Consider the following 225,667-nt stretch of genomic DNA (forward strand, 5'->3'; position numbering starts at 1 on the left):
TGATCAGCCGCCGATCCTGGCGGATGGACGTCGTGCACCGGACCGGCGCGAAATCTCCATGCGCTGGCTCTCGGGGACGTTCCTGACGGGCATCACTTCCAGCCTTCTGATGGGGGTCGCGCTCTTTGCCGCTCTCGACGGCCGGCAACAATTGGCGATTCCGGCGGAAGCCTTTGCCGCCCTCGACCCATCTCAAGGCATCAGCGCTGCCAAGCGCGGAAACCGCATCATCGCACCGAACGTCGTCGCCAAGCCGGCAGACAAGACTGTCATGGAGGTTTCGACGATGATCCATGACGGCGAGCGGGAGGTGGTTCGCCGTCAACCCTTCGTGCACGTTAAGATGGCGCTCGCCGCCAATCACCAGACCACGCAGGATTATCCCTCCTTCGATCCGCTCGCGATCTTTTCCACCGAGGGGCCGGCCGAGGCGCCTGCGGTCAGGACTGGAACGATCTACGGTTCGGACGTGGAATCCGAGGTGGCGTTGAAGACGGTCAACTTTCCTTTGAAGGGGGCGAGCTTGAAGTTCGGCCCCTCGATGTCGCTCGAGGAGGTGGAGGAAAACGTCCGAACCAATGGCTCTGTGCTGACGGAAGGCAGCACCCAGGTCGCCTCGCTCTTCTATGTCGACCCGCAGCGCTTCGCCTCCGACGACGGCAACCTCGACCTGATCCAGGGTCTAACAGCCCGCATCGTCGAGGAAAATATGAGCGTTTCAGCCTATGAGAACATCACCAAGCAGAGCACCGAATATGCCGACGACGTCATACCGGTGCGTCGTGATACGGCGATAGCGACGGTGATGGAGAATGCCGGCTACGCCGAAGCCGAAGCCGAGGACGCCGCCGGCTATATCGAGGAAGCACTCGGCTCCAAGAACCTTACCGCCGGGGATGTCTTGCGGATCGGCATCATCCAGAAGGGCGAAGAGGCGCACATCGTGCGGGCGACGATCTATTCGCGCAACCGGCATGTGCTGACGATGGCGGTCGATGATCATGGGCGTTTCGTTCCCGGTGCGGAACCGCCGAAGCTCGATGCGGTCGAGACCGCCTTCGACGACACGGGCGTGCCGGTGGTCACCAGCGGCCATGACCTGCCGCGAGTCTATGACGGCATCTATCGGGCGGCACTTTCCTACGGGATGAGTTCTGACATGGTCGCATTGCTCGTCAGGCTGCTGGCGAGCAATGTCGACTTCCAGGCGCAGCTGAAGCCCGCGGACTCGCTTGAGGCCTTCTTCTCGGTTGCCGACGAAGGCGGCCTCGCGACCGAGGATTCGGAGCTTCTCTATGTTAATGCCAAGTTCGGCGACGCCGAGACGCGCTTCTACCGTTTCCAGGATCCCGAGGATAATTCGATCGACTATTTCGACCAGGACGGCAAGAGCATCCGCCAGTTCCTATTACGGAATCCGGTCCCGAACGGTCGCTTCCGGTCGGGCTTCGGCATGCGCCGCCACCCGATCCTCGGTTTCTCTCGCATGCATACAGGCGTCGACTGGGCGGCTCCGCGCGGAACCCCGATCATCGCCGCCGGCAATGGCGTGGTACAGAGTGCCGGCTGGGACTCCGGCGGCTACGGCAACCAGACGCTGATCCGGCATGCCAACGGCTATGTCTCGTCCTATAACCACCAGAGTGCGATTGCCAAGAACGTCAAACCCGGCGCAAAGGTCGTCCAGGGCCAGGTGATCGGCTGGGTCGGAACCACCGGTCTCTCGACGGGTCCCCACCTCCACTACGAGTTGATCGTAAACGGCAACAAGGTTGACCCGCTGCGCGTCCGCCTGCCGGGCGGCAAGTCGCTCTCCGGCGAAGCGCTGGCGCAGTTCGAGAAGGAGCGGCAGCGGATCGACGAACTCCTCGGCAAGGACGATGCCAACGAGGTGGCGAGCAAGTAGCCCGTATTCGCCTTATGCAGATGGGCCGCCTGTGGCGCTAGTCGTCCGTGAACTATCCGTACGTCTCTGAAAGCGCTCTGTAATTTCTGCTTTCCTGCGGTACAGTGTTGCAAGAAAGGCGCTGGCTAAGCGCGCTTTTCTTGCAATTTGATTTTGCGGTTTGCGCCTTCAGCGCGGCGTGATTCACTCGGTTTAGCGGCGGTGAATCGAGGAGCGGCGATGTCGAGACCACGCGAGCGGCGCGAGACGGGGGAGCAGGATCTATTCCGCTCCCGGCTGGATCAGATCATCAACATGAAGCACGAACTGGTGCGGCTGGCGCAGGCGATCGACTGGCCGTTTCTGGAGCGCCACTTCGGTGAAGTCTATAGCGACGGCCCCGGCATGCCGCCGCTGCCGACGCGGCTGATGGCCGGGCTTTCGATCCTCAAGCATACCTTCAACCTGTCGGACGAGGAGCTGTGCGCCCGCTGGGTGGAGAACCCCTATTTCCAATATCTGTGCGGCGAAGAGTTCTTCCGCCATGACCTGCCGTTCGACCGCTCGTCGATGACCCGCTGGCGAGGGCGCATGGGAGAGGAGCGGCTGACCGCGCTGCTGCAGGAAAGCCTGGCGGTGGCGGTCAAGACCGGGGCGATGCAGCCGGCCGACACACGCCGGGTGATCGTCGACACCACCGTGCAGCCGAAGAACGTGATGTTCCCGACCGACGCGAAGCTCCTCCACCGGGCGCGCGAGCGACTGGTGAGGCTGGCGAAGAAGACCGGCGTGAAGCTGCGCCAGACCTATCTGCGGATCGGCAAGCTGGCGCTGATCAAGCACCAGCGCTACGCCCATGCCAAGCAGTTCAAGCGGGCCAACAAGGCGCTGCGGACCCTCAGGACCTATCTCGGCCGCACCGTCCGCGACGTTCGCCGGCAGATCGGCGATGACGAGAAGCTGCGGGCGATCTTCCTCTGGCCGCTCCACCAGGCCTCGACGGTTCTGGAGCAGCGGCAGCGCCAGCGCGGCCGCAAGATTTACAGCCTGCACGCGCCGGAGGTCGAATGTATCGGCAAAGGCAAGGCGCACAGGCCGTACGAGTTCGGCGTCAAGGTCTCCGTCGCCACCACGCTCAAGCGCTCGAGGGGCGGCCAGTTTGCCCTGCATGCAAAGGCCTTGCCCGGCAATCCCTATGATGGCCACACGCTGGCGACCGTGATCCCGGACATGGAGAAAACCATCGGCAACGAGATCGGCCGCATTCTCGCCGACGCCGGCTACCGCGGCCACAATGCCCCGGAGAGCCACAGGTTCAGGGTCTTCACCAGCGGCCAGAAACGCCGCGTCACGCCGGCGATTAAGCGCGAGATGCGGCGGCGTTCCGCCGTCGAACCGGTCATCGGCCATCTCAAGGCCGAGCACCGCATGGGCCGCAACTATCTCGCCAGCGAACACGGCGACGCCAACAACGCCGTCCTGGCCGCCGCCGGCTACAACTTCTCGCTCCTTCTCAACTGGTTGAGGCAGCTTTTGTGGCTGCTGCTCGCCTGGCTGCACGCCCGAGCGAACCCGCGCGCCGCTTAGCGATAGTCATTGTTCACGGTCGACGCGCTACGGGCGGCCCTCTGCATGAAGCAGCAACCTTGTGCGTCCCTGGGACGGCGCCGTCAACGCACAGGGTTCACGCGGCTTCCTGTGCTGAGCTTGAGCCGCGCTTGAAGGTCAGCCGATCGGAGCCGGCGAGAATCTTGACCGCCGAGCCGTCCGGGAACTCGCCCTGCAGCATTTTCTCCGCCAGCGGATCCTGGACATATTTCTGGATCGCCCGCTTCAAGGGCCGCGCACCATAGGCCGGATCATAGCCCCGCTCGGAGAGGAAATTCCGCGCCTCGTCTTCGAGCTCGATGGTAATCTTGCGCTCGGCGAGCAGCCTGCGCAGCCTTTCGAGCTGAATGTCGACGATGGCTCCCATTTGCGCGCGCCGCAGCCGGTGGAAGAGGATGATCTCGTCCACCCGGTTCAGGAATTCGGGCCGGAAAGCGGCTCGCACCACCTCCATCACCTGCTCGCGCACGACATCGCTGTCCTGGTCTTCGCCAAGCCCTGTCAGATACTCCGCCCCGAGATTCGAGGTCATGATGATCATCGTATTTTTGAAGTCGACGGTGCGACCCTGACCATCGGTCAGACGACCGTCGTCGAGTACCTGAAGCAGCACATTGAAGACGTCCGGGTGCGCCTTCTCGATCTCATCGAACAGCACCACCTGATAGGGCCTGCGGCGAACGGATTCGGTAAGCGCTCCCCCCTCTTCGTAACCGACATAGCCGGGCGGCGCACCGATCAGCCGGGCAACCGAGTGCTTCTCCATATATTCCGACATGTCGATCCGCATCAGCGCAGTCTCGTCGTCGAAAAGGAACCGAGCAAGCGCCTTGGTAAGTTCTGTCTTACCGACGCCGGTCGGACCAAGGAAGATGAAAGAACCGATCGGCCGATTTGGGTCCTGAAGCCCGGCGCGAGAGCGGCGAACCGCTCGCGACACGGCCTGGACCGCATCGCCCTGGCCGACGACCCATTTCGCCAATTCGTCCTCCATCCGGAGCAGCTTTTCCCGCTCGCCTTCGAGCATCTTGTCGACGGGAATGCCGGTCCAGCGCGAAACGACATGGGCGATATGGTCCGGCGTCACCACCTCCTGCACCATGGCCTTGGCGCTCGAACTATCCTGGCTTTCCGCCTCGGCGAGTTCTTTCTCCAATTTCGGAATGACGCCGTAGGCGAGTTCGCCCGCCCGCTGGAATTCGCCCTTGCGCTGGGCGATCTGTAGCTCGTTTCTTGCTTCGTCGAGCTCCTTCTTGAGATCGGCGGCACGGCCGAGCTTCTGTTTCTCGGCCTGCCACCGCGCGGTCAGCGTCGCCGCCTGTTCCTCGAGCGCGGCCAGATCGAACTCCAGCTTTTCCAGGCGATCCTTGGAGGAGGCATCGGTCTCCTTTTTCAAAGCCTCGCGCTCGATCTTCAGCTGGATGACACGCCGATCGAGCTCGTCGAGCTCCTCGGGCTTGGAATCGACCTGCATCCGCAGTCTCGACGCGGCCTCGTCCATGAGATCGATTGCCTTGTCCGGCAAAAACCGGTCGGTGATGTAGCGGTTGGAAAGGGTCGCGGCCGAGACTAGTGCCGAATCGGATATCCGCACCTTGTGGTGCTGCTCGTACTTCTCCTTGAGCCCGCGCAGGATTGAGATCGTATCCTCGACCGACGGTTCGTCGACGAAGACCGGCTGGAACCGTCGGGCAAGAGCCGCATCCTTCTCGACATGCTTGCGATATTCATCAAGCGTCGTCGCGCCGATGCAGTGCAGTTCGCCGCGAGCCAGTGCCGGTTTCAGGAGATTCGACGCGTCCATCGCGCCGTCCACCTTGCCGGCGCCGACGAGAGTATGCATCTCGTCGATGAAGAGGATGATCTCGCCTTCCTCGGAGCGCACCTCGTTGAGTACCGCCTTCAGTCGCTCCTCGAATTCTCCGCGGTACTTCGCGCCGGCGATCAATGCCCCCATATCGAGCGCCATGAGCCGCTTGTCCTTGAGGCTCTCGGGTACGTCGCCATTGACGATGCGGAGCGACAGCCCCTCGGCAATCGCCGTCTTGCCGACGCCAGGCTCACCGATCAGCACCGGATTGTTCTTCGTGCGGCGCGACAGCACCTGGATTGTGCGGCGGATTTCGTCATCGCGGCCAATCACCGGATCGAGCTTGCCATCGCGCGCTTCCGCCGTCAGATCGCGTGCATATTTCTTCAGCGAATCGAAGCCCTGCTCGGCATTCGCGCTGTCGGCCGTCCGGCCTTTGCGAATGTCGTTGATCACCTGATTGAGTTTCGTCGGTGTCACGCCAGCCTTCGAGAGGATCGCAGCGGTAGAGGCCGAACTCTCGACCGCGAGGGCCAAAAGCAGCCGCTCGACGGTGACGAAGCTGTCGCCGGCTTTTTGTGCCGCGTCCTCGGCCGTGGTAAACACCTTGGCAAGCGGCTGTGAAAGATAGACGGAACCGCTGCCGCCGGTCACCTTAGGAAGCTTTGCCAGCGCCTGCGCAGTACCCGTCCGCGCTTCGCGTGCGTCGCCGCCGGCGCGCTCGATGAGCGATGCCGCCATCCCTTGATCGTCGTCAAGCAAGACCTTGAGAACGTGCTCCGGCGTGAACTGTTGATGTCCCTCCGCCAGGGCATAGGTCTGCGCCGATTGCAGGAAACCACGCACACGCTCGGAATATTTTTCGATATTCATAACTTACCTCCATAGCCCGGCAAGCCCATCGTGGTGGCACTGGCCGGAGTTTCAGGATCAGGCTCCCGCATCGGCAAGCCTGTCATCGACGCCTCGTCCTCGCCTTGCGCGGGATCAAGTCTTCGAAGGGGAATATGGGGCAGCATTTTAGGAAATTAAAGGTGGGTATATCACCGCTTTTCCGAAATCAGATTTGCGGGAACGCGAGGATTCCGGGGGCTGTTGATGACAAGATGAGCCGCTCGGCGTTCTGCAGCTGGCGCTGGCCCATCGGCCCGAAAATCGGACCCGGTTTTCCGAAATCGATACACAGAGTCAAAGAATACAACGATACTTGCGCGTCCGAAACGACGCGCGGCGTTGCAATACAGAAGGCCCGGCCATGAGACCGGGCCCTACTTGACACGTGCGCTTGTCTTTTATTCCGATGCCGCCAATGCCGCCGCATCGCCAGATGCCGGAGCTTCACCCGCTGCACCCTCTTCTGAGGCGGTCCGGCGTGGCTGGCGGCGCGGCCGAGACGCACTGCGGCGGCGCGATGATGCCCGGCCGGACGACTGCGTTTCCTCTTCCAGAGCGACCTCGGCAGGCACGCCTTCGATCACCGGCTGCGGTCCGGAACCGTCAACCACCGGCTGCGGCTCAATTGCGGGCGTTACTGCCACCGGCGCCGGCGCCGGTTCTGCAAAGACCTGCTCCTGATCCAGATCGTCCTGCTCGCGGTCGGTCAGATCGCGATCCTGCTGATCCTGGCGGTCGTCCCGCTGGAAGCGATCCTGCATCTGTGCCTGTGCTGCCGCGATGATGCGGTTGTAGTGCTCGGCGTGCTGGAGGTAGTTTTCGGCGATGACGCGGTCGCCGGCGCTTTGGGCGTCACGTGCGAGCGCTGCATATTTTTCAGCAATATGCTGCGCTGTGCCGCGAATCTTCACGTCCGGGCCGGAGCTGTCATAGGTGCGCGTCAACGGATTGGAGCCCTTGCGGTTACCATTGCCGTTATTGTTGTTGCTATTATTGTTATTTCGCCCACGGCCGCGCTTATTTTGCTGTCCTGGCCTCATCGTCCATTCACCCGAATCTTTTCTATAATGATCATATGGTTCCGCATCCCGGCCGGCTCTGCCGCGCCAGAAAAACACGCGCCGCAGCAGACCGTCTGTTCGCGATCTCGGCGCCGGCTGACGTCAAATTAACAGATACCCGCACAAGGCACTGTCGAACCCAAGCAACTCTTTCTTGAGAGCAATCCCCATTGGCCAGGCCATACTGGACCGAATCTCCGGTCCATGACCCTCTGCCCAGTGCGCGGGCGCAAACTAGCCCGCTTCCTTCGGGATTCCAAGCCCTTTCTTTGCTCTTCAAGATAAGAGAGACGCCGGTGCAGCATTTTTTCAACGGTTGGTGCTGCCTTCGACGTCCTGCTCGAACACCAAGACCCGGTCGTTGCCGCCGAAATCCTTGGCGCTTTCAAGCAGGCGGAACCCCTCGCTCACGAACAGCGCCGCGACTGCCTGCTTCTGGTCGAAACCGATTTCCAAGCCTATTACACCGCCCGCCTCGATATGGCGGCCCGCGTGTAGAGCGATTGCGCGATAGGCATCAAGCCCGTCATCTCCGCCGTCAAGTGCGGCAGCCGGATCGTAGAGTCTCACTTCCGGCTCAAGCTTCTCGATAACTTTGGACCTGATATACGGCGGATTTGAGACGACGATGTCGAACCGTCCACCCACACCTTCAAACCACTTGCTTCGAAGGGTTTCGAAGCGTTCGGCCAGGCCGTTCCGCTTGGCGTTCTCGCTTGCGGTCGCCAAGGCTTCGTCCGATATATCGGTACCAAGGCCCCGCGCGTCAAGTACCGATGCGAGGAGCGCGAGACAGATGGCTCCGGTTCCGGTGCCGAGATCGATGATTCGGCAGTGTCCCTTGCAAGCGGCGATCCGGCGTGCGTACGGAATAAGTCGATCCACCAGCATTTCCGTATCCGGCCGCGGCTCGAGGGTTTCCCCGGACAGCTTGAGCGTCAATCCGTAGAACTCGCGTTCACCCAGAATGCGATAGACCGGCTCGCGACCCGCGCGGCGCTGAATTGCGGTCCGGATACGCTGAGCGTCGGCGTCGCTCACCGGATGCCGACCGCGGGTCATCAACTCCGCAAGAGACAGGCCGAGCAAACCCGAAACGAGATGGCGCGAATCCAGCGCCGCACCTTCGATGCCGGCGGCCATCAACCGATCGCGACTTTCGGCAAGAAGGCTGTCAACCGTCTCGGCCATCGCTGCTCAGTTCTGCTTTTCGCCGAGGAGGGCGAGCTGGCTTGCCTGATGGTCCGCCAGGAGCGCATCAACCACCTCGTCGATCTCGCCTTCCATCATCCGATCGAGCTTGTAGAGCGTCAGGTTGATCCGGTGATCGGTCACCCGGCCCTGCGGAAAGTTATAGGTGCGAATGCGCTCCGAACGGTCGCCGGAACCGACCTGATTCTTGCGATCGGCGGAGCGCTCGTTCTCGGCACGCTGGCGCTCCATGTCGTAAAGCCGCGAACGCAGTACCTGCATCGCCTTGGATCGATTCTGGTGCTGCGACTTCTCCGAACTCGTAACAACGATGCCGGTCGGCAGATGCGTGACTCGGACGGCCGAGTCGGTTGTGTTGACATGCTGACCGCCTGCGCCTGATGAGCGCATCGTATCGATGCGGATATCCTCCGGCCGGATCTCGACGTCGATCTCCTCGGCCTCCGGAAGCACGGCGACGGTTGCAGCTGACGTGTGGATGCGGCCGCTTGCTTCCGTCTCCGGCACGCGCTGCACCCGATGAACGCCCGACTCGAATTTCAGCCGCGAGAACACGCCGCGGCCGGAGACGGTCGCGATGATTTCCTTGAAGCCGCCAGCTTCCCCCTCGCTTGCTGAAAGCACCTCGACGCGCCACCCCTTGGTCGCGGCATACCGCTCGTACATGCGGAAGAGATCGCCGGCAAAGAGTGCCGCTTCCGAGCCGCCGGTGCCGGCGCGGATCTCGAGAATGGCGCTTTTCTCGTCTGCCGCATCCTTCGGGAGCAGCAGGACCTGGATTTCCTGCTCGAGCGCTTCGATCCTCTCCTCAAGCTGCGGCCGCTCCATTTCCGCAAGGTCGCGCATGTCCTTGTCCGTCGACCGGTCGTCAAGCAAGGCGTCGATGTCGGCAAGCTCGTCCTCTGCCTTCTGGTAGGCGCGGATCTTCGTTACCACCGACTGTAGCTCTGAATATTCCGAAGCAAGCTTCACATAGACATCGGCTGAAGGACCGGCAGACATGCGGGCCTCGATTTCGCCGAACCGTCGTTCGAGTTCGCGCATCTTTTCAACAGGAAGGTTGGCCAACTGTCACTCCAAATACACTTACCCGCCCGAACCCTGCCGGACGAGAACAAGACGCTCTCGTTCGATCTATACCGGTATGCCGTTTGCAGCGGCGAAATCGATGAGGATCTGGCGGATCGACGTCTCGGATTTCACGTCGTCCAGCTGAGCATCGAGGACTTCGCCCAGCTTTTCCGCATCGAGCGCGAGCAGCATCGCCTTCACCGGACCCACGGCCGTCGGCGACATCGACACCGAGCGGAAGCCCAGGCCGAGCAGTGCCATCGCCGAGAGCGGTTTGCTCGCCATCTCGCCGCAGAGAGTCACCGGCGTTTCGTTGCGCTCGCCCGCGCGCACGATCTGGCGAAGGATCCTGAGGAACGGCCGACCGAGCGTATCGAAGCGATCGGAAACCCGGGCATTGCCGCGATCCACCGCCATGGCGAACTGGAAGAGATCGTTGGAACCGACCGAGACGAAATCCACTTCGGCCATCAGCTCGTCAAGTTGCCACAGCAGCGCCGGCACCTCCAGCATCGCCCCGAACTGCAGCTTGCGCGGCAATTGTTCTCCGATCTTCGACTGCCTTTCGATTTCCTTCTGCAGAAGCAGGCGCGCCGCCTTCAGCTCGGCAACCTCCGTCACCATCGGCAGCATCAGCTTAAGTTCGCCGCCGGCGGCGGCCCGCAGCATCGCCCGGAACTGGGTGCGCAGCAGCCCCGGCCGATCGAGCGAAAGCCGGATGGCACGCCAGCCGAGTGCCGGATTTTCCTCTTCTGCTGCGCGGAAATAGGGAACCACCTTGTCACCGCCGATGTCGAGCGTGCGGAAGGTCACCGGCTTGCCGCCCGTCTGCTTCAAAACATTGCAGTAGAAGGCCTCCTGCTCCTCCGCCTTCGGCATGGTGGAAGCAATCATGAACTGGAGTTCGGTCCGGAAAAGTCCTATTCCTTCGGCCCCGGCCTCGTTCAGATGTGGCAGATCGACGAGCAGACCGGCATTCATCATCAGGGTGATGCGCTTGCCATCCCTCGTCAGCGGCTCGACGTCCTTGAGCGCCCTGAACTGCGCCTGACGGCGGGCTCGGAAGCGCACCTTCTCCTCGTAGGAGCGCTGCAGATCGGCGACCGGGCGCAAATGGACCTTGGCATCGTCACCGTCGACGATGATCGCGTCGCGATTTTCGGCAAGCGCCACGGCGCCTGCCGCCTGACCGACAACCGGGATGCCCATGGCGCGCGCGACAATCACGACGTGGCTTGTGACCGCGCCCTCCTCGAGCACCAGCCCGCGCACGTTCTCCCGCGGGTAGTCGAGCAGTTCGGCGGCGCCCATGGCGCGCGCGACGATGATCGCATCATTCGGGAAGTCCGCCGCCGAAAGCTTGGCGCCATAGCCCGACAGCTGGCGCAGGAGCCGGTTGGCAAGGTCGTCGAAGTCGTGCATTCGCTCGCGGAGGTAGGGATCCGTCAGGCGTATCATCCGTGCCTTGGTCTCGCTCTGCACCCGCTCGACAGCAGCTTCCGCCGTCAGGCCGTTGCGGATTGCTTCCTCGAGCTTCCTCACCCAGCCGCGATCATGAGCGAACATGCGATAGGTCTCTAGCACGGCCCGGTGCTCGCCTTCCATCGACACATCGCGCCGGGACAGCATATCGTCTATCGATATCCGCAGCGAGCCGAGCGCTTCCGCCAGGCGCTGCAACTCGCGATCCGTGTCCTCGTTGAGCAGATTGGTAACGACGATCCGCGGTTCGTGCAGAACCACGTAGCCCAGGCCGATACCCTCGCCATAGCTGTTGCCTTCAATCGCAACGGGGCGCGAAAGATCGAGCTCCAGTCCGGGCTTGGTGATTTTCTTGAGCTCGCCGGTCGCGACCATCTCGGCCAGCACCATCGCGGTCGTCTCGAGCGCCTCGACCTCGTCCTCGCGATAGTTGCGCTGCGCCTTGTTCTGCACGACGAGGACGCCGAGCGCGCGTCCGGTGCGCAGGATCGGCACACCGAGAAAGGAATGATAGATCTCCTCGCCCGTTTCCGGCAGATATGTGAAGGCGGGGTGTGATTGGGCATCGGAGAGATTGAGCGGGCGCGCCGAGGCGGCGATCGTACCGACGAGGCCCTGGCCCATCTTCAATTGCGCCAGGTGCACAGCAGTCTTGTTCAGACCCTCTGTCGCGTAAAGCTCGAGCACGCCGTCGGAGCGCAGCACATAGACGGAGCACACTTCCGCGACCATGTTCTGCGCTATCTGGCGCACGATCCGATCCAGGCGCTCCTGCGGCTCGAGCGGCTCCGCCATGAGTTCGCGCAACCGCTTGAGGAGAACGCGCGGACCCGCGGAAAGGTCTCTCATCGCGTGGGGTCTCCCGACAAAAACAGACGTTAGCAAAGGACGGGATGCGGCGGCCGTCAACGGGGCCGCGAATCCCAGATCTTATGCCTGCTGCTTAACTCTTATCCAGACCGTAAACGGAATGCAAAGTGCGAACGGCCAATTCGGCATAAGGTCCATCGATCAGAATGGAAATCTTGATTTCCGAGGTGGTGATCGCCTTTATGTTGATGCCCTTGTCGGCAAGCGCCCGGAAGGCCGAGGCGGCAACGCCCGCATGGCTGCGCATCCCAATGCCGATGACGGAGACCTTGACCAGACCGGATTCAGACTGAACCACGTCGTAGCCGATCTTCTCCTTGTTTTCCGAAAGCACCTTCAGCGCCTTGTTGACGTCACCGGACGGCACCGTAAAGGTCATGTCCGTCTTGGAGCCGTCTTCCGAGATGTTCTGAACGATCATGTCGACATTGATGTGGGCTTCCGCAAGCGGCCCGAAGATCGCGGCGGAAACACCCGGCCGGTCGGCCAAGCGGCGCAGCGAGATCTGGGCTTCATCCTTGGCATAGGCAATGCCGGTTACGACTTCCTGTTCCACGATCTCTTCCTCATCACAAATCAGCGTTCCGGGCGGGTTTAGAAGGTCACCCATGCCCGGCGCATCGGGATCCTCGAAAGACGAGCGCACGAAGGTGCGCACCTTGTGCACCATGGCGAGCTCGACCGAGCGCACCTGCAGCACCTTGGCGCCGAGAGACGCCATTTCCAGCATTTCCTCGAAGGCGATCTTCTTCAGCCGCCGGGCTTTCGGTTCGATGCGCGGGTCGGTCGTATAGACGCCGTCGACATCGGTATAGATATCGCAGCGGTCGGCCTTGACGGCGGCCGCGATCGCGACTGCCGAGGTGTCGGAGCCGCCTCGGCCGAGCGTTGCGACCCGGTTGTCGGGGCCGATCCCCTGGAAACCGGCAACGACCGCAACCTGCCCCTCGCCCATGCGGCGGATGATATCGGAGCCGTCTATGTCAAGGATGCGGGCGGCACCATGGGCGTTGTCGGTGCGGATCGGGATCTGCCAGCCCTGCCATGATCGGGCATTGATGCCCATGGACTGGAGAGCGATGGCGAGCAGACCGGAGGTCACCTGCTCACCGGAGGCGACGACCGCATCATATTCGCGCGCATCGAAAAAGGGCGCGTTGGCGCATGCGACCTTCGGCATGTTGTCGACCCAGCCGACGAGTTCGTTGGTCTTGCCGGACATGGCAGAGACGACGACCGCCACCTCGTGGCCGGCGTCGACTTCGCGTTTAACGTGGCGGGCGACATTGTGGATGCGGTCCAAATCTGCGACGGAAGTTCCGCCGAATTTCATCACGATGCGTGCCATTTCGCCTCTACCGTACCAACAAGTTTTCCGCGCGAACGCGCGACAGGAATTCGCTCCGCCGGCACCTGACGATCGAAGAGCTTTGAAGAGACGTCTCAGACATCGGCCGGTCACCGCCTCGGGGAGCGGAAGTCGCGGCGTCTCTTAGCGGATCAGGGGACGGCGCGCAATGGCCGTGAAAGCCCGGAGGCAGGGCTGCGAACGCGTGGGCGGACAACGCACCCGCCGAGGTGTTGAGCCAGCATCGCCTCGACCAGCGTGGCATCAATCCGATTTCATAATTAAACCACTTGCAATTTAAAACCATTGTTACATGCTCGAAGGATCGAGGGGCGGAAACAACGGGAGGAAAGTGGAATGCGCAAGGTCATCATGTGGGATATGGTCAGCGTCGACGGCCTCTTCGAGGCCCCGGGCCACGACATCGGCTGGTTCGTATTCGAAGACGAGCTTGCCGCCTATATCCGCGAGACGCAGCTCGGGGCCGACACGCTTCTCTTCGGCCGCGTTACCTATGAAATGATGGCGACCTACTGGCCCTCAGCCGAGGGGGAGATCGCCACCTTCATGAACAGCGTCGAGAAGTTCGTCTTTTCCAGAACCCTCCAGAATGCCGATTGGAACAACACGACGCTCGTTTCCGGCGATGCCGTCGCCGAGGTAGAGAAACTGAAGCGGCGCGAGGGTGGCACGATCTTCGTCTACGGCAGCGCCGATTTCGCGGGGACGCTGACGGCCAAGGGCCTTGTCGACGAATACCGCCTCGGCATCAATCCGGTGCTGCTCGGCAAAGGAACGCCCCTCTTCCAGAACATCCCCGACCACACGAAACTGTCGCTCACCCAGGTGCGGCCGCTGAAGTCGGGGGTCGTCATCCTGCACTATCAGCCCGTCCGGAACTGATGAACGCAGCTACAGGACCCTTGACATCGCCCGCCAATCGTCCGACTTCACGATGAACCGGCAAGGCGAGGTAGACTGCGATGAGCGAGACGGCACGCACGACGATCGATCAGAACGAGGTCGATCGCTTTTCGGCGATGGCGGCCGAATGGTGGGATCCGACCGGCAAGTTCCGTCCGCTGCACAAGTTCAACCCGGTGCGCCTCGCCTATATTCGCGATAAGGCCTGCGAGAATTTCGACCGCGACCCAAAGAGCCCGCAGCCGCTGAAGGGGCTGCGCCTGCTCGACATCGGCTGCGGCGGCGGTCTTCTCTCCGAGCCGATGGCGCGAATGGGGGCCGACGTGCTCGGAGCCGATGCATCGGAAAAGAATATCGGCATCGCCAGGACGCACGCGGCGGGGAGCGGCGTCGCGGTCGATTACCGCGCCGTGACAGCCGAAGCGCTCGCCGAGGCTGGCGAGAGCTTCGATGTCGTCCTCAACATGGAAGTGGTCGAGCATGTAGCGGATGTCGACTTCTTCATGACGACCTGCGCCCACATGGTTCGCCCCGGCGGGCTGATGTTTATCGCCACCATCAACCGGACGCTGAAGGCAGCGGCCCTGGCCATCTTTGCCGCTGAGAACGTGCTGCGCTGGTTGCCGCGCGGCACGCATCAGTACGAAAAGCTCGTGCGTCCGGAAGAACTGGAAAAGCCGCTCGAGGCGAGCGGCATGCAGGTCACCGACCGCACCGGCGTGTTCTTCAGCCCGCTTTCCAATCAGTGGAACCTGTCGCGGGACATGGACGTCAACTACATGATCGTCGCCAAGCGGCCGATTTGAATAAGTTGGACCGTCCTCAGTTCGCGTCGTCGGGGAGCACCGGCAGGGGCGCGACTTCGATGCCCTCCTCCAGGAGTGCGATCGCCTCTTCCCTGGAGGCCTTGCCGATCAGGCCGCGCTGATTGGCTTCGCCATAATGGATCTTGCGCGCCTCTTCGGGAAAGCGCTCACCGACGTCTTCCGCGTTCTCGCGGATTGATTTCACCATCTCTCTAAGTTTGGTGATCGTTTCCTTTTGCGCCTGGTCCATGACCAGTGCCTGCCGCGCCTCTTTCTTGCGAGCGGTCGAAACTGAAGGCGCCATAAGCTGCTTGGTGACGGAGGCGGAGTTGCAGGTGGGACAGGTGATCAGTCGGGCTGAGACCTGCCGCGAGTAGTCGTCGCTCGAGGAGAACCAGCCTTCGAAGGCGTGACCGTTCTCACAGGTGAGATTGTAGTGGATCAAGCTGCAACGCCTCCTTGCCCGGTGGGAGCCACTTCATCCAGCACGAAATCGCGGGCATTCTTGAGATTGGGGATGCGCCCCCGCGCCTTATGCGCCGCAGCAACGTCGATCTCGGCGATGATGACCGCCTCGCCGCTCGGACCGGCCTCGGCCAGCACCCGGCCCCAGGGACCGATGATCATTGAATGGCCGAAGGTCTGCCGTCCATCCTCATGGTCTCCGCCCTGCGCGGCGGCGACGACGAACAGCCCGTTCTCGATGGCGCGGGCGCGCAACAGGATTTCCCAATGCGCTTCCCCGGTCTGGCGCGTGAAAGCTGCAGGCACCGACATGATCTCGGCTCCGGCAACCGCCTGGCAGCGAAAGAGTTCCGGAAAGCGGACATCGTAGCAGATGGCAAACCCGAGCTTCCCGAAGGGAAGATCGGCGATGCGGGCCGTGGAACCGGGCCGGTAGGCGGCACTTTCCCGCCAGCTCTCGCCATTCTCCAGATCCACGTCGAACATGTGGATCTTGTCGTAGTCGCAGATCTTCTTTCCATCGGGTCCGAAGAGAAAACCGCGATTGGCGATCTTGCCGTCCTCAAGGCCGATCGGCGTTGAGCCGACATGGAGATAGATCCCGAGGTCGCCGGCAAGCCGTGCCGCCTCTCGCACGACCAGATCGCCGGTCTCGTCCTTCAGCACGGAGCGGAGCCCCGCCCGATCGCGCTGAATGGCGCCGGTCATCTCGGGGGTTTGTATGTAAATCGCACCTTGCAACGCCGCCTCGCGCACGAGACGCGCCATTGTCTCCGCATTGCTTGCGGGATCGATGCCGGAACACATCTGGATGGCGGCAGCCTTGAACGTCATACTCTTTCTCCGGAAGTGCCGGTCAGGCGGCAAGCATCGCGTCGAGCTTGCCCACCCGATCAAGCGCGTGCAGATCGTCGCAACCGCCCACATGAATGTCATTGATGAAGATTTGCGGGAAGGTCCTGCCGCCGTTGGACTTCTCGACCATCGTCTGACGTAGACTCGGATCGCAGGTGGCGTCGTACTCCACGAAAGCAACGCCCTTCGTCTCCAGGAGCTTCTTCGCCCTGGTGCAATAACCGCAGAACTGACGCGTATAGATGACGACCGAAGCCATAGTCTCAAACCGCTCCTTCACCACTCCGATGCCGGACATCTGCCATTGCCTGTTTCCCTGACCGTCCGGCGCAGCATGGAAACATGCAGGAATTCAACGCACTACAGCCTCCCCTATGGAAGCGCTGCACTTCAGTCATATAGGTCCGGACAAGGCTCTTGCAAAGGTCAAAACCGTGACGTCCCGAGCCCCCGCGCCTTTCAAGGCGCGTGTGGCAGCCGAAACGGTCGCACCCGTCGTATAGACGTCGTCGACGAGCACTATGCTCTTTCCGGCGAGAATCGGCCTCACGCCTTCCGGAACGGCGAAGGCGCCACGGACATTGTCCTCGCGGACTCTCAGCCCGAGCCCGACCTGACGGCTCGTGCGTTTAATGCGGCGAAGCGCGTCGGGCCGATAGGGCCTTCCCGCACGCTCCGCTATGACCCGCGCCAACTCCGCCGCCTGGTTGAATTTCCGCCTCCACAGGCGGAAGGCATGCAGCGGCACCGGCACGATCACATCGGCGGCCGCAACGGCACCGTCGCTGGCGCGGATCATCCATTCCGCCATCATCGGCGCCAGGTCGGTGCGGTCGCGATATTTCAAGCCGTGCACCAGATCACGTGCGATGCCCTGGTGAAGCGCCACGGAACGCAGCCTGTCGAAGACAGGAGGGTCGGCAATCGCCTCCGGCGACACGGCGCCCGCACCAGGATCGAAGGCAAAGGGCAAGCCGAGCACTTCGCAATAGGGCCGCTCGATCAACGGCAACCCCGCCCAGCACGATGGGCAGACGGCATGTGCGTCGCCCGTCAGCCGCCCGCAGCCGCGGCAGACGGGTGGAAACACCAGGTTGATTGCACCGATCCTGAGCCGCGCGAGTAGCGGCGCACCGTGCGCTGTCCAGTTTCTCCAAACATGCCGCTCCATCCGGTTGACTTTATCTCCGCCAGGGTTTCTCTCACATTCGTGATCTCGGGAGAGTATCGTGGAAATCATCTTTGACCAGAGCCTCGTCGAGGCGCACCGCCGACGCGCGCTTCTCCGCGGCGATCCGAAAGCAAGCTTCCTTCTCGACATCGTGGCGCAGGAACTCGCCGACCGGGTCGGCGTCGTGGAGCGGCACTTCGACAAGGCAATGGAATTGCACGGCTACACAGGCACTGCCGCCCGTCTTTTGGCAGAAACCGGCAAGGTCGGCGAAATCGAGCGCGTGGAAACCGACCAAGTCTTCCGTTGGAATGACGGGCCCGTAACGATCGCGCCGCTTGAACGCATCCCCGCCGAACCGGCTTCCCTCAACCTCCTGGTCTCGCCGCTGTCCCTGCATCTGACCAACGACACGCCCGGAGCCTTCATACAGGCGCGCCGGGCGCTGAAGCCCGACGGCCTCTTTCTGGCGGCGATCCCCGGCAGCGGCACGTTGCAGGAGCTGCGCGAGGCGCTACTCGTCGCCGAAGCCGAATTGACCGGCGGAGCAAGCCCGAGGGTCATTCCCTTTGCCGACGTTCGCGACATCGGCGCACTGCTGCAACGGGCCGGCTTTGCGCTGCCCGTGGCAGATGCCGAAACCTACACCGTCCGCTACGAGTCGCTCTTCGGTCTCCTCACAGATTTAAGAGCCATGGGCATGACCAATCCGCTGGCCGCCCGCAGCCGAACACCCGTGCCGAGGCGCTTCTTCCTGAGAGCGGCGGAAATCTACGCGGAACGCTTTTCCGACCCGGACGGGCGAGTTCGTGCGACCTTCTCAATTATTTACGTCTCGGGCTGGGCGCCGCATGGAAGCCAGCAGAAGCCGCTAAAGCCGGGCTCGGCAAAGCGCAGGCTGTCCGAGGCGCTGGGAGTGGAAGAACATTCGCTGAGGAATTCGGACGAGTCCTGATCTGGCTTCAGGCGTTGTCGATCGTTTCCGCTATGTATTCCAGCACATTCTGCAGACTGTCCGAAAAGCCCCTGAGCCCGACGAGGAGACCGACCGATATCAATGCGACGATGAGCCCGTATTCCACCGCAGTGGCGCCGTCACGGTTGTGAATGAGGAATTTGAACTTGCGCATACGTCCTCCAGCGATCCTTGCGGCTTCGCCATGCTACTGCATGTTTCCCTGGACCGACCTCGATCTAAGGACGGAGATGCAGCAATCAGAATGCCACGGCGACCTTGCGCGTCTGACAGGCGCACGACCCCATAGTGATTTTCCGCGGAGGACGCGAGCCTGCTGCATGTCTTTGTCCTTTAATCGACCTCGATTAAAGGACAAAGACATGCAGCAATTCAAAGTGCTACAGCGACCTTTGCGCGTCCAATAAGACGCGCGGCGCTGTAGGGGCTCAGGTCAGCATCCGCTCCTGGCGCCATCTGCATCGATGATGCACACGGCGCCCGGCATTTCCTGTAGCACGCTGCGGCGCACGGTATAGCGTCTGCCCGTACTGGCAGGGATGGAACCGGTGGTGATATTGTCGTAGTCGATCGGCCTGTTCGCAAGCATCCGCTTGTCGCTCTTCGACGACAGCATTGGCGTCAGAATCAGCGTCAGCGCGATCACTGCCGTCCCGAACAGCAGCGAAAGATTGAGCACACCCATCCGGCGGGACTGGCTTGCCGCCAGATCCTTGTCTTCGACCGTCCTCCAGAAATCCTCGTCCACCATTCCAGCCTCGCGAAATACTCTTAGGAGCAGCGTTGAAAGCACCTTCCCTTCAACTCGCTGACGCTGCCCGACGCAATTGCCCTTCAACCGGCCCCGATTTGAAGCACAAACCGATTGCGACGAGTTTGCCTCACGGGTGATAAACTTTCGATTAATGAAATGTTGGAGATCAAGGGAATGGAAAGCGCGGACTCCGCACTCGCAACGGAGCGCTGGCTATCGGCTATCGGCTAAAGCAAATCCATCAGGAAAGGAATGAGCGGTTCGTCGGCCGGAGGCATCGGGTAATCGCGCATCGCCTTGGGACGCACCCATTTGATCGCCTGGCCCTCTCGTCCCTCGGCAAATCCCTCGTAGCGGCGGCAGATATAGAGCGGCATCAGGAGGTGGAAACTATCATAGCTGTGGCTCGCGAATGTCAGCGGCGCGAGGCATGCGACCTTGGTGCGGATGCCCAGTTCCTCCTCCAGCTCGCGGATCAGCGTCTCCTCCGGCGTTTCGCCGGCCTCGACTTTGCCGCCCGGAAATTCCCAGAGCCCGGCGAGCGACTTTCCTTTCGGTCGCTGCGCAAGCAGGATGCGCCCGTCCGAGTCGACCAGCGCGCAAGCCGCCACGAGCACGATCTTCTTTTCCTTGGTTTCCATGCCCTACACCTTCGGCGCGCGATAGACGTAACGATAGACCTCGGTAAAGCCGGCCTTGCGGTAAAGCGCTATTGCCGCCTCGTTATCGGCTTCCACCTGTAGCCAGGCCTTTTTCGCACCACGAAGGCGGGCCCAGCGCAGCGACGCGTCGAGGAGCGCATCGCCCACGCCTTGGCGCCGCACCGACTCCGCAACCGCGAACTGCATGATGCCGGCGAGATCGTTGTCGTGCACGACAAGCGACACGGCCGTCGGCCCGATGTCGCGATCCTCGAAGAGGAATAGGCCGGTTTCGGGCTTGATCGCATTGATGATGCCGATCAAAGCTGCCTTGCTTTCGGGATCCTCCTTGCCGATCAGCAGCCGGGCATCGGCAAATCGTGCAACATCCTTGACCGGCAGATGATCCATGCCGTCGCCGAAATCGCGTTCCGCCAGATCGAGCGCCAGCACCAAGCTGCGCCCGAAAGCCGGCCAGCCAGACTTGTCCATGTGGGCGATCATCTGCGGCGGCGTCAGCGGCGTCTGGCGGACGGTCAACACACACCCGTGCTCGGCAAAGCGCCGCGCCGCCTTGTCGAGCCTGATGGCTATGTCTCGATAGTCCGACGGGTCGAGCGGATTGACCGAGTTCAGGCGCTTGGAAGCATGGCCGGCGGTCAACCGGACCAGCCAGCTTCCATCGTAGTATACACTGCTCGCCGGCCAGGCGCGGAAGCCGACGGCTTCGAGGCGCCGCACGCTCGGAAGGTTGACCGCCATGGCTTCGGTCTCGACATGGCCGTCCGGCCGTCCATCTTTCGATGTCATGTTCTTGAGCCCCGATGAAGCGCCGGGTCAGCTTCTGTAATCGCCATTTATCTCGACATATTCCTTGGTGAGGTCGCAGGTATAGACGGTGGCGCTGCCCGAGCCGAGACCGATTTCGACGCGTATCGGAATGGTCTCACCCTTCATCACCGCACTTGCGGCCGCTTCGGAATAGGCCGGGTCGCGCTCGCCCTCGACGGCGACGCGCACATCGCCGAACCAGATCGCCAACCGGTCGCGCTCGGCCATTTCTCCGGACTTGCCGACCGCCATCACCACCCGGCCCCAATTCGCGTCCTCGCCCGCGACCGCCGTCTTGACGAGCGGCGAATTGGCAATCGACAGCGCGATGCGCTTGGCGGCCGCATCGGTCTCGGCACCCTGGACCGTCACCTCCACCATCTTGCGCGCGCCCTCGCCATCGCGCACCACCTGCAGGGCCAGATCGCGAAGGAGATCATTGAGGGCTGCGCGGAAGGAAACGAGCCGCGGATCGTCCGAAGCCTCGACCCGAGCCTGCCCGTCCTTTGCCGCCGCACCGGTTGCAAACAGCATCAGCGTATCAGAGGTGGAGGTGTCGCTGTCGACGGTCACGGAGTTGAAGGTCGGGCCGACACCGGCCGAGAGCAGTGCCTGCAGCGCCGCCGGTGCGATATCCGCATCGGTAACCACGAAAGAGAGCATAGTCGCCATATCCGGCGCGATCATGCCGGCCCCCTTGGCGATTCCGTTGATCGTGACCTTGACACCGCCGATCTCGGTTTTGCGGGTGGCGACCTTTGGAAAGGTGTCCGTGGTCATGATCGCCTTGGCCGCCTCGAACCAGAAGTCCTCCGTGGCCTCCACCGCAAGCCGGTCGAGGACGCCGGCAAATTTCGCCGCGTCAAGCGGCTCGCCAATCACGCCCGTCGAGGCCAGGAAGATTTCGCCTTCGCTGCAGCCGACCGCCTGAGCCGCCGATTTCGCCGTGAGCTCAGTCGCTTCCCTGCCCTTCTTGCCGGTGAAGGCATTGGCATTGCCGGAATTGACCACGACCGCACGGGCGACGCCGGCGGGGAGGTTCTTCCGGCAGAAGTCGACCGGAGCGGACGGGCACTTGGAGCGCGTAAAAACACCGGCCACGGCGGTCGGCGCGTCGAAGATCATCATCAGCACGTCGGTGCGGTTCTTGTACTTTATCCCCGCTGCGGCGGTTGCCATACGCACGCCGCGCAGCGCTGGCATTTCGGCGAAGGTTTTCGGAGCAAGTGGAGAAACGGAACCGGACATGGGACATACCTGCTTTGGAAGCCTTGGGTGGGTGTGACAAACGCCCGAGCGGTATACAGCCGCCGGGCATTCCGACCTTGTCGAAGGCGGAGCGGCACGTTGAAGCGACACTGACTTCGCCTCACTCTCGCACTGCTCCTGCCAACGGCGGTGCGCTACGCTGTCGGAGGTGCGAGAGCCGCCGCGCACCGTCAATCGGGGGCGGAGAAATCGCTGTAGCGCCCTGAACTGCTGCATGCCTTCGTCTTCGAGGTCGATCGAGGAGACATGCAGTGGGGCACCCCAGAGAACGTTACCGTGCCTCCCGCGCCGCATTGGCCGCGTCGTAGGCCTTTTTCAGCTCGGCATCGGAAATCTCGACCTCCGTCGACTCTTTCGCGGTCGCCAGCAACGCCAGGTACTTGTCACGCATGACAAGCTGACGCACCTGCGGCTCGACCTGTTCGAGCGTCGGGGGCGCCTGCGGCCGCTTGTCCTCGACGAGGATCACGTGATAGCCGAACTGGGTCTTTACCGGCTCCTTGGTATAGGCGCCCTTCTCCAGTGCGAAGGCGGCCGCCTCGAATTCGGGCACCATCCGGCCCTTGGTGAAGTAGCCGAGATCGCCGCCGTCGTCCTTGTTCGGATCGGTGGATTTGGCCTTGGCGAGATCGACAAAGCTCTTGCCCGCGTCGAGTTCCTTGATGATCTCCTTGGCTTCCTCCTCGGTCTTGACGAGGATGTGCCGCGCCTTCACCTCCTCCTGTGCCGGGATGGCTGCGATTTCTTTCTCGTAACGCGCCTTGACGTCATCCTCGGTGATGGCGTCGACGACGTGTTTCTTGAAGAAGGCGTTGTGAAGTTCGCGCTCGGTCAGAAAGGCGATGCGCTGCTTGTACGTCTCGTCGTTCTGAAGTCCTTCCTTCTCGGCGTCCTTCGCCAGAAGCTTCACGTCGATGACGGATGAGAGAGCCGCAGCCCGCTTCTGCTCCTCCGGCATGCGCTCAAGCTGAGGATCGAGACTGCCGATCGCCAGGTCAAGCTCCGACTGGCGAATTTCCTGATCGCCGACCTTCGCGACGATCGGGTCCGTCTCTTCGGCGCGAACGACACCGCCCGCCGCGATCATCGCGACCAGCGCCGCGAGCGCCAGGGTCTTGTATCTGGACATCTATCTAACCTTTCACATTGGCCGTCAGCGCGACGCCAAGCCTTAAGCGGACTGCACAACACCAGAATGTGGCAGTTCTGCAGCCGGCTGGCCGTGCAAGTGCGTTGACATAATCCGACCCCCCTCTTATCTGTCACGCAACCTCGCGTCCAGAACAGTTTTCCGGGCGTTTCACGGCACTTCGCGGTTTTTCGGGCGAACCTGAAGCCCGATTCTGAAACCGCAGGCGACAAAAAAGGAAAGGACCATTCTAATGGTCAGTCTCGGCGGCCTTGCCCGCAAGTTGTTTGGCTCTTCCAACGATCGCCGCGTCCGCAGCTACAAGGGCCGGGTGGATGCCATCAGCGCCCTCGAATCCGATATGCAGGCTCTGAGCGACGAAGCGTTGGCGGCAAAGACGGCAGAGTTTCGCCAGCAGCTTTCCGACGGCAAGACCCTCGACGACATCCTGGTTCCGGCCTTTGCCGTCGTACGCGAAGCGGCACGCCGCGTGCTCGGCCTGCGCCCCTTCGACGTTCAGCTCATCGGCGGCATGATCCTGCACGAGCGCTCCATCGCCGAAATGAAGACCGGCGAAGGCAAGACGCTCGTCGCGACACTGCCCGTCTATCTGAACGCGCTTGCCGGCAAGGGCGTCCATGTCGTCACCGTCAATGATTACCTCGCCCAGCGCGATGCAGGCATGATGGGCCGCGTCTACGGCTTTCTCGGCTTGACGACGGGCGTCATCGTCCATGGTTTGACCGACGAGCAGCGCCGTGAAGCCTATGCCTGCGACGTCACCTACGCCACCAACAACGAACTCGGCTTCGATTATCTCCGCGACAATATGAAGTACGAACGCTCGCAGATGGTGCAGCGCGGTCACTTTTTCGCGATCGTCGACGAGGTCGACTCCATCCTCGTCGACGAGGCGCGCACGCCGCTCATCATCTCCGGTCCGCTTGACGATCGCTCGGAACTCTATAACACCATCAACGACTTCATCCCGCTGCTGGCGCCGGAAGACTACGAGATCGACGAGAAGCAGCGCTCTGCCAACTTCTCGGAGGAAGGCACCGAGAAGCTCGAGAACCTGTTGCGCGAAGCGGGCCTCTTGAAGGGTGAGTCGCTCTATGACATTGAGAACGTCGCGATCGTCCACCACGTCAACAATGCGCTGAAGGCTCACAAGCTGTTCACCCGCGACAAGGACTACATCGTCCGCAACGGCGAGATCGTCATCATCGACGAGTTCACCGGCCGTATGATGCCGGGCCGCCGCTATTCGGAAGGCCAGCACCAGGCACTCGAAGCCAAGGAAAAGGTGCAGATTCAGCCCGAGAACCAGACGCTCGCCTCGGTCACCTTCCAGAACTACTTCCGCATGTATGAAAAGCTTGCGGGCATGACCGGCACCGCGGCGACGGAAGCCGAGGAATTCGGCAATATCTACGGCCTCGAAGTGGTGGAAGTTCCGACGAACCTGCCGATCCAGCGCCGCGACGAGGACGATGAGGTCTATCGGACCGCCGGCGAGAAGTACAAGGCGATCATCGAGGAGATCAAGACGGCGCACGAGCGCGGTCAGCCGATGCTTGTCGGCACCACCTCGATCGAAAAATCGGAGTTGCTCGCCGAGATGCTGAAGAAGAGCGGCTTCTCCAAGTTTCAGGTTCTGAATGCCCGTTATCACGAGCAGGAAGCCTATATCGTCGCCCAGGCCGGCGTGCCGGGCGCCGTGACGATCGCCACCAACATGGCGGGCCGCGGAACCGACATCCAGCTCGGCGGCAACCCGGACATGCGCATCCAGCAGGAATTGGGCGACGTCGAGTCGGGTCCCGAGCGCGAAGCACGCGAAAAGGCAATCCGCGAGGAAGTGCAGAAGCTTAAGGAGCAGGCGCTCGCCGCAGGCGGGCTCTACGTGCTGGCCACCGAACGGCATGAGAGCCGCCGCATCGACAATCAGCTGCGCGGCCGCTCGGGGCGCCAGGGCGACCCCGGCCGTTCGAAGTTCTACCTGTCGCTGCAGGATGACCTGATGCGCATCTTCGGCTCAGACCGCATGGACGGCATGCTGCAGAAGCTGGGCCTGAAGGAAGGCGAAGCCATCGTCCATCCCTGGATCAACAAGGCGTTGGAACGCGCGCAGAAGAAGGTCGAAGCGCGCAACTTCGATATCCGGAAGAACCTTCTTAAATACGACGACGTCCTCAACGATCAGCGCAAGGTCATCTTCGAGCAGCGCCTCGAGCTTATGGACGCAACGGATGTCGGCGAGACCATCGCCGACATGCGCAACGAAGTGATCGAGGACATTGTCGGCAAGCGCATCCCTGAACGGGCCTATGCCGAGCAATGGGACATGGAAGGGCTTAAGGCTGACGTCCAACAATATCTCAACCTCGATCTTCCCGTCGTCGAATGGGCTGCGGAAGAAGGTATTGCCGAGGACGACATCCTCGAGCGCATCACCGCCGCCGCCGACAAAGCCGCGGCCGACCGGGCGGAACGCTTCGGGCCCGATATCATGCAATATGTCGAACGCTCGGTCGTGCTGCAGACGCTCGACCATCTTTGGCGCGAGCACATCGTCAACCTCGACCATCTCCGCTCCGTCATCGGCTTCCGCGGTTACGCACAGCGCGACCCGCTGCAGGAATACAAATCCGAGGCGTTCGAGCTGTTCCAGGCCCTGCTCGTCAATCTCCGTCAAGCCGTGACCGCGCAATTGATGCGCGTTGAGCTGGTGCGCGAGGCGCCGCAGGAGCCGCAGCCCTTGCCGCCGATGGAAGCGCACCACATCTCCCCGCTCACCGGCCAGGACGATTTCGCGCAGGCGGGAGAGACGCTGCTCGCAACCGCTCCCCGCAATCCGGCCGATCCCTCGACCTGGGGCAAGGTGGCGCGCAATGAGCCATGCCCCTGCGGTTCCGGCAAGAAATACAAGCATTGCCACGGAATCTATGAAGCCTGATCGAGATGCCGCCTCTACACAGTAGGCGGCATTTTCGTCTGAACCGCATGGAAGGCGTTGAACCGTTTGTTAACGCTGATCTGGCAGAAGTGAGACCCTGTATTGCGTAATCTCAGGGTGTCCTCGTGTTCATGGCGGTATGTCAAACGGCCGGACGAATATTGCCGTCGGCGCTGAGGCTCCGACTGGTTCCAATCCTTGAGCGGCTCGCCGCAACTTTGTCCGGCGCCGATTCCCGCAGCCGCGCGCAGCGCATGGCGCTCATCGCCTTCATCATCCGTATACTGAGCGCAGCGATCGCCTTCGTCTCTCAGATCGCGATCGCGCGCCTCATGGGCGAATTCGAATACGGCGTCTTCATTTTCGTCTGGGTGATGGCGGTCCTGTTCGGCAACCTCTCCTGCCTCGGACTTCACGCGGCGGTCATCCGCTTCCTGCCGGAATATCATACGACCTCGGCACTCCCAGAAATCCGCGGCCTGACGACGACGGCACGCATATTTGCCCTCGTCTCCGCCAGCACCCTTGCCGCGATCGCGGCCATCGGACTCTGGCTCTTCGGGCGCACCATCGAGAACTACTACATCCTTCCGCTCTATCTCGGCCTCTGCACCCTGCCGATGATCGCGCTCGGCGACGTGATGGACGGCACCGCCCGCGCCCATGGCTGGCCGATCGCGGCGCTGAGCCCGACCTATATCGTACGGCCGCTGCTCATCCTCGCCTTCATGCTCTTCGCGATCGCCGCCGGTCTGCCCCGCGACGCGACGACGGCTATGGCGGCCGCTCTGGCGGCAACCTATGTCACCGCACTCGGTCAATTCCTCGCCATGGTGTGGCGGCTCGGCCGCCATTATGCGCGTGGACCGATGAAGATCGAGCTCGGCCGCTGGCTGCGCGTCTCGGTTCCGATCTTCCTCGTCGACGGTTTTGGATTCCTGCTCACCAATTCCGACGTGGTGATCGTCGGGCTCTATCTGAAGCCGGACGAGGTTGCGATCTATTTTGCCGCCGCCAAGACGATGGCGCTGGTGCATTTCGTCATGTTTGCGGTCAAGGCCGCGGCGGGTCCGCGCTTTTCCGCGGCGATGGCCCTGCGTGACCGTCGACAATTGTCCGAGATCGCCATCGAGAGCGCGCGCTGGTCTTTCTGGCCATCGCTCGCGATCGGCTGCACCGTGGTCGCGGCCGGGCCCTTGCTGCTTTCGCTGTTCGGTCCGGCCTTCACCGCCGGCGCTCCGCTGATGGCGATCCTTTTGGCCGGAATCCTCGCCAAGTCGTTTGTCGGTCCTGCCGAAACCCTGCTCACCATGGCCGGCCGGCAGAAGCTCTGCGTCGGCCTTTATGCCGGGGCCCTTAGCGCCAATATCGCGCTGAACATTACGCTCGTGCCGCTTTTCGGCCTGACGGGGGCGGCGTGCGCAACGGCCGGCGCGATGTTCGCGGAGGCGGCAATCCTGCACGTGGCGGTCAGGCACACATTCGGATTCACCCTGCTCGCGCTGGCGGGCGGAGGCGATAACGGCGAAAAGAAGGAGGCGAGCAGGCCATGAGCGGCAATATCCAGCTTCCCGGCGATGCAAACGGCATGGCGACCCGCATGCCCGGCGGCTTGGCGGCGCGGCCGCCCTTCGATCCGTCCCAGGCCGAGCGCCTGCTCCCGGTCGGACGATCCGGGCGGCATCTAGCGATCTATCCGGCACGAGCCGGCTACGAATTGCAGCGGGAACTCGATTTTCTCTCCAACCGCGCCATCGAGCCGAACGTCTTCTTCACCGGACGCTTTCTGGCGCCGGCCATGCCCCGGCTGGAGGATCGGGTCGTCCGCCTCGCCGTCATTCGCGACGACAACGAACGCAGCAGCCGCATGCGCTTCGCCATGCCGTTTTCGCTCGAACAGCCGGGGTTTTCGATCGGCGCGCCGATCATCCGCGCCTGGTCCAATCCCTTCGGCCCCCTGGGCGTCCCGCTCCTCGATGCGGAAGACGCGGCGGAGACGATCAGCAACGTCTATGAGGCGCTCGCCGCCCGCGATTCCGGCCTGCCGCAGGTTCTGGTGCTGCCTGACATCCGGCTCAAGGGTAAATTCGCGCAGCTCGCCCGCGCCGTCGCCATCGGCGAGAACCTACCGCTGACAGTGACCGACACTTTCGAGCGGCCGATGCTCGACAGCCTGCTCGACGGCACCGCCTATCTGCGCAAGGCAATCAGCCGCAGCCATTTCAAGGAATTGCGGCGGCAATGGAACAATCTCGGGAAATGCGGCGATCTCGCCTATTGCGTCGCACGCCAGCCGGAGGAGATCCGCTGGCGAATGGAGGAGTTCCTCGCGCTCGAGGCCTCCGGCTGGAAGGGACGAGAGCGCAGCGCCATGATCATGGACCGCTACCGCGCCGCCTTCGCGAGGGAGGCGATCACCAATCTCGCGGAGGGCGATAGCGTCCGAATCCACACGCTCGATCTGGACGGCAAGGCGATCGCGGCGATGGTGGTTCTGCTGATGGCCGGCGAGGCCTATACGTGGAAGACCGCCTATGACGAACGTTATGCGAAGTTCTCGCCGGGCAAGCTGCTGCTGGCACAACTGACCGAGTGGCACCTCGACGACGCCAATACGCTCCGCTCCGACTCCTGCGCAGTGCCGGATCATCCGATGATTGCCCGCTTCTGGCAGGAGCGCGAGGAAATGGGCACGCTCGTGATCGGCCTCAAGCAGAACCGCGACCGTGACGTGCGCCAGGTCGCAGCCCAGCTTCACCTCTACCGCAATACTCGCAACATGGCCCGAATGCTGCGCGACAAGATACGGGCGCTGGCGGGGCGGTGAGCGACGGAATTATCGGTTTCTGACCGCCTCCGGCACCGCTCTTTCGCGCAAGAGCCGTCGGATCACCTTGCCGGAGGTCGTCAGCGGCAGGCTATCGACGAACTCGATCTCGCGCGGATATTCATGCATCGAGAGCCGGTTCTTCACCCAGTCGCGGATATCGGCCGCGGTCCCTTCGTCGGCGGCAACGCCGGGCTTCAGCACCACGTAGGCTTTGACGATCTCGGTGCGGACCGGGTCCGGGCTGCCGACCGCCGCCGCCATCTGGATGTGGGGGTGTCCCACCAGGCAATCCTCGATCTCCCCCGGGCCGATGCGGTAGCCCGACGAGGTGATGACGTCGTCATCGCGGCCGAAAAATGTGAAATAACCTTCATCGTCCATGACTCCCTGATCGCCGGTCGTCATCCAGTCGCCGATGAATTTCGCCTCCGTCGCCTTGCCGTTCTTCCAGTAGCCGAGGAACATCACCGGATCGGGACGCTTGATCGCCACCTGGCCAACCGTTCCCGGCGGCAGGACGCTTCCTTTCCGGTCTATGATCGCGACCTCGTGCCCCGGCACTGCCTTGCCCATCGAGCCGGGTTTCAGAACGTTGAGATCGGCCGCCGAGGAGATGACGATGTTGCACTCCGTCTGCCCGTAGAATTCGCTGACCTCGATGCCGAGCGCCGCCTTCGCCCATTCATAGGTCTCGCGCCCGAGCGCTTCGCCCGCCGAGCCGATGGTTCGGAGACTGAGGCGATAGCGCTCGCGCGGTCGCTCGACCGATCTGAGAAGCCTCAATGCGGTCGGCGGAATGAAGGCGTTGCGCACATCCATATCCTGCATGATCCGGAAAGCCATGTGCGGGTCGAATTTCTGCGCCGGCGAAGAGACAACCGGCACGCCGAAGAACAGCGACGGCAGAAGCGCATTCAGGAGCCCGCCGGCCCAGGCCCAATCGGCCGGCGTCCACATGCGGTCGCCCGGTTTCGGCAGGAAGTGGTGGTGAAACTGAAACCCCGGCAAATGGCCGAGCAACACGCGATGACCGTGCAGCGCCCCCTTCGGCGGCCCCGTCGTCCCGGACGTGTAGATCATCAGTGCCGGGTCGTCCGGCGTCGTGTCCGCCGCAGCAAAACGGCCTTCGCCCGCGATAAGATGGTCGAAACGGGCAGTGCCCGGCATTTCCTCCGCTTCCGCAAGCACGACCAGCCGCAGCTCCGGCAACTCGTCCCTGATCGCCGCCACGCGTTCATAGCCGAAGTGGTTCGTGACGATCGCCGCCGCCGCCGCGTCGCGCAGGCGATAGGCAAGAGCCTCGACGCCGAAGAGCAACGCCAGCGGCAGGGCGATCGCGCCGAGCTTGTAGATTGCCGCATGGGCGATCGCCGCCTCGAAGCCCTGCGGCAGCAGGATCGCGACGCGATCGCCCGGCCTGATGCCGCGCGCCGCGAGACCTGCGGCAAAGGCCGAGGAACGGCCCGCAAGGTCGGCATAGGTCAGTGATTGATGCGCATCACCCGGACTGAAATGCTCAAGGCAGACGCGCCCCGGATCCCGCGCCGCCCAGGCATCGCTGACGGCAACGCCGATATTGAACCTCTGCGGAATCCGCCAGCGGAACTCGCTATAGAGATCCTCGTAGTTTTCGATCCTCGGTAACATGGGCCCTGCCGCGCTGACAGCTTGTGCGATGCAGCAGCTAGCACGTCCATCCCATGAAATTCAACGGCCCGGCCGCTTCGTCATACAATTCAGCTCGGCAAGTTCTTCGAGGAAGCCGGGAGCAAGCAGAGGCTGCTTCCAGGAACAGGCGGCTCATTGTTTGCTTTGGTGGTCTGTTCGGTTTGGTGGTGCCCCATGCCGGGGTCGAACCAGCACTCCTTTCGGAACTCGATTTTGAGTCGAGCGCGTCTACCAATTCCGCCAATGGGGCATAAGGCTGGGCGATATCAGCGGTTTGCGATTTACACGAAGCTTTTCGCGCCGGTCAACCGGGAACTTTGAATTTCGCCCAAGAGATCACAAAACCGTGCGATCGGTCGCATGTCGAAGCGATTTACAGCCACCACGTTCCTACATAAGAAGATGACATCGAATGAAGGGCCGCCCATATTCCGCCCGGCCGCCGCGAGGTATGCATGATCGAAGCGTCCGTAGCCCAGCGCCAGCAGTTCATCTTAGCAGTGCTCGTCACGCTCGGCATGACGGCGACCGTCGGCGGCGCCCTCGGCTTCGAGCATATCGGCGGCTACATTCCTTGCGCGCTCTGCCTTCTGCAGCGCGATCCCTATTACTACGGCATCCCGCTCGGCATCCTCGCTATCCTTACAAGCGTATTGAAGCTGCCGGCCTGGACGACGCGCACCGTGCTCGTGCTCGTCGGCATACTGATGCTCGTCGGCGCCGGGATCGGCGTCTATCACGCCGGAGCGGAATGGCATTTCTGGGACGGCCCCTCGACCTGCGCCACCACCGCGCAAGGCATTTCCTCCGATGTCGGCGATCTGCTCGGCGATCTCGACGCCAAGCATGCCCCCTCCTGCACGGAAGCGGCGCTGCGTGTCTTCGGACTGTCCTTCGCCGGATGGAATGTGATCGCGAGCCTCATCCTCGCCGCAATTGCGCTTCGCGGCGCCGCCAGGGCCTGACCGCTGCCAGATAGCCTTACGGCTGCAGTTCGACATCCCAGTAGAGATAGTCCATCCAGCTGTCATGCAGATGGTTCGGCGGGAAGAGCCGGCCATTGTTGTGCAGATCCTGCACCGTCGGCTGATAGGGCCTCTGGTGCGGGAACATGCTGGCTTGCTTCGGCAGCTTGCTGCCCTTGCGCAGATTGCAGGGCGAACAGGCCGCCACGACATTCTCCCAGGTCGTCTGGCCGCCATGCGCCCGCGGAATCACATGGTCGAAGGTCAGATCGTCCGGCGATCCGCAATACTGGCACTCGAACTTGTCGCGCAGGAAGACATTGAACCGGGTGAAGGCCGGGAAGCGCGAAGGCTGGACATAGCTCTTCAGACAGACGACGCTCGGCAGCCGCATGGAAAAGCTTGGCGACGAGACGGAATGTTCGTATTCGGCGAGAATAATGACACGGTCGAGAAAGACCGCCTTGATCGCGTCCTGCCAGGACCAGAGCGACAAGGGATAATAACTCAAGGGCCTGTAATCGGCGTTCAAGACAAGCGCCGGAAGAGCCTGAGGTGAGACTGCAATCGTCAAGCGTATTCTCCTGATCGATTCGGCATCTGCATCTTCTATATTAGGCGCGTTGCGACAGGATTGTGAAGCCACAAAGAAAAAGTCGACTGGCGATTCGCTTTTTCCTTCAAGGCGTCACGGGCACCCCATCTCGCCGCATCTGCTGGGCATAATAAGCCCAAAAGAGCCGCGCCGCGACGCTGCGCCAAGGCGACCAGACGACTGCCAGCGAGTCGACTTCGCTAGCCGTCGGGCGGAGGCTGAAGTCAAGCGCATGGCCGATCGCATTCTGCAGCGCCACATCGCCGGCGGGAAAGACATCCGGATGGCCCGCGCAGAAGAGCAGATAGACCTCCGCCGTCCAGCGCCCGATGCCCTTGATCGCCGTCAATTCGTGAATCGCCGCCGCCGCGTCGATGTCGCAGACGGCCTGGAGGTCGATCTCACCGGCGACGGTCGCGGCCGCCACGCGCCGCAACGCGTCGGCCTTGGCGCGCGAGAGGCCGACGAGCCGGCAGTCCTCGTCGCTCAAGGAGAGCACGCCAGCGGCGCTGATCTCGCCGAGCGCCGCTTCCATCCGGTTCCAGATCGCCTTGGCGCTCGCCTTCGAGACCATTTGCGAGACGATGATGTTGGCAAGGCCGCGATAGCCGGGTTCCGTGCGCCTCAGCGGCACGGGGCCTGCCTTCGAGAGCACGTGCTCAAGTCGCGCATCAAGCATAATCAGCCCGGCAAGGCCCGCTTCGATGTCCTCATGTGTCCGGATGATCCGCATACACCCTCCCATGGTTTGTTCTAGAATATTCATTGTTTTAAGGACAGACCAAAGCAGCAACTCAAAGTGCTGCGCGTCCTTGTGCGTCTGAACGGGCCTGAATATGTCCGAAGGCGCTGTAAAAAGCGGATGACCGTCCTACTGCTTTATGCAACAGGAACACGATGCCGATAATACGACCGGAACAACCCGTTTTCCGCTTTGCGCCGAGCCCGAACGGCCTGCTGCACCTTGGCCACGCGCTGTCGGCGATCATCAACCACGACCTGGCGACCGCAATCGGGGGCCGGTTCCTGCTGCGGATCGAGGACATCGACCAGACCCGCTGCCGCCCGGACTTCGAGACGGCGATCTTCGAGGATTTAGCCTGGCTGGGGCTCTCCTGGGACGAACCAGTGCGTCGCCAGTCCGACCATCTCGACCTCTATGCCGCAACGCTCGAGCGGCTGGAGGGGATGGGCCTCGTCTATCCATCTGTCCTGTCGCGCGGCGAGATAAAGGCGGCCGTGGCAGCGGCGGAGGCGAGCGGCGAAGCCTGGCCGCGCGATCCGGATGGGACGCCGCTTTACCCCGGACACGAGCGAGACATGTCGCCCGGTGAGCAGGCGGATCTCGTGGCAAGCGGCCGTCCCTTTGCCTGGCGCCTCGACGTCGCCAAGGCCGTGAAGCGCATCGGCGAGCCGCTGACATGGCAGGAAACGGGAGCGGGGCAATCGGGAGAAACGGGGCGGATTGCCGCCGATCCCTCTGCCTGGGGCGATGTCATCCTCTCGCGCTCCGATGCGGCCACGAGCTATCACCTGGCGGTCGTGGCCGACGACGCCCTGCAGGGCGTAACCCATGTCGTGCGCGGCCGCGACCTCTACCACGCGACCTCCATCCACCGTCTGTTGCAGCGGCTCCTGGGCCTGCCCGAGCCCGTCTATCACCATCACCGTCTCATCCTCGGCCCGGACGGGCGGAAACTGTCGAAGAGCAATGGAGACAGCGGCATCGCCGCCCTTCGCACGTCGGGCCACTCGCCGGAGGATATTCGCAGGATGCTTGCAGCCGATACGGGCGAACGCATGCGCGGCTTTCACTCGCCACGCGCTTGAAATCTGCGCCTGACCATGCGCTTGACCCGAAATTTTATGATTGCGGCATTGATCTCGGCGCCGATGATGAAAATCGCGCCGATCATGTAGAGGAACACCAATACGATCACCACCGAGGCAAGGCCGGCATAGGTCGCGACATAGGTGGAGAAGGCGGCGAGATAGGACGCAAAGGCATAGGCGCCGATCGACCAGAACAACAGCGTCAGGATGATGCCGGGCAGCACGTCCATCACGTTGCGATGGCCATCGGGCAGCCAGAGATGTGAGACGAGGAGCCCCGCCGTCAGCATCACCAGTACCAATGCCAGCCCCCAATTGTCGACGGTCGCCAGCACCGTGCTGAGCCAGGGCAGCCATTCGTCGGCGTTGCGAACGGCAAGGGGTACGGCAACGAGCAGGATACTGAGGGCGGCGAGGATGAGCACGGCGGCAAGCACGAAGCCGAGGCTCGCAAGCCGCGTCACAAACCAGGGGCGGCTTTCGGCAACCCTGTAGGCTCGGTTGAGCGCAATTCTGAGCGCCTCTACGCCATTCGAGGCGAAATAGGCTGCCGCCAGCACAGATATGGTGAGGATGCCGCTACGCGGAATGGTCAGCACCCGGACGATCTCGTCGGCGACGGGCTTTGCGATCGATTCCGGCCAGGCATCGAAGATCAGGTGGACGGCCGTGTCGGCGAACTGGTCGGCGCCGAGGTAGCTGCCGAGCGCCGTGCCGAAGATCAGGAAGGGGAAAATGGCCATCAGCGACGATAAGGCGACGTGACTCGCCATGGCCCAGCCATCGTCCTCGCTGAAATGCCAGTACGCGTCGAACAGGACTTTCCAGATGATGCGAACGACTGCCGGCATCCCGTCTCCAAATCCATCGGTCGCCGTCCGGCTGCCTGCTTCGGTCGGCCAGAAGCGCCCTCCTGCGATGCGCAGCCCCCGAGGCTTGAGTATACGCAATCCGATTGTATCCCAAGGATGAATATGGGAAACGACCTTCGGATTTCTACAGGAATCGCTTTCATGCCCGATCGCCCAACAATCATCGTCACCGGCTGTTCCTCCGGTATTGGCGCCTATTGCGCCCGCGCTCTGAAGGCGGAGGGCTGGCGCGTCTTCGCGACGGTCCGCCGCGCCGAGGATCAACAGAAACTCGAAGGGGAAGGCATCGAGACGTTCATCATGGACTATACCCAGCCGGATACGATCGCCGCGCTGGTGGAGGCCGTGATGGCGGAGACGGGCGGGCGGATCGACGCCCTTTTCAACAACGGCGCCTATGGTCAGGCCGGCGCCGTCGAGGACCTGCCGAGTGATGCCTTACGGCTGCAGTTCGAAACCAATGTCATCGGCTGGCACGAGCTGACGCGCCGCGTCATCCCGGCGATGCGGGCGCGAGGCTGCGGCCGCATCGTGCAGTGCTCCTCTATTCTCGGCATCGTGCCCTATCGCTGGCGCGGCGCCTACAACGCATCGAAATTCGCGCTCGAGGCCCTGTCCCTTACACTCCGGATGGAACTTGCCGGCAGCGGCGTCGAGGTCAGTCTCATCGAACCCGGGCCCATCGCTTCGAAGTTCACCGCCAATGCCGTCGCCTATGTCGAGCGCTTCATCGACCTGAAGAATTCAGTCCACCGGGCGGAATACGAGCGCCAGTTGCGGCGTCTTCGCGGCGAAAGCAAGCCAGTGCGCGGCAAGCTCGGACCGGACGCCGTCTACCATGTCCTGAAACACGCTTTGACGGCACGCCGTCCAAGGCCGCATTATATAGTGACGACCCCCGCCAAGCAGGGCGCGCTCCTGAAGAAGGTCCTGCCGGCGGCATTGTTCTATCGCATCATCGGCCGGCTCGGCTGATGGAAGAGAAGGAATGACGCCATGCCCAGTTTTCTTACCGCCGTGACCCTGTTCGTCATGGGCTTGGTTGCGATCGTGCTCATCCGCGGCCTGTTGAACATGGCCCGGCGCGGCAGCGGCAACACCTCCAACAAGCTGATGCAGATGCGCATCCTGCTGCAGGCCGTCGCGCTGGTGCTGATCATGCTGACGCTGTGGATCACCGGCGGCGGCCGTCCGGCCTGAACGACCGGCGACGCGGGGAGGAATGATGGTCAGATTGAACAAGATCTATACGAGAACCGGCGACAACGGCACGACCGGTCTCGTCGCCGGTCCGCGCCGCTCGAAGAGCGACCCCAGGGTCGGAGCCTATGGCGCCGTCGATGAAGCGAACACCTTTGTCGGTCTTGCCCGGCAGCATACCGGAGACCTGAGCGAGCTCGATACGATGCTGATGCGCATCCAGAACGACCTCTTCGATCTCGGTGCGGATCTTGCCACACCGGACACCGGCGAGAAGCCCGCCTATGAGCCGTTGCGGATCGTTGCCGCGCAGGTCGCGCGACTCGAGGGCGAGATCGATCGCCTGAATGCGGAACTCGAACCGCTGCGTTCCTTCGTGCTGCCCGCCGGCAGTGCCGCGTCCGCTGCCCTGCATGCCGCCCGCGCCATTGCCCGGCGCGCCGAACGGCACATGGTGGCGCTTGCAGAAACCGAAGGCGAAACCGTCAGCCACGAGGCGATCGCCTATATCAACCGGCTCTCCGACTTCCTCTTCGTCGCTGCCCGCTGGGCAAACGACAAGGGCCGGGCCGACGTGCTTTGGATTCCTGGCAAGAACAGATAATACCAAACCTCGAAACACACGCCGGGGGCCGCATGTTCATACCGCTTCACGACCGGAACGATCTGAAGCACATCGACATGCAATATGTGACGGTCACGCTCATCGTCATCAACTTCGCAGTCTGGTTCATTACCGGACCCGTCGCGACCGAGAATTTCGCCAATGCCGCACTGCTCGGCTTCGGCTATATCCCGGCAATCGTCTTTGATTATGCGGCTCTCGATCCGTCGCTCGTCTATCTGCCGGGTGAATTCACCTTCGTCACCTACTCGTTTTTGCATGGCGATCTCTCGCACGTGGCAACGAACATGCTGTTTCTCTGGGTCTTCGGCGACAATGTCGAAGACGCGCTCGGGCACTTCCGCTTTCTCGTCTTCTATCTACTCTGCGCCGCCGCCGGCGCGCTGGCGCACGGGCTCGTCGACCCCGCCTCGGAAGCGCCCTTGATCGGCGCCTCCGGTGCTGTTTCCGGCGTCGTCGCCGCCTATTTCCTTCTGCATCCGAAGGTCAGGGTCTGGGTCCTGGTGCTCTTCCGCTTTCCCCTGCCGCTTCCCGCCGCAATTCCGCTTGCCTTTTGGATCGGTCAGCAGTTCTTCATGCTCGCGGTGGATCCGAATGGCGGCGTCTCCTGGAGCGCCCATGCAGGTGGCATAGTGACCGGGCTGGTGCTGGTGGTCCTTTTGCGACGCCCCGGAGTTCCGCTCTTCGACCGGGCGATCGTCACCCCGCGCGCCGTCGAACACCGGTCCGAGCCGATAGAGGGCACGACCACCCCGCTCCCCGGCCGCAAAAAGCCCCCGACTCCCTGGGGCCGACCCACCTGAAAGGGAATGGTACATTTTTTACCAGCAGGCGAAATAACGCGCTGATTCAAGGGATTGCCGACGCGGCCGGGCGCTGTCGCGGAACAGTTTGGCCGTGCGCCTTTCCGGTTGCCAGGGCATTATATTACGTGTACGTAAACGTCAGTCAGAATTACCGGTTTTTATCGATTTAGCGTCGCGGTGAGCAATTGTAATTGGAGAAAAAACGCGTATCGATGTCGCCAACCGACAATCAGACCGCTCTGTTAAGGCGCATTTTCCTGCGAAAGTTCCTGGAGGGAAAGTATCCATGAAAATTCTAGTTACGGTGAAAAGGGTCGTCGACTTCAACGTCAAGATCCGGGTGAAGGCGGACGGCACGGGCGTCGAGCTCGCCAACGTCAAGATGTCGATGAACCCGTTCGACGAGATCTCCGTCGAAGAGGCGCTACGCTTGAAGGAAGCCGGCAAGGCGAGCGAAGTGGTCGTCGTGTCGATCGGCCCGGCCAAGGCCGAGGAAACGCTCCGCACCGCCCTCGCCATGGGCGCCGACCGGGCTATCCTCGTCGAGACCGACGACCAGGTCGAGCCGCTCACCGTCGCCAAGATCGTCAAGGGCGTCGCCGAGGCCGAACAGCCGGGTCTCGTCATCGTCGGCAAGCAGGCGATCGACGACGATTCGAACCAGACCGGTCAGATGCTCTCGGCGCTCCTGGGGTGGCCGCAGGGCACCTTCGCCTCCAAGGTCGAGATCGGCGACGGCAAGGTCAACGTCACCCGCGAGGTCGACGGCGGCCTACAGACGGTCGAACTGAAGCTGCCGGCGGTGGTCACCACCGACCTGCGCCTGAACGAGCCGCGCTATGCCTCGCTGCCGAACATCATGAAGGCGAAGAAGAAGCCGCTCGACAAGAAGACGCCGGCCGATTTCGGCGTCGACACCGCGGCACGGATCAAGGTGTTGAAGACGGAGGAGCCGTCGGGCCGCAAGGCCGGCATCAAGGTGAAGTCGGTCGCCGAGCTCGTCGAGAAGCTCAGGAGCGAAGCCGGCGTGCTCTAGTTCCTGCGTCCGGAAAGCGGGAACCGGTTTCCGGACAGACGCATGCACCGCTTCACAATCCTCGAGCTCCGATCCGGAACGGATCGTTGAGCTCAAACCGAAAGGGAGATTTATCTCATGGCCATTCTGCTTCTGGCTGACCACGACACCACCCACCTTTCCGATCAGACGGCGAAGGCGCTGACGGCGGCCCAGAAAATCGGCGGCGACGTGCATGTGCTGGTCGCCGGTTCGAACGCCCGGGCGATCGCCGATGAGGCCGCCAGGCTCTCCGGCGTCTCCAAGGTGCTCCTCGCCGAGGATGCTTCGCTCGCCCACAATCTCGCCGAACCGCTGGCGGCAACGATTGTCTCGCTCGCCGGCAACTATGACACGATCATCGCCGCCGCCACCTCGGTCGGCAAGAACGTCATGCCGCGGGTCGCAGCCCTGCTCGACATTGCGCAGGTGTCCGAGATCGTCGAAGTCGTCTCCGCTGACACCTTCAAGCGACCGATCTATGCCGGCAACGCCATCCAGACGGTGCAGACGACGGAAGCGAAGAAGGTGATCACCGTGCGCACCGCCTCCTTCCCGGCAGCCCAAGACGGCGGTTCGGCACCGATCGAGACGGTGCCGGCCGCTGCCGATCCCGGGCTTTCTAGCCATGTGTCCGATGCGCTGTCCTCCTCCGACCGCCCGGAACTGACCTCGGCGAAGATCATCATCTCCGGCGGCCGCGCGCTCGGCTCCTCGGAGAAGTTCCAGGAGGTAATCCTGCCGGTTGCCGACAAGCTCGGCGCCGCCGTCGGTGCATCGCGCGCCGCCGTCGATGCCGGCTATGCGCCGAACGACTGGCAGGTCGGCCAGACCGGCAAGGTCGTCGCCCCCGACCTCTATATTGCTTGCGGTATTTCCGGTGCGATCCAGCATCTCGCCGGCATGAAGGACTCGAAGGTGATCGTCGCGATCAACAAGGACGAGGAGGCGCCGATCTTCCAGGTCGCCGACTACGGCCTCGTCGCCGACCTCTTCGACGTACTGCCGGAACTCGAGAAGGCGCTCTGAGGGCACCACGCTTACCCGTGAAAAAGGCTGGAAAATCTGCCAGCTTGGCATTAACAATCGTACCGGGCCGGTCCAGTCGGCCCGGTATTTTCCTGTCTGCGGCAGCGCGGCTGCCGAGACCTCTTGAAGATGGATGTTTGCTTCGATGATCAAGACGGTCGGAATTGTTGGCGCTGGCCAAATGGGCTGCGGCATTGCCCATGTCTCGGCAACCGCCGGATACAAGGTACAGCTTTACGATATTGCAGCGGATCGCATCGAAGCAGGACTGGCCACGATAAACGGCAACCTCGCCCGCCAGGTCTCGTCCGGCAAGATGAGCGATGAGGCCCGCAAGAAGGCGCTTTCCCTGATCAAGGGCTCGACGGATATCAACGACCTCTCGCAGGCGGACCTCGTCGTGGAGGCAGTCACGGAAGACGAAACCATCAAGCGCAAGATCTACGGCCAGGTTTGCCCGGTCATGAGGCCGGACGCCATTCTTGCAACCAATACCTCGTCGCTCTCGATCACGCGCCTTGCCTCTGCGACCGACCGCCCCGAGCGTTTCATGGGTATACACTTCATGAACCCGGTCCCGGTGATGAAGCTGGTGGAACTAGTGCGCGGCATTGCAACGGAGGAGGAAACCTTCAAGGCCGCCAAGGATTTCGTCGCGCGTCTCGACAAGACGGTGACCGTCGCCGAAGACTTTCCTGCCTTCATCGTCAACCGCATCCTGCTGCCGATGATCAACGAGGCGATCTACACGCTCTATGAAGGCGTCGGCACCGTAGACGCCATCGACACGGCGATGCGGCTTGGCGCCAACCACCCGATGGGCCCGCTGCAGCTTGCCGATTTCATCGGTCTCGATACCTGCCTGTCGATCATGCAGGTGCTGCATGACGGACTGGCCGATTCCAAGTACCGCCCCTGCCCCCTTCTCGTGAAATATGTCGAAGCCGGCTGGCTCGGCCGCAAATCCGGCCGCGGCTTCTACGACTATCGCGGAGACGCCCCGGTCCCGACGCGCTGACCGGCGCCGCGGCGGCCCACTGCCTGCATCAACCGGCTGCAGGGACGCCAAGCGTCGCCTCGATGAGGCGCTTGGCGTCCTCGCTGTCCCAGGCGGCAGGTCCGTTCATCGAACCGATCAGGCAGCCCTTCTCGTCGATCAACAGGGTGGCGGGCAGGCCGAAGGCAAGGCCTTCCTTCTTCAGCGTGTTGAACACGCCCATCGAACTGTCGCGGTAATAGCTAAGGTCGTGAACGGCGATTTCGTCGAGGAAGGCCTTCGGCTTCTCGTCGTCGCCGGTATCGATATTGATGGCGACGACCTCGAAACGGTCCCCGCCGAGCCCCTTTTGCAGGGTATTGAGCGCCGGCATTTCTTCCCGGCAGGGCAGGCACCAGGTCGCCCACAGGTTGACGAGCAGGGTCTTGCCGGCAAAGGAGGCGAGCGTCAGCGGTTTTCCGTCCGTTCCGACGAAGCTGAGTTCGCTGATCGGGTGCGGATTGGCGGCCGGCGTCATCGCCGCGACCTGGCCGCGCATCAGCGGCGTCGCCGCGGCGACCTTCTCGGCGGCAAGCGGGCAACTGGCGCTTGCCGCGGTTTGCGCCGCCCCGGCATTGCCAGACCCGGTCTCCTTCACGTATACCGCAGCCGCACCGGCGATCACGCCGAAAAGGGCGGCGAGCGCGAACAACTTCAGGGCCGGAGGACGCTTCTTCTGGTCTGGCATCTCATTCTCCAAGGCGGGCATCCTCATGGCTGACGGCAGTTCCGAGACGAAATCCTCCAACCAGATGTGGGGCGGACGCTTCGCCTCGGGTCCGGACGCGATCATGGAGGAAATAAATGCCTCGATCGGCTTCGACAAGAAGCTCTATGCCCAGGACATCCGCGGCTCAATAGCGCACGCGACTATGCTGGCGCATCAGGGCATCATTTCGGCCGACGATAAAGACAAGATCGTTCACGGGCTCAACACGATCCTGTCAGAGATCGAAAGCGGCAGCTTCGAGTTTTCGCGCCGTCTCGAGGACATCCACATGAACATCGAGGCGCGGCTTGCGGCGCTGATCGGCCCTCCGGCCGGGCGTCTGCATACGGCGCGCTCGCGCAATGACCAGGTCGCGCTCGATTTCCGCCTCTGGGTGAAGGAAGAGCTGCAGAAGACGGAGAAGGCCCTGACGACGCTGATCGCCGCCTTCCTCGATCGCGCCGAGGAGCATGCCGAGACGGTGATGCCGGGCTTTACCCATCTGCAGACCGCGCAGCCGGTGACCTTCGGCCATCACTGCATGGCCTATGTCGAGATGTTTGGCCGCGACCGCGCGCGCGTGCGCCACGCGATCGAGCACATGGATGAAAGCCCGATCGGCGCGGCGGCGCTTGCCGGCACCGGCTTCCCGGTCGACCGCCACATGACGGCGCGCGCGCTTGGCTTCCGCGAGCCGACCCGCAACTCGATCGACACGGTCTCCGACCGCGATTTCGCGCTGGAGTTCCTGTCGATCGCGGCGATCGCTGCAACGCATTTGTCGCGCCTTGCGGAAGAGATCGTTATCTGGTCGACGCCGCAATTCGGCTTCATCCGCTTGTCCGATGCCTTCTCGACCGGCTCATCGATCATGCCGCAGAAGAAGAATCCTGATGCCGCCGAGCTCGTGCGCGCCAAGACCGGCCGCATCAACGGCTCGCTGATCGCCCTCCTGACGGTGATGAAGGGCTTGCCGCTCGCCTATTCGAAGGACATGCAGGAAGATAAGGAACAGGTTTTCGACGCGGCCGAGAGCCTGGAACTTGCGATCGCGGCGATGACCGGCATGGTCCGGGACATGACCGTACGGACCGACCGGATGAAGGCCGCCGCCGGATCCGGCTATTCGACCGCCACCGATCTCGCCGACTGGCTGGTGCGCGAGGCGGGCCTGCCCTTCCGAGACGCTCATCACGTGACCGGGCGCGCCGTCGCGCTCGCTGAAGAAAAGGGCTGCGAGCTCGCCGATCTCGCGCTTGCCGACCTCCAGGCGATCAATCCGGCGATCACCGACAAGGTGTACGACGTACTGACCGTCGAAGCCTCGGTCGCAAGCCGCACCAGCTTCGGCGGCACGGCACCGGCCGAGGTTCGCAAGCAGATCGCCTGGTGGCGGACGCGCAATTAGGGTCAGGACCTAGGCGCGGCGCCAGCAACAGAGAAACAGGGTGCACAAGCCGCTGAAAAACCGATAAGAGATCGCACCAGAGCGCAACGGCAAATCCGCGCGGCCCACGCCCGCTGACGCTCTGTGATCAATCGGCTTCAGCGTCGGCGAAGGAAAATGACGATGACATTCACGAAGGCCGCCCGGCTTGTGCTTCTCCTGGCAATCCCGGGTTTGGTTCTCACCGGTTGCGGCCGCAAGGGTGATCTCGAGCGCCCGGGAGCCGCGTCGATCAACACCACAGCGCCCGCCGGCACAGCCAAGCCGCAGCAAACGGCCGCAGACCGTCCATTCCTGCTTGATCCCCTCCTCTAAGACGAGCAATTGCCGTGAACCACTTCGAATATCGCGACGGAATCCTTTACGCCGAGGACGTACCGGTGACGGACATCGCGCGCGCCGTCGGCACGCCGTTCTACTGCTACTCCACTGCGACGCTGGAACGGCACTACCGTGTCTTTTCCGATGCTTTCGCCGACGTCGACGCCATGGTCTGCTATGCGATGAAGGCCAATTCCAATCAGGCCGTGCTGAAGACGCTCGGCCAGCTCGGCGCCGGCATTGACGTTGTCTCTGAAGGCGAGTTGCGTCGGGCGCTCGCCGCCGGTATCCCGGCAAGCCGTATCATGTTCTCCGGGGTCGGCAAGACGCCGCGCGAGATGGATTTCGCGCTCGAAGCGGGCATCTACTGCTTCAATGTCGAGTCGGAGCCCGAACTCGAGGTCCTCAATCAGCGGGCCGTGCGCGCCGGCAAGCAGGCCCACGTCTCTTTCCGCATCAATCCCGATGTCGACGCCCGCACGCATGCGAAGATCTCGACCGGCAAGAAGGAAAACAAGTTCGGCATCTCCTGGGAACGGGCGCGCAGCGTCTACGCGCATGCCGCGACGCTTCCGGGCATCAAGGTAACCGGCATCGACATGCATATCGGCAGCCAGATCACCGAACTGCAGCCCTTCGACGATGCTTTCAAGCTCCTGCGCGAGTTGGTCGACACGCTGCGGTCCGACGGCCATCTGATCGATCACGTCGACATCGGCGGCGGCCTCGGCATTCCCTATCGGCAAGACAACAGTCCGCCGCCCCTGCCCGACGCCTATGCGGAGATCGTCAAGAACCAGCTGAAGGATCTCGATTGCAAGATCGTCACCGAACCCGGGCGCCTGATCGTCGGCAATGCCGGCATTCTGGTCACCGAAGTGATCTATGTGAAGGATGGCGGCGAGAAGACTTTCGTGATCGTCGATGCCGCCATGAACGACCTGATCCGCCCGACGCTGTATGAAGCCTATCACGAGGTGCGTCCGGTCAAGATCTCGGCGGCCAACGCGCCGCGCATCAAGGCCGATGTGGTCGGTCCGGTCTGCGAGACGGGCGACTATCTGGCGCTCGATCGGGAAATGGCGATGCCCAAACCGGGCGATCTCTTCGCGATCGGCTCGGCAGGCGCCTATGGCGCGGTCCAGGCAAGCACCTACAACAGCCGCCCTCTCGTGCCGGAGGTGCTCGTCAAGGGCGACCGCTTCCACGTCGTCCGACAACGCAGGAGCTATGAAGACCTGCTCGGTCTCGATTCAGTGCCGGACTGGCTCGAATGAGCCGCTACGGCGCCGCGTGTATCGAACGCGCAAAGGTCGCTGCAGCACTTAAGTGCTGCGTGCTCGAGTCGAGGTCTATTTTTGGGGAGACTGCAGCAGGGTGACGAACCCGGTCGGCGATCACGTTTTCTTTTTCGACGCCGCCCTCGTCTTCGCCACAAACAATGTTATCCTGCCGTTAACCGTTGCCAGCAGTCGACGGGACTCCTAGCGCCTCGTGCTTTCCGAAAATACGGCACGATTTTCGGAAAGCACGAGGCGGAGATTGAATGAGTTACAGAGTCCATTGTGCATCCTGAAGGACGCACGGCACTGTAGGGAAACGAAGCGGATGACGCAGTTCCGGCAGGATGACACGCCACGACCGCGGTCGTTCGTCAAAATGCTGGCGGCAAAGCGATTGCTGGCGCAACTGGTGCTGGTAATCGAGGCGGTGCTGCCGCGCACCCTCGCCCCGCTCTCGTTCGTGCTCCTCTTCCTCTCGGCTGCCTGGCTTGGCTTCTTTCGTGTTGCTCCGTTATGGTTGCATGTGCTGGTGCTGCTCGGCTTCGTCGCCGGGCTGTTCCTGACCCTCCTGCCGCTCACCCGCATTCGCTGGCCGGAGATCACAGATGCCGACCGGATGCTGGAAGAGCGCAACCGACTGCCTCACCAGGCGATACGAGTACAGGACGACATACCGGCGACGCATGGTCTGATTGGCGCGGCGCTCTGGCGCGAGCACCAGGCGCGCATGGCTCGGCTCGTCCGCGGTCTCGGCACCGGCATGCCGCGCCCCGACGTCGCGCGACACGACCCCTTTGCCGTGAGGGCCGTGCCGATCCTGATCGCCTGCATCGCCTTCGCCTACTCCTACTCCAACCGCGCGGGATTGATCTCGGATGCCTTCCACTTGCCCGAGCAGCAGTCAATAGCTCCTGATATCCGGATCGATGCCTGGGTGACGCCGCCCGCCTATACCGGGCGTGCACCGCTCTTCCTGACCGGCCGTCAGGATATGGCGGCCACGGACGAGGAGAATGCACCGATCACTATCCCGCAGTTCAGCGACCTGACGGTTCGAATAACCGGCACCGCCGAGGAGACCGAGGTCAGCTACAGCGAAGCCCATAAGTCGGAGTCGACGATCATTCCCGCTTCCGAGGGGAAGCCAGATTCGCAACCAAAGGCGCAGTCCGCCGACGGGTCGCCGAAGGGCGCGCGCAACTTTCTCTACAAGATCACGCGGGACGGCACCCTTAGCGTCGCCGACAAGAGCTGGAATTTTAGGATCACCCCCGACAGCGTGCCGGACATCGCTTTCGCCGATCCGCCCCGCCCAATGGCGAACGGATCGCTGGAAATCAGCTTCCTCGCCCATGACGACTACGGAATCTCGCAGGCCTGGGCCGAAATCAAGCCGCTGGAAGAACCGGCGAAGAATGCCCGTCCGCTGTATCCGCTGCCCGAATACCGCCTCGATCTGCCGCGTCGCAACGCCCGTGAGGCCAAGGGCACGACGAACCGCAACCTCAGCGAACATCCTCTCTCGGGCAAGCGCGTCGAAATCACGCTCGTTGCGCGTGATGCGGCCGGCCAGGAGGGACGGAGCGTGCCTGAGGAAATGGTGCTGCCGGCACGTCGCTTTTTCGACCCACTCGCGGCGTCCGTCGCCGAGCAGCGGCAAATCTTCGCGCTTGACGCCAACCGGCTGCCGCGTTCGATCGAACTGAACGAAGCGCTGATGCTCTATCCGGAAGTGACGATTCCAAATCTGACGCATTTCCTGTTGCTGCAATCGGCAAGGACGCGCATGCAGCTCGCGCGCAACGACGACATGCTGCGAGATGCCGCCGACCACCTTTGGGAGATCGCGCTCGGCATCGAGGACGGCGACCTGTCGCTGGCCGAACGGCGGCTGCGCGACGCACAACAGGCTCTTTCCGACGCACTCGATCGCAATGCCCCCGACGAGGAAATCGCCAAGCTGATGCAGGAATTGCGAGAGGCGATGCAGGACTATATGCAGGCGCTTGCCGAGCAGCTGGCGAAGAACCCGCCGGTGGCCGGCAATTTCGACATGAACAATGTGATGCGCCAGCAGGATCTCGAGCGGCTGATGGACCAGATCGAAAATCTTGCGCGCTCCGGCGCACGCGACGAGGCCCGTCAGCTCCTGTCAGAACTGCAGCGGATGATGAGCAATCTGCCGTCCGGCCGCATGATGCAGCAGATGGGCGAGAACAATGCGATGCGCCAGCAGATGGACAAGCTCGGCCAGCTGATGCAACAACAGCAACAATTGATGGACGAGACGTTCAAGCTGGATCAGGCCCTGCGCGACCGAATGCAGCGTGGCGATCCGCTCCAGGGAGAGGACAACGAGCTCTTCGGCCAGGACATGCCCCAGGATCCGGGACAGGGCAGCGATCCAAACGACCAGACGAATCCGCTCGACGGCATGACTGCCGATGAGTTGAGGGAGGCGCTCAAGCAGCTGAAGCAGCAACAGGAGGGCCTCGGTAAACAGCTGGGCGAGCTTCAGAAGGGCCTCGAGGACCTCGGGATCAAACCCGGCAAGGGCTTCGGCGAGGCACAGAAGGAAATGGGGGATGCGGCCGGCGCCCTGGGCGAAGGCCAGGGAGAGCGCGCCGTCGGCAGCCAGGGACGGGCTTTGCAGGCGCTGCGCGAAGGCGCCCAGGATATGATGAGCCAGATGCAGGCACAGGGTCAGCAGCAGGGGCCGGGAATGGGCATGCCGCAATATGGCCAGAGCGGGCGCGACCCGCTCGGGCGACGCCACCAGAACGCCGGCCCTTATTTCGACGACCGGGTGCAGGTGCCGGACGAGATCGACACCCAGCGAGCCCGGCAGATCCTCGACGCGATCAGACGCAAGCTCGGCGACAATCTGTCGCCGGAGCTGGAGCGGCAATATCTCGAGCGCCTGCTTGACTTGCGCTGACGATTTGCACCCCGGTCAGCGGATCGCGCCGCATTGAATCCACTTCAAGCGCCGTACGTCCTTGCGCAAAAATGACTCTTTGAACCTGCGCGCCGTGCTTTCCGAAATCCCGCCCGGTCTTCGGGCCGATGCGCTACACGCATGTGTCCTTAAATCGAGATCGACTTAAGGACAAAGACATGCAAGCGCTACAGCGACCTTTGCGCACCCGATAGGAGCGCGGCGCCGTAGGCGACACCGTTCGTTGCGAAGGCGAGAGCGCGTCAGGCCGCCAACGCCTGGGCAACCGCCTTGCGGATGTCGGGTAGCGTGAACGGCTTGGAAATGACGTCCACCACCTTGCCGGAAAGGTCGTCGGTGCGTTCGCGTTGCTCCGCATAGCCCGTCATCAACAATATCTTCAACTGGGGAAAGGCGGAAGCGGCCTGATGGGTCAGCTCAATTCCGTCCATAACGGGCATGCGGATATCGGAAAGCAGGAGATCGAACGGCTGGTCATTGAGGCGGGCGAGCCCGTCGGCTCCATCCCCCGCTTCCACCGTTTCGTGCCCATCCAGTCGCAGGGCCCTCGCAACGAATGAGCGCAAGGCGTCCTCATCCTCGGTAATCAGGATTCTCGCCATCATGGCCTCCCGTATTCGCTCTCATAGAACGCTGAGGAACGCCCTATGCCATTGAAGCTAAGCATGACCGACCGGTCGGAGACAGCCGCCACGCAGCTCCAAACAAACAGCTTTTCGTTTGCTTTCGGTAAACGCGTTCGGTTCGGTTGTCTCTAGTCGGCGAATAATGCGCTGTCGCCCAACAGTTCAGCGGTTTTTGGGCAATGCCGTGCAGATCGAGAACGCGAACAAGAGACGCAGCAGGCTATATACCTACGCGTCGCCGGTGACGACGCCGACGAATGGCAGTTCGCGGAAAGCATAGGCGGCATCCATGCCGTAGCCGACCACAAAATGGTCCGGGCATTCGAAGCCGACATAGTCCGCCTCCAGGTCGAGCTTACGTTTTGAGCGCTTGTCGAGCAGCACCGCCACCGTCACGTTGCGGGCACCACGCTCAAAAAGCAGGTCCTTGGCAAAACGCAGCGTGCGACCGGATTCGAGAATGTCGTCGATCAGCAGCACGTCACGGTCGTGCACGTCGCTGTCGATGTCTTTGGTAATCTTGACACCTCTCGACTCGGTCCCTGTGCCGTAGCTCGAAAGCGTGATGAATTCGACCTCCGGCGCCAGGCCGGCGTCGTGCATGGCGCGAATAAGGTCGGCGGCAAAGATGAACGAGCCCTTGAGAATGGAGATGACGAGCAGGTCCTTGTGCGGCCCGCGCATGATCTCATCGGCCATCTCCCTGTTGCGCTTGGCAATCAACTCCGCACTGTAAAGAACCTCGATAGTCTTACCGCGAACGACGGGCATGCAGGCTTCTCCGGTTTGCCAGGAAGAACACCAGCCTTCCCATTTCATGTGGTAAGGGAACACATGCGAAAGAACGCTCGGGGCCTCTCCTGTTCCGCTTTCAAGCGCCGAATACCACAATCAGCGGGAAGAGGCACGGCTTTCGGCAAACGAAACACTCACCTCAGGCATTTTTCCACCCGCATAGGGCAGCCGGGCGACGAAGTGGCGACTTTCGCCCGGCGCCAAAGCCGAACTCTCGGGCATGAGCCGCGTCGCCGTCACCTTGCGCCCGTTGCTGAGCACATCGACGACGAGAGGCGGCACCTGCTGTTCGCTGCCTGAACGGTTGTCGATCGTGGCGTAGACGGAGAGAACGCGCATGCCGCCGGCGTCGCCGAGAGCCGTGGTAATGCCTGCGATCGCCAGCGGATGCGCGTCGGCCTCATCCTGGCGGCCGAGCCCGGCAATTGTCAGGAACGCGGCCACGCCGAGAGCGAGGACGAGGCCCGCGAAACGCCGCGCCGGCATCGCGTCGAGTTTCGTCTCGGCAAGAGACATGATTCGGTGCGGCAAGCTTTCTGCCGTCACCGTCGTCGGGTGCGACAGAGGGCGAGTTGCCGCCCTTCGGTTGTCGTTGTAGACCGGATAGGCGCTCCGCCTCGGCCCTGGCGCCAACGTCTCGAACTCGACGTCGATATATTCTAGTCGCCTGGTCGCAGCCGCAGCCGAGCGCGGCCCTCGCTCCGGTGGAAGCAGGTCGATACCGGCGGCGGTCTTCGTGCGAAATGACTTCATGGCGCTCTCCCGTCGCAGCGCCGCGCCTCTGATGAAGCGCGCCATGGTTTCGCTCCGGCAAATGCCCAGGCCCCTCAGGAAACAAAGCATTGCATGAAACCCTGACGACACGTAAACGGAAATGGTTAATGTTTCGGAAAGGAGCCGCGAAAGCGGCGCCTTTTCATGGAAAATTAACGGCCGTTTAACCATGATGCGGCCCTCGGTTTTGCACTGGCAGGCGCGCTGTCCTACTGCATGGTCCTGATCTCCATTTGGGGACCCGAAACGTGCAGCGGACGTGACGCCGCCGTTCCGACCGAGTAGCCGCGGATATCAGGTCGTGACGAGAGACTGGGATGTCCCGTTGATTCATTTCGAAAATGTCGGACTGCGCTATGGCATGGGACCGGAAATCCTCCGGGACTTGACCTTCGATATTCCGCGCCGGTCCTTTCAGTTCCTGACGGGGCCCTCCGGGGCGGGCAAAACGACGCTGCTTCGCCTGCTCTTCCTCTCGTTAAAGCCGACGCGCGGTCTCATTCGTATGTTCGATCGCAACATTTCCTCCATCCCACGCGAGGAATTCCCGATGCTGCGTCGCCGTGTCGGCATCGTTTTCCAGGACTTCCGTTTGCTCGATCATCTGACGACCTACGAGAATGTCGCTCTGCCGCTGAGGGTGCGGGGGAAGGACGAGTCCGCCTACCGCTCCGACGTGCTGGAGCTCTTGAAATGGGTCGGCCTCGGCGAACGCATCAATGTACTGCCACCGGTGCTTTCCGGCGGCGAGAAGCAGCGCGCCGCGATCGCGCGGGCCCTGATCGACCGGCCGGAAATCCTGCTGGCCGATGAGCCGACCGGAAATGTCGATCCGCCGATGGCACGCCGGCTCCTGAACCTGTTCCTCGAACTGAACCGGCTCGGGACCGCGGTGGTGATCGCCACCCACGACCTGTCGCTGATGGATCAGGTCGAGGCCAGACGCATGATCTTGTCACAGGGGCGGCTCGACATCTATGAATGAGCAGCGCCCCCGCCGTGAAGCAGATCCGCCGCAGCCGCAGCGTCGCGCCGAGATGCGTGTGCGCCCCACCGGACCTATCGTCCCCTCGGCCAATGTTTCCGGCAATGCGCTGATGTGCGTCATTGCCATCATGTCCTTCCTCGCCTGCCTGACGCTCGGCGGCGTCAGCATGGTGCGGGCGACGGCGCAAAGCTGGCAATCGCAGATCTCCCGGGAAATCACCATCCAGATCAAGCCGGACGACAATCTCGACATGGAGAAGGCGCTTGCCGACGCACGCGATCTCGCATTGACCTTCTCCGGCACGACGGGCGGGTCGATCATCGACCGCGCTGCGACGGCGCGGCTCCTGGAGCCCTGGCTCGGCGGCGGTCTCGACCTCGACGAACTGCCGGTACCGCGACTGGTGGTGATCACGATCGACGAGAACAATCCGCCGGATTTCGCCGCCATGCGCCAGGCGCTGACGGAGATGATACCGCAGGCCTTCCTCGACGATCACCGCACCTGGGTCGACCGCCTGGTAACGATGGCGAACACCACCGCAATGATCGGCAGCGGCGTCCTGACGCTCGTCTTCTCGGCGATGGTGCTGACGGTCGTCTTCGCGACGCGCGGCGCGCTTTCCGGAAATCGCCACATCGTCGAGGTCCTGCATTTCGTAGGCGCGGAAGCCGGCTTCGTCGCCTCCGAATTCCAGAAGCACTTTTTGAGGATCAGCCTGAAGGGCGCCGGCGCCGGCGGGCTTCTCGCAGCCCTCTCCTTCGCAATCGCCAGCTTCTGGCAATCGCAGACCCTCGCCACCCCCGAAACCGATCAGGCGACCGCCCTCTTCGGCACATTCTCGATCGGCTATACCGGCTATCTCGGCATCTTCGCGATTATTCTCGTCATCGCCTTGTTGACGACGCTGACGGCACGGCTCACCGTCATGCGGACCATCTACGAAATCGACCTGATCCGGTCGGACCCCGGGCGGACCGATACCTTCCAGGGCTGAGCAGGTTCCGCAAAGCTGTACCCCATCACTTTTCCTTGGTAGACCCGTGAATGTCTGCTTCGCGCATCGGCCCATAAAATCGGACCCGATTGACGGAAAGCTCGATGCGCAGATTGACAGCGGCCTTTGCGCCTCTGAAGAGACGCGCAGCGCTGCAATGGCGTCACCCCAAAATTCACGGCGGTTTGGGGCGACGAGATGCACAAACAAGACTTGAAGCGCGTCGCACAAGTACGTTTGATCGCGAGGCGCTCTTGGCCCTGGCAGTATGGAGCTCGTTGGAGCGGTGATTCGCCCGCGTTTGATCTATTCCCTGCCGTAAAGGGCGGCTATGTGAGAGAATCACAATGGTTGAGGAGCTTCGCGGGAACCGAATGGCCGACAAAGGCAAATGGCGAGACAGGGCAGCACACCGCCGCCGGTCCCGCAGCCTGCTGCGGAGGATTCTGCGCCGAAGCTTTTTCGTCCTGGTTTCCTTCCTCGGCCTCTTCATTGCCGGCTTTCTGCAATTTGCCGACACCGTCGCCTCGCTGCAGCCCCCGCTAGCGCCCAAGGCCGATGCAATCATCGTCCTTACCGGCGGTTTCCAGCGGATCGACCAAGGGGTCGAACTCTTGAAGACCGGCGCCGGCAAACGGCTTCTCATCTCCGGCGTTCACCCCGCGACGACCGGGAGCCAGATCCGCCGCAACACGCAGAGCTCGACCGCTCTCTTCAAATGCTGCGTGGATATCGGGCACCAGGCGATCGACACGACGGGCAATGCGACCGAAGCCTCCCAGTGGATTCTCGATCGCGGTTACCGGAGCGTTCTCGTCGTCACCAACAATTATCACATGCCCCGCAGCCTGCTTGAATTGCGCCGTGCCCGGCCGGAAACGGAGTTCATTGCCTATCCGGTCGTCAACTCCGATCTGAAGTCGAGCAACTGGCTGCGCAATCCGCTATTCCTGAAGGCCATATTGCTCGAATACGCCAAATACTCCATTGCGTCGCTGCGGGACCTGGCCGGTTCCCATTCCGAACACCAGCCCAGGACCGCCTCCTCTCAGGGAACGCCGACCGAATAGCCAAAGAACAGTTTTCCTTCGAGCGGGTTTCGTGTAGGCAGCGGCCGAAAGCCTTGCATCCGCACGAGAGACTGCCTGATGATCATCCTGCGTTCGATCCTCTTCAATCTGGTCTTCTACGCCAATCTGATCGCGCAGATGATCGTGATGACGCCGGTCTATTTCCTCTTGCCGCGCAAGGCATCCTGGATCGTGCCGAAGAACTGGGTGCGCAGCAATCACTGGCTAATGGAGAAGATTGTCGGCACGACCTTCGAGATCGAGGGCCTGGAAAACATTCCAATGGGCTCCTACATATTCGCGCCGAAGCACCAGTCTTTTTGGGACACCTACGCGCTTCTGCCCTGGCTCGATGATCCGTTCTACATCCTGAAGCGCGAGCTCACCTGGATACCGCTCTTCGGCTGGTACGTCATCAAGCAGCGCATGGTGCCGGTAAATCGTGCCGCGCGGGGCAAGGCCATGTCCGCCGTGATGGAGCGCACCAAACGGGAATTGGCAACCGGGCGTCAGTTGATCATCTACCCGGAAGGAACGCGCCGCCCGCCGGGGGCACCGCCGGAATATAAGTTCGGGATCGCTCGGCTCTATCGGGACCTGCAGGTGCCGGTCGTCCCCATCGCCATGCATCCGGGCCTGTTCTGGCCGAGGCGCAAATTCCTGCGCTTCCCCGGCCATTTCAAGGTGCGTATCCTGCCGCCGATCGAGCCCGGCATGGACCCGGATGCCTTCCTCAAGAAGCTCGTGGAAGTCACCGAAGCCGCCAGCGACGAGCTTCTCGTCGAGACGGTCCGGAACAATCCGCATGTGCCGCTCCCGGCTACGGCCAAACGGCGGCTGAGCGAGCTTAGCGCCTGAGAGAGAGGCATGGCAGCGCCGAATTCCTATGCAGCGCCGCGCGTCCTTTCAGACGTACAAAGAACTATGTCTCTTTGAGTTTACGCGTCGTGCTTTGCGAAAGGACTCCGTTCGAGAGGTCGGCGGCGACCTCTTCGAGCCACTGGTCGCGGATGCCCATCTCCCGCAGATGGGCCAGTGTATTGAGCACGTATTCGCTGTTCGGACCCGACCTGCCGAACGCGACGGCGACCGTTGCCGCCGCCTCCGCCGGTGTCCGACCGCCGGCATATTGCGCGTGATCGCGGTCCACCACATAGGCAAGCGCCGGCACGCGACGCCCGTCCATGAGTTGCACCGGCATGACCCTTTCCTTGTAGACGCGGGTTACCAGCTCCCGTTCGCGCAGATAATCGATCACCTCCGCTCTATCGGGGAGCGCGATGCGAAAGGCAGTGCCGATGCAGGAGCCGCCATAGTCGAGGCCGAGCACCAGGCCCGGTCGCTGTTCGGTGCCACGGTGCACCCAGGAATGCACGCATAGGGAGCGGCGATAGCCGAAAGCGCGGGCGGTCCACTTCTCCTCGAAGCGGAAGCCCGGATTCCACATCAACGATCCGTAGCCAAAGACCCAAAATTCGTCCATATCCACTGCCATTCACCAGTGCCGCCGGCCCCGAAAAAGGCGTCGAGGTGAGCGACGGCCGGCCGCATGTCTCCTTAATCGCCCTCGATTTGTCGACGAAGGCATGCAGCAATCCAAAGTGCTACAGCAATCTTTGCGCGTCTGATAGGACGCGGCGCTGTAATGGGTCTTTTAGAGCGGGATGATGGAAGGTGTGAAGCGGTTTCCACCTTCTTTCGCCCCAATTCTCTACAGCGCCGCGCGTCTTGTTGGACGCGCAAAGGTCGCTGTAGCACTTAGAATTGCTGCATGTCTTTGTCCTTTAATCGAGGTCGATTAAAGGAGACATGCAGTAAGATGCATGCGGGCTGAAGAGAAAGCCGCCTGCTGCACCGGAGGAAAAATCAGTTTGCGGGACCGGAAGCGGCCAAAGAAATGCAGCTTCCGCCGAAGCAATTGGAGCATGCGAGTATCATGACGATGACCGAGGTCGACAAGGGATCACGTGCCGGCAGGAAGTTACTCTGGCTTGCGGCGGGCGTCGTGCTGGTCACCAGCCTCTATTCGGGTGGCTGGTTCCTCGCGGCGGATCAGATCGAAAAGCGCCTGCCGGCCTATCTTGCAGAGAAGCGGAAGGCCGGCCTTGGCGCCGAATGCGGGGATATGGAGGTGCGCGGCTTTCCATTTCGAATCGGCCTCTTCTGCGAAAAAGTTCGCCTCGACGACGCCCGCTATGGCGCCTCCGCCTCCTTCGGGGCGCTGAGGTCCGCCGCACAGGTCTACCAGCCCGGCCGCGCCGTGATCGAACTCGATGGGCCGGCGGAAATCCGCGTCTCGCCGGGCGTTTCGATCTCGGCCGATTGGACGCTGCTGCATGCAAGTCTTGCGGCAACGCTTACCGGCGTCGATCGCACCTCGCTTGCCTATGACAATCTGACGGGCGCGGTTCGCTCGCCGCTGTCGGCAAAGGGCCTCAACTTCGGCGCCAATCATGGGGAACTGCATTTGCGCCAGAACGGCGACGACCTCGATGCGGCCTTGAGCGTCGACAAGCTCGACCTGCGCCCTGAGGATGGGCAGAGCCTCGCTCGGCCGGCCGATATCGCTGCGGATTTCACATTGACGGGAAAGGCCGATTGGCTCCTGGGGGCCTCGCTTTCGCCGCATGCGCTACGCGGCACGGCGGGCGAACTGCGCCAGCTGGCGCTGGACCTGGGGGACGGAATGAGCGCCAAGCTTTCCGGCCCCTTTTCCGTCAATGAGCAGGGGCTCATTTCCGGCGAGTTCTCCCTCACGCTGATGGGCATCGGCGCCTGGCGCGACAGCCTGTCGAAAGCCGTTCCCGAGGAGACGGATCTCATCAACAACGTCGCCAATATGCTGACGGCGCTTGCCGGCGGCAAGGACAAGGCGACCGTCAAGCTCAATGTACGAGACGGCACCGCCTTCCTCGCCTTCGTTCCCCTCGGGGTGCTGCCGGCGTTATAGGCGGGGGCCGCCGCAGCGTCCGCGATGCCGCCGCAGTCATTCAAATCGGAACCGACATCTATTTCTGATCCATGGCATGCCGGCCGAAGTCCGGCATGGGCGTGTCCTGGCCGGCCTGGATGATCGAGCGACGGATGGCCCGCGTGCGGGTGAAGAGATCGAACAGCTTGTCACCGTCGCCCCAGCGGATCGCACGCTGCAGCGAAGCCAGATCCTCGGAGAACCGCGCGAGCATTTCCAGAATGGCATCCTTGTTGTGCAGGCAGACGTCCCGCCACATGGTCGGGTCCGAAGCCGCAAGGCGGGTGAAATCGCGGAAGCCGGAGGCGGAATATTTGATCACTTCGGACGCGGTGACCGCTTCCAGATCGTCGGCCGTTCCGACGATGTTGTAGGCGATGATGTGCGGCAGATGCGAGACGATGGCCAGCACCTTGTCGTGATGCTCCGCGTCCATTTCCTCGACCATGGAACCCAGCGTTTCCCAGAAGAGCCGCAGCCGCGCCACGGCTTCCTCGTCCGCACCTACCGGCGGCGTCAGAATGCACCAGCGGCCGCGGAAAAGCCCCGCAAAGCCGGCATCCGGACCGGAATGCTCCGTGCCGGCGATCGGATGGCCGGGGATGAAGTGCACGCTCTTAGGCAGATGCGGGGCCATCTGCCCGATCACCGACCCCTTGGTCGAGCCGACGTCGGTAACGATCGCGCCCGGTTTCAAATGCGGCGCGATCTCCGCTGCCACGGCCCCGGAAGCACCGACCGGCACCGAGACGATGACGAGATCGGCATCCTTGACCGCCTCGGCGGCCGAAAGCGCATAATGGTCGCCAAGACCAAGCTCGCCCGCACGCTTCAGGGTGGCTTCGCTGCGCGTCGAAACGACGATGGTGCCGGCGAGCTGCTTCTCCCTGATGTCGCGTGCGATCGACGAGCCGATCAGGCCGATCCCGACAAGCGCGATGGTTTCGAACTGCTGAGCCATCATTTCAGTCCCATGAATTCGGTCAGCGCCGCGATGACGCCTTCGTTCGCCTCCTGCGCGCCGATCGTCATACGAAGCGCATTTGGAAAACCGTAGGCGCCAACGGCGCGCAGGATGAAGCCGCGCCCCGTCAGGAACGCATCGGCGGCCTCGGCGGTCTTTCCTTCCCTGCCCGGGAAATGGATCAGCAGGAAATTTGTAACCGACGGCGTCACCCGAAGACCGATCGCCGTCAGTGCTTCGCCGACCCTTGCGAGCCAGGCGAGATTGTGCTCGACCGCAGCGGCGGCGAAAGCCTGGTCGCGAACAGCCGCTGCGCCGGCGGCGAGAGCCGGCGCGTTGAGGTTGAATGGCCCACGTATGCGGTCGAGCACGTCCACCACGGCACGCGGCGCATACATCCAGCCGATGCGCAGGCCCGCCAGACCGTAGATTTTCGAGAGTGTCCGCGTCATCACCACATTGCGGTTGGCCGAGACCAGTTCCAGCCCCGCTTCATAATCATTGCGCCGGACATATTCGGCATAGGCTGCATCGAGCACCAGCAACACGTCTGCCGGAAGACCCGCTTGCAGCCGCCGCATTTCGTCGACCGGAATGTAGGTGCCGGTCGGGTTCGCCGGGTTGGCGATGAAGACGATCCTGGTGCGCTCCGTGACGGCTGCCAGGATCTGATCGACGTCGACCCGCTCATCCTTCTCCTTGACGGTTACCGCCGTACCGCCGGCCGCGATAATCTGGATCTTGTAAACCAGGAATCCGTGCTCGGTGACGATGCCCTCGTCACCCGGACCAATATAAGCGTGGCAGAGCAGACCGAGGAGCTCGTCCGAACCATTGCCGCAAAGGATATTCGCCGGATTCAGCCCGTGGACCTCAGCCATCGCTTCCTTGAGCGCCGATGCCCGTCCGTCGGGATAGCGCTCGAGATTGAAGGCGGCGTTCTGGAACGCCTCGATCGCGCGCGGGCTGGGACCGAGTGGCGTTTCGTTCGACGACAGCTTGTGCACCTTGACCGCACCCGGCGCATGCTCCTTGCCCGGAACATAGGCGGCTATGTCCAGGATACCGGGGCGCGGCCCGGGGTTCTTCAAAGCAAGGTTCATCGGCTCGGCCTTCACGGGAAAGATGAGGTCCAGCCAATAGCCGGAGCGCAGAAATTTGTCGAGTGCGACGTGATTTACCTACAGCGCTCGGTTCCGCGTGCTCGGAACCCCATGCGGCGCCAGAACTGGAACGAAGACGCGGCGCGAGGCGCGGGCAGCGACCGGCAGGCCCTGGTAGAGTCGCTTCTGGGCCTCGACGATAATCACCCCGGAAAACACCGGCCATAACGACCGGCCGAAGCGCTCGAGTCCGTGGCGCAGGCGGAGAACCAGCTTGCGTTTGGACGGCGGGAAGAACAGCGCCTCGGAGCTGGCGCCGGGCGTGAAATTCGTTTCCCGCAAAAGCGCCGTCAGTTGCCCACGGGAATAGGGCCGGCCGGAGCCAAAGGGTGTATGCTCCATCCGGGCCCAGACGCCGCGGCGATTGGGCACGACGATGACAAGTCGCCCGCCGGGTGCGAGAATCCGCCAGATCTCTTTCATGGTCTCGCGCGGGCTTTCGGCGAATTCCAAGGCGTGGACCATCAGCACGCGGTCGATCGAGGCGTCGGGCAACGGCAATTCCTCATCGAACACCAGTGCCGTCGAGGACAATTCGGCCGCCGGCCAGTTCACCGCCCCCTGGCCCGCCGGCATGAAGGCAAAGGTCCGTTCGGTGTCTGGACGGAACCGTTCGAGATAGGGGACCGCATAACCGAGACCGACGAGACGCTCCTCCGGCAGCCGAGCCCAAATGGACGAGAGCGCCATGGTGACGGCCTGTTCCGCCATCCGGCCGAGTTCGGAATGGTAGAATTGGCGGAGATCGACGATATCGGTGTGCATGGACGACATGTTAGCCTTGGGGCGGTAGACTTCAAGGCGAGCCTCGCTACATTCGGTGCATGAAACGACGGGCGGGAAGAAGGATCATCTGCCGTCCCCACCCGCCATCAGCATCGATCACATCCGATCGGAGGAACACGCCATGGCCGCCCTTGAAATCGATCTCTTCCTCTGCCGCTCCGACAATTTCGGCGTGCTTGTCCATGATCCGGCAAGCGGTGCGACCGCATCGATAGACGCCCCCGAAGAGCTGCCGATCCTGGAGGCTGTCGACCGGCGCGGCTGGAACCTGACGCATATCCTCACCACGCACCATCATGGTGACCACGTCGCCGCGAATGTCAGCCTCAAGGAACGCTTCGGCGTGACGATCATCGGCCCCAAGGGCGAGGCACAGAAGATTCCCGGCTTGGACAAGGCGGTTGGCGACGGCGAGCGCTTCGACTTCGCTGGCCACCCCATCGAGGTGATCGAAACACCCGGCCATACCGCCGGCCACATCTGCTATTACTTTCCTAAGGATAAGTTGCTATTTGCGGCCGACACGCTCTTTGCGCTTGGCTGCGGCCGCCTATTCGAAGGCACGGCGGAAACCATGTGGCAATCACTCGGTCGGTTGATGGCGCTGCCCGACGATACCGCTGTCTACTTCGGGCACGAGTACACGCTCTCCAATGCCCACTTCGCCGTCACCGTCGACCCCGACAACACCGCACTCAGGGAACGCGCCGCCGAGATTGAGGAAACCCGCTCGGACGGCGGCTTCACCGCACCGACCACGATCGGGCTGGAGAAGCGGACCAATCCCTTTCTGCGCGCCGCCGATCTGAAAATCCGCGCCAATCTCGGAATGGAGAAGGCAAGTGACGCCGCCGTCTTTGCCGAGATCCGCAAGCGCAAGGACCAGTTCTGATGGCCGACGGAGACCTGAGCGCGGCGGCAATCATCGAGAGGCTCGGCCTTGCGCGCCATCCCGAGGGCGGCTGGTATCGAGAGACCTTCCGCGATCATGAGGGCGGCCTCCGCGGCCATTCGACCGCGATCTACTACTTGCTCGAGGAGGGCGATCGCTCGCATTGGCACCGCGTCCGCGACGCCGCTGAGGTATGGCACCATTACGCCGGCGCGCCGCTCGACCTCAGGGTCGCCGAGCCCGGCGGGCCGGCGGCGCGAGTTCGCCTGGGTCCCGACCTCACCGCTGGCGAAAGACCGCAGCATGTCGTCCCCGCCGATTGGTGGCAATCGGCGACTTCGCTCGGCGACTGGACCCTCGTCGGCTGCACTGTCGCGCCAGGCTTCGATTTTTCCGCCTTCGAGATGGCGCCGCCCGATTGGCAGCCGGATTAGCGCATCGGTCCGAAAATCGTACCCGATTTTCGGTTAAAGGAGTTACAGCGATCTTTGCGCGTCTGGAAAGACGCACGACCCCGAGGGCCTACTCCGCAGGCTGTGCCGCGGTTGTCGCTCTGCGCCAGATCATGTCATGCGCCGCAAGCACGGCTCCGCCGGTGACCAACAGGCAGGCCGCCGCGATCCGCCAGGACGGCTCGGCGAAGCCGAACAGGATCAGAATCAATGTCGAAAGTACCGGTGCCGCATAGCTCGCGACACCGAGCAACTGGATGTCGCCGTTCTTCACGCCGAAATCCCAGGCATAGAAGGCCGCCCCGACCGGCAGGAATCCGAGTCCTACGACCGCGAGCCACTCGAATGCGGTCTCAGGCCAGACCGTGGTCTCGAGGCCGAGATGGCAGAGCAAGGACAGGAGCGAAGTCGCCAGGCAGAAGCCGGTGACGACATCGGTCGACACCCTGCCGAAACGGCGTGTGATCAGCGAATAGCCCGACCATGCGAAGGCACAGAGAAAGGCTGCACCGTAGCCAAGCGTGTAGGCGTCATCGAAGGCGACGCCGTTGCGCCCAACGATGAGCATGGTGCCGGCAAGCCCGGCAAGCGCGCCAGCGATATGGTACCAACGCAGTGTCTCGCCCGGAAGCAGCGCCGAGCCGACGACGATCAGCAATGGCCAGAGATAGGCGATCAGCCCCGCCTCGACGGCCGGCGCGTTGCGCAGTGCGGTGAAGTAGAGAAAGTGGTAGCCGAACAGGCCGGCAATGCCAGTCAACCAGACTCGGAAGGGCTGTTTCAGCAGCACAAGGCGTTGTGGCTTCAGTGCGAGCAGAACGACACCCGGCAGGCTGCCGATCAGGAAGCAGATCGCCGAAAGCTGAAACGGCGGCATTTTGCCGGACGCGGCCGTAAACAGCGCCAGCAACGACCACATGAGGATCGCGGAAAAACCGATCAGGGTTGCCTTGAGCTTCATTGTCGACCCCTCGCGCAGCGCTGGCTCCAGCGGACCCGCATGCCTATACCTACTGCCTGCCTTCTTAGATCGAGCTCGATGTAAGGGCCAGTCTGCTACGGCGACCTTTGCGCGCCTGGTTGGACACGCGGCGCGGTAGACACGCAGCTGATCGCTCTCTCCTTGGATGAGAGCGTCAGCCGCCGAAGCGTGTCGCGGAAACGGTCACCGGACCGAGCTTGGTCGGGATGCGCACATAGACCGGGGCATAGACCTCGACGGCATCTGCCTTTGCGAACCAGATTTCCATCGTGTTCAGGCGGCGCAGATATTCGACGTCCTCCCGCCCCTTCCTGTAGCCCGCCCTGGGCACGAAGCGGACGCCGCAGACGATGGCCTCGCCTTCAAAACCCCGGGTCCTGAAGGGTCTTGTCCCTTTCGGAGACAGCTGAATATCGAGCCGCGATTCGCCGTCGAAGATCGGCAGGGTATTGGGACAGACACGGGCCTTGGCCGGAATGATCAAGCCCGACAGCGGGTCGAGCACGTTACGCAAGTCGCGATGCGTCACCGGCACCCAGTTCTTCGGCAGCGGCGTGCGCTTTGGTTCCATTCTGGCGCGCACGACATTGCCGTTGCGGAAGGTGACGCTGATCGCGCGGGCCTTGCTGCCGCTGCGGTAGGACATGGAATAGGAAGTGGCGCGAAGTTGATCGCGGCCGACGACCCCGGAAACGCGCGTCTGTCCCGAGGTGCGTTTGATGATGTCGACGAGCCCCGCCGAATGCAGCGTTCCCGAAATCGTGTAGCGATTCTTCTCAAGTTCCGTGTGGAAGGAGGCCCGCGCCACGGGCAGGCCCGCAAGGGCAATACTATAATCCGTCTGATGCTCGATTTCCGCAGCGAAGGATGCTGTGGAAAACATCGTCGCGGCCAAAATGGCCGGCGCACGAAAGCAAGTACGCCACGTCATGGCCTCGAGTTCCCCTTCCTATGCCGTTGCATCCCTTGGAATGCAGGCGGTTTGCGGCTTTTCTGCGCCAATCGGTCAAAATCATTAGGAAGCGGCCCCGCTTGCATGCTTCCGGAATGCATGCGACAGAAATAGTGCAAGCTCGGCAGTCTTGGAATCGGAAAAGCCTGGCGTTCCGAGGCACGGATCGATGCCCGCCTGTGTCGAACAGCGCCGGTTTTGCAGCAATGCGCAGGTTTGGCTTGACGGGCCGCCCGTCACTGACTATAGAACCGCGACTTTCCAATAATGGCCAGTAGGAACGCGGCCTGGGCTCTGGGCCCGCTATCCGCATTGTCCGGCGGCGATAGAGAAAATAGGTGTACCATGTCCCGTAGTTGCGAATTGACCGGCAAGGGCGTCCAGTCGGGCCACAATGTGAGCCACGCCAACAACAAGACCAAGCGCAAGTTCCTGCCGAACCTGTGCAATGTCACGCTGATCTCCGACGCTCTCGGCCAGCGTTTCCGCCTGCGCGTTTCCGCGGCCGCCCTGCGTTCGGTCGAACATCGCGGTGGTCTCGACGCCTTCCTGCTGAAGGCGGACGAGAACGAACTGAGCATGCGCGCCCGCCTGCTGCGCCGCCAGATCGTCAAGAAAGTTGCCGAAGCCGCCTGATCGGCACCGGCACTGCTGCTACAGTAATATTCGCGCGCCCGTTAAGACGTGCGGCTCTGTAGAAATGAGGGCTTGCGGACTCGTCCGGCAAGCCTTTTTCTCGTGCCTTGCACCCTTTCCCTCACTGGTGGCATCACCCAGGATAAAAATGCTTATTGGCCGTAGGTTCCCTATCTATGTTGCGCTGATGACCCTGGTGGTCGTCGCCTCGAATTTCCTCGTCCAGTATCCGCTGCCGGGCTCCATCGCCGGGATGCAGCTTGGTGACCTGCTGACCTGGGGTGCCTTCAGCTATCCCTTCGCCTTCCTCGTAACGGATCTGACGAACAGGCAACTCGGACCGCATATCGCGCGCCGCGTGGTGGTTGCCGGCTTTGCCGTCGCCGTTGCGCTCTCCTTCGTTGCCGCAACACCGCGCATCGCGATTGCCTCCGGCACAGCCTTTTTGCTCGGCCAGCTTCTCGACATTGCCGTGTTCAACAGGCTGCGGCGCCAGACTTGGTGGCGCGCCCCGCTCGCCGGCTCGCTGGTCGGGTCGAGCCTCGACACGGCGATGTTCTTCTCTTTCGCCTTTGCACCGCTCTTCGTCTTTCTCGGACCGAATGACGCATTCGCGCTCGAGGCGGCTCCCCTGCTCGGCCTGGCTTCAGCCGGCACGCCGCGCTGGATTTCCTGGGCGTTCGGCGATCTTCTGGTGAAGTTCCTCTGTGGAATCGCGCTCCTGCTTCCCTATGGCGCGCTGATGAGCGTCATCAAACCCATGCCGACGACGGCGGCCAAAGCGGCTTCCTGACGATCTCGGCCGATGGGCTAGTTGGAATAACTGCCGAGGCGGAACTCGAGCATGAGGTTGCGCTCGAGGATAGAGTGATTGTCGTCGGAAACGAGAATCAGCCGGGTCTCGCCGTCGGGAGTCGTAACGACGTCGAGCGCTTCCATATTGTCGATCTGGTAACCCATGTCGGCTTCGATCAGCACCTCGCCGTCGACAACCGCGCCCGGCCGGATGTCGCCGCCGGCAATTCGGCGAATGCGCATGCCGAGCCCCGAGGCGAAGTTGAACCGACGCTCGAGCAGCAGCAGGTCCCCATTTGGCAGGAAGGCACCGTCGGTCACGGCATAGGGATTGTGGCGGACCACCGTGAAGGCGCCCCGCATCGGCCCCTCCAGAATACCCGCCAGCAGATTGTCGGACGTGTCGACGCTGCGCTCGGAGACGACGACCGCGGAGCCGACAAGCGGCCCATGCTTCGGTGCAATCGCAACCGTTTCAAGGCCGCCATTGTTGCGCAATTCCTCGACCGGAAAGGGCAGGCTCAACTGCCTGACCGGGCGCGACGAGGAAAAACCGGGGTTGGGATAGACGTCGACCCGATGAGACTGCTCGAAGCTTACAACCGCTTCGCCGTCTCTGAGCGCCAGCCCTTCGGCATCCACCCTCCATTTTTCGCGTTGAGCCGCGCCGCTGCCATCGGTCATCGAAGTGATCCTAAGATCGGTCAGCCCCGAAAGACGCCCGGCATCGTCCCGTATAACGGCGCCCTCGACCCAGTGGCCGGTGTCGAGAACGGCGACGAAGGACCGGCCGTCCGGCCGGAACCGGATTGACGAAAGCGCACCGAAGAGCGAATTGGGCGAGGTCATCTCGATGCCGCCGATGAACTCGAGCGCACCGAACACGGCCGTGCCCGACCCGACCTTGAACTCGGTGATCTGCCGGCTTCGCACCAAGGCGATTCCGCCAGGCGCTTCGGCCTGTACGCCGGTCGATGCGAGCATGAGCAGGACTGCAAGGGACCGGCGGAACATCTACAATAAACCCTCCTGGAGAGGTGAAATCCGCCGCGCCGCCGCAAATCGCGCCGGTAACGCAATGGGCGCTACTTTGAATTGCCGTCCGTCCGGGCAAAGGCAAGCGGGGCGCGGGCGAAATTGGGGCACGCGGCTCACCCGGCGCGACGCAGGCGTCCGGTACGACCGCTCTCCTCTTCGAAAAGGGCCGCCAACTGTTCCGTCATCGCCCCTGCCAGTTCGTCGGCGTCGACGATCGTCACTGCACGGCGATAATAGCGCGTCACGTCGTGGCCGATGCCGATCGCCAGCAGCTCGACCGGCGAGCGGTTCTCGATCTGCTCGATAACCGCTCGCAGGTGGCGCTCGAGATAGTTGCCCGGATTCACCGACAGCGTCGAATCATCGACCGGCGCGCCATCCGATATCATCATCAGGATGCGCCGCTGCTCGGGTCGGCCGATCAGCCTGTCATGCGCCCACATCAGCGCTTCGCCGTCGATATTCTCCTTGAGCAGGCCTTCGCGCATCATCAGGCCGAGATTGCGGCGGGCCCGGCGCCAGGGTGCGTCGGCCGATTTGTAGATGATGTGGCGCAGGTCGTTGAGGCGGCCGGGCGACTGCGGCTTGCCGCCCATCAGCCATTTCTCGCGCGATTGCCCACCCTTCCACGCCTTCGTGGTGAAGCCGAGGATCTCGGCCTTGACGCCGCAGCGCTCGAGCGTGCGGGCGAGAATGTCCGCGCAGATCGCCGCCACGGTGATCGGCCGTCCACGCATCGAGCCCGAATTGTCGATCAGCAGCGTCACGACCGTATCGCGAAAATTCGTATCCTTCTCCCGCTTGAAAGACAGGGGCTGCATCGGATCGATGATCACGCGCTGCAGCCGGGCCGTGTCGAGATAGCCCTCCTCCAGATCGAATTCCCAGGACCGGTTCTGCTGTGCCATCAGTCGGCGCTGCAGGCGATTGGCGAGGCGGCCGACGGCCCCTTGGAGATGGGCAAGCTGTTTGTCGAGGAAGGCGCGCAAGCGGTCGAGCTCGGCCTCGTCGCAGAGTTCCTCGGCGGTGATCGTCTCGTCGAATTCCCGCGTGAAGACGGTGTAATCGACCTTCTCATTAAAATCCGCAAAAGGATGATTCGGCCGCTTGACCTCGCCGGGTGTCTCGCTCTCCTCGTCGCCTTCGTCCTGAAAGTCCTCGTCGGATATCTCGGCGCCGTCCATCTCACCTTCTTCCATCTGCTCCTCGGCAGACTGGTTCTCCTCGGCGGGCGCGGCGTCGGTCCCCTCTTCCTCCTCGCTGGCGTTTTCGTCCTGCTGCTCGCTGCGCGGCTGGTCCTCGTCGGTCTCGCTTTCCTGCTCGTCCGGCTCCAGATCGTCTTCGCCGTATTTTTCGGCTACATCCATGGAGGCAAGCATGTCGCGCACCACGCGGGCAAAAGCCTGCTGGTCGTTGACCGCCGCCGGCAGGTTCCGCACGTCGGGGGCGGCCTTCTGTTCGATGAAGTCGCGCCAGAGGTCGAGCACCTTTCCGGCGGAGCCCGGCGGTTTCTCGCCCGTCAGCTTCTCGCGCACCAGCAATGCCATCGCCTCTTCGAGCGGCGCATCCGACTGGTTCTCGATCGCACCGAAATTCGCCTTGGCGTATTTCTCCTCGAGCATCGAGGAGAGATTCGCGGCTACTCCGGGCATCCTGAGTGCACCGATCGCCTCGACGCGTGCCTGCTCGACGGCATCAAAAATCGCGCGCGCGTCGGCCCCCTGCGGTGACATCGTCGCATGGATGCGGTCGTCATGGCAGGCCTTGCGCAACGCCATCGAGTCGCCGAGGCCACGCGCGACCGCGAGCTCATGGCGGGTGGGACGTTTGGAAAGCTCCGGAAGGCGAATACGCTCGCCGGACATGCCCGGACGCTCATTGGCGAAGGCAATCTCGAGCTCCGCATCGCCGGCGATCGAGCGGACGCAGCCGGAAAGCGCCCGCTTGAAAGGTTCGGCAGCGTTTTCCCTCGCTTGCTGGTTCGCCTTGGAATTCGAGCTCACAACAGTTCCTTCTCCAGCCCGGCCCGGGCCGATCTCCGAGCGATCACCGCACCCGCCGCCTTAAGCAATCAGGCGGAGGCTTCCAGCACGATGTTGGCGGCGCTTTCCTTCAGCTCGACCCCAAAGGCGCGCTGGTAGTGCTCGGCAACCAGCGGCCGCTCCAGCTCGTCGCATTTGTTGAGGAAGGTTACGCGGAAGGCGAAGGCCACGTCGCCAAAGATGTATGCGTTTTCCGCCCAGGTGATCACCGTGCGCGGGCTCATCACCGTCGAGAGATCGCCGTTGATGAAAGCGGCGCGTGTCAGATCCGCGACGCGCACCATCTTCGATACGGTCTCGCGACCCTTGTCGGCCGCGAATCCCTTGACCTTGGCGGCGACGATGTCGACTTCCTTGTCGTGCGGCAAGTAATTGAGCGTGGTTACGATCGACCAGCGGTCCATCTGCGCCTGATTGATCTGCTGCGTGCCGTGGTAGAGACCGGTGGTGTCGCCGAGGCCGATCGTGTTGGCGGTCGCGAACAGGCGGAAGGCCGGGTGCGGGCGAATGACCCGGCTCTGGTCCAGAAGCGTCAGCCGGCCGGAGGATTCGAGTACACGCTGGATGACGAACATGACGTCCGGGCGACCGGCATCATACTCGTCGAAGACGAGCGCGACATTGTGCTGGTAGGCCCAAGGAAGAATGCCGTCCTTGAATTCCGTCACCTGCAGGCCGTCCTTGACGACGATCGCATCCTTGCCGACGAGATCGATACGGCTGACATGGCTGTCGAGATTGATACGCACGCAGGGCCAGTTCAGCCTTGCGGCCACCTGTTCGATATGGGTCGACTTGCCGGTGCCGTGATAGCCCGCAACCATGACTCGGCGATTGTGGGCGAAGCCTGCAAGAATGGCGAGTGTCGTTTCCCGGTCGAAAAGATAATCCGGATCGAGATCGGGCACATAGGCATCGCCCTTGGAATAGGCGGGAACGCGCAAATCCGTGTCGATGCCAAAAACCTCCCGGACTGAAATCGTCGTGTCGGGGAGGTTTGAAATGTCGAGGTCAATCTTGCTCATCATGTCTCCAGAGCGGCCGCCGAACGGCACCCGCGCATTCGCCTGCGAAATGTGCTTTCTGTAATAATCCGCGTTGTTAGCAGAAACCAGCCTGTTTTAACAATTGGTAGGCCTGAATGACGGCTCGGAAACGGTCTTCCGAGCCTCTGTCTCCGCCGTTCGCGTCGGGGTGATGCTTCTTGACGAGTTCCTTATAGGCCGCCTTGATATCGGCCGTTGTTGCCGAGGCTGCAAGTCCGAGCGTTTCGAAGGCCTTTGCCTCGAGCGTCTTCAGCTTGCGCAGCCGCGGTTCGTGCCGGCTCGAGCGGGCGCGCGCTTCGTTGAAGAAGCCGAACGGGTCGCGCATGCGCGCCTGCGAACCCGCACTGCCGGAGCGCGTCTGCGATTGCGTGGGACCTTTCCCGGCATTCTTGTTGACACCGACTGTCCAGGTGGGTCGATGCCCGGTCACGGCCTCCTTCTGGTAGCGCGCGATCTCGGAATCGGAGAGGCCCGAGAAATAATTGTAACCCTTGTTGTATTCCTTCACATGCTCGAAACAGAAGAGGAAATACTCGCCTTCGGCATTGCGACCGACGGGCGCCCGATGCACTCCATTCTTGTCGCAACCGTCCCACTGGCACACGTGCACGGTCGACTCGACGCGCGCTTCGCGCTTTGGGCGCGTGCGGATGCGGTCGAAGTATTTTGAATCGAGTTTCATGGCGCACATTATGGGGTTTGCGACAGGTCACAACAAGAATTGACAAAGCGGAATGTTGCTGGCTTTGTGCGGGTATTTTGCACCATCAAGGCATCGCACGGCTGGTTGGCGCAGCAAACAGGGAAATGGGACGGAAGCATGTCGCTGCAAAGCCGGATCGAGCAGAAGCTTGTGGAAGCGTTTCATCCCGAACGGCTCGCGGTCATCAATGAGAGCCATCTTCATGCCGGCCATCAGCCGGGCTTTGACGGCGGCGGCGAGACCCATATGCGCGTCCGCATCGTCGCAAGCTCGTTTTCAGGCATGAGCCGCGTAGCGCGCCACCGCGCCATCAATGATCTTTTGAAGCCGGAACTCGATGCCGGCCTGCACGCGCTCGCGGTCGAGCCCGCCGCCCCCGGTGAACCGACGCGCTGGTGATCCACTTCGCCGGTATTGTTGGGAAAAGCAACGCGCCGGTTAAGCCGTCGGCGCGTCGTCGGCGGCACGGATGCGCAGCTTGGTGATCCGATTCTTGACTCGCTTCATGACGGTGAAGCGCTTGCCGTAAAATGTGAAAGCCTGCCGCTCCTCCGGGATGCTCTTCGATTCATGAATGACGAGGCCGGCGACCGTCGTCGCCTCTTCGTCCGGCAGCGACCAATCGAGCGCGCGGTTCAGGTCGCGGATCGGAACCGACCCATCGACGACGATCGAGCCGTCAGCCTCCTGCCGGACGCCCTGAATGTCGAGGTCGTGTTCGTCGGCTATGTCGCCGACGATCTCCTCGAGAATGTCCTCGAGCGTGACCAGCCCCTGCACCTGCCCATATTCGTCGACGACGATGGCCAGATGGAGCTTGCGGCGGAGGAAGGCGTTGAGCTGGTCCTTGAGGTTGGTCGTGTCCGGAACGAACCAGGGCTTCTGCGCAATCTTGACGATGTCCAGCGTCTGCGGCTCCACATTTGGCTCGGCCAATGCCCGCAGCAGGTCCTTTGAGTGGACGACGCCGACAATGTTGTCGGTCGAACCACGCCACAGCGGCAGTCGCGTGAACGGACTTTCGAGGATTTCCCGCACGCAAACATCAGGCGGATCGTCGGCATTGATCGCGCGCATGGCCGTGCGGTGGATCATGACGTCCGACACTTCGAGCTCGCCGAGATCAAGCACGCCGCCCAGTCGGTCGCGGTCGGCCTTGATGACCGCTCCCTCGCGATGCAGCAGGTCGACCGCGCCCCGCAATTCCTCATGGGCCGAAAGCATGGGCATGTCGGAGGCGAGATTGACGCCGAAAAGGTTCAGGATGCGCCGGACGATTGCGTTGACGAGAGACGAAGCCGGGCCGACGACCGCGACGAAGGGCCGGACCACCGGCGCCACGGTGAGGGCGAAGCGATCGGGCGAGGCGATCGCCCAGCTCTTCGGCAACACTTCGGAAAAGATGACGAGCAGCACCGTCATGGCGAACGTCGCTATCGCCACGCCGGAATCGCCGACGAGGCCGATCAGCAAGCTCGTCGTCAGCGATGATGCGAGAATATTGACGAGGTTGTTGCCGATGAGCAGGGTGCCGATCAGGCGATCGCGCCGCTCGATCAGCCGGTTGACGATCCCCGCCCGCTCGTCGCCATTGCTTTCGAGCGTGTGCATGCGCGACCGGGAGGCGGCGGTCAAGGCGGTCTCGGACCCGGAGAAGAATGCCGAGAGCACGAGAAGAGCGGTGACGGAAACCAGGGATAGCCAATAGTCCGCCACGAAGGTCAATAAAGTGTCGCTGCTCATTGCGGGTGCTTTTCCTTAAGAAAGCTCAAGACTTCGGAGGCCGGCACGTCGTCGGCCACGAAGGAATGCCCGATGCCGCGCGTAAGAATGAAGGTGAGCTTGCCGCCCTTCACTTTCTTGTCCTGGGCGATCGCCTCCATCAACCGCTCCGCCGGCGGCAGCATCCCGGGGATATCTGCCATCCGCGTCGGCAGTCCGACTGCCCTGAGATGGGCTTCTACCCGACGCGCATCGTCCGGGCTCGCGAGATTCATCCGCGCGGAGAATTCGTACGCCAGTACCATGCCGACCGCGACGCCCTCTCCGTGCACCAGACGGTGGCTATCATATTCAGTGGCTGCTTCGAGCGCATGTCCGAAAGTATGGCCGAGATTGAGGAGCGCCCGCAGGCCGTTCTCGCGCTCGTCCGCCGCCACGACATCGGCCTTTGCCTGGCAGCTTACGGCAATCGCCTCAATCCGCGCGCCCCCCCCGGCGAAGACCGCCTGCCAATTCTGTTCCAGCCAATGGAAGAATTCAGGCTTGTCGATCAAACCGTATTTCGCAACCTCCGCATAACCGGCACGGAATTCACGCTGGCTCAGCGTGTCGAGCACGCCCGTGTCGGCCAGGACGAGGTCCGGCTGATGGAAGACGCCGATCAGGTTCTTTCCGTGCGGCGAGTTGATGCCGGTCTTGCCGCCGACGGAGGAATCCACCTGGGCCAGTAGCGAGGTCGGGATCTGGATGAAGCGCGAACCGCGGCGCACAATGCCGGCGGCAAAGCCCGTGAGATCGCCGATCACGCCGCCACCGAGCGCGATCACCGCGTCATTGCGCTCGATCCTGGCGCCGAGAATGGCGTCGCAAACCGGTATGAGGCAATCGAAGCTCTTGGTCTTCTCACCCGCGGGCAGCACCAGCGAGACGGCCTCGATGCCGCTTTGCGCTAGACTCGCCATCAGCGTTTCGAGGTAACGCGGCGCGACATTCTCATCGGTGATGACGGCCACCCTGCGGCCCTTGAGGCGTGCGGCGATCTCCCGACCCGCCTCCGCGATCAGCCCGGGGCCGATGAGGATGTCATAGGACCGGTCTCCGAGATTCACGCGGACCGAGCGTTCGGCGGGGATCATCTGGCTCATCATGGGGTCTCGGCTTTCTTGCAATCGGCGATGGCGGCGAGGACCTCCTCGACCATCGTTTCCTTCTTCACGTCGCGCGAGAGGACGACGAGGTCCGCCTCGGCATAGATCGGATAGCGCGCCCGCATCAGGTTTTCGAGCGTCTGTTTGGGATTTTCCGTTTTCAGAAGCGGTCGGGTGTCGCGCTTGTTCACCCGCTCCCAGAGCACCTCGAGTTCGGCATTGAGCCAGACCGTCAGCCCGCCCTTCTTGATCTGCCGCCGCGAGCGCTCGTTGACATAGGCTCCGCCGCCAGTCGAGACGACACGTGGCCCCGACCGCAACAGACGTTTCAGCACACGCGCCTCGAGCGCCCGGAACTCTTCCTCGCCATAGGCGGTGAAAAGTTCGCTGATCGTCATGCGCGAAACCCGCTCGATCTCGTGGTCGGAGTCGACGAAGGGAACGCCGAGCGCCTGGGCCGTCATCCGGCCGATCGCCGATTTACCCGCTCCCATCAGGCCGATGAAGATGAGATTGCGCCTACCGAGGGCGCGCTTCGCCCGCTCGGCAAGCGTCGCGGAAACCGGTTCGGTAACGTCGTTCATTGCGCTTCATATTCCCCATTCCATTCCGGTATCGACAAATCGGCGAAGGGCGTCAAGTCGTCGCCAAGGGCCGCCGGGCGCTTCGTGGACGCGCTGTCGGGGGGTATTCATATTGTCGTCCTGGCCCTTTCAATGCGCAAATGTCGCAAGCGCATCTTGAGCGGTAGCGCAGCATCTGGCACGGATGAAAGGGTCTCGGCTGCATGACTCCCTGCTCAACTTCGCTTTGGGGACAAGGACATGCAGCGTTTCAACATGCTACAGCGACCTTTGCGCATCGGAAAAGGAGTCGCGGCGCTGTAGAGGAGATCGAAATGCCGACCCTGTTCCGATTCCTGTTCTTCTGCGCCGTCGTCGCCGGCATGGTCTATGCTACGATGCTGGCGCTCGTCACCTTCGTCGAGCCGGTGGAGCGGGACGTTACCGTGCGCATCCCCTCCGAGCGGATCAACGAGCCGCAATGATGGATCTCTCAGAAGCGCACCTCGAAGCCTTTCTCGAGATGATGAGCGCCGAACGCGGCGCCGCAGTGAACACGCTTCAATCCTATGAGCGCGACCTCAAGGACGCTCTTTCTTTCCTACGCTCGCGCGGCGCGCGGCTGGGCGAGGCCTCCCCCGATGACCTGCGGCATTATCTTGCCCACCTCGCCAAAGAGGGCTTCAAGTCCTCATCGCAGGCACGCCGCCTCTCCTCACTCAGGCAATTTTACAAGTTCCTCTATGCCGAAGGCCTGCGTAGCGACGATCCGACGGGCATTCTCGACGCGCCGAAAAAGGCGCGCGCGCTGCCGAAGACGCTGAGCGTCGACGACGTCACCCGGCTCATCGGCCAGGCGGAGGCAGAGGCGGCGGCCGGCGGCGAGGATGCGCTCGCGAAACTGCGCATGCACGCGCTGATCGAGCTTCTCTACGCCACCGGCATGCGCGTCAGCGAATTGGTATCGCTGCCGGCGAGTGTGCTTTCGCAAAACGGCCGCTTTCTGGTGATCCGCGGCAAGGGCAACAAGGAAAGGCTGGTGCCGCTCTCGCAGGCAGCGATGCGCGCCATGCGCAGCTATGGCGATGCCCTGCGGCAAGGAGGGAGCACGGAGGAGAGCCCCTGGCTGTTTCCCTCCTATGGCAAATCCGGCCACCTGCCGCGCCAGGTCTTTGCCCGCGACTTGAAGAGCCTCGCCGCACGCGCCGGCATTCGGGTGGCAGCGATCTCTCCGCACGTGCTCCGCCATGCTTTCGCCAGTCATCTTCTCGCAAACGGTGCCGACCTTCGCGCCGTGCAGGAACTGCTCGGCCACTCAGACATCTCGACGACACAAATCTACACGCATGTGCTGGAAGAACGGTTGCACGAGCTCGTCCAAAACCATCACCCCCTTGCCAAACAGGCGAAAAAACAGGATTAGGTCCGCCGGACAGTTGGCGAGGCCGGGCAGTCCTCGTCGCAAAACGATCGGAAACGCATCTCATGCACAACTATCTCGACTTCGAAAAGCCCATCTCTGATCTCGAGGGCAAGATTCTCGAACTGAAGAAACTCGCCAGCGAAGATGAGAGCGTCAACACGTCCGACGAGATCGCAAGACTCGAGGGTCGCGTCCGCGACGCGATGGTCGAGATCTATTCCAGGCTGTCGCCGTGGCAGAAGACCCAGGTCGCGCGCCATCCTTCGCGCCCGCATTTTCTCGATTATGCCAACGAGCTCTTCAGCGAATTCACGCCGCTGGCCGGCGACCGCAACTTCGCCAACGACGATGCCATTCAGGCCGGCCTTGCGCGATTTCACGGCACGCCGGTGGCGGTGATCGGCCAGGAGAAGGGCAACGACACCAAGTCGCGCATCAAGCACAATTTCGGCAGCCCGCGCCCGGAAGGCTACCGAAAGGCGATCCGCGTCATGGAAATGGCCGACCGTTTCGGACTGCCGCTGATCACGCTGATCGACACCGCCGGCGCCTATCCCGGCGTCGGCGCCGAGGAGCGCGGCCAGGCCGAGGCGATCGCCCGCTCGACCGAAATGTGCCTGAACGTCAAGGTGCCGATCGTGACGGTGGTGATCGGCGAAGGCGGATCGGGCGGTGCGATCGCCATCGCCACGGGTAACCGCGTCTATATGCTCGAGCACGCGATCTACAGCGTCATCTCGCCCGAAGGCGCCGCTTCGATCCTCTGGCGCGATTCCACCCGCGCAAAGGAGGCGGCAAGCAACATGAAGATCACCGCCGAGGACCTGAAGGCGCTCGGCGTTATCGACGGCATCATCCCCGAGCCGATAGGCGGGGCGCATCGAGATCCGCAGGCCGTGATCGAACGCACCGGCACCGTGATTGCCGACGCGCTCAAGGAGCTTTCCGCGCGCAACGGCGACGAATTACGCGCCGATCGCCGCCAGAAGTATCTGAATATCGGCCGCAATCTCTGAACCGCGACGCCTTGCGCGTTCTGAAAGCTCCGCTTTCCGCTCTGAACCATTGCGATCAGAGCCTCGCGTACGGCAACCGGAAATCGATCATGGCCAAATCTTGGCCATATTCATCGGGTCATGAAAAGCGGCATTCGCAGGCGGTCCCTGCAGGGTTAAGATTTCGTGAAGAGTAATGACGTAGTGATTCGTTGAAGAGCCCTTCCCGGATGGATGCGGCGCTCAAGGATGGATTGTGGCAAGAACGGGCTTTCGCTGATGCGTTTTAGAAATCTTGTTGTCACCGCCGCTGTCGTAGCCGCGCTTGCCGGTTGCACCAACGAGACGCTCGACTCGGTCAACATTTCCAACGTCAAGAACAAGACCGAGTACCAGCTTTCCAGCAAGCTGGTCAGCAAGATGCGCGAGCTTGGGATGCAGAAGTCGTCCCCGATACTCTTGCGCATCTTCAAGGAAGAGGGAACCCTCGAAGTCTGGAAAGCGAATACGGCGAACCGCTTCCAGCTTCTGAAGAGCTATAAGATCTGCGCCTGGTCGGGCAAGCTCGGCCCGAAGGTCAAGGAAGGCGACCGACAGGCACCGGAGGGATTCTACCCGCTTTATCCGCACCAGATGAATCCCAATTCGAGCTATTATCTAGCGATCAATACCGGCTTTCCGAACGCCTATGACAAGGCGAACAACCGCAGCGGCACGCATCTGATGATCCATGGCGCCTGCTCCTCCTCTGGCTGCTATTCCATGACCGACGAGCAGGTCATCGAGATTTTCGCGCTGGCGCGCGACGCCTTCCGGGGGGGACAGGAAAACATCCAGCTGCAGGCCTTTCCCTTTCGCATGACGGCGGAGAACATGGCGCGTCACCGCAACAATTCGAATATCGAGTTCTGGAAGATGCTGAAGGAAGGCTACGACCAGTTCGAAGTGACGAAGCGGCCGCCGCAAGTGAACGTCTGTGAGCGGAAATACGTCTTCAACCAGCAGAGCGACGGCACGTTCAATCCGGCCGGGCAATGCCCCCCGATGTCCACGCCGCCGGAACTGCATGTGGCGATGGCGAATTTCGAGAAGGACTATAAGCGCGACTACGACAAGGCGCTGAAGAAATTCGAAGGCATGGTCTGGTATGAACCGACCGAGGCGGAGCGCAAGGCGGTGGTCGCCGAACAGCGCAAGGGCCGCGAACTCGCCTATGCGCCGACCGGCACCTCGCTTGACGCCGGCAAGCTGATGAAGGTGAGCGACCTCGAAAAGAGGATCGCCGCACAGCAGGAGGCCGAGGAGGCCAGGCAGGCCACGCTTATCCAGAAGGAAGCATTGGAGAAGGCGGGCCGCGAGGGAAGGACGGTACCGGTTCCGGAGCCGAACCCGATTGTGCGGCCGGTGGAACAGGCGACGCTGCAGCCGACGCCCACCAGGAAGTCGTTCTGGAACTTGTTCTCCAACGGCGAGTCCGTAACGCCAGGCCCGGCTGCCCCGTCACCGGAACAGGCTGCCAGTCAGCCCGCACCCGTTCAGCAGCCAGCGGCAGGTGCTCCGGCGGTGCCCGAAAACCCGCGTGTGGCCACAGCGCCCGCCGGCGAAGCCGCCCCTGCCGAACAGCCTCTCATCGAACAACCGAAAAAGCGCCCCTTCTGGAAGATCTGGGGCAATTGATGCCGGTCGAGCAGAAGATCGTCTATGATCTGAGGGGGCTGAAATGCCCCCTTCCGGTTTTGAAGGCGCGTAAACGCATGGAATCGCTCGCGCCGGGCGCGCTGATCGAGATCGAGACGACCGATCCCCTCGCCGTCGTCGATATTCCGCACTTCTGCAACGAAGACGGACACCGGCTCGAAGAGGCGACCACTGTTGCGGGCGGCCATCGCTTTCTCATTCGGAAGAAAGGCTAGCGCATCGCCCTGCGCATGCCCGAGGATGCGGAACCGGCTTAGAACCGAATCCCGGGCACCGCTAGCGGATTGTCGGCGAGTGCCTGGGCATCTGCCTGGTCGATACGCGGCTTGCCGGTGAAGGCGTCGAAAAGGTCGCAGACGAAGACCTCCTCCAGCCCCTTGGTGATCAGCACCATGCGGGTGCGCCGGTCGGCGGGATCGGGCCAGGCCGGCAAGCGTTCCGGCGTGTGGAACACCGTCTGGACGCCGTGCAGCACTACCGGCTGCTCCGGATTGTCTGCAACCGCCACGATCGCCTTCATCCGCAAGAGTTTCTCACCATGGGCCGAGCGCAGGAGATCGATGAACATCTCCAGCGCCATCGGCTCGATCGGCCGGTCGTGAATGATGCTGAAGGAGCGGATGTCGGAGCCATGGCTGTTGACGTCATGGTGACGATAGGGGTGCCCATGCCCATCATGATGATGGTGATGGTCATGTTCGTGATGATGCTCATGCAAGTGGCCGCAACTTGCTTCGGCTTCGTCCTGCAGCCAGCGGCCGACATCGGCGGCCTTGGTCGAGGGGTCATAGAGGCCGCAGGCGAACAAATCTGCCCGGCCGGCCGCCTCCGTATCGCCGTCGATGACGGGCGCGCGCGGATTGAGTTCTCTGAGGATGACCGAAAGCGCGCTGACCTGCTCGCTTTTCGCAAGCCCCGTCTTGGCAATGACGAGGCGATCGGCGACGGCAACCTGCTTCATGGCTTCCATATGGCCGGCAATCGTCGACTCGCCATTGATCGCGTCGACGACGGTCACCACGCCGTCGAGACGGTAATTTTGCGCGAGCACCGGATTGCCGATAATGGACTGAAGCACGGGTGCCGGGTCGGCGAGCCCCGTAGTTTCGATGACGACGCGCTTCAGCGGCGTGATGCGCCCCGTCTGCATCCGGTCCATGAGATCGGCGAGCGTATCGACGAGTTCGCCACGCACGGTGCAGCAGAGGCAGCCGTCGGAAAGCTCGATCACGCCGTCGCTCGATGCCTCGACCAGAAGATGGTCGATCGCCACATCCCCGAACTCGTTGATGATCACGGCGGTGTCGGTGAGTTCCGGATCCTTCAGCAGACGATTGAGAAGGGTCGTCTTGCCGGCACCAAGGAAGCCGGTCAGGATGGAGACCGGAACAACCGGCAATGGACCGTTCATGGCGGAGCTCCTTCGGACAATCGTCACAGGTTCGGGCGCGGCACGGGAATCGGCACATTGGCTATTTCGGCGGTGTCGCCCTGCCCTGCGACGTCGCTGCCGGCCTTTGCAGTCTTTTCGCCGCTGCCCGGAACAAGCCCGGCGTAGACCAGTTTCAGCGGACGGTTGATCTCATGGATATAGGGTGAGAGCAGCTTCTGCCGCCCGGCCTCGTCACGCCCTTCGCTGCGGATTTTCGCCGCCTCCTTCGAGCAGATTTCCTTGCTGACATCGGCAGTCACATCGCGGCTTTCGCCGTAGGGCGCGATTTGCGTGAGCGATGGTTTTCCCACACTCCCGCTTGTCAAAGCCATCTGCAGCAGACGGGCCGACTCGTCGGCGCGGGCGCCGAGGCTATCTTCGCCCAGCACGACCGAAACGACGCTGCGGCCGCCCCTGGTCGCCGACGATACCTGATTGAAGCCCGACGCGCAGATGAACCCGGTCTTCATGCCGTCCGCACCGTCGAAGCGCCCGATCAGCATGTTGTAATTCGCATAGTCCTTCTTGCCCGTGGTGATGCCTTCCAGGGCGAAATAGGGAGCGTATTCTGGGAATTCGCGCTTCAGCGTGATCGCCAGTACCGCAAGGTCGCGGGCGGTCGTGTACTGACCCTGTCCGGGCAGGCCGTTGGGATTGACGAAATGCGACGATGTCATGCCGATTCGGCGCGCCTCGGCATTCATGCGATCGATGAAGGCCTGTTCCGATCCGCCGACCGTCTCGGCGATCGCCACGGCAACATCGTTCGCCGATTTCACGAGCATCATCTTCAACGCGCTGTCGAGCGTCATCGTCTGGCCGGGCTTGTAGAACATCTTGCTCGGCGGTTCGGACGCTGCGTTCTTCGACATGACCACCGCACTTTCCAGCGCCAGTTGCCCCGCCTTGATCGCACGAAAGGTCGTATAGGCCGTCATCAGTTTGGTGAGCGACGCCGGGTACCATCTCTGGAAGATGTCCTCATGCTCGTAGACCTTCAGTGTGTTGACGTCGACGACGAGTCGCGGATTGGCATGGGACGGCAGGGCCGCAACCATGATGGCCGCACAGGTGACCGCAAGAGCGGCCAGGGCCCTAATGCTGTTGCACATCATGAATCGAGCAGTCGTCGTCACGATCTCAAACCTCGAAATTCCGCAGTTGCCTCGTATTGTCCCGCTATTTAGCCTATATGGCCAGGACATGGCAAAGGCCAGTGATTTGGCTGGCGCGTCCATCCACCGAAGACCGACAGGGATACATCATGCCGATTTTGAACCGCGCCGCCGAACTCCAGAACGAAGTGACCGAATGGCGGCGCCACCTGCACATGAACCCGGAGCTTCTGTTCGCGGTGGAAAATACGTCAGCCTTCGTCGAAAGGAAACTCAAGGAGTTCGGTGTTGACGAGATCGTGACCGGACTCGGCCGCACCGGAGTCGTCGGCCTCATTCGCGGCAATCTCGGCACCGGCCGCACCATTGGTCTGAGGGCCGACATGGATGCCCTGCCGATCACCGAGACGACTGGCAAGCCCTGGGCCTCGACGACGCCCGGCAAGATGCATGCCTGCGGTCATGATGGTCACACGGCCATGCTGCTCGGTGCGGCGAAATACCTCGCCGAGACGCGGAATTTCGCTGGCAATGTCGCCGTCATCTTCCAGCCGGCGGAGGAAGGCGGCGGCGGCGGCAACGAGATGGTCAAGGATGGCCTCATGGAACGCTTCGGCATCGAGGAGGTCTATGGCATGCACAACATGCCGGGCATGCCGGTCGGCCAGTTCGGCAGCCGCGTCGGCCCGATCATGGCCTCCACCGACGAGTTCTCGATCACCGTCAAGGGCCGCGGCGGCCATGCGGCTCAGCCGCACAAGACGGTCGACCCGATCACGGTCGGCGCGCAGATCGTCAACGCGCTGCAGACGATCGCCTCGCGGACTGTCGATCCACTCGCCTCGATCGTCGTCTCTGTCACCAAGTTCAATGCCGGCTTCGCTCACAACGTCATTCCCGAACAGGCCGTGCTTGCCGGGACAGTCCGGGCGCTGACGCCGGAGGTGCGCGACACGGGCGAGGCGCGAATTCGCCAGATCGCCGAAAGCCTCGCCGGCGCCTATGGGGCGACAGCCGAGATCTGGTACGGTCGCAACTATCCGGTCACGGTCAATCATGCGGACGAGACCGCCCATGCGCTTGCAGTCGCAGCGACGATCGCCGGCGACGGCAAGGTGGATGCCGCACTCGACCCGATGATGGGCGGCGAGGACTTCTCCTACATGCTGCTTGCCCGTCCGGGCGCCTTCATCTTCATCGGCAACGGCGATACGGCCGGCCTTCATCATCCCGCCTATGATTTCAACGATGAGGTTATTCCGCACGGCATCTCCTACTGGGTGAAGCTCGCCGAAGCGCGACTTGCCGCCTGACGAACGCGGGGAGGCGGCAACATGCATCAGATCGACAAGACCGACCGCAGAATTCTGCAGATCCTGCAGGCGGACGGCCGCATCACCAATCTCGAGCTGGCTGACCGCATCGGCCTGTCTCCGACCGCCACCAGTGAGCGCCTGCGGCGGCTCCTGAAGGAAGGTTATGTCTGCGGTTTTGGGGCGCGTCTCGATCCGCACAAGCTCGGCTTCGGGCTCCTGGTCTTCATCGAGGTCATGCTCGACAAGACGACGCCGGAGGTCTTCGACCAGTTCACCGCCGCCATCAAGCAGGCGCCCGCAGTGCTTGAGTGCCACATGGTGGCCGGAGGTTTCGACTATCTCGTCAAGACCCGTTTCGAGGACATGGCCGCCTACCGCAACTTCCTCGGCCAGGTGCTGTGGACGCTGCCCGGCGTCAAGGAGACCCGCACCTATGCGGTAATGGAAGAAATCAAGAATGACGGTCCGCTGCCGCTGATCTGAGTAGCGGACCGTTTCGCGTTGTCGATTATGCCTTAAGTGAGGTCATGTCGATGACGAAGCGATAGCGCACGTCGCTCCTGATCACCCGCTCATAGGCCGCGTTGATTTCATCGATCTTGATCCTCTCGATCTCCGAGACGATGCCGTGCTCGCCACAGAAGTCGAGCATCTCCTGCGTTTCCTTGATCGAGCCGATCATCGAGCCGGAAATGCTGCGCCGGCCCGGCACCAGCGAGAAGGCATGGACCGGCACCGGATTTTCCGGAATGCCGACCAGCACGAAATCACCGTCGACCTTCAGGAGATTGAGATAGGCGTTCCAGTCGATCTCGGCCGCTACAGTGCATATGATCAGATCGAAGCTGCCGGCAAGCGCCTGGAAAGTCTCCGGATCGTTCGTCGCGTAATAGTGGTCGGCGCCGAGCTTCAGCCCGTCCTCCTTTTTCGATAGACTCTGGCTGAAGACCGTCACTTCCGCCCCCATCGCATGGGCGAGCTTCACGCCCATATGGCCAAGTCCGCCCATGCCAACGATCGCCACCTTCCTGCCGGGCCCCGCCTTCCAATGGCGCAGCGGCGAATAGAGCGTGATGCCGGCGCAGAGAAGCGGCGCGGCCGCGTCGAGCGGCAGATTCTCCGGAATGGAGAGCACATAGCCTTCCTTGACGACGATGTGATCGGAATAGCCGCCCTGGGTCGGCGTTCCGTCCGCTTCGACGCCGTTATAGGTCGGCACGAGGCCGGGCAGATACTGTTCGCGGTCGAGGTCGCGGGCCGCACAGGTGGTGCAGGAATCGACGAAGCAACCGACGCCGACGCGGTCGCCGATCCGGAATCTGGTCACCTTGGGACCGACTGCCCGCACGATGCCGACGATTTCATGGCCGGGCACCATGGGGAAGATCGAATTGCCCCATTCGTTGCGGGCCTGGTGAATGTCGGAATGGCAGACGCCGCAAAATTTGATATCGATAACCACGTCGTCTTCGCGCGGTTCGCGGCGCTCGAAGGTGAAGGGCGCGAGCGGCTTCGACGCATCGGTCGCGGCATATCCTCTAGCAATGGCCATGGGTCTATCCTTGATGTTTTGGAGTGGGCGCCGGCTCGGGAGCGCGCGGCGCCTGTGGGGGCCCGCGCGTGGCGACGATGGACGCGGGCGGCAGGTCGCACTATGCTGTCTCTGCCGTGGATTGCGGTAGCTTGATCCTGCAAGATTCTTGCACGATCCTGCAAGAACGGTCGTGGAGCGCTGACGGAATTGGCTCGAACGGCTATCTGTTATCGAGCCCGCCACCACCCAAGCCACTGGAAAGACCGCAGAACATGTCAGTCACGCATAAATCGCCACGCCAGGAGATGATCGACATCATTGCCCGAACGGCCGTGACGGATGGCCATTTTTCGACATTCGTTCCGGGTCTCGCCGTGCATCGGTCGTCCAATTTCGCCGAGGTCAGTTGCGGTTCCTACGGGCCAGGTCTCGCCATCATCGTACAAGGCGCCAAGCGCCTGATGCTCGGCGAGGAAACGCTGACCTATGGGGCCTCCGACTATCTCGTGACCTCGATCGATCTGCCTGTATCCTGGCAGATCGTCGCGACGCCGGACGAACCCTATCTCAGCATGAGTTTTCAAATCGACGTGCGCAAGATCGCGGAGCTCGTCGACAGGATAGGCGACGCACCGGCACCGTTGCCAGCCTCGCCGCGCGGGATGACCGTCAACAAGCTGACAAGCGACCTGGAGGACGCGGCACTGCGCCTGATGCGACTGCTCGATCGCCCCGAGGACTCGGCCGTCCTGCTGCCCCTCCTCGAACAGGAAGTCCTATACCGGCTGCTGATCGGACCCCATGGTGCCAAGCTGCGGCAGATGGCGACGGCCGAGAGCTATCCGCACCAGGTCGGCCGCGCCGTCGCCTGGTTGACGGAAAATTATGCCACCCCCCTGCGCATCGAGGAACTCGCAGGCCGCGTGAACATGAGCGTCTCCTCGCTGCATCATCATTTCAAGGCGATCACGGCCATGAGCCCGCTGCAATATCAAAAGCAGCTTCGCCTGCAGGAGGCGCGGCGGCTGATGCTGCAGGAACGCCTCGACGCCGGCGCCGCCGGTCATCGAGTCGGCTACGAGAGCCCGTCGCAATTCAGCCGCGAATATGCGCGCCACTTCGGCGACCCGCCGGCCCGCGACATAGGCCGCGTCCGCCGCAATCTGTTCGGTCGCTCGAGGGGCGAGCCGGAGATGCTGAGCGAAGGATAGAGCATGCCGGTCATCCGCTTCGCTCGATTTCGCGCCGCAGGACGATCGATGTCGTCAGATCATCGACCTCGTCGAGCCCCGCCACCTCATTGCGCAACTCGTTCAAGGCATTGATCGACGCCACCTTGACCTCGACCACCAGATCGAGCTGACCGCTGACGGAGGACACGCGGCGGACCGGGGGAAAGCCGGCGAGCCTGTCGAGCACGCCGACAGAGGGCGTGCGTTTGAGCGTCACCAGCAGGAAGGCCTCGATCTGGCCCTCCTCCAACTGCCCGATATCAGCGCGATAGCCGCGAATGACGCCGGCTCTTTCCAGCCGTGCAACGCGCTCCGCCGTGGCGCTGCGCGACAGACCGATACGGCCGGCAAGCGATTTCATCGGGAGGCGCGCCTCACGGCTGAGAATGCTGAGGATCGACCGGTCGGTCGCATCGATATTCTGCAATGGTGCCTCCCACCCTCCGTGCTCCGCCCCTGCTCATCAGAGCGCCGACAAAAGGACGGTTAGAATAAACAGAGTGCCGGCACAACCAGCGAAATGCCGGATGCGGTGCGTCGTTGGGCATGTCACTCTCGCCGCAAAACGAGGGCTTTTGGACGAGATGCTGAATACCACGCCGAATTTTTCCCCTGCCGAAGCGAAAGCGCTCCTTGCACAACATTTCAGCCTGGAGGGAACGCTCGCGCCGCTCGACAGCGAACGGGACCAGAACTTCAAGGTCACCGCCGATAGCGCGACCTACGTTCTGAAGATCATCAATGCGGCCGAGCCGGAGATCGAAAGCGATTTCCAGTCGGTACTACTGAATCATCTCGGCGGAATTGCCGGCGACCTTCCCGTGCCGCACCCGCATCCGACGCTGTTCGGGCAAAGCTTTGCCGAGGCCAAAGGCGCGTCTGGTCTCACCCACAGGCTGCGGGTTGTCAGCTGGCTTCCAGGCATGCCGCTCGCCCGGTCCCGACGAAGCGACGCGGCACTTCACTCGCTGGGCCGCATGCTCGGCCGCTTCGACGCCGCCCTTAAGGGCTTCATGCACCCGGGTGCGCTGCGCGACATCGACTGGGACATTCGCAATGCCGGACGCTCCGCCGACCGGCTGCAACATGTGGCCGATGAGGGCGACCGCGCGCTTCTTCAACGCTTCCTCGCCCGCTTCGAAGTCCGGGTCGCGCCGCAGCTTTCGATGCTGCGCGCGGGGATCATCCATAACGACGCCAATGATTGGAACGTGCTGGTCGAAGAGCAGGATCACGATCGCATCGCCGGCATCATCGACTTCGGTGACGCCCTCTACGCGCCCGTCATTGCCGAAGTGGCGATTGCCGCCGCCTATGCAGGGCTCGACCATGCCGACCCGATCGGGGCCGCTGCGGCGATCGCCCGCGGTTTTCACACCGAGTACCCGCTTCTGGAAGAGGAAATCGATCTCCTCTTCGACCTGATTGCCATGCGGCTGGTGGCGTCGGTCACGATGTCCGCCTCGCGCCGGGCCGAGACAGAGGGAAACCCCTATCTCGGCGTCAGCGAGAAACCGGCCTGGGCGCTTTTGCGCAAGCTCGACGCCATGAACCCGCGTTTCGCCACCGCCATCTTGCGCAGCGCCTGCGGTTTCGAGGCGGTTGCCGGCGCGCGGGCTGTTGCCGTGTGGATCCAGCAGAACCGCAAAAGCCTGTCCCCGATCTTCGAGCGCCCGGCAGCAGCCTATCCCGCCGACGTCGTGCCCTATGGCAATCCCGCCCATCCGATGACCATCGCTTCGGCAGGTGAGCGGCCGCATGAGGCGCAGTCGATTTGGGAGGCGCATTGCGGGACGGCGGGCGTTGAACTCGGCATCGGCCCCTGGGGCGAAGCACGCACCGTCTATTCGGGCGAGATGTTCGTTTCCCATCTCATCGAAGCCACGCGCCGCACCCGTCATCTCGGCCTCGACCTCTTCATGGCCGCCGGTACCAGGCTCCACGCACCACTCGCCGCCACCGTCGTCAGCATCGAGATCGAAAAGGATCCGCTCGGCTACGGCTGCCTCGTCGCGCTCCGCCACGAGCCGGAGCACTGCCCGCCCTTCGTGACGCTCTGGGGGCATCTTGCCCACGAAGCTCTCGGTCGCCTGAAGCCGGGCGACCGGCTCGAAGCCGGCGCGCTCGTCGGCGAAATCGGTACGCCGGAGGAAAACGGCGGCTGGGCGCCGCATCTGCATCTGCAGATCTCGACCGACACGAGCCTGGCGGCGACGGAGATCCTCGGCGTGGGCGAGGAGCACTACCTGGATGTCTGGGCGGAACTATTCCCCGATGCCGCCACGTTCGCCGGTATTGCACCGGAATTCTACGCGCGGACCGGCCGCCCGCATGAGGAAATCGTCCGGCTCCGCAGGGAATTGCTGCTACCAAACCTCGCGATCTCCTACGACAAGCCTATCAAGTTCGTGCGCGGCGAAGGCGTCTGGCTGATCGACGACCGCGGCCGTGCCTATCTCGACTGTTTCAACAATGTCTGCCACGTCGGCCACGCCCATCCGGCGGTCGTCGAGGCGATGGCACGCCAGGCGGCGATGCTCAACACCAACACGCGCTACCTGCACGACAATATCGTCGCCTATGCGGAGCGGCTGACCGCGACAATGCCAAGGGCACTGACCGTCGCCGGTTTCGTCAACAGCGGCTCCGAAGCCAACAGCCTAGCGCTGCGCCTTGCACGCACCCATACGGCCCGCGAAAACGCGATCGTGCTCGATTGGGCCTATCACGGCACGACGCAGGAACTGATCGATCTCAGCGCCTACAAGTTCCGTCGCAAGGGCGGCCAAGGACAGAAGCCACATGTCCATGTCGCAAGCATACCGGATGGTTATCACGCGCCGCCGGACTGGCCGGCCGAAGAGCATGGCAAGCGTTTTGCCGAAAGCGTTGCCGAATTGATCGACGCGATGAAGGCCAGAGGCGATGGGCCCGGGTTCTTCATGGCCGAGTCGGTCCCGAGCGTCGCCGGCCAGGTGTTCCTGCCGAAGGGCTATCTGAAGGAGGTCTACCGGATCGTGCGCGAGGCCGGCGGCGTTACGATCGCCGACGAAGTGCAGGTCGGCTTCGGCCGGGTCGGCAGTTACTGGTGGGCCTTCGAGACGCAAGACGTGGTTCCGGACATCGTCACCATGGGCAAGCCGATCGGCGACGGGCATCCGCTGGCGGCGGTCGTCACAACCCGCGAGATCGCCCAATCCTTCAACAACGGCATGGAGTACTTCAACACTTTCGGCGGCAACCCGGTCTCCTGCTCGGTCGGCCTCGCCGTCCTCGACATAATCGAGGCCGAGGACCTGCGCCGCAATGCACTCACGATCGGCAATTATCTTCTCGCTGAGTTCCGGGCAATGCAGGAGCGTTACGAGGTGATCGGCGACGTGCGCGGCCTGGGTCTCTTTCTTGGCATCGAGTTGGTTGCGGATCGGAACACGAAAGCGCCCGCGACCGAGATCGCCCGGGCTGTTTCGAACGGAGCGCGACGACGGGGCGTGCTGCTAGGCACCGAGGGACCGCACGATAGTGTTCTGAAGATGCGGCCGCCGATGATTTTCTCAAGACGCGACGCCGATCACCTGATCAACGTGCTCGACGAAACCTTCGCGGCAGTGCTGACCGGAACGGACTGAGCGAATGACGCCGCGGCGTACGCGCTACCAGCCGTCCCGGAGCGCTTTCGCCAGCATGTCGGCGAAGAAATCGGCGCTCTCGTGGCTGAGGCAGAGCGGCGGCTTGATCTTGAGCACGTTCAGATGGTCGCCGGTCGGCTGCATGATGACGCCGAGCTCCAGCAGGCGGTCGCAGATCGCTGCCGTCTCTTCGGTCGCGGGCTCGAGGGTCTCCCGGTCGCGGACGAATTCGACGCCGAGATAGAGTCCCATGCCGTGAACGGCGCCAACGAGTGGGAAACGATCCATAAGTGCCTGCAGCCGCGCCTTGAGATGGCTGCCGACCGTGCGGGCGTTGTCCTGCAGCGCCTCGTCGTGAAGGATGTCGAGCACGGTCGTGCCCACGACGCAGCTGACCGGACTTCCGCCGGAGGAGGAGAAGAAATAGCCTTCCTTCTCCAGCGCCTCCGCGATTTCGCGGCGCGCGAGGACGGCGCCGAGCGGATGGCCGTTGCCCATCCCCTTGGCGACGGTGATGATGTCCGGGACCACGCCCTGTTCCTCGAAGCCCCAGAAATAGTGCCCGAGCCGTCCATAACCGACCTGCACTTCGTCGGCGATCGTGACACCGCCGTGCGACCGGACCATGGCATAGACCGCCTCCAGATAGCCGGGCGGCAGCGGAATGCCGCCGGCATTGCCGTATACGGTTTCGGAGATGAAGCCGGCGAGCTTTTGCCCTTTCTCTTCCAGTTCACTGAGCTTGGCCGAGACTGTCGCGACATAGTCACCAGTCGAGCCAGCGCCGCGAAACGGACCGCGGTAGGTGTTCGGCGAGACGACCGGATGCACCCAGCCGGGTCTTGTGGTCAGCGCCTCCGGATTGTCCGCGACCGAGGTCGAGACCGCGTCGCTGGCGACCGTCCAGCCATGATAGGCCTCGAGCAGCGAAATCATGTTGCGAGCGCCGGAAGCGGCCCAGGCCAGACGAATGGCGAGATCGTTCGCCTCCGAGCCGCTGTTGACGAGGAAGACCGTGTCGAGACCTTCCGGTGCCAGCCCCGCAAGCCGCTCGCAAAACTCTGTGACCGCCGCATAGTGGAAGCGGGAATTGGTGTTGAGCAGCGACCATTGCCGCCCGACGGCGGCCGAGAGGCGCGGATGTCCGTGGCCGACGATGGTGACGTTGTTGAGCATATCGAGATAGGCGCGCCCCTCGATGTCGAAGAGATGCTCCTTCCAGCCGCGCTCGATCTCGGGCGGATTGCGGTAATAGTTCTTCTGCGGGCGTGCGAAATGGCGCCGGCGCCGTTGCAGGAGCCCGGCCGCATCCGGCAAGGGCGCGTCGCAATCGAAACCGAGAAGCGCGGCGGGCGACGGGCAGAGCCGCCGCCAGGCTTTCGCCTGATGCGCCGCAGCGAAGGCCGGCGGGTCGAGATCCGGCACCGTTGAGAGCTGGACGCGCATGAAGCCGAGTGCCCCGGGATCGCCAAAGGTCGTGCCGATGCGGGCACCAGCCTCGACCGTATCGCTGCCAGTATCCGTCGGATCGACGCCGAGAAGGTGGAGATGCAGCCGCTCGTCCGAAAGCACAAGCCTGCCCTGACGCTCCACGATCCGACCGGAAAAGGGCGCGTGGACCGCCGTCTGCCCGGGCAGGCAAAGGTCGACGCCGAGCGCCGAGGTCCGCGGCGCCTGAGCCTGAAGCAGTCGCGTCTCCGTCAGCCGGAATTCGCCGTAGCGCGTGGCGGCAGCGCCCGCCGCTCGCGCCGCCGACTGCAGGAGCAGCGCCTCGGTGTCCTCGTATTGCCAGCGGTCTGAGGGTAGATGCGAACCGAGCAGCGAGAGATCGACGATGCCGACATGATCCGGATCGATATCCGGCAGCAGGCGGGCCTCCATGGCCGGGACTGTCTTCGCCGCTTCCTTGCCGACGGCCTGGCGGATCGCCTCATCCATGAGGTCGGAGGGGACGGAGACGGCCACCTCGAAGATTTCTCGCTCATGGGAGGCATTGTGCTGGACATAAGCATTGTCCGGATCGATCCCGAGCTGCTGCGCCGAGCTTGCGACCAGCACGCCGGCCCTCGCGACCACCAGTGGCCAGAGCGCCTCGAGTTCGGTATCGGTCAGCGGGTAAGCTGTATGGAAGGCTTTCACCGCCGGGAGAATTACGAAGGGGTCGCCGTCCGCGTGATGCAGCAGCGAGGCGCAGGCGACCGCGAGCTCCGCAACCACCCAGCCCCTCATGACGTCGCCGAAATCGATGACGCCTTCAGGCACGAGGCGGCCGCTGCCGTCGGCGCGGCCGACGACGTTGTCGTCGGTCACGTCCTGGTGGATCGCTTGCACGCGCAGCTCCGGCATCAGCGGCTGCAGCCGCCGCATGGCGCCGACCATCGCTTCGGCGATGCGGTTGCGCAATTCCCCGTCCGTCATGGCCGAAAGCAGGTGCAACGCCACCGGCCCTGCCTTTCTCAGGTCCCATTGCAGTTCGCGATCGAGGCCCCGATGATCGAAATCCTGCATCGCAACCGCCAGCCGTCCGGCGATATCGCCAAGCGCGGCCACGCTCTCCATGGCCAGGTGCTTGCGGCCCGTCAGCGGCTTGCCGTCGAGAAATGTGAGGAGTCGGATCTGATAGGCCTCGCCGCTGAGGGTGACGGGGACGATCTCCTCGCCGCCATGCGACGGCACCACCCGCGGCACTTTCGGCGCACCAGCCTTTCCGGCCACATGAGCCAAGGCCGCATTCTGCGCCTCCAGCTCGACGCGCGCATATTCCGCCCTCGCTATCTTCAGGACGTAGCGGTCTTCCGGCGCGTCTACACGATAGTTCTGGTCCTGCTGGCTGCCGAGCTCGACGAGTTCGCCGGAGACAGCGTAATGCTCCGACAGGATCGCGCTCGCCTCTTCGGCGGACAGTTGCGGCCGTTTAAGCTCGGTGCGGCGCTTCAGCGGTTGCTCTTCCATCGTTCGTTTTCCGTATTTGCGCGATTCTACTGGGACATGCCCTCGAGCCGATAGCGGGTGCCGGGGTAAAGAAGCCGCGCCACGGTGACATTGGCGGTATCGGACCAGGTCCGGCGGCGAATCATCAGGCAGGGCTCGTTGCGACCGATCGCAAGCAACTTGCACTCCCAGGGTTTCGGCAGCACCGCCTCGACGATCTGCTCGGTGCGGGTGATCGGTGCCACCAATGTCAGGTAGGCGTTCGGCGTCGTGCTCTCGAAATCCTGCTTCAGATAGTTGGGGCAGACGGACGGGTTGACGAAGCGGTCCTCGATCTGGATCGGCACGTCGTCCTCCAGATGGACGATGATCGAGTGGAAAACCCGGCCGCCCGTCGCGAGCCCCAGAGCGTCCGCCACCTCGGAGCTCGCCGGCACCGCCTGCATCAGGTTGATCCGCGACCTGTGCAGATGGCCGCGCGCATGGATCTCGTCGGCAATGTTGCGGACCTCCAGAAGCGCACTGCTGCCCTTGCTCGCCGCGACGAAGGAGCCGACACCTTGCACGCGGGTGATCGCGCCCTCGCTCGCAAGCTCCCTGAGCGCCCGGTTCGCCGTCATCCGGCTGACGCGCAGTTCCGCCACGATCTCATTTTCGGAGGGGATGCGGTGGTGCGCCGGCCATTCGCCGCTTTCGATGCGGCTGCGGATGAACTGCTTCACCGCCTCGTAGCGCGGTACCGGTCCCTCATCGAAGGCGGCAGGCTCCCTCTTGCGCTCCATTGGCGTCATATGTTGCTCCGTCTCGCCGGCACCCGGCCGGCCTGCCATCGGCAAATCAGCCATTCTTTTGCTCGATTTTACGCTTGCGCGCCACCACAAAATACCTATAGTTCCATATACAACCACGCACAGGGGGAACGGCGCATGGCGAGGCATCCCGCGCAACGGCTCTTTGCCGAACGGGCACTCCTGCCGACGGGCTGGGCTGAAAACGTCGCCGTGTCGATCGGCGATGACGGCCGCCTCGCCGCGATCGAGCCGAACCAGGCATCGGACGCAGCGGACGAGCGCGTCGTCGGCCCCCTTCTCCCGGCAATGGCCAACCTGCATTCCCATGCCTTCCAGCGCGCCATGGCCGGCCTTGCCGAGGTCGCGGGCGCTGGGGACGACAGCTTCTGGACCTGGCGCGAGGAAATGTACCGCACCGTCGGCCTCGTCAATCCAGACGATGTCGAGGCGATCGCCGCCAAGCTCTATGTCGAGATGCTGAAAGGCGGCTTCGGCCGTGTGGTCGAGTTCCACTATCTTCATCACGGCGCCGACGGCACGCCCTATGCCAACCCGGCGGAAATGTCGTTGCGCATCCTGACCGCCGCACAGGCGACCGGCATCGGCCTCACCCACCTGCCCGTCTTCTACGCCCACGCCAATTTCGGCGGCGCGGCACCCAATCCGGGGCAGCGCCCCTTCCTGCACGATCCGGATCGCTTCCTCGCCCTCATCGACCGTCTCGTTCCCGCCGCCCGGCAGGACGGTGCCGAGCTCGGCTACGCCATCCACTCGCTGCGCGCCGCAACGCCGGCAGAGATGCGCGCGATCCTGGACGCGGCCCCGGTTTCCGGCCCGATCCACATCCATGTGGCCGAGCAGATCCGCGAGGTCGAGGACTGCCTCGCCTGGAGCGGGCGGCGTCCGGTCGAATGGCTGCTCGACGAGATGCCCGTCGACGAGCGCTGGTGCGCCATTCACGCGACGCACATGACGGTGGAGGAAACCGGGCGACTGGCGAAGTCCGGGGCGGTTGCCGGCCTCTGCCCGGCAACCGAGGCCAATCTCGGCGACGGGATTTTTCCCGCCGTCGATTACCTCGCCGCGGGCGGTCGGCTCGGCATCGGCACGGACAGCCATGTCGCAACCAGTGTGTCGGACGAACTGCGGCTCCTCGAATACGGCCAGCGGCTGCGCGACCGCCGCCGAAACCGCCTCGCCGCCGGCCCCGGCGCCTCGGTCGGGAGAACGATCTTCGATGCGGCACTTGCCGGCGGCGCGCAAGCGGCCGGCATTGATCCGCGAGGCCTCACCGTCGGCGCGCGCGCGGACCTCGTCGTTCTCGACGGCGCCAATCCTTACATCGCCGCGGCAAGCGGCAACCAGATTCTCGACCGCTGGTTCTTTGCACTCGGCGGCGAGGCGGTCCGCGACGTCATGGTCGGGGGCCAATGGAAGATCCGTAACGGACGCCACGACCGGGAGGAATACATCGACCGCGCCTTCGCGCGGGTCCTCAACAAGCTGAAATAGCAGTCGAACCATCGATCAAAAAAGGGGAATACGCATGCCAATCAGCACAACGAAACTCACCTTCACCGCCGCGGTTCTGATGCTCGCGGCTTCCGCCGGCACGGCCAATGCTTCCTATTGCGGCGACGGCAAGACCGTGACCTTCGCCGGCATAGACTGGGAAAGCGGCGCCTTCATTACCGAGGTCATGAAGACGATCCTCTCCAAGGGCTATGATTGCCAGGTCGATTCCATCCCCGGCAATTCCGTGACGCTGGAGCAGGCGACTGCCAACAACGACGTTCAGATTTTCGCCGAGGAATGGCTGGGCCGTTCGGATATCTGGAACAAGGCGGTGGAGGAAAAGAAGGTCGTCGCCATCGGCAAGACATTCGTTGGCGCCAGCGAAGGCTGGTTCGTGCCGGATTATGTGGTCCACGGCGATCCTGCGCGCAATATCGAAGCCAAGACGCCGGATCTCAAAAGCGTCTCCCAACTTTCCGATCCGAAGATCGTCGAGGTCTTCGCGGACCCGGAGGAGCCCTCAAAGGGCCGTTTCCTGAACTGCCCATCCGGCTGGACCTGCGAAGGTGTCAGTTCCGCCAAGCTCGAAGCCTATAAGCTCGACCAGTCCTATGTGAACTTCCGGCCGGGCACCGGCACGGCGCTCGACTCGGCGATCACCTCCGCCTATCTCCAGGGTGAGCCGATCCTCTTCTACTACTGGTCGCCGACCGCAATCATGGGCAAATTCAAGCTCGTCCAACTGGAAGAGCCCGCCTACAACGAAGCCTGCTGGAAGGAATTGAGCAGCGCCAACGGCAAGCGCGATCAGGGCTGCGCCTTTCCCACGGTCGACGTCGCCTATGGCGTGAACAGCACCTTCGCTTCGGAAGCTCCGGAAATCGTAGAGATCCTCGAAAAAGCGACCTTCCCGCTGGAGGAGGTCAACGGCAGCCTCGCCTATATGGCCGATAACCAGGTCGATGCGGCCGAAGCTGCAGCGGAGTTCCTCAAGACCAAGGCCGATATCTGGGGCACTTGGGTCAGCGACGAAGCGCGCAGCAAGATCGAGGCAAGCCTCAAGTAGCGTCACGGGTAACCGCAGGCGCGCACCGCGTCTTTCCGGCTGGAGAGACGCAGTGGCCGCAGCCTGCTGCCACTGCATGCTTCCTTGATCCTGGCCGGTTCAAGGAAGGACCGTGCAGCGATTCAAAGTCCTACAGCGACCTTTGCACGTCTGAAGGGACGCGCGGGCGCCGTAGAGCAAGGAACGGTTCCGATGTTTCCTGACTCTCTCAATCTCTCTATCCGAGCCCCCGTGAATGAGTTCATCCAGGCGCTCGTCACCAATTACGGCTGGGTCTTCAAAGCAATCAGCGGCGTCATTCTGAAGGCGGTTCTGTTCATCGAATGGATTCTGCGCGGGCTGCCCTGGTGGCTCGTCATTTTCGCCTTCATGGCGCTCGCCTGGCAAAGTTCGCGGCGGTGGTCGCTGACGCTTGCGGTGGGAACGCTGCTCCTTGCCGTCGGCGTGCTCGGGCTCTGGGACCTGACGATGCAGACGCTGGCCTTGATGCTGATGGCAACTCTCGTTTCGGTGGTGATCGGCGTACCGACCGGCATTCTCGTCGCCAAGAGCCGCGCCGTCCGCCACATTACCCTGCCGATCCTCGATGTCATGCAGACCATGCCGAGCTTCGTCTACCTGATTCCGGCGCTGATGCTCTTCGGTCTTGGCAAGGTGCCGGCGATCCTCGCCACGATCATCTATGCCGTTCCACCGCTGATCCGTCTCACCGACCTCGGCATCCGTCAGGTCGACGGCGAGGTGGTCGAAGCGGCTACCGCCTTTGGCGGCAGCCCGACGCAGATACTTTTCGGGGTCGAACTGCCGCTCGCGACACCGACGATCATGGCCGGCCTCAACCAGACGATCATGATGGCCCTGTCGATGGTCGTCGTCGCCTCGATGATCGGCGCACGCGGCCTCGGCGAACAGGTGCTGAACGGCATCCAGACCCTGGATGTCGGCAAGGGCCTGGAAGCTGGCATCGGCATCGTCATTCTCGCGATCGTGCTCGACCGCATCACCCAAGGCTTTGGCAAGCCCGGCACGGAGGACGCCCGCGATGGCTGATATCGAGATTCGCAACGTCTACAAAATCTTCGGCCGCAATACGAAGGCGGCGCTCGACATGGCAAAGGAAGGCCTCGACAAGGCCGACATCCTTGCCCGCTCCGGCTGTAGTGTCGGCCTCAACAATGTCAGCCTCAAGATCGGTGCCGGCAAGATCTTCGTCATCATGGGCCTTTCGGGCTCCGGCAAGTCGACGCTGGTGCGCCACATCAACCGGCTGATCGAACCGACGAGCGGCGAGGTCCTCTTCGACGGCAGCAACATCCTCGAGCTTGACGCGAGGGCGCTGCGCGCTTTCCGAATGCGACGTGTCAGCATGGTCTTCCAGAGCTTCGCACTGATGCCGCATCGCACCGTCCTGCAGAACGTCGTCTACGGCCAGCGCGTGCGCGGCGTGTCCAAAGGCGACGCCCGCGACATCGGGATGAAATGGATCGAGACGGTCGGCCTCTCAGGCTACGACGCCAAATTCCCGCATCAGCTCTCCGGCGGCATGAAGCAGCGCGTAGGCCTCGCCCGGGCGCTCACGGCGGACACCGATGTGATCCTGATGGACGAAGCCTTCAGCGCTCTCGATCCGCTGATCCGTGCCGACATGCAGGACCAGCTTCTACAGCTTCAGCAGAACCTCGCAAAGACGATCGTCTTCATCACCCACGACCTCGACGAGGCTTTGCGCATCGGCTCCGAAATCGCGATCCTCAAGGACGGGCGTGTCGTTCAGGTTGGCACGCCGGACGATATCCTCGACAACCCGGCCAACGACTATGTCGCCCGCTTCGTCCAGCGCCGGATGGGAAGGCCCGAAGCTAATGGCTGAGACCATCGAAATCGACGGACCGTTGACCTGGCGAGAGATCGCTGCCGTTTCCGAAGGTGGTCATCTGAACCTGTCGGAGACTACACGCCAACGGATCGTCCATGCCCGCCGCATCGTCGATGGCCTTGTCGAGCGCGGCGTCCGCGGCTACGGTATCAACACCGGCGTCGGGGCGCTGTGCGACGTCGTGATCGGCCGCGAACACCAGCAGTCGCTCTCACGCAATATCATTCTCAGTCACGCTTGCGGCGTCGGCGCTCCTCTTCGCCGAGTCGAAGCTCGCGCCGTAATGGCGGCACAAATCGCCAACTTCGCCCACGGCTATTCCGGCGTCCGGCTTGAAACCGTCCAGGCACTTCTTGCCCTCCTCAATGCCGGCATCGTTCCGTTGATCCCGTCGCGCGGTTCGGTGGGCTATCTCACCCATGCCGCCGCCATCGGCCTCGTCCTGATCGGCCATGGCTCAGCCATGCAGGGGGCGGAAATGCTGAACGGCACGCAAGCCCTTGCCCGCATCGGGTTCGAGCCGATACGGCTCGAAGCGAAGGAGGGCCTCAGCCTCGTTAACGGCACCCCCTGTGCCACGGGTCTGACGGCGGTGGCGCTCGCGCGCATGGAGAGGCTTTTCGCTTGGGCGGATGCGGCCGCAGCGATGACCTATGAAAATCTCGGCGGCCAGGCCGATGCCTTTGCCGAAGCATCGTTGGCTCTCCGACAATCTCCCGGTCTTCAGACCGTCGGCCAGAGCTTGCGCGACTGGCTCGCGGGAAGCCCGATGCTCGCGGCGACGGCCGGCAGCCGCACACAGGATCCCTTAAGTCTCAGAGCGGTGCCACAGGTGCATGGCGCCGCCCGCGATGTCTTCGAGCAGGTCGCCGCGATCGTTGACCGGGAACTTTCGAGCGTGACCGACAATCCCGTCGTCTCCGGTTCGCCGGAGGCCCCGGAGGTGCATTCGCAGGCGCATGCCGTTGGCGCAGCACTCGGACTCGCCATGGACAGCCTCGCCGTCGCCGCGGCGGAGATGGCGGCCATTTCGGAACGTCGCATCGACCGGTTGGTGAATCCGCTGGTGAGCGGTCTTCCCGCCTTCCTTGCCGAAGACAGCGGCGTGTCTTCGGGTTACATGATCGCGCAATATACGGCAGCCGCGCTGGTGGCGGAGAACCGCCGCCTGGCGGCGCCGGCAAGCCTCGACGGCGGGATCACTTCCGCGCTGCAGGAAGACATACTCACTCACGCGACACCTGCGGCGTGGAAGGTCCTCTCAATCCTCGACAATCTCGAAAGGATCCTGGCCATTGAGCTGCTTGCCGCCGCCCAGGCTTACGATCTGCACCCACGGGCGCGAGGCAGGGCGAAACGCACCGACGCACTTCACGGCTGCATTCGCGCGGCGATCCCGATCTATCGCGATGATCGTCCGATGAACGAAGATTTCGACCGGATGCAACGTCTGATGCAGGGCGATGCAGACGCGATCGGACCGTGAGACGCAGCACTTCAATCGCATAAGGGAGGAAACCACATGACGCATATCACCACGGCGGCAAGGGGCACGCGCGGCATGGCCGCGCTGCGGCTCGTCCTCTGCAGCCTTTTGGGCATTGTCCTGTTCTTCGTGCCGGTCGAGTTGAGCGGCAAATCGACGATCCTGCTCGACCATGCGGCAAGCGCCATATCCACCGGCGCCCGCCCGGTGGCGATCGCGTTCGTCTGCCTGCTGATGGCCTATGGCGCCTTTGCTCCCTTCGTGCAAAAGACCTGGCGGAAGTCGGCGACGGATGCGGTCTTCTCGGTGCTGCGCGTTATCGGTCTGGCGCTCGCCCTTTTCTACCTCGCCGGCATCGGCCCCGCGGCGATCTTTGCGCCCGACATGCTGCCCTTCCTCTTCGACAAGCTTGTGCTCTCTGTCGGCCTGATAGTGCCGATCGGCGCGCTCGCGCTAGCCTTTCTGGTCGGCTACGGCCTTCTCGAATTCACCGGCGTGCTGGTGCAGCCGATCATGCGGCCGATCTGGCGCACGCCGGGCTGGTCCGCGATCGACGCGGTCGCCTCCTTCGTCGGCAGCTACTCGCTGGCGCTGCTTATCACCGACCGGGTGTTCCGCGAGGGAAAGTATACGGTGCGCGAGGCGGCAATCATCGCCACCGGGTTCTCCACCGTTTCGGCCACCTTCATGATCATCATCGCCAAGACGCTCGGGCTGATGCACGTCTGGAACTTCTATTTCTGGTCGACGCTCGCGGTCACCTTCCTCGTATCGGCGATCTCCGCGCGCGTCTGGCCAATAGCAGGGCTTCCGCATGCAGGCGATCGCGACCAGCCGCTGCCGGCTGGGCGCAACCGCCTGAGCGTTGCCATCGAGACGGGACTTGAGCAGGCGGCCTCCGCCAAGCGCCTGCCGGGGCTCCTGCGCGAAAGCTTCCTCGACGGGCTGCGCATGGCCGCGTTGATCCTGCCGAGCATCATGGCCGTCGGGCTGATCGGCCTCCTTGCCGCCAAATACACGCCGATCTTCGACATTCTCGGCCTGACGCTCTACCCCTTCGCCTGGGTCGCCCAGGTCGGCGAGCCGATGCAGGCGGCCAGGGCGCTCGCCTCGGGGCTGGCGGAAATGTTCCTGCCCGCCATCCTTCTCAAGGAGGCGGCGCCGCAACTGAAGTTCCTCGCCGCCGTGGTTTCGGTGAGCCAGGTGCTTTTCCTCTCGGCCTCCATCCCCTGCATGCTGGCGACGTCGATCCCGCTCAGTCTCCGGAATCTCCTGGTGATCTGGTATATTCGCGTCGCTTTGAGCATACTGGTTGCTGCTCCGATCGTTTGGATCGGTGCGGCGATGGGATGGCTCGGTTGAGATGATGCGAATCCTGCGCGCGATCGAATACAGGCGCATGCCGTGGAAGAACGGCGGCGGCGAGACGGTGGAGATCGCCGTCTCCCCGGACCGGGCGACGCTCGCGGATTTCGATTGGCGCGTCAGCATGGCGACCGTCGCGGCCGACGGCGCCTTTTCCAGCTTCCCGGGGATCGACCGCACGCTGTCGGTCCTCGAGGGCCACGGCCTGACGCTTGTCATAGAGGGACGGCCGCCGAAGCTGCTGACGGTCGCGGATCCGCCGCTTTCATTCCCCGCCGACGTGCCGACATCATCGAGGCTGGCGGACGGCCCCGTCACCGACCTCAACGTCATGACGCGGCGGCATGCGCTCAAGCACCGGGTGCGCAAGTTGCATGTCGAGGGTTCGCTACCGATCTCCACCAATGCCCGGGAAATCCTGCTCTTCTGCCATAAAGGCAGCGTCGCGCTTCGCACCGAAGGCGTTTCCGCGACCCTGCATGCGCTGGACACCGCCATCCTACAGCAACCGATAGCCCTGACCCTCTCGGCTGATATCGCGTCAGAGGTGTTCCTGATCGAGATGATGTCAGGCTAGTTCCGGGAGGAAGGCGCCGTAAAGTAAAAGCAGCGCCCCGATAAACATCAGCACCACGCCGGGCCAGTTGCGCCCGACACCGAGGAAACGCAGGCCCTGCCGCCGCGGCTCCAGGCTCTGCCTCGGCTCCACTGCCGGATCAGGCTCCTTGCTCAGCCGTCGTCGGCTGAGCGCCTCTGCCATCATGTAGAGGAGCCCGCAGATTACCAGAAATGCGCCGGTCAGAATTGCCCACACGCCCATTCTCCACTTGTTAGCGGCTTGCGGCATGCGACCGAAATTGACGAAAAGTTCAGCGCACGCGCGTCTGAGGCCGGATCACGTTCATCTGAAGCTCATGACTGGAGGCGAACTTGCCGAGCACCCGGATCAGCCGGCGTTCCTCGGTCTTGTGGAGGCCGCTTCGCCGGCAATACTCCGCGACATCCCAGACATGTCTGGTCTGGATTTGGTCGAGCTTCTTGATGTCGGTGTGCTTCATGTTCCGCCTCCCGGGACTTGCGGTGATTCAACGCGGGCAATGTGGGCCTTGTTCCGCGGCGGCGGCGGGGTTTTGTTGAAGGCGGGCTCGGGAGGAACGCCGACAACGCGCCGCCCGCGCCCGAACCGGTTTGCGAACGTTCGAGGGCGTCCCTTCGGCCGGACCGGAACAAGATCGTCGCTCGCTCCGTTGATCTAGGATCGCTGCCCCGGCGGGGCCGCAGAGAAGAAAGATCGAAAGATCGAAAAAAGAAGGGAAGGCGTTTTCGATGCCGCAGAAGGTCACACCCGAAAAACTCCAGAAGTTGACGCTTATGCTCGGTCAAACCATCGCGGCGTTGCGCGTGAACGAAATCCTGACATGCCGGCTGCTCCGATGGGCGGCCGCCCAGAGCGACGATCCACAGCGCTTCATCGAAGCGTTCCTGGAGGCGACGAGAAGCGAACTGCAAGCCGTCGGCAGAGCCGACGGCAGCGCGGTGACGGGCAAGGCCGTCGACGAGGCGCTCGAATATGTCGACGAACTGGGGGCCAGGATCGGACCCCGCAGGCCGCGCGAAAGACCGGCGCGCGAATCGAAGAGCCTCACGCCTCTCGAAGGCTACCATTTCCCGTCCTTCACCTCCGCGCCCGCCCGTGATCTCAACGACGCGGCAGGCGAGCGCAGAAGCTAGGCGGGCAATTCGCCCGCAGTCCTACTGGTGCGCGGCTGGATGCGGCAGCATTTTCGCCGGCGCTTCCAGGAAGGTGTAGGGCCCCTCGGGGCACTTGACGTCCGGGTTCACCGGGTGAAACACCCCACGCGGGTTCGGCTTGAAGATCCAAGCATGCAGGTCGTAGTGATGAAGCGCCGCCGGCAGAAGCGGTTCATGACCCTCCATCGGTCCGTCGAAGGGATGCCCGAACAACTCCGGCTTCGGCTTGACGCCGGTCGCGAGCGGGATCAGCCATTCGACGGCAACGAGTTCCAGCCGGTCGCCGACAGGCTCATAGACGAGTAAGGTCGGCTTCATCGGATCGGGCTCGGGACCGATGAGGGCGGGGTTCAGGAAATGAACCCCCATCGTTCCTTCCGCGAAGGTGACGCATCCGAGCGTCGAGAAATAGCCCTCGCGCACGGCAACCACCGGATCCTTGTATTTCTCCAGCGAAACCTTCAGCTTTTCGAGCTCGGGCGGAAGCGCCTCTGCTGCATTCACCAGCTGTACGGACATGAAAAAAGCACCGGCTGCGAGACAGACCATCCGCAGCAGGCGCAGCACCGAAGACATTGGCATGACTCGGTCCTCCTTTGCTCACTTCGCCTCCCGCGAGGAGCACGGCGGGCATGATACTGCCAAGGCGGCTTGGAGGCTACTCTCGCGATTGGGCAGAGCAGAAATGCGGGCGGGTGAATCGATCTCGCCTCGAACTTTGCGCCCGGTGACAGCGCCGCGCGTCTTTGCACGCAAATGGTCGCTGTAACACTTGGTATCTGCGCATCGGCCAATAATCGCTTGACCTCCGCTTGAAATCTCTCGCAGACGCTCCGGTCTGCAGCTCGGCCTGCTGCGGCACGCCAATATTGCACTTTTCCGGCGCTTCGGCCTTAAGGGCGTGCGAAGAGATCGTCTAAATCACGGCTCTTGACCGAGAGCCGTTGCTGTCGAAACTGCGGCAGAGCCATCACCAGACAAGCTCTGCCAGCTCGACACTAAGGGCATTTCCTTGTTTGCCCGAAAATTATTCTCAGCCGGGCTTCGTTGGGGCGAGTCCCGGCGGGCTCGGCGGTCCGTGAATTGTCCGTCGGCGGTCGGTAGTCAAAATCCTCACCCAGCGCATCCTTAGCCTGAGGTCCATCGAGCCGATAAAGCAGCGCGATGACGATCTCCCTGTCACTGATTCCGCTTTCGGGCGACAGATATTCCGACAGGTCGCGTCGACAGTCTTCAACGAGCTTCCGAATTTTCTGGGCATTCATGGCGGACCTCGAGGGAAAGACCGGAAGTGAGGTCCCAGGGCATTGCAGAAGGGACGGAAGCACCGCCCCGGGACCGAGCACTCACGGCTGCTAGCAGGGGCTCACCCCCTTTTTCGCGGGGTGCTCATTCCTCCATTATGGAGCGGGAAAGCCACTTCGCAATGGTGCTAAGACCTTTGACCACACAGCCTCGGACTTAAGTCCCCGACGTCGCGCGAGCGGGAACCGGTCGACGCCATTTTCGTTCTTCCTGCACCTTTTGTGGGAGTGCGATATGTATAGCGACGGCGATCACAACAAGCCCGAACAGAACGCTTCAACGGCCTTCCCTGTCGGCCTGCTCTTGCTCTCCATAAGCGCTATCCTCGTCTACCTGGCGATCGGTGGGGCTTTTTCGGAGAAAAGGACCGATATAGTCGTCTACACGCCGCAGGCCACGGACGCCCTCACACCTCGCTGAGAATGCCGCCTACGCATAGGTCCGAAAGTCGCGGCAAGTGCGCGTGCTGAACCGAGCGTGCGGGCAGGGAAATTACCAGCAATCGCAGCGACATTGGGAGCCTGCCGCCAAGCAAGCTTGAGGAAGCTTCCCGCGCAATTCTTGAAAGGCCGTTCGAAATATCCGGTTTCCCGCTTTCGCGGCAATACTCCGGCAATTCACGGCGATCTGCAACGAGGTTGTCGCCCATGTCTTAGGTACAGTCTGTTACCTATGTCTTCGGGTCGGACAACTGTTCTAATGGTAGCGGAGGAGGGATTCGAACCCCCGACACAAGGATTATGATTCCTCTGCTCTAACCTACTGAGCTACTCCGCCGCCGGTGCCTGAAGCTTCTTGGCGAAGCCCGTTTCGGCTGGTCGGGCGGCTTATAAGGTGCTGTTCCGGCTAGTGTCAAGCAATGTCTTCGGGAAAAACGCGAAGTTTTCCCGAAGAGCCCGATCGGCCTGTCTCAGGCGGCCGTCGGCGCCCCGAGGAGCGCCTGCAGGGCCGCCTCGGCGGCGGGCTCGCGCTCCGATTTGCGGATGAAGCCGCCGCCATAGACGCGGGCGTCTTCGCCGGTGCCGGAATAGAGCGCACAGGCCTGGCCTGGCGCCACCCCCGCCTCGCCCTCGACGAGTTCGACATAGAGTCCGTCGGTGTCGCACTTCAGCACCGCCGGCGCCGGCTGGCGGGTGGAGCGCACTTTGGCGAAGCACGCAAAGCCGCGGGCTGCCGCTTCGTCGAGTTCGTCGTCGCCGAGCCAGTTGACATCGCGCAAATAGACGCGGCGCGTCTCCAACGCCTCCTTCGGGCCGACGATGACGCGGCGCGAGCGCGCGTCGAGATAGACGACATAGAGCGGCTCGCCGGTGGCGACCCCAATGCCGCGGCGCTGGCCGATCGTATAGTGCAGGATGCCCTCGTGCGTGCCGAGCACGCGGCCGTCGAGATGCACGATCTCGCCGGCAAGCGCGGCATTCGGCTTCAGCTTCGAGACGATGTCGCTGTATTTCCCCTGGGGCACGAAGCAGATGTCCTGGCTGTCGGCCTTCCTGGCGACGACGAGGCCCATCTCCTCCGCGAGGCGGCGCGTCTCGGTTTTGGGGAGGCTGCCGAGCGGAAAGCGCAAATAGTCTATCTGCTCCTGCGTCGTGGCAAAGAGAAAATAGCTCTGGTCGCGCTCCGCATCCGCCGGCCGGTACAGCGCCCGCTGACCGGCATGGCGAGGTCTGGGGCTCGGCCGCGAGCGGATGTAATGGCCGGTCGCCAGTGCATCGGCGCCAAGCTCTTTGGCGGTCGCGAGCAGGTCAGCGAATTTAACCGTCTGGTTACAAGCGACGCAGGGGATCGGCGTTTCACCGGCAATATAGCTCTCGGCGAAGGGATTGATCACGGTTTCGCGGAAGCGCGCCTCGTAGTCGAGCACGTAATGCGGAATGCCGAGCGTTTCGCAGACGCGGCGGGCATCGTCGATGTCTTGGCCGGCGCAGCAGGAGCCGGCGCGGTGCACCGCCGCACCATGGTCGTAGAGCTGAAGCGTGATGCCGAGCACGTCATAGCCCTCGCGTTTCAGGAGCCCGGCCACGACGGAGGAATCGACGCCGCCGGACATGGCGACGACGACGCGCGTCTCTTCGGGCTTGCGGTCAAAATCGAGACTGTTCACGGGATCCAATCCGGCATCCGGGCGCGGCCGTCCGACACCCTCTTTTTCGCTTTCGGGCCGGAAGGCGTCTGCCACGCCAACGGCTTTTTCCCACGGCTTTCGTGCCGCGACATATAGAAACTTGTGCTTCGCCGGGCAAGTGCATCAGATCAGCTTCAGCCTGAGCGCCCGGGCGATCGCCTGCACGCGATTGACCGCATCGAGCTTGCGGGTGGCGCTCTTGAAATAGCTCGCCACCGTATAGGCGGAGATGCCGAGGATGATGGCGATCTCGTCACCGCTCTTGCCGGCGGCCGCCCAGCGCAGGCATTCGATCTCCCGGCTCGACAATCGCTCGCGCGCGGGTTGGCCGGCATCGAACGTGCGCTCGAGGCATTCGAAGAGCTGGACGAGCGCGAGATAGATCATCGCCCGCTCCCCACCGATGGGCTCCTCCCGACTGCCCGAAAGCACCGCCAGGAACGGCTCGCCGGAGGTCGCGTGCAGAAGCAAGGCGAAATGACGCGCCATCTCCGGATAGCGCTGGAGTTGGCGGGTCACGCCCCTCTCCATGCCCCTCCCTGCCTCCTGCAGCAGTTCCGGGCCGCCGATCACGGGCAGCTTCGTGCGGCGCAGGCGCTCGACGAGCGCGCTCGCCGGGAAAACCTGCTCGGCGTCGTATTGACGCACCAACTCGGCCGGCCAGTTACTGAGAACCAGGCGCTCGGAAAAGCGCTGCTCCTCTCCCATCGGCAGCCGCGCGATCAGGAAATGCGCGTAGCCATAGCGGGCGACAAGCCGCCGCATCAGTTGGAGGACTTCGTACTCCGTCTGCACGGACGCCGGGTCGACGTCGAATGACAAATCTGCGTCGGCCCCGCGCTGCAGGGCCGGTTCATTCGTTTCCTTCATTCAAGCTCACCCTGCTGCCGGCGCCGTCGCCAGGCCCTGTTCTACGCTTCACACGTCCCGGCGATCGGCAGCCGCGGCGAATGAAACCCGTCGCGGCGCGGCCAGTCAAAGGGAGTGGTGATGCGCGGGCGGAAAATCCGGGAGCGCCGCTTCGACGCTCGCTCCTTTGCATGCCGTTGCCGCGAACCCGCTGCACGTTTTCGCGCGGTATGCATCATGGGGCGTCCCGTTATCAGGAAATCTCCCTCGAAGGGAAATGTGGTGATTGCATGGCTTCTGGCGCGAAGGGTCGCAAAATCCCCGGCAAATCAGCCCCGTCGCGGCATGCCGAGGGGATGGGCAGGAGCGTCGCGATCCCGGCCATGCCACGGGAATTCCTGCCGGCCGGAAGTGTCTCAAATTATAAGCAAATCGTTACCGGCCGCTTAGGTAAATGTTAAATGTGGCACGCTAGGGTCGTGTGCATATGGTCTTGAGTTTGTGTAGAGAGTCCCATGACCGAAATGATGCGTCCACGCGTAAAATATGTTATCGGCCCCGATGGCAGCCCTCTGACGATTGCGGACCTGCCGCCGGCCAATACCCGGCGCTGGGTAATCCGCAGGAAGGCCGAAGTCGTCGCCGCCGTGCGTGGCGGCCTCCTGAGCCTGGAAGAGGCATGCGAGCGTTACACCCTCACCGTCGAGGAGTTCCTCTCCTGGCAGTCCTCTATCAACGATCACGGGCTGGCGGGCCTGCGCACGACGCGCATCCAGCAATATCGCCACTGATCACCCCTGAAACAGGGCCATAATTCGAACCGGCGGCTCGGGACCCTCCTGAGCCGCCGGTGTCGTTTCGGGCGCTTCCGGCAGGATGCGCGCTCCAGCTCCCATCTCAACGTCAATAACGAAAACCCGCCCCCGGGGGACGGGAGGCGGGTTCGGTCAACTTCTCTGCTGCTTGCGCCTCAGGCGATCTCAGGCGCGTAGCCGGGTGCCCGCGTCCCGCTCTTCGAGCGCAGCCGCCTTCTCATATTCGGCCTGAACTTCCGCAAGGGCGAGCTCGGCCGCATCCTGCTGCATTTTCAATTCCCGGATCGACACCTGGAGGTTGTCGGCGCGCTGGCGGGCAGCCTTTGCGAAGGTGGGATAGGCGAAATGCGAGGGGTCGGAAATGCCCGACTTCTTTTCCTCGAAGACGATCTGGCTTTCTAGGTCCTTGGTCATCCGCTCGAACTCAGCCATCATCATCTGAAGCTGGTTCAACTGACGCTGCTTCTCCCGAACCTGAAATTCTTTCAGTCGGACAAGGCTCTCACGTGGTTTCATACGCAATACTCCCGTGGATGGCGACACCCCGGCTACCGATTCCGCAGCGCCCCCGCGTTGGGGCAAGGCCGCCGCAGCACTTTGAACTTGCGCATGATCCGCCTCAAATCGACACCGATCCGAGCCCCCATGCGCTACCCTCCGGCCCACTTGGAGCCGAAAACGAAAAATCCCCAGCGGTCTTAACAAACACCTACCGCTGGTAACCTTTCGTTTACGGGCATCGTTAATCATAGGGACGATGATTTAAGGCTCCGTAAATGCTGAGATACGAAATGTGGCGCTTGGCCTATTTGCGAGTCTAGAGAGTCGGATAGCGGCATCTCCTCATGTATCGCATGAGAAATGCCGTTTCGGATTCACCTTTGGAATCAGGAGACTGCTAAAAATATTTAACACGCTCGATACACCTTGCCAGAGTGAATCAGAATTTGTTAACCATTTGATGGCAGCCTCCAAATCAGGCAACGACTGGATCCGTCACGCGTAAGGGGGGCCACGACGACCTTGGGCGGCGGAAAAGGGGAAGACTATGCGGGTTCTACTGATCGAAGACGATAGCGCGACGGCTCAAAGCATTGAGCTGATGCTCAAGTCAGAGAGTTTCAACGTCTACACCACCGATCTCGGGGAGGAAGGCGTCGATCTCGGCAAGCTTTACGATTACGATATTATCCTACTCGATCTGAATTTGCCGGACATGTCCGGCTACGAGGTCCTGAGAACGCTGCGTCTGTCGAAGGTGAAGACCCCGATTCTCATTCTCTCCGGTATGGCAGGCATCGAAGACAAGGTCCGGGGACTCGGCTTTGGCGCCGACGACTATATGACCAAGCCCTTCCACAAGGACGAGCTGGTGGCGCGCATCCATGCGATCGTGCGCCGCTCCAAGGGCCACGCCCAGTCGGTGATCGCAACCGGCGAACTGATCGTCAATCTCGACGCCAAGACGGTGGAAGTCGGCGGCCAGCGAGTCCATCTGACCGGCAAGGAATATCAGATGCTGGAGCTGCTCTCGCTGCGCAAGGGCACGACCCTCACCAAGGAAATGTTCCTGAACCACCTCTACGGCGGCATGGACGAGCCGGAACTGAAGATCATCGACGTCTTCATCTGCAAGCTGCGTAAGAAGCTCGCAAACGCCGCCGGCGGCGCCAACTATATCGAAACTGTCTGGGGCCGCGGCTACGTGCTGCGCGAGCCCGAAGGCAACGACTACCTGGAAACCGCCTGATTTACCAATGGCTGGCGCCGGGCAAAAGGTCCGCGCCAACCCGCCCCCGAACACGAAGACCCGCCCCTTGGCGGGTTTTTTGCCGTTTGGCGCCGCCTTCAGGCTCCGTGACCCTGTCCTTCTACACGTCGAATAAAAAAGAGCCGCGGCGAGCCGCGGCCAATTTCTCCGGGAGGATCTGCAATGTAAAAGTGCGTCGCGGAAATACGCGCCTCAGGCGGCCATCGACTGGTTGGCAAAGACATTCGTCAGGATCTTGCGGTCGAAGGGCTTCAGGAGGAAATCATCGGCGCCGGCCCGCTTGCCGGCCATCATCTTGCGAAGGTCCGCCTCGACGACGCAATAATAGATCTTGACCGAGGCGCCCTCGGGCAGCCTGCGGATATTGCCGATGAGATCGAGTGCCCCTTCGAGCGCGGCGTCGACGATCAGGATGTTCGGCAGCTCGGCCTCGCAACGCACCAGCGCCTCCAGGCTGCTCGGCGCTTCGGACACGAGAAAACCCATGCCCGAGAGGATACGTTTGCCGACCTTTCTTACAACATCCGAACCATCAGCGATCATCAAGCGCCGCATGCTTCACTCCCTATAGGCCTCACAGGCGAAAACGCATCCATGAAACAATCTTATATGGATTTGGCAAAGAAAGCGTTACCGCGCACGCTTACGTTCTTTTTTTGCTTCGCGGCAAAGTTGTCGGGCTCGTTAACGCTTCCGAGTCCGATCATCGAGAGCCAGGAAATTTAGAGCGTTCCGCTGTGGGAAAAAACGCAAGAGCCCGCCGGACCGACCGGCGGGGACCCAATATTCCTGTCATGGTCAATGAGCGGCTCTGCCGATCAGACGCCAACGCGTGCCGTGAAGACGATCTCTTCGCCAGTCGAAGCGACGTCGATCGTCATGCCCGCCTCATCGGCAAGCAGCACCGTGTAATAGGGTTGGATCGAGTGCGCGTCGACTGCCTCCTCCGGGGTGCCGGAGAGAATTTCCATGAGTTTCGGCGGCACGCGCATCATCCGCCCCTTGGCCACGAGGCTGAAGGCGGCGGCGAATTCCGGATCCTCCAGCGTGATGTCGATCGAGCCGCCGCGCGGGATCGCGCCATAGGCGATGAGGAACAGGTTCAGGAGCAGCTTGACGCGATTCTTGGCGATGATCGCGCGCGGGCCGTTCCACGTGACTTCAGTCTTCTTTTCCGCAGCGGCGAAATCCTTGGCCGCCTTCTCCGCTTCTCCGGTGTCGATCGATGCGCCGACCGAACCTGAGGCGCCGAAAGCGAGACGGGCGAATTTCAGCCGGACCGAGGCATTGAGGGCGCTGGTGCGGATCAGGTCCATGGCATCGGCATCGGCGCCGCCCTCGTCGAGCAGTTCGAGGCCGTTGTTGATGGCGCCGACCGGCGAGATGATGTCGTGGCACACCCGACTGCACAGCAGCGCGGCGAGGTCGGGTCCCGTCAGCGTCAGGTTCGGATTCTTTGCCATTCTCGTTCCTCGTCCGGTTCTTCCATCCGGGGCTTGCGCAGGGCGCAAACGGCTCCGCGGCCATGCCCGACTTCGGCCAGCCCCATGCGGCCGGCGAGCACTCTTATTTTTCGATCAGCCATAATGACATCACATTTGGTAAACCGATTGTTAAGATCATCGGTTCAAATTGTCAGAGCACCCCGGTTTCGGATAGCCCAGCTCGTGGAAGCACTGGAAGCAGAGAGGGTGCGCTCGATCAAGCCGGTAGTGCCATTCACGCGCAGCCGCTTGAAAATGGACCAGACCCGCGGGTGGCGCGCGACCGATCGAAACGCTGGCCATAGCCGCCCGCGCGCGCCGCATTCGCGCCCGACGGAGGAAACGATGCAGCCGACGATGAAGGCTACTGCAATGGCTGTCCGCGCCATCCTGACGACAATCATGCTGATAGGCGTCGCTCTGACAACCGGCGCCAATTCCGCCGCCCACGCCCAAGCCGCCAACGGAAGCCAGTATACGATGCAGGAGATCGTCGATGCGGGCCACACTTTCTTCGGCGAGACTTCCGGCGGCCTTGCCAAGGTGGTGGAGCGCGCCTTCGAAAGTTACGGCCTGCCGAACGGCTACATTCTCGGGCAGGAAGGCTCAGGCGCCTTCATCGCCGGCCTCACCTATGGTGAGGGTGAGCTCTACACCAAGAATGTCGGCCAGCATCCGGTCTTCTGGCAGGGCCCATCGCTCGGGCTCGATTGGGGCGGACAAGGCAGCCGGGCAATGATGCTCGTCTACAACCTGCCGAGCGTGCCGGCGCTCTACAAGCGCTTCGGTGGTGTCTCCGGCTCCGCCTATGTCGTCGCCGGTGTCGGCATGACGGTGCTGACGGACGAGCACGTCGTGGTCGTGCCGATCCGCACCGGTATCGGCGCAAGGCTCGGCGTTAATGTCGGCTATTTGAAGCTGACGCAGCAACCGACCTGGAACCCCTTCTGACAGCGGTGACGTCGCGCGCGCCGGGTCGACCGTTGCGGATATGGAAAGGCGTCAAAGCTTGCGGTAAATGTCATTTCAGGCGTCATGCTTTATTGCGAAGAACGAAGGGCTGCCAGACCGTCCCGCATGGGCGGTCCGGTCCAGATGAAACGGCCGGCACGTGATCGAATATGCACTCCTCTTTGCCCTCGGCTTCCTGACGGCGGTCCTCTTCGGCCTCATGATCGCGCCCGCAATCCAGAAGCGCATCGTGCGCTTCGCCGAGGATCGGCTGAAGGCAACCATGCCACTGAGCCCCCAGGAAGTGCGCGCACAGAGGGATGCCGCCCGCGCGACCTACGCCGCCGAAAACGCCAAAACCATGCAGGCCCTGCGCCGGGAACGCGACAAGGGCGTCGCCCTGATGCTGCAGAGCGAACGGACGCACCAGGAGGTGCGCCGACTGGCCGGCGAAAACACCGAACTGCAGGCGCAGGCGGCGGAGATGGACATCGAGGTCACCACTATGCGCTCGACCATCCGGGAACTCGAGCAGCGGCTTGCGGACGTGCGCGCGTCGTTCGAAAGCCTGCAGCGCGCCGATGGCGACAAGAGCGAAACCATTCGCCGGCTTAGGAAGGATCTGGACAGGCACACCGCCGAGATCGACAGTCTTCGCATCGACGTCGTGGCGCGGGAGACCGAGGTCGAGCATTTGAAGAGCCGTGTCGCTGGGCTGCGCGACGAGCGCGAGGCACTGCGGGCGGACCTCAAGGCGGAGAATGCGCGTACACGCGAAATGGAGTTGCGCCTGGAGCGGGACGGCAGCCGCATGCGTCAGCTGGAAACGAAGCTTGCCCGCGAAGCCGCCGCGAAGGCGGACCGCGAGAGCACGCTCGAGCGCGGCGCCGAGGAAATTGAGAAACTGAAGGTGCGATTGAAGTCGGCGAAGCAGGAGATCCGCGAGGCGACGAGGGCGCTCCGCACCGCCGGCGTAAAGCTGCCGAAACAGCCGACGCCAAGCTGGAAAGCGGCAAGCGACGCCGGGGAGAAAGAGAAGGCCATGTCGCAGGGGAGCGATGCCGACACGCTTTCCGAAGATATGCGCATGCGCGCAACGGCGCTCTCGGAACGTCTGACCAATTCGAAATCCGCCGCCCATGACGAGGCGCTGCGCGAGGAAATGGCGGCGATTGCCGCCGGCATGATCGCGCTTACCGCGATGCGCGAGGGCGACACCTCGCCGATCCACGGTCTCCTTACCGGCGAAGAGGCAGAGAAGCACGAAAATGGAAACAGTCTGGCGGAGCGCGCCAAGGAATTGTTGTCGCCGAAATAATGCCGCGGCTTCGGTGGAACGTTTTCGGCCGCGCGCCCCGGTCAGATCCGGCCGTTGACGCGCGCAACCTGATGGAGCGCAATGCCTGCCGCCATTGCGACATTGAGGCTGTCGAGGCCCGGCCGCTGGCGGATGCGCGCGGTCCGAACGGCTGACAGAATGGTCTGCGGCAGGCCCTCGCCTTCGGTGCCGACCAGGAGCGCCGTGCGCGGCGCCGGCGCAATCTCACCTAAATCGGTCTCGCCGCGCGGCGACAGTCCCCAAATCGCAAAGCCGCCTGCCTGCAGCCTTTCAATCAGATCGGCCGCGGTCCCCTCACGCGCGAAAGGCAGCGTCAGCACGGAGCCGACCGACACGCGGATCGCCTTGCGATACATCGGATCGCAGGTGGTCTGATCCATCAGCACCGCATCGACACCGAAGGCCGCCGCGTTTCGAAACAGCGACCCCATATTGTCATGGTTGGAGATGCCGCAGGCGGCGAGAACCAGGCTGCACGTGGGAAGGTTGGCAATCAGCGCGTCCCTGCCCGGCATCTGATCGAATCGGCCGAGCGCCAGCACGCCGCGATGCATGTTGAAACCGGCGATCGCCTCGAAGACGCGGGCATCGGCCATGTAGACCGGTACCTCGGGCGGGAACTCGGCAAGCAAACTCGCAAGACCGGCAACGCGGCTTTCCAGGAGCAGGATCGCTTCGGCGGCAATGCCGCGGCCGGAGCGATGCGCCGCCGCCAGCATGCGCAGCACGACGGTGCCTTCGGCGATGAAGCGGCCCTCGCGCCCCGTGAGATCACGCTCCCTTATCGAGACGAATCCCGCAATGCGGGAGTCCGCCGAGTCTTCAATCCGGATCGGACCGGCCACGCCCATCGCGTCAATTCGTCCTGACGGTGACGTCCGCGACGATGCGTCCTGCCCGGATGTCGAAGACAATCGCGCGTGGCTCGGCACCAGGCAAGCTGCCGTAGAAGAGCAATTGCGATCCGGACAGCGCCACGTCGCTCACCGAAAAGCCGGCCGGCAGCGCCGCGATCGCGTTCACCGGCGCGTCCGCCGGCGCGCTGGCTGCCGCTTGCGCCGTCGCCGCGCCGCCGTCGGCCCGCGTCAGCTTGTAGACAATCGTCCCGAGGACGGCCATAAGCATGATCAGCATCACGCCGGCCGAGACGAGCTGCAGGCGCACCATCTTACGGCGGACATTCTCCATCGCCGGATCAAGGGGCTTCTCTTCCAGTTCATCATCGGGCTCGATTGCAGTCATGGCTGGCTTTCTATCGGAATTGGAACGCATGAACGATCCCTTTAAACAAGCGTCCGGCAATAGGAAAGTCCTGACGGCGAATGAGAGCGCCTCGGGACGGCTCGACGCCTTTCTGACTGAGGCGCTTTCGGGCGAGTTCTCGCGAAATCGCATCAAGGGACTGATCGAACAGGGTGCCGTTTCGCTGAACGGCACGCCCGTTCTCGAGCCGAAGAAAAAGGTGTGTCCGGGCGATGCGTTCGAAATAGTCCTGCCTGCACCGGAAGATCCGGAACCGAAGGGCGAGGCGATCCCGCTTGATGTCGTCTATGAGGACGATGATCTGATCGTGCTGGTCAAGCCGGCCGGCCTCGTGGTGCATCCCGGTGCCGGCAACTGGACAGGAACGCTCGTAAACGCCCTCATTCACCATTGCGGCGAGAGCCTCTCCGGCATCGGCGGCGTCCGACGACCGGGAATCGTCCACCGGCTGGACAAGGACACGAGCGGCGTCATGGTCGCAGCAAAGAACGATGCCGCCCATCGCCATCTGTCCGGCCAGTTTGCCGATCATGGCCGCACGGGACCGCTCGAGCGAGCCTATCGGGCAATCGTCTGGGGCCGGCCGCGTCAGCTGAAAGGCATGGTCGACGCCCCGCTCGGACGGGCGGGAGACCGGACGAAGCGGTCGGTCAAGCGCGAGGAGAGCGACGACGCGCGCGAGGCGATCACCCATTACCAGGTCGTCGAGCGCTATTGCGAAAAGCCGGACGGCACAGCACTCGCCTCGGCCGTCGAATGCCATCTGGAAACCGGCCGAACCCATCAGATCCGTGTGCATATGGCCCATATCGGGCATCCGCTGATCGGCGATCCCGATTACGGCGCCGCCTTCCGGACGAAGGCCAACCTTTTGCCCGAGCCGGCGAAAAGCGTGGTCAATCGCTTCCCTCGACAAGCGCTTCACGCCTTCATGCTGCAGTTCGAACATCCCTCGAGCGGCGAGACAATGCATTTCGAAGCACCGATGCCGGCGGACATGGAGGGACTGATCGCCGCGCTGCGGACCGCGAGCTGATCACCCTTGAAATCGCTGCGAATAGTTCCGATCTTATGATGGTCTCGCATCGCCATATCTCTTCTCCCGGTCTCACGACAGCGTGAAACCGGACTCCTTGAATCATGCTTTTGCCGCACTTATCTTCTAGCCTGTGGGGTCTGGACGAAGACCCACGCCGGCTTGCCGTCCTGGAGGCCGGAGGCTACAAAGAGGGGGTGCTTCATGGCCCGCAATACTTTGCCGACCATTGCCGCCGGAGAGGGCGGTCTAAATCGATATCTCGATGAAATCCGCAAATTTCCGATGCTGGAGCCGCAGGAAGAGTACATGCTCGCCAAGCGGTACCAGGAGCATGAGGACCGCGGTGCCGCGCACAAGCTCGTGACGAGCCATTTGCGCCTGGTCGCCAAGATCGCGATGGGCTATCGCGGCTATGGGCTGCCGATCGGCGAAGTTATATCCGAAGGCAATGTCGGCCTGATGCAGGCGGTCAAAAAGTTCGAGCCCGACCGTGGCTTCCGCCTTGCAACCTATGCGATGTGGTGGATCAAGGCGGCCATCCAGGAATACATCCTGCGCTCCTGGTCGCTCGTCAAAATGGGCACCACCGCCAACCAGAAGCGGCTGTTCTTCAATCTGCGCCGGCTGAAGGGCCGGATTCAGGCTCTCGACGAGGGCGATCTCAAGCCGGAACAGGTGAAGGAAATCGCCACGACGCTCAAAGTGAGCGAGGACGAAGTCGTTTCGATGAACCGCCGTCTGTCCGGCGACGCGTCGCTGAACGCGCCGATCAAGGCGAGCGAAGGCGACTCCGGCCAGTGGCAGGACTGGCTCGTCGACGAACACGACAATCAGGAAGAAATCCTGATCGAACAGGATGAGCTCGACAGCCGCCGCGCTTTGCTCGCCGACGCCCTGAAGGTCTTGAACGACCGTGAGCGCCGCATCTTCCAAGCCCGTCGGCTTACCGAAGACCCGGTGACGCTGGAAGATCTTTCGAGCGAGTTTGACATCAGCCGCGAACGCGTCCGCCAGATCGAAGTCCGCGCCTTCGAGAAGGTGCAGGATGCCGTCCGCAAGGCCGCGCTGGACCGCGCCAATGCGCTCCGCGTCGTCGAGGGCGCGTAAACAAGCCACACAGCGAATCCTGCATATAGCCCCGAAGATCGGAACCAATTTTCCGGAATGCTCGATGGGCACTCAACCTCGATGAGCTGAGTCACAGCGATCTTTGCGCGTCTAAAAAAGACGCGCGGCGCTACAAAACCCCGGCAGGATGACGATCTTGCCGGGTTCGCTTTTCGCCGTCGCGGCTCTTTCCGCTATTGGCCGCTGGCAGCGGCACTGCCGAGAGCGCTCCAGGCCTGCAGGGCCTCGTTGAAGACGTCGGTGCCGGTGGCGCCCTTCTCAAGCGTCAGTAGCGCCCGGCGCCCGTTCCGATAGGTTATGGGAATGTCCATCCAGCTGCGGCTGCGCAGTAGTTCGGTGTTGACCTTGGTGGCTTCCGCGAAGTCGTTGAGCGCTATCATGTGGAAATCGTCGGTAATCTTCGCCGGAACGGCGATTAGCGGATCGCCGCGGTCCTGTTCCGTGCGCTTCATCGAGACGCGCTGGACTCCGTCGATGCTGCCGCCCTCGAAATTCGACGGCAACGAGAACACGAACTCGATCACGTGGCTCGCAGGCAACGAGGGATCGGCGTTGCGCTTGATCGTCATCAGCGCCGTCAAGCCGCGATCCGGCACGACGATCTGCGCCTGGATTGCCGCCTCCGGCTTGGCGTCGCCGCCCGGCGATTCCTCCTTGATGGACCAGGAGACGGCACCGGGGATGGCCGTGGGCGACGACTGCCCGAGCCGCTCCTCGTAAAGGAACATCTTCTCGCCATCCGCAATGGAAACCTCGGGCATGGCCGTCTGATCGCCGTTCTCCGCCGGCGTGGCCGCGGCTGACTGTCCGGAGGCGCCATCGTTCTTCGGTTGCTGCCCGACCTCGGTCTGCGCCGCCACCGACTTGCCTTCCTGGGAGATATCCGTGCCGCTTGTGCCGGCTGGCCCCTCGTCCCTCTCGGTCCCGTCCGCGAGCAGTCGCTGCGTGTATTTGGTCGAACCAGGCTCGGGCGAAACCGCGCCGTCTTCTGCGCCGGTCTCGCCGTCCGGCTGGCTGGCCGGCGACTTCCCATCGGCAGCCGGGGCCGGCGATTCGGCATCCGATGGCATGATCTTCGCGATCATGTCCGAAAGCCAGGCGTTGCCGACTTCCCTATTGATCCAATACGCATAGCCGCCACCACCGAGGAGAAGCAGAACGACGGCGGCGATTGCCAGGCCTTTGATGCGGAAGCGGGACGTCTTGGGCGTGGCCCGATAGGAGACGGGCGGTCCCGGCTCCGCGGTCGGGGGGACGCCGGTACCTTCCTCCTTGGCGGCCGAGCTCGCGCCATTCTGCGCCCGATCGCCGTCCTGGAAGCCGAGCAGGTCATCGATATGGTCCCAGGCACTCCCGGCACGCTCTTCTTCGCCTGCGGCCGTGGCCGCCTTTTCCACCGGCCAGGACCACTCGGGTATTTCCGGTTCGGCCACTCCTTCCGTCTTCTTCGTTGGCGCCCCAAAAGGATCCCTGTCGTCGAAGGACCAGGATGATGCAGCCTCCTTCTCGGAGACAGGACCGGGCTCTGGCGCGTGACTTGGCTCGCCCCCATCTGGCTCAACGGGGTGCAGGCCCAGCCGTTCCGGCTCGCCAATCTCGGGGCCCACAGAGGGCTCGGGCGCCGGCTGCGCCTCCCTCGGGAGGGTGGGGGAATCGTCCCATTCCGGCAGGGCCCATTCGGACGGCGCTGCGCTTTTCGGCGAGGCTGCGAGCGGCTCCTCGTCCGCAACGGTCGGCTCGACAGGAGCCAGCTCCGCTTGGCCGCCCTCCTCGTGGAGGAATTCGGCGTGCGGGCGATCCTCCGCCTGCTGTTCGGCGATCTCGTCGACGGCCGAGGCATCTTCGATAGGGCCTCCCTCGATCGCCTGCTCCTCGGCCGAGGCGCTCCATGGGAGCGTCGCCGGCGTCAAGTCCGGCTCTTCTTCTACGGCCGGTGGCTGCTCATAGCGTTGGACGGGCGCGCGCGCGGCTTCGGTTTCCGCTTCCGTCTGGCGCTCTTGCTGCGCCGGAGCCTCCGGCTCCGATTCGGGCGCCACTTCAGCCGTGACGTGGGGCACTTCTTCAAAAGCGGGCGACGGCGCTTCGGCGCCGGCAGCGGCTGGCGTAGCAACCTCCTGCTGTGGCTCGGGCGGCGTCTGTTCCGGCTCCGCGGGCATCGTCTGTTCCGGCTCCGCGGGCGGTGGCGGGACCGTGTCCGGCTCCGATGCAGCCACCAGCGGCGCCTGCTCAGCCGGCTCGATCGCCTCCGGCTCTTCGATCGCCGGCAATGCCTCGGCGTATTCGCTGTCCACCTCGGCGATCGCCGTTTCCAGCTTGTTGAGCTGGCGGCTGATCATGTCGTCCGATGGGCGCGGGTTCATGTTTTCGAGTTGGCGGCGCACGGCACCGCGCGCCTTCTCGTAAACCCGGGCTCGCATTTCGGGGGTGTTTTCCGACAGGCCGTCAACGGTCCTGCGAATAACTGCAACAAAATCCGCCATCAGAAACTTTCTCAATTCTCAGTCACGCGGCGGCAATTACCATGCCGCCGCATTGCGCGACACTAGTCCTCAAAAGGATCCGTCACAAGTATTGTGTCGTCGCGCTCCGGGCTTGTGGAAAGAAGGGCGACCGGCGCGCCGATCAGTTCTTCCACCTGGCGAACATACTTGATCGCCTGAGCAGGTAGATCGGCCCATTTTCGGGCGCCGACCGTCGATTCCTTCCAACCTTCGAGCGAAATATAGAGGGGCTTGACCGCGGCTTGCTGCGCCTGGCTTGCGGGAAGATGGTCGATCTCCTGTCCATCAAGCGTGTAGCCGACGCAAATCTTCAACTCGTCCAGACCGTCGAGCACGTCGAGCTTGGTGAGTGCGATGCCGGTGATGCCGTTCGCGGCGACCGACTGGCGCACCAGCGCGGCGTCGAACCAGCCGCAGCGGCGCTTGCGCCCGGTGACGGTGCCGAATTCATGGCCGCGCTCCCCGAGGAACTGGCCGATCTCGTCATTGAGCTCCGTCGGGAACGGTCCTTCGCCGACGCGCGTCGTATAGGCCTTGGTGATGCCGAGTATGTAGCCGAGTGAGCCGGGTCCCATGCCGGAGCCGGCGGCCGCCTGACCGGCAACGGTGTTCGATGAGGTGACGAAGGGATAGGTGCCGTGATCGATATCGAGCAGGGTGCCCTGTGCACCCTCGAAGAGGATGCGCGCGCCCTTGCGGCGCTGCCGGTCGAGCAGCAGCCAGACCGTGTCCATGAAGGGCAGTACCCGCTCGGCGACGGCAGACAACTCGTCCATGATGGCCTGATGGCTGACCTCCGGCTCGCCGAGCCCCCGGCGCAGCGCATTGTGGTGCGTCAGCAGCCGGTCGACCTTGGCCGGCAGCGTGTCGAGGTCCGCCAGGTCCATGACGCGGATGGCGCGGCGGCCGACCTTATCCTCATAGGCCGGGCCGATACCGCGGCGCGTCGTGCCGATCTTGGTGCCGCTGTTCGATGCTGCATCCTCACGGATACCATCGAGTTCGCGGTGAAGCGACAATATGAGCGTCGCATTGTCGGCGATGCGCAGGTTCTCGGGCGTGATCTTGACGCCCTGGGCCGCGAGCTTGTCGATCTCCGCGATCAAGGCATGCGGGTCGATGACCACGCCATTGCCGATGACCGCAAGTTTGCCGGGCCTGACGACGCCCGAGGGCAGCAGTGACAACTTGTAGCTGATGCCGTCGATGACGAGCGTGTGGCCGGCATTGTGGCCGCCCTGAAAGCGCACGACGATATCGGCACGCTCCGAGAGCCAGTCCACGATCTTGCCCTTGCCTTCGTCGCCCCATTGGGATCCGACCACCACGACATTCGTCATAATCTTCTTCCTGTTCACGCGCGCATCAAGACGTTGCGCTGTTCTCAAACCCGCGCATCTATACTGTGTTGTCTTGCGGAAAGCGACCCCGTTATGCCCTGCGGGAAGGCTTTTTGCATGACAAGCGGCGGCCTTACCGCCTATACCTGCAAACGCTCTCCGCCGCCGGCAATTCCCTGCGTCCCCTTCCCACACGGAACCAGTCTCTTGAACTCCAGAGCCTATTTCTATCTCGGCATCACTTCGCTTTTCTGGGGCGGCAATTCGGTGGCGGGAAAGCTCGCCGTCGGCCATATCAGCCCGATGATGCTGACGACGTTGCGTTGGTCCGTGGCACTCGCCATCATCCTGGCGCTGATGACGCCGCAGATTCGCCGGGACTGGGAAAAGATCCGCCAGCATCGGCTGCAACTGCTCGCCTATGGCGCCGTCGGCTTCACGCTGTTTAACTCCTTTCTCTATTCGGCCGTGAAATACACGACCGCCATCAACGCCGTCATCCTGCAGGCCGGCATCCCGATGCTGATCTTCCTGTTCAACTTCGCGCTCTTCCGCACTCGCGCATCGATTGCCCAGGCCATCGGCTTCACCGTGACGCTGATAGGCGTGCTCACCACGGCGGCGCATGGCGATTTCGCAAGCCTTTTGAAGCTGCAATTCAATTTCGGCGATGGGCTGATGTTTCTCGCCTGCATCGTCTATGCGATCTACACGGTCACGCTGCGCTGGAAACCGGCCATTCACTGGCAGAGCTTCATCGCCGTCCCCGCCTTCGGAGCGCTTATCAGTTCCATTCCGCTGCTCGTTTGGGAAGCGGGAAGCGGCGAGGTAATCTTTCCGGATGCGACCGGCTGGGCGATCGTGTTCTACGCCGCGATCTTCCCGTCGCTGATGTCACAGGTCCTATATGTCCGCGGCGTCGAGATGATCGGCCCCAATCGCGCCGGGCTGTTCATCAACGCCATCCCGGTCTTCGGCACCCTGCTCTCCATCCTGCTCGTCGGCGAGACCTTTCACCTGTTTCATCTGGCGGCGATGCTGCTTGTGCTCGGCGGCATCGCCGTTGCCGAACGCGGCCGGCCGAAGCAGGCGCATTGACGGGATCCACCGCCGCTCCCAACCCGTCCAAAAAAGCGGAGGGCTGGGAGGGGCGAAGGCTTGCAAGCGCCTGGAGAGCGAAGTGCCGCTCAGTCGACGTTGAAGACCAGCGGCTTGGCCTGGCGGATTGCCGAATTGGCGCGCAGCCTGTCGAGCACAGTCTCGGAAACCGGCCCGTCGACATAGAGTAGCGCGATCGCATCGCCGGCCTGCTTCTCACGGCCGAGTTGGAAGTTGGCAATGTTGACGCCGGCATCGCCGAGCGTCGTGCCGATAAAGCCGATCATACCGGGAACGTCGGTATTGGTGATGTAGACCATGTGGTTGCCGACGTCCGCGTCGAGGTTGATGCCCTTGATCTGGATGAAGCGCGGCTTGCCGTCGGAGAACACCGTTCCCGCAACCGAGCGCGTCTGGTTCGCCGTCGTCACCGTCAGCTTGATGTAACCATCGAAGACGCCCGTCTTGTCGCGCTTCACCTCGGAAAGGATGATGCCCTTTTCCTTGACCATGATCGGCGCCGAAACCATGTTGACGTCAGCCACCTGGGGCCGGATGAGACCAGCCAGGACGGCGCTTGTCAGTGCCTTGGTGTTCATCGCCGCTGTCGAGCCGTCATAGAGAATCTCGATCTCCTTGATGGCGCTCTCGGTCACCTGTCCGACAAAGGCGCCAAGCACATCCGCGAGGCGGATGAAGGGCTTGAGGATCGGCGCCTCCTCCGCCGTGATCGACGGCATGTTGATGGCGTTGGAGACGGCGCCCTTGACGAGATAGTCGGACATCTGCTCTGCGACCTGCAATGCCACATTCTCCTGCGCTTCCGACGTGGAGGCGCCGAGATGCGGGGTACAAACGACATTGGGCAGGCCGAAGAGCGGGCTTTCGGTGGCGGGTTCCACTTCGAAGACGTCGAAGCCGGCGCCGGCGACATGACCCGACTTCAGCGCCTCGGCAAGCGCCTTCTCGTCGACGAGGCCGCCGCGGGCGCAGTTGATGATTCGCACGCCGGGCTTCGTCTTGGCGATCGCTTCGGCGCTCAGGATGTTGCGCGTCTTGTCGGTGAGCGGAACGTGCAGGGTGATGAAGTCCGCCTGCGCGAGCAGTTCGTCGAGCTCGACCTTGACGACGCCCATTTCCTCGGCCCGCTCCTTCGACAGGAACGGATCATAGGCGACGACGTGCATCTTCAAGCCTATGGCGCGGGCGCAGACGATCGAGCCGATATTGCCGGCGCCGATCACGCCGAGGACCTTACCGGTAATCTCGACACCCATAAACTTCGACTTTTCCCACTTGCCGGACTGCGTCGACGTATCGGCGGCGGGAAGCTGGCGGGCGACCGCAAACATCAGCGCAACCGCGTGTTCGGCCGTGGTGATGGAATTGCCGAAGGGGGTGTTCATGACGATGATGCCGCGGCGCGAAGCGGCGGGAATGTCCACATTGTCGACGCCGATGCCGGCGCGGCCGACAACCTTCAAGTTGGTGGCGGCGGCGATGAGCTTTTCGGTCACCTTGGTGGCGGAGCGGATGGCAAGGCCGTCATATTTGCCGATCACTTCGGCAAGCCGCTCCTTATCCTTGCCGAGCTTCGGCTCGAAGTCCACTTCGACGCCGCGGTCGCGGAAGATCTGGACGGCGGTTTCCGACAGTTCGTCGGATACGAGAACGCGAGGTGCCATGAGGGCCTCCTTCAAGAATCTGGTCTGATGGAAAGGGGTGCTTCGCCCGCCTTGAGAGCGAAGCATGCGCATCGGATCAGGCGGCCGCCTGCGAAAGGGTCGCCTTCTGGGTCTCGAAGGCCCAGGTCAACCACGGCATCAGGGCCTCCAGATCGGCGGTCTCGATCGTCGCGCCGGCCCAGATGCGAAGGCCGGGGGGCGCATCGCGGTAATGGCCGATGTCGAAGGCGACGCCCTCCCTGTCGAGGAGCGCGACCACGCCCTTGGCGAAGGCTGCCTGCGCATCCGTTTCAAGCACCGCCACATCCTCGTCCACGATCTTCAGGCAGACGGAGGTGTTGGAGCGCGTTTCCGGCCTGGCCGCGAGGTTGGCGATCCAGTCGTTCTCCGCGACGAAGCGGTGAATGACCTCGGCATTGGCATCGGCACGCTCGATCAGCGCCTTGAGACCGCCGAGCGACTTCGCCCAGAGGAGCGCATCGATATAGTCCTCGACGCAGAGCATCGACGGCGTATTGATCGTCTCGCCGGTGAAGATGCCTTCGATCAGCTTGCCGCCCTTTGTCATGCGGAAGATCTTCGGCAGCGGCCAGGCGGGGACGTAGCTCTCCAGCCGCTCCACCGCACGCGGGCTCAGGATCAGGATGCCGTGCGCACCCTCACCGCCCAGTACCTTCTGCCAGGAGAAGGTTACGACGTCGAGCTTGGAGAAATCGAGCGCCTGGGCGAAGGCGGCGGAGGTCGCGTCGCAGATCGTCAGCCCCTTGCGATCCGCCGGAATGAAATCAGCATTCGGGACGCGAACGCCCGAAGTGGTTCCGTTCCAGGTGAAGACGACGTCGCGGTCGAAGTCGACCTTGGAGAGATCAGGCAGTTCGCCATAGTCGGCTTCGAAGCGCCGAACATCGGCAAGCTTTAGTTGCTTGACCACGTCGGTGACCCAGCCTGCGCCGAAGCTTTCCCAGGCGAGCATGTCGACGCCGCGGGCGCCGAGCAGCGACCAGAGCGCCATTTCGACGGCGCCGGTATCGGAAGCGGGCACGATGCCGATGCGGTAATCGGCCGGCACTTCGAGAATTTCACGGGTAAGGTCGATGGCTTGCTTGAGCTTCGCCTTGCCGATCTTGGCCCGGTGCGAACGACCGAGCGCGGCATCGGAAAGGGCTTCAAGCGTCCAGCCGGGGCGCTTGGCGCAAGGACCAGAAGAAAAATGGGTATTCGCCGGGCGCGCGGCCGGCTTGGCAGGCTTCGTCATATGCTATCCTCTCAGATAGAAGCCCCTCGTTGGGGAGGGGTGTCCCGCCGTCGGGAATATTGCGGGACAGAGAGGAAGTCAAGCGGCTTGCGTCGCGTTTGATAAAATTTATGGCGCTTCGAGAAAATCGCTGCACGAGGCGGTCGATCCGCGACTCACCAGAATGCGAGACGCAGCCCGACGCGGAATTCGTGCCGCGCAAGGCCATCGTCATGGCCCTTGGCGCCGCTTGCACCGGCAAAGCCTTCTTCCCCAAAGTCGAACATGTCGCCGCCGGCAATGTACGAGAAGCGGTAGCCCAGATCCAATTTCAGGCGATCGGTGACGTCATAGGAGACGCCAGCCATCAGCGCATAGGCGAAACGCCAGCCGTCGCGCCCTTGATAAGAGGCTCCGCCCTCCGAACCGGCGCACATGCCTAGGCCCGCGATACAGGTCGAGCTTTCGTGCGCCGTCTTCCAGTCGAGATGGGTCGCGCCCAGGCCTGCACCGACATAGGGCGTGAACCCCGCAAGCGTTGCGAGATCGACATAGCCATTCGCCATCAGCCCGAGTGCCGAAAAATTGGCTCTGTGGGAAAGGGCGCAGGAGGTTCCGGCCCCCTCCCCGGCACAAGGCGTGGCCCTAAGCGAGGCGCCATCGAAACGGCCCTCGAAATATTCAGCCGTGACATCGGCGCGGAAGATGTCCGTAAACTGATAACCGAGGCCGATCGTGCCTGACACCGGCCTGCCGAAGCGGGTGTTGTCAAAGGGAACCGTCTCGTAACCGGCTCCATCGAAGGTTCGGTAGTAGGGATCACCCTCCCCGCTCCACGGCGCATAGCCAATGTCGCCGCGCAGGTAGAGGCGGTCGCCATCGTTTCCTTCGGGCGAGATAGTGATCTCCGGCGCGTCGAGCAGGTCCTCGTCGGCAGCTTCTGCCGTGCCGGAAAGCAGCAGGCCGGCACCCAGAGCGATGCCGCAAATCCCGTTCCGCCAATCCATAGTCCCGCCTCTTCACCCATCGTCGAACGCCAGCGGATATGCCGGCATGACCGTTGGCGTTAACTATTGGACGGGACAAGTTAACCGTGAGTTAACCATGTTTATTAACTGCGGCATTTAGCAAAAAGGGCCGCGTCTGCGACCCTTCGGAAGTGCGGCGACTTTGAAGCGTCTGCGCTGCTCTATCTGTTTGTTTTCTGCCGCATTTGTGCGACGTCAGGCGATTCCGCCTGACTGCAAAATGCTCTATTGCAGCGAGTAGCGCATGCCGAGCTTGAAATCGTGCGAGGTGATGTCCTCGAAGTGCATCGGGGGCGACGAGAAGTTCCCGTCATAGCTGCGGATGGTGCTGGTTCGCGCATTGCCGAGATCCACATAGCTGTAGCCGAAATCGACGGCCAAGCGATCGGTCGCCTGATAGGCGACCCCGGCATGCAGCGCCCAGGCAAAGTTCCAGGTCGGATCGCTGCTCGCGGAGGCAACGCCCAGGTTCGGTACGTTGATATCGCGGAAATTCGAAATTGTGTTGCGCGACGCACCGATGCCGGCGCCGACATAGGGCTTGATGCCATTCCAGTCGCCAATGTCCACATAGACGTTCGCCATCAGCAGCCATTCGGACTTGGCGCCGTCATAGTCGTTGGTGCCGTCCCATACGCCGTCGCCATCCTCATCATACCGGTCGAGGGCAGCGAAGTCGGCCTTGCCGCGGTATTCGACAATGCCGTCGAGGCGCAGCCAATCGTTGAACTGATAGCCGATACCCAGCCCCCCCAGCGGCGCGCTGTCGAAGCTGCCGCTATCGAGGAATTGGTGCACGGCGACGTCGTCGAACGCGCCGTTCTCGAGGTGACCGAGCCGCTGATTGCTCATGCCGAGATGGCCGCGCAGATACCATCCGCCGGACAGCACCACCGGCGGGTCGCCGGGATCCTCGATATAGAGATCGGCCGCCACTGCGGGTGTGCCGCTCAACAATGCGGCGATGATCGCAATCAAGGACTTGTTCATAACATGCTCCGCGAGAATTCTAGGCCCACGGCGTCTCGCCGGAGCGGTCATGCAACTTCGGTTGCATAGAATTCGCATGCACCAGTTAATTTCAGATTAAGCATAGAAATTTACTGTGTTTTTTAACAAATACCGATGCTAGGCACCAAGCTTTCCATGCGACAAGAAGGGACCTGCAATCGATGCCGGCCCTTGGATATAGATTCCGTGGAACGCCCTGCCTGTGACGTAAAATCCTACAGTTCAGGCATTTAGCGCGGACGCCGCACGCCCGCTCCTGGAATTTTCGTGAGGCGAAATGGAAATCGAGCGGTCCATTGCCTGGCACCGCCCAAGGAATCCATTAGAAGTAGAGGTGCGGAAGCCGCACGAGAGAGCCGCAGGTCAAGCGGCGCTGCGAACGCTGCCGATAACATTGACCAGTTCGTCGACAATCCGCTCGACCTTCCCGCGATCGTCGCCTTCGGCCATCACGCGGATCAGCGGCTCGGTGCCGGAGGGGCGGATCAGGAGACGGCCGCTCTTCGCGAGCTCCGCTTCAGCGTCGGCGATTGCCTGGCGCACCGTCTCGTCCTCCAGCGGCTTGCCTGCCGAGATACGTACGTTCTTCAGCACCTGAGGCACCGGTTCGAAACGCTGGCAAACCTCGCTCACGGACTTACCCTGCCGCTTGACAACCGCTAGCACCTGCAGCGCGGCCACCAGCCCGTCACCGGTCGTGCCGAAATCGGAGAGCACGATATGTCCGGACTGCTCTCCGCCGACATTCAGCCCGTCCTGGCGCATCTGCTCGACGACATAGCGGTCGCCGACCTTGGTGCGATGGAGCTTCAACCCGCGCGACTTCAAATACCGCTCGAGGCCAAGATTCGACATGACGGTCGCAGCGATGCCGCCACCCTGCAGCATGCCGTCTGTGGCCCAACTGTCGGCGATCACCGCCATCAACTGGTCGCCGTCGATAACCGTTCCGGTCTCGTCGACGATCACCACCCGGTCGGCATCGCCATCCAGCGCAATGCCGATATCCGCGCGGACTTCGTGCACCTTCTTCTGCAGGGCTGTCGGATGGGTCGAGCCGCATTCGAGATTGATATTGACGCCGTTCGGCTCCGTTCCGATCGTCACCACCTCGGCGCCGAGTTCCCAAAGCGCAGATGGCGCGACCTTGTAGGCGGCGCCATTGGCGCAGTCTATGGCGATCCGCAAGCCTTGCAGCGTGACATCGCGCGGCAGCGTCCGCTTCGCCTGTTCGATGTAGCGGTAAATGTCGCCGTCGACACGCTTTGCGCGGCCGATGTCCTCGGGCTTCGCCAGTTGAGCGGTCATGTCCTGATCGAGCAGTTCCTCGATCTTTTCCTCGATCTCGTCGGAAAGCTTGTAGCCGTCGGGCCCGAAGAGCTTAATGCCGTTATCGCGGAAGGGATTGTGCGAGGCGGAGATCATCACGCCGATATCGGCGCGCAGGGACCGCGTCAGCATCGCCACCCCGGGCGTCGGGATCGGCCCGAGCAGGAAGACATCGAGACCGGCTGCCGTGAATCCGGCGACCATCGCGTTTTCAAGCATGTAGCCCGAAAGGCGGGTATCCTTGCCGATCACCACGCGATGGCGGTGGGCGCCATTGCGAAAGATGGTGCCGACGGCAACACCGACTCGCATCGCGAGATCCGCCGTCATCGGAAAGATATTGGATTGCCCGCGAATGCCGTCGGTGCCGAAATATTTGCGCTTCATCTGTACTCCATTGTCCCGCTTCGCCGGACCCCCATCTACCGTCCGTGTGTTCTTGCCTGTTCCACGGACGGTTTTCATCTTCCGCGAACTCGCCACTGCGTGTCTCCTTTGCGCGTCTGACAAGACGTGCGGCCGCTGTTGTGCCATCTTTGCCACAAAAGCGCGATGAACGGCAGCAAACCTATCATCAGAAATCATTACAGCGCGTTACCTACCGCATGTCTCCGTAAATCGAGCTCGACTTCTACAGCGCCGCGCGTCTTATAAGACGCGCAAAGGTCGCTGTAGCACTTTGAATTTACTGCATGTCTTTGTCCTTTAATCGAGGTCGACTAAAGGAGACATGCAGTAGCGTGCGCGTCTGAAAGGCGCACGGCGGCGTACTGCATTGGTGCCGATAGCCGTGCAGCGGACTTGGGCCCCGATCTATAGAAAAGGCCGCCGCCCCTTCCGGAGCAGCGGCCTATGACGGCGGTCCAGATGAAGCTTCTATTGCGGTTGCGGCTCGAAGCCGCCTTCGGGCTCCTCGCCCTTGGTGCCGACTTCCTTTTTCGTGCCGGCCGAAGGCACCGCCGATCCGCGATGTGGCGGCGTGTCGTCGCCGAGATCGCGGGCCGGCTTCTCGCCACGGATCAGGGCTTTGATCTCGTCGCCGGTCAATGTTTCGTATTCGAGCAGCCCTTCCGCGAGTGCAACGAACTCGTGGTTCTTTTCCGTCAGGATACGACGCGCCTCTTCATAAGCGTCATCGATCAGACGGCGAATCTCGTTGTCAATCTTCTGCGCGGTCGCTTCGGAGACATTCTTCTGTTGCGCCACGGAATGGCCGAGGAAGACCTCCTGCTGGTTCTCGCCATAGGAGACCTGGCCGAGCTGGTCGGAGAAGCCCCATTGCGTGACCATCGCGCGGGCGAGCTTGGTCGCCTGCTCGATATCGGACGAGGCGCCGGAGGTGATATTCTCCTTGCCGAAGGTCAGCTCCTCGGCGACGCGTCCGCCCATCATGATGGCAAGCCGCGAGATCATCCACGTGTAGCTCATCGAGTAGCGGTCGCCCTCGGGCAATTGCATCACCATGCCGAGTGCGCGGCCCCGCGGGATGATCGTCGCCTTGTGCAGCGGATCCGCCGAGGGGACGTTGAGCGCGACGATCGCGTGGCCGGCCTCGTGATAGGCGGTCAGCTTCTTCTCGGCCTCGGTCATGGCGGAGGAGCGGCGCTCCGCACCCATCATGATCTTGTCCTTGGCGTCCTCGAACTCCTGCATGGTGACGAGACGCTTGTTTCGCCGCGCCGCCATCAGCGCCGCCTCGTTGACGAGGTTCATGAGATCGGCGCCGGAGAAGCCGGGCGTGCCGCGGGCAAGCACCTTGAGATCGACATTCGGTGCGAGCGGCACGTTGCGGACATGCACCTTGAGGATACGCTCGCGGCCGTTGATGTCCGGGTTCGGCACGACGACCTGCCGGTCGAACCGGCCTGGGCGCAGGAGCGCGGGGTCGAGCACGTCTGGACGGTTGGTCGCGGCGATCAGGATGATCCCCTCATTCGCCTCGAAGCCATCCATTTCGACCAGCAACTGGTTCAGCGTCTGCTCACGCTCGTCGTTGCCGCCGCCGAGACCTGCGCCGCGGTGACGACCAACCGCGTCGATCTCGTCGATGAAGATGATGCAGGGGGCGTTCTTCTTCGCCTGCTCGAACATGTCGCGGACGCGCGACGCACCGACGCCGACGAACATCTCGACGAAATCCGAACCGGAGATGGTGAAGAAGGGAACATTCGCCTCACCAGCGACAGAGCGGGCAAGCAGCGTCTTGCCGGTTCCGGGCGGACCGACGAGCAGCACGCCGCGCGGGATACGGCCGCCGAGCCGCTGGAACTTTTGCGGGTCACGCAGGAATTCGACGATTTCCTCGAGGTCCTGCTTGGCTTCATCAACGCCGGCGACATCGTCAAAGGTCACCCGGCCATGCGCCTCTGTCAAAAGCTTGGCCTTCGACTTGCCGAACCCCATGGCGCCGCGCGAGCCGCCTTGCATCTGGCGCATGAAGAACAGCCAGACGCCGAGGATCAAAAGCATCGGCAGCAGCGTGCCGATATAGCTCAGGAAGCCGGAGGAGCCGTCGGCTTCCGGACGCACCGTCACCGTCACGTCCTTCGCTTCCAGCCGCTCGGTGAGCGCGGTATCTACCGCAGGCGCATAGGTCTGGAAGGTCGAGCCGCTCTCGGTGTAGCTGCCGATCACCTTGGAACCGGTGATCACCACTTCCTTGACGCGGTTGGCATCGACGTCCTTCAGGAACTGCGAGAAGGGAATTTCACGCGAACCCGTGCGCTCGGTCGGCTGCTGGAACATACTGAATAGCGCTATCAGGAGAAGCGCTATGATTGCCCAGAGGGCAAAATTTCGAAAATTAGGGTTCATCGAACTCCCCGGAACCTGCCGCAGCCTGGCTTTTGCCGGACCGCACTCTTGTTCCTTAACATAAGGTTCCTGCGCTGCCTTGCCAAGGCAAACCGCTGGCTACCCTTCCTTTTCCGTCAAACATCGTGAACCGGCGGAGCGGGATAGCGTTCCCGTCCGAAAAGCACGGCAACGGCATCAGCCATGATCCTGTCGAAACCGGGCAAAAAGGTGTCATAAAGCCCGATACGGCACTCGATCACCGCCGCCTCGCGCCCTGAACTTTCGGGCTCCGCAGACACGATGCGAGGTGCCACCTCCGAAGCCCTTCTCGCAACCCCCTTCGGCAGTCCTGCGTCAATAAGCCTCTGCTGGAGCGCGGCTCCATCCACGCCGGCGCTCACCGTCAGGGCGGGTCCCAGGCTCGCAATGCTGAAGCGCCCATCCCAAAGGCCCCTGCCCCCGGGTCCGATGCCGAGGACCGGAAGGTTGCGCGGTTCTCGGTAGAGATAGAGGCCGCTGCGACGCCGGTCGAAGACCACCCGCCCGGCGGTCATGCGACCTGGACGGTCCGATCGCAGAAAATCCGAAAGCCTCTTGATCGTCGCGCGCGCCGGAAGGTGGCCGCGCCCCCCGAGGACTGCGGCAACCGACATCAGGCCGCGGCGCCAATCCGGGTTGTCCATCTTCACCGCACTGGATGCCGCAATCTCGGCAACAAGTGCCTCGTGGACCTTTACTCGTTCCTCGATCAGCGCCGCCGCCCTTGCCGAGGAGGCGGCCCGTTGCGCCCCACTCCAAACGGGCGACGACGCGCAATTCGACCTATCCACATCCGCGCGCAGGCGGGCCCGCTCGAATTGAGGATTGACGTTGCTCGGATCGTCGGACCACCCGATGCCCCTCCTCTCGAGGTAGGTGCGGATTTCGGCGCGGCGAATGCCTAGGAACGGCCGCAAGACCCAAATTTGCCGGGCGTACAGCATTGTTGCCGCCATGCCTGCGGCTCCCTGGCCCTCGCCCGTTTCCCCTTCGACAGGGTGGCGCGCGCCGCGCATGGCGATCGTCTCGCACTGATCGTCGGCCGTATGGCCGGTGGCGATGCAATCGGCGTCAAACGCGTTGGCCGCTACGGCAAGCAGTTCGTAACGCTTGTTGCGCGCTGCCGCCTGAATGCCGGTCCGGGGTTTGTCGCCCTCCCAGCGAAGAACTCTATGGGGGATATCGAGCTCGGCGCAGAACCTGCCGACCGCTTCGGCTTCAACAGCAGACCCGGACCGTAGCGCGTGATCGACGGTACAGGCGGCAAGGGAGAAGCCGCCCTTCTCTTCCGCGATCGCCGAATGCAGGGCGAAGAGCAGGCCCATGGAATCGCTGCCACCGGAGACGGCGACGAGTATCCGGCCGGGTTTGACGAAGGATGAGAGAAGACGTCTGGCCGCATCGAGGACGGCGTTGGGCATCAAACGGGCCTCAGCAGCCGAAGCGGCTCTGCTCGCTGGTCACCTTCGCCTTAACGGCGGCCGATGCCTGGGGATAGCGCTTGTTCACCTCGCGCAATGTCGCGCAAGCCGTTTCCTTGTTGTCGAGAGCCCCGAGCGACATGCCGAGCTTCAACAGCATTTCGGGTGCCTTGGGCGATTTGCCGTAGGTCTGGTGCGCGTTCAGGAAGGTCTTCGCCGCATCGCTGAAGTTGCCCTGCGAATATTGCGCTTCACCCATCCAGAAGCTGGCGTCCGCCGCCTTTTCCCCCTCGGGAAAAGCCTCGAGGTATTGGCGAAACTCCTGCTCGGCCAAGCCGTAATCGCCGGAAAGAACATGGCCGTAGGCGGATTGATAGAGATCGCCCGCATTGCCGAGCGCGGCCGTCTGCTGGCCCGCTGCCGCATTGCCGTCGATACCGGCCGTACCCTGGTCGGCCATGCCCGTATCGACACCCGGCAGAGTGGCGTTTGCGCCCGGCTCGATATCCGTGGTGGCCGAGACCGGATTGCCGTTCTCGTCGAAAATGATCTGGCCGAGCGTCGTCGGCGGCGGCGCAGCGCCTGGAACTGCCGCAGCCATGTCGTCATCGGCCGACGCGGTCGGTTCCGGGCTCTCCGTCACCTCGGGGGTGACGGATGCCTGGTCGTTCATCTTCGGCGTATCAAGAGCGCCGCTTTTCTTGCCGGAGGACCTGCCGCTTTCGAGATCCTGGAAACGGAACTCGTTGTCCTCCTGGAACTTCCGGATCTGTTCCTGCATCTGCAGGAGTTGGAAGCTCATTTCCTCGATACGCCCGTTGAGCGAGCGGATCTGTTCCTCGAGCTGGCCGATCCGACCGGCGTCGGCCGACTGCACTTTCACCACCGGCAGGTCATCTTTTCCGGCTTCGGTTATACGGGCAAAGAGCCCGGAGAGCGGCATGGCATTCGCGATTGGGCCGAGGCTCGTAAGGGCCGTCAGTCCAACGAGTCCTGCCACGACAAATTTCTTCATATCATTTGTCCTGTTCGAATCCGATCGTCCCACCCCATGGCGCCACAATACATTCGCCGATTCCCTGAGGTGAGCGCCGCACAGTTTTCCAATTGCCGTGAAAAAGCAACGGAGTTCGGCCAAAGTGTGGTAAAAAAGCAAAGGGCGGCACTCGGCCGCCCCTCAATTTGGCTTTTCACGGGAGCTGAAGATCAGCTTCCGGCACCACCGAGAACGGTAACGGCGCGGCGGTTCTGCGACCAGCAGGAAATATCGTCGCAGACGGCCACCGGCTTTTCCTTGCCGTAGGAGATCGTGCGCATGCGGTTGGCGGGAACACCGCGGCTGACGAGATAGTCGCGGGTCGCGGCAGCGCGGCGGGCGCCAAGCGCCAGGTTGTATTCGCGGGTGCCGCGCTCGTCAGCATGGCCCTCAACGGTGATTGCGTAGTTCGGATATCTCGCCAGCCATTGCGCCTGGCGGTCGAGCGTTGCCTGAGCATCGGCGCGGATCGAGCTCGAATCCGTATCGAAGAAGATGCGGTCGCCGACATTGACCGTGAAGTCCTGCTGCGAACCCGGCGTTGCCGCGCCGGCGCCGAGGCCGAGACCGGCGGCATCGTTCGGCAAGTTCTTCTTCGAAGCGCAGCCGGCAAGGGCAAGCGTCATCACGAGGGCGATCATGACCGGATTGCGGGCAAAGGTCTGCAGGCGGCTTGCGGCCGGGGTGTCAATTCGGCTCATGGGGCCGGGTCTCCTTGAGAAGCGTCATAAGAGAGGTGTCTGAATTCACGGTTGCCAGACTGTAACCGGGAGCGGTTAATTGCTCTTCAACGGATATGGTTAACAAAACGGAAATCGGTGTGGGAAGGCCCCTACACCAGTACTTTGCGGCGAGAAAGCGGCAAATGGGCCACATTTCACGCCCTTGCTGTGGATATCCCGCCCCTTAATATCTGGGGCGGGCTAGATCGAAATCGGCGTTCTATTCCATCAGCGGCGACCAGGCCGGATCGGAGGCGAAGCCCTGGGTCTGGATCAGCTGCTCGTTATAGCCCGTGAGATCGATCGAATAGAGCTGCGGACCGCCGGCGCCGGCATTCTGGCGGAAGAACATCAGCACACGGCCGTTCGGCGCCCAGGTCGGGCCCTCGTTGTGGAAGCCCGTGGTCAGAATGCGCTCACCCGAACCGTCCGGCTTCATCACGCCGATCGAGAACTTGCCGCCCGACTGCTTCGTGAAGGCGATGAGGTCGCCGCGCGGAGACCAGACCGGCGTGGAATAGGAGCCGTCTCCGAAGGAGATGCGCGTCTGGCCGGAGCCGTCTGCCCCCATAACGTAAAGCTGCTGCTTTCCGCCGCGGTCGCTCTCGAAGACGATCCGGCTTCCGTCCGGCGAATAGGACGGCGACGTGTCGATCGCGGCGGTGTTGGTCAGCCGCGTCGTCGTGCGCGAGCGCAGGTCCATGGTGTAGATATTGGCGTTGCCGTCCTGCTGCAGACTCATGATCACCCGCTGCCCGTCCGGCGAGAAGCGCGGCGCGAAGGTCATGCCGGGAAAGTTGCCGACGACCTCGCGCTGTCCGGTTTCGAGCTGCAGCAGATAGACGCGCGGCTGCTGGTTCTCGAACGACATGTAGGTGATTTCCTGCCGGTTCGGCGAGAAGCGCGGCGTCAGCACGATGTCGTTCGTGTTGGTCAGCGCCCGGGCATTGGCGCCGTCCTGGTCCATGATCGCGAGCTGGCGCTTGCGCGCATTCTTCGGTCCGCTCTCGGCGACATAGACGATGCGGGTATCGAAATAGCCCTTCTCGCCGGTGATCCGCTCATAGATCGCATCGGCAATGATATGCGCGACGCGGCGCCAGTTTTCCGGCTGGGTATAGAACTGTTGGCCCAGCATTTGCTGCCCGGCGAATGTATCCCACAGGCGGAACTCCGCCTTCAGCCGGCCGTCGCCTTCCTGGGTGACGCGACCGATGACGAGCGCCTGGGCGTTGATCACCTTCCAGTCCTCGAAGCGCGGGGCGGCATCGGGATTGGAAATCTTCTCGATGAAGGCACCCCTGTCGACCGGCGCAAAGAGACCGGAGCGCTTCAGGTCGGCAGCAATCACGTCGGATATTTTCTTGCCGAGTTCACCCTGCAGGAAATCGGTCACGGCGATCGGCAGCGGCTCGACATTGCCCTTGTTGATGTTGATCTCGACGAGCGCGTTCGCCGGCGAGGCAAGAAGCCCACAGGCCGCGAACAGCACCATCAGAAGGCGGAAAAAGTTGCTCAGCATTTCCATAAAGCCTTTCAGCCTTTCGTCTTTCTGGCGGGTCGGAGATATTGCGCGCGGTTTCCCGCCCCGCATCCCGTTCCCAGCCGGTCTAGAGCATTGAGCTCGGGTCGAAATTGACGACGACCTCGCTCCACGAATCGTATTTGTCGGCAGGCAGCCCCTGAAACGGCGCGGACTTGAGAATCGCGCGACGCGCACCGCCCATCAGCGCCCGGCGCGCCGAGTCGGAACCGCCTGTGGCTTCGACCTCGGGCTCGCCGATCAGGCTGCCGTCCCGGTCGAGCCGCATCGTGACCTTGATGCGCACGTCTGAAGCGTCGGCCATACCGGGGATGATCGACCAATTGTTCTGGATCTGCCCGCGCAGGGCGTCGATCTCGCTCTGCGAAAGCTTTTCACCGGAGGTGGTCTTCTTGCCGCCCAGAGCCGCTTCCTCGGTCGAGCGCTTGGCGCCGCCGCCGGAAGACTCCTGCTTGTTCAGCAGTGCCGCAATCTCGTCGGCATTGAAGTCGCTCTCCTTCTGCGAGGTCGCCTTCTTCTGTTCCTTCTTCGCCTCTTCCTTCTTGCGCTCGGGCGTCTTGGCCGTCTGCGCCGGCTGTTCGACCTTCGGCTTCGCCATCGGCGTCGGCACCTTGTCGGGCAGAGCCTCGGCCTCGGGATTTTCGGCCGGCTTCTCTTCGGCGGGTATCGCTTCGGGGATCGTTTCCGGCTTCACCTCCTGCTTCGGCGTCGGCAGGGCCGCGACTTCCGTTGCCGGTTCGGAGGCGGGCTTCGTTTCTTCGACCTTTTTGATCTCCTCCATCACCGGGTCGGGAGTCGGCGGGGCCTTCTCCGTTTTTTCCGGAGCGGCTGCCGTTTCCTTCTCAACCGGCTTAGCGTCCGGCTTCGGCGGCGCCTTCAGATCGATGTCGTTGTCGCCGACATTTTCGGCATTTTCGACTGGCGTCGGCTTCTTGGTCGGAACCGGGGAGGCCTTTTCCTTGGCCGGCGCCTTTTTGTCGCCCTGTTGGATCTGGGTGATCGATTCGACCGGTATGATGTCGACCGGCAGCGCCTCGACATCCGCAACCTCGAATTCGGCCGGGCTGCCGAGCGACACCAGCGCCCAGGTCAGGACCAGGGCGTGGAGGACAGCAGATGTAGCAAGACTGCCCTTCATGACCGGAGATCACTTTTCCTGTTCTTGGAGCGTTACGAGCCCGAGATTCTTGAAGCCGGCGGCCGAGATGCGCGCCATGACCTTCATCACCGTGCCGTAGTCGGCATTGGTGTCGCCGCGCACGTAGATGCGCTCGTTGTAGCCGGTAGTGGCGATCGCCTCGAGCTTCGGCACGACCTCGTCGATGCCGATCGGCGTCTCCTGCAGAAAGATCTCGCCGGCCGGATTGACCGAAACGGTAATTGGCTGGGTGTCCGCGTTCATGGCCTTCGCCTGCGTTTCGGGCAGGTCGATCGGCACGCCGACCGTCATCATAGGCGCCGCCACCATGAAGATGATCAAGAGCACCAGCATCACGTCGACAAGCGGCGTGACGTTGATCTCGCTGATCGTAGCCCTCCTGCCGCTGCGCCGGCGGCGTCCGCCGCCCGAACCCCTGGCTCCACCAACTGCCATACCCATAAGCCTGGTCTCCGTGCCCGGGGATTACTGCGCAGCCTGGCGCGAAGGCTGCAGCTTCTCGTCGATCTGCCGCGACAGGATGGCGGAGAACTCGTCGGCGAAAGCTTCCATGCGCGCCGTCAGCTTGCCGGAATCGGCGGTGAATTTGTTGTAGGCGATAACGGCCGGAATGGCGGCGAGCAGGCCGATTGCGGTCGCCAGCAGCGCCTCGGCGATGCCGGGCGCCACGACGGCGAGGTTGGTCGACTTCGAGCCGGCGATCGCCTGAAACGAGGTCATGATACCAATCACGGTGCCGAAGAGGCCGATGAAGGGCGCAGCCGAACCGATCGTGGCGAGAGAGCCGAGCCGCGCCTCGAGCGTCTCGGATTCACGCGCGAGCGTCACGTCCATGGCACGGTCGATGCGCATCTGCAGACCGATGGGCGAACGGGCGCCGCGCTCGAAGCTCTTCTTCCATTCGCGCATCGCCGAGACGAAGATCGCGCCCATCCCTGTGGTATTCCGGTCGGACAGCGTGCGGTATAGCTCCTCCAGCGACTGGCCGGACCAGAAAACCTGCTCGAAATTGTCGAGCTGGCGCCGTACGCGTCCGTACTTCAGGGACTTGTCGACGACGATCGCCCAGGTCCAGACCGAGGCTCCGATCAGCCCCAGCATGACCAGCTTCACGACAAGGCCCGCCTGCATGAACAACGACCAGAGGGTCACATCGCTCGTCGCGGCCAATCCTACCTGTTCCATCGATTCAGTCCCCGAATCCAAATACCCGGCAGAGCGGTTCATGCTCGTGACCGGGTTGCCCAAAGGTCTTTTGCAAGTATGCCCCGGCATTGCCACCCATCGCGGCACTGCGATCTTTTGCTTTAGCCTGCCTTCTTGCCGTCAATTTTGGTCAAAGGATGACGTGCAGTGCACAAATCCTGATACACAGATTAAGACACCGTTATAGTTAAAGGAGTATTACCGGACGCCACCACAAGCGGAACCTCGCCGCCCTTTGAACGTTTCGGTTCCATGTTTTTCAGGCCGTCGAGACAAACTCGGGAACCGCCACTGCCGCAAGCCGGCCGCCGCAACGGATGAGGTGTGGCGACGGCAGCGTGCGCAATGTGGAAAGGCCAGCTTCGCCAGCTCTTCAGCGCCAAGCGGACGGAGGGCAGCGAGGGCAAGAAGACCAAGGCGCAATCCTCGTCCTCCGGCCGCAGCCGGCAGCAATCGGCGTGAGGAGAGATCCATGGCGGCGCGCAGTGAACCGCTTTCCGAATACAATCGGCGCCGCGACTTCGCCAAGACGCGCGAACCCAAGGGTATGGTCGCGCAAGGGCGCCAGAGCCGGAAGCGCTTTCTCGTCCAGAAGCACGCCGCGACTCGGCTGCATTACGACTTCCGCCTCGAGTGGGAGGGGGTGCTGAAGAGCTGGGCCGTCACTCGCGGGCCGAGCCTCAACCCGGAGGACAAGCGCCTTGCCGTACGGACGGAGGATCATCCGCTCGCCTATGGCGATTTCGAGGGCACGATCCCCGAAGGTGAATATGGCGGCGGCACGGTCATGCTTTGGGACACGGGCTGGTGGGAACCGGAAGGCGACCCGGCCGAGGGGCTGAAGAAGGGCAAGCTCTCCTTCCGCCTGCATGGAAGCCGCATGAAGGGGGGCTGGGCACTCGTCCGCATGCGGCCGCAGGGAGGCGAGAAACGTGAAAACTGGCTCCTCGTGAAACACAGCGACGAAATCGCCTCGGAGGACGGCGATGCACTCGTCGAGGACCAGGTGACGAGCATCCGCACCGGGCGCACGATGGAAGAGATTGCCTCCGGCAAGGGCGAAGGGAAGGCACGCGTCTGGCATTCGAACAGGAGCACGGCTGCCAATCTCGAGGCCGGTGCAATAGCCGAGAGCGGCGACCGGCAGAAGTGGCGGTCGCGCTCCTTCGCGAAGGCGCCCGACTTCCGGCCACCTCAGCTTGCGACGCTGGTGACAAAGGCACCCGCTGGAGACGATTGGCTAAGCGAGGTGAAGTTCGATGGCTATCGGCTGGTTTGCACGGTCGGCGGTGATGGAGCGCGCTGCTACACGCGCAACGGCCTCGACTGGACCAAAAAGTTCCCCGCGATTGCCGCCGCCCTTGCCGAACTCGATTGCAAGTCGGCGCTGATCGACGGCGAGGTGGTGGCGCTATCGCAAGAAGGTTCCAGTTTCTCCGCCCTTCAGAAGGCGCTCAAGACCGGTGCCAGCGCCCGCCTCTATGCGTTCGACCTGCTCGAGCTCGACGGCAAGGACCTCAGTCGCCAGCCGCTCGTCGAAAGAAAGGCGAAGCTTAAAGCGCTGCTCGACACGCTTGGCGTGACGGCGACCATCCAGTACAGCGAGCATGTGCGTGGCAGCAGCGCGCATGTGCTTGCCGCCATGTGCAGGGCCGGACAGGAAGGCATCGTCGCCAAGGAGGCGAACGCTCCCTATCGCAGCGGCCGAAGCCGGAGTTGGCTGAAAGTCAAATGCACGAAACGCCAGGAGTTTGTCATCGGCGGCTATACGCCTTCATCGAAAAAAGGCCGGCCCTTCGCTTCGCTCCTGGTCGGCACCTTCGAAGGCGGCAAGCTCGTCTATCGCGGCGGCGTCGGCACCGGCTTCACGGGCAAGACGCTCGATGAGCTCGCAGCGCTTTTCGCCAGGCGCAAACGCCAAACGTCGCCCTTCGATGCGGTGCCGCGGGAGCGAAGCCGCGATGGCTTATGGCTGAAGCCCGACCTGGTGGCGGAGGTCGATTTCGCCGAGTTCACCGATGACGGCCATATCCGCCACGGCTCGTTCGAGGGATTGCGCGAAGACAAGGAGGCCAAGGCCGTGAAACTGGAAACGCCGAATGCCGCAACCGCCAAGGCCAAGACGCGCCTACGCAAATCCCCGGCGGCGAAGAGCTCCAGGCCCATAGCGAAGGGAGAGGACGAGGTGCTCGGCATCCGCATCTCCAATCCCGACCGAATCCTTTTTCAGGGCCAAGGCATCAGAAAGATCGACCTTGCCCGCTACTATGCGGTGGTCGCCGAGCGGATGCTGCCGCTTGCAGCCGGCCATCCCCTCTCGCTGGTGCGCTGCCCGCAAGGTCGGCAGAGAAAGTGCTTCTACCAGAAACATGCGAGCGACGGCTTTCCGAACGAGATACGGGAAGTTCCGATCGAGGAAGCATCCGGCGAGACCAAGAACTATATGTATCTGGACAATGCCAACGGGTTGGTCGCCGCCGTTCAGATGGGAACGCTCGAATTTCACATCTGGGGTTCAACCATCGACAAGCTGGAACAGCCGGACCGCCTGGTCTTCGACCTCGACCCCGATCCGAGCGTCGGCTTCGCCACGGTGAAGTACGCGGCCAAAGCGCTGCGCGACGAACTCGGCCGGATCGGCCTGACGTCTTTCGCCCTCGTGACCGGCGGCAAGGGCGTGCATGTGGTCGCGCCGCTCGTCCGCCGCGCCCCCTGGGAAGAGGTGAAGCGCTTCGCCAAGACTGTCGCGCAAGGTTTCGCGGATCGCGATCCCGATCGATTCGTGGCCACCATGTCGAAGGCCAAGCGCAAGGGCCGGATCTTCATCGATTGGCTGCGGAACGAACGCGGGGCCACGGCGATAGCCCCCTATTCCACCCGCGCCCGCGAAGGCGGGCCCATTGCCACGCCCGTCGGCTGGGACGAACTCGAAGCCCTCGGCGCCGCCAACGCCTTCCAGATGGCCGACATTCTTCAGCGGATCGAAAGCAGCACGGATCCCTGGCGCGAGTTCGGCAAGGCAAGGCAGTCGCTGACGAAAAAGCTCCTGGACTCGGTCGCGGGCTGAGATCGACCGTGCGGTTTAGGCCGCGACGGTCTGCGCAGCCAGAAATTTCGCAGCCAGCGCCTCCGGCAGCCGGCGCGGCCTGCCCTGACCGTTGATCACCGCGATAATGACCTTTGCCGCAATCAGCAGCGCATCGCCGCGCCGGATCTGCTGCTGCAGCACCATCTTGGCGCCGCCGGCCTTTTCCGTTGCGGTTTCGATCGTCAGCACGTCATCCATGCGGGCCGGCGCCTTGAAATCGATTTCCATCCGATGGACGACGAAGACAAGCCCCTCCGCGTCGCCTTCGATCGCGAGGGTCGCCTGTTCGACCCCAAGCAGCCTGAGATAATCCGTTCGGGCCCGTTCCATGAAATGGAGATAGCGGGCATGATAGACGACTCCGGAAAAATCGGTGTCCTCATAATAGACCCGCTGGATCAGTCGATGGCCGGTTTCGGTCAACTCGCCGGCAAGCGAAATCAGTGACATGGCATTCTCCGGGAGGATTTGGTTTCCTGTGCAGGATCGAAAAGGCATTTGCAAGTATTTGTCGCTTTGTCACAATCCTGTCCTATCTGATGATCCGTCCCTTCCTCCCGATCAGGAGAATCGTGCATGAAGATTGCAATCCTCGGCGGTGACGGTTTCGTCGGCTGGCCCACCGCGCTCCATCTGTCCGATGCGGGCCACGACATCCATATCCTCGACAATCTCTCCCGCCGCTGGATAGACACCGAACTCGGCGTGCAATCCTTGACCCCGATGGATTCCATCCAGGAACGCACGCGCATCTGGCATGCGGAGACCGGTCGGCGCATACACTTCAACCTGATCGACCTCGCCCGCGACTACGAGCTCCTCAAGAAGTGGCTGCAGGAACATCGTCCCGACGCGATCGTCCACTTTGCCGAGCAGCGGGCGGCACCCTACTCGATGAAAAGCGACCGGCACAAGAATTACACGGTCAACAACAACGTCAACGCTACCCACAACCTCTTGAACGCTCTGGTGGAGATCGACCTCGATGCACATCTCGTGCATCTCGGCACGATGGGCGTCTACGGCTATTCCACCGTCGGCGCGGCCATTCCCGAAGGCTATCTGCCGGTCGGGATCGAGACGATGGGCGGCGAGACGGTGAGCCAGGAGATCCTTTATCCGCCCAATCCCGGTTCGATCTATCACATGACTAAGTGCCTCGATCAGTTGCTCTTCCAGTTCTATGCGAAGAATGACGGGCTCAGGATCACCGACCTGCACCAGGGCATCGTCTGGGGCACACATACGGAACAAACCCGGCGCCATCCGCAGCTCATCAACCGCTTCGACTATGACGGCGACTATGGGACGGTCCTGAACCGCTTCCTGATCCAGGCGGCGATCGGTTATCCGCTGACGGTGCACGGCACCGGCGGCCAGACCCGCGCCTTCATCCATATTCAGGATTCCGTTCGCTGCATCGAACTCGCACTGTCGAACCCGCCGGCCGGCGGCAGCCGCGTCGAGATATTCAATCAGATGACTGAGACGCATCGCGTGCGCGACCTTGCCGAGATGATCGCCAAAATGACCGGCTCCAAAATCGCCTGGCTGCCGAACCCGCGTAAGGAAGCGGCGGAGAACGACCTCGTCGTGCACAATGAGAAGTTCCTGGAGCTCGGGCTCGACCCGATCCGCCTTGCGGATGGGCTGCTTTCTGAGATCGTCGACGTCGCGAAGAAATTCGCCTATCGCGTCGATCGCTCGCGCGTGCCGGCCGTCGCCGCCTGGACCAGGGACATCGCTCCGCTGATCAATCACGATCCGGAGGGCACGCGGCTGAAATCCGTTTCGTGATGGCACAGACGACCGCTTCGGAGGGGCTCCGCCCCTCCTCACCGCCCTCTGCAGCCCGTGCCTTCGTGACGCTCGTCACCAATGCCGATTATGCACTCGGCGCGCGCGCGCTCGCCCGCTCAATCCGCCGCACGGAAACGACGGCAGACATCGTGGTGCTGCATACGGGCGGAGTGGACATTTCCGCGCTCTTGCCGCTCCGGAAATTCGGCTGCCGGCTGATCGAAACGGAACTACTGCCGCTTTCCGACGAATTCAACGCGCGCCATGCGCGCCGGAATGTGCACGAGAAGGCGCCGTTCACGAAAGGCCGGAAGCCCGCCTTCCACTCGCCACTCGACAATTTCTGCAAGCTGCGGCTTTGGCAGCTCACCGAATACGAGTGCTGCGTCTTCATCGACGCCGACGCGCTCGTTCTGCGCAATATCGACAAGCTGTTTCTCTATCCGGAGTTTTCGGCAGCGCCGAATGTCTATGAGAACCTTGCGGATTTCCATCGGCTGAATTCCGGTGTCTTCGTCGCCGAGCCCTCGCTTGCGACATTCAAAAGCATGCTGACGGCCCTCGATGCGCCGGGCGCCTTCTGGCCGCGTACGGACCAGACCTTCCTGCAAGACTACTTCCCCGACTGGCATGGATTGCCAGTTACGATGAACATGCTGCAATATGTCTGGTTCAACCTGCCCGGACTTTGGGATTGGCGTTCGATCGCCATCCTTCACTATCAGTACGAAAAGCCGTGGGAAAAGGACCATCCGCGCGCAGACAGCCTGCGCCCACTGATCGAGCTCTGGCAAGCCTACCTCACCGGCGAGAGCATTCCCGACGCTGCAGCGCTTCAAAATCCCCCACGTGCCGGAACCGCATCGTGAGCCGCGTCCTCGTCTCCGGCGGCACCGGTTATGTCGGCCGCTTCATCGTCGAGCATCTGCTTGCAAGCGGTTACAAGGTGACGGTGGCCTGCCGATCGCGGCCAGCAGCAAGCTTCTTCTCCCGGCCGGTCGCCTATTTGCCGCTCTACCTCGATCCGGACCGCGACCAGATCGCCGCCTTCGACGATGTCTGTTATTTCGTCCACGCGGCCTTCGAGCATGTCGAGGGCAGGTATCGCGGCGGCGAAGGCGGAGACCCGGAGGGGTTCCGCCGCGCCAATCTCGACGGCTCGATTCGTCTCTTCGAGGAGGCGCGCAGTGCCGGCGTCCGTCGCTCAGTCTTTCTTTCCAGCCGCGCCGTCTATGGCAAAACCGCCTCACCCATCCTCGACGAGTCGACGACGCCCGAACCGGACACGCTCTACGGCGAGGTGAAACTCGCCGCCGAGAACGTGCTCGAATCGCTTGCAGGCCCGGCTTTCGTGACCGCGAGCCTGCGCGTGACCGGCGTCTATGGCCAGGCCGGATCCGTCCGACGCCACAAATGGAGCAGCCTTTTCGCCGATTATCTCGCCGGCGCGTCCGTGCCGCCCCGTATCGGCACCGAAGTCCATGGCGACGACGTCGCCCGGGCCGTGCGCCAGATGCTGGAAGCGGATCCGGCGAAAATCTCCGGCAAGGTCTTCAATGTTTCCGACGTCCTGACGGACACCCGCGAAATTCTGGCAATCTTTCAAGCAGCGACAGGCTGTCCCCATCCGTTGCCGCCGGCAGCCGATCCGAACGGTGTCAAGGTTATGACCACGGACAGACTGCGCACCCTTGGGTGGACCCCGGGCGGGCAGGAACGACTGGCGGTCACCATTGGGGGACTGGCGCGGGATCTCCTATAGAAGAAACTGGCAAGCGTGTCAGCCGCCGACGAATTTCCCTCGCCTCGCCGCAAACTGCGAGGCCCTTCTCTCCGCTTGCAGGGAGAAGGTGCCCGACAGGGATGAAGACGGTCTGCGGTCACCCAAGGTCGACCACAACGATCTCCGGCGGCACGCCAAAGCGGATCGGGGCGATGGAGCAGCCGAGACCGCCCGAGACGATCAGATTGCGATCATGCTCTACGATATGGCCATAGGCATAGCGGTCGCCGAAACGGGACGGTACGACCGGTGAATAGCCGGCAAGCCGCACCTGACCGCCATGGGTGTGCCCGGAGAGCGTCAGCGAGACGCGCGACGGCACGTCTGGAAAGATGTCGGGTTCGTGCGCCAGCAGGATCACCGGCGCCTTATCAGTGACCTGCGCAAGAGTCCCGCCGAGATCGTCGAGGCCGATCATGCGCCGCCGTTTCCAGATCTTGCCCGGGCGAAGCGCGAGTTGGTCTTCGAGCCCCGCCAGCCAGAAGCTGAAGCCGTCCTTCTCCAGGCGGATGGCGCGATTGCTGTGGACCTCGATACCGACGCGTGTCAGCGCCCGATGCGCGAAAGTGTCGCCGCCGCCGTTCTTCTGGGCGGTCCGGTCTTCCCACCAGTCGTGATTGCCCATCACCGCATGCACGCCGAGCGGCGCTTTGAGCGTCGAGAGCGCAGTCGACCACTCGCTCGCAGGAACGCGACGCGTGACAAAATTCATGCCCGAGGCATAGTCACCGAGAAGCAAGGTGACATCGCCGCGGAGGCTGTTGGCGCGCTTGCAGATCGAGACGATGCGCTCGGCCGACATCCAGGGTTCGCAGGCATGCAGATCGGCGAGTGCGACAAGACGCAGCTTGAGGCCCGGCGTCCAGCCGGGCGGAGTCATCTGGTAGCGGGCGATCGAGAGCCGCCCGAGCGGCTCGACGGCCAAGGCATAGCCGCCAAGCGCAGCGAAACTTGTGAACCCGCCGCCGACCAATTTCATGAAGCCGCGGCGGTTGATCATCTCAGTCGTCCTCGAGTGTCAGCCGGAATTGGGCCGCCTCTACATCCTTGGGCGGATTGAGGCCGAGATGCTTCCAGGCATTTGCCGTCAGAACGCGGCCACGCGGGCTGCGCTGGATGAAGCCCTGCTGGATGAGATAGGGCTCGATGATATCTTCGATTGCGTCGCGCGGCTCGGAAAGCCCGGCTGCGATTGTATCGATGCCGACCGGCCCGCCACCGAAATTCTGGGCGATCATCGCCAGATAGCGGCGGTCGAGCTGGTCGAGACCCACATTGTCGACCAGCAGGCGCGTCAGGGCCTCGTCGGCAAGCTCGCGCGTCACGGCGTCGGCGCGGGCGACCTCGGCGAAATCGCGCACGCGCCGCAGAAGGCGCCCGGCAATGCGCGGCGTGCCGCGCCCTCGTCGGGCGATTTCGCGCGCGCCTTCGTCGGTCATGCCGAGGCCCATAAGCCGCGCGCCGCGCCTGACGATCGATTCCAGCTCGTCGACGGTATAGAAATTGAGCCGCACGGGAATGCCGAAGCGGTCGCGCAAGGGCGTCGTCAGGAGCCCGAGGCGAGTCGTCGCAGCGACGAGGGTGAACTTGGAGAGGTCGATCTTCACCGAACGCGCCGCCGGCCCTTCCCCTATGATGAGATCGAGCTGGAAATCCTCCATTGCCGGATAGAGAATTTCCTCCACCGCCGGATTCAGGCGATGAATCTCGTCGATGAAGAGCACGTCGCGCTCCTCGAGATTTGTGAGAAGTGCCGCGAGATCGCCGGCCTTTGCGATCACCGGACCGGAGGTCGAGCGGAAATTGACGCCCAGTTCCTTCGCCATAATCTGCGCCAACGTCGTCTTGCCGAGACCGGGGGGACCGACGAAGAGAACGTGATCGAGCGCCTCGCCGCGATTGCGCGCCGCCTCGATGAAGATCTTGAGGTTGGCGCGAGCCTCGGCCTGGCCGGTGAACTCGTCGAGGGACTGCGGACGCAAAGTCGCGTCAACATCTTCACCTCGCTTTTCCGGCGCTATCAGGCGTGCGGCTTCATTCATTTCAAACTTCCATCTGCGGGCTGGGTCGCCTGGGCCATCCGACGGCGCGGGGCAGCTTTCAACCATAGTGCGAGCGCGGCCGCCGATCCAGTCCGATCACGCCCGCGAGCCTCATTCCGATGCGATTGCGGCCGCACAAAGGCTCATCGCGCCAGCTCCTTCAAGCCGAGCCGGATCAGCTTGGCACTGTCGCCGCCTTCCCCGCCATTCTTCAGGGCCGCGGCAACGGCATTTGCCGCCTGGTCGCGCGAATAGCCGAGATTGGTCAGCGCGGAGACCGCATCCGCGACCGGTGCCGAGGCGCCCCCCTCGCCGAGCTCCTGCTTGAAGCCGATCGAGGCCGACATCTCGCCGGCAAAGGCGGGCGCCTTGTTCTTGAGCTCGGTCACGATGCGCACGGCTACCTTCGGACCGACGCCGGGGGCGCGCGCAACCGAAGTCTTGTCCTGCAGCGCGACGGCATTGGCAAGTTCGCTTGGCGTCAGTGTCGAAAGCAGCGCCAGCGCCACCTTCGATCCCACTCCCTGGACCGTTTGCAGCAGGCGGAACCATTCGCGCTCGAGCGCCGTCAGGAAACCGAAAAGCCTCAATTGGTCCTCGCGCACATAGGTCTCGATGAAGAGCGCCGCCGCCTCCCCCGCCGATCCGAGCTTCGAAAGCGTGCGCGCCGAACAATGGGCGACATAGCCGACGCCATGCACATCGAGCACGACGTAATCCTCGCCGATCTCGTCGATGGTGCCCTTGAGTTTACCGATCATATGGCTCTCGTTGTCCTATTACGCCGTTACTTCCATCTGGGCCCCAGCCATTACCCCGCAAGCGCCGCCAGACGGCTGGTGATAGCCTGGCGGTTATGGGCGTGGCAGATCGCGATGGCAAGCGCGTCGGCAGCGTCGTTGCCCTTGAACTCGGCCTTCGGCATCAGCACCTTCAGCATCATGTGGATCTGCTGCTTCTCGCCATGGCCCACGCCGATCACCGCCTTCTTGACGGCGTTCGGCGCGTATTCGGCGACGCGCAGGCCCGCCCGCGCGGGAACCAGCATGGCGATGCCGCGCGCCTGGCCGAGCTTCAGGGTCGCGGTCGCATCCTTGTTGACAAAGGTCTGCTCGACTGCTGCTTCGTGCGGCTGGAAGCCGTGCACCACATCGGCGAGCCCGTCATGCAGCTCACAGAGGCGGGACGCGAGGTCTTTGTCGCCGTCCGACGTCACCGTGCCGGAAGCGACGAAGCGCAGCGAGTTGCCCAGCGTCTCGATTATGCCCCAGCCGGTGCGCCTCAGGCCCGGATCGATGCCGATAATGCGAATCGTAGTCTGCATGCCTCACCCTATGTCGGTCGATGAGACGCTGCCAGCGAAAAGTGAACAAAACAAAAACATCACACAGAAAGAGCGGGACATGGGCGAAAGCGGTCGGACGAACCTTGGATTGAGGAAACTTGAACCTACATTGCCATCGCTCAAATTCTTTTGAAGAAAAGGCATTGCCATGGCCCCCTTCTCCATCCTCGACCTGTCGCCGATCACCGAAGGCGGCAGCGTCGCGCAATCGCTCGAGAACTCCCGCCAGCTGGCAATCGCGGCCGAAGAGAACGGGTACAAGCGCTTTTGGCTGGCCGAGCATCACGGCATGAAGGGCATTGCCAGCGCGGCAACGTCGCTCGTCATTGCGCATGTCGCATCGGCGACGCGGACGATCCGAGTCGGATCGGGCGGCATCATGCTGCCCAACCATTCACCGTTGGTGATCGCCGAACAGTTCGGCACCCTGGCAGCGCTTTTTCCCGGCCGCATCGATCTCGGCCTTGGCCGCGCGCCGGGCACGGACATGCGTACCGCGCAGGCATTGCGGCGCAACATGGAGGCGAGCGCCAGCAATTTCCCCAACGATGTCGTCGAGCTTCGGGCACTGCTCGGTCCGGTCGCCGAGGACCAGAAGGTCATCGCCGTGCCCGGTGCCGATTCCAACGTGCCGGTCTGGCTGCTGGGCTCCAGCCATTTCAGTGCCCATCTTGCCGGCATGCTGGGGCTTCCCTTCGCCTTCGCCTCGCATTTCGCCCCGGACATGCTGCTCTCCGCGCTCGAGATCTATCGCGAACGCTTCACGCCCTCGCCCGAGCTCGACCGGCCGCATGTGATGGTCGGCATCATGGGCGTCGCTGCCGACACGGATGAGGAGGCAAACTATCTCTTCACCTCGATGCAGCAGTCCTTCGCAGCGCTCCGCCGCAACGCCCGCGGCCGCTTTCCGCCTCCGGTGAAGTCGATGGATGGCCTGTGGAGCCCGGATGAGAAGACCTTCGTGGATCACGCCATGGCCTATGCGGCGGTCGGCGGTCCCGAGACCGTCCGCCGGAAGATCGCATCCTTCCTCGATCTCACCAAGGCCGACGAACTGATCATCTCCATGCCGATCTTCGACATGGATGCGCGGCTTCGCTCGCTGAGGCTCTTCGCCGAGGTGAAGCGGAGCCTTGCCGCCAGTTAAACGGCGGCGCTGCTTGCAGCTCCGATCCTGGCGCGGAACATGTCCGTTCCCTGGACGATCCGGTCGATGACGGCCTCGAGCGCCCAGTATCTCTCGTGGAGGTCATAGGGCACGGCGCGGCTGGACGTATCGGCAAAGGTGCCGAGCCGCTTGTGGTAAAGCTTTGCGAGCTTCGGATAACCCATCGGTTCCGTCTGCGCCGAAAGTACCAGGAAAACCGCGAGTTCGTCGGCGAGCTCGGGATATTCCGCCCCATGATCCTGCAGCCAGCGGTACAGATCCGGGTGGAAATTGTTCATCACTCCGCAGAAGCCGGCGCCGGTCACCTGCATGGCCGCATAGGCGATCGCGGCATTGGCGTTACAGATGAGGAATGGCGTATTTTCGGCGATTGTCGCCCTGCGCTTGACGGTATCGAGATCGCAGGAGACATCCTTCAGCAGGATGAAGCGGCCCGACTGCGCGCAGAAATCGATCTCATCATCGGTGAGAAGCCGGCGATAGGGCGCCGGACATTCATAGAGGCCGAGCGGCACGTCCTTCGGCAGGGCTGCGAGCAACGCATCGAACGACGCGCGCACCTCCGCCGCACCGGCCGTCTCCGGGGCCAGCCGGTTCGACACGAGGATCACCGCATCCGCGCCGGTATCGGCAATGGCCATAAGCTCGGTGATCTGATCATCGAGGCTTTCGGAAATGTGCCCGGAGGACACCACCGGAATGCGGCCGGCAACCTTTTCGACGGTGAAGCGTGAGAGATCCACGCGCTCTTCGAGCGACAGAAACCGCATTTCGGAGGACTGGCAGACCGCGAAAAGCGCCTCCGAACCATTGGCGATGTACCACTCGATCAAGGCCTCATAGCCGCCCCAATCAATTTTTCCGTCAGGGCCGAAAGGCGTGATCATGACGGGAATGATTCCGGCGATGCGTTTGCTCACTTGAGACTCCATGGGTGTGGCTCAGCCGGCATAGCCCAGAAGGCGAGGCAGCCAGAGAATAATGTCGGGAAACAGGATCATCATGATGAGCGCGAGGATGAGCGCCGCGACGAAAGCCCAGATTTCGCGGATGATCTCGGCAAGCGGAATTCTTGTCGTCGCATTGATGACGAAAAGCAGGATTCCGTAGGGCGGCGTGACGAGCCCGATCATCGTGTTCACCACCGCGACCACGCCGAAATAGACGAGGTCGATGCCGAGTTCCCGGCAGGTGGGAATGAACAGCGGAATGATGACGAGGATGATGGTCGAGGCGTCGAGCACGCAGCCGAGGGCAAGCAGCAGCAGATTGATGCCGAGCATGAAGGCAAGCGGCGACACGTTGATGCCGGCGAGCGACTGGGCGATCGTCGTGCCGATATTCTCCGACGCCACGATATAGTTCAGCACCAGGGCGCCGCCGATCACCAGCCCCACGGAGGCGGACGGGCGGGCGCTGTCCACGAGCACCTCGTAGAAGGCCTTCAGCGTCAGCGAACGGTAGAACACGGTCGCCAACAGCAGCGCATAGGCGGCGGCTATCGCCGCAGCTTCCGTGGGCGTGGCGATACCGCCATAGATGCCATAAAGCAGGATCGCCGGCATCAAAAGAACCGGGAAGGCCTGGAGGGTGAGGCGCGGAACTTCGCGCAAGGGCACCGTTTCGTCGGCAGCGATGCCGCGCCGGTGTGCGTAGAGGATGTTCATGCCCATCAGCACTGCGCCCATCGTGAGCCCGGGCGTAACGCCGCCGAGGAAGAGGTAACCGACGGACGTGTTGGATACGAGCGCATAAAGAACCATCGGGATCGACGGGGGAATGATCGGGCCGATGGTGGCGGAGGCCGCCGTCAGCGCTGCTGCATAGCCGCGCGAATAGTGACCGCTCTTCCTCATCATCTCGGTGACGATGCGCCCGACACCCGCCGCATCGGCGACCGCCGACCCCGACATGCCGGAGAAGATGATCGACGAGACGACGTTCACATGACCGAGCCCGCCGCGAAACCGCCCGACGGTCGCCACGCAGAACTTCAGGAGCCGCTCGGAGATCGTCCCTGCATTCATGATGTTGGCGGCTACAATGAAAAGCGGCACCGCGAGCAGGACGAAACTGTCGTAGAGGCCGGAGGCCATCTGTTCGCCGGCGATCGCCACGTCCTGGCCCTTCACCGTAAGATAGACGATGGAGCCGACCAGGATGGAATAGGCGACGGGTGTGCCGATGGCGGCAAGCACGAGAATGACGAGGAGGCAGAGGGAAAGGGCAACGCTCACGACCGGACCTCGTCATGTTCGGGCGCATCATCGCCTGCGACCCCTTCCTTCAATATCCGGAAAAGCCTCCACGCATAGGCAGCGATGACGGCGACGAGAAACACGGCATAGATGACATACACGTCACGCATGGGCACACGCAGGGTCGGGCTTCTCTTGATGCGGAGGAAATCGATCCAGTCCCAGGTGGGCAACAGCGACCAGGCGAGGCCCGCGACGATCGCCAAAGCCGAGATCGCGGCCATGGCACGCCGCGGTCCGCGCGAAGCCGAACGGTAGAGGAGATCGAAGGTTATGTGGTCCTCGTTGCGCACGAAGAAGGCGCAGCCGAAGAACACGATCCACACCCACAGGATCAGGCAGAGCTCCAGCGTCCAGCCGAAAGCCTGGTCCATGACGTAGCGGGAGAGTATCTGCAGCAGGAAGGTGGCAAAAAGGGCCAGCATCATCAGCGCGCCGACGGCTTCCGCCCCTTTTCGCAATCCCTTGAAAAGGCCGGTCATTGGATCTCCCAAGCATTTGTTACTGCATCTCTCCTCAAATCGACATCGATCTGAAGGCAAAGACATGCGGAATTTCAAAGTGCTCCAGCGGCCCTTACGCGTCTGGCAAGACGCGCGGCGCTGTAGTCGGGCGGATTCACCGGACACCGCACGAATGCGGCAGATTCAGCAGATAGAGCGGCCGCCGCACCCGCAATACACGCCGGATGCGGCGCCGATCCCGTCAGCCCGCGAGCGCGTTGATCTTGTCCAGCATGCCGTCAGGCCATGCGGCGGCGAATTCGCTCTCGAGGAACATCTTCTGCACGTGGTCCCGGAAGGCCGCGATATCCGGCTCGTAAATCTCGAGCCCCTTCTCCTTCAGGAAGGCGACGAGTTCGTCTTCCTTCTTGAGCTGGTTCTGGCGGCCGAATTCCGCGGCGTCGTCGGCGGCCTTTTGCAGCGCCGCTTGCTGCTCCTCGGAGAAGCCGTCGAATGTTTTCTTGGAAATCGCCAGGTAATTGAGGTCGACCAGATGCGAGGTCATGCAAATCTGTTTGGTGACTTCGTAGAACTTCGCGTCCACCACCGTCGGCAGCGGATTGTCCTGCCCGTCGATCGCGCCCGTCTGGAGTCCTGTATAGATTTCGGTGAAGGCCATCGGCACCGGATTGGCGCCGAGCGCCTTTCCGAGGAACTGCCAGGCATCGGTCCCGGGCATGCGCAGGGTCACGCCCTTGAGATCCGCGGGCGTCGTCACGGTGAGTTCGTCCTTGGACTTGCGCAGATTGAGCTGGCGACGACCGAGATACATGACCGTCAGCAGTTTGACGCCGAGCTCGTCCTCGACCTTTTGCTTCAGCGGATCCATCAGCGGGTCGTTGAAGACCTTAACCTGATGCGCCGCGTCCTTGTGCACGTAGCCGGCCGAAAAGATTGAGAATTCCGGCAGGAACACGGCGAGTTCCTGTGCCGAGGTGATCGCCATCTCCAGATTGCCGCGGGCAATCGCCTCGAGTTCGGTGCCCTGCTTGAACAGCGTCGCGTTCCAGTGCGGCTCGAAGGTAGCGAAATCGGCAATGCCCGGCGCGAATTTCTCCATCAGCGCGACGGAGCGCTGATCGGTATCGGATGCAGGTGTCGAGAGCCGGAGGACCGGCTTGTCCGCGGCAAGAACCGTCCGCGAGATCAACGGCAAGGCGGCGGCCGCCGCCGACATGGCAAGCACGGAACGGCGCGTGAATTTCGTCTTCATATTTTCCTCCCATTCGAAACGTCGGGTCCCCTGACCTCTGCCGGCGGCACCCGAGGGCCGAGAAGCCGGCATTCGTTTTGTACGGTCTCGAGCCGCCTCTCCTCCCGCGGCCGGAACGAGCTCATAGGATAACCATAATTTCGCGGATGACAAGTGACTAACATGTCAGTAGTATGTCGACATCGAACCGGTGAAACGATGAGCGACGCAGTGCTTCACGCTGACGATCTCAATCAGCAGGGCGGACAACGGCCTCCCGGCCACGCGCCCTTGCGTCAGGCGGCCTATGATCGCATCGAAGACCTGCTGAACGAAGGCGTTCTCAAACCCGGGCAGGTGGTTTCGCAGCGCGAACTCGTCGAGAAGACGGGGGCGACCCTCGGTGCCGTTCGCGAGACGATCCCGCGCCTCGAGGCCGAAGGCCTGCTCCAGACGCTTCCCAAGCGCGGCCTGATGGTGCCGAGCCTCGACATCGCCTTCGTGCGCGATGCCTATCAGTTGCGTGCGATGATCGAGATGAGCGCGGTGCCCCACGCGCTCAAATTCCTGCAGGCCGAAGAGATCGACGCCTGGATTGCGGCGCATCAGGAGGCGCGCACGAGCCTAGATTGCGCGGCCGACCCCGACCTGTCGAGCCGGTTGCAGAGGCTGGACTGGGCCATGCATGCCCGGCTGGTCGGCATGATGGGGAATGCCCTGATCGATAATGTCTACCGGGTGACGGCGATCAAGATACGCATGGCGGTGCAGTCGCGCATCCGGGTGACGCCTTCCAACGCCTTACGCGTGATCGGGGAACATCTGGCGTTTCTCGAAGCCATGCGGGACGGCAGGGAGACCGACGCGATTGCGGCCCTGAAGAAGCACATCGACAATTCGCTGACGCTTGCCCTCGGAGGCAGCCTCTGAAAAGCAAAAGACCCGCATTGCGACGGCAATGCGGGGTCCGTTCATGCCGCAGATCGGGGGATCAGGCCGAAAGCTTCTCCAGCACCTCGTCGGAGACTTCGAAGTTCGAATAGACATTCTGGACGTCGTCATCGTCTTCGAGGTTGTCGATCAGCTTCATCAGCGACTGTGCCTTTTCCTCGTCTACCGGCACGGTATTCTGCGGCTTCCAGATCGCCTTGACAGTTTCGGCTTCGCCGAGCGCGCCTTCAAGCGCCTTCGAGACCTCGCCGATATCCTCGAAACCGCAAATGACGGTGTGGCCGTCCTCGTCCGTGGTGACATCGTCGGCGCCGGCTTCGATCGCGGCTTCCATCACGGCGTCGGCGTCGCCGGCGTCGAGCTTGTAGGTGATCTCGCCGACCCGGTCGAAGGAGAAGGAGACCGAACCGGTTTCGCCGAGTGCGCCGCCGGCCTTGGTGAAGATAGAGCGGACATTGGAGGCGGTGCGGTTGCGGTTGTCGGTCAGCGCTTCGACGATGACTGCGACGCCGCCCGGTCCGTAGCCTTCGTAGCGGACTTCCTCGTAGTTCTCCGCATCGCCGCCGGCAGCCTTCTTGATCGCACGCTCGATGTTGTCCTTCGGCATCGACTGCGCCTTGGCGTTCTGGATCGCCAGCCTGAGGCGCGGGTTCATGCCCGGGTCGGGCAGGCCGGTCTTCGCGGCGACGGTGATTTCGCGCGCCAGCTTGGAAAACATTTTCGAGCGCACCGCATCCTGACGGCCCTTGCGGTGCATGATGTTCTTGAACTGTGAATGGCCAGCCATGGCACCCTCTGCATGCAATAATTTCGTTGGAATGGGCGCCTTATAGTTTCATTGCCACGTCCCGTCCAGCAGGTGGTGCCGTCTTTTCAGGAAGCAAAATGGCGCGATCTTTCCGAAATCTTCGCTGCGTTCTGCAAGAAGGAAAGGTCATACCCCCTGCAGGACATAGATCAGCGGCTTCTTGGGAAGCGAGCGCAGGGAGACCCTCACGCTGTCTCCGGCGGCATAGCTCTTGTCGTAATCGTCGCCGAACATCGCCAGGAAATCGTTGACCAACGGCCTCCGGTGCATCGGCAGGATCAAGGCCGACCGCAGCCGGGTGACGACCCGGCTCATGCTTTCCGCGCCCATGGTCAAGCCGCCATCGACCGGCACCATCAGCACATCGAGCCGGCCGATCGCGCGATAATGGCTATCGTCGAGTTCGTAATGCAGGTGTCCGAGATGGCCGATGCAGAGGCCGGCCACCTCGAAGATGAAGATCGAATTGCCGTTCGGCTCCATGCCGCCGAAGCCGGAGCGAATGTCGGTCGGGACGTTGCGGATATAGGCGTCGCCGACGACGAGGTCGTGATCGGCCGGCTCGCCGTTTTCGCCCCAGCCGTGCAGCACATGGGGGATCGCCGGATCCGGCGTCAGCGTGTAGTGGCTCGAATGGGCCCTGTTCATCGTCACGACCGTCGGCGGCAATGCCGTACGGAACCAGCCGTTATAGTCGGTGGCGATCGAGATGCCGCCAGGCGTTTCGATGAGGAAGGTCGAGTGGCCGAGAAAGGTGATGCTCACCTCCCCCTCCGTCGCCGCGGCGGGAATGGCCGGCGGCGCCGCAAAGCCGACGAAGATCGCCGCCGGTGTCGCCTGCGCGATTGCCTGGCACTGGCTGACGGGCGCCTGCGATTCTTGCGCAGCGGCCCGCTCGGACCAGAAAACATGGACGAGCCATATGGCGGCGAGAACATAGGCAAAGTATCGCAGCAGCATCCTTCACCTCACACGTCTTCAGCGCAACGCAGGATCGTTCAAGGCGCTTGCGGCGTCCAGCGCCTGGAGGCCGCCGGCCGCTCACAATTGCGTCATTGCGGTTGCGTCCTACCAAGCTGGAACGCCGGCTTCATTCCCCAGGTGCCGGCGCCGGCGCCGCCGAGGGCGCGCGCTTCCTGCGCATCGACCGCAGCGCCACATAAAAGACCGGCGTCAGGAACAGGCCGAGGAAGGTGACGCCGAGCATGCCGGAAAAGACCGCGGTTCCGAGCGACTGGCGCATCTCCGCGCCGGGCCCGGTCGCGATCACCAGCGGCACGACGCCGAGAATGAATGCAAAGGCCGTCATCAGGATCGGGCGCAATCTCAGCCGGCTCGCCTCGATCGCCGCCTCGATCGGCGTGAGACCCTCCTCCTCGCCCTGGCGCGCGAATTCGACGATGAGGATTGCGTTCTTGGCGGCAAGGCCGATAAGCACGATGAGGCCGATCTGCGTCAGCACATTATTGTCCATGCCACGAAGCGAGACTCCGACGAGAGCGGCGAGAACAGCGAGCGGCACGATCAGGATGATCGCCAGCGGCAGGACCCAGCTCTCATATTGCGCCGCGAGCGCCAGAAAGACGAAAATCACCGAGAGCGCGAAGATGAAGACGGCCGTGTTGCCGGTCTGTCGCTCCTGGAAGGCAAGCTCGGTCCATTCGAAGGTCGTGCCCTGCGGCAGGATCTCAGCTGCAAGCGCCTCCATCTTGTCGAGCGCGGCACCGGTCGAGACACCCGGCGCCGGGTTGCCCTGGACCGGCACGGATACATACATGTTGTAGCGCTGGACGAGAGCGGGCCCGCTTGTGTCGCGGATCTCGACCAGTGTTCCGAGCGGAACCAGCGCGCCGGAGGCGGAGCGCACCTTGAGTGCCAGGATGTCGTCCCGCTCCATGCGGTATTGCTGATCGGCCTGGGCACGGACCTGGTAGACCCGGCCGAAGGCGTTGAAATCGTTCACATAGGATGCGCCCAGATTGATCGACAGCGTTTCGAAGATGTTGGGAATCGGCACGTTCAGCGCCCGCGCCTTGTCACGGTCGATCGCCAGGAAGAATTGCGGGCTCGAGGCGGAGAAGGTGGTGAAGACGCCTGTCAGGCCCTCGGTCTGGCTGGCGGCCCCCATCATCTGATAGGCAAGAGCCAGTGCGCGCCGCATGTCGGCGTTCTGGCGGTCCATGATCTGCATTTTGAAGCCGCCGGAATTGCCGATGCCGCGCACGGACGGCGGCGGCACGGCGATGATGAAGGCCTCCTGTACGCTTTGCATCGCGCCGAAGATCTGGCCGATGACCCGGTCGGCACTTTGCCCATGTTCGAGCCGCTCCTCAAAGCTTTCGAACGGCGTGAAGATCACGCCGGAATTGCTGGCGTTCGTGAAGGTCGATCCATTGAAGCCGGCAAAGGCCACTGCGTCCCTGACGCCCGGCACGTCCCGTATCATCGCCGACGCACGCTGGACAACGGCGTCGGTTCGCTCGAGCGAGGCACCCTCGGGGAGCTGGATGACGACGATGGCATAGCCTTGGTCCATCGTCGGGATGAATCCGCGCGGCACGACCTGCGCCATGTACCAGGTGGCGCCGAGCAGGCCGACGAAGACCAAGAGCACAGCGGCAATCGCGAGCCCTGTCCCGACCAGCCGGCGCACCACCCAGGCATAGCCGTCCGCCATACGGTCGAAACCGGTATTGAAGCTATCGGCGAGCCTTCGGCCGAAGCGGCTCAGCGGATTGCGGCTTTCCTGCGCCTGATCGTCATGGGGGCGCAGGAGAATGGCCGCAAGCGCCGGCGACAAGGTCAGCGAATTGAACGCCGAGATCACGGTCGCAACAGCGATCGTGACGGCGAACTGCAGGTAGAACTGGCCGGAAATGCCGGGGATGAAGGCGGTCGGCACGAAGACCGCGGTTAGTACCAGCGAGATCGCGATGACGGCCGCACCCACCTCGTCCATCGTAACATGGGCTGCCTCGCGCGGCGTCATGCCCCGCGCGAGATTCCGCTCGACATTCTCGACCACGACGATCGCATCGTCGACCACGATGCCGATTGCCAGCACCAGGCCGAAAAGCGTCAGCATGTTCAGCGAAAAGCCGAAGGCGAAAAGCACGGCGAAGGTGCCGATCAGCGAAACGGGAATGGCGACGATCGGAATGATCGCCGTGCGCCAGGACTGGAGGAAGACGACAACCACCAAGGCGACGAGAACCACCGCCTCGCCGATTGTCTTGTAGACCTCGTCGATCGATTCCGAGATGAACTCCGTCGGGTTGTAGATGATCCGGTATTCCAGTCCCTCTGGAAAGTCCCGTGAAAGATCCGCCATCGTCGCCTGAATCGCGTCCGCCGCGGCCAGCGCATTGGTGCCTGGACGCGAGAAGATCCCGAGTGCGACGGCGGGGCTGCCGTTCAGGTAGCTGTTGGTGACGTATTCGCGTGCGCCGAGTTCGACGCGTGCAACGTCCTGCAACTGCACCAGCCTGCCGTCCTCCGTCGCCTTGACGATCACATAGCGGAACTGGCGGGCGTCGCTGAAGCGGCCGTCCGTCGTCACCGTATATTGGAAGGCGGCGTCGCCCGACATCGGCGGGCCGCCGATCGCGCCGCCCGAGACCTGCACGTTCTGCTGGCGCAGCGCCTCGACGACATCGCCTGCGGTCATGCCGTAGGCCGAGAGCTTCTGCGGGTCGAGCCAGACGCGCAGTGCATATTCGCGCTCACCGAAGAGCGTGACGTCGCCCACCCCGTCCAGCCGCACTAGCAAGTCGCGAATGCGCGTGCGCGCGTAGTTGGAGACATAGAGCTGGTCGTAGCGGTCGTTCGGCGACAGCAGGTGGACCACCATCATCAGGTCCGGCGAGCTCTTTGAGGTGGTGACGCCGATGCGCCGCACGTCCTCGGGCAATCGCGGTTCGGCAATGGCGACGCGGTTCTGCACCAGCACCTGCGCCTGATCGAGATCCGCGCCGAGCTTGAAGGTGATCGTCAGCGCCATCGAGCCGTCCGCCGTCGAATAGGACGACATGTAGAGCATGTCCTCGACGCCGTTGATCTGCTGCTCGAGCGGTGTCGCGACCGTATTGGCGACGGTCTCAGCATCCGCCCCGGGATAGGAGGCCCTGACGACGATGGTGGGCGGTGCGATTTCCGGATATTGTGCGACCGGAAGCTGGAAATAGGCGATGCCGCCGACGATCAGAAGCACAATCGACAGCACCGAGGCGAAGATCGGCCGGTCGACGAAGAAGTGCGCTAATCTCATTGCTGAGCCTCCGCCGATTGCGCCGACTCCTGCGGCAGCTCGATGAGCTCCGGCTTCACCTTGACCCCGGGGCGCACCCGCATGAGCCCGTTGACCACGATCGTTTCGTTACCCGTCATGCCGCTGCGGATGACGCGGTAGCCGTGCAGCCGCGGACCAAGGCGCACCGGCTTTGTGGTGACGCTACCGTCCTCGCCGACGACATAGACGACCCTTTCGTTCTGGTCGGCGGCGATCGCTTCATCCGGGATGAGGATCGCCTGATAGGTGTCGGAACCCTCGACCTCCACGCGTCCGAACAGGCCCGGCTGGAGAATGAGACTCGGGTTGGAGAACCGCGCGCGCAGGCGCATAGTGCCCGTCTGGTTGTCCACCCGGTTTTCCGAGAAGTCGAGGTTGCCTTCGAAGGGCGCCTCGTTGGCGTCTGCGATCGTCACCAGGACCGAGAGCGATCCGGCCCCCTCCTGCAGCGCACTGCCCCGCTCGCGGGCGGTGCGGGCATAGGCCAGCACCCGGCGCTCGTCGACGTCGAAATAAAAATCGATCGGATCGAGCGAGACTATGGTCGTCAGCACCGTCTGATCCGCCTGAACGAGATTGCCCGGCGAAAGCAGCCGCCGGTCGACGCGGCCGGTGATGGGCGCGGTGATCGTCGTATATTCCAGATCGAGCCGGGCCCGATCCACTGCGGCCTGTGCTCCGCGGACATTGGCCTGCGCAGCGAGCAGCGCGCGGCGGTCATCGTCAAGCTTGGAGACAGAGAGCGTGCCGGTGCCGGCAAGCGATTCCGTCCGTTTGAACTGGGCTTCGGCGTAGGCGAGCGTCGACTCCGCCGAGGTGAGCGTCGCCTCCGCCTGCGAAAGCGCCATGGTGAACGGGCGCTGGTCGATCATGAAGAGCTTGTCGCCCTGCTTCACCATCGCACCGTCGGTGAAGAAAACCCGATCGAGATAGCCGCCGACGCGAGAGCGGACCGAAACCTCGTCGACCGCCTCGAAGCGGCCGATGAACTCGTCCGCGTCGATGACGTCGCGCACCACGGGCTTGGCGACCGTCACCGTCGGCAGTTGCGCATCTTGCGCGCCTGCGGATCCCGCGATGAGAAAGGAGATAGAAAGGCCGACGATCGCCGGCAGGCGCCATTTTCGCAACATGACCGCTCTCCAGACACTTGACCATCAAGTCGCCCGGCGGGGTTAAATCGGTTGCCGTGGCGACATTTCGGACCCGTGGCATTCACCACCGGCGGTACCAGAGCAACCGTACAACTGCCTGCGGCTTCAAACCGCTCTCGGCCCTGGCTTTTCGATCTACATGGAAACTTGCGAACAGCGGCCGCTCTGAACGGCTCTGATTTTGGGAGCTAACCTGCCACTATTCGCAATGACTGTCACTTGGAAAAAGCCAACCGACAGGAGACGGCGCGCAGTTGCCAAGCGCCTGTCCGACGGGAGGGGCCACGCGAAACAGTTGAATATCAACCGGATGCCGCGCGGACTCGTGTCCTATAACCAGAACTCGGGAATCGTCTCGCCGAGCCTCGGCCCCAGCCTCAGCGGTGCAATCTGTTCGGCGAGGCCCGTGCGGTCGGAAATCTCGATACCGACGCCGCAGATGGTGGCGGGACCGGAGGCCGCCTCGAAGCGGCCCTTGGGCATCTTCGAGATGAAGCGATTGAGCGGCTCCTCCTTATCCATGCCGAGCGAGGAATCGTAGTCGCCGCACATGCCGGCATCGCTGATATAGCCGGTGCCGCCATTGAGTATCTGATGGTCGGCGGTCGGCACATGGGTGTGCGTGCCGACGACGAGGCTGGCGCGACCGTCGACGAAGTGGCCGAAACATTGTTTCTCACTCGTCGCTTCGGCGTGGAAATCAAAAACGACGGCATCGGCCTGCTCGCCGAGCGGGCAAGCCTCGAGGATCGCCTCGGCGCAAGTGAAGGGGTCGTCTAGTTCAGGATGCATGAACACCCGGCCCATTACATTGGCGACGAGCACGCGGGCACCGTTGCGGGCGAAATAGAGATTGGAGCCGCGTCCGGGCGTGCCGGCCGGGTAGTTCGCCGGGCGCAGGAACTGGTCATGCCGCTCGCAGAAAACCACCGCCTCCTTCTGGTCCCAGACATGGTTGCCGGTCGTCACCACATCGGCGCCGGCATTGATCGTCTCCAGGAAGATCTCCTCGGTGATACCGAAACCGCCGGCGGCGTTCTCGCCATTGACGACCACGAAATCGAGTTTCAGGTCGCCGATCAGCCCCGGGAGGCGCTCCCAGACCGCCGTGCGGCCCGTCTTGCCTACCAGATCTCCCAGAAACAGAAGTCGCATTGCCGTTCAATCCCGCTCAAAAATGCCGGAAACCGCTTTCCGTGAGCACGGCGTCCAGCGCCACGTCATGCGGTTCAGCCGGCACTGATGCCACTTCCTGGCAGTCGAATGCAATCCCGATCAGCCGCGGCATGTGACCTTTGCCGCGCAAACGGTCGATTGCCCGGTCGTAGTAGCCGGCGCCGTAACCGATCCGATGGCCGGTCGCATCGAAAGCGGAAAGCGGCACCAGCATGATATCCGGATCGATTTCCGGCGCATCCGGGCCGGGCCCGGTCGTGCCGAACCCGGTTTCGACCACCGCGACACCATCGACGAGCTCACGGAAGACGATCGTCTTCTTGTCCAGGATGACCGGCAGGCACAGCCGGGCGCCGCGGTCCCTGAGCCGGACCATCAACGGACGGATGTCGGCCTCCGAGCGGATCGGCCAGAACCCCGAGACCACATGGCCCGGATCGAGCGCGATGACCTCGGCCGCGTGATCGGCCATGGCAAGGCTCGCCTCGATGCGAACCTCCGCCGGCATCGCGTCACGCAGGGCGAGACGCTCATTCCTCAGCGCGGCCTTCAAGTCCTTTGGCGACATCGAGCGCCCCCTCCATGGCATGTCCGATCCTGCAACCGAGTAGCGCAAGCCGCCCCCGGCTGGAACCATGTCGCCGTCGCTTTTGCAACATTTCGCGACAAAGCTCCACCCTTCCCGTCTCGACACGAGCTCGGGAGTTGCGGCCAGAGGACGTTGCGGGCCGCCTCGGATGCGAGAAATGGGCGGTTCAAGCCGTTGCCGGGCAAAATTGGCACGTCGGTCGAAACTGACATCCCGCTCGAACGCATCGACGAGGCGCTTCAGGACGTGATGCGGGGTTCGAGGCGCGCAATCCTACGGAAGCCATGTGCGCGACGTCCGGCTCGGGCTGATCTCATAGCATCCAATGGGTCTGACGAAGCGGCTGCTGGACGCAGCCGCCCCCATGAAGCGCGTCCGCGATACCGGCTTCTGCGATGAGGCGAGGGTCACGCCGGCGGAGAAGGAGAGCCCATTCGGCCCGTATCGCAAACCGGAGGCGCCAACGCCAAAGCGCGCCCTCAAGTGGTGTCGAACGGCGGACGTTGCGAAATGCTGGGGCAACCAGGACACCCATGGCGATCACCTCTGATGATTGCGGCGCCCTCATTTTCGACTGCGCATTGACATGCGGCAAACGAATTGCGAACATGCCTGTCATCAATTTTCCTAATGGTGAACCGGGTGTCGATCCCCCTTGACAGCGAATTGCTCAGGACCTTTCTGGCAGTCGCCGAGGCCGGCAATCTCACGCGGGCTGCCGATACGGTCCGGCGTACGCAATCCGCCGTCAGCATGCAGGTCAAGAGGCTGGAGGAACTGATTGGTCTGCCGCTGTTCGAGCGTCATTCCCGCGGCGTGGTGCCGACGGCGCATGGCCGGCGCCTCGTCGACAACGCACGGCGGATCGTTTCGCTGCTTGACGATACGGCGGCGGCGATGCGGCAGCCGGCCCTCGGAGGCTCGGTCCGGATCGGGATCTCGGAGGAATATATCAACTCCGCACTGCCGAGGGCGCTCGGCGCCTTTGCGGCCATCCATCCCGACGTCGAGATAACCGTGCACCAGGGAACCTCGATGTCCAATCTGGCGGCGCTCGAAGCCGGCGAGATCGACATTGCCGTCGTGTTCGAGCCGGGCGGTAGGAGCCGAAACGAAGTGCTCATGATCGATCCCACGGTCTGGGTGACCTCCGACCAGCACGCAACCCATGAACGCCAACCACTGCCGATCGCAACCTATACTTATATCGAAGGCGGGTGGTGCGATGATCTTGCCATGCGGAACCTGAAGCAACGCCGAATAGAGAGCCGCATTGCCTTCGTAAGCCGCACGACCAGCGGCCTGATTGCGGCCGTCCTATCGGGACTGGCCGTAGCGCCGCTGTCGCGCAGCGTCATTCCGCCCGATTGCCGCGAGCTCACCGAGACTGACGGCTTCGGCATCATCGACCTGTCCAAGGTCGTGCTACGGACAAGGACGGACAAGCGATCGCAAGCGGTCGATGCGATGTCAGACGCTCTTCGCCGCGCCTTTCGGGGACCGAACGAAGCTGAAAGAGAAGTTGTGCGATCCACGACGACCGATGGATAGTTTACGATCCCGGGTACCTACTAGGTAGGTGGGCGCCGTATGTCCGAACCCACGGGTCCGGCCAGGGACAGCTCCCTTGAGATCGTGTATGGCCCCGGGGATTGTGGTTCCTGTCGGGAAGCGCAGACCGCGCGGCAGATATAGAACGTCTTCGGCGCTTTCGCCAGAGCGGGATTTGCGAATGCCGCTGAATTTGATCCGGAAGCCGAGCTTCCGCGCGCCGGCGCACCAATATCAGTTGGCGGACGTCGGGCGGCCGTTGAGCCTGGCTACGACGGCGTGGATCTGCGCCGTCACCTCCCCGAGAGCCGCTGCGACCGCTTCCTCATTGCGCATCTGGTCGGAAACTTGCGTCTCGCGGCTCGTCTTGAGGCTCTCGACCTCGGCCTCGAGGGTATTCAGCCGCCGGTCGACCTCGCTCAGTTCGTCCATCACCATGATGCCCGCCATGACCGTCAGCCTGAGATCGCCGATCTCGCCGAACTGCCCCCGGAGATGGCCGACATATCGATCGAACCTGGCGGCGAGTTCGCTCAAATGGTCCTCCTGCCCCTCCTCGCAGGCCATCCGGTAAGCCTTGCCGTCGATCGTCACCGTCACCTGTGCCATGCTTCAAGAACCTCAGCGATCCAGCACTGCCCGAATGGTCTCCATTGCCGTGACCAGCCGGCGGGAAACCTCGCGATTGACTTCTTCCAGGCGGTTGGCCCGGAATTGCGACTGGTCGAGCTCCTGCGCCAGACGCGACCGGTCCGTATTGACCCGCCGCACTTCGTCCTCGAACTCGCCCACGTCCCTTTCCTTGTCAAAACGGCCGTCCAGCGCGATCTCAAGAGATTGGACTGCGTTCTGCAACTCCTCGATCGCTGCCTTTACCGTCTTTGCCGGCATCCTTCCGAAACCTCACGAGCGCGGGATGGGAGACTGTGGACCGCCTCCTCATGCCTTGAACCAGGTGGCAGAGCTCCGTATGTCCGTCGGAACATGATCGGCAAACAGCCCTGCGCTCCGAATCGCCGGCGCAACCGACCGTATCGGAACATCCTTTTTAAACCCATTCCCCAACTCTCAACAATGCCGGGCGGAGCAATTGCTCGAGGCAAGCTGTGGATGGCCGAATCGGACCTGGAAAGTCGCCTCCTGAGACCGCATCGCCACGCGCGGAACGGGGCGCAAAAGTTCGCCGCCATCCCGTCGCGGAAGGCCTGAATTTGTTGACTCGCGCGGCGCACCTGCTATGTGTCGGGCCGCTTCTCATACGGTCTTTGGAGGATTAGAGACCGTCCCTGACCACCGAACCAAACGGAACAGTCATGATCTCTCGCGAAAAACACGACCGGATGGCGAATGCAATCCGTTTCCTCTCCATGGACGCCGTCGAGAAGGCAAATTCCGGCCACCCCGGCCTTCCCATGGGTGCTGCCGACATAGCAACGGTTCTCTTCACCCGTTATCTGAGCTTCGACCCGAAGCAGCCCAATTGGCCCAATCGCGATCGCTTCGTTCTGTCGGCCGGTCACGGTTCGATGCTGCTCTATTCGCTGCTCTATCTGACCGGTTACGAAGACATCACCATTGACGAGATCAAGAATTTCCGCCAGCTCGGCTCGCGGACGGCCGGCCATCCGGAATATGGCCACGCAGCCGGAATCGAGACGACGACCGGCCCACTCGGCCAGGGGCTGGCCAATTCCGTCGGCATGGCGATCGCCGAACGGAAGCTGCGCGATGAATTCGGAGCCGAGCTGATGGAGCACTACACTTACGTGCTCGCCGGCGACGGCTGTCTGATGGAAGGCATCAGCCAGGAGGCGATCGCGCTTGCCGGTCATCTGAAGCTCAACAAGCTGATCGTCTTCTGGGACGACAACAACATTTCGATCGACGGCCCGATCTCGATCGCCGACTCGACCGACCAGCACGCCCGCTTCCGCGCCTGCAACTGGCACACGATCGCCGTCGACGGCCATGATCCGGATGCGATCGCCGCCGCGATCGAGGAGGCTCAGAAGTCCGACAAGCCGACGATGATCGCCTGCAAGACCGTCATCGGCTTCGGCGCGCCGAACAAGGCAGGCACACACAAGGTGCACGGATCGCCGCTCGGCGCCGAGGAAATCGCCGCGACCCGCAAGGCGCTCGGCTGGGAAGCCGAAGCCTTCACCGTTCCCTCCGACGTCCTGGACGCCTGGCGGCTTGCGGGCCTGCGCTCGACCAAAGCGCGCAAGGAGTGGGACGAACGGCTGGAATCCGCCGAGACCGAGAAGAAGGCGCAGTTCATCCGCCGCTTCGCCGGCGACCTGGAAGGCAGCCTCGCCCCGGCGATCGGCGCCTATAAGCAGAAGCTTGCGGAGACCAGACCGTCTCCGGCCACCCGCAAGGCCTCCGAGGATGCGCTCGAAGTCATCAACGGTGTTCTCGCCGAAACGGTCGGCGGCTCTGCCGACCTGACCGGCTCCAACAACACCAAGACGAGCCAGACCCATTCGATCACCCCGGATAACTTCGCCGGCCGCTATATCCATTACGGCGTGCGCGAGCACGGCATGGCCGCCGCCATGAACGGCATGGCGCTGCATGGCGGCCTCATCCCCTATTCCGGCGGATTCCTGATCTTCTCCGACTATTGCCGCCCGTCCATCCGCCTCGCCGCGCTGATGGGCATCCGCGTCATCCATGTGCTGACGCATGACTCCATCGGCCTGGGCGAAGACGGTCCGACGCATCAGCCCGTCGAACACCTCGCCTCGCTGCGGGCGATCCCAAACCTCCTGGTTTTCCGCCCGGCCGATGCAACGGAGACCGCCGAATGCTGGCAGCTCGCGCTCGAAAGCCGTGCGCGTCCTTCGGCGATCGCACTGACGCGCCAGAACCTGATGGCGGTGCGCACGGAATACGAAGAGGAAAATCTCTGTGCCCGCGGTGCCTATGACCTCATCACCGCCAGCGATGCAAAAGTGACGATATTCGCCACCGGTTCGGAAGTAGAGATCGCGGTGAAGGCATGCCAGACGCTGACGACCAAGGGCATTGCGACGCGCGTCGTTTCCGTTCCCTGCGTCGAGCTCTTTGCCGAGCAGAGCGAGGATTATCAGCGAGCGATCATCGGCAATTCGCCGGTCAAGATCGCGGTCGAAGCCGGTGTGCGCCAGGGCTGGGATCATCTGATCGGCAGCGACGGCACCTTCATCGGCATGTCGAGCTTCGGCGCTTCGGGCCCCTATAAGGACCTCTACAAGCATTTCGGCATCACGCCGGAAGCGGTGGTCGCCGCCGCCGAAGCCAAATTGTCTTGATCAACCGGTGGGCGCGCTTACGGCGCCCCCTATATGTTTCAACGCCACGCTGACAGGGAGAGACCCGACATGACAGTGAAAGTCGCCATCAATGGTTTTGGCCGCATCGGCCGCAACGTGCTTCGCGCCATCGTCGAATCCGGCCGCACGGATATCGAAGTCGTCGCCATCAACGACCTCGGCCCGGTCGAGACCAACGCCCACCTCCTGCGCTTCGACTCGATCCACGGTCGGTTCCCGGCCGACGTTAAGGTCGAAGGCGACGCGATCGTCATCAACAACGGCAAGCCGATCAAGGTAACGGCCGTCCGCAACCCGGCCGAACTACCGCACAAGGAACTCGGCGTCGACATCGCGATGGAGTGCACCGGCATCTTCACCGCCCGCGACAAGGCTGCCGCCCATCTCGAAGCCGGCGCCAAGCGCGTCATCGTTTCGGCACCGGCCGATGGCGCCGACCTCACCGTCGTCTACGGCGTCAACCATGACAAGCTGACGAAGGATCATCTCGTTATCTCCAACGCATCCTGCACGACCAACTGCCTTGCACCGGTCGCCAAGGTGCTGAATGACGCCATCGGCATCGATCACGGCATGATGACGACGATCCACTCCTATACGAACGACCAGCCGTCGCTCGACCAGATGCACAAGGATCTCTACCGCGCCCGTGCAGCGGCACTGTCGATGATCCCGACCTCGACCGGTGCCGCCAAGGCCGTCGGCCTGGTGCTGCCGGAACTCAAGGGCAAACTCGACGGCTTCGCCATGCGGGTGCCGACCCCGAACGTCTCGGTCGTCGACCTCAAGTTCGTCGCCAAGCGCGACACGACGAAGGAAGAGGTCAATGCCGCGATCAAGGCTGCGGCCGAAGGTCCGCTCAAGGGCGTTCTCGGCTATACGCTCGCCCCGAACGTCTCGGTCGACTTCAACCACGATCCGCATTCCTCGGTCTTCCACATGGACCAGACCAAGGTCATGGAAGGCAAGTTCGTGTCGATCCTGACCTGGTACGACAACGAATGGGGCTTCTCCAACCGTATGTCGGACACGGCAGTCGCTCTCGGCAAGCTCCTTTAAGTTCGATGTTCCGGGCCCTTTCCTCAACGACGGTACGCTGGCGTCCGCTCGAGGGGGAGGGGCTCGAGCATCTGACACTCAGAGCTTCGAATGCATCTTTCGGCGCGGCAATACGCGCCGAAAGCGTCGTAATCGGCGAGCGCGATAGCGTGGCTTATGGGGTGCGCTATCGGATCGACTGCGATGCCGGCTGGCGCGTGACCGCATTGACGGTCGAGACGATGGACGGGCGCAGCCTGCACCTGCTGTCCGACGGCAGCGGCCATTGGCGAACGGCCGAGGGTGCCGCCCTCCCCCGCTTCGACGGCTGCATCGACGTGGACCTTGCCGGCACGCCCTTCACCAACACTCTGCCGATTCGCCGGCTGGGACTCGACAGCCGGTTCGGTACCGTGACGCTCAGGATGCTCTATGTGCCCTTCGACACGTTCGAACCGAGCGTCGACGGACAGCGCTATACCTGCATTGAAGACGGCAGGCTGTATCGCTACGCGGCGGACGATTTGAGCTTCACCGCCGACCTGCCGGTCGACGAGGACGGCCTCGTCATCGACTATCCCACTCTTTTCGGAAGACTATCACCGGAGACCATCTGATGACTTTCAAGACTCTCGACGATCTCACCGACATCGCCGGCAGGCGCGTGCTCGTGCGCGTTGACCTCAACGTACCGGTCAAGGACGGTCAGGTGACCGACACCACGCGTATCGAGCGCGTTGCGCCGACCATCCGCGAGCTCTCCGAAAAAGGGGCCAAGGTCATCCTGCTCGCCCATTTCGGCCGCCCGAAGGGTGAGCCGGTTGCCGAGATGTCGCTGAAGGCGATCGCGCCCGCGGTCGAGGAGATCCTCGACCAGCGCGTCGCCTTCGCCGCCGACTGCATCGGCGACAAGGCCGCCAATGCGGTCGCCGACATGAACGACGGCGATGTGCTGCTTCTCGAGAACACCCGCTTCCACAAAGGCGAAGAAAAGAACGATCCAGCCTTCGCCGCCGCCCTTGCCGCCAATGGCGATCTCTATGTCAACGACGCCTTCTCCGCCGCCCATCGCGCCCATGCCTCGACCGAAGGCTTGGCACACCATCTTCCCGCCTATGCCGGCCGCACCATGCAAGCCGAACTCGAGGCGCTCGAAAAGGGACTCGGCAATCCGAAGCGCCCGGTCGTTGCCATTGTCGGCGGCGCCAAGGTCTCCACCAAGATCGACCTCCTGCAGAACCTGGTGAAGAAGGTCGATGCCCTGGTCATCGGCGGCGGCATGGCCAACACCTTTCTGGCCGCCCAGGGCGTAAACGTCGGCAAGTCGCTCTGCGAGCACGATCTTGCCGAGACGGCAAAGGCGATCCTCGCTGCGGCATCCGCCGCCGGCTGCGCCATCGTGCTGCCGGAAGACGGTGTCGTCGCCCTCGAGTTCAAGGCTGGTGCCGAGCACGAGATCGTCGACGTCGCGGCTATCCCCGCCGATCGGATGATGCTCGACGTCGGGCCAAAATCCGTCGCCGCCATCAATGACTGGATTTCGCGCGCCGAAACGCTCGTCTGGAACGGACCGCTCGGCGCCTTCGAAATCCCCCCCTTCGACAAGGCGACGGTCGCCGCGGCCAAGCACGCCGCCTCGCGCACCCGACAGGGCTCGCTCGTATCCGTTGCCGGCGGCGGCGACACGGTCGCAGCCCTGAACCATGCGGAAGTCGCCGAGGACTTCACCTATGTCTCGACTGCTGGCGGGGCCTTCCTCGAATGGATGGAAGGCAAACCGCTGCCGGGCGTCGATATCCTGCATCGACAAAAGTGACAGCAGCCGTCCGACCCGGGCACGAGGCTCGGGTCGGAATAATTCCAAATGTTTCAAACGATTAAAATTATTTAAATCGTTTTAGCCCGTTTTACTGCCATTTTCCCGCACAGTATCTTCTGTTAACGCGCCGTCGCTCGGCAGCGCGGAACCGTCTCGTGCGCCGAGCCAGAACGTGTTTCATTCGCTGCTCCGCCGATGATCGGCGCTGTGTGTAGGAGAACAAGATGAGCGAAAGACTGGAAGATATTGCGGTTGCCATGGTTGCCAATGGCCGGGGCCTGCTCGCAGCCGACGAGTCGACCGGGACGATCAAGAAGCGCTTCGACGGCATCGGACTGGAATCCACCGAAATCTCGCGCCGCGACTATCGCGAAATGCTGCTGCGATCCGACGAGGCAATGCGCGACTATATCTCCGGCGTCATTCTCTATGAGGAGACCCTGTTCCAGAAAGCCGCCGATGGCACGCCGCTCGTCGAGGTCATCAAGAACGCCGGCTCGATCCCCGGCATCAAGGTCGACACGGGCGCCAAGCCGATGCCCTATTTCCCCAGCGAAACGATCACCGAAGGCCTGGATGGTCTCGCCGGCCGGCTAGCCAAATACCATCAAGCCGGCGCCCGTTTCGCGAAGTGGCGCGGCGTCCTCGCCATTTCCGAGGCGCTTCCGACCTGGGGTGCGGTCAAGGCTAATGCGCACGCCCTCGCGCGCTATGCCGCGCTTTGCCAAGAAGCCGGGATCGTGCCGATCGTCGAACCGGAAGTGCTGATGGACGGCGCCCCCGGCGATCACTCGATCGAGCGCTCGGAAGAAGTAACCGAATGGGTGCTTCGCACGGTCTTCGAGGAGCTCGGCGACGCACGGGTCAAGCTCGAGGGCATGATCCTGAAGCCGAGCATGGTGATAGACGGCAAGAAGGCGCGCAAGGCCTCGGTCGAGGACGTCGCCGAACGCACGATCAAGGTGCTGAAGCGCACGGTGCCCGCCGCGGTCCCCGGCATCGCCTTCCTCTCCGGCGGCCAGTCGACGGAAGAGGCAACCGCCCATCTCTGCGCCATGAACACCGCGCACGACCTGCCATGGAAACTCACCTTCTCCTACGGCCGGGCGCTGCAGCAGGAGGCGCTCAAAGCCTGGAGTGGCAAGGCGGAAAACGTCGCCGCCGGTCAGCGCGCCTTCACCCATCGCGCTAAGATGTGCAGCCTCGCCGCCAAGGGCAGTTGGAAGAAGGATCTCGAACAGGCCGCTTGAGCGGCACCAGTTTAGAGGGGAGAGAGGAGCAGGCCCGGCGTCAGCAATGTCGCCGGGCTTTCTCGTGCGCGAAGCGGGCCCACGAAAATTGTCCGGGTGACAACTCCGCTGTTTCGGCAGGCACAGCCGGAATCTACAGCTTAATCATCGCCGATTGAATCCAGGGCCTCCATGACAAGCATCTCCTTTATCACCGTCGATGTCTTCACGTCTGAGCGCTTCGCCGGAAACCAGCTTGCCGTCATCCCCGACGCGCGAGGCCTGAGCGACGCTCGGATGCAGGCGATCGCCGCGGAGTTCGGCTATTCCGAAACCAGCTTCGTCCTGCCGCCCGAAAGCGCTGAGAATACCGCTCGGGTGCGCATCTTCACGCCGACGAGCGAGGTGCCCTTTGCCGGGCATCCGAATGTCGGCACCGGCTTCGCGCTCGGACGTCAGGAGGAAATCTTCGGCAAGAGGCCGGGCGAGCATCTGCATTTTGAGGAGAAGGCGGGGCTTGTCGAAGTCACCCTGCAGCGCAAGGACGGTATCGTCAGCGGCGCACGCATTGTTGCCCCGAAACCACTCGCCGTCGGGCCCGAGATCGACACGGCGACCGTTGCGGCCTGTGCCTCGCTCGATCCCGATGCCTTGAGCGACCGCCATCACGTACCGGTGCGCGTCTCCGTCGGCCTCGCTTTCACCATCGCCGAGATCGGGGACATCGATTGGCTTTCGAAGGCGCGGCCGAATGTCAGCGCCTTTGACGCGGCGAACGCCCGCTATCCGCTGGCAGAGGACTCGTTCAGCCTGTTTCTCTACGCCCGCACCCGCGAGCATCCCTGGCGCATTCGCGCCCGCATGTTTGCGCCGCTCGACAATGTCATTGAGGATCCGGCGACGGGAAGCGCCTCGGCAGCGCTCGGCGCCTACCTCGTTTCGCGCCTGCCGGACGCGGATGCCGAAGTTGAGCTCACGATCGAGCAGGGCGTTGAAATGCGACGCCGCAGCCTGATCACGGTCAGCGTCAGCAAGAAGAGCGGCATTCTCGGTAAGGTCGGCGTCTCCGGCGACTGTGTCATTGCCATGCGCGGATCGATCGACATTTGACGCCTACAGCGCCGCGCGTCCTATTAGACGCGCAAAGCACGGCGCTGTAACATCCGCGGGTCTTGTCGGATGCGCAGAGGTCGCTTTGTCTTTGGGATCAAGGTCGATCTACGGAGACATCAAGCAACCGGCGACTGAGTCGAGGAGGCTGCGGAAGCGTGGATGGTCGCGAATGGCATCGAGGTCGGAATCCTGCTTGAACCAGAGCAGATGATAGCCGGAGCTCTGGGGGACGACCGCCTCAAGCAGGTCGAGTGCGCGCTCGCACTCGCCAACGAGCGAACAGACGCAGGCGAGGTTGTATTGCGCGACGAGGTCCTCGGGATCGATCGCGAGAGCGCGCGCCGCCCATTCCTTCGCCCGCTCCACTTCGCCGAGATGTGCGAGCGCCAGCGCGCCGCGATGCGCCGGGCCGGAGTTCTCCGGATGCTGCTCCAGCGCCCGTTCGGCTCGCTCGATGCCTGTCCGCGCCCAGCGCCGCCGCTCCGGCTCCGCGCCGAGTGCGCGGTAGCAGGTCATCAAGTGGATCGGTGAAAGATAGTCGTCCGGCCGAATCTCCGCGGCGCGCGTGAAGAACTCGGCCGCCTCGCCAAACCGTCCCTGCATGAAAAGATATCGGCCGTAGTGGAAATTGGCCTCGTAAAGCGACGGGTCGAGCGCCAGTGCCTGACGGAGCTCGCGCCCGGCTTCCTCGGTTTGCCCGTCCTGATGCAGCGCCATTCCGCGAGAAGCATGGGCCTCGGCGAGATGCGGATCGAGCGACAGCGCCCGGGCGCTCATATCGAGGATGCTTTCGAGCGGAAAGTCCTTTTCGTGCCAGTCCCTGATCGCGCATTCGCAATCGGCGATGCCGGCATAGGCTCGGGCATAGTTCGGATCGAGCTCGACCGCCTTCAGGAACATCCGGCGCGCCAGCAGCATGTAGGCGCGCGTCCAGGCATGCGAGAACTGACGGCCGCGCAGGTAATAGGTATAGGCCTCGACCGAGGTGGTCGGATCGCTCTCGATCGCCTTCTTTTCTTCCGGCAGGAGTTTGATCCTGAGCTGGTTGACGATCGCATGGGTGATCTCGTCCTGAATGGCAAAGATATCCGTCAGATCGCGATCGTAACGGTCGGCCCACAAATGTCCACCGGTGTGCGCGTCGATGAGCTGACCGGTGATGCGCACCCGCTCGCCCACCTTGCGCACACTGCCTTCCAGGATGTAGCGCACGCCGAGTTCATGGGCGATCTGCTTGATCTTCACCGCCTTGCCTTTGTAGGTGAAGACGGTGTTGCGCGCGACCACATGCAGCTGCGAAATCTTCGACAGGTCTGTGATGATGTCCTCGGTGATCCCGTCGGAGAAATATTCCTGCTCCGGATCGTGGCTCATGTTGGTAAAGGGCAGGACCGCGATCGACAGCTCATAGCCGCTGTCGACCGGCGGAGCCTCCGACTCCTGTCCCGCGGCGCCGTCGCCGAGAACAACGGTATAGACGCGGATATTCGGAGCGATGTTTTTCAGGCTGAACTCGCCCCTGTCGACAAAGCCGAGAGTGAGCCGCGATCCGATCTGGTCGCGCACCGATGCGGAAACCGCGATACCGGAGGGATCGGCAAGCCCTTCGAGGCGCGCGGCCACATTGACGCCATCGCCGAATATGTCGCCGTCCTCGACGATCACGTCGCCGAGATGGACGCCGATCCTGAGTTCGATACGCCGGGTTTTCGCCAGGCCGAGGTTCCGGTCGAGCATGCCCCGCTGGATCTCCGCGGCACAGGCGACCGCATTCACGACGCTCGAAAATTCCACCAGTATACCGTCGCCGGTCAGCTTGACGATACGGCCCCGGTGCTCCTCGATCTTCGGCTCCACGAATTCGCGGCGATGCCGTTTCAGCGCAGCCAGGGTTCCCGCCTCATCGGTTCCCATGAGGCGGCTGTAGCCCACGACGTTGGCTGCGAGGATTGCGGTCAGGCGGCGTTCCAAGAGAGCCTCGATATCCATCTTCTGGCGGAGCACGGTAATTTAACCTTTTCTTGCCATCCTGTCCCGCGGAGACTTTCATCCGTTGCGGCGCTGCTGCTTCCAGGGCACAAGGCACCGGCAGCGCTTCCAAACGCGGCGTGGCCCAAACGATAGCCCAGCCGCAAAAGCTGAGCTGTTTCAAAAGGAACGCCGTCGCGCCAGCCCGAGGCGGCACGCTCCACGCAGGCGGAGGAGGGACGAGTGCGGTCTGCCTATGGTGCTATCGCGGCGAGGCAGATATTCATGGGTTTACCCACGATTATCTCTTGGATTCCTCAGCTTTCCCGCACGTTCTGATCGCAGAAACGCGGAATATTTCTTAACCTGCTTAGGGCCTCACGAGCACCGTGATCATCATGACCGCGATGGCGAAGACGGCAATTTTCCAGAAATCCCGACGCTGCCTGAGCCCCGGATATCCGAGCGGCTTGATGAGCTGCACGCACATGGCGAGGAGCAGCAGTAGCGCCAGTATTTTCGACATTCGTTCGGCCCGGAGAATTCTGCAGCCGCAGGGTCTGCGTCATACGGCTGTCACTTTTCGTCGCATAGAGGGCTATTGTTTTCGCCGCCGATTTGCAATGACCGGCAGAGACGAATCCAGCCGGCAAAGCGTCGTGTCCTGCCGCGACTTGCCGGTACCAGAACCACTTTCGGATATATCATGAGAAAGAACCTGCTTCTTCCCATCGCCGCGCTCCTGCTGGGCACCCTCTTCCTCTTCCTCGGGAACGGGCTGCACAGTCTGCTCCTGCCTGTGCGCGGCACGGCGGAAGGATATCCGACCGTTGTTCTCGGCCTGCTCGGCACATCCTGGGCCTCCGGCTTCGTCCTTGGCTGCTTCTTCGCGCCGAATGTGGTCAAGCGCATCGGCCATGTCCGCGCCTTCAGTGTCTTCACCGCGCTGATCGCGATCATCGCGCTGATGACCGGGGTAATGGTCGATCCGGTCTCGTGGGTCGTGCTCAGGGCGGTTACCGGCTTTTCCACCGCCGGTACGTCGATGATCATCGAGAGCTGGCTGAACGAACGCGCCACGAACGAGAGCCGCGGCGTGATCTTTTCGCTCTACATCGCGATCACGCTCGTCGGTGTCGTGGGCGGCCAGATGATGATCCCCTTCGGAGAAACGTCGACGACCTTCTTCTTCATGATCTGCGGTATTCTCTATTGCGTCGCCATGCTGCCGACATTGCTGTCGAAGGCCGCCACGCCGCAGCCGCTCCAGCAGGTTCGGCTCGATCTTCGCGGCCTTTATCGCAATTCACCGGTTTCTTTCCTCGGTATCCTGCTGGTCGGCATCGCCAACGGAGCCTTCGGCACGCTCGGCGCGGTGTTCGGGCGCCAGGCCGGCCTTTCCGACAGCACGGTCGCCATGATGATGAGCGTCGCGATCTTTTCGGGCGCAGTCATGCAATTGCCGGCCGGCCGCATCTCCGACCGGGTCGACCGCCGCTATGTGCTGGCCGTCCTCGCCGGCGTCGGAGCCTTGGCGGGACTCCTGCTCTTCCTCTTCGAACCGGGCCAGGTCTGGATCGTGCTGACGATGATCGCCATCTACGGCGCCGCCGCCAACGCGCTCTATCCGATCGCCGTATCCCACGCCAACGACTTCGCCACGGCCGAGGACTTCGTCAAGGTCTCGGGCGGCCTCTTGCTGCTCTATGGGATCGGTACGATCATCGGCCCGACGATCGGCGGACCGGTGATGACCGCAGCGGGACCCTATGGCCTCTTCATGATCACCGCCGCAGCGCATATGCTGATCTCCGCCTATGCGATCGTCCGCAGCCGCCGTCGCGCACCGGTGCCCGTCGCCGAACGCGAGACCTTCTCGCCGGTCAATGCCGGCACGGCGACGACGCCCGAAAGCCTGCAGCTCTCGCCGCGGGCGGCACCGCTGGACGAGCCGCAGGAGGATGCCGACTGCATGGTGGAAGACCAGGAGGAGAAAGAGAATGAGCCTGTTTGACGACGATCAGCCGAAGAAGAAACCCATCCACGAGATCGGCAGCGATCTGTCCCAACTCTCGGTCGATGAGCTGAGTGCGCGCATCGCGCAGCTGAGCGAGGAAATCGCCAGGCTAGAGGCCGAACGCACCCGCAAATCGGCAAGCCGCTCGGCCGCCGAGGGCCTCTTTCGTTAATCGGCGCATGCTGCAGCGCCCGCACGTCTTTACGGACGGGACGCCTCGGAATGGGATCGATTTAACAGCACATTAATCATTTTCTGCGATTGTCCGAGCATCCGGCTCGTTCCGGACTCAGACATGTTTCACCGACTGGCGAATGGGTCTGACTTTTCTCCCTGTTTTACCTTGAGAGCCGCTCCGTGCGGCTCTTTTTTTGTTCGCGCCTACAGCGCCGCGCGTCTGAAAAGACGCGCGGCGCTGTAGAAATTTCAAAGAATTGTGGAGATTAACCCTTTCTTAAGAATACCCTTGCGCGGAATGCGGTATCAGATCATTCTTCCGGCAAGAGAGGGGCCAAGGAAACTTTTCCCACGGCCTCACCGTTACCTGACCGTTGTGATGCGTTTGAACCAGGGATAGAGACAGGCCATGTCCGAGAGAGGATTGAATACCGTCAGTTTCGCGGGACATGCTGCGTCCTCGGCGCAGTTCAAGGCCCTCTACGCGGAAGGCATGGGGCTTGTCGAGGAAACCGCAAGCTATCTCGACGGGCCGGGTCGGTCGGCCTCCAAGGTTCTGCCGCGCATGGCCTCCGTTCTCTATGCGGCCGAGTCGATGCGGCTGACCACACGGCTGATGCAGGTGGCCTCCTGGTTGCTCCTGCAGCGCGCCGTCAACAATGGCGAGATGAGCCGCGACCAGGTGATGTCGGAAAAGAGCAAGGTTCGCCTCGACAGCTTCAACGTCGATCGCAGCGCTCCCGGCTGGAACGATCTTCCGGATGCGTTTCGCGATTTGATCGAACGTTCGCTGCGCCTGCAGAACCGTGTCGCACTGCTCGACCGCGAGATCTACCGTCCGCAGGAAGCTTCCGCCTTCGTCCCGGACAACCAGAACGGCGTCAAGGCGCAGATCAAGCTGCTGCAGACCGCCTTCGGCACCAACTGACATCGCTCTCTTTTGCTTGAGCTTTGAGCGCGGCCTACTGCATGTCTCCTTTGATCGACCTCGATTAAAGGACAAAGACATGCAGCAATTCAAAGTGCTACAGCGACCTTTGCGCGTCTGAAGATACACCCGGCGCTGTAGCGCCGGGTGTATCTTTGCGGCGATGCGTGGCCGGGCGCAGGTCATCCAATCGCTGCAGCCCCCAAAACAAAAAAACCCGGCGCTAGGCCGGGCTTTTTTGTTGCCAGTCGGTGAAGACTTAGAGACCGAGGCCTTCGAAGCGCTTCTTGAACTTGGAGACGCGGCCACCGCGGTCGACGAGCTGCTGATTGCCGCCAGTCCAGGCCGGATGCGACTTTGGGTCGATTTCCAGGTTCATCGTCGCACCTTCCGTACCCCAGGTCGAGCGGGTTTCGTATTCGGTGCCGTCGGTCATAACCACCTTGATAACGTGGTAGTCGGGATGGATGTCTGCCTTCATAACAATCTTCCTAGAGTTCCGGGGTCCAATTGTCGCAAGGCATTGCGACAATTTGACCGAACACGTAAATGAAGCCGTAGACCGCTCTGGCCACGGCTTCCCAATTCGATGCCGTGCCTATACATGAAGGTCTTCGGGATAACAAGTGCCGAGCGGAAGACTTATCGACCCTCCGTGACAGGCGAAGGGGGTCACGTGGCAACACAAGAAAATCAGCCGTCATCGACAAAATCCATCCGTCCCCTGGTGACAGTCCTGCCCTATGTGCGGCGGTACCGCCGCTTCGCGGTCGGCGCGGCGATCTCGCTGACTATTGCCGCAGTGACCACGCTGACGCTGCCGCTAGCCGTTCGCCGGATGATTGATCACGGCTTCTCCAGCTCCGATGTCGCGTTCATCAACACCTATTTCTCCATGCTGATGGTGCTGGCGATCGTCCTCGCGCTAGCGAGCGCCGCCCGCTACTATTTCGTCATCTCGCTTGGCGAACGCATCGTCGCCGATCTCCGGCGTGAGGTTTTCTCGCGGGTGACGAGGTTATCGGCGGCATTTTTCGACGTCAACCAGTCCGGCGAGATCGTGTCGCGCCTGACGGCGGATACGACCCAGATCAAGTCGGCGGTTGGCGCTACCGCGTCCGTTGCGTTGCGCAATCTCATCCTCTGTCTCGGCGCCGTTGCCATGATGGTCTATACGAGCCCAAAGCTCTCGAGCCTCGTGCTTGCCGCCATTCCGCTCATCGTCTTTCCAATCGTCGGCTTCGGACGCTCCGTCCGCCGCCGTTCCCGGGAGGCGCAGGATACGCTCGCCGCCGCATCGGCCTATGCCGGCGAAGCGATTGCCGCCACCCGCACGGTTCAGGCCTTCAACGGCGAGGAAAGCGCCAATCGGCGTTTCGGCACCGCCGTCGAGAACGCTTATCGCGCCGCCCGGTCTGCAGTCCGGGCGCGCGCCGCGCTGACCGCCTTCGCCATTGCCATGGTTTTCGGCAGCGTCGTGGCGGTGTTGTGGTTCGGCGCGCGGGACGTCCTCAATGGAACGCTCTCGGCGGGCACGCTCAGCCAGTTCCTGCTCTATTCGGTCTTTGCCGCTGGCAGCCTGGGTGCACTTTCCGAGGTCTGGGGCGAGCTCTCCCAGGCCGCCGGTGCCGCCGAGCGCCTGCGCGAGCTCCTGACGGAAGTCCCGCAAATCCGCGCGCCCGAACATCCGGCCGCAATGCCTACGCCGGCCAAGGGCGCAATCGCCTTCGCCGATGTCCACTTCGCCTATCCGGCGCGTCCGGATTACAAGAGCCTCAGGGGCCTAAGTTTCGCGGTCGAGCCGGGCGAGACCGTGGCCATCGTCGGCCCCTCCGGCGCCGGGAAGAGCACCGTCTTCTCGATGCTTTTGCGCTACTATGATCCGACCAAGGGCACCGTTTTGGTCGATGCGACGGACGTCCGCACGGTCGATCCGAAGGACTTGCGCGAGCGCTTCGCCATCGTGCCGCAGGACGTGACGATCTTCGCCGCATCCGTCCACGACAACATCTCCTTTGGCGCGCCGGACGCGAGCCGCGAAGCGGTCGTTTCCGCTGCAGTTGCCGCCCAAGCGGACGAATTCATCACCAGGCTCGATCGCGGCTACGATACGATGGTCGGCGAGCGCGGCATCACGCTTTCCGGCGGCCAGCGCCAGCGCATCGCCATTGCGCGGGCAATCCTCAGAAACGCGCCCATCCTGCTTCTCGACGAGGCGACCTCCGCGCTCGATGCGGAGAGTGAGAAGCTCGTGCAGAAGGCGCTCGATGGGCTGATGCAGGAACGAACCACCCTCGTCATTGCCCACCGCCTCGCGACGGTGCTCAAGGCGGACCGCATCCTCGTCATGGAAAATGGACGCATCGTCGAGGAAGGCACCCACGCCTCGCTGATCCATCAGGGCGGGCTCTATGCCAAGCTCGCGCGCCTGCAGTTCGACCATGGGGCGGAGGGTCTTTTTGTCGCCGCTCGGCAATAGGCGCGATCTTCAAAGGGTCTTCCCTTCAGCCTCGACCGGAGAAGCGGCCACGGCCGCTGCGGCGGATCGCCTCGGCTTCGGGCCCGAGCACTTCTTGCGCGCACGTCAAGGTCAGTTCAAGCAGGTGCTTTGTGCCTATTTCTCGGTGAGCTTGAGTTCGATGCGGCGGTTCTGCGCCCGTGCCGCCAGGCTCTCGCCCTCGGCGATTGGCTGATACTCGCCGAAGCCGGCGGCGACCAGCCGGTCGGCCGGGACGCCCCTGGATATCAGGAATTTGACGACCGAAGTCGCGCGCGCCGACGAGAGCTCCCAGTTGTCGCGGAAGCGCCCGGTTCCGGACAGGGGAACATTGTCCGTGTGCCCGTCGACGCGAAGAACCCAGTTTATCTCCGAGGGAATCTCCCTAGCGAGGTCGAGCAGCGCCGTGGCGAGCTTAGTCATCTCCGCCTGCCCTTCGGGATTCAGGTCGCTGCTGCCGGAAGAAAACAGCACCTCCGACTGGAAGACGAAGCGGTCACCGACGATGCGGATGTTTTCGCGGTCGGACAGAATTTCTCTCAAGCGCCCGAAGAAGTCGGATCGATAGCGGTTCAGCTCCTGCACCCGTTGTGCGAGCGCAACGTTGAGCCTGCGGCCGAGATCGGCGATCTTCGCCTGCGAAGCCTGATCCTTCGCCTCGGAGGCCTGGAGGGCACCCTCGATGGCGGCAATCTGGTTGCGCAGTGCCGCGATCTGCTGGTTCAGCAGTTCAATCTGACTCATCGCCCTTGCGCTGATCTGCCGCTCGTTCTCGAGCTCGGATCCCAGCCGCCCGAGCTTTTCGCTGGCGACTTCGGCACTACCGGCGCCCTTGTCCAGCAGTGCCTGCAGGCGCGAACGCTCGCCCTCGGACTGCGCCAGCGATGCCTGGAGATTGGCAAGTGAATCCTCCAGATCCTGCTTGCCGCTCTTTTCGAGGGCAAGCAGCTGCGTCAGCTCGTTGATCTGGCTGTTCAGACGGTTCAGCACCTCGTCCTTGCCGCTGATTTCCCTGCCGAGCAGAAACTGCGCCAGTACGAAGACGCTGAGCAGGAACATGATCGCCATGAGCAAGGTCGACAGCGCATCGACGAAGCCCGGCCAGTAATTGATCGCCCGCGCGTTGCGGCTTCTTCTGGCGAGTGCCATGATCAATCACCCCCATCGTCGCGGTGGCTGATCTTCGGCTGCGACAGCGCCTTCTCGCTGTTGACGGCAATCCGATCCGCCTGTCCGATGCGCGAGGTCAGCTTGTCCAGCGTCTTGCGCATGGATTTCGCCTCCTCCTGCTGCGCCTCGATCCAGTCGCGCAGCATCTGCTGCTCGCCGCGCATGTTCTTGACGAGACCCTGGATGCCTTCCGCCAGGCTCGCCATCGCGGCCGTCGTGCGCTGGTTCACGCCGCCGTCGTGGGCGATGCGGGCGATCTGATCCGTCAGGCGCCGCAATTCCTCGACCGGCGCGCCGTCGAAGGCCTCGACCGGGGCGGATACGCCGTGGCTGACATCGGTCACTGACGACAGCCAGTTTTCGAGTTCCGTGTAGAAACGGTTCTGCGCCCGGCCAGCCTGCAGGTCGAGGAATCCAAGGATCAGCGAACCGGACAAGCCGAACAGAGAGGCCGAGAAAGCGGTCCCCATGCCGGTCAGCGGCGCCGACAGACCGCTTTTCAGCGACCCCAGGAGATCTTCCGTGCTGCCGCTACCCGCATCCAGCGACTGGATGACCGTGTTGATCGAACCGATCGTGCCGAGCAAGCCCCAGAAGGTGCCGAGCAGGCCGAGAAACACGAGAAGGCCCGTGAGATATCGGGTGGTGTCGCGCGACTCGTCCAGGCGCGAAGCAATGGAATCGAGGATAGACCGGAGAGCGACGGTCGAGATACCGCTGCCGTGGCGCTCGCCAATCAGCGCCCGCATCGGCGCAAGCAGCACCGGATCGCGTCCGACCTTGGCGGCGCTGCCGGCGGCGCGGAACGAATTGAACCAGCGCACCTCCGGCCGGAGGCTGAGGACGTGGTTGAATGCGAGCAGAATGCCGATGAGCAGAACGCCGAGGATCAGCCCGTTGAGCCCGGGATTGCCGAGGAAAGCGTCACGCGCCTGACGGAAGAGGATAGCGGCGACGAAACCGACGATGACCAGGAAAATGGCCATCGTCCAGAAATAGGGCATCGGGCTCGAAAGCTTGCGCGGGTTGTAATTTTCCTCCGCGCCTTCCCGGTCACGCCAGCCAGACAGGTTCAATGTCGTCATATGTATGCCAGTCTCCCGGTTTGCGGCAACGCCCACCTTGTCACTGCCAGGTGGAGATCGCCGCAACACTCTGATTCGCCGGATCATTCTCGAAGCGATCGCGACCCGAAGACGTGATGCCACGGCGAGCCCGAGGCCATCGGTTACTGGGCCGGAGACTAGTGTAACTTTGCGCCGAATTGAAGGGAAAACAAGATGTTCTACGAACTATAACCGGCGGCAGCAGATTCTGACCGCTCCGATGAGCCCAAGTCACTGCCGCTGGTATTGCGAAACTATTGAGACATAAACGGCGGCGGCCGCGGCGGCGGGCATTACTCGGGCAGCTTCCGCCTTCTGCACCATCTGGTTATTTGATGGGGACCGGGCGGCGAATGACCTCGCCCAAAGCCTTGGCGATATATTCGTTACCGCAGACGATGGAGCCATCCTCCAAGGGCCTGTTGTCGCCGTTGGCGTCGGTCACCCATCCGCCGGCCTCGCGAATTAGCAGCACCCCGGCCGCGATATCCCAGGCGGCCAGATCGCGTTCCCAATAAGCGTCGAAGCGCCCGGCGGCCACATAGGCGAGATCCAGGGAAGCGGAGCCGAAACGGCGGACGCCGACGACCTCGCCCATGACATGGCGAAGTTCGACCAGATACTTGCCGTGGTTGCCGCGGCCGAGATGCGGCGTGCCCGTGGCGACAACGGCATCGGAGAGGTTGCGGCGGGCGCCGACCCGCAGGCGCCGGTCGTTGAGGAAGGCGCCGCCGCCGCGCTCCGCGGTGTAGAGTTCATCCGTGGCGGGGTTGAAGACGACTCCGCCGACGATCTCGCCCTGGCGCTCCAGCGCGATCGAAACGGCAAAATGAGGAATGCCGTGCAGAAAGTTGGTGGTGCCGTCTAGCGGATCGACGATCCAGCGGTGGGCGCCGTCGGTGCCTTTGATCTCCTCACCCTCCTCGCCGAGGAAACCATAGGTCGGGCGCGCCTTCAGGAGTTCATCGCGGATGACCCGCTCGGCCTTGCGATCGGCCTGGGAAACGTAGTCGCCGGGGCCCTTCAGCGACACCTGCAGGTTCTGCACCTCGCCGAAATCGCGTGCCAGCGACTTGCCAGCCTTGAAGGCGGCCTGAACCATGACATTGAGGAGGGCAGAACGGGCCATCGGATGATCCTCTGAAACGAAGCCGGCCGAACATCCCGGCCGTAGATTGAACCTGCTTCACGGCCGCGCCTCCAAAAGCACTGCGCGCCCTGTCGGACGTGCCCAGGATAGGTGCGATGCCGCCGTCAAAAAACCGAGTGAGAGATCACTCGTCCGCGGGAAGATGATGGATGGGGCAATCCGCGGATAAACCGCGGGTTCAAGACCACAAAAGACCCGGAATTTCAAGTGAAATAGACGGCGTCGATGAAGAACGCGCACCCACGCGCATCGGCCTGACACTCGCACCGGATTTTCGCTCGAAAAGCACGATGCGTAGCTGACGTACGGCGTCCTTTGTGGTTATGACGAACGGAACCTGTTCGCCGCCGCGAGCGCCGACTTCTGCTGCTCTTCGGTGATGCCAAGATAAAAATCCTCGAGCGTGTCGTCCTTGAGACCCGCCCGGCGAGACAGCACGTACCACTTGGCCGCCTCGACCGGATCCGGGCGGGTGCCGATGGCATTGACGTAAAGATGCGAAAGCCGGTTCTGCGCGACGACGTTGCCGCCTTCGGCCGCCCGCTTCATCCAGGCGAAGCCCTCCTCAAGATTACGATCGCCGGCGATGCCCTCGATCAGCCAGATGGCGATGTCGAGCTGTGCCGTATCGTAGCCGGCGCGGGCGGCCCGCATCAGCCATTCGCGCGCTCGCGCACGCTTGGTTTCGTCGATGCCGTCGACATTGAGATAGATCTGCGAGAGCGCATATTGCGCGTCGGCGATCCCCTGCTCGGCGGATTTCTCGTAATAGGGCATTGCCGCTTTGAGCCCTCTCGGGCCCGGCATGTCAGCCACCAGCGTCTGTCCGTAATTGAATTGCGCGGAGGCATTGCCGAGATCGGCCGCCTTCTTCATCAGCGCCTCAGATCCTTTGCGGTCGCGTTCGACGTAGCGTCCCTCCATGAGCATCAGGGCGTATTTGAACATGGCGGCGGGGTCGCCGTTTCCGGCCGCCTGGCCGTACCAGAAGGCCGCCTCCTTGGGGTCGCGCGCAACGCCGAGGCCCTGCTCGAGAATCGAAGCGACGAGCGTCTGCGCGGCAGGGTCGCCAAGCTGGGCCCGCGGCAGGGCAAGATCCATGGCCGTCAGGTAATAACCGCGCTGAAAGGCGCCATAGGCCTCGTCGATCTTGCCGGTGAAGGGCTTCTCCTCTGGAAGCGCCGGCAGGTCGGCGCCCATGCGGTCGATGACATTTACACCCTTGGAAGGTCCTTTGCCTTTGCCGTCGCCGGTCTCCGGCTTCGCCGGATTGCCATTGGGTTCCTTCGCCCCCTCGAGCGGCGCGGCGCCGTTGAATGGCGTGATCCGCCCGCGCTTCGGGACGCTTCCCTCCTCGGCGGGATCCTGGGGCGTCGGCTGCGCGGCCCACGACGGCAGGGCCGCCGGGACAATAGCCGCCAACAAGGTCACGGCTAGGCTGGATCTCAATAGGAAACGGCTCAGCATCCGCACGTCTTAATCTTCGAACCGTGGCGCTTTTTCGTCAAGCAAGGCGTTGACGGCAGCAACCACGGATGGCGCCTGCGCCGGATCGGCGAAGACTGCAAGGCGAAGCGCGACGAACTCGGCGCCCGTCTCGGCAACCGCCAGCGCCGATTGCGGGTCCGCACCGCCCATGACCACGCAGGGAATTTCGATCATCGACGCCCACCATTCTGCGAGTGCCAGGTTTTTCGGATGCGCCTCGGGCTTGATGTCGCCGTCGGTGCGACCAAAGAAGACGTAGTCCGGCCTGAGTTCGCCGATCTCAAGTGCATGGTGGCGGTCGGTAGCATTGCCGCCGCCGACGATCATCTTCGGCGTGTGCCGCTCGATCGCCTCGGATAGCGCATCCGCACCGCCCGGTATGTGAATCCCGTCCGCCCTGGCGCGGCCGGCCACCCGCGTATCGCCGTCGATGAGCGCCGCGGCACCCGCCTCCTGGATCACCGGCACGAGCGCCTCGGCGTGTTTCTGGAAATCGGTCTCGTTAAGGCCATACTGCGGCACGATCACCGAGGCAACGTCGCCGCCCTTCAGCGCATCAGCAAGCACTCTCGCTTGTTCGGCGATGTCCGGGATGTCCGGCGCGACCAGAACGAGGCGGCAGCGGTTTTCGATTTTGCTCATGGGTCCGTTCCTGGCGGCGTGCTTCCCCGCGAGCGGAAGCCGGGTCTCGATTTCGTTCGGGAAAACCGATAGACGGAGATGACCAAAGGATCAACCGTCGCCCATGCTTCCCGATCTCGACTTCTATCTCGTTGCCATCCCGGCAGTTCTGCTCGTCGGCCTCAGCAAGGGCGGCATGGGGGAAGCGTTGTCGCTGATGGGCGTGCCGATCCTCTCGCTCGCCGTTTCACCGATCGAGGCCGCGGCGCTGCTCCTACCGATCCTGATCGCCATGGACATGGTCTCCCTGTGGTTCTGGCGCAAGCACGGCGACCGCAAGACGCTTTTCATGCTGCTGCCCGGCGCTGTCGTCGGCATCGCGGTCGGCTGGGCAACCGCCGCGCATGTGCCGCGGGACGCGCTACGGCTGATCATCGGACTGATCACCGTCGTGTTTGTGCTGCGATATGCCTATATGGTCTGGCGGAGCCGCAGCGGCGCACCGATCCAGCCCAAGCCACACCGCCGGGGCCCTGCCGCGCTCTGGGGAAGCTTCGCCGGTTACGGCAGCTTCGTCGCCCATGCCGGCGGCCCGCCTTTCCAGATCTACGCCCTGCCGCTGAAGCTCGACCCGCGCGACTATACCGGGACCATCGTGCGCTTCTTCGCCACCCTTAATGCGGTGAAACTCATTCCCTATTTCGCCCTCGGGCAGCTCGACCTCAGCAATCTTGCCACATCGGCAACGCTTTTCCCGCTGGCCATGACCGCGACCGCCTGCGGCGTATGGATCGTACGCAGAATGAAGGCGCAGGTCTTCTATCCTTTCATGTATGCGATGGCATTCTTCGCCGGCTGCAAACTTGTCTGGGACGGCCTCTTGAGCCTGCTCTGATCGAGGGCCGCTCCTGCATGTCTCTTCGATCGACTTCGAAGTCGGTGTGGTGACATGCAGCGTCTTCAACTTGCTCCGGTCAAATCTTTGTGCTTGCGATGGCGCGCAGGTGATGCTGCAAAGCAACAGCAATTGCCGCGCTGCACAATCTCTCTTGCCGCACTGCAGAAATTCGCCTAACGTCGCGCCCATGACCATCGCGGACCCATTCGATGCCATCGCGGACCCGAACCGGCGCTATCTGCTGGAGGAACTGCGGCGTGCGCCGAGGACTGTCAACGAGCTTGCAGAGGGGCTGCCGATCAGCCGCCCGGCGGTTTCGCAGCATCTGAAGGCGCTGCTCGATTGTAATCTTGTGTCGGTTTCGACGAGCGGCACGCGACGAATTTATGCCATCAACAGGCCGGGATTCGATCGGCTCAATCTCTGGCTCGACCAGTTCTGGTCCTGAGCCAGAGAGATCCGGAGCGCCTTAGAGCGCACCGAGCTATCCGAGAATCGTATCCGATTCTCGGATAGGTCGATGCGCAGACTCAAAGAGTTGCAGCGACCTTTGCGCTTCTGAAAGACGCGCGGTGCTGTGAGGCAGACCGGGCCGAAAGCCCGGTCGACTGTCAGTTTCATCCGTTTTGGGATTGGTCTTGACCTTGCCGCCGCCGGGCGGTGGGTGCGATACGCCCCGCGACTGGACGGCAAAAGCGTCCGCGATCAGTGGGTCGCGGAACGGAGTCTTTCGATTTCGTCCTTGATGCGCAACTTCCGCCGCTTGAGTTCGCTGATCAACTCGTCCTCGCAGGAGGGAGAGTTGAGAGCCTCGTGGAGCTCCTCTTCCAGGGCGCCATGCTTTTTCTCAAGCGTTGCAAGATGAGCCTCAATGGTCATTGGCAAGTCCCTTCCTTTTGCTTGCATCCGGCACGCAAATGCCGGATCTTCCATGGTTGAAACCTTACTACTGTGCCATGCCATTTTTCATTTGTCGAAGGCGAAATGATGACGTCGGATAACTTCCCGTCACGGCCAAAGATGTGATAGAGCGGCGCAGGAAGAATACCGGATCGTGACTCGCGACCGGGCTCATGGGGATCGTATTCGCATGCCGGACCAGGACCAGGCCGAACTCAGACTAACCATAGCGCGCCTGAGACAGGAGCATGAAGATTATGACGTGGCGATCAACGCGATGATCGAAACCGGCTGCGACGCCTTGCGCATCCAGCGCATGAAAAAGAAGAAGCTGGCGATCAAAGACAAGATCACCAAGATCGAAGACCAGATCATCCCCGATATCATTGCCTGAGACACCGTCATTACCTGTAGACCAATCGCCTGAAACGGACCCGACAGAGTGACAGAAGCCACGACCCCGCCCGTCGCCATCATCATGGGAAGCCAGTCGGACTGGGAGACGATGAAGAATGCGGCAGATACGCTCGAGGCGCTCGACATCGCCTACGAAGCCCGCATCGTTTCCGCGCACCGCACCCCCGATCGCCTGGTCCGTTTTGCCAAGGGCGCCCGCGACGAAGGGTTCAAGGTCATCATCGCAGGTGCCGGCGGAGCCGCGCATCTTCCCGGCATGTGTGCCTCAATGACGCCGCTGCCGGTCTTCGGCGTTCCGGTACAATCGAGGGCTCTTTCCGGCCAGGACAGCCTGCTGTCGATCGTGCAGATGCCCGCCGGCATCCCGGTCGGCACGTTGGCGATCGGCAAGGCCGGCGCCGTCAATGCCGCCCTGCTCGCTGCCGCCGTGCTTGCGCTCAGCGACGAGGACCTCGCCGACCGCCTGGACGACTGGCGTGAACAGCAGACAGTTTCGGTTGCCGAATATCCGGTGGACGAGGAATGAAGACCATCGGCATTATCGGCGGCGGCCAGCTTGGCCGCATGCTTGCCATGGCCGCTGCCCGGCTGAATTTCCGCACGCTCGTCCTCGAACCGCAACCGGACTGTCCGGCCGCTCAGGTCGCAAACGCCCAGATCGTCGCCGCCTATGACGATCCGCGGGGCCTCGATGAACTCGCCGAGGCCTCGGACCTGATCACCTATGAATTCGAGAACGTCCCCGTCTCCGCGGCCGAGCGGCTTCTTCAATCGCGGCCGGTCTTTCCACCGCCCAGGTCCCTTGAAGTGGCGCAGGACCGGCTGCTTGAGAAGCGCTTCATCAACGCCTGCGGCATCGCTACGGCCCGTTTCCACGCCGTCGACAGCCAGGCCGATCTCGAAGTCGCCCTGGCCGATTTCGGCGGCACCGGCGTTCTGAAGACCCGGCGTCTCGGCTATGACGGCAAGGGCCAGCGCGTCTTCCGCTCCGCCGGAGACGATCCGTCCGGCGCCTTTGCCGCGCTCGGCGGGGTGCCGCTCATTCTCGAAAGCTTCGTGCCCTTCGAGCGGGAAATCTCGATCATCGCGGCTCGCGGTACTGACGGCGCAATCGCCTGTTTCGACCCGGCGGAGAACGTGCATCGTAACGGCATCCTTCACACCTCCACCGTACCGGCGGCGATCGACCCCTCGACGGCTGAAGCCGCCCGCCAGGCAGCAACCGCCATCCTCGACGCACTCGGCTATGTCGGCGTGATCGGCGTCGAATTTTTCGTGCTTGCCGACGGCAGCGTCGTCGCCAACGAAATGGCGCCGCGCGTTCACAATTCCGGCCACTGGACCGAAGCCGCATGCGTCGTATCGCAGTTCGAGCAGCACATCCGCGCCATCGCCGGCCTGCCGCTTGCGGACGCGTCGCGCCACACCGATTGCGTCATGCAGAACCTGATCGGCGATGACATTGCCGAAGTCTCTCACCTGCTCGCCGAACGCGACGTGCTGGTCCACCTCTATGGCAAGACCGAGGCGCGCCCGGGTCGCAAGATGGGGCATTTTACCCGGCTCCTCCAGCCTCGCTAGCCACAGGATTGCGCGGAAGGGGCGGCAAAATCCCTCCTACCGCGGTTGACAGGCCAGGGGCGACACGGTATGTGCCTGCCTACTTGAAGAGCGCGCTTTCCGGCGCGCTTTTGATTGTTGGAATTACCGGGCGAATTTTCGTTCCCCGAAACCTGCGGATCAGGAAAAATGAAGATCAAGAATTCGCTCAAGTCGCTGAAGGCCCGCCACCGCGAAAACCGTCTCGTTCGCCGCAAGGGTCGCGTCTACATCATCAACAAGCTGAACCCGCGCTTCAAGGCACGCCAGGGCTGAGGCCCCGCGGAGGCCGCTCGCCTGTCCGTCGGTCGCTTCACTGGTCCCTTGATTTTTTGATTTTGATCTTGCGCCATGGCGGGCTACGATGTCCGCCATGTGCATTTTTATGACTTCAATTCTGGCATTTTTCGCACTGGCCGTTTGGACCACGTCCGGAACGCCGCTCCTGGCTGCCGAAGCTTTGCCGCAACCGGAGACGGCCAGTCTCGCAACACCGGAGCAGCAGCTCGATTCCCTCTTTGCCGAACTGAAGAAAGAGCGCGAGGAGGATCGGGCACGGGACATCGCAAACCGCATTCGTCAGCAATGGCAGGACTCCGGCAGCGCGACCGTCAACCTGCTCATGCAATGGGCGGACAAGGCAATCGCCGACGACAAGAAGTCGATGGCGCTCGACATCCTCGACCAGGTCATCGTTCTCGCCCCTAACTATATTGAGGGCTGGAACCGTCGCGCCACGCTGCATTACCAGATGGGCAATTTCCGGAAGGCGATGTCGGACGTCAGCCACGTGCTTGCACTCGAACCACGGCATTTCGGCGCCCTCGCCGGCATGGCGTCCATGCTTGAAGATGCCGGCAAGAGCGAGCTCGCCCTGCGCGCGTGGCAGCAGTTTCTCGATATCTACCCTTCCGATCGGAAAGCGCAGGAACAACTCGGCGAGCTGGCTGAAAGGCTCGCCGGCAGCCGGACCTGAAGGCGCGGCGCAGGTTCAAAGAGTTGCAGCGACTTTTGCATGTCTGCAACACGCGCGACGTTATGGGAGGACGAAAGAACTCGCAGCAAACGCGCTTGCAAGGAGCGAGAGCCGGGGGCTCTCGCCTTAGCAGCGGCGGCTCAAACGCCGGTCAAACCGTCCGCGTTGATATACGCAATACGCAGCATGTTGGTGGCGCCCGGCGTTCCGAGCGGCACACCGGCGGAGATGATGATGCGGTCACCCGGCGTGGCGAAGCCCTCGGTAACGGCGATGCGGCAGGCACGGTTGACCATGTCGTCGAGATCCTTGGCATCTTCGGTGACGACGCAATGGAGCCCCCATACCACCGAGAGACGCCGGGCCGTTTCGACGATCGGCGAAAGGGCGATGACCGGAACTTGCGGGCGCTCGCGCGCGGCACGCAAGCCCGTGGCGCCGGAGGAGGTGTAACAGACGATCGCGGAAAGATTGAGCGTTTCGGCGATCTGGTGGGCGGCAAGCGAAATAGCGTCGGCGCCGGTTGCCTCCGGCGGCGTTCGCTGGGCGTAGATGATGCCCGAATAGTGCGGGTCGCGCTCGACGTTGCTCGCGATCGAAGCCATGGTCCTAACCGCTTCGATCGGATATTCGCCGGAGGCGGATTCGGCCGAGAGCATCACCGCGTCGGCCCCTTCGAACACCGCGGTCGCCACGTCCGACACTTCCGCGCGCGTCGGCACTGGCGCCGAGATCATCGATTCCAGCATCTGGGTGGCGACGACCACCGGCTTGCCGGCGCGACGGCAGGCGCGCGTCAACTGCTTCTGAAGTCCGGGAACGGATTCGAGCGGCATTTCGACACCGAGATCACCACGCGCCACCATCAGCGCATCCGACAATTCGATGATCTCGTCGATGCGCTCGATCGCCTGCGGCTTCTCTATTTTCGACATCAGCCCGACGCGGCCACGTGCGATCTTGCGCACCTCGGCCAGATCCTCCGGACGCTGGATGAAGGAGAGCGCTACCCAGTCGACCTGTCCCGTTGCCAGTACAGCGTCGAGATCGGATCGGTCCTTATCCGTCAGCGCGCCGACGCCGAGCAGCGTATCGGGCAGGCTGACGCCCTTGCGGTCCGAGATCTTCGTGCCGGAAACGACGGTGGTCACGATGCTGTTGCCGTCGGTTCTTTCGGCGCGCAGGTGCAGTTTGCCGTCGTCGATCAGCAGGCGATCGCCAGGCTTCACCGCCTGGAGGATCTCCGGATGCGGGAGGTGGACGCGCGTGTTGTCGCCGGGGACGTCCTTGTTGTCGAGCGTGAAGGTCTGGCCGATCGAGAGATCGACCTTGCCTTCGGCGAACTTGCCGACGCGCAGCTTTGGGCCCTGCAGGTCGGCAAGAATTCCGATCGGACGGCCGCAACGCACTTCGACGGCGCGAATCCGCGTGATCAACGTACGCATGACTTCGTGGCTGGCATGGCTCATGTTGATGCGGAACAGGTCAGCCCCCGCCTCGTGCAGTTTCTGAATTGTCTGCTCCTCGGCCGATGCCGGTCCGAGCGTGGCGAGAATTTTGACTTTTCTGTTCCGTCTCATCAATTCTGGCTTTCCTGCGTACCGGGCGTATCGGAAAGCTGAACCATCCAGCTTCCCTGCCGCCCTGTGTCGTATTCCTTGAATCCCATGCGCTGGAAGCCGCGTGCATAGCAGTCCTCAACGCCGACGATCTTGAACTCGTTTTCCGCGACGCACATGTTGACGTCGCCCGTCCAGCGGCCGCCCTTGGCCGCGTCTTCCGCGTAGAGATAGTAGTAGCGCGACTCTAGTTCGCCCTCGATCAGGGTGGCGCAGGTCGTTGCCGGCACCTGCCACCAACCCTCCGTTACCCAGCCTTCCTTCGCGCGATAGCCGATCGCCACTCCGACCAGGGTCTGAGTGCCGTTGCAGACGCGAAAGTCGGCCCGCGCCTCGCCAGCAAACAGGAACGAACCGGAAATCGCCACGGAAAACAGGAGGACGGCTCCCAACGACATCGGCCCCGGTTTCACTTTGGATAAAGGATGTCTGAACACGGCTTCCTGCGGAACTCCGTTTTGATTTGCGTGGCACTTTCTTGCGACGGCCAGCCCTGAAAGTCAACGCAACTCTAATCGATTATATTTGCCCTTCATGTGACAGAAGGTGCCGAAACTTGCGTCTTTTTCTTGCGGAAGGCGAATTTGCGTGCGATCAGGTTGCGACGTTCGAAACTCCCAGCACAAAACGGCATGCGGCACTACTCTCCCTACGAGATCATCAAGGGCAATCCGGCGCAAGGACTTGTGCTTCTGGCGGACCATGCGATGAACCGACTGCCGCCGGAATACGACCGGCTCGGTCTGCCTGAAAGCGCATTCGCGCGCCACATCGCCTATGATATCGGCATCGAGTCGCTGACACGGCAACTGTCGGCCGCGCTCGATTCACCAGCCGTTCTCGGCTGCTTTTCGCGACTCCTGATCGACCCCAATCGCGGTGAGGACGACCCGACACTGATCATGAGAATATCCGACGGCGCCATCGTCCCGGGCAACCATCCGATCTCCACGGATGAGTGGCAGAGGCGGCTGGACCGCTTTCACCGCCCCTATCACCAGGCGGTATCGCAGACGATCGCCGAAGTCGCGGCGGCCGGCGCCCGGGCCCCGCTGGTCATTTCGCTGCACTCCTTCACACCCGCCTGGAAGGGCGTGGCGCGGCCGTGGCATGCGGCCGTGCTCTGGGACAATGACCCCCGCGCCGTCTTTCCGCTGATCGAGCGTCTCGAGGCTGCGGGCGATATCCTCGTCGGGAACAACGAGCCCTATGACGGCGCGCTCAGGGGCGATACGATGTACCGGCACTGCATGGCGGCAGGCATCCCCCATGCGTTGATCGAGATACGGCAGGATCTGATTGCCGATGACACGGGCGTTGCCGCCTGGGCCGAACGCCTGGCGCCCATTCTCGCGGCGCTCAACGCCATGCCGGCGCTCCACGCCTATCAGCGCCACCCTTCGCGCACGGGCGCCTATCGCGACGGGGATGAAGAGGAGAAACTACTATGACCCAGCTCAGCGAGGAACAGCGCCTGGCGTTCGAAGCCGCCGCTTTCCGCCGGCTGGTCGAGCATTTGCGCAGGCGCAGCGACGTCCAGAACATCGACCTGATGAATCTCGCCGGCTTCTGCCGCAATTGCCTTTCGAACTGGTATCGAGAGGCGGCCGAGACTTCCGGGATCGCGATGAGCAAGGAAGAATCGCGCGAGATCATCTACGGCATGCCGTATGAGGAGTGGCGGTCGCGCCACCAGACGGATGCATCGGCCGAGCAGAAGACTGCCTTCGAGCGCAACCGGCCGAAGGAATAGGGAGTATTTTGCATCCAGGTGGGATCACCTGACGTCGCACAAATGCCACAAGAGCAAATAGAGAGATTGCGGCGCGCATGCGTTTGAGCGCATCCCGTTGTGGCTGTCAGAAGGCAGGCGGAATGCGGCGCCTGTGGCCAGCACGGCAGGAAATGCCGGCGCTGTTGCGCAATCGCCCTTGACCTCGGAGGCGGTTCGCGGCAGGTCACAGCACCTGCAAATTCATTCCCCAAAAGGAGACGACCATGTCGGATGCTCAAGGCTTCGCACGCGATCAGCTTCGCGCTTTCATCGAACGGATCGAACGGCTGGAAGAGGAGAAGAAGACCATCGCGGATGACATCAAGGATGTCTATGGCGAAGCAAAGTCGATGGGCTTCGACACGAAGATCCTGCGTAAGGTGATCTCGATCCGCAAGCAGGACCAGGACGAGCGCCTGGAGCAGGAAGCGATCCTCGACACCTACCTGCAGGCACTGGGCATGATGCCCGTGGCCGAGGACGCGGCGTAAGCCGATGCGGCAGCACGGGGTCTACTGCATGTCTCCTTCTCGATTAGAGGACAAAGACATGCAGTGATTCAAAGCGCTGCAGCGACGTTTGCGCATCCGATAAGGCGGGCGGCGCTGGAGATGAACGCGGCACGCGCGCCGCTTCTCACAACACAAACGAAAAAGTCCGCCGGTATGGCGGACTTTTTCGTTTAGGTAAAGGGGTTCAATTGGTACTGAATCTCTTCACTTCCATGAAATTCACGGCATTGCCGGTGAAGCGGGCCGTGTCGACGGTGCCAGCATCGCTGGAGAAGCCGGCCGCATAGATGGTGGTGGGCGCGGCTCTGAGCGAGCTGCTGACGAATCGTGGAGCCTTGACCGGTTTCGACAGCGTGGCGAAACGGCTCGTCGACAGGGCCCACTCGGAAATGATCTTCTGCGTCAGCTTCGGCTCGGTGCGCACCGAGGATCGCGACGCGGCTGCCGCGTCCTGCTTCTTTGGCCGCGCGCCCTTCGACGGCGCATCCGACTGCGTATCGAAGGCACTGTCGAAAATCGCGGCCCTGCCGTTCGTTTCCAATTGCGGCGCATAGGCCGCCACCCGCAGCGGCGGAGTGTCGATCTGCTCGGCGGCAGCGTTCGGCGCGGCCAGCGCCACCTGCGTGCCGGTCTCTGTCGGCGCGTTCAGCGGCTCGGCTATCGACGCGAAAGCCGGACGATCAGCGGCAGTCGGGATTTCAACCTCGACCTCCGCAACGGCGGCAAGCGCAGCCTGGCCTGCCGGACGGGTGTCCGGCACCGGCACGAAGCCCAGTTCCGCAACCCCGCCATCGGCGGAAGCCAGGAGCGTTTCGCCGTCGGCAGCCGCGTTGGCCCGGTCGAGCATCTGCGGCACAGGCACCGCAAGCGTACTCAGATCGGTGAATTCCGAACCCGGTGCCGGCGAAGTCTGCGGCATCACCGCCGCCAGCGCCTCCTGGGAGCTGTTCTTCTCCGGCGCGACGAGCGCGACGGTCACGCCGCTTTCCGCGGGCGCCTCCTTGAGGGCCGGACGTACACTCGGAACAGGCGCACTGAAATTCTGCTGTGCATCGGCGGAGGTCACGACACCCGGCAAAGCGTCCTGACCTGCCGCACTCCGCACCGAGGCCGGAGCCGCCGTTTCGCCACCGGCGGCAATCGCCATCGGCTCTTCATCCTCGTCCCCGCCGCCAAACAGCATGGCAAGCAGATTGCGACGCTTGCCCGCGTCGCCCGCGCCCTTGGCACCGCCACCGGCCACTTCGATCGCCGAGGCTCCAACGCGACGCTTGTAATCGGCAACCGCCTGCTCATAGCCGGGAAGCGGCCTGCCGTCGGCAGGAATGTGCATGGTCTTGCCGTCCGGGAAGAGCCGCACCAGTTCGTTGCGCGTCATGCGCGGCCAGGCGCGCACGCCGCCGACATCCATATGCACGAAAGGCGAGCCCGAGGTCGGGTAATAGCCGACGCCGCCGACCTGGAATTTCATGCCGATTTCACGGAGAGTCTTCAGCTTGACGTCCGGCAGATAGAAGTCCATCGCCTTGCCGAGCATGTGCTGGCTCTTCTTGGCAACGCCCTTCGAGCGCGACCGGAGCATGGAGTTCGTTGCCGGCGAGCGATAGGCGGAGACGACATGGATATAATCGCGCGAACCGCTCCTCTGGTAGACTTCCCAGACGAGGTCGAGGAGGCGCGGGTCCATCCTAGTCGGCTCGTTTCGCCGCCAGTCACGCAAGAAACGGTTGACCTGCTCCAGGCCCCTCGAATCGTAGCGGCCATTGCGCTTGAAGGTAATCTGCGCCTTTTCCCCGGTGTGAATGAAGTACAGCCTCAACGTGCGAGTCTGGCCGGCAGCCTCGACGGGCGGCGCCATGCCGGGGGTCACGAGAGAGCAAGCCAAGGCGATGGAAGCAAGGAACTGCGGTGCCTTACGGGCCACCGCCGAGCAGAGTCTGCGCGCTAGGGAACCGGCTGGTTCCTCCAAACCGAACAAATTTGGCATTCAATCCCCGTTCGACGGACAACCGTGCTTCGCTGTGTCCCATGACCGTCAATTAAGGTGACAGCATGGCAGATATGCCACAGTGGTCACCGTTCCTTATAGTATAGTGAACGGTTCCCTAACAAGGTCTAAACGGAGCGCCCAAGTTGCACGGCGAACGGCTGTGAATACGTGGGATTATGCGGCTTCGCGCAGAGGATTATCGGGATCGATGCCGTAATCCTTGAGCTTGCGATAGAGCGTCGAGCGCCCGATGCCGAGTTTGCGCGCCACCTGGCTCATCTGGCCGCGATAGAACTTCAGGGCAAAACGGATCAGTTCCTCCTCGACTTCAGCGAGTTTGCGCACGTCGCCGCCCTCGTCAACGCTGGCGATCGCATTCTCGAATCGCCCCTCCAATGTCCGCTCCGCTTTTTGGGAAGTGGCGATCTCGGCCCGAAAGTCCGCAAGCGCGTCGCCCTTCGGCCGCCGCTCCGGCCCCGCCTCCCCCCAGGAGAGACCGCCCCGGTCGGCAACGACATAACCCGGTATTTGCGTGGCGATCTGCGGAAAGTCCTTGACCGTAAGCTCGTTGCCCTCGGCAAGCACCACGGCGCGGAAGATCGCGTTTTCCAGTTGGCGGATATTGCCCGGCCAATCATAGGCGGTCAGAAGCGCCATCGCACCGCTCGAAGCAGTCAGGCGTTGATTGAGTCTCTGTTCGGCGGCGAAGCGCTCGACGAACGCACGCACCAGCACGGGGATGTCCTCCTTGCGCCGGCGCAGAGCCGGAATCGTGATCGGGAAAACATTGAGCCGGTAATAGAGGTCTTCGCGGAACCTCCCTTCGCGCACCTCGTTGATCAGGTCCTTGTTGGTGGCGGAGATCAACCGCACGTCGACCTTCTGCGGCTGGCGGGCACCGACCGTTTCGATCTCGCCCTGCTGGACGGCTCGCAGCAACTTCACCTGCACCTCGAGCGGCAGGTCGCCGATCTCGTCGAGGAACAGCGTGCCGCCGTCCGCCTCGGCGAATTTGCCCGCATGCTTTTCGGTGGCGCCGGTGAACGCGCCCTTTTCGTGGCCGAAGAGAATGCTCTCGACGAGGTTGTGCGGGATGGCGCCGCAATTGACCGTGATGAAGGGCTTGTTCGCGCGAGCGCTCGCCGCCTGGATCGCCCGCGCCACCATTTCCTTGCCGACGCCCGATTCGCCTTCGAGCACGATCGGAATATTCGACTGCGCGGCACGGCGGGCAAGGTCGAGAACGCGGATCATCGCCGGGCTCGCCGAGACGATGTCGTCGAAGCCGACGGCGCCCCCGCGCGGGCGCCGCGCGGTTTTGACCTTGCCGTCGCGGCTCGCCATCTTCAACGCGTTGCCGATGGCGATCGACAGGCGCTCCGGCGATACCGGCTTGACGAGGAAATCGAAGGCGCCGGCCTGCATCGCCTGGACCACCGTCTCGATGCCGCCCTGACCCGTCTGCACGACGACCGGCGTATCGACACCGCGTTCGGCAAGCGCCTCGAGGAAGCCGTGGCCGTTCATCTCCGGCATCAGCAGATCGAGCAGGATGACATTGACGATGCCGCCCTTGCGGTCCAGCAGTTCGAGCCCGCGACGCCCGTTATCGGCCACATGGGCAACATGACCCAGTCGTTCGATCATGTTCGTCAGCAATCGGCGCTGCACCGGATCGTCATCGATAACAAGAATATGGGATGTCACGAAAGCCTCCTGCTCTGGACACGCGGTACTCTTGGCCAACCTCATGTGCCAATTCATGCCACCATTCGTGCCACAAAGGGCTGAAGATCATGTTTTGGGAAATGCTTGCATTTTATCCATTGCGGGCGATAGCAATGGGCCCCATATCGCTTGCCTGCGGCACCTCTTCCCGGCCCGGTCCGAACTGGGGAAGGTTGCAGCAATTCAAAGTCCAAACGAGAGATACGCCAATGACATTCGCCTCGCTCCTTTCCGCCGGCTCCGGCCGATCCCGAGTGCGCGCGCAAGCCGGGCAGGCGGCGGGCGGAGGCGCCGAACTCGGCGACCTGCCGAGCTGGCGGCTCGAGGACCTCTATGTTTCCGCGAATTCCGAGGAATTCCGTGCCGACCTCGCAAAGGCGGAAGCCGATGCGATCGCCTTCGAGACCAAATGGAAGGGCAAGCTCGCGGAAGCCGCCCGAAAGACCGGGGACGAGGGCATCGGCGCGGCGGTAAAGGAACTGGAAACGCTCGAGGAGTTGATGGGCCGCATCGCCTCCTTCGCGGGGCTGACCTATTTCTCCGACACGTCCAAACCGGCAAACGGCAAACTCTATGGCGACGTGCAGTCGAAGCTGACCGACATCTCGGCACATCTCCTGTTCTTTTCGCTGGAGCTCAACCGCGTCGAGGATGCCGCGATCGACGCCGCTCTCGAAACCGACAGCCTCGCTGCGCACTACAAGCCCTGGATCCTCGACCTGCGCAAGGACAAGCCCTACCAGCTCGACGACCGGCTGGAGCAGCTCTTCCTCGAGAAATCGATGACCGGCGCCGCTGCCTTCAACCGGCTATTCGACGAGACCGTCGCTTCCCTCACCTTCACAGTCGACGGCGAGGCCCTGCCGCTCGAAATGACCCTGAACCTCCTGCAGGATCCATCTCCGGAGCAGCGCAGGAAAGCAGCCATGGCGCTTGCCGAAACCTTCAAGGCAAACATCCGCACCTTTGCGCTGATCACCAACACGCTCGCCAAGGACAAGGAAATCGCGGACCGCTGGCGCGGTTTCCAGGACATCGCCGACAGTCGCCACCTCGCCAACCGCGTCGAGCGCGAGGTGGTGGACGCACTTGCGGCAGCGGTTAAGGACGCCTATCCGCGTCTTTCCCATCGCTATTATGCGATGAAGGCCAAATGGCTTGGCATGGAACAGATGGAGTTCTGGGACCGCAACGCCCCCCTCCCCGAAGCGCCGAACGCGGTAATTCCCTGGGACACCGCCAAGGAAACGGTGCTTTCCGCTTATCACGGCTTCGCACCGGAGATGGCGGCGATCGCCCGGCAGTTCTTCGACGAGCATTGGATCGATGCGCCGGTGCGACCCGGAAAGGCGCCGGGCGCCTTTGCCCATCCGACGGTTCCCTCCGCGCATCCTTACGTTCTCGTCAACTACATGGGCAAGCCGCGGGACGTAATGACGCTCGCTCACGAGCTTGGCCATGGCGTGCACCAAGTGCTGGCCGGCGCTCAAGGGGCGTTGATGGCCTCGACGCCGCTGACGCTTGCCGAGACTGCCTCCGTCTTCGGCGAGATGCTGACCTTCCGCGCGCTGCTCGACCGGACCAGGGACAAGCGCGAGCGCAAGGCCATGCTGGCGCAGAAGGTCGAGGACATGATCAACACGGTCGTGCGGCAGATCGCTTTTTATGACTTCGAGCGCAAGGTCCACACGACCCGCAAGAAAGGCGAACTGACCGCCGACGATCTGGGCGAACTCTGGCTGTCGGTGCAGGGCGAAAGCCTCGGTCCGGCGATCCGGCTGTCAGAGGGATATGAGACCTATTGGGCCTATATCCCCCACTTCATCCATTCGCCTTTCTATGTCTATGCCTACGCCTTCGGCGATTGCCTGGTGAACTCGCTCTATGCCGTCTACCAGAACGCCGAGAGCGGCTTTCAGGAGAAGTATTTCGACATGCTGAAGGCCGGAGGAACCAAGCATCACTCCGAGTTGCTGGCGCCATTCGGGCTCGATGCCACCGATCCGTCGTTCTGGGCACAGGGCCTGTCGATGATTGAAGGGCTGATCGACGAACTGGAGGCGCTTGATAGGGCGTGACCGAGCCCATCCGGCAAGACCGACGACTGACTGCAACCCGTATGATCGAACACGCGCCCTTTGTCCTATTCCGGGATGACAGCGAAAACCTGACGACCGTCTTCGCCGAGCCGTCGCGCGTGATCACCGCGCGCACGCGGGCGGAGTTTCAGCTCGGCCTTGCCGAGCTCGATGCCGCCCACCACGCCGGGAAGTGGCTTGCCGGCTACATGGCCTATGAGGCGGGTCACCTCTTCGAGGAAAAGCTTGCGCTGTTTGCCGAGGAGAACCGCGAGACGCCGCTGATGTCCTTCGGCGTCTTCGACGCGCCGGCGGAAGACCATCCGCTCGCCACGCCGCTTCGGCGCACGGAGAACGAGCCGTTTCTCGCCGAGCCGCGTGCCGGTTGGAACCTGCCGGCCTACCGGCAGCGCTTCGAACGGCTGCACCAGCATCTGCGCCGGGGCGATTGCTACCAAGCGAACCTGACGATGCCGGTCTTCGCGCGCTGGTCCGGCGACCCGCTCGCCGCCTTCTGGTCGCTGATCGAGCGCCAGCCGGTGAAGTACGGCGCGTTTGTGGCGCTCGATGGGCCGCTGCTCTTGTCGCGCTCGCCCGAATTGTTCTTTCGTGTCGATGACGACGGCTGGATCGAGACGCATCCGATGAAAGGAACGGCGCCGCGCGGGTCTAACCCCGCTGAGGACGCAGCCATCATCCAGGCGATGCGGGACGACGAGAAGAGCCAGGCCGAGAACCGCATGATCGTCGACCTCCTGCGCAACGACATTTCCCGCGTCACCGAGGTCGGCTCGCTCGACGTGCCGAGACTTTTCGACATCGAGACCTACCCGACGGTTCACCAGATGGTGAGCCATGTGCGGGCGAAGCTTCTGCCCGGCATCGGCATCTCCGACATTTTCGCCGCGCTCTTCCCCTGCGGCTCCGTCACCGGCGCGCCGAAGATGCGGGCGATGGAGATCCTTCATGCGCTGGAGGCCGGTCCCCGCGACGCCTATTGCGGCGCCATCGGCTTCGTCGCACCGAGCGGCATCATGCGCTTCAATGTAGCGATCCGCACCATCTCGGTCTTTCCCGACGGCCGGGCAATCTTCAATGTCGGCGGCGGCATCGTCTTCGATTCCAAGGCCGAGGCGGAATATGACGAATGCCTGCTGAAGGCGCGCTTCGCCGTCGGCGATGCCGAGATCGCGCAATGACGGATTTCTCGCTGATCGAGACGCTGCGCTACGACCCGGCAGCGGGATTGGCTCGCCTCCGGCTGCATCTGGCACGCTTGACGCGTTCCGCCCGGCGGCTGGGATTTGCCGGCGCGGCCACCGCCGGGGAGCGCCTGGACGAGGCCGTGCGGGGCGCCGACCGGCCGCTCCGCGTCCGCCTCACGCTCAGCCGCGACGGCACCGTCGCGATTACGACCGCCCCCTTCACGCCGCTTGCCGACGATACGAGATGGCGGGCACGGATCGCGTCCACGCGGCTCGATTCCAGCGACTGGCTCCTGCGGATGAAGACGACGCGGCGCGAGGTTTATGAGGCGGCGCGCGGCGAATTTTCCCCGGAAGAGGCAGACGAGGTCATCCTTCTCAACGAGAAGGGCGAGGTCTGCGAGGGCACAATCACCTCGGTTTTCCTCGATGACGGCAGCGGCGAGCTGAAGACGCCGCCGATCGCCTGCGGCCTTCTCGCCGGTGTGCTTCGCACCGACCTCATCTGTGAGCGCCGTGCGCGCACCGCGCGCCTGCAACCGGCCGATCTTCAGCACGGCCGCCTCTTGCTCGGAAACTCGCTAAGAGGTCTGATCCGGGCGGAACTCGTGGTCTGAACCGGGCAGCGTGTAGCGCTTCACCCGATCGCGGCCCTCGCGCTTGGCGAGATGGAGCGCTTGGCCGGCGCGCACATAGATGTCGTTGACCTTGTCGCCCTCGCGATATTCCGCAAGTCCTGCCGAACAGGTGTAGTAGAATTCCGGAATGTTCGCTAGCGGTCTGGCGCTGCGTACTTTTACAAGCAGCCGATCAAGAATGAGGTTCGCTTCGCTGACGGTGGTGTCAGGCAGGATAAGCATGAACTCCTCACCGCCGATCCGGCCGAAACAATCGGTACGGCGCACGAAGCCCTGCATCTGGCGGGCGAAATCGAGCAGCACCTCATCGGCCCCGTGCGGGCCAAAGCGGTCGTTGATGGCCTTAAAATAGTCGATGTCGAGGATCGCCACGCACCCCCACATCTGTGGATTGTCGGCACAGTTTTGCACGAAGTCGGCAAGCTTTCCCAAAGTGTGCCGGCGGTCAGGGACGCTGATCAGTTCGTCCACCTGCGAGTCCCTGAGGGCGAAATCCCGGTCGCGCCGGTGCTTGCGCTCCTCCTCGCGCATCGCCGTGACGTCGGCTGCGATGGAAAGACGCCAACCCTTCTCGTCGACAGTCTCGGTCACGAACAGGGTGCGTCCATCATGCAGCTCGACTTCCGCGGTTCGGGTGTGGGCGCTGCCGCGGCGCTCGAGCGCGGCGTCGATCCAGCCTTCGATGTCGCTGGTCTCGATCATCGCTCCGCTGCCGGTCGCGTGGTTGCGGCGCGTGATCTCCGCCCAGGTCGGGGCCTCCTCCACGCCAACATGATAGGCGGAACGAAATGCCGCATTGGCAAAGCGCAATCGGTCATGCTGATCGTAAAGCGCGATCAGCACAGGCGTTCTGGCTTGCAGACCCATCAGGGCCTTGGCGTATTCACCGGTCACGTTTGGTCTGCTCCAGTTGGAACGGCATCCATCAATCACGGCGCGAAGCGGACGGCTCAACTTAAGCTATAGCACGAAACGCTTGTGACAAGTCGCATTAACATGCGAAACCCGAGGGAATGGTCAAGTCGAGTCATCTCGAATGAAGCACACGCCTTACGACGGCACGTCGAAGCCCTTTGCAATCGGTCTCGCCCAGCTCGATTCCGACCGGTGGATTGAGCCGGACGAGGCGCTCGACTTCTATCTATCGGAAAAGTCGCGGCTGCTGATCGAAAACCGCAGCAGCGTCTTCGCAGCCGCGGCGGAAAGCGGCAACGCCCAGCGGGAGCTTCTCTCGCTGCTCATGGATTATCTGTTGCGCCGCTATCCACATATCTATCGGCGCGATGGCGAGACGATAGTCGTCGGCGGGCGCGAAGTGAACCTGAATGGCGACCCCCCGATCCTCTCCGCCGGAGCGCTCATCCAGGATGATCTCGCCATCATGGAGTGCAAAGACGGCGAATGGCGCCTCACCGCCGCCTATATCGCCTTTCCCTCCTCTTGGTCGCTTGCGGAAAAGTTCGGCCGCTCGATGGACGAGATCCATGCGCCCGTTCCCGGCTTCGCAGCGGGCTCGCGCAATGCGGAACTGATCGCCCGCATGTTCGACCGGCTGCCGCCCGACCGCTTCGTCGAACGCTTCAACTGGGCAATAAACGCAGACGGCGCGCTGCACCTGCCGAAGTCGAAAACGGAAGACATTGGCGCAGAGGCCGTCGCCCTCGAAAAAGAGCGAACCTATATCCGGGTCGAAAGACAGACACTGCGAAAACTGCCGGAAACGGGCGCGATCGCGTTCACGATCCGCATCTACTCCGATCCGCTCGCGGCACTCGGGAGCCGCCCCGATGCGGCGAGGCTTGCCCTTTCTTTCATTACCCAGCTCCGCGAATTGACGCTGCCGCAAGCGGCCTACAAGGGCCTAGTCAGCAAGCGGGGAGCCCTGATTTCCGCCCTTGCCTCGATTGCCGGTTAAGCAATTATTGAGATCGCGGTTGACCGGCCGGCCCTTTTTTGTGACAGGAAACTGTGCTCTACAGCGCCGCGCGTCTTTTCAGGCGCGCAGAGATTGCTGCAGCAGGCCCCAAGAACGAACTACTGCATGTCTCCTTTTAATCAACCTCGGTTGAAGGACCAAGACATGCAGCAATTCAAAGTGCTACAGCGACCTTTGCGCGCCTGAAATGACGCGCGGCGCTGTAGGCCCGCCATTCCGCGCGTTCAATCACCACTGAGACGTTTTGCCAGGAGAAACGCTAAAATGTCAGACACCACTTATCCGGTCTATGGCGAGATAACCGGCCCGATCGTCATGATCGGCTTCGGTTCGATCGGCCACGGCACACTGCCGCTGATCGAGCGCCACTTCAAATATGACAAGAACCGGCTGATCGTGGTGGAACCGCGCGAAGATGCAAAGGATGCGGAGCTTTTCGCACACCATGGCGTGCGGCACGTCCGCGAATACGTGACCAAGGACAATTACAAGGAAGTCCTCAAGCCGCTGCTCACCGAGGGCGGCGGCCAGGGCTTCTGCGTCAATCTATCGGTCGACACCTCGTCGCTCGACCTGATGAAGCTCTGCCGGAAGCTCGATGTTCTTTACATCGACACGGTCGTCGAACCCTGGCTCGGCTTCTACTTCGACACTGAAATGGACAACGCCGACCGCACCAATTATGCGCTCCGCGAGACCGTCCGCCGCGAAAAGGAAAAGAACCCCGGCGGCACGACAGCGATTTCCACCTGCGGCGCCAATCCGGGCATGGTTTCGTGGTTCGTCAAGAAGGCTCTCTTGAATCTCGCCGACGACATCGGCCTCAAATACGAGGAGCCGCATCAGGACGACCGCGAGGCATGGGCGAAGCTGATGAAGAAGGTGGGCGTCAAGGGCATCCACATCGCCGAACGCGACACCCAGCGGACGAAGAACCCCAAGCCGCTCGACGTCTTCTGGAACACCTGGTCCGTCGAAGGCTTCATCTCTGAAGGTCTGCAACCGGCCGAACTCGGCTGGGGCACGCATGAAGAATGGATGCCCAAGAACGCGAAGCAGCACAAGAAAGGCTGCAAGGCGGCGATCTATCTCGAGCAGCCGGGCGCCAACACCCGCGTTCGCACCTGGTGCCCGACGCCCGGCCCGCAATATGGCTTCCTCGTCACCCACAATGAATCGATCTCGATCGCCGACTTCTTCACCGTTCGCGACAAGAATGGCGACGTCGCCTACCGTCCGACATGCCACTATGCCTATCATCCCGCCAACGACGCTGTCCTGTCGCTGCATGAGATGTTCGGCAATGGCGGCAAGGCGCAGCCGGAACTGCACGTCCTCGACGAAAACGAACTGGTCGACGGCATCGACGAACTCGGCGTGCTGCTCTACGGCCATGCCAAGAACGCATACTGGTACGGCTCGCGCCTGTCGCTCGAAGAGACCCGCCGCATCGCGCCCTACCAGAATGCGACCGGCCTGCAGGTGACGAGCGCCGTTCTCGCCGGGATGGTCTGGGCGCTGGAGAACCCGAACGCGGGCATCGTCGAGGCCGACGAGATGGACTACAGGCGCTGCCTCGAAGTGCAATCGCCCTATCTCGGTCCAGTCGAGGGCCACTATACGGACTGGACGCCGCTCGACGGCCGCCCGGGCCTCTTCCCCGAGGACATCGACACCCGCGACCCTTGGCAGTTCCGCAATATCCTGGTCCGCTAGAGCATTTTGCAGTCAGGTGGAATCACCTGACGTCGCACAAATGCGGCAAAAACAAGCAGATAGAGCGGTAGCGCGAACGTACGTGAGCGCATCCGCTCTAGCGCATCGGCCCGAAAATCGTACCCGATTTTCGGAAAGCTCGATACGCAGATTCAAACAGTTACAGCAACCATTGCGCGCCTGAAAAGACGCGCGGCGCTGTAATATGGCCGTCGGGGTATGGGCGCTGGTGCGCCCATTTGCTCCGGTTCAACAAGAATCGCCTGCGCCCGGGGCGGTCCGCTTCGGGCACTCATCGCGTTTCGGGCCTCGCAACAAGCCCGCTCTTGCGTTCAACTCCTGATCGCGGCATGGTTCCGCATCCCTGTCGGCGAGGCGCTTTGTGCACAAAAGTCGCTGCAGCGCCTTGAATTTCTGCCCGATTTTGCCTTTAGCCGGTTCCGGATCGAAGATTTATGCGCTAGAGCGGACGAGTGTGAAGCGGTTTTGCGTTCGCATCCGCTGCAATCTGTGACGCGGGAGAAACGCCAATGAAGCCATTCGCCACCCTTGCACTTCTTGCCGCCGCCGCGGCGCTGACATCATGCCACGCGACATCAAGGACCGTCCGACCGATGCCGCAGGCAAGCCAGCCCGCCGGTGTGGAAGGCGCCTGGGTCGATCCGAACGGCATCGTCTCTACATTCGCAGGGGGTACCTTCTCGACTCGGACTACCGACACCAACCAGCTTCTTGCCTCCGGCAGCTACGTCAATGTCAGCCCGACGCTGGTCGAGATCAACATGACCTCGCTCGTGCGCAACACGCAATCCAAGGTCAATTGCGCGCTGGTGACATCCAATCAGCTGAACTGCACCACGGACTCCGGCGCGCAATTCTCGCTGGCCCGCCAGGGTTGAGAAGAGGCATTCCTGAAATGTCTTCCAAAAGCCCCCGCCCCGGGGGCTTTTTCATTTCCGACGAGCGCTTTAACACTGATTCGACTGAGCGGAAGCACGACACGCTTAACGCTTGCAGTCGGCCGCGACTGGTGAAACCATCCGGCCTGGAAAAATCGGCCGCGGCCCCGGCGAAGGGCGTCGAAGTCGGACGACGTGCACAGGCAAACAGGGAGAACATCATGATCAGACACATGCGGACTGGCCTTATCACCGCCTCGCTTCTTGCGCTTTCATCGGGCGCCGCCTTCGCCGACTACGAACTGAACATTCTGCATATCAACGATCTCCACTCGCGCATCGAGTCGATCAACAAATATGATTCGACCTGCTCGGCCGAAGAGGAGGAGAAGAACGAATGCTTCGGCGGCGTCGCCCGCTTGAAGACGCTGATCGACCAGAAGCGACAGGAACTGGCCGGCAAGAATGTGCTGCTCTTGAACGCCGGCGACAACTTCCAGGGATCGCTTTTCTTCACGACCTATAAAGGTGACGCGGAAGCGGAGTTCCTGAACTTGATGAAATTCGACGCGATGACCGTCGGCAATCACGAGTTCGACGAGAGCGAGGACGGGCTCGCAAGCTTCCTCGACAAGGTCACCTTCCCGGTCGTGACCGCCAACGTGCTGCCGAGCCACAAGTCGAAGATCGGCGACCGAATCAAGCCGTCGATCGTTCTCGACGTCGGCGGCGAGAAGATCGCCGTCATCGGCGCCGTTGCCAACGACACCGCGGAACTCTCGTCACCGGGGCCGGACATCCTGATCGGCGAGGACGTGGCGACAATCACCAGCGCCGTCGAGGAAGTGAAGAAGCAGGGCGTCGACAAGATCATCGCGCTGACCCATGTCGGCTATCCGCGCGACCTGGCGGCGATCGCCAAAATCCCGGATGTCGATGTCGTTGTCGGCGGCCATTCCCACAGTCTTCTTTCGAACACCGACGAACATGCGGAAGGCCCCTACCCGACCATGGTCGACAATCCCGGCGGCTACAAGGTTCCGGTGGTACAGGCCGGCGCCTACACCAAATATCTCGGCGATCTCGTCGTCACCTTCGACGACAATGGCGTCGTGAAGAGCGCCAAGGGCGACCCGATCCTGATCGATTTCTCCGTCAAGCCGGACGAAGCTGTCGTCGCCCGCGTCAAGGAACTCGCCAAGCCGATCGAGGAACTGAGGTCCAAGGTTATCGCCAAGACGGAGGCGCCGATCGACGGGTCGCGCGAGAATTGCCGCGCCAAGGAATGCGAGATGGGCAGCCTGGTCGCCGACGCCATGCTCGAACGCGTTAAGGACCAGGGAGTTACCATCGCCATCACCAATGGCGGCGGCCTCAGAGCGTCGATCGACGCGGGCGACGTGACCATGGGCGAAGTGATCACCGTGCTCCCGTTCCAGAACACGCTTTCCACTTTTCAATTGAAGGGCTCAGAAATCCGCGACGCGCTTGAGAACGGATTGAGCCAGATCGAGGAAGGCGGCGGACGCTTCCCGCAGGTGGCGGGCCTCAAGATCGCCTTCGACGCGTCCAAGCCAGCCGGCAGCCGCCTCGTCTCCGTCGAAACGAAGGACGGCGAAAACTTCGTGCCGCTTGCCCCTGAAAAGACCTATTCGCTCGCCAGCAACAACTTCATGCGCGCCGGCGGCGACGGCTATTCCGTCTTCAAAACGAGGGGCGAGAACGCTTACGACTACGGTCCGGGGTTGGAAACGGTGCTCGCCGATTATCTTGCAGCACACCAGCCATTTACACCCTACACGGACGGTCGCATCACCGAGGTGGCTGCAGCGCCGGCGGCTGAGCTGGGAGCCGAGGCGAAACCGGCGGAGACGACCGCCGCCGCTACCGAGGCGATGCCCGAAGCGACGGCGGGAGCCGCCGGCCCGCAAAAGCACATCGTCGCCAACGGCGACACGCTTTGGGACCTCGCAGAGTCCTTCTACGGCAACGGCGCGGCATGGAGAAAGATATCGGCTGCCAATGGCGACCCGGCGCCGCGCAGGCTCGAGGTCGGCCGCGAATTGGAAATTCCGGCGAAGTAAGACAATCTCCCTCAAGTTTAGAGCCGGCGCGGGCTTTCCCGCGCCGGCTTTTCTTTTTAGAAGTGTTTGAAAGCAGAGGTGCCGCTCAATATATGGCGCCCATGAGGAAGACGATGACCGAAGCAACCGCAGAACCGATCGCCCCCGCTCATCCGCCCGTGAATTTCGGAAAGGTCGGTGTGTTGCTCGTCAATCTCGGCACTCCGGACGGCACCGATTTCGCCTCCATGCGCCGCTATCTCAGGGAATTCCTGAGCGACAGGCGCGTCATCGAATGGTCGCGCCTCTTCTGGTACCCGATCCTCTACGGTATCGTGCTCAACACGCGCCCGCGCAAGGTCGGCAAGGCCTATGAGCTGATTTGGAACAAGGAGAAGAACGAAAGCTGGCTGCGGACCTATACACGCAACCAGGCGGCACTGATGGCCGAGAGCCTCGCCGACAAGCCGCAGGTGGTTGTCGACTGGGCCATGCGCTACGGTCAGCCGTCGATCGCCTCGCGCCTGGAGGCGCTGCAGAAACAGGGCTGCGAGCGTATCCTGGTCTTTCCGCTCTATCCGCAATATGCGGCGGCAACGACCGCGACCGTAAACGACAAGGCCTTCGAGGCGCTTCTCAAGATGCGATGGCAGCCGGCCCTGCGTACCGTTCCGCCCTATTACGACGATCCGGTCTATATCGACGCGCTCGCCGCCTCGATCGATCACCACCTGGCGACGCTCGATTGGCAGCCCGAGGTCGTCCTTGCCTCCTTCCACGGCATCCCGAAAAGCTACTTCGACCTCGGCGATCCCTATTACTGTCAGTGCCAGAAGACGGCGCGCCTACTCAAGGAAAGGCTGGGCTGGCCGAAGGAGAAGCTGCAGGTTACCTTCCAGTCGCGCTTCGGTCCGGAGGAATGGCTGCAGCCCTACACGGACGCGACGGTCGAGAAACTTGCCAGGGACGGCGTCAAGCGCATCGCAGTGATCAATCCCGGCTTCGTCTCCGACTGTCTGGAGACCCTGGAGGAAATCGCCGGCCAGGCGGCCGAAAGCTTCCTCCACAATGGTGGCGAGAAATTCGCGCATATCCCCTGTCTGAACGACAGCCCCGGGGGCATGGCGGTGCTCCACCACGTCGTGCGGCGCGAATTGCAGGGGTGGGCTTAACGGCCGCCACTCGGCCTTCCGCTTGACGCTGCAGAGCGAAAGACCCAGGGTAAGAGCAAGCTCTTGCAAACTGGCGCAGACCGTGCCTCCTCGGTACTATCCGACTTTCTTCATGGCCGCCGGGTCGTCGGCGATCGAACGGATGAGAACGCGATTGCGCCCCTGCACCTTGGCATCATAGAGCGCGGCGTCCGCCTCCGAGAGAAGAAGATCCGGCTGCGTCTGCAGGACTGGGCCGCTCGCAACGGCTATGCCAATGCTGGCGGTCACTTTCCGGAACTCGCTCTGCGAATGGACGATATTCTCACCCTCGAGAAGTTCCGCGAACTGTTCCGCAACCGTGATCGCGCCCTTCTCGTTGGTATCCGGCAGAAGGACCACGAATTCCTCGCCGCCGTAGCGGGCGACAATGTCGGCGGGTCGTTTCGCCGACTTCAGCAGACAGTTGCTCACCTGGCGCAAACATTGATCGCCGGCAGGATGCCCGTAGGTGTCGTTATAGGCCTTGAAGCGGTCGATATCGATCATCAGCAGGCTGAGTGAAGCATCGTTCCTGGCGCACTTGGCCGCCTCGCGCTCAAAGGCCTCGTCGAAGGCGCGGCGGTTGACGATTCCGGTCAGGCCGTCCGTCTCCGCCAGGTTCTTCAACTGCTCGGCCGACACCCGAAGCGCGATTTCGGACTGCTTCGTCGCGGTGATGTCGGAGACGACCACCATCGCGCTGCCGTCCGCCGCAAGCCTCGTGCGAATGCTGAGCCAGTCTCCATTCTGGAGTTGAACCTCTTCATCCTTGTTCTGGTGCAAAGCGGCGCTGAGCGACTTGATCCACTCTTCCACCGCCTCATAGTCGACTCCGGAACGCTCACGCGTTTCGGCGACGCGTCGCAGAATTTCGCTGATATGGGCGCCGATTACCCGGGCGCCTCCGGAGAGCGGGAAAGCCCTGCGATACTGCTCGTTGCAGAAGAGCAGGTAGCCTTCCCTGTCGAACATCGCAAACCCATCCGACATTCCCGCGATCGCATGGGAAAGCAGATCCTTGTTTTCCCGCAGTTCCCGCTCCAGAGCAACCCGTTCCGTAACGTCCCGCGTAACGCCTGCAAGGCCGATCACGCGGCCCTCCATATCCCTGAGCGGGACCTTGGAGGCGAGAAGATCTCTGCCTTCGATGTGCTCGACGGAGTCGATCAGAGGCACGCCCGTGCGCATGACCTCCTGCTCGCTGTGATAGAGCTCTTCTGCCAGCCGCAGCGGCTGGAGATTAAAATCCGACAGGCCGACCATCTCCGCTGTCGTCCTGTAGCGGTAGAGCCGGATCATGTTTTCGTTGACGGTGATGAAGCGGCTGTCCCTGTCCTTGACATAGAGATAATCGGGCGATTGCGAAAATGCGGTCTCGAGCATCCGGCGCTCGAGGTCCAGCTGACGTGTTTTCAGGATGACGACGCCGCAGATCAGCGTCGCCGTCACATTCATCGCCGTCATGGGCAGGCCGATTGCGGCGAGCGTGCGAGCATTCGAAAGAGTGGGCAACAGCGCCATCGTTAGGACAAGCACGCTGCCGACGGCGGCGGCGAGCATGACGACGTGCATGAAGGTCGGCGGCTTCTTCTTCATGCAGAGATTGGCGAGGAGGCCGACCGTCGCAAGAGCGGCCATGACCAGTATACCCTCTGAGGCAGCTGCTCCGCCGAGCACGAGACGAACGGCGACCGCCAGTGTCAAGGCGATCGCGGCAGAGAGCGCCCCGCCAAACATCCCGGCAAGCACGAGCGGTGCGAAACGCAGGTCGATATAGATGCCCGGCGCGAACTCGATGGCGAGCAGAATGGAGCCGATGGAGGCGCCGCCTGCGATGGCCCCGAGCACGGCGTTTTCACGATCGGCCAGCCGCGAGCGGAACCAGATCGACAGATGCGCCCAAAGAGAAATTGCCAAGCTTACGAAAGCAAGATTGCCTACAAATTGCCCCCACATGCCATTCATCACGCTGCATCGGCCTTCCAAAAGATTCTCAAGGCCACCAATACGCGAAAACTCCTTTGAGCTTTCTTAAGGCGAGTCTGACATTGCGCACAGTTTTCTTTCGCAGCCGAGCCGGTTTCGCCCGCTGCCGCTTGAAAACTCGGAGCGAATCGCCACGTGTTGGGTTGAAGCGGCACATCTATCGCTTAAGTTGAACAGTGGAGGACTATCCTTGGGCGGCCTGGATATCGCGGTCATTGCTTTCGTCGTCTTCGTCCTTCTGGTGCTCCTCACCGGGGTCAAGACCGTACCGCAAGGCTATCGCTACACCGTCGAGCGCTTCGGCAGATACATAAGGACCATCGAACCGGGGCTGAACATCATCGTGCCCGTCTTCGACCGCATCGGCGCGAAAATGAACGTGATGGAGCAGGTTCTCGACGTGCCCACCCAGGAGGTGATCACCAAGGATAATGCCAGCGTTTCGGCTGACGCAGTCGCCTTTTATCAGGTCCTGAACGCCGCCCAGGCCGCCTACCAGGTCGCCAATCTCGAGAACGCCCTCCTTAACCTGACCATGACCAACATTCGATCGGTTATGGGGTCGATGGATCTCGACGAATTGCTCTCCAACCGCGATACGATCAACGATCGCCTCTTGCGCGTCGTCGACGAGGCGGCCAATCCCTGGGGCATCAAGATCACCCGTGTCGAGATCAAGGACATCGCACCGCCGACGGACCTCGTCGAGGCCATGGCCCGGCAGATGAAGGCGGAGCGTGAGAAGCGCGCACAGGTGCTGGAGGCCGAAGGCGCAAGGAACGCCCAGATTCTCCGCGCCGAAGGCGCCAAGCAGTCGGCCATCCTCCAGGCCGAGGGGCAGCGGGAAGCCGCCTATCGCGAAGCGGAAGCGCGCGAACGCCTGGCAGAGGCTGAAGCCAAGGCGACCCGAATGGTCTCCGAAGCGATTGCTGCAGGCGACGTCCAGGCGATCAACTACTTCGTGGCGCAGAAATATACCGAGGCCCTGGCGTCGATAGGTACCGCAAATAACCAGAAGATCGTCCTGATGCCGATGGAAGCAGCCTCGCTGATCGGTTCGCTTGGCGGCATCGGCGCAATTGCCCGAGAGGTCTTCGCCGAGGGCCAGCCAGCCGCGCGTTCGCGTGCCTCCACGCCGCGCAGCGGTCCGGCCTCCGGTCCGCTCGAGACGCCGTGAGGTCCGCTCCATGGTCGCCCGCCTCGTTCTCGAACTCGGTCCCTGGAGCTGGTGGGTTCTGGGCCTCGTGCTGCTGGCGGCGGAAGTGCTCGTTCCCGGCGTATTCCTGGTGTGGATCGGGCTTGCGGCGCTCATCATTGGCGTTCTGTCCCTGCTCCTGTGGGACGCGGCATTCTGGCTCTGGCAGGTCCAGCTCACCGCGTTCGCCCTGCTCTCCATGATCGCGGTCCTGATTGGGCGCCGCATCGTCGCCACCTCCGAGGAGAGCGACGAGCCGCTGCTCAACAAGCGTGCCGAAAGCCTGGTCGGCCGCACCGCGGTGCTCGAACAGCCAATCGCCGAGGGCCATGGGCGCGTGCGCCTTGACGATACGACCTGGGCGGTCGAGGGACCCGATCTTCCCGCGGGCACACGCGTGCGCATCGTCGCCAGCGCCGGAAGGCACCTGACGGTTGAGCGTGCCTGATGGGGGTTGAAAGACTTGCGGCGCTGTTTGGCTGATGCGCTCAACGGAAACCATTGATTAACCACGCCGCTTTACGATTGTGAAAGAATTGCAATCGGACATGCGGACAAGCGATCGATGGCGCCCATTACCTCACGCTCTCAATTGGCGGGCGCCATGCGGGTGACAATGCCAGCGTGGCTGTTGGCCGGCTGGACCGCTTTCGCTCCGACACCCGCTTTGGCGCAGAGTCTCGCACCCCTTGGGAACGACAGCGTCGCCACCAGCCTGACCGGCACGAGCCCGGCCATTAGTGATCCGCAGACGACCGGCGCCGTTGCCGGTGCGGATCTCTCGCCGGCGCTCGACGAGGATCTCAACCGCCTCAACCGACGCGAAGATACCATCGACGGGCTGCGCGCCCGCCCCGATCCCTATGGCGACGAGGCGGCGGGTATCCGGATCGGCACCTTCGTCCTGAAGCCTGCGCTCAGCGAAAGCTTCAATCATGAGCGGCAGGAGACCGGCGGCGACAGCCAGAGCCGGAGCTTCCTCGAGACCGGCCTCAAAGGGTCGTTCACCTCGGATTGGTCGCGCCATCAGTTGAGCGTGACCGGCGAAGGCGTGCTGCAGCACAATGTTTCGGGCGAGGGTGAAGAAGAACCACGTGCCGACATCGATGCGGAACTGCGGCTCGACTTGAGCGAGGACACCATAGCCAGGCTCCGGGCAGGCTACAGCTTCGAGCGCGAAGACGCCAGCGATCCGAACGCGATCGCCAATGCAGAGACCCAATCCGGCGTAAACAGTTACAGACTCGGCGCGGCGGCGGAGCGCGACTTCGGCATGATCCGGGGCGCGATCGGCATTGATTTCGAACGCCTCACCTATGGCGATGTCGAGCTCGACGATGGGACCACGGTGTCACAGGAGGACAGGGGCCGCAACATCGGTACGCTTACCGCACGCATCGGCTTAGAGCTCTCCCCGGCGCTCATCCCCTTCCTCGAAGGCTCCGTCGGAAAATCGGTCTATGATCTCAGGCAGGATACGCTCGGCTTCGAACGCTCCTATCAGAGCTATGCCGGCCGTGCCGGCGTGGAGGTCGATCTCGGCGAGAAGCTCAACGGTGAGCTCGCGGCCGGCTACGAGGCCCACCGTTTCGACGATGCACGGCTCGGCGATCTCCGCGGGCTATCGGTCGACGGGCGTATCAACTGGTCGCCGCAACGCGGCACCGATGTCCTGTTCGGCTTCCTGACGTATCTTGACCCGTCCACCACAGCCGGCGAGGCGGGATCGATCAATTATCAGCTGACGAACGTGGTCACGCATCAGATGAGGTCGGATATCGCCGCCAGGCTCTCCAACAGCGTGACGCTGCGCAATTTCCCTTCGGGTGCTGCCGGCTCTGACGAGACAACCTGGCGCACGGGCGCCGGGCTGACCTATGACATGAGCCGCTACCTCGCGCTCACCGGAGATGTGAGCTACGAGCGCACGAACAGAGACAGCGGGACTTCGAGCGAAACAGCGCGCGTGGGTGTTGGACTCACGCTGCGACGCTGATTGCCAGTAAACGCGAACGGCCACGCCCCAACATGGGGCCGGAATTCGCACCCAACTTGGATCACTTGAGCCTTTCCAGCAATCCCTTGAGCGGTCCCTCGACCACCGGACGGATGTCGGCGCGCTCCAGCGCAAAGGCGACGTTGGCGAGGATGAAGCCGTCCTTGGCGCCGCAATCGAAGGTCTCGCCGCGGAAGTGATAGGCTGCAAAGGGCTGCGTCTCGGAAAGCTTCACCATACCGTCGGTCAGTTGGATCTCGTTGCCGGCACCGCGCTCCTGGAGTTCCAGGATGGGGAAGATTTCCGGCTGCAGGATGTAGCGGCCGTTGATGAAGTAGTTCGAAGGCGCCGTGCCCGGTGCGGGCTTCTCGACCATTCTGGTGATACTGAAGCCGTCGCCGACCGGCTCGCCGACGCCGACGATGCCGTATTTGTGCGCCTGGTCGGGCGCGCATTCCTCGACGGCGACGACATTGCCGTTGCTCTCTTCGTAAAGCTCGACCATGCCCTTGAGGCAGCCCTTCTCTCCCTTCATGATCATGTCGGGAAGAAGCAGGGCGAAAGGTTCGTTGCCAACGAGATCGCGCGCGCACCAGACCGCGTGCCCCAGGCCGAGCGGTGCCTGCTGGCGTGTGAAGCTCGTGGTGCCGGCCTTCGGCAGCATGGCTTCGAGAAGCTCGATTTCTGCCTTCTTGTTGCGTTCCCGCAATGTCTGATCGAGTTCGACCTGGATGTCGAAATAGTCCTCGATGACCGCCTTGCTGCGGCCCGTCACGAAGATCAGATGCTCGATGCCCGCTTCGAGCGCCTCGTCGACGACATATTGGATGACCGGCTTGTCCACCACCGTCAGCATTTCCTTCGGCACGGCCTTGGTGGCGGGAAGGAAGCGCGTCCCCAGTCCCGCGACGGGGAAGACGGCTTTGCGGACTTTACGCTTTTCGGTCATGGAAACCTCCTTGCAGTGGCAATGGTTCTCTTCTACAGCGCCGCCGTCGTTTCAGACGTGTCGCTGCGGCATTCTGATTGCTGCTTGTCTCCTAAATCGAGGCTTTAGGGAGACACGCAGCCGCCTGAACCAGGCAATCCAACTGGAACAGGCCTGCGCCGACCAAGGGCGTGAGTTCCTGTAACGATTTGAATCTCTGCACGCTTTCCATAATCGACTCCGATTGACGAAAACTTGCCGAGACGCGGTTTGCCGACTTTCCATCGTGGAAGACGACTCGCCACATTCATGGTAAAGACTTTGTTGACCTCGTTTCTGTAGGCTTCTCCACTGAACCGTCGCGGCTGATGCCGTACGGCCTCAAGTAGGACCCGACATTCGCAATCCGGAGTAATCGGTCCGGCATGAACACCGGCTGAACGCTCCGCCGAGAAACGGAACCGACAGCAAAATGATCACAAACCGCAGGACGTTCTTCCGGCATATAGCCGCCGCTCTCGTCATCGCCGCCGCGTCTGGTGCCTCGCCTGCGCGCGCAGACGCGGGTTTTCGAAACTGGATCAATGACTTCTACGCGACCGCGGCCAAGAACGGCATCTCCAGGGAGACTTACCGCCAAGCCTTTGCCGGCGTAACGACGCCCGACCCCACGGTCATCGAGAAAGCCAACCACCAACCCGAGTTCAAGCACAAGATTTGGGAATATATCGACTCGCGAGTCAATCCGTATACCAAGCGCATCGGCCAGGAAATGGCGGCCAGGCATGCGCGGACGCTCGCTGCCATCGAGCGGCATTTCGGCGTCGACGGATCGGTGCTTTTGGCGATCTGGTCTATGGAATCGAATTACGGCGCCATCCTCGAGAAAGACGACCGGCTGCACTACGTGCCGCGCGCGCTGGCGACCCTTGCCTATGCCGACTCGAAGCGGGCGAAATTTGCTCGCACGCAGCTCATCGCAGCCTTGAAGATCCTGCAGAGCGGCGATGTGGCGCCGCGTGACCTCACCGGTTCCTGGGCCGGTGCGATGGGCCATACACAATTCATTCCGACGAGTTACCTGCTCTACGCCGTCGACGCCGATGGCAACGGTCATCGCGACATCTGGAACTCGGTTCCGGACGCACTGGCAACCGCAGCCAATCTTCTGAAAAAGAACGGCTGGCGGACTGGCGAGACCTGGGGCTACGAAGTGGTGCCGCCGGTCAATGCCGCGAAATATTCGGGCCAGACGAAGACGATCGGACAGTGGGCGGCGCTCGGCTTCGTTCGGCCGGGGGGCAAGGGCTTCCGCAATCCCGGCATGCGGGCCGAACTCAAGCTGCCGAGCGGCGGCAATGGTCCCGGCTTCCTGATGACGAGGAATTTCTTCGTCATCAAACGCTACAACGCTTCGGACTCTTATGCGCTCGGCGTCGGCCTGCTCGCCGACCAGATTGCCGGCTATTCCGGCATGCACCAGCGCTGGCCGCGCCCGGACGGCTCCCTCGATATTAGCGAGAAGTTCGAGCTCCAGAGCCGCCTCAAGGAGCTTGGCTACTACAGCGGCGAGGTGGACGGCAATTTCGGCTCCGGATCGCGGGCCGCGATCCAGGCGTTCCAGGCGCAAAATGGTCTGACACCGGACGGTGAGCCGAACCAGCATCTCCTGCGCGCGCTGCGAAAGTGAGTGGAACGACCCAGCTTTCAATTGCGGCGATTTGCGGCTCGACGGTCCCAAATTGCCGCGATCCGGCGTATGATGAGGGCCATGTTTACAGAGAGAACCGGCGGCAAGGGAAAGATCTTGCATTCGCTCCGTTTCGCAGCCGTGCTCGCGGCGGCGGCGGCGATGCTCGTTGCCGGCTTTTTTGCCACCATGGCCGCGGCACAGGAGCCGGTTCCGCGGCGCAACCTGCTGCAGCGCATTTTCGGTCTGGGCCAGCGACCGATCTATTATGACGACCGATACGCCTACCCTGAGGCACCGAGGCCGCGGCGAATCCAGAAACGCAAGGCACAGCCCACAGGCGTCCAGCAACGGCGCCAGCAGAGCGCCAGGCCGCGCATCGCCGAGACGCCGCCGCCTGCCCCGGTCGTCGACAAATCGCCGGATGCGAAGAAGGTGCTGGTCGTCGGCGACTTCGTTGCCGCGAGCCTCGGCGACGGCCTTAAGGTCGCCTTCGAGGAGACGGCGAACATAGCCATCGAAACGCGCGCCAGCGGTTCCTCGGGCCTCGTGCGCGACGATTATTTCGGCTGGCCGGAAGTTTTGCCCGGTTACGTGGCAGAACTCAGTCCCGCTGCGGTCGTCATCAGCATCGGCGCCAACGACCGCCAGACGATGCGCGTCGGCGACAGCAAGGAAAAGTTCCGGACCGATCGCTGGACCGAAGAATATCGCAGGCGCGTCGGCACGATGGCGGCGATCGCACGGAAGGACAATCTGCCGGTCTTCTGGGTCGGCATGCCGCCCTTCCAATCCAGCGCGATGACCGCCGACATGGTGACCTTCAATGGCATCTATCGCGAGGAGGCCGAAAAGGCGGGCGGCCATTTCATCGACATCTGGGACGGCTTCGTCGACGAGCAGGGCAAGTTCGTGCTGACCGGTTCGGATATCAACGGGCAGCAGGTCCGGTTGCGCGGCTCCGACGGCATCAATCTGACGAAGGCCGGCAAGCGAAAGCTCGCCTTTTATGTCGAGAAGGAGATCCGCAAGCTGCTCGGTGGCATGACGTCAGGCAGCGATATTCCTGGCGCCGAGGGTCTCAAGGATCTCGGCGTCACAACACCGCTCGCCAGCGAGGACATCGTCAGGACCCAGCCGATCAGCCTGACGGACCCGGCACTCGACGGCGCGACGGCGCTTCTCGGTGCGGGCGATCCGCCGAAAGGGAATGGCAAGAGCGCGAGGGACCTGCTCGTCGAGAAGGGCGAGGTGGTCGCAGCCCCGCCCGGCCGCGTTGATGACTTTCGCCTCGCGAAGCCGGAGACGGTGATCAGCAAGCCATTGATGCGGAATTGAGCAATCCGGTCGGTGATCACTGCTTGGAAGGTCCGCTGTCAGGCATCCTTCATCCCCCCATCTCCGCGGCAGCTGCGGAGGGGGATTGGCACCTGCGCCCCGTTTTTACGGGGAGAAGGACTTGCCGCAGCGTCTCAGTCTCCTCTCCCCGCGTGCCGGAAGAGGGTCAGTCCTCGGGTTAAACCCGAGGAGAGTGGCAGAATGCGCGCATCGGCTACCGCGGCAGCACCGTCGAGCCCATCAGCGCCTCATCGATCGCGCGCGCCGCCTGGCGGCCTTCGCGGATCGCCCAGACGACAAGCGATTGGCCGCGGCGGACGTCGCCGGCCGTCCAGAGCTTTTCGACCGACGTCCTGTAGTCCCGCTCGTTCGCAACGACGTTGGTCGAGCCGCGACGGTCGACATTGAGGGCCAGTCGGTCGCCGAGATCCCTAACCACGCTGTCGGTGAACGGCCCACGGAAGCCAATGGCGATGAAGGCGAGGTCAGCCTTGATGACGAATTCGGTACCCGCGATCGGCTTGCGGCGCTCATCCACCTGGCAGCACTTGACGCCTGTTAGAATGCCGTCCTCGTCGCCGACGAATTCCAGCGTCGCCACCTGAAACTCGCGAACCGCGCCCTCTGCCTGGCTGGAGGAGGTGCGCATCTTTGTCGCCCAGAAGGGCCAGACGGCGAGCTTGTCTTCCTTTTCCGGCGGCTGTGGCCGAATGTCGAGCTGAGTCACCTTGACGGCACCCTGGCGGAAGGCGGTACCGACACAGTCGGACGCCGTGTCGCCGCCGCCGACCACCACGACATGCTTGCCGCCGGCCAGGATCGGCTCGGACGGCCAGCCGACGCTGTCTATGTTCTCGCGACCGACGCGCCGGTTCTGCTGAACGAGATAAGGCATCGCATCGTGCACGCCGGCAAATTCCACCCCCGGAATCCCGGCGTCGCGCGGGGTCTCGGAACCGCCGCAATAGACGACGGCGTCGTTCTCGTCGAGGAGCTGCTGGACGGCCAGGTCGACGCCGGCATTGACCCCACAGTGGAAGGTGACCCCCTCGCCTTTCATCTGCTCGATGCGGCGATCGATGAAGTTCTTTTCCATCTTGAAGTCCGGAATGCCGTAACGCAGAAGGCCGCCGGGCTTGGACTCGCGCTCGTAGACATGAACCTCGTGGCCGGCGCGAGCGAGCTGCTGGGCGGCCGCCATACCGGCCGGACCGGATCCGATGACCGCCACCCGCTTACCGGTCTTGGTGACGGCCGGCTGCGGCACGATATATCCCATCTCATAGGCCTTATCGGCAATCGCCTGCTCCACCGTCTTGATCGCGACCGGCACGTCTTCGAGGTTCAGCGTGCAGGCCTCCTCGCAAGGTGCGGGACAGACGCGGCCGGTGAACTCCGGGAAATTATTGGTGGAATGCAGGTTGCGGATCGCTTCGTCCCAATTGCCGTTGTAGACGAGGTCGTTCCAGTCCGGGATCTGGTTGTGAACAGGGCAACCGGTCGGCCCATGACAATAGGGAATGCCACAATCCATGCAGCGAGCGGCCTGCTTCTGCACTTCCTGGTCGGACATCGGAATGGTGAATTCACGGAAGTGGCGGATGCGGTCGGATGCCGGCTGGTACTTCGCCACCTGCCGGTCGATCTCGAGAAATCCAGTAACCTTGCCCATCTTACGATCCTGATAGCTTCAATCTCAAACAGACGCGCCGTAAAGCGCGCGTGAAGGCTCCCGCTTTCGGATAGACCGGATCGGGGGCCGCGGTCACGGGGCCGGTTACTCGGCCGCTTCCGCCATTCTCATGCGCTCCATATCCTCAAGCGCGCGGCGATATTCGACCGGCATGACCTTGCGGAACTTCGGCCGGTAGTCCGTCCAATGTTCGAGAATCTCCTTGGCGCGAACCGAACCCGTGTAATGCAGGTGGTTTGAAACGAGTTGGTAGAGCCGCTCTTCGTCGTGACGCGTCATGTCGCCGGAGACATCGACCCGGCCCTTGTGCATGAGGTCGCCGCCGTGGTGGTGCAGCTTCTCCAGCATGTCGTCCTCCTCCGGAACCGGCTCCAGTTCGACCATGGCCATGTTGCAGCGACGGGCGAAATCGCCCTCGTCATCCAGCACATAGGCGACACCGCCGGACATCCCGGCCGCGAAGTTGCGTCCCGTGTTGCCAAGCACGACGACGACGCCGCCGGTCATATATTCGCAACCGTGGTCGCCGACACCTTCGACGACAGCGATCGCGCCGGAGTTGCGCACCGCGAAGCGCTCGCCGGCGACGCCATTGAAGTAGCATTCGCCGGAGATCGCACCATAGAGCACGGTATTGCCGACGATGATCGACTCCTGCGGCACGATCCTGGCGGTTTCCGGCGGCCGGACGATGATGCGTCCGCCCGAAAGCCCCTTGCCGACATAGTCATTGCCGTCGCCAACGAGGTCGAAGGTGATGCCGCGCGCAAGGAAAGCACCGAAGGACTGGCCTGCCGTGCCCTTGAGCGTCACGTGGATCGTGTCGTCCTTGAGGCCCTTGTATCCCCAGCGCTTGGCAAGCGCGCCGGAAAGCATCGCCCCCGCCGAGCGGTCGACATTCTTGATCTCGGCTTCGAAGGCGACCGGCACCTTGGTTTCCAGCGCCAGCTTCGCCTTCTCGATCAGCCTGCGGTCGAGAATGTCGTCGATCGGGTGACTCTGGCGCTCCGTCCAATAGCTCGCTTCTTTCGGCGCTTCTACCCTGTGGAAGATCTTCGAAAAATCGAGCCCCTTGGCCTTCCAGTGCTCGATCATGCCGTCGCGCTCAAGCAGTTCGGAAGCACCGATGATCTCGTCGAGCTTCCTGACGCCGAGTGACGCCAGGATTTCACGTACTTCTTCCGCGACGAAGAAGAAGTAGTTGATCACATGCTCCGGCGTGCCCTTGAAGCGCTTTCTGAGCACCGGATCCTGGGTGGCGACGCCGACCGGGCAGGTGTTCAAGTGGCACTTGCGCATCATGATGCAGCCGGCCGCGATCAGCGGCGCGGTGGCGAAGCCGAATTCATCGGCCCCCAACATGGCACCGATGATGACGTCGCGTCCAGTCTTCAGACCGCCGTCGACCTGAAGTGCGACGCGCGAGCGCAGGCCATTCAAGACCAGCGTCTGCTGGGTTTCGGCAAGACCGATTTCCCAAGGGCTGCCCGCATGCTTCAGCGAAGTAAGCGGCGAGGCGCCGGTGCCACCGTCGAACCCGGCAATAGTGATGTGGTCGGCGCGTGCCTTGGCGACACCGGCCGCGACCGTGCCGACGCCCACTTCGGACACCAGCTTGACCGAGACATCGGCTTCCGGGTTGACATTCTTCAGATCGAAGATCAGCTGCGCCAGATCCTCGATCGAATAGATGTCATGGTGCGGCGGTGGCGAGATGAGACCGACGCCTGGGGTAGAATGCCGGGTCTTCGCGACAGTCGCATCGACCTTGTGGCCGGGAAGCTGACCGCCCTCGCCGGGCTTGGCGCCCTGCGCCACCTTGATCTGCAGCACATCGGCGTTGACCAGATACTCGGTGGTGACGCCGAAGCGGCCGGAAGCGATCTGCTTGATCGCCGAGCGCTCCGGATTCATCGATCCGTCCGGCAGCGGCAGGTAACGATCGCTCTCCTCGCCGCCCTCGCCGGTGTTCGACTTGCCGCCGATCCGGTTCATCGCGATCGCCAGCGTCGTATGGGCCTCGCGGCTGATGGAGCCGAAGGACATGGCGCCGGTCGAGAAGCGCTTGACGATCTCGGATGCCGGCTCGACCTCCTCGAGCGCGATGGGCTTGCGGCCGGCGTCCTCGGCGCGCCTGATGGTGAAGAGGCCGCGGATCGTATTCATGCGGCTCGCCTGCTCGTTCATCATCGCAGCGAATTCGCGATAGCGATCCTCGGCGTTGCCGCGCACCGCATGCTGGAGCGAGGCGATCGCATCCGGCGTCCAGGCATGGCTTTCCCCGCGCATGCGGAAGGCATATTCGCCGCCGATGTCGAGCGCATTGGAGAGAACCGGGTCGGCTCCAAAGGCAGCCCTGTGACGGGCGACGGTCTCTGCCGCGATCTCATCGAGCCCGATGCCTTCGATCGTCGTCGCCGTGCCGAAGAAGTATTTCTCGACCAACGCCGAGGAAAGGCCGACGGCGTCGAAAATCTGCGCGCCGCAATAGGACTGGTAGGTCGAGATGCCCATTTTGGACATGACCTTGAGAATGCCCTTCCCGACCGCCTTGATGTAGCGGTAGACGATTTCGCTGGCGTCGACTTCCTTGGGGAACTCGCCGCGCTTGTGCATGTCGATCAGTGTGTCGAAGGCGAGATAGGGGTTGATCGCTTCCGCGCCAAAACCGGCCAGCAGACAGAAATGGTGCACCTCGCGCGGCTCGCCGGATTCCACCACGAGACCGACCGAGGTGCGCAAGCCCTTGCGGATCAGGTGGTGGTGAACCGCCGCCGTGGCGAGCAGCGCCGGGATAGCCACGCGATCAGGCCCGACCTGCCGGTCGGAAAGCACGATGATGTTGTAGCCGCCCTTGACTGCCGCTTCCGCCCGTTCGCAAAGGCGGTCGAGCATTTCCGGCATGCCTTCGGCCCCACGCGAAATGTCGTAGGTGAAATCGAGCGTCTTGGTGTCGAAACGGTCTTCCGTGTGGCCGATCGAGCGGATCTTCTCGAGATCGCCATTGGTGAGGATCGGCTGGCGGACTTCCAGCCGCTTGGCATGCGCCATGCCCTCATGGTCGAGAATGTTCGGACGCGGACCGATGAAGGAGACGAGGCTCATCACCAGTTCCTCGCGGATCGGGTCGATCGGCGGGTTGGTGACCTGCGCGAAGTTCTGCTTGAAATAGGTGTAGAGCAGCTTCGGCTTGTCGGACATCGCCGAGATCGGCGTGTCGGTGCCCATGGAACCGATCGCCTCCTGGCCGGTCGTTGCCATCGGCGACATCAGAAGCTTTGTGTCTTCCTGCGTGTAGCCGAAGGCCTGCTGGCGGTCGATCAGCGACACGTCGCGGCGAAGCGCCCTCGGCTCGACCGGCTTCAGGTCCTCGAGGATGAGCTGGGTATTGTCGAGCCATTGCCGATAGGGGTGCTTGCTTGCAAGCGCCGACTTCACCTCCTCATCGGAGATGATGCGGCCTTCTTCCATGTCGATCAGCAGCATCTTGCCAGGCTGCAGCCGCCACTTCTTGACGATCTTGTCCTCGGCGACCGGCAGCACGCCGGCTTCCGACGCCATGATAACGCGATCATCACTGGTGACGATGTAGCGCGCCGGGCGAAGGCCGTTGCGGTCGAGGGTCGCGCCGATTTGTCGGCCGTCCGTGAAGGCGACTGCCGCCGGCCCGTCCCACGGCTCCATCAGCGCCGCATGATACTCGTAGAATGCCTTGCGTTCCGCCGACATGAGCTGGTTTCCGGCCCAGGCCTCGGGGATCAGCATCATCACCGCATGGGCGAGCGAATAGCCGCCGCGCACCAGGAATTCGAGCGCATTGTCGAAACAGGCTGTGTCCGACTGGCCCTCATAGGAAATCGGCCAGAGCTTGGAGATGTCGTCGCCGAAGAGCGGCGAGGAGACCGAGGCCTGGCGTGCCGCCATCCAGTTGACGTTGCCGCGCAGCGTGTTGATCTCGCCATTGTGGGCAACCATGCGATAGGGGTGCGCCAACTTCCAGGAGGGGAAGGTATTGGTCGAGAACCGCTGATGCACCAGCGCCACCGCCGACTGGAAGCGTTCGTCGGCAAGGTCCTTGTAATAGGCGCCGACCTGATAGGCGAGGAACATGCCCTTGTAGACGATCGTCGAGGTTGATAGCGACACGATGTAGAAGCCGAGATCACTGCCGTCGGCTTCCGCATGGATGCGGTTGGAGATCACCTTGCGCAGCGTGAACAGCCGGCGTTCGAATTCGTCGTTGGTGGCGGCATCGCGGCCGGCGCCAATGAAGACCTGGACGTGCTGCGGCTCGGTGGCCGCAATGTCCGGCGCCTTGGAGAGCGATGAATTGTCGACCGGCACGTCGCGGAAGCCGAGCAGATGCTGCCCCTCCTCCACCACGACCTCCCGGATCACATCCTTGAAATGGGCAATCAGCTTTTCGTCACGCGGCATGAAGAGATAGCCGACGGCGTATTCCCCGGCCTTCGGCAGGGTGACGCCCTCTTTCGCCATCTCCTCGCGGAAGAAGCGGTCGGGGATCTGCACGAGGATGCCCGCGCCATCGCCCATCAACGGGTCAGCACCGACCGCACCGCGGTGCGTCAGGTTTTCGAGCATGAAGAGGCCGTCGCGCACGATCTGGTGCGACTTCTCGCCCTTCATATGCGCGACGAACCCGACGCCGCAGGCGTCGCGTTCGTTGCGCGGATCGTAAAGCCCCTGCTTTCGCGGCAGTCCGGACGGGAATGCGGGCGTTTTCACAGCCGTCGCGGCGCTCGTTGCGAGATTGAGCCCAATCTGGTGCGATGGCGAATGATCCGTCATCCTGTTCCCTCCTGTTGCGCCCGAAATCCCGGGCATACCGCGGAGCCCGCCTGTCGCCACCTCGCGTTTGCTTTCGCGGTACGGCAGGCCGGACGTTATCGTCGCATGATCCTGATCAGGTCGCAAATGAAGCGCGGCTGCACCAGGCACCAATGTCTGCGACCATTCTGACGGCAGTGGCTAACAACCGAATGAAATCGGGAGAAACCCTTGCGCCCCGCCGAAGCCGCTTTGCGCGTGCTTGCCAGCGATTGTTCCGGTCCCTAGACCGAAATAGGACAGTAAGCCTGTCCTATTTCATGCGCTCTATGCCAGAAAGCATTCCCCTCCGCAAGGGCCTGCCCGCAATTAGTGGAGGAGATTTTGTCGAACATTGCCGAATGTTTCGCAGTTTTGAAATATAATTACGTTTGCCCCACAATAATATCGCTTTCATTTCGAATTGGTCTTGTATTGGTCTTGTCAGATCGCAATGCATTGCCAGTGGCCCGAAGTCCGTTATTGTTTCGCCAAGAGCAGTCGAGCACAGGGTGATTTGCCATGATCTTCGCTTCCGATAACTGGGCCGGCGCCCATCCGGCAATTGCCCACTCCCTGGCGGCGCACGCCGGCGGCTGTGTTCCGGCTTATGGCGCGAGCGAACTCGATCTAAAGGTGGAGCAGCGGTTCTCGGAGATTTTCGGCAGAGAGGTCGCGGTGTTTTTCGTCGGTACCGGAACGGCGGCGAACTCGCTGGCGCTTGCCACCGCCAATCGGCCGGGCGGCGTCGTCTTCTGTCACCGCGAGGCCCATGTGAATGTCGACGAGTGCGGTGCGCCGGCGTTCTTCTCGCACGGCGCAAGGCTGAACCCGGTCGACGGCGCTTTCGGCAAAATGGATGCGGCACGGCTCGAGGCGGAGATCCGCCGCTTTCCGCCAGAATTCGTGCATGGCGGCCAGCCCATGGCCATAACGATAGCCCAGGCCACCGAGAGCGGCACGGTCTATTCCCTTGACGAGATCGAGGCGATCGCCGCCATTGCCAGAGCGCACAGGCTGCCGCTCCACATGGACGGCGCGCGCTTTGCCAATGCCCTCGTTGGTCTCGACATCACGCCGGCCGAAATGACCTGGAAGCGCGGCGTCGATCTGCTCTCCTTCGGGGGAACGAAGAACGGCTGCTGGTGCGCCGAAGCCGTGGTCCTGTTCGATTTATCCAAGGCGCCGGAGATGCAGTTCCTGCGCAAGCAGACGGCCCAGCTCTTTTCCAAGTCGCGCTTCATCGCCGCCCAGTTCGACGCGTATTTCGCGGGCGACCTCTGGCTCGATCTCGCCCGCCACGCCAACGCCATGGCAAAACGCCTCGCCGACGGCATTGCGGCGTCCGCGAGCAGCCGTCTTGCCTGGACGCCGGCGGCCAACGAGGTCTTTGTAATCATGAAACGCGAGATGGCGACACGGCTCCAGCAGGAGGGCGCCGTCTTCTACGACTGGCACGTGCCGCAGCACCTTGCCGGCATCCTTGGAGAGAACGAGGGCCTCTACCGCCTCGTCACGAGCTTCGTCACGGCACCGGACGACGTCGACCGCTTCGTCGCCGCCTGCTGAGGAGCAACTGCACCGCAGGGTTGCCACAATTAAATAACGGCGCCGCAAAGGGCACCGTTCGCCGAAATCCGAGGCTGTGAATTAGGCGTTCTGCGCCTCTATTTGCTTCGGCTGCGACGAAACCGAAGAAATCTCGATCCGGCGCGGCTTGGCAGCTTCCGGGATCTCGCGCACGAGGTCGACATGGAGCAGGCCATTCTTCAACGAGGCTGCCTTGATCTCGACGTGGTCGGCGAGTTGGAAGCGGCGCTCGAAGGCGCGCTTGGCGATGCCGCGATGGAGAAATTGGGTCTCGTCAGCCTTTTCCTCGCTTTTTTCGCCCTTGATCGCCAGTGTGTTTTCGCGCGCCTCGACCGAGAGCTCGCTTTCATCGAAGCCGGCGACGGCCATGGTGATACGATAGGCGTTATCGCCGGTACGCTCGATATTGTAAGGCGGATAGGTCTGCGCCTGATCCGGCTGGCCGAGGCTATCGAGCATTGTGAACAGGCGATCGAAGCCGACGGTGGAACGATAGAGGGGGGAGAAATCAAAATGACGCATGTTGTCCTCCTTAAGAGCAACTGTTTGCGATGTCTGGCCTGCCACCCCACCAGGCAGTGGCGCGACCGGTGAACGGACCCGTCAACGGCGTCCGGGAAAGACATGGGAACACGCATCGCCGAGTTCAAGGGCCGCGTATTGCGCAATCCGCCAACCTTTGTGAATGCCGCATGAATGCCGGATTCGGCCGCGGTTCATGGGCTCGCGCGCAAAAGAGAATGCTGGGAGCGAAAGCCCCAGTGCTGAAGTGACATGTCCCTTCTCCCTTCAGCGGCCGGAAGCGGTGATCGCCCGGACTTCATCACCGCTTCCGGCATTTTCCTTTGACGGACGATGAGCCACAGCCTATCCCTGAAGAAGGATGGAAAGACGCGGCGCGGTCGAGCTTTCCCGTGTCCCCGCCGACAACAACAACTCGAGTTCATTTCGTCTCGCCCGGACCCATGATAGCGATCCTCGACGCCACACCCGACAATCCGATCCCGGGATATCCAGTGGCAGGTTTTTTCGATGGCGTCGGCAACCGGAAAATCCGCTACGCGATTTTCAAGACGAAGGCGCGCTTTGCGCGCGGCACCGTCGTGCTGCTGCAGGGGCGCAACGAATCGATCGAGAAATATTTCGAAACCATCGGCGATTTCATGGAGGCGGGCTATTGGGTCGCGACCTTCGACTGGCGCGGACAGGGCGGGTCGGAACGGCTGCTTGCGCAGTCGACGCTTGGCCATGTGGAATATTTCGCCGATTACGGGCGCGACCTCATGACTTTCCTGGAGCAGATCGTGCTGCCGGACACACGCCTGCCTTTTTCGATCGTCGCCCATTCCATGGGAGCGCTCGTTTGCCTGTCGGTGGCGCCGGCACTGGCCACTCGGGTAGACCGCATGGTGTTGTTAGCCCCTTTTGTGGGGCTGGGCGGGCAGGTCATCGGTGAACCGGGCATCGTTGCAGTCGCGGCCGTGATGCGCTGGCTTGGACTTGGCAGACTGCCGCTCCATCGGGACGGGCGCAGCCATGGACCCTTCACGAACAATCCGCTGACCAGGGATGCAGACCGCTACGCCCGCAACTTGGCGCTGCTTGAGACCCATCCGCGCTTGAGCCTTGGACCGCCGACCGCGCGGTGGTTGAACGAGGCCTTCCGAACCATACGGCGCGTCACGCGCCGCGAGCATCTGACGAGGATCACGGTACCGACCGTGCTGCTGGCGCCGACCGCCGATGGACTCGTGCCCTATGTCGCAATCGAACGGCTTGCCAGCAATTTCCGCGCCGGCCACCTGATACCGATCGACGGCGCACGGCACGAACTGCTGCAGGAGGCCGACCGCTATCGCGCCCAGGCCATGGCGGCGATTCTCGCCTTCCTGCCACAGGCGGAAGCCGGGGAGGATGATGAGTCACGACAGTTCCTGCAGCGCCGCGCGTCTTAGACGCGCAAAGGTCGCTGCAGCACTTTGGATTGCTGCATGTCTTTGTCCTTTGAATCGAGGTCGATCAAAGGAGACATGCAGCAGAGGAGGCCTGATGCCTCCGGATCATCGGCCACGCAACGTTTCCAGGGCCTGCGCATGAACTTCGCTGCTGCCGGCGGCAATGATCTCGCCACCCCATTCCGCCGGACCGCCCTGCCAATCGGTGATGATGCCGCCCGCCTGCTCGATCAGCGGGATGAGCCCGCCGACGTCATAGGGCTTTAGACCGCATTCGATGACGAGGTCGACATGACCGGCAGCCAGGAGCGCGAAGGCGTAGCAATCGCAGCCATAGCGGAACAGCCGGACTTTCGACTGAAGCGCCTCGAAGCGCTCCTTGATCTTGCCCGCATAAAGATGCGGCGAGGTGGTGAAGAGAACAGCATCCGACAGTCCGCCGCAGTCGCGTGTCCGCAGCACCTTCTCGCCATCCGGGCCGCGATAGACCGATCTCTCGCCATCGGCGAAATAGCGCTCGCCGGTGAAAGGCTGGTCCATCAGTCCCATTATCGCCTCGCCGTTGCGATAGAGTCCGATCAGCGTGCCCCATACCGGCAGGCCGGAGATGAAGGCGCGCGTCCCGTCGATCGGATCGATAACCCAGACATGCTCTCGATCGAGGCCGACATTGCCGTGCTCCTCGCCGAGGATACCGTGCTCGGGATAAGCGCTTTCGATCAGCGCCCGGATCGCAGCCTCGGCCGACTGATCGGCCTCCGTGACAGGATCGAAGCCGCCTTCGAGCTTGTTGGTCACACATGCGCCGGTCCGGAAGCGCGGGATGGTTTCCGCCTTGGCGGCGTCGGCGAGGCGATCGAAGAAGGAGCGGTCGGGCAGCATTTGACTCTCTTGGCGGGCGTGGGAAATCCTTGAATAGACGAATTCCACCGAAAGGCAATGTTCGCCCTCGCGGCACACGGCCCCAAGCAAGTTCGGCAAGATCACGAATGTTTTTTGCTGCACCGCAAAAGTTACCGACTGGAAAACTTGACAATTGTGCAATGCAATATTAGCATCCTCGTGCAGTCACTCGTGGCTGTAATACCCTCCTTGGGTGTTTCCTCCCTAGACTTGACCGCGCCGCTGGCGCGGTTCTTTTTGTGCGGCGAAGATTGAGGAACGCGCGGCCGCTACTCGGCCGCCAGCGGCAGATCGGCGGCAAAATCCTCGACATGTCGGGCAAGCGCTCCGATGAAGGTGGCGAGATCGGTCGCCAAA

204 protein-coding genes, 2 tRNA genes, 1 other RNA gene and 1 pseudogene (2 of these 208 running past the window's edge) are annotated in these 225,667 nt (G+C 62.7%); 98 read left to right on the top strand and 110 right to left on the bottom strand.

Annotated features, from left to right (window positions below; all coding sequences use genetic code 11):
* Both AC4P1R_RS12065 and AC4P1R_RS12070 read left to right on the top strand, forming a co-directional pair.
* A protein-coding gene (locus AC4P1R_RS12065) for a M23 family metallopeptidase (protein WP_069459292.1) crosses the window boundary here: on the top strand, positions 1–1,906 show its 3' portion. It extends 35 nt beyond the left edge of the window; 1,906 of the gene's 1,941 nt are visible here — the last part of the coding sequence; the start codon falls outside the window, past its left edge; it ends in the stop codon at positions 1,904–1,906.
* A 219-nt stretch (positions 1,907–2,125) separates the two neighbouring features.
* Positions 2,126–3,472, top strand: coding sequence for an IS5 family transposase (locus AC4P1R_RS12070; RefSeq protein WP_492176801.1), 1,347 nt, complete (start codon positions 2,126–2,128; stop codon positions 3,470–3,472).
* 97 nt (positions 3,473–3,569) lie between these two features.
* Here AC4P1R_RS12070 and clpB read toward each other — a convergent pair whose 3' ends face one another.
* The 6 genes from clpB to AC4P1R_RS12100 all read right to left on the bottom strand — a co-directional run bounded on the left by clpB (position 3,570) and on the right by AC4P1R_RS12100 (position 13,241).
* Positions 3,570–6,176 carry an ATP-dependent chaperone ClpB gene (gene clpB / locus AC4P1R_RS12075; protein WP_492177017.1) on the bottom strand — a complete coding sequence of 869 codons (2,607 nt, stop codon included), beginning with the start codon at positions 6,174–6,176 and terminating at the stop codon, positions 3,570–3,572.
* 419 nt (positions 6,177–6,595) lie between these two features.
* A complete protein-coding gene (locus AC4P1R_RS12080) occupies positions 6,596–7,237 on the bottom strand; it encodes a DUF4167 domain-containing protein (protein WP_492177745.1) in 642 nt (213 codons plus the stop codon).
* Positions 7,238–7,567: 330 nt separating this feature from the next.
* Positions 7,568–8,449: a peptide chain release factor N(5)-glutamine methyltransferase gene (gene prmC / locus AC4P1R_RS12085; protein ID WP_492177018.1), complete on the bottom strand. Its 882-nt coding sequence runs from the start codon at positions 8,447–8,449 to the stop codon at positions 7,568–7,570.
* A gap of 6 nt (positions 8,450–8,455) precedes the next feature.
* A complete protein-coding gene (gene prfA, locus AC4P1R_RS12090; RefSeq protein WP_492177019.1) occupies positions 8,456–9,538 on the bottom strand; it encodes a peptide chain release factor 1 in 1,083 nt (360 codons plus the stop codon).
* Positions 9,539–9,604: 66 nt separating this feature from the next.
* Positions 9,605–11,872: a phosphoenolpyruvate--protein phosphotransferase gene (gene ptsP, locus AC4P1R_RS12095; protein ID WP_069459287.1), complete on the bottom strand. Its 2,268-nt coding sequence runs from the start codon at positions 11,870–11,872 to the stop codon at positions 9,605–9,607.
* A gap of 94 nt (positions 11,873–11,966) precedes the next feature.
* Positions 11,967–13,241 (bottom strand): aspartate kinase, encoded by a 1,275-nt coding sequence (locus AC4P1R_RS12100; RefSeq protein WP_069459286.1) that lies wholly within the window; start codon positions 13,239–13,241, stop codon positions 11,967–11,969.
* 357 nt (positions 13,242–13,598) lie between these two features.
* On the opposite strand from AC4P1R_RS12100, the gene AC4P1R_RS12105 reads away from it, so the two are divergent.
* Complete coding sequence (locus AC4P1R_RS12105; protein WP_492177020.1) at positions 13,599–14,144, top strand: dihydrofolate reductase family protein; 546 nt, start codon at positions 13,599–13,601, stop codon at positions 14,142–14,144.
* Positions 14,145–14,224: 80 nt separating this feature from the next.
* Positions 14,225–14,971 carry a bifunctional 2-polyprenyl-6-hydroxyphenol methylase/3-demethylubiquinol 3-O-methyltransferase UbiG gene (ubiG, locus tag AC4P1R_RS12110; RefSeq protein WP_492177021.1) on the top strand — a complete coding sequence of 249 codons (747 nt, stop codon included), beginning with the start codon at positions 14,225–14,227 and terminating at the stop codon, positions 14,969–14,971.
* A gap of 16 nt (positions 14,972–14,987) precedes the next feature.
* On the opposite strand, the gene AC4P1R_RS12115 is transcribed toward ubiG, so the two are convergent.
* From AC4P1R_RS12115 to AC4P1R_RS12130, 4 genes are all read right to left on the bottom strand, one after another.
* Positions 14,988–15,416 (bottom strand): DUF1178 family protein, encoded by a 429-nt coding sequence (locus AC4P1R_RS12115; protein WP_492177022.1) that lies wholly within the window; start codon positions 15,414–15,416, stop codon positions 14,988–14,990.
* Positions 15,413–16,270, bottom strand: coding sequence for a carbon-nitrogen hydrolase family protein (locus AC4P1R_RS12120; RefSeq protein WP_492177023.1), 858 nt, complete (start codon positions 16,268–16,270; stop codon positions 15,413–15,415). Before AC4P1R_RS12120 ends, AC4P1R_RS12115 begins: the two co-directional genes overlap by 4 nt.
* A gap of 22 nt (positions 16,271–16,292) precedes the next feature.
* A complete protein-coding gene (grxC, locus tag AC4P1R_RS12125; protein WP_492177746.1) occupies positions 16,293–16,550 on the bottom strand; it encodes a glutaredoxin 3 in 258 nt (85 codons plus the stop codon).
* A 135-nt stretch (positions 16,551–16,685) separates the two neighbouring features.
* Positions 16,686–17,462 (bottom strand): ComF family protein, encoded by a 777-nt coding sequence (locus AC4P1R_RS12130; RefSeq protein WP_492177024.1) that lies wholly within the window; start codon positions 17,460–17,462, stop codon positions 16,686–16,688.
* A 58-nt stretch (positions 17,463–17,520) separates the two neighbouring features.
* Between AC4P1R_RS12130 and AC4P1R_RS12135 the strand changes: the two genes are divergently transcribed.
* Positions 17,521–18,417: a methyltransferase domain-containing protein gene (locus tag AC4P1R_RS12135; protein ID WP_492177025.1), complete on the top strand. Its 897-nt coding sequence runs from the start codon at positions 17,521–17,523 to the stop codon at positions 18,415–18,417.
* A 7-nt stretch (positions 18,418–18,424) separates the two neighbouring features.
* Here the strand turns inward: AC4P1R_RS12135 and AC4P1R_RS12140 are convergent, their stop codons facing one another.
* The 6 genes from AC4P1R_RS12140 to AC4P1R_RS12165 form a co-directional block, all read right to left on the bottom strand.
* Positions 18,425–18,592: a Flp family type IVb pilin gene (locus AC4P1R_RS12140; protein WP_069459279.1), complete on the bottom strand. Its 168-nt coding sequence runs from the start codon at positions 18,590–18,592 to the stop codon at positions 18,425–18,427.
* Between the two features lie 279 nt (positions 18,593–18,871).
* On the bottom strand, positions 18,872–19,189 hold the full coding sequence (locus AC4P1R_RS12145) for a hypothetical protein (protein WP_492177026.1): 318 nt from the start codon (positions 19,187–19,189) through the stop codon (positions 18,872–18,874).
* A gap of 230 nt (positions 19,190–19,419) precedes the next feature.
* Positions 19,420–19,833, bottom strand: a complete 414-nt coding sequence (gene mutT, locus AC4P1R_RS12150; RefSeq protein ID WP_492177027.1) for an 8-oxo-dGTP diphosphatase MutT — start codon at positions 19,831–19,833, stop codon at positions 19,420–19,422.
* 3 nt (positions 19,834–19,836) lie between these two features.
* Positions 19,837–20,643: a GNAT family N-acetyltransferase gene (locus tag AC4P1R_RS12155; RefSeq protein WP_492177028.1), complete on the bottom strand. Its 807-nt coding sequence runs from the start codon at positions 20,641–20,643 to the stop codon at positions 19,837–19,839.
* A 27-nt stretch (positions 20,644–20,670) separates the two neighbouring features.
* Entirely contained in the window at positions 20,671–21,912 is a 1,242-nt protein-coding gene (gene argJ / locus AC4P1R_RS12160) for a bifunctional glutamate N-acetyltransferase/amino-acid acetyltransferase ArgJ (RefSeq protein WP_069459275.1), read from the bottom strand.
* Positions 21,913–22,204: 292 nt separating this feature from the next.
* Positions 22,205–23,062 (bottom strand): peptidylprolyl isomerase, encoded by an 858-nt coding sequence (locus AC4P1R_RS12165; protein ID WP_069459274.1) that lies wholly within the window; start codon positions 23,060–23,062, stop codon positions 22,205–22,207.
* A 253-nt stretch (positions 23,063–23,315) separates the two neighbouring features.
* Between AC4P1R_RS12165 and secA the strand changes: the two genes are divergently transcribed.
* The 3 genes from secA to AC4P1R_RS12180 all read left to right on the top strand — a co-directional run bounded on the left by secA (position 23,316) and on the right by AC4P1R_RS12180 (position 28,848).
* A complete protein-coding gene (gene secA / locus AC4P1R_RS12170) occupies positions 23,316–26,021 on the top strand; it encodes a preprotein translocase subunit SecA (protein ID WP_492177029.1) in 2,706 nt (901 codons plus the stop codon).
* Between the two features lie 131 nt (positions 26,022–26,152).
* Positions 26,153–27,574, top strand: coding sequence for a lipopolysaccharide biosynthesis protein (locus AC4P1R_RS12175; protein ID WP_069459327.1), 1,422 nt, complete (start codon positions 26,153–26,155; stop codon positions 27,572–27,574).
* Positions 27,571–28,848 carry a GNAT family N-acetyltransferase gene (locus AC4P1R_RS12180; RefSeq protein WP_492177030.1) on the top strand — a complete coding sequence of 426 codons (1,278 nt, stop codon included), beginning with the start codon at positions 27,571–27,573 and terminating at the stop codon, positions 28,846–28,848. Before AC4P1R_RS12175 ends, AC4P1R_RS12180 begins: the two co-directional genes overlap by 4 nt.
* A 9-nt stretch (positions 28,849–28,857) precedes the next feature.
* Here the strand turns inward: AC4P1R_RS12180 and AC4P1R_RS12185 are convergent, their stop codons facing one another.
* Both AC4P1R_RS12185 and AC4P1R_RS12190 read right to left on the bottom strand, forming a co-directional pair.
* On the bottom strand, positions 28,858–30,498 hold the full coding sequence (locus AC4P1R_RS12185; protein ID WP_069459272.1) for an AMP-binding protein: 1,641 nt from the start codon (positions 30,496–30,498) through the stop codon (positions 28,858–28,860).
* Between the two features lie 186 nt (positions 30,499–30,684).
* Positions 30,685–30,769 (bottom strand) — tRNA-Leu (locus AC4P1R_RS12190).
* Positions 30,770–30,974: 205 nt separating this feature from the next.
* On the opposite strand from AC4P1R_RS12190, the gene AC4P1R_RS12195 reads away from it, so the two are divergent.
* The gene (locus tag AC4P1R_RS12195) at positions 30,975–31,484 is read left to right on the top strand and encodes a disulfide bond formation protein B (RefSeq protein WP_492177031.1); all 510 of its coding nucleotides are present in this window, start codon (positions 30,975–30,977) and stop codon (positions 31,482–31,484) included.
* Positions 31,485–31,500: 16 nt separating this feature from the next.
* Here AC4P1R_RS12195 and AC4P1R_RS12200 read toward each other — a convergent pair whose 3' ends face one another.
* Together AC4P1R_RS12200 and AC4P1R_RS12205 are read right to left on the bottom strand one after the other, a co-directional pair.
* On the bottom strand, positions 31,501–32,058 hold the full coding sequence (locus tag AC4P1R_RS12200; protein WP_069459270.1) for an HNH endonuclease: 558 nt from the start codon (positions 32,056–32,058) through the stop codon (positions 31,501–31,503).
* Between the two features lie 106 nt (positions 32,059–32,164).
* A complete protein-coding gene (locus AC4P1R_RS12205) occupies positions 32,165–32,812 on the bottom strand; it encodes a DNA-3-methyladenine glycosylase family protein (protein WP_069459269.1) in 648 nt (215 codons plus the stop codon).
* Between the two features lie 164 nt (positions 32,813–32,976).
* On the opposite strand from AC4P1R_RS12205, the gene gluQRS reads away from it, so the two are divergent.
* Complete coding sequence (gluQRS, locus tag AC4P1R_RS12210; protein WP_069459268.1) at positions 32,977–33,909, top strand: tRNA glutamyl-Q(34) synthetase GluQRS; 933 nt, start codon at positions 32,977–32,979, stop codon at positions 33,907–33,909.
* Here the strand turns inward: gluQRS and AC4P1R_RS12215 are convergent.
* Positions 33,891–34,763: a YihY/virulence factor BrkB family protein gene (locus AC4P1R_RS12215; protein ID WP_069459267.1), complete on the bottom strand. Its 873-nt coding sequence runs from the start codon at positions 34,761–34,763 to the stop codon at positions 33,891–33,893. The two genes, gluQRS and AC4P1R_RS12215, sit on opposite strands and share 19 nt — an antisense overlap.
* 162 nt (positions 34,764–34,925) lie before the next feature.
* Between AC4P1R_RS12215 and AC4P1R_RS12220 the strand changes: the two genes are divergently transcribed.
* From AC4P1R_RS12220 to AC4P1R_RS12250, 7 genes are all read left to right on the top strand, one after another.
* A complete protein-coding gene (locus tag AC4P1R_RS12220) occupies positions 34,926–35,759 on the top strand; it encodes an SDR family oxidoreductase (protein WP_069459266.1) in 834 nt (277 codons plus the stop codon).
* A 21-nt stretch (positions 35,760–35,780) separates the two neighbouring features.
* Positions 35,781–35,984, top strand: a complete 204-nt coding sequence (locus AC4P1R_RS12225) for a twin transmembrane helix small protein (RefSeq protein WP_034857325.1) — start codon at positions 35,781–35,783, stop codon at positions 35,982–35,984.
* A gap of 25 nt (positions 35,985–36,009) precedes the next feature.
* Complete coding sequence (locus AC4P1R_RS12230; RefSeq protein ID WP_069459265.1) at positions 36,010–36,588, top strand: cob(I)yrinic acid a,c-diamide adenosyltransferase; 579 nt, start codon at positions 36,010–36,012, stop codon at positions 36,586–36,588.
* 32 nt (positions 36,589–36,620) lie between these two features.
* Positions 36,621–37,412 carry a rhomboid family intramembrane serine protease gene (locus AC4P1R_RS12235; protein ID WP_069459264.1) on the top strand — a complete coding sequence of 264 codons (792 nt, stop codon included), beginning with the start codon at positions 36,621–36,623 and terminating at the stop codon, positions 37,410–37,412.
* Between the two features lie 289 nt (positions 37,413–37,701).
* On the top strand, positions 37,702–38,451 hold the full coding sequence (locus AC4P1R_RS12240; RefSeq protein WP_492177032.1) for an electron transfer flavoprotein subunit beta/FixA family protein: 750 nt from the start codon (positions 37,702–37,704) through the stop codon (positions 38,449–38,451).
* A 117-nt stretch (positions 38,452–38,568) separates the two neighbouring features.
* The gene (locus AC4P1R_RS12245) at positions 38,569–39,498 is read left to right on the top strand and encodes an electron transfer flavoprotein subunit alpha/FixB family protein (RefSeq protein ID WP_492177033.1); all 930 of its coding nucleotides are present in this window, start codon (positions 38,569–38,571) and stop codon (positions 39,496–39,498) included.
* A 145-nt stretch (positions 39,499–39,643) separates the two neighbouring features.
* Entirely contained in the window at positions 39,644–40,516 is an 873-nt protein-coding gene (locus AC4P1R_RS12250) for a 3-hydroxybutyryl-CoA dehydrogenase (RefSeq protein WP_492177034.1), read from the top strand.
* 28 nt (positions 40,517–40,544) lie between these two features.
* Here the strand turns inward: AC4P1R_RS12250 and tlpA are convergent, their stop codons facing one another.
* On the bottom strand, positions 40,545–41,222 hold the full coding sequence (gene tlpA / locus AC4P1R_RS12255) for a thiol:disulfide interchange protein TlpA (protein ID WP_069459324.1): 678 nt from the start codon (positions 41,220–41,222) through the stop codon (positions 40,545–40,547).
* A gap of 25 nt (positions 41,223–41,247) precedes the next feature.
* Here tlpA and argH point away from each other — a divergent pair, with 25 nt between their 5' ends.
* The 4 genes from argH to AC4P1R_RS12275 all read left to right on the top strand — a co-directional run bounded on the left by argH (position 41,248) and on the right by AC4P1R_RS12275 (position 47,232).
* Complete coding sequence (gene argH / locus AC4P1R_RS12260) at positions 41,248–42,651, top strand: argininosuccinate lyase (protein ID WP_069459261.1); 1,404 nt, start codon at positions 41,248–41,250, stop codon at positions 42,649–42,651.
* 156 nt (positions 42,652–42,807) lie between these two features.
* The gene (lptM, locus tag AC4P1R_RS12265) at positions 42,808–43,005 is read left to right on the top strand and encodes an LPS translocon maturation chaperone LptM (protein ID WP_069459260.1); all 198 of its coding nucleotides are present in this window, start codon (positions 42,808–42,810) and stop codon (positions 43,003–43,005) included.
* A gap of 14 nt (positions 43,006–43,019) precedes the next feature.
* Entirely contained in the window at positions 43,020–44,288 is a 1,269-nt protein-coding gene (lysA, locus tag AC4P1R_RS12270) for a diaminopimelate decarboxylase (protein ID WP_492177035.1), read from the top strand.
* Positions 44,289–44,619: 331 nt separating this feature from the next.
* The gene (locus tag AC4P1R_RS12275) at positions 44,620–47,232 is read left to right on the top strand and encodes a TIGR02302 family protein (RefSeq protein WP_492177036.1); all 2,613 of its coding nucleotides are present in this window, start codon (positions 44,620–44,622) and stop codon (positions 47,230–47,232) included.
* A gap of 263 nt (positions 47,233–47,495) precedes the next feature.
* Here AC4P1R_RS12275 and AC4P1R_RS12280 read toward each other — a convergent pair whose 3' ends face one another.
* The 3 genes from AC4P1R_RS12280 to AC4P1R_RS12290 all read right to left on the bottom strand — a co-directional run bounded on the left by AC4P1R_RS12280 (position 47,496) and on the right by AC4P1R_RS12290 (position 49,427).
* Positions 47,496–47,855 (bottom strand): response regulator, encoded by a 360-nt coding sequence (locus AC4P1R_RS12280; protein ID WP_069459323.1) that lies wholly within the window; start codon positions 47,853–47,855, stop codon positions 47,496–47,498.
* Positions 47,856–48,107: 252 nt separating this feature from the next.
* Positions 48,108–48,650, bottom strand: a complete 543-nt coding sequence (hpt, locus tag AC4P1R_RS12285) for a hypoxanthine phosphoribosyltransferase (protein WP_069459257.1) — start codon at positions 48,648–48,650, stop codon at positions 48,108–48,110.
* Positions 48,651–48,770: 120 nt separating this feature from the next.
* Positions 48,771–49,427, bottom strand: coding sequence for a hypothetical protein (locus AC4P1R_RS12290; protein ID WP_492177037.1), 657 nt, complete (start codon positions 49,425–49,427; stop codon positions 48,771–48,773).
* 382 nt (positions 49,428–49,809) lie between these two features.
* Here AC4P1R_RS12290 and ftsE point away from each other — a divergent pair, with 382 nt between their 5' ends.
* The 4 genes from ftsE to AC4P1R_RS12310 all read left to right on the top strand — a co-directional run bounded on the left by ftsE (position 49,810) and on the right by AC4P1R_RS12310 (position 53,361).
* Positions 49,810–50,433, top strand: coding sequence for a cell division ATP-binding protein FtsE (ftsE, locus tag AC4P1R_RS12295; RefSeq protein ID WP_245314655.1), 624 nt, complete (start codon positions 49,810–49,812; stop codon positions 50,431–50,433).
* Positions 50,426–51,433: a cell division protein FtsX gene (locus AC4P1R_RS12300; RefSeq protein ID WP_492177038.1), complete on the top strand. Its 1,008-nt coding sequence runs from the start codon at positions 50,426–50,428 to the stop codon at positions 51,431–51,433. Before ftsE ends, AC4P1R_RS12300 begins: the two co-directional genes overlap by 8 nt.
* A gap of 374 nt (positions 51,434–51,807) precedes the next feature.
* On the top strand, positions 51,808–52,503 hold the full coding sequence (locus AC4P1R_RS12305) for a YdcF family protein (RefSeq protein WP_069459322.1): 696 nt from the start codon (positions 51,808–51,810) through the stop codon (positions 52,501–52,503).
* Positions 52,504–52,581: 78 nt separating this feature from the next.
* Complete coding sequence (locus AC4P1R_RS12310; protein WP_069459253.1) at positions 52,582–53,361, top strand: lysophospholipid acyltransferase family protein; 780 nt, start codon at positions 52,582–52,584, stop codon at positions 53,359–53,361.
* Between the two features lie 64 nt (positions 53,362–53,425).
* Here AC4P1R_RS12310 and AC4P1R_RS12315 read toward each other — a convergent pair whose 3' ends face one another.
* Positions 53,426–53,998 carry a gamma-glutamylcyclotransferase gene (locus tag AC4P1R_RS12315; RefSeq protein ID WP_492177039.1) on the bottom strand — a complete coding sequence of 191 codons (573 nt, stop codon included), beginning with the start codon at positions 53,996–53,998 and terminating at the stop codon, positions 53,426–53,428.
* 441 nt (positions 53,999–54,439) lie between these two features.
* Here AC4P1R_RS12315 and AC4P1R_RS12320 point away from each other — a divergent pair, with 441 nt between their 5' ends.
* Positions 54,440–55,453, top strand: coding sequence for a DUF2125 domain-containing protein (locus AC4P1R_RS12320; protein WP_069459321.1), 1,014 nt, complete (start codon positions 54,440–54,442; stop codon positions 55,451–55,453).
* 58 nt (positions 55,454–55,511) lie between these two features.
* Here AC4P1R_RS12320 and AC4P1R_RS12325 read toward each other — a convergent pair whose 3' ends face one another.
* From AC4P1R_RS12325 to AC4P1R_RS12335, 3 genes are all read right to left on the bottom strand, one after another.
* Entirely contained in the window at positions 55,512–56,438 is a 927-nt protein-coding gene (locus AC4P1R_RS12325) for a prephenate/arogenate dehydrogenase family protein (RefSeq protein WP_069459251.1), read from the bottom strand.
* Complete coding sequence (gene hisC, locus AC4P1R_RS12330; protein WP_492177040.1) at positions 56,435–57,541, bottom strand: histidinol-phosphate transaminase; 1,107 nt, start codon at positions 57,539–57,541, stop codon at positions 56,435–56,437. Before hisC ends, AC4P1R_RS12325 begins: the two co-directional genes overlap by 4 nt.
* Positions 57,542–57,619: 78 nt before the next feature.
* Complete coding sequence (locus AC4P1R_RS12335; protein WP_069459249.1) at positions 57,620–58,375, bottom strand: class I SAM-dependent methyltransferase; 756 nt, start codon at positions 58,373–58,375, stop codon at positions 57,620–57,622.
* Positions 58,376–58,508: 133 nt separating this feature from the next.
* Here AC4P1R_RS12335 and gloB point away from each other — a divergent pair, with 133 nt between their 5' ends.
* Both gloB and AC4P1R_RS12345 read left to right on the top strand, forming a co-directional pair.
* On the top strand, positions 58,509–59,279 hold the full coding sequence (gene gloB / locus AC4P1R_RS12340; protein WP_069459248.1) for a hydroxyacylglutathione hydrolase: 771 nt from the start codon (positions 58,509–58,511) through the stop codon (positions 59,277–59,279).
* Positions 59,279–59,713, top strand: a complete 435-nt coding sequence (locus AC4P1R_RS12345; RefSeq protein ID WP_492177041.1) for a cupin domain-containing protein — start codon at positions 59,279–59,281, stop codon at positions 59,711–59,713. The genes gloB and AC4P1R_RS12345 overlap by 1 nt, the downstream gene beginning before the upstream one ends.
* Positions 59,714–59,801: 88 nt before the next feature.
* On the opposite strand, the gene yddG is transcribed toward AC4P1R_RS12345, so the two are convergent.
* Both yddG and AC4P1R_RS12355 read right to left on the bottom strand, forming a co-directional pair.
* Positions 59,802–60,692 (bottom strand): aromatic amino acid exporter YddG, encoded by an 891-nt coding sequence (gene yddG, locus AC4P1R_RS12350; protein WP_069459246.1) that lies wholly within the window; start codon positions 60,690–60,692, stop codon positions 59,802–59,804.
* A 175-nt stretch (positions 60,693–60,867) separates the two neighbouring features.
* Positions 60,868–61,644 (bottom strand): DUF3108 domain-containing protein, encoded by a 777-nt coding sequence (locus AC4P1R_RS12355; protein WP_069459245.1) that lies wholly within the window; start codon positions 61,642–61,644, stop codon positions 60,868–60,870.
* Between the two features lie 366 nt (positions 61,645–62,010).
* Between AC4P1R_RS12355 and rpmB the strand changes: the two genes are divergently transcribed.
* Together rpmB and AC4P1R_RS12365 are read left to right on the top strand one after the other, a co-directional pair.
* Positions 62,011–62,301 (top strand): 50S ribosomal protein L28, encoded by a 291-nt coding sequence (gene rpmB, locus AC4P1R_RS12360; RefSeq protein ID WP_026616330.1) that lies wholly within the window; start codon positions 62,011–62,013, stop codon positions 62,299–62,301.
* Between the two features lie 148 nt (positions 62,302–62,449).
* On the top strand, positions 62,450–63,094 hold the full coding sequence (locus AC4P1R_RS12365) for a VUT family protein (protein ID WP_069459244.1): 645 nt from the start codon (positions 62,450–62,452) through the stop codon (positions 63,092–63,094).
* 17 nt (positions 63,095–63,111) lie between these two features.
* On the opposite strand, the gene AC4P1R_RS12370 is transcribed toward AC4P1R_RS12365, so the two are convergent.
* The 4 genes from AC4P1R_RS12370 to AC4P1R_RS12385 form a co-directional block, all read right to left on the bottom strand.
* Positions 63,112–64,110 carry an esterase-like activity of phytase family protein gene (locus AC4P1R_RS12370; RefSeq protein WP_069459243.1) on the bottom strand — a complete coding sequence of 333 codons (999 nt, stop codon included), beginning with the start codon at positions 64,108–64,110 and terminating at the stop codon, positions 63,112–63,114.
* 137 nt (positions 64,111–64,247) lie between these two features.
* Entirely contained in the window at positions 64,248–66,137 is a 1,890-nt protein-coding gene (gene cobT, locus AC4P1R_RS12375) for a cobaltochelatase subunit CobT (protein WP_069459242.1), read from the bottom strand.
* Between the two features lie 68 nt (positions 66,138–66,205).
* Entirely contained in the window at positions 66,206–67,201 is a 996-nt protein-coding gene (cobS, locus tag AC4P1R_RS12380; RefSeq protein WP_069459320.1) for a cobaltochelatase subunit CobS, read from the bottom strand.
* 76 nt (positions 67,202–67,277) lie between these two features.
* Positions 67,278–67,913, bottom strand: a complete 636-nt coding sequence (locus AC4P1R_RS12385) for a J domain-containing protein (RefSeq protein WP_069459241.1) — start codon at positions 67,911–67,913, stop codon at positions 67,278–67,280.
* A 129-nt stretch (positions 67,914–68,042) separates the two neighbouring features.
* On the opposite strand from AC4P1R_RS12385, the gene AC4P1R_RS12390 reads away from it, so the two are divergent.
* The gene (locus AC4P1R_RS12390) at positions 68,043–68,324 is read left to right on the top strand and encodes a BolA family protein (RefSeq protein WP_069459240.1); all 282 of its coding nucleotides are present in this window, start codon (positions 68,043–68,045) and stop codon (positions 68,322–68,324) included.
* A gap of 39 nt (positions 68,325–68,363) precedes the next feature.
* Here AC4P1R_RS12390 and AC4P1R_RS12395 read toward each other — a convergent pair whose 3' ends face one another.
* From AC4P1R_RS12395 to AC4P1R_RS12405, 3 genes are read right to left on the bottom strand one after another with little or no spacing between them, the layout of a single operon-like run.
* On the bottom strand, positions 68,364–69,668 hold the full coding sequence (locus AC4P1R_RS12395) for an HlyC/CorC family transporter (protein ID WP_069459239.1): 1,305 nt from the start codon (positions 69,666–69,668) through the stop codon (positions 68,364–68,366).
* Positions 69,665–70,795, bottom strand: a complete 1,131-nt coding sequence (gene aroB, locus AC4P1R_RS12400; RefSeq protein ID WP_083265350.1) for a 3-dehydroquinate synthase — start codon at positions 70,793–70,795, stop codon at positions 69,665–69,667. The genes AC4P1R_RS12395 and aroB overlap by 4 nt, the downstream gene beginning before the upstream one ends.
* On the bottom strand, positions 70,792–71,379 hold the full coding sequence (locus AC4P1R_RS12405; protein WP_069459237.1) for a shikimate kinase: 588 nt from the start codon (positions 71,377–71,379) through the stop codon (positions 70,792–70,794). The genes aroB and AC4P1R_RS12405 overlap by 4 nt, the downstream gene beginning before the upstream one ends.
* Positions 71,380–71,693: 314 nt before the next feature.
* Between AC4P1R_RS12405 and AC4P1R_RS12410 the strand changes: the two genes are divergently transcribed.
* The 5 genes from AC4P1R_RS12410 (at position 71,694) to AC4P1R_RS12430 (ending at position 75,689) form a co-directional block, all read left to right on the top strand.
* Positions 71,694–71,843, top strand: a complete 150-nt coding sequence (locus tag AC4P1R_RS12410) for a hypothetical protein (protein WP_106407866.1) — start codon at positions 71,694–71,696, stop codon at positions 71,841–71,843.
* A complete protein-coding gene (xerD, locus tag AC4P1R_RS12415; RefSeq protein WP_069459236.1) occupies positions 71,840–72,781 on the top strand; it encodes a site-specific tyrosine recombinase XerD in 942 nt (313 codons plus the stop codon). Before AC4P1R_RS12410 ends, xerD begins: the two co-directional genes overlap by 4 nt.
* A gap of 62 nt (positions 72,782–72,843) precedes the next feature.
* Complete coding sequence (locus tag AC4P1R_RS12420) at positions 72,844–73,797, top strand: acetyl-CoA carboxylase carboxyltransferase subunit alpha (RefSeq protein ID WP_069459235.1); 954 nt, start codon at positions 72,844–72,846, stop codon at positions 73,795–73,797.
* A 258-nt stretch (positions 73,798–74,055) separates the two neighbouring features.
* Positions 74,056–75,453 carry a L,D-transpeptidase family protein gene (locus AC4P1R_RS12425; protein ID WP_069459319.1) on the top strand — a complete coding sequence of 466 codons (1,398 nt, stop codon included), beginning with the start codon at positions 74,056–74,058 and terminating at the stop codon, positions 75,451–75,453.
* Entirely contained in the window at positions 75,453–75,689 is a 237-nt protein-coding gene (locus tag AC4P1R_RS12430; protein WP_492177042.1) for a sulfurtransferase TusA family protein, read from the top strand. The genes AC4P1R_RS12425 and AC4P1R_RS12430 overlap by 1 nt, the downstream gene beginning before the upstream one ends.
* Positions 75,690–75,727: 38 nt before the next feature.
* On the opposite strand, the gene AC4P1R_RS12435 is transcribed toward AC4P1R_RS12430, so the two are convergent.
* The gene (locus tag AC4P1R_RS12435) at positions 75,728–76,885 is read right to left on the bottom strand and encodes a CobW family GTP-binding protein (protein ID WP_069459233.1); all 1,158 of its coding nucleotides are present in this window, start codon (positions 76,883–76,885) and stop codon (positions 75,728–75,730) included.
* A gap of 23 nt (positions 76,886–76,908) precedes the next feature.
* Positions 76,909–78,018, bottom strand: a complete 1,110-nt coding sequence (locus AC4P1R_RS12440; protein ID WP_492177747.1) for a D-alanyl-D-alanine carboxypeptidase family protein — start codon at positions 78,016–78,018, stop codon at positions 76,909–76,911.
* A gap of 152 nt (positions 78,019–78,170) precedes the next feature.
* On the opposite strand from AC4P1R_RS12440, the gene AC4P1R_RS12445 reads away from it, so the two are divergent.
* Together AC4P1R_RS12445 and AC4P1R_RS12450 are read left to right on the top strand one after the other, a co-directional pair.
* Positions 78,171–79,334, top strand: a complete 1,164-nt coding sequence (locus AC4P1R_RS12445) for a M20 aminoacylase family protein (RefSeq protein WP_069459232.1) — start codon at positions 78,171–78,173, stop codon at positions 79,332–79,334.
* A gap of 21 nt (positions 79,335–79,355) precedes the next feature.
* Positions 79,356–79,820: an Lrp/AsnC ligand binding domain-containing protein gene (locus AC4P1R_RS12450; protein WP_069459231.1), complete on the top strand. Its 465-nt coding sequence runs from the start codon at positions 79,356–79,358 to the stop codon at positions 79,818–79,820.
* Positions 79,821–79,845: 25 nt separating this feature from the next.
* Here AC4P1R_RS12450 and AC4P1R_RS12455 read toward each other — a convergent pair whose 3' ends face one another.
* Positions 79,846–80,889: an NAD(P)-dependent alcohol dehydrogenase gene (locus tag AC4P1R_RS12455; protein ID WP_069459230.1), complete on the bottom strand. Its 1,044-nt coding sequence runs from the start codon at positions 80,887–80,889 to the stop codon at positions 79,846–79,848.
* Between the two features lie 254 nt (positions 80,890–81,143).
* Here AC4P1R_RS12455 and AC4P1R_RS12460 point away from each other — a divergent pair, with 254 nt between their 5' ends.
* Positions 81,144–82,082, top strand: a complete 939-nt coding sequence (locus AC4P1R_RS12460) for an AraC family transcriptional regulator (protein ID WP_492177043.1) — start codon at positions 81,144–81,146, stop codon at positions 82,080–82,082.
* A 10-nt stretch (positions 82,083–82,092) separates the two neighbouring features.
* On the opposite strand, the gene AC4P1R_RS12465 is transcribed toward AC4P1R_RS12460, so the two are convergent.
* A complete protein-coding gene (locus tag AC4P1R_RS12465) occupies positions 82,093–82,530 on the bottom strand; it encodes an Lrp/AsnC family transcriptional regulator (RefSeq protein ID WP_151611580.1) in 438 nt (145 codons plus the stop codon).
* A gap of 148 nt (positions 82,531–82,678) precedes the next feature.
* Between AC4P1R_RS12465 and AC4P1R_RS12470 the strand changes: the two genes are divergently transcribed.
* Positions 82,679–85,732: an aminotransferase class III-fold pyridoxal phosphate-dependent enzyme gene (locus AC4P1R_RS12470; protein WP_069459227.1), complete on the top strand. Its 3,054-nt coding sequence runs from the start codon at positions 82,679–82,681 to the stop codon at positions 85,730–85,732.
* A gap of 24 nt (positions 85,733–85,756) precedes the next feature.
* Here AC4P1R_RS12470 and AC4P1R_RS12475 read toward each other — a convergent pair whose 3' ends face one another.
* Complete coding sequence (locus tag AC4P1R_RS12475) at positions 85,757–88,684, bottom strand: aminotransferase (RefSeq protein ID WP_492177044.1); 2,928 nt, start codon at positions 88,682–88,684, stop codon at positions 85,757–85,759.
* Positions 88,685–88,710: 26 nt separating this feature from the next.
* Positions 88,711–89,454, bottom strand: a complete 744-nt coding sequence (gene hutC, locus AC4P1R_RS12480; RefSeq protein WP_069459317.1) for a histidine utilization transcriptional repressor HutC — start codon at positions 89,452–89,454, stop codon at positions 88,711–88,713.
* A 135-nt stretch (positions 89,455–89,589) separates the two neighbouring features.
* Between hutC and hutF the strand changes: the two genes are divergently transcribed.
* From hutF to AC4P1R_RS12515, 7 genes are all read left to right on the top strand, one after another.
* Positions 89,590–90,966: a formimidoylglutamate deiminase gene (gene hutF / locus AC4P1R_RS12485; RefSeq protein WP_492177045.1), complete on the top strand. Its 1,377-nt coding sequence runs from the start codon at positions 89,590–89,592 to the stop codon at positions 90,964–90,966.
* 34 nt (positions 90,967–91,000) lie between these two features.
* Positions 91,001–92,035, top strand: a complete 1,035-nt coding sequence (locus AC4P1R_RS12490; RefSeq protein WP_069459224.1) for an ABC transporter substrate-binding protein — start codon at positions 91,001–91,003, stop codon at positions 92,033–92,035.
* A gap of 192 nt (positions 92,036–92,227) precedes the next feature.
* Positions 92,228–93,085 (top strand): ABC transporter permease, encoded by an 858-nt coding sequence (locus AC4P1R_RS12495; protein WP_069459223.1) that lies wholly within the window; start codon positions 92,228–92,230, stop codon positions 93,083–93,085.
* Entirely contained in the window at positions 93,078–93,905 is an 828-nt protein-coding gene (locus AC4P1R_RS12500) for a quaternary amine ABC transporter ATP-binding protein (protein ID WP_069459222.1), read from the top strand. The genes AC4P1R_RS12495 and AC4P1R_RS12500 overlap by 8 nt, the downstream gene beginning before the upstream one ends.
* A complete protein-coding gene (locus tag AC4P1R_RS12505; protein WP_069459221.1) occupies positions 93,898–95,397 on the top strand; it encodes an HAL/PAL/TAL family ammonia-lyase in 1,500 nt (499 codons plus the stop codon). The genes AC4P1R_RS12500 and AC4P1R_RS12505 overlap by 8 nt, the downstream gene beginning before the upstream one ends.
* 36 nt (positions 95,398–95,433) lie before the next feature.
* A complete protein-coding gene (locus tag AC4P1R_RS12510; RefSeq protein WP_069459220.1) occupies positions 95,434–96,759 on the top strand; it encodes a YjiH family protein in 1,326 nt (441 codons plus the stop codon).
* Between the two features lie 4 nt (positions 96,760–96,763).
* Positions 96,764–97,339, top strand: coding sequence for a HutD/Ves family protein (locus AC4P1R_RS12515; RefSeq protein ID WP_069459316.1), 576 nt, complete (start codon positions 96,764–96,766; stop codon positions 97,337–97,339).
* Here AC4P1R_RS12515 and AC4P1R_RS12520 read toward each other — a convergent pair.
* Both AC4P1R_RS12520 and AC4P1R_RS12525 read right to left on the bottom strand, forming a co-directional pair.
* Positions 97,331–97,576: a hypothetical protein gene (locus AC4P1R_RS12520; protein WP_069459315.1), complete on the bottom strand. Its 246-nt coding sequence runs from the start codon at positions 97,574–97,576 to the stop codon at positions 97,331–97,333. The genes AC4P1R_RS12515 and AC4P1R_RS12520 overlap by 9 nt on opposite strands.
* Before the next feature lie 55 nt (positions 97,577–97,631).
* Complete coding sequence (locus AC4P1R_RS12525; protein WP_069459219.1) at positions 97,632–97,820, bottom strand: hypothetical protein; 189 nt, start codon at positions 97,818–97,820, stop codon at positions 97,632–97,634.
* A 268-nt stretch (positions 97,821–98,088) separates the two neighbouring features.
* On the opposite strand from AC4P1R_RS12525, the gene AC4P1R_RS12530 reads away from it, so the two are divergent.
* On the top strand, positions 98,089–98,493 hold the full coding sequence (locus AC4P1R_RS12530; protein ID WP_069459218.1) for a hypothetical protein: 405 nt from the start codon (positions 98,089–98,091) through the stop codon (positions 98,491–98,493).
* A gap of 21 nt (positions 98,494–98,514) precedes the next feature.
* On the opposite strand, the gene AC4P1R_RS12535 is transcribed toward AC4P1R_RS12530, so the two are convergent.
* Both AC4P1R_RS12535 and AC4P1R_RS12540 read right to left on the bottom strand, forming a co-directional pair.
* On the bottom strand, positions 98,515–99,096 hold the full coding sequence (locus tag AC4P1R_RS12535) for a hypothetical protein (RefSeq protein ID WP_069459217.1): 582 nt from the start codon (positions 99,094–99,096) through the stop codon (positions 98,515–98,517).
* 416 nt (positions 99,097–99,512) lie between these two features.
* A complete protein-coding gene (locus AC4P1R_RS12540) occupies positions 99,513–99,779 on the bottom strand; it encodes a hypothetical protein (protein WP_069459216.1) in 267 nt (88 codons plus the stop codon).
* Between the two features lie 274 nt (positions 99,780–100,053).
* Between AC4P1R_RS12540 and AC4P1R_RS12545 the strand changes: the two genes are divergently transcribed.
* Positions 100,054–100,239 carry a hypothetical protein gene (locus tag AC4P1R_RS12545; protein ID WP_069459215.1) on the top strand — a complete coding sequence of 62 codons (186 nt, stop codon included), beginning with the start codon at positions 100,054–100,056 and terminating at the stop codon, positions 100,237–100,239.
* A 280-nt stretch (positions 100,240–100,519) separates the two neighbouring features.
* On the opposite strand, the gene AC4P1R_RS12550 is transcribed toward AC4P1R_RS12545, so the two are convergent.
* From AC4P1R_RS12550 to AC4P1R_RS12560, 3 genes are all read right to left on the bottom strand, one after another.
* Positions 100,520–100,596, bottom strand: a tRNA-Met gene (locus AC4P1R_RS12550).
* A 133-nt stretch (positions 100,597–100,729) separates the two neighbouring features.
* Entirely contained in the window at positions 100,730–101,926 is a 1,197-nt protein-coding gene (gene mnmA, locus AC4P1R_RS12555) for a tRNA 2-thiouridine(34) synthase MnmA (protein ID WP_492177046.1), read from the bottom strand.
* A 144-nt stretch (positions 101,927–102,070) separates the two neighbouring features.
* On the bottom strand, positions 102,071–102,817 hold the full coding sequence (locus AC4P1R_RS12560) for a helix-turn-helix transcriptional regulator (RefSeq protein ID WP_492177047.1): 747 nt from the start codon (positions 102,815–102,817) through the stop codon (positions 102,071–102,073).
* 494 nt (positions 102,818–103,311) lie between these two features.
* Between AC4P1R_RS12560 and sciP the strand changes: the two genes are divergently transcribed.
* Positions 103,312–103,587: a CtrA inhibitor SciP gene (gene sciP / locus AC4P1R_RS12565; RefSeq protein ID WP_003527546.1), complete on the top strand. Its 276-nt coding sequence runs from the start codon at positions 103,312–103,314 to the stop codon at positions 103,585–103,587.
* A gap of 189 nt (positions 103,588–103,776) precedes the next feature.
* On the opposite strand, the gene AC4P1R_RS12570 is transcribed toward sciP, so the two are convergent.
* Positions 103,777–104,127: a flagellar export protein FliJ gene (locus tag AC4P1R_RS12570; protein ID WP_069459213.1), complete on the bottom strand. Its 351-nt coding sequence runs from the start codon at positions 104,125–104,127 to the stop codon at positions 103,777–103,779.
* Positions 104,128–104,659: 532 nt separating this feature from the next.
* Between AC4P1R_RS12570 and ctrA the strand changes: the two genes are divergently transcribed.
* Positions 104,660–105,361 carry a response regulator transcription factor CtrA gene (ctrA, locus tag AC4P1R_RS12575; protein WP_026616417.1) on the top strand — a complete coding sequence of 234 codons (702 nt, stop codon included), beginning with the start codon at positions 104,660–104,662 and terminating at the stop codon, positions 105,359–105,361.
* 213 nt (positions 105,362–105,574) lie between these two features.
* Here the strand turns inward: ctrA and AC4P1R_RS12580 are convergent, their stop codons facing one another.
* Positions 105,575–105,937 carry a response regulator gene (locus AC4P1R_RS12580; protein ID WP_069459212.1) on the bottom strand — a complete coding sequence of 121 codons (363 nt, stop codon included), beginning with the start codon at positions 105,935–105,937 and terminating at the stop codon, positions 105,575–105,577.
* A gap of 263 nt (positions 105,938–106,200) precedes the next feature.
* Entirely contained in the window at positions 106,201–106,845 is a 645-nt protein-coding gene (chpT, locus tag AC4P1R_RS12585; protein WP_069459211.1) for a histidine phosphotransferase ChpT, read from the bottom strand.
* Between the two features lie 366 nt (positions 106,846–107,211).
* Here chpT and AC4P1R_RS12590 point away from each other — a divergent pair, with 366 nt between their 5' ends.
* Together AC4P1R_RS12590 and AC4P1R_RS12595 are read left to right on the top strand one after the other, a co-directional pair.
* Positions 107,212–107,817, top strand: coding sequence for a DUF1134 domain-containing protein (locus AC4P1R_RS12590; protein ID WP_083265358.1), 606 nt, complete (start codon positions 107,212–107,214; stop codon positions 107,815–107,817).
* Positions 107,818–107,977: 160 nt separating this feature from the next.
* Positions 107,978–109,135: a coiled-coil domain-containing protein gene (locus AC4P1R_RS12595; RefSeq protein WP_069459210.1), complete on the top strand. Its 1,158-nt coding sequence runs from the start codon at positions 107,978–107,980 to the stop codon at positions 109,133–109,135.
* A gap of 41 nt (positions 109,136–109,176) precedes the next feature.
* On the opposite strand, the gene AC4P1R_RS12600 is transcribed toward AC4P1R_RS12595, so the two are convergent.
* Together AC4P1R_RS12600 and AC4P1R_RS12605 are read right to left on the bottom strand one after the other, a co-directional pair.
* The gene (locus tag AC4P1R_RS12600; protein WP_492177048.1) at positions 109,177–110,007 is read right to left on the bottom strand and encodes a TrmH family RNA methyltransferase; all 831 of its coding nucleotides are present in this window, start codon (positions 110,005–110,007) and stop codon (positions 109,177–109,179) included.
* Between the two features lie 4 nt (positions 110,008–110,011).
* Complete coding sequence (locus AC4P1R_RS12605) at positions 110,012–110,398, bottom strand: hypothetical protein (RefSeq protein ID WP_151611582.1); 387 nt, start codon at positions 110,396–110,398, stop codon at positions 110,012–110,014.
* A gap of 28 nt (positions 110,399–110,426) precedes the next feature.
* On the opposite strand from AC4P1R_RS12605, the gene AC4P1R_RS12610 reads away from it, so the two are divergent.
* Complete coding sequence (locus tag AC4P1R_RS12610) at positions 110,427–111,455, top strand: RluA family pseudouridine synthase (protein WP_069459312.1); 1,029 nt, start codon at positions 110,427–110,429, stop codon at positions 111,453–111,455.
* A 204-nt stretch (positions 111,456–111,659) separates the two neighbouring features.
* Complete coding sequence (rpoH, locus tag AC4P1R_RS12615; RefSeq protein ID WP_069459207.1) at positions 111,660–112,565, top strand: RNA polymerase sigma factor RpoH; 906 nt, start codon at positions 111,660–111,662, stop codon at positions 112,563–112,565.
* A gap of 194 nt (positions 112,566–112,759) precedes the next feature.
* Here rpoH and AC4P1R_RS12620 read toward each other — a convergent pair whose 3' ends face one another.
* Both AC4P1R_RS12620 and AC4P1R_RS12625 read right to left on the bottom strand, forming a co-directional pair.
* Positions 112,760–115,066 carry a hypothetical protein gene (locus AC4P1R_RS12620; protein ID WP_492177049.1) on the bottom strand — a complete coding sequence of 769 codons (2,307 nt, stop codon included), beginning with the start codon at positions 115,064–115,066 and terminating at the stop codon, positions 112,760–112,762.
* Positions 115,067–115,128: 62 nt separating this feature from the next.
* The gene (locus tag AC4P1R_RS12625) at positions 115,129–116,427 is read right to left on the bottom strand and encodes an adenylosuccinate synthase (protein ID WP_069459205.1); all 1,299 of its coding nucleotides are present in this window, start codon (positions 116,425–116,427) and stop codon (positions 115,129–115,131) included.
* 207 nt (positions 116,428–116,634) lie between these two features.
* Here AC4P1R_RS12625 and AC4P1R_RS12630 point away from each other — a divergent pair, with 207 nt between their 5' ends.
* A complete protein-coding gene (locus tag AC4P1R_RS12630; RefSeq protein WP_492177050.1) occupies positions 116,635–117,525 on the top strand; it encodes a DMT family transporter in 891 nt (296 codons plus the stop codon).
* An 89-nt stretch (positions 117,526–117,614) separates the two neighbouring features.
* Here the strand turns inward: AC4P1R_RS12630 and serA are convergent, their stop codons facing one another.
* The 13 genes from serA to tolQ form a co-directional block, all read right to left on the bottom strand.
* Positions 117,615–119,210 carry a phosphoglycerate dehydrogenase gene (gene serA, locus AC4P1R_RS12635; RefSeq protein WP_069459203.1) on the bottom strand — a complete coding sequence of 532 codons (1,596 nt, stop codon included), beginning with the start codon at positions 119,208–119,210 and terminating at the stop codon, positions 117,615–117,617.
* 76 nt (positions 119,211–119,286) lie between these two features.
* Positions 119,287–120,465 (bottom strand): phosphoserine transaminase, encoded by a 1,179-nt coding sequence (locus AC4P1R_RS12640; protein ID WP_069459202.1) that lies wholly within the window; start codon positions 120,463–120,465, stop codon positions 119,287–119,289.
* Positions 120,466–120,620: 155 nt separating this feature from the next.
* A complete protein-coding gene (locus tag AC4P1R_RS12645; RefSeq protein WP_492177051.1) occupies positions 120,621–121,451 on the bottom strand; it encodes an outer membrane protein in 831 nt (276 codons plus the stop codon).
* Between the two features lie 246 nt (positions 121,452–121,697).
* On the bottom strand, positions 121,698–122,462 hold the full coding sequence (locus tag AC4P1R_RS12650; RefSeq protein WP_069459201.1) for an outer membrane protein: 765 nt from the start codon (positions 122,460–122,462) through the stop codon (positions 121,698–121,700).
* Between the two features lie 384 nt (positions 122,463–122,846).
* Entirely contained in the window at positions 122,847–124,199 is a 1,353-nt protein-coding gene (gene glmM, locus AC4P1R_RS12655; protein ID WP_069459200.1) for a phosphoglucosamine mutase, read from the bottom strand.
* Between the two features lie 489 nt (positions 124,200–124,688).
* Positions 124,689–126,626, bottom strand: coding sequence for an ATP-dependent zinc metalloprotease FtsH (ftsH, locus tag AC4P1R_RS12660; protein WP_069459199.1), 1,938 nt, complete (start codon positions 126,624–126,626; stop codon positions 124,689–124,691).
* A 116-nt stretch (positions 126,627–126,742) separates the two neighbouring features.
* On the bottom strand, positions 126,743–128,068 hold the full coding sequence (gene tilS, locus AC4P1R_RS12665; RefSeq protein WP_492177052.1) for a tRNA lysidine(34) synthetase TilS: 1,326 nt from the start codon (positions 128,066–128,068) through the stop codon (positions 126,743–126,745).
* A gap of 10 nt (positions 128,069–128,078) precedes the next feature.
* Positions 128,079–129,083, bottom strand: a complete 1,005-nt coding sequence (gene ybgF / locus AC4P1R_RS12670; RefSeq protein WP_069459197.1) for a tol-pal system protein YbgF — start codon at positions 129,081–129,083, stop codon at positions 128,079–128,081.
* Between the two features lie 191 nt (positions 129,084–129,274).
* A complete protein-coding gene (gene pal / locus AC4P1R_RS12675; RefSeq protein WP_069459196.1) occupies positions 129,275–129,805 on the bottom strand; it encodes a peptidoglycan-associated lipoprotein Pal in 531 nt (176 codons plus the stop codon).
* A 241-nt stretch (positions 129,806–130,046) separates the two neighbouring features.
* A complete protein-coding gene (tolB, locus tag AC4P1R_RS12680) occupies positions 130,047–131,354 on the bottom strand; it encodes a Tol-Pal system beta propeller repeat protein TolB (RefSeq protein WP_069459195.1) in 1,308 nt (435 codons plus the stop codon).
* Positions 131,355–131,436: 82 nt separating this feature from the next.
* Positions 131,437–132,507: a cell envelope integrity TolA family protein gene (locus tag AC4P1R_RS12685; protein WP_069459194.1), complete on the bottom strand. Its 1,071-nt coding sequence runs from the start codon at positions 132,505–132,507 to the stop codon at positions 131,437–131,439.
* A gap of 9 nt (positions 132,508–132,516) precedes the next feature.
* Complete coding sequence (gene tolR / locus AC4P1R_RS12690) at positions 132,517–132,969, bottom strand: protein TolR (RefSeq protein WP_069459193.1); 453 nt, start codon at positions 132,967–132,969, stop codon at positions 132,517–132,519.
* A gap of 24 nt (positions 132,970–132,993) precedes the next feature.
* Entirely contained in the window at positions 132,994–133,713 is a 720-nt protein-coding gene (gene tolQ, locus AC4P1R_RS12695) for a protein TolQ (protein ID WP_069459310.1), read from the bottom strand.
* A 493-nt stretch (positions 133,714–134,206) separates the two neighbouring features.
* Here tolQ and ligD point away from each other — a divergent pair, with 493 nt between their 5' ends.
* Positions 134,207–136,801: a DNA ligase D gene (gene ligD / locus AC4P1R_RS12700; RefSeq protein ID WP_492177053.1), complete on the top strand. Its 2,595-nt coding sequence runs from the start codon at positions 134,207–134,209 to the stop codon at positions 136,799–136,801.
* Positions 136,802–136,816: 15 nt separating this feature from the next.
* On the opposite strand, the gene ybgC is transcribed toward ligD, so the two are convergent.
* Positions 136,817–137,272 carry a tol-pal system-associated acyl-CoA thioesterase gene (gene ybgC, locus AC4P1R_RS12705; protein WP_492177054.1) on the bottom strand — a complete coding sequence of 152 codons (456 nt, stop codon included), beginning with the start codon at positions 137,270–137,272 and terminating at the stop codon, positions 136,817–136,819.
* Positions 137,273–137,398: 126 nt separating this feature from the next.
* Here ybgC and AC4P1R_RS12710 point away from each other — a divergent pair, with 126 nt between their 5' ends.
* Genes AC4P1R_RS12710 through AC4P1R_RS12720 form a run of 3 tightly spaced genes read left to right on the top strand, consistent with a single transcriptional unit; the run spans position 137,399 to position 140,384 of the window.
* Complete coding sequence (locus AC4P1R_RS12710; protein WP_069459190.1) at positions 137,399–138,619, top strand: NAD-dependent epimerase/dehydratase family protein; 1,221 nt, start codon at positions 137,399–137,401, stop codon at positions 138,617–138,619.
* Positions 138,619–139,491: a glycosyltransferase gene (locus AC4P1R_RS12715; RefSeq protein WP_069459189.1), complete on the top strand. Its 873-nt coding sequence runs from the start codon at positions 138,619–138,621 to the stop codon at positions 139,489–139,491. Before AC4P1R_RS12710 ends, AC4P1R_RS12715 begins: the two co-directional genes overlap by 1 nt.
* Complete coding sequence (locus tag AC4P1R_RS12720; protein WP_069459188.1) at positions 139,488–140,384, top strand: NAD-dependent epimerase/dehydratase family protein; 897 nt, start codon at positions 139,488–139,490, stop codon at positions 140,382–140,384. The genes AC4P1R_RS12715 and AC4P1R_RS12720 overlap by 4 nt, the downstream gene beginning before the upstream one ends.
* 118 nt (positions 140,385–140,502) lie before the next feature.
* Here the strand turns inward: AC4P1R_RS12720 and AC4P1R_RS12725 are convergent, their stop codons facing one another.
* The 4 genes from AC4P1R_RS12725 to ruvC all read right to left on the bottom strand — a co-directional run bounded on the left by AC4P1R_RS12725 (position 140,503) and on the right by ruvC (position 143,771).
* The gene (locus AC4P1R_RS12725) at positions 140,503–141,405 is read right to left on the bottom strand and encodes a metallophosphoesterase (protein WP_492177055.1); all 903 of its coding nucleotides are present in this window, start codon (positions 141,403–141,405) and stop codon (positions 140,503–140,505) included.
* A gap of 1 nt (position 141,406) precedes the next feature.
* Positions 141,407–142,447 (bottom strand): Holliday junction branch migration DNA helicase RuvB, encoded by a 1,041-nt coding sequence (ruvB, locus tag AC4P1R_RS12730; RefSeq protein ID WP_492177056.1) that lies wholly within the window; start codon positions 142,445–142,447, stop codon positions 141,407–141,409.
* Between the two features lie 143 nt (positions 142,448–142,590).
* Positions 142,591–143,208 carry a Holliday junction branch migration protein RuvA gene (gene ruvA / locus AC4P1R_RS12735; protein WP_069459185.1) on the bottom strand — a complete coding sequence of 206 codons (618 nt, stop codon included), beginning with the start codon at positions 143,206–143,208 and terminating at the stop codon, positions 142,591–142,593.
* A 50-nt stretch (positions 143,209–143,258) separates the two neighbouring features.
* Positions 143,259–143,771: a crossover junction endodeoxyribonuclease RuvC gene (gene ruvC / locus AC4P1R_RS12740; RefSeq protein WP_069459184.1), complete on the bottom strand. Its 513-nt coding sequence runs from the start codon at positions 143,769–143,771 to the stop codon at positions 143,259–143,261.
* A 169-nt stretch (positions 143,772–143,940) separates the two neighbouring features.
* Between ruvC and AC4P1R_RS12745 the strand changes: the two genes are divergently transcribed.
* Entirely contained in the window at positions 143,941–144,939 is a 999-nt protein-coding gene (locus AC4P1R_RS12745) for an LLM class flavin-dependent oxidoreductase (RefSeq protein ID WP_151611583.1), read from the top strand.
* Here the strand turns inward: AC4P1R_RS12745 and AC4P1R_RS12750 are convergent.
* The 4 genes from AC4P1R_RS12750 to AC4P1R_RS12765 all read right to left on the bottom strand — a co-directional run bounded on the left by AC4P1R_RS12750 (position 144,936) and on the right by AC4P1R_RS12765 (position 148,934).
* Positions 144,936–145,880, bottom strand: coding sequence for a dihydrodipicolinate synthase family protein (locus tag AC4P1R_RS12750; RefSeq protein WP_207544028.1), 945 nt, complete (start codon positions 145,878–145,880; stop codon positions 144,936–144,938). The two genes, AC4P1R_RS12745 and AC4P1R_RS12750, sit on opposite strands and share 4 nt — an antisense overlap.
* Positions 145,881–145,901: 21 nt before the next feature.
* Positions 145,902–147,197 carry a TRAP transporter large permease gene (locus AC4P1R_RS12755; RefSeq protein ID WP_069459182.1) on the bottom strand — a complete coding sequence of 432 codons (1,296 nt, stop codon included), beginning with the start codon at positions 147,195–147,197 and terminating at the stop codon, positions 145,902–145,904.
* A complete protein-coding gene (locus AC4P1R_RS12760) occupies positions 147,194–147,700 on the bottom strand; it encodes a TRAP transporter small permease (protein WP_069459181.1) in 507 nt (168 codons plus the stop codon). Before AC4P1R_RS12760 ends, AC4P1R_RS12755 begins: the two co-directional genes overlap by 4 nt.
* A gap of 223 nt (positions 147,701–147,923) precedes the next feature.
* Positions 147,924–148,934 (bottom strand): sialic acid TRAP transporter substrate-binding protein SiaP, encoded by a 1,011-nt coding sequence (locus AC4P1R_RS12765; protein ID WP_069459180.1) that lies wholly within the window; start codon positions 148,932–148,934, stop codon positions 147,924–147,926.
* Positions 148,935–149,132: 198 nt separating this feature from the next.
* Between AC4P1R_RS12765 and AC4P1R_RS12770 the strand changes: the two genes are divergently transcribed.
* Complete coding sequence (locus AC4P1R_RS12770; protein ID WP_083265348.1) at positions 149,133–149,843, top strand: GntR family transcriptional regulator; 711 nt, start codon at positions 149,133–149,135, stop codon at positions 149,841–149,843.
* A gap of 61 nt (positions 149,844–149,904) precedes the next feature.
* Here AC4P1R_RS12770 and AC4P1R_RS12775 read toward each other — a convergent pair whose 3' ends face one another.
* The 6 genes from AC4P1R_RS12775 to AC4P1R_RS12800 all read right to left on the bottom strand — a co-directional run bounded on the left by AC4P1R_RS12775 (position 149,905) and on the right by AC4P1R_RS12800 (position 157,858).
* Entirely contained in the window at positions 149,905–150,651 is a 747-nt protein-coding gene (locus AC4P1R_RS12775) for a YebC/PmpR family DNA-binding transcriptional regulator (protein ID WP_069459179.1), read from the bottom strand.
* A gap of 147 nt (positions 150,652–150,798) precedes the next feature.
* On the bottom strand, positions 150,799–151,632 hold the full coding sequence (locus tag AC4P1R_RS12780) for an MBL fold metallo-hydrolase (RefSeq protein ID WP_069459178.1): 834 nt from the start codon (positions 151,630–151,632) through the stop codon (positions 150,799–150,801).
* Positions 151,633–151,762: 130 nt separating this feature from the next.
* Positions 151,763–154,939: an efflux RND transporter permease subunit gene (locus AC4P1R_RS12785; protein ID WP_069459177.1), complete on the bottom strand. Its 3,177-nt coding sequence runs from the start codon at positions 154,937–154,939 to the stop codon at positions 151,763–151,765.
* Complete coding sequence (locus tag AC4P1R_RS12790) at positions 154,936–156,093, bottom strand: efflux RND transporter periplasmic adaptor subunit (RefSeq protein WP_069459176.1); 1,158 nt, start codon at positions 156,091–156,093, stop codon at positions 154,936–154,938. Before AC4P1R_RS12790 ends, AC4P1R_RS12785 begins: the two co-directional genes overlap by 4 nt.
* Before the next feature lie 351 nt (positions 156,094–156,444).
* A complete protein-coding gene (locus AC4P1R_RS12795) occupies positions 156,445–157,269 on the bottom strand; it encodes a TIGR00282 family metallophosphoesterase (RefSeq protein ID WP_069459175.1) in 825 nt (274 codons plus the stop codon).
* A gap of 16 nt (positions 157,270–157,285) precedes the next feature.
* Complete coding sequence (locus AC4P1R_RS12800) at positions 157,286–157,858, bottom strand: 5-formyltetrahydrofolate cyclo-ligase (protein ID WP_069459174.1); 573 nt, start codon at positions 157,856–157,858, stop codon at positions 157,286–157,288.
* Between the two features lie 651 nt (positions 157,859–158,509).
* Here AC4P1R_RS12800 and AC4P1R_RS12805 point away from each other — a divergent pair.
* A pseudogene (locus AC4P1R_RS12805) lies at positions 158,510–159,313 on the top strand (LysR family transcriptional regulator); the annotation flags it as partial.
* A 90-nt stretch (positions 159,314–159,403) separates the two neighbouring features.
* Here the strand turns inward: AC4P1R_RS12805 and ssrS are convergent.
* The 3 genes from ssrS to AC4P1R_RS12820 form a co-directional block, all read right to left on the bottom strand.
* A non-coding RNA gene (gene ssrS / locus AC4P1R_RS12810) (6S RNA) lies at positions 159,404–159,562 on the bottom strand.
* Positions 159,563–159,664: 102 nt separating this feature from the next.
* Positions 159,665–160,039, bottom strand: coding sequence for a cell division protein ZapA (locus AC4P1R_RS12815; RefSeq protein WP_069459172.1), 375 nt, complete (start codon positions 160,037–160,039; stop codon positions 159,665–159,667).
* A gap of 12 nt (positions 160,040–160,051) precedes the next feature.
* Entirely contained in the window at positions 160,052–160,321 is a 270-nt protein-coding gene (locus AC4P1R_RS12820) for a DUF4164 domain-containing protein (RefSeq protein WP_069459171.1), read from the bottom strand.
* Between the two features lie 422 nt (positions 160,322–160,743).
* Between AC4P1R_RS12820 and tkt the strand changes: the two genes are divergently transcribed.
* The 6 genes from tkt to AC4P1R_RS12850 all read left to right on the top strand — a co-directional run bounded on the left by tkt (position 160,744) and on the right by AC4P1R_RS12850 (position 167,943).
* Complete coding sequence (gene tkt / locus AC4P1R_RS12825; RefSeq protein WP_069459170.1) at positions 160,744–162,726, top strand: transketolase; 1,983 nt, start codon at positions 160,744–160,746, stop codon at positions 162,724–162,726.
* Positions 162,727–162,795: 69 nt separating this feature from the next.
* Complete coding sequence (gene gap / locus AC4P1R_RS12830) at positions 162,796–163,806, top strand: type I glyceraldehyde-3-phosphate dehydrogenase (RefSeq protein ID WP_069459169.1); 1,011 nt, start codon at positions 162,796–162,798, stop codon at positions 163,804–163,806.
* Between the two features lie 5 nt (positions 163,807–163,811).
* Entirely contained in the window at positions 163,812–164,402 is a 591-nt protein-coding gene (locus AC4P1R_RS12835; RefSeq protein ID WP_069459168.1) for a putative glycolipid-binding domain-containing protein, read from the top strand.
* Positions 164,402–165,601 (top strand): phosphoglycerate kinase, encoded by a 1,200-nt coding sequence (locus tag AC4P1R_RS12840; protein ID WP_069459167.1) that lies wholly within the window; start codon positions 164,402–164,404, stop codon positions 165,599–165,601. The genes AC4P1R_RS12835 and AC4P1R_RS12840 overlap by 1 nt, the downstream gene beginning before the upstream one ends.
* 227 nt (positions 165,602–165,828) lie before the next feature.
* Positions 165,829–166,854 carry a class I fructose-bisphosphate aldolase gene (locus AC4P1R_RS12845; protein WP_069459166.1) on the top strand — a complete coding sequence of 342 codons (1,026 nt, stop codon included), beginning with the start codon at positions 165,829–165,831 and terminating at the stop codon, positions 166,852–166,854.
* 171 nt (positions 166,855–167,025) lie between these two features.
* Entirely contained in the window at positions 167,026–167,943 is a 918-nt protein-coding gene (locus AC4P1R_RS12850; protein WP_069459165.1) for a PhzF family phenazine biosynthesis protein, read from the top strand.
* A gap of 108 nt (positions 167,944–168,051) precedes the next feature.
* On the opposite strand, the gene AC4P1R_RS12855 is transcribed toward AC4P1R_RS12850, so the two are convergent.
* Together AC4P1R_RS12855 and AC4P1R_RS12860 are read right to left on the bottom strand one after the other, a co-directional pair.
* Positions 168,052–169,935 carry an adenylate/guanylate cyclase domain-containing protein gene (locus tag AC4P1R_RS12855; RefSeq protein WP_192803780.1) on the bottom strand — a complete coding sequence of 628 codons (1,884 nt, stop codon included), beginning with the start codon at positions 169,933–169,935 and terminating at the stop codon, positions 168,052–168,054.
* Positions 169,936–170,284: 349 nt separating this feature from the next.
* Positions 170,285–170,440 (bottom strand): hypothetical protein, encoded by a 156-nt coding sequence (locus AC4P1R_RS12860; RefSeq protein ID WP_106407862.1) that lies wholly within the window; start codon positions 170,438–170,440, stop codon positions 170,285–170,287.
* Between the two features lie 180 nt (positions 170,441–170,620).
* On the opposite strand from AC4P1R_RS12860, the gene AC4P1R_RS12865 reads away from it, so the two are divergent.
* The 3 genes from AC4P1R_RS12865 to rcdA all read left to right on the top strand — a co-directional run bounded on the left by AC4P1R_RS12865 (position 170,621) and on the right by rcdA (position 173,036).
* Entirely contained in the window at positions 170,621–171,928 is a 1,308-nt protein-coding gene (locus tag AC4P1R_RS12865; RefSeq protein WP_069459164.1) for an MFS transporter, read from the top strand.
* On the top strand, positions 171,915–172,103 hold the full coding sequence (locus tag AC4P1R_RS12870) for a DUF1192 domain-containing protein (protein WP_069459163.1): 189 nt from the start codon (positions 171,915–171,917) through the stop codon (positions 172,101–172,103). The genes AC4P1R_RS12865 and AC4P1R_RS12870 overlap by 14 nt, the downstream gene beginning before the upstream one ends.
* 414 nt (positions 172,104–172,517) lie before the next feature.
* Positions 172,518–173,036: a protease adaptor protein RcdA gene (gene rcdA, locus AC4P1R_RS12875; RefSeq protein ID WP_069459162.1), complete on the top strand. Its 519-nt coding sequence runs from the start codon at positions 172,518–172,520 to the stop codon at positions 173,034–173,036.
* A 259-nt stretch (positions 173,037–173,295) separates the two neighbouring features.
* Here the strand turns inward: rcdA and rpmE are convergent, their stop codons facing one another.
* Positions 173,296–173,517, bottom strand: coding sequence for a 50S ribosomal protein L31 (rpmE, locus tag AC4P1R_RS12880; protein WP_069459161.1), 222 nt, complete (start codon positions 173,515–173,517; stop codon positions 173,296–173,298).
* Between the two features lie 195 nt (positions 173,518–173,712).
* Between rpmE and AC4P1R_RS12885 the strand changes: the two genes are divergently transcribed.
* Positions 173,713–175,515, top strand: coding sequence for an ABC transporter transmembrane domain-containing protein (locus AC4P1R_RS12885; RefSeq protein ID WP_069459160.1), 1,803 nt, complete (start codon positions 173,713–173,715; stop codon positions 175,513–175,515).
* A gap of 135 nt (positions 175,516–175,650) precedes the next feature.
* Here the strand turns inward: AC4P1R_RS12885 and AC4P1R_RS12890 are convergent, their stop codons facing one another.
* The 5 genes from AC4P1R_RS12890 to AC4P1R_RS12910 all read right to left on the bottom strand — a co-directional run bounded on the left by AC4P1R_RS12890 (position 175,651) and on the right by AC4P1R_RS12910 (position 181,089).
* On the bottom strand, positions 175,651–176,682 hold the full coding sequence (locus AC4P1R_RS12890; RefSeq protein ID WP_069459159.1) for a peptidoglycan -binding protein: 1,032 nt from the start codon (positions 176,680–176,682) through the stop codon (positions 175,651–175,653).
* A gap of 2 nt (positions 176,683–176,684) precedes the next feature.
* Positions 176,685–177,788 carry a flagellar motor protein MotA gene (locus AC4P1R_RS12895; protein ID WP_069459158.1) on the bottom strand — a complete coding sequence of 368 codons (1,104 nt, stop codon included), beginning with the start codon at positions 177,786–177,788 and terminating at the stop codon, positions 176,685–176,687.
* Positions 177,789–178,137: 349 nt separating this feature from the next.
* Positions 178,138–178,938 carry an inositol monophosphatase family protein gene (locus tag AC4P1R_RS12900; protein ID WP_069459157.1) on the bottom strand — a complete coding sequence of 267 codons (801 nt, stop codon included), beginning with the start codon at positions 178,936–178,938 and terminating at the stop codon, positions 178,138–178,140.
* A 342-nt stretch (positions 178,939–179,280) separates the two neighbouring features.
* Positions 179,281–180,426, bottom strand: a complete 1,146-nt coding sequence (locus AC4P1R_RS12905; protein ID WP_492177057.1) for a tetratricopeptide repeat protein — start codon at positions 180,424–180,426, stop codon at positions 179,281–179,283.
* Between the two features lie 9 nt (positions 180,427–180,435).
* On the bottom strand, positions 180,436–181,089 hold the full coding sequence (locus tag AC4P1R_RS12910) for a thiamine phosphate synthase (RefSeq protein ID WP_069459155.1): 654 nt from the start codon (positions 181,087–181,089) through the stop codon (positions 180,436–180,438).
* A gap of 103 nt (positions 181,090–181,192) precedes the next feature.
* Here AC4P1R_RS12910 and AC4P1R_RS12915 point away from each other — a divergent pair, with 103 nt between their 5' ends.
* Complete coding sequence (locus AC4P1R_RS12915) at positions 181,193–181,963, top strand: sulfite exporter TauE/SafE family protein (protein WP_151611588.1); 771 nt, start codon at positions 181,193–181,195, stop codon at positions 181,961–181,963.
* A gap of 190 nt (positions 181,964–182,153) precedes the next feature.
* Positions 182,154–182,414, top strand: coding sequence for an ArsR/SmtB family transcription factor (locus AC4P1R_RS12920; RefSeq protein ID WP_069459153.1), 261 nt, complete (start codon positions 182,154–182,156; stop codon positions 182,412–182,414).
* Positions 182,415–182,671: 257 nt separating this feature from the next.
* Here AC4P1R_RS12920 and AC4P1R_RS12925 read toward each other — a convergent pair whose 3' ends face one another.
* Complete coding sequence (locus AC4P1R_RS12925; protein WP_069459152.1) at positions 182,672–182,845, bottom strand: YdcH family protein; 174 nt, start codon at positions 182,843–182,845, stop codon at positions 182,672–182,674.
* Positions 182,846–183,056: 211 nt separating this feature from the next.
* On the opposite strand from AC4P1R_RS12925, the gene AC4P1R_RS12930 reads away from it, so the two are divergent.
* The 5 genes from AC4P1R_RS12930 to AC4P1R_RS12950 all read left to right on the top strand — a co-directional run bounded on the left by AC4P1R_RS12930 (position 183,057) and on the right by AC4P1R_RS12950 (position 185,858).
* A complete protein-coding gene (locus AC4P1R_RS12930; protein ID WP_034855051.1) occupies positions 183,057–183,260 on the top strand; it encodes a YdcH family protein in 204 nt (67 codons plus the stop codon).
* 84 nt (positions 183,261–183,344) lie between these two features.
* Complete coding sequence (purE, locus tag AC4P1R_RS12935; RefSeq protein ID WP_069459307.1) at positions 183,345–183,809, top strand: 5-(carboxyamino)imidazole ribonucleotide mutase; 465 nt, start codon at positions 183,345–183,347, stop codon at positions 183,807–183,809.
* Positions 183,806–184,864: a 5-(carboxyamino)imidazole ribonucleotide synthase gene (locus AC4P1R_RS12940; protein ID WP_492177058.1), complete on the top strand. Its 1,059-nt coding sequence runs from the start codon at positions 183,806–183,808 to the stop codon at positions 184,862–184,864. Before purE ends, AC4P1R_RS12940 begins: the two co-directional genes overlap by 4 nt.
* Positions 184,865–185,032: 168 nt before the next feature.
* Positions 185,033–185,158, top strand: a complete 126-nt coding sequence (gene ykgO / locus AC4P1R_RS12945) for a type B 50S ribosomal protein L36 (protein WP_034855034.1) — start codon at positions 185,033–185,035, stop codon at positions 185,156–185,158.
* An 88-nt stretch (positions 185,159–185,246) separates the two neighbouring features.
* Positions 185,247–185,858, top strand: coding sequence for a hypothetical protein (locus tag AC4P1R_RS12950; RefSeq protein ID WP_492177059.1), 612 nt, complete (start codon positions 185,247–185,249; stop codon positions 185,856–185,858).
* A gap of 140 nt (positions 185,859–185,998) precedes the next feature.
* Here the strand turns inward: AC4P1R_RS12950 and pyk are convergent, their stop codons facing one another.
* Both pyk and AC4P1R_RS12960 read right to left on the bottom strand, forming a co-directional pair.
* The gene (pyk, locus tag AC4P1R_RS12955; protein ID WP_069459149.1) at positions 185,999–187,438 is read right to left on the bottom strand and encodes a pyruvate kinase; all 1,440 of its coding nucleotides are present in this window, start codon (positions 187,436–187,438) and stop codon (positions 185,999–186,001) included.
* Positions 187,438–187,875 (bottom strand): DUF1036 domain-containing protein, encoded by a 438-nt coding sequence (locus AC4P1R_RS12960; protein WP_069459148.1) that lies wholly within the window; start codon positions 187,873–187,875, stop codon positions 187,438–187,440. Before AC4P1R_RS12960 ends, pyk begins: the two co-directional genes overlap by 1 nt.
* A 234-nt stretch (positions 187,876–188,109) precedes the next feature.
* Between AC4P1R_RS12960 and AC4P1R_RS12965 the strand changes: the two genes are divergently transcribed.
* The 3 genes from AC4P1R_RS12965 (at position 188,110) to AC4P1R_RS12975 (ending at position 189,742) form a co-directional block, all read left to right on the top strand.
* Positions 188,110–188,928 (top strand): N-formylglutamate amidohydrolase, encoded by an 819-nt coding sequence (locus tag AC4P1R_RS12965; RefSeq protein WP_151611591.1) that lies wholly within the window; start codon positions 188,110–188,112, stop codon positions 188,926–188,928.
* Positions 188,925–189,230: a DUF1244 domain-containing protein gene (locus tag AC4P1R_RS12970; protein WP_069459146.1), complete on the top strand. Its 306-nt coding sequence runs from the start codon at positions 188,925–188,927 to the stop codon at positions 189,228–189,230. Before AC4P1R_RS12965 ends, AC4P1R_RS12970 begins: the two co-directional genes overlap by 4 nt.
* 245 nt (positions 189,231–189,475) lie before the next feature.
* Positions 189,476–189,742 carry a DUF2312 domain-containing protein gene (locus AC4P1R_RS12975; protein WP_069459145.1) on the top strand — a complete coding sequence of 89 codons (267 nt, stop codon included), beginning with the start codon at positions 189,476–189,478 and terminating at the stop codon, positions 189,740–189,742.
* 205 nt (positions 189,743–189,947) lie between these two features.
* On the opposite strand, the gene AC4P1R_RS12980 is transcribed toward AC4P1R_RS12975, so the two are convergent.
* Entirely contained in the window at positions 189,948–191,750 is a 1,803-nt protein-coding gene (locus tag AC4P1R_RS12980; protein ID WP_492177060.1) for a peptidoglycan L,D-endopeptidase MepK, read from the bottom strand.
* A 177-nt stretch (positions 191,751–191,927) separates the two neighbouring features.
* Positions 191,928–193,460, bottom strand: coding sequence for a sigma-54-dependent transcriptional regulator (locus AC4P1R_RS12985; protein ID WP_083265345.1), 1,533 nt, complete (start codon positions 193,458–193,460; stop codon positions 191,928–191,930).
* A gap of 230 nt (positions 193,461–193,690) precedes the next feature.
* On the opposite strand from AC4P1R_RS12985, the gene AC4P1R_RS12990 reads away from it, so the two are divergent.
* From AC4P1R_RS12990 to AC4P1R_RS13000, 3 genes are read left to right on the top strand one after another with little or no spacing between them, the layout of a single operon-like run.
* On the top strand, positions 193,691–195,559 hold the full coding sequence (locus tag AC4P1R_RS12990) for a M3 family oligoendopeptidase (protein ID WP_492177061.1): 1,869 nt from the start codon (positions 193,691–193,693) through the stop codon (positions 195,557–195,559).
* Positions 195,560–195,600: 41 nt separating this feature from the next.
* A complete protein-coding gene (locus AC4P1R_RS12995; RefSeq protein ID WP_492177748.1) occupies positions 195,601–196,758 on the top strand; it encodes an aminodeoxychorismate synthase component I in 1,158 nt (385 codons plus the stop codon).
* On the top strand, positions 196,755–197,381 hold the full coding sequence (locus AC4P1R_RS13000; RefSeq protein ID WP_492177062.1) for an aminotransferase class IV family protein: 627 nt from the start codon (positions 196,755–196,757) through the stop codon (positions 197,379–197,381). The genes AC4P1R_RS12995 and AC4P1R_RS13000 overlap by 4 nt, the downstream gene beginning before the upstream one ends.
* Here the strand turns inward: AC4P1R_RS13000 and AC4P1R_RS13005 are convergent.
* Positions 197,346–198,296, bottom strand: coding sequence for a GGDEF domain-containing protein (locus tag AC4P1R_RS13005; RefSeq protein ID WP_492177063.1), 951 nt, complete (start codon positions 198,294–198,296; stop codon positions 197,346–197,348). The two genes, AC4P1R_RS13000 and AC4P1R_RS13005, sit on opposite strands and share 36 nt — an antisense overlap.
* A gap of 142 nt (positions 198,297–198,438) precedes the next feature.
* On the opposite strand from AC4P1R_RS13005, the gene AC4P1R_RS13010 reads away from it, so the two are divergent.
* The 5 genes from AC4P1R_RS13010 to hemH all read left to right on the top strand — a co-directional run bounded on the left by AC4P1R_RS13010 (position 198,439) and on the right by hemH (position 205,188).
* A complete protein-coding gene (locus AC4P1R_RS13010; protein WP_069459139.1) occupies positions 198,439–199,317 on the top strand; it encodes a heme-dependent oxidative N-demethylase family protein in 879 nt (292 codons plus the stop codon).
* A gap of 285 nt (positions 199,318–199,602) precedes the next feature.
* Entirely contained in the window at positions 199,603–201,054 is a 1,452-nt protein-coding gene (locus AC4P1R_RS13015) for a homospermidine synthase (RefSeq protein WP_069459138.1), read from the top strand.
* Between the two features lie 530 nt (positions 201,055–201,584).
* A complete protein-coding gene (omp10, locus tag AC4P1R_RS13020; protein ID WP_069459137.1) occupies positions 201,585–201,953 on the top strand; it encodes an outer membrane lipoprotein Omp10 in 369 nt (122 codons plus the stop codon).
* A gap of 221 nt (positions 201,954–202,174) precedes the next feature.
* The gene (locus tag AC4P1R_RS13025; protein WP_492177064.1) at positions 202,175–204,037 is read left to right on the top strand and encodes a 5'-nucleotidase C-terminal domain-containing protein; all 1,863 of its coding nucleotides are present in this window, start codon (positions 202,175–202,177) and stop codon (positions 204,035–204,037) included.
* Between the two features lie 113 nt (positions 204,038–204,150).
* On the top strand, positions 204,151–205,188 hold the full coding sequence (gene hemH / locus AC4P1R_RS13030) for a ferrochelatase (protein ID WP_069459305.1): 1,038 nt from the start codon (positions 204,151–204,153) through the stop codon (positions 205,186–205,188).
* A 96-nt stretch (positions 205,189–205,284) separates the two neighbouring features.
* Here the strand turns inward: hemH and AC4P1R_RS13035 are convergent, their stop codons facing one another.
* The gene (locus tag AC4P1R_RS13035; RefSeq protein ID WP_492177065.1) at positions 205,285–207,174 is read right to left on the bottom strand and encodes a diguanylate cyclase; all 1,890 of its coding nucleotides are present in this window, start codon (positions 207,172–207,174) and stop codon (positions 205,285–205,287) included.
* A 211-nt stretch (positions 207,175–207,385) separates the two neighbouring features.
* On the opposite strand from AC4P1R_RS13035, the gene AC4P1R_RS13040 reads away from it, so the two are divergent.
* From AC4P1R_RS13040 to AC4P1R_RS13050, 3 genes are all read left to right on the top strand, one after another.
* Entirely contained in the window at positions 207,386–208,372 is a 987-nt protein-coding gene (locus tag AC4P1R_RS13040) for an SPFH domain-containing protein (protein ID WP_069459134.1), read from the top strand.
* 10 nt (positions 208,373–208,382) lie between these two features.
* Positions 208,383–208,838 carry an NfeD family protein gene (locus AC4P1R_RS13045; protein WP_069459133.1) on the top strand — a complete coding sequence of 152 codons (456 nt, stop codon included), beginning with the start codon at positions 208,383–208,385 and terminating at the stop codon, positions 208,836–208,838.
* Between the two features lie 117 nt (positions 208,839–208,955).
* Positions 208,956–210,386, top strand: a complete 1,431-nt coding sequence (locus tag AC4P1R_RS13050) for an outer membrane beta-barrel protein (RefSeq protein ID WP_492177066.1) — start codon at positions 208,956–208,958, stop codon at positions 210,384–210,386.
* Between the two features lie 61 nt (positions 210,387–210,447).
* Here the strand turns inward: AC4P1R_RS13050 and galU are convergent, their stop codons facing one another.
* Positions 210,448–211,335, bottom strand: a complete 888-nt coding sequence (gene galU / locus AC4P1R_RS13055) for a UTP--glucose-1-phosphate uridylyltransferase GalU (protein WP_069459131.1) — start codon at positions 211,333–211,335, stop codon at positions 210,448–210,450.
* Between the two features lie 451 nt (positions 211,336–211,786).
* On the opposite strand from galU, the gene AC4P1R_RS13060 reads away from it, so the two are divergent.
* Entirely contained in the window at positions 211,787–213,004 is a 1,218-nt protein-coding gene (locus AC4P1R_RS13060; RefSeq protein WP_069459130.1) for a lytic murein transglycosylase, read from the top strand.
* An 81-nt stretch (positions 213,005–213,085) separates the two neighbouring features.
* Entirely contained in the window at positions 213,086–214,342 is a 1,257-nt protein-coding gene (locus tag AC4P1R_RS13065) for an SGNH/GDSL hydrolase family protein (RefSeq protein ID WP_069459129.1), read from the top strand.
* A gap of 214 nt (positions 214,343–214,556) precedes the next feature.
* Here AC4P1R_RS13065 and AC4P1R_RS13070 read toward each other — a convergent pair whose 3' ends face one another.
* Complete coding sequence (locus AC4P1R_RS13070) at positions 214,557–216,014, bottom strand: glutamate synthase subunit beta (RefSeq protein WP_069459128.1); 1,458 nt, start codon at positions 216,012–216,014, stop codon at positions 214,557–214,559.
* A 105-nt stretch (positions 216,015–216,119) separates the two neighbouring features.
* On the bottom strand, positions 216,120–220,844 hold the full coding sequence (gene gltB / locus AC4P1R_RS13075; RefSeq protein ID WP_492177067.1) for a glutamate synthase large subunit: 4,725 nt from the start codon (positions 220,842–220,844) through the stop codon (positions 216,120–216,122).
* A 540-nt stretch (positions 220,845–221,384) separates the two neighbouring features.
* Between gltB and AC4P1R_RS13080 the strand changes: the two genes are divergently transcribed.
* Positions 221,385–222,431 carry a threonine aldolase family protein gene (locus tag AC4P1R_RS13080; protein WP_069459126.1) on the top strand — a complete coding sequence of 349 codons (1,047 nt, stop codon included), beginning with the start codon at positions 221,385–221,387 and terminating at the stop codon, positions 222,429–222,431.
* An 81-nt stretch (positions 222,432–222,512) separates the two neighbouring features.
* Here the strand turns inward: AC4P1R_RS13080 and AC4P1R_RS13085 are convergent, their stop codons facing one another.
* Positions 222,513–222,974, bottom strand: coding sequence for an Hsp20 family protein (locus tag AC4P1R_RS13085; protein ID WP_492177068.1), 462 nt, complete (start codon positions 222,972–222,974; stop codon positions 222,513–222,515).
* A 443-nt stretch (positions 222,975–223,417) separates the two neighbouring features.
* Between AC4P1R_RS13085 and AC4P1R_RS13090 the strand changes: the two genes are divergently transcribed.
* Positions 223,418–224,407 (top strand): alpha/beta fold hydrolase, encoded by a 990-nt coding sequence (locus AC4P1R_RS13090; protein WP_069459124.1) that lies wholly within the window; start codon positions 223,418–223,420, stop codon positions 224,405–224,407.
* Between the two features lie 105 nt (positions 224,408–224,512).
* Here the strand turns inward: AC4P1R_RS13090 and hisN are convergent, their stop codons facing one another.
* Complete coding sequence (gene hisN, locus AC4P1R_RS13095; RefSeq protein ID WP_069459304.1) at positions 224,513–225,289, bottom strand: histidinol-phosphatase; 777 nt, start codon at positions 225,287–225,289, stop codon at positions 224,513–224,515.
* A 290-nt stretch (positions 225,290–225,579) separates the two neighbouring features.
* Positions 225,580–225,667, bottom strand: the end of a protein-coding gene (locus tag AC4P1R_RS13100) for an N-formylglutamate amidohydrolase (RefSeq protein ID WP_069459123.1). The gene runs 794 nt beyond the window's last position; only the last 88 of its 882 coding nucleotides appear in the window; its start codon lies off the right edge, out of view; it ends in the stop codon at positions 225,580–225,582.

The organism is Sinorhizobium sp. Y406 (assembly GCF_058732025.1).

What these genes read in the sequence shown, in the direction of transcription:
- AC4P1R_RS12540 (WP_069459216.1), bottom strand. Translation starts at nt 99,779, where the DNA reads ATGAATGCCCAGAAAATTCGGAAGCTCGTTGAAGACTGTCGACGCGAC.
- AC4P1R_RS13080 (WP_069459126.1), top strand. Translation starts at nt 221,385, where the DNA reads ATGATCTTCGCTTCCGATAACTGGGCCGGCGCCCATCCGGCAATTGCC.
- AC4P1R_RS12725 (WP_492177055.1), bottom strand. Translation starts at nt 141,405, where the DNA reads ATGATCAACCGCCGCGGCTTCATGAAATTGGTCGGCGGCGGGTTCACA.
- AC4P1R_RS12640 (WP_069459202.1), bottom strand. Translation starts at nt 120,465, where the DNA reads ATGACGAAGCCTGCCAAGCCGGCCGCGCGCCCGGCGAATACCCATTTT.
- AC4P1R_RS12895 (WP_069459158.1), bottom strand. Translation starts at nt 177,788, where the DNA reads ATGACGACATTGAACCTGTCTGGCTGGCGTGACCGGGAAGGCGCGGAG.
- AC4P1R_RS12345 (WP_492177041.1), top strand. Translation starts at nt 59,279, where the DNA reads ATGGCCGACGGAGACCTGAGCGCGGCGGCAATCATCGAGAGGCTCGGC.
- ybgC (WP_492177054.1), bottom strand. Translation starts at nt 137,272, where the DNA reads ATGTCACTGATTTCGCTTGCCGGCGAGTTGACCGAAACCGGCCATCGA.
- argJ (WP_069459275.1), bottom strand. Translation starts at nt 21,912, where the DNA reads ATGTCCGGTTCCGTTTCTCCACTTGCTCCGAAAACCTTCGCCGAAATG.
- AC4P1R_RS12900 (WP_069459157.1), bottom strand. Translation starts at nt 178,938, where the DNA reads ATGGCCCGTTCTGCCCTCCTCAATGTCATGGTTCAGGCCGCCTTCAAG.
- AC4P1R_RS12930 (WP_034855051.1), top strand. Translation starts at nt 183,057, where the DNA reads ATGCCGGACCAGGACCAGGCCGAACTCAGACTAACCATAGCGCGCCTG.
- AC4P1R_RS12960 (WP_069459148.1), bottom strand. Translation starts at nt 187,875, where the DNA reads ATGTCGTTGGGAGCCGTCCTCCTGTTTTCCGTGGCGATTTCCGGTTCG.
- AC4P1R_RS12905 (WP_492177057.1), bottom strand. Translation starts at nt 180,426, where the DNA reads ATGCTGAGCCGTTTCCTATTGAGATCCAGCCTAGCCGTGACCTTGTTG.
- AC4P1R_RS13060 (WP_069459130.1), top strand. Translation starts at nt 211,787, where the DNA reads ATGATCACAAACCGCAGGACGTTCTTCCGGCATATAGCCGCCGCTCTC.
- ctrA (WP_026616417.1), top strand. Translation starts at nt 104,660, where the DNA reads ATGCGGGTTCTACTGATCGAAGACGATAGCGCGACGGCTCAAAGCATT.
- AC4P1R_RS12850 (WP_069459165.1), top strand. Translation starts at nt 167,026, where the DNA reads ATGACAAGCATCTCCTTTATCACCGTCGATGTCTTCACGTCTGAGCGC.
- AC4P1R_RS12080 (WP_492177745.1), bottom strand. Translation starts at nt 7,237, where the DNA reads ATGAGGCCAGGACAGCAAAATAAGCGCGGCCGTGGGCGAAATAACAAT.
- AC4P1R_RS12580 (WP_069459212.1), bottom strand. Translation starts at nt 105,937, where the DNA reads ATGCGGCGCTTGATGATCGCTGATGGTTCGGATGTTGTAAGAAAGGTC.
- AC4P1R_RS12870 (WP_069459163.1), top strand. Translation starts at nt 171,915, where the DNA reads ATGAGCCTGTTTGACGACGATCAGCCGAAGAAGAAACCCATCCACGAG.
- AC4P1R_RS12235 (WP_069459264.1), top strand. Translation starts at nt 36,621, where the DNA reads ATGTTCATACCGCTTCACGACCGGAACGATCTGAAGCACATCGACATG.
- AC4P1R_RS12890 (WP_069459159.1), bottom strand. Translation starts at nt 176,682, where the DNA reads ATGGCACTCGCCAGAAGAAGCCGCAACGCGCGGGCGATCAATTACTGG.
- AC4P1R_RS12420 (WP_069459235.1), top strand. Translation starts at nt 72,844, where the DNA reads ATGCACAACTATCTCGACTTCGAAAAGCCCATCTCTGATCTCGAGGGC.
- grxC (WP_492177746.1), bottom strand. Translation starts at nt 16,550, where the DNA reads ATGGCTTCGGTCGTCATCTATACGCGTCAGTTCTGCGGTTATTGCACC.
- hutC (WP_069459317.1), bottom strand. Translation starts at nt 89,454, where the DNA reads ATGACGCCAATGGAGCGCAAGAGGGAGCCTGCCGCCTTCGATGAGGGA.
- AC4P1R_RS12860 (WP_106407862.1), bottom strand. Translation starts at nt 170,440, where the DNA reads ATGTCGAAAATACTGGCGCTACTGCTGCTCCTCGCCATGTGCGTGCAG.
- AC4P1R_RS12410 (WP_106407866.1), top strand. Translation starts at nt 71,694, where the DNA reads ATGCCGACCCTGTTCCGATTCCTGTTCTTCTGCGCCGTCGTCGCCGGC.
- hutF (WP_492177045.1), top strand. Translation starts at nt 89,590, where the DNA reads ATGGCGAGGCATCCCGCGCAACGGCTCTTTGCCGAACGGGCACTCCTG.
- AC4P1R_RS12980 (WP_492177060.1), bottom strand. Translation starts at nt 191,750, where the DNA reads ATGCCAAATTTGTTCGGTTTGGAGGAACCAGCCGGTTCCCTAGCGCGC.
- AC4P1R_RS12920 (WP_069459153.1), top strand. Translation starts at nt 182,154, where the DNA reads ATGACCATCGCGGACCCATTCGATGCCATCGCGGACCCGAACCGGCGC.
- AC4P1R_RS12430 (WP_492177042.1), top strand. Translation starts at nt 75,453, where the DNA reads ATGCCGGTCGAGCAGAAGATCGTCTATGATCTGAGGGGGCTGAAATGC.
- AC4P1R_RS12760 (WP_069459181.1), bottom strand. Translation starts at nt 147,700, where the DNA reads ATGACCGGCCTTTTCAAGGGATTGCGAAAAGGGGCGGAAGCCGTCGGC.
- AC4P1R_RS12605 (WP_151611582.1), bottom strand. Translation starts at nt 110,398, where the DNA reads ATGACTGCAATCGAGCCCGATGATGAACTGGAAGAGAAGCCCCTTGAT.
- AC4P1R_RS12795 (WP_069459175.1), bottom strand. Translation starts at nt 157,269, where the DNA reads ATGCGACTTCTGTTTCTGGGAGATCTGGTAGGCAAGACGGGCCGCACG.
- AC4P1R_RS13000 (WP_492177062.1), top strand. Translation starts at nt 196,755, where the DNA reads ATGACGGATTTCTCGCTGATCGAGACGCTGCGCTACGACCCGGCAGCG.
- rcdA (WP_069459162.1), top strand. Translation starts at nt 172,518, where the DNA reads ATGTCCGAGAGAGGATTGAATACCGTCAGTTTCGCGGGACATGCTGCG.
- AC4P1R_RS12490 (WP_069459224.1), top strand. Translation starts at nt 91,001, where the DNA reads ATGCCAATCAGCACAACGAAACTCACCTTCACCGCCGCGGTTCTGATG.
- AC4P1R_RS12370 (WP_069459243.1), bottom strand. Translation starts at nt 64,110, where the DNA reads ATGTTCCGCCGGTCCCTTGCAGTCCTGCTCATGCTCGCATCGACCGGC.
- AC4P1R_RS12445 (WP_069459232.1), top strand. Translation starts at nt 78,171, where the DNA reads ATGCCGATTTTGAACCGCGCCGCCGAACTCCAGAACGAAGTGACCGAA.
- AC4P1R_RS13085 (WP_492177068.1), bottom strand. Translation starts at nt 222,974, where the DNA reads ATGCGTCATTTTGATTTCTCCCCCCTCTATCGTTCCACCGTCGGCTTC.
- ftsH (WP_069459199.1), bottom strand. Translation starts at nt 126,626, where the DNA reads ATGAACCCTAATTTTCGAAATTTTGCCCTCTGGGCAATCATAGCGCTT.
- AC4P1R_RS12745 (WP_151611583.1), top strand. Translation starts at nt 143,941, where the DNA reads ATGGCCCCCTTCTCCATCCTCGACCTGTCGCCGATCACCGAAGGCGGC.
- AC4P1R_RS12865 (WP_069459164.1), top strand. Translation starts at nt 170,621, where the DNA reads ATGAGAAAGAACCTGCTTCTTCCCATCGCCGCGCTCCTGCTGGGCACC.
- AC4P1R_RS12250 (WP_492177034.1), top strand. Translation starts at nt 39,644, where the DNA reads ATGATCAAGACGGTCGGAATTGTTGGCGCTGGCCAAATGGGCTGCGGC.
- AC4P1R_RS12320 (WP_069459321.1), top strand. Translation starts at nt 54,440, where the DNA reads ATGACGATGACCGAGGTCGACAAGGGATCACGTGCCGGCAGGAAGTTA.
- AC4P1R_RS13025 (WP_492177064.1), top strand. Translation starts at nt 202,175, where the DNA reads ATGATCAGACACATGCGGACTGGCCTTATCACCGCCTCGCTTCTTGCG.
- AC4P1R_RS12560 (WP_492177047.1), bottom strand. Translation starts at nt 102,817, where the DNA reads ATGAAGGAAACGAATGAACCGGCCCTGCAGCGCGGGGCCGACGCAGAT.
- AC4P1R_RS12175 (WP_069459327.1), top strand. Translation starts at nt 26,153, where the DNA reads ATGGCGGTATGTCAAACGGCCGGACGAATATTGCCGTCGGCGCTGAGG.
- rpmE (WP_069459161.1), bottom strand. Translation starts at nt 173,517, where the DNA reads ATGAAGGCAGACATCCATCCCGACTACCACGTTATCAAGGTGGTTATG.
- AC4P1R_RS12590 (WP_083265358.1), top strand. Translation starts at nt 107,212, where the DNA reads ATGCAGCCGACGATGAAGGCTACTGCAATGGCTGTCCGCGCCATCCTG.
- AC4P1R_RS12790 (WP_069459176.1), bottom strand. Translation starts at nt 156,093, where the DNA reads ATGTTGCGAAAATGGCGCCTGCCGGCGATCGTCGGCCTTTCTATCTCC.
- AC4P1R_RS12800 (WP_069459174.1), bottom strand. Translation starts at nt 157,858, where the DNA reads ATGTCGCCAAAGGACTTGAAGGCCGCGCTGAGGAATGAGCGTCTCGCC.
- AC4P1R_RS12970 (WP_069459146.1), top strand. Translation starts at nt 188,925, where the DNA reads ATGACCCAGCTCAGCGAGGAACAGCGCCTGGCGTTCGAAGCCGCCGCT.
- AC4P1R_RS12505 (WP_069459221.1), top strand. Translation starts at nt 93,898, where the DNA reads ATGGCTGAGACCATCGAAATCGACGGACCGTTGACCTGGCGAGAGATC.
- AC4P1R_RS12165 (WP_069459274.1), bottom strand. Translation starts at nt 23,062, where the DNA reads ATGTCCAGATACAAGACCCTGGCGCTCGCGGCGCTGGTCGCGATGATC.
- tkt (WP_069459170.1), top strand. Translation starts at nt 160,744, where the DNA reads ATGATCTCTCGCGAAAAACACGACCGGATGGCGAATGCAATCCGTTTC.
- tilS (WP_492177052.1), bottom strand. Translation starts at nt 128,068, where the DNA reads ATGCCCAACGCCGTCCTCGATGCGGCCAGACGTCTTCTCTCATCCTTC.
- tolR (WP_069459193.1), bottom strand. Translation starts at nt 132,969, where the DNA reads ATGGGTATGGCAGTTGGTGGAGCCAGGGGTTCGGGCGGCGGACGCCGC.
- AC4P1R_RS12460 (WP_492177043.1), top strand. Translation starts at nt 81,144, where the DNA reads ATGTCAGTCACGCATAAATCGCCACGCCAGGAGATGATCGACATCATT.
- AC4P1R_RS12535 (WP_069459217.1), bottom strand. Translation starts at nt 99,096, where the DNA reads ATGCCAATGTCTTCGGTGCTGCGCCTGCTGCGGATGGTCTGTCTCGCA.
- AC4P1R_RS12775 (WP_069459179.1), bottom strand. Translation starts at nt 150,651, where the DNA reads ATGGCTGGCCATTCACAGTTCAAGAACATCATGCACCGCAAGGGCCGT.
- aroB (WP_083265350.1), bottom strand. Translation starts at nt 70,795, where the DNA reads ATGATGAGCCAGATGATCCCCGCCGAACGCTCGGTCCGCGTGAATCTC.
- AC4P1R_RS12770 (WP_083265348.1), top strand. Translation starts at nt 149,133, where the DNA reads ATGAGCGACGCAGTGCTTCACGCTGACGATCTCAATCAGCAGGGCGGA.
- AC4P1R_RS12475 (WP_492177044.1), bottom strand. Translation starts at nt 88,684, where the DNA reads ATGGAAGAGCAACCGCTGAAGCGCCGCACCGAGCTTAAACGGCCGCAA.
- AC4P1R_RS12965 (WP_151611591.1), top strand. Translation starts at nt 188,110, where the DNA reads ATGCGGCACTACTCTCCCTACGAGATCATCAAGGGCAATCCGGCGCAA.
- argH (WP_069459261.1), top strand. Translation starts at nt 41,248, where the DNA reads ATGGCTGACGGCAGTTCCGAGACGAAATCCTCCAACCAGATGTGGGGC.
- AC4P1R_RS12180 (WP_492177030.1), top strand. Translation starts at nt 27,571, where the DNA reads ATGAGCGGCAATATCCAGCTTCCCGGCGATGCAAACGGCATGGCGACC.
- AC4P1R_RS12840 (WP_069459167.1), top strand. Translation starts at nt 164,402, where the DNA reads ATGACTTTCAAGACTCTCGACGATCTCACCGACATCGCCGGCAGGCGC.
- AC4P1R_RS12240 (WP_492177032.1), top strand. Translation starts at nt 37,702, where the DNA reads ATGAAAATTCTAGTTACGGTGAAAAGGGTCGTCGACTTCAACGTCAAG.
- AC4P1R_RS12910 (WP_069459155.1), bottom strand. Translation starts at nt 181,089, where the DNA reads ATGAGCAAAATCGAAAACCGCTGCCGCCTCGTTCTGGTCGCGCCGGAC.
- ruvB (WP_492177056.1), bottom strand. Translation starts at nt 142,447, where the DNA reads ATGAATGAAGCCGCACGCCTGATAGCGCCGGAAAAGCGAGGTGAAGAT.
- AC4P1R_RS12765 (WP_069459180.1), bottom strand. Translation starts at nt 148,934, where the DNA reads ATGAAGACGAAATTCACGCGCCGTTCCGTGCTTGCCATGTCGGCGGCG.
- AC4P1R_RS12610 (WP_069459312.1), top strand. Translation starts at nt 110,427, where the DNA reads ATGAACGATCCCTTTAAACAAGCGTCCGGCAATAGGAAAGTCCTGACG.
- ruvC (WP_069459184.1), bottom strand. Translation starts at nt 143,771, where the DNA reads ATGCAGACTACGATTCGCATTATCGGCATCGATCCGGGCCTGAGGCGC.
- AC4P1R_RS13065 (WP_069459129.1), top strand. Translation starts at nt 213,086, where the DNA reads ATGTTTACAGAGAGAACCGGCGGCAAGGGAAAGATCTTGCATTCGCTC.
- tolQ (WP_069459310.1), bottom strand. Translation starts at nt 133,713, where the DNA reads ATGGAACAGGTAGGATTGGCCGCGACGAGCGATGTGACCCTCTGGTCG.
- AC4P1R_RS12405 (WP_069459237.1), bottom strand. Translation starts at nt 71,379, where the DNA reads ATGAACGACGTTACCGAACCGGTTTCCGCGACGCTTGCCGAGCGGGCG.
- ligD (WP_492177053.1), top strand. Translation starts at nt 134,207, where the DNA reads ATGGCGGCGCGCAGTGAACCGCTTTCCGAATACAATCGGCGCCGCGAC.
- tlpA (WP_069459324.1), bottom strand. Translation starts at nt 41,222, where the DNA reads ATGCCAGACCAGAAGAAGCGTCCTCCGGCCCTGAAGTTGTTCGCGCTC.
- ruvA (WP_069459185.1), bottom strand. Translation starts at nt 143,208, where the DNA reads ATGATCGGTAAACTCAAGGGCACCATCGACGAGATCGGCGAGGATTAC.
- mutT (WP_492177027.1), bottom strand. Translation starts at nt 19,833, where the DNA reads ATGGAAACCAAGGAAAAGAAGATCGTGCTCGTGGCGGCTTGCGCGCTG.
- cobS (WP_069459320.1), bottom strand. Translation starts at nt 67,201, where the DNA reads ATGAGCAAGATTGACCTCGACATTTCAAACCTCCCCGACACGACGATT.
- AC4P1R_RS12545 (WP_069459215.1), top strand. Translation starts at nt 100,054, where the DNA reads ATGTATAGCGACGGCGATCACAACAAGCCCGAACAGAACGCTTCAACG.
- AC4P1R_RS12855 (WP_192803780.1), bottom strand. Translation starts at nt 169,935, where the DNA reads ATGGATATCGAGGCTCTCTTGGAACGCCGCCTGACCGCAATCCTCGCA.
- AC4P1R_RS12650 (WP_069459201.1), bottom strand. Translation starts at nt 122,462, where the DNA reads ATGAACAAGTCCTTGATTGCGATCATCGCCGCATTGTTGAGCGGCACA.
- AC4P1R_RS12290 (WP_492177037.1), bottom strand. Translation starts at nt 49,427, where the DNA reads ATGAAGTCATTTCGCACGAAGACCGCCGCCGGTATCGACCTGCTTCCA.
- AC4P1R_RS12300 (WP_492177038.1), top strand. Translation starts at nt 50,426, where the DNA reads ATGAATGAGCAGCGCCCCCGCCGTGAAGCAGATCCGCCGCAGCCGCAG.
- AC4P1R_RS12525 (WP_069459219.1), bottom strand. Translation starts at nt 97,820, where the DNA reads ATGAAGCACACCGACATCAAGAAGCTCGACCAAATCCAGACCAGACAT.
- rpoH (WP_069459207.1), top strand. Translation starts at nt 111,660, where the DNA reads ATGGCCCGCAATACTTTGCCGACCATTGCCGCCGGAGAGGGCGGTCTA.
- ubiG (WP_492177021.1), top strand. Translation starts at nt 14,225, where the DNA reads ATGAGCGAGACGGCACGCACGACGATCGATCAGAACGAGGTCGATCGC.
- AC4P1R_RS12785 (WP_069459177.1), bottom strand. Translation starts at nt 154,939, where the DNA reads ATGAGATTAGCGCACTTCTTCGTCGACCGGCCGATCTTCGCCTCGGTG.
- AC4P1R_RS12315 (WP_492177039.1), bottom strand. Translation starts at nt 53,998, where the DNA reads ATGGCAGTGGATATGGACGAATTTTGGGTCTTTGGCTACGGATCGTTG.
- AC4P1R_RS13050 (WP_492177066.1), top strand. Translation starts at nt 208,956, where the DNA reads ATGGCGCCCATTACCTCACGCTCTCAATTGGCGGGCGCCATGCGGGTG.
- AC4P1R_RS12365 (WP_069459244.1), top strand. Translation starts at nt 62,450, where the DNA reads ATGCTTATTGGCCGTAGGTTCCCTATCTATGTTGCGCTGATGACCCTG.
- AC4P1R_RS12185 (WP_069459272.1), bottom strand. Translation starts at nt 30,498, where the DNA reads ATGTTACCGAGGATCGAAAACTACGAGGATCTCTATAGCGAGTTCCGC.
- AC4P1R_RS12310 (WP_069459253.1), top strand. Translation starts at nt 52,582, where the DNA reads ATGATCATCCTGCGTTCGATCCTCTTCAATCTGGTCTTCTACGCCAAT.
- hisC (WP_492177040.1), bottom strand. Translation starts at nt 57,541, where the DNA reads ATGAACCTTGCTTTGAAGAACCCCGGGCCGCGCCCCGGTATCCTGGAC.
- purE (WP_069459307.1), top strand. Translation starts at nt 183,345, where the DNA reads ATGGGAAGCCAGTCGGACTGGGAGACGATGAAGAATGCGGCAGATACG.
- AC4P1R_RS12435 (WP_069459233.1), bottom strand. Translation starts at nt 76,885, where the DNA reads ATGAACGGTCCATTGCCGGTTGTTCCGGTCTCCATCCTGACCGGCTTC.
- AC4P1R_RS12145 (WP_492177026.1), bottom strand. Translation starts at nt 19,189, where the DNA reads ATGGTGGACGAGGATTTCTGGAGGACGGTCGAAGACAAGGATCTGGCG.
- AC4P1R_RS12530 (WP_069459218.1), top strand. Translation starts at nt 98,089, where the DNA reads ATGCCGCAGAAGGTCACACCCGAAAAACTCCAGAAGTTGACGCTTATG.
- AC4P1R_RS12230 (WP_069459265.1), top strand. Translation starts at nt 36,010, where the DNA reads ATGGTCAGATTGAACAAGATCTATACGAGAACCGGCGACAACGGCACG.
- AC4P1R_RS13035 (WP_492177065.1), bottom strand. Translation starts at nt 207,174, where the DNA reads ATGAATGGCATGTGGGGGCAATTTGTAGGCAATCTTGCTTTCGTAAGC.
- AC4P1R_RS12155 (WP_492177028.1), bottom strand. Translation starts at nt 20,643, where the DNA reads ATGACATCGAAAGATGGACGGCCGGACGGCCATGTCGAGACCGAAGCC.
- serA (WP_069459203.1), bottom strand. Translation starts at nt 119,210, where the DNA reads ATGGCACCTCGCGTTCTCGTATCCGACGAACTGTCGGAAACCGCCGTC.
- AC4P1R_RS12425 (WP_069459319.1), top strand. Translation starts at nt 74,056, where the DNA reads ATGCGTTTTAGAAATCTTGTTGTCACCGCCGCTGTCGTAGCCGCGCTT.
- AC4P1R_RS13090 (WP_069459124.1), top strand. Translation starts at nt 223,418, where the DNA reads ATGATAGCGATCCTCGACGCCACACCCGACAATCCGATCCCGGGATAT.
- AC4P1R_RS12305 (WP_069459322.1), top strand. Translation starts at nt 51,808, where the DNA reads ATGGCCGACAAAGGCAAATGGCGAGACAGGGCAGCACACCGCCGCCGG.
- AC4P1R_RS12995 (WP_492177748.1), top strand. Translation starts at nt 195,601, where the DNA reads ATGATCGAACACGCGCCCTTTGTCCTATTCCGGGATGACAGCGAAAAC.
- AC4P1R_RS12455 (WP_069459230.1), bottom strand. Translation starts at nt 80,889, where the DNA reads ATGGCCATTGCTAGAGGATATGCCGCGACCGATGCGTCGAAGCCGCTC.
- AC4P1R_RS12820 (WP_069459171.1), bottom strand. Translation starts at nt 160,321, where the DNA reads ATGCCGGCAAAGACGGTAAAGGCAGCGATCGAGGAGTTGCAGAACGCA.
- clpB (WP_492177017.1), bottom strand. Translation starts at nt 6,176, where the DNA reads ATGAATATCGAAAAATATTCCGAGCGTGTGCGTGGTTTCCTGCAATCG.
- AC4P1R_RS12355 (WP_069459245.1), bottom strand. Translation starts at nt 61,644, where the DNA reads ATGACGTGGCGTACTTGCTTTCGTGCGCCGGCCATTTTGGCCGCGACG.
- pal (WP_069459196.1), bottom strand. Translation starts at nt 129,805, where the DNA reads ATGAGCCGAATTGACACCCCGGCCGCAAGCCGCCTGCAGACCTTTGCC.
- rpmB (WP_026616330.1), top strand. Translation starts at nt 62,011, where the DNA reads ATGTCCCGTAGTTGCGAATTGACCGGCAAGGGCGTCCAGTCGGGCCAC.
- gloB (WP_069459248.1), top strand. Translation starts at nt 58,509, where the DNA reads ATGGCCGCCCTTGAAATCGATCTCTTCCTCTGCCGCTCCGACAATTTC.
- AC4P1R_RS12140 (WP_069459279.1), bottom strand. Translation starts at nt 18,592, where the DNA reads ATGCGCAAGTTCAAATTCCTCATTCACAACCGTGACGGCGCCACTGCG.
- AC4P1R_RS12950 (WP_492177059.1), top strand. Translation starts at nt 185,247, where the DNA reads ATGTCCGCCATGTGCATTTTTATGACTTCAATTCTGGCATTTTTCGCA.
- AC4P1R_RS12815 (WP_069459172.1), bottom strand. Translation starts at nt 160,039, where the DNA reads ATGGCACAGGTGACGGTGACGATCGACGGCAAGGCTTACCGGATGGCC.
- gap (WP_069459169.1), top strand. Translation starts at nt 162,796, where the DNA reads ATGACAGTGAAAGTCGCCATCAATGGTTTTGGCCGCATCGGCCGCAAC.
- prmC (WP_492177018.1), bottom strand. Translation starts at nt 8,449, where the DNA reads ATGGCCGAGACGGTTGACAGCCTTCTTGCCGAAAGTCGCGATCGGTTG.
- ybgF (WP_069459197.1), bottom strand. Translation starts at nt 129,083, where the DNA reads ATGAAGAAATTTGTCGTGGCAGGACTCGTTGGACTGACGGCCCTTACG.
- AC4P1R_RS12385 (WP_069459241.1), bottom strand. Translation starts at nt 67,913, where the DNA reads ATGTGCGCCATGAAACTCGATTCAAAATACTTCGACCGCATCCGCACG.
- AC4P1R_RS12600 (WP_492177048.1), bottom strand. Translation starts at nt 110,007, where the DNA reads ATGGGCGTGGCCGGTCCGATCCGGATTGAAGACTCGGCGGACTCCCGC.
- AC4P1R_RS12645 (WP_492177051.1), bottom strand. Translation starts at nt 121,451, where the DNA reads ATGGATTGGCGGAACGGGATTTGCGGCATCGCTCTGGGTGCCGGCCTG.
- AC4P1R_RS12685 (WP_069459194.1), bottom strand. Translation starts at nt 132,507, where the DNA reads ATGAAGGGCAGTCTTGCTACATCTGCTGTCCTCCACGCCCTGGTCCTG.
- AC4P1R_RS12205 (WP_069459269.1), bottom strand. Translation starts at nt 32,812, where the DNA reads ATGCGGATCATCCGGACACATGAGGACATCGAAGCGGGCCTTGCCGGG.
- xerD (WP_069459236.1), top strand. Translation starts at nt 71,840, where the DNA reads ATGATGGATCTCTCAGAAGCGCACCTCGAAGCCTTTCTCGAGATGATG.
- AC4P1R_RS12105 (WP_492177020.1), top strand. Translation starts at nt 13,599, where the DNA reads ATGCGCAAGGTCATCATGTGGGATATGGTCAGCGTCGACGGCCTCTTC.
- AC4P1R_RS12440 (WP_492177747.1), bottom strand. Translation starts at nt 78,018, where the DNA reads ATGTGCAACAGCATTAGGGCCCTGGCCGCTCTTGCGGTCACCTGTGCG.
- AC4P1R_RS12990 (WP_492177061.1), top strand. Translation starts at nt 193,691, where the DNA reads ATGACATTCGCCTCGCTCCTTTCCGCCGGCTCCGGCCGATCCCGAGTG.
- AC4P1R_RS12275 (WP_492177036.1), top strand. Translation starts at nt 44,620, where the DNA reads ATGACGCAGTTCCGGCAGGATGACACGCCACGACCGCGGTCGTTCGTC.
- pyk (WP_069459149.1), bottom strand. Translation starts at nt 187,438, where the DNA reads ATGAGACGGAACAGAAAAGTCAAAATTCTCGCCACGCTCGGACCGGCA.
- AC4P1R_RS12625 (WP_069459205.1), bottom strand. Translation starts at nt 116,427, where the DNA reads ATGACGAATGTCGTGGTGGTCGGATCCCAATGGGGCGACGAAGGCAAG.
- ptsP (WP_069459287.1), bottom strand. Translation starts at nt 11,872, where the DNA reads ATGAGAGACCTTTCCGCGGGTCCGCGCGTTCTCCTCAAGCGGTTGCGC.
- omp10 (WP_069459137.1), top strand. Translation starts at nt 201,585, where the DNA reads ATGAAGCCATTCGCCACCCTTGCACTTCTTGCCGCCGCCGCGGCGCTG.
- AC4P1R_RS12390 (WP_069459240.1), top strand. Translation starts at nt 68,043, where the DNA reads ATGTCGCTGCAAAGCCGGATCGAGCAGAAGCTTGTGGAAGCGTTTCAT.
- AC4P1R_RS12710 (WP_069459190.1), top strand. Translation starts at nt 137,399, where the DNA reads ATGAAGATTGCAATCCTCGGCGGTGACGGTTTCGTCGGCTGGCCCACC.
- AC4P1R_RS12225 (WP_034857325.1), top strand. Translation starts at nt 35,781, where the DNA reads ATGCCCAGTTTTCTTACCGCCGTGACCCTGTTCGTCATGGGCTTGGTT.
- tolB (WP_069459195.1), bottom strand. Translation starts at nt 131,354, where the DNA reads ATGGAAATGCTGAGCAACTTTTTCCGCCTTCTGATGGTGCTGTTCGCG.
- hisN (WP_069459304.1), bottom strand. Translation starts at nt 225,289, where the DNA reads ATGCTGCCCGACCGCTCCTTCTTCGATCGCCTCGCCGACGCCGCCAAG.
- AC4P1R_RS12130 (WP_492177024.1), bottom strand. Translation starts at nt 17,462, where the DNA reads ATGGAGCGGCATGTTTGGAGAAACTGGACAGCGCACGGTGCGCCGCTA.
- AC4P1R_RS12515 (WP_069459316.1), top strand. Translation starts at nt 96,764, where the DNA reads ATGCGAATCCTGCGCGCGATCGAATACAGGCGCATGCCGTGGAAGAAC.
- lptM (WP_069459260.1), top strand. Translation starts at nt 42,808, where the DNA reads ATGACGATGACATTCACGAAGGCCGCCCGGCTTGTGCTTCTCCTGGCA.
- chpT (WP_069459211.1), bottom strand. Translation starts at nt 106,845, where the DNA reads ATGGCAAAGAATCCGAACCTGACGCTGACGGGACCCGACCTCGCCGCG.
- AC4P1R_RS12100 (WP_069459286.1), bottom strand. Translation starts at nt 13,241, where the DNA reads ATGGCACGCATCGTGATGAAATTCGGCGGAACTTCCGTCGCAGATTTG.
- AC4P1R_RS12620 (WP_492177049.1), bottom strand. Translation starts at nt 115,066, where the DNA reads ATGGCGGATTTTGTTGCAGTTATTCGCAGGACCGTTGACGGCCTGTCG.
- ftsE (WP_245314655.1), top strand. Translation starts at nt 49,810, where the DNA reads ATGGGACCGGAAATCCTCCGGGACTTGACCTTCGATATTCCGCGCCGG.
- AC4P1R_RS12715 (WP_069459189.1), top strand. Translation starts at nt 138,619, where the DNA reads ATGGCACAGACGACCGCTTCGGAGGGGCTCCGCCCCTCCTCACCGCCC.
- AC4P1R_RS13010 (WP_069459139.1), top strand. Translation starts at nt 198,439, where the DNA reads ATGAAGCACACGCCTTACGACGGCACGTCGAAGCCCTTTGCAATCGGT.
- gltB (WP_492177067.1), bottom strand. Translation starts at nt 220,844, where the DNA reads ATGACGGATCATTCGCCATCGCACCAGATTGGGCTCAATCTCGCAACG.
- AC4P1R_RS12940 (WP_492177058.1), top strand. Translation starts at nt 183,806, where the DNA reads ATGAAGACCATCGGCATTATCGGCGGCGGCCAGCTTGGCCGCATGCTT.
- AC4P1R_RS12500 (WP_069459222.1), top strand. Translation starts at nt 93,078, where the DNA reads ATGGCTGATATCGAGATTCGCAACGTCTACAAAATCTTCGGCCGCAAT.
- AC4P1R_RS12325 (WP_069459251.1), bottom strand. Translation starts at nt 56,438, where the DNA reads ATGATGGCTCAGCAGTTCGAAACCATCGCGCTTGTCGGGATCGGCCTG.
- AC4P1R_RS12570 (WP_069459213.1), bottom strand. Translation starts at nt 104,127, where the DNA reads ATGAAACCACGTGAGAGCCTTGTCCGACTGAAAGAATTTCAGGTTCGG.
- hpt (WP_069459257.1), bottom strand. Translation starts at nt 48,650, where the DNA reads ATGCCCGTCGTTCGCGGTAAGACTATCGAGGTTCTTTACAGTGCGGAG.
- AC4P1R_RS12195 (WP_492177031.1), top strand. Translation starts at nt 30,975, where the DNA reads ATGATCGAAGCGTCCGTAGCCCAGCGCCAGCAGTTCATCTTAGCAGTG.
- AC4P1R_RS12835 (WP_069459168.1), top strand. Translation starts at nt 163,812, where the DNA reads ATGTTCCGGGCCCTTTCCTCAACGACGGTACGCTGGCGTCCGCTCGAG.
- gluQRS (WP_069459268.1), top strand. Translation starts at nt 32,977, where the DNA reads ATGCCGATAATACGACCGGAACAACCCGTTTTCCGCTTTGCGCCGAGC.
- AC4P1R_RS12495 (WP_069459223.1), top strand. Translation starts at nt 92,228, where the DNA reads ATGTTTCCTGACTCTCTCAATCTCTCTATCCGAGCCCCCGTGAATGAG.
- hemH (WP_069459305.1), top strand. Translation starts at nt 204,151, where the DNA reads ATGACCGAAGCAACCGCAGAACCGATCGCCCCCGCTCATCCGCCCGTG.
- AC4P1R_RS12925 (WP_069459152.1), bottom strand. Translation starts at nt 182,845, where the DNA reads ATGACCATTGAGGCTCATCTTGCAACGCTTGAGAAAAAGCATGGCGCC.
- sciP (WP_003527546.1), top strand. Translation starts at nt 103,312, where the DNA reads ATGACCGAAATGATGCGTCCACGCGTAAAATATGTTATCGGCCCCGAT.
- AC4P1R_RS12395 (WP_069459239.1), bottom strand. Translation starts at nt 69,668, where the DNA reads ATGAGCAGCGACACTTTATTGACCTTCGTGGCGGACTATTGGCTATCC.
- AC4P1R_RS13015 (WP_069459138.1), top strand. Translation starts at nt 199,603, where the DNA reads ATGTCAGACACCACTTATCCGGTCTATGGCGAGATAACCGGCCCGATC.
- galU (WP_069459131.1), bottom strand. Translation starts at nt 211,335, where the DNA reads ATGACCGAAAAGCGTAAAGTCCGCAAAGCCGTCTTCCCCGTCGCGGGA.
- AC4P1R_RS12220 (WP_069459266.1), top strand. Translation starts at nt 34,926, where the DNA reads ATGCCCGATCGCCCAACAATCATCGTCACCGGCTGTTCCTCCGGTATT.
- AC4P1R_RS13070 (WP_069459128.1), bottom strand. Translation starts at nt 216,014, where the DNA reads ATGGGCAAGGTTACTGGATTTCTCGAGATCGACCGGCAGGTGGCGAAG.
- AC4P1R_RS13045 (WP_069459133.1), top strand. Translation starts at nt 208,383, where the DNA reads ATGGTCGCCCGCCTCGTTCTCGAACTCGGTCCCTGGAGCTGGTGGGTT.
- AC4P1R_RS12070 (WP_492176801.1), top strand. Translation starts at nt 2,126, where the DNA reads ATGTCGAGACCACGCGAGCGGCGCGAGACGGGGGAGCAGGATCTATTC.
- glmM (WP_069459200.1), bottom strand. Translation starts at nt 124,199, where the DNA reads ATGAAGCGCAAATATTTCGGCACCGACGGCATTCGCGGGCAATCCAAT.
- secA (WP_492177029.1), top strand. Translation starts at nt 23,316, where the DNA reads ATGGTCAGTCTCGGCGGCCTTGCCCGCAAGTTGTTTGGCTCTTCCAAC.
- AC4P1R_RS12215 (WP_069459267.1), bottom strand. Translation starts at nt 34,763, where the DNA reads ATGCCGGCAGTCGTTCGCATCATCTGGAAAGTCCTGTTCGACGCGTAC.
- AC4P1R_RS12845 (WP_069459166.1), top strand. Translation starts at nt 165,829, where the DNA reads ATGAGCGAAAGACTGGAAGATATTGCGGTTGCCATGGTTGCCAATGGC.
- ykgO (WP_034855034.1), top strand. Translation starts at nt 185,033, where the DNA reads ATGAAGATCAAGAATTCGCTCAAGTCGCTGAAGGCCCGCCACCGCGAA.
- AC4P1R_RS12780 (WP_069459178.1), bottom strand. Translation starts at nt 151,632, where the DNA reads ATGCTGCTGCGATACTTTGCCTATGTTCTCGCCGCCATATGGCTCGTC.
- AC4P1R_RS12510 (WP_069459220.1), top strand. Translation starts at nt 95,434, where the DNA reads ATGACGCATATCACCACGGCGGCAAGGGGCACGCGCGGCATGGCCGCG.
- AC4P1R_RS12245 (WP_492177033.1), top strand. Translation starts at nt 38,569, where the DNA reads ATGGCCATTCTGCTTCTGGCTGACCACGACACCACCCACCTTTCCGAT.
- AC4P1R_RS12120 (WP_492177023.1), bottom strand. Translation starts at nt 16,270, where the DNA reads ATGACGTTCAAGGCTGCCGCCATCCAGATGTGTTCCGGCATCGATCCC.
- AC4P1R_RS12915 (WP_151611588.1), top strand. Translation starts at nt 181,193, where the DNA reads ATGCTTCCCGATCTCGACTTCTATCTCGTTGCCATCCCGGCAGTTCTG.
- yddG (WP_069459246.1), bottom strand. Translation starts at nt 60,692, where the DNA reads ATGAAGCTCAAGGCAACCCTGATCGGTTTTTCCGCGATCCTCATGTGG.
- AC4P1R_RS12450 (WP_069459231.1), top strand. Translation starts at nt 79,356, where the DNA reads ATGCATCAGATCGACAAGACCGACCGCAGAATTCTGCAGATCCTGCAG.
- AC4P1R_RS12975 (WP_069459145.1), top strand. Translation starts at nt 189,476, where the DNA reads ATGTCGGATGCTCAAGGCTTCGCACGCGATCAGCTTCGCGCTTTCATC.
- AC4P1R_RS12280 (WP_069459323.1), bottom strand. Translation starts at nt 47,855, where the DNA reads ATGGCGAGAATCCTGATTACCGAGGATGAGGACGCCTTGCGCTCATTC.
- AC4P1R_RS12335 (WP_069459249.1), bottom strand. Translation starts at nt 58,375, where the DNA reads ATGTCGTCCATGCACACCGATATCGTCGATCTCCGCCAATTCTACCAT.